Raw genomic sequence first — 226958 nt, forward strand, 5'->3', positions numbered from 1 at the left:
GTCTGCTCGCTGACGACCGAGCCCTCCGTGCGGGCGCGCACATAGGCGCCGGCCTCTCCGCGGATGTTCAGACCCAGTTCGAGCCGATGCTGGATCAAGTCCTTGATCGGCGTGCCCGGGTGCGCCTGCTCGGGCGAGAGCGCGTACATCTCGCGGTAGCGCGGATTGCAGAAAAGGACCCTGCGGTCACTGCCGAACAGGATGATCCCGAGCCACAGATTGTTGGCGGCGCACTTGAGCAGCTCGCCGAGCACGAGCGGATCAATGCCTGCGACCTCCTGATCAGTCTGCGCCATGCGCGTTGCCCCCGGGACGAACGCGATTAGAGCAGGCTGTGGTGAATGAGCCCAACAATTCGCCCAATTTCAGGGCACATTCCTGAAACTGCGGCGAATGCGAGGTTAAGGGCGGCGATGCCGGTCACGGTGCCCCGCGCGGCCTTAGACATCGTTAACCATGGTGGCGCGCATAACCATTCGCGAGCCGCCGGCGCCGTGTCAGTCGACCAGGATCACCCTGATGTCGTTCACATTGGTGAGCGTGGGACCCGGCAGCAACAGGTCGCCCGTCGCCTCGAAGAACGTGGTCGCGTCGTTGTTGTCGAGATAGGCCAGCGGCTGCAGCCCCTGCGCGGCCATCTTCGCGAACGTCGCCGCGTCGATCAGCGCGCCGGCGGGGTCGGTTGGATGGCCGGCACCGCCATCGGCGCCGTCGGTGTCGCCGGCGAGCGCGGAGATGTTTGGCGTGTCCTTCAAGAGGCCTGCGAGCGCCAGCGCGTATTCCTGGTTCGGGCCGCCGCGGCCATTGCCGCGCACGGTGACCGTGAGTTCGCCGCCGGAGAGGATCGCGACGCGCTTGCCCTGCGCGCGGGCCTGAAGCGCCAGCCTGGCGTGATCGGCGGCAACATCGCGGGCCTCGCCTTCGAGGTCGGCGCCGAGATCGATCGTCTCGTAACCGGCCTCATGCGCGAGTTTCACCGCGGCGTCGAGCGATTGCTTCGGACGTGCGATCAATTCGAAATGCGCGCGCGCGAACGCGGCGTCGCCGGGCTTGCAGCTCTCGTTGGCGGGGTCGTCCAGCGCGCGGCGTACGGCATCGTCGATGTCGAGCTTGTACCTGGCGACGATGGCGCGCGCATCGGCGAGCGTGGTCGGATCGGGCACGGTCGGACCGGAGGCGATCGCGGAGGGATCGTCATGCGGCACATCGGAGATCGCAAGCGTGACGATCTCGGCGGCATTTTTGCCCGCGCGCGCCAGCCGCCCGCCCTTGATCCGCGACAAATGTTTGCGCACGACGTTCATCTCGCCGATCGGCGCGCCGGAACGGAGCAGCGCCTTGTTGACCGCCTGCTTCTGCGCGAAGCTGATGCCGTCCACCGGCGCGATCCAGTTCGCCGAGCCGCCGCCGGTGAGCAGCACCAAAAGCAAATCGTCCGGCCCGGCCTCGGCTGCGAGCGCCAGCGTGTCGGCCGCGCCCTTGAGGCCGGCTTCGTCGGGCACGGGATGACCGGCCTCGACCACGCGGATGCGGCGGGTCGGTACGCCGTAGCCGTGGCGCGTGGTGGCGATGCCGACGAGGCGCTCCGGTGCGAGCTTGAGCGCGTCGAGATAATGCCGCTCGGCGGCGGCGGCCATCGCGGCCGCGCCCTTGCCGGCCGCGAGACAGATCACGCGTCCCGTTGGCGCGGGCCGCAGGTGCGGCGCCAGAATCGTGCTCGGATGAGCGGCGGCAACGGCGGCGTCGTAGAGCGCGCGGAGCAGGGGGCGTCGATCGGTCATGACGAAAGGCCTTGAGCGGACAGAAAAGACTGGCGGCAACGCGCCGCTCACCTGCCTACCGCATCATGCGCCAAAGCGTAAGCGGGCTTTGCCATCATTCGATTGTGCAATCGCGTGATCATAATCGCTGCGCAAGCGAAAACCCCCTGCGATGGTTCGCAGGGGGCCTGCCGTCGTCGTGTGAAGCGTTCAGCCGCCGACGTCGGCGCTGATCACGTCACCGAACAGCTCCCACTTGTCGCCCTTGAACTTCTCCAGCTGGAGCTGGCTGATCGGCGCGAAGTCGGTCGGGGACGTGTTGATCTGCACGCCCGGCAGCAGCACTTCGGTGCGGAAGTTCTTCAGGCTGGCGGCCTGCTTCATGACGTTCGCGCGCGTGAGATCGTCACCGCACTGCTTCAGGATCTGGACCAGGGTCTGCGCCACGCCGTAGCCGACGATGGTGCCGTGGTCGAGCTTGTCGCCGTCCGGAAAGTACTTGTTCATGAACGCGACGAAGTCCTTCATGCCGGGATCGCTGTTCCACGTCGAATCCGAGATGTCCTTCAGGTAGTCGGCGGAGATGATGTCCTGCGAGTTCTCGAACCCGGCGGGCTTGAGCACGCTGCCGACGGACGCCGAGACGTTGTTGAGGAAGTGCAGCGGCTTCCAGCCGATCTCGGCCACCTTCTTGATCGCCTGCGCCGCGAATTTCGGCGTCGTGATGTTCATGAAGACGTCGGCGCCGGTCGACTTCAGCTTGACGATGTGGTTGTCGATGGTCGGCTCCGACGTCTCGTAGCTTTCCTCCATGACGATCATCGACGCGGCCTTGGCGCCGAGGCCGTCCTTCAGGCCCTTGAGATAATCCTTGCCGTAATCGTCGTTCTGATAGAGCACGGCGATCTTGGCGTCCGGCTTGTTCTTGAGCAGCCATTTCGCATAGATCTGCGTCTCGCTCTGGTAGTTGGGCTGCCAGCCCATGGTCCAGGGGAAGTTCTGCGGATCGTTCCACTTGGTGGCGCCGGTCGCGACGAAGAGCTGCGGCACCTTCTTCGAGTTCATGTATTTGTGGATCGCGGAGTTCGGCGGCGTGCCGAGCGAGTTGAAGATGAACAGCACCTCGTCGCTCTCGACCAGCTTGCGCGCCTGCTCAACCGTCTTCGGCGGCGAGTAGGCGTCGTCATAGGAGATGAAATTGATCTTGCGGCCGTTGATGCCGCCTTCGTCGTTGATCTTCTTGAAATAGGCGGCTTCCGTCCGCCCGATGATGCCGTAGGCGGAGGCCGGTCCGCTGTAGGGCATGATGTTGCCGATCTTGATCTCGGTGTCGGTCGCGCCGGTATCGTATTTCTTCTGGGCCGATGCAGTGGAGGCCGAGGCCGCAATGAGCGCGAGCGCCAGTGACGCGGCCGCAAGTTTGCCGGTGACAGCGGGCATTCCTATCTCCCTATTTTCTTGGTGTGTGTGCGTCCCTTTTCTTGTGTTGCCTGTTTTTGGTGACGCGGCCGCAATTCAATACGATTTGCCTGATGCCTTCAACAGAAAGCCCCTGCGACGGTGCCGCAGGGGCTGCTTCTTTAGTAGTCAAAGGCGGGCGCCCGCGTGTGCGACTGCGAGAAGGTACAGCCGTCTTGAGTTGATGAACGGATCAGGAGCGATTTTGAGTTGCGCGGCCTTAGTGGCCGAGCTCGCTCGAGATGATGTCCCCGAACAGCTCCCATTTCCGGCCCTTGAACCGCATCATCTGGAGCTGCTCGATCGGGGCGAAATTATCGGCGGCGGTGTTGATCCTGATGCCGGGCAACAGGGTGTCGGGCTCGAAATCCTTCAGGCTGGCGGCCTGCTTCATGACGTTGTCGCGGGTGAGGTCGTCGCCGCACATTTGCAGCACCTTCACCATGGTCTGCGCGGCGGCATAGCCGAACACCACGCCGGCATCGAGCTTGTTGGCCTTGGGATCGTACTTGGCGACGAAATTGTAGAACTTCTTCATGCCGTCGTCGGCGTTCCATTGCGGGTCGGAACCGTCCTTGGTGTAGCTTGCCGACAGGATGCCTTGCGAGATCTCGAGCCCCGCCGGCTCGAGCACGCCGCCGACCGAGGCCGAGACGTTCGAGATGATGTGGACCGGATGCCAGCCGATCTCGGCCGCCTTCTTGATCGCTTGGGCTGCAAATTTCGGGGTGGTGATGCTGACGAAGATGTCGGCGCCGGAGGCCTTCAATTTCACGACGTGCTCGTCGATCGCCGGCTCCGAGGTGTCGTAACCGTCTTCCAGCACGATCATCGAGGCCTTGGGCCCAAGGCCGTCCTTCAGCCCCTTCAGATAGTCCTTGCCGAAATCGTCGTTCTGATAGAGCACGCCGATCTTGCCGTCCGGCTTCTCTTTCATGATGTACTTGGCGTAGATGCGCGCCTCGCTCGCGTAGCTCGGCTGCCAGCCCATGGTCCAGGGATATTGCTTCGGATCGCTCCACTTCGAAGCGCCGCTCGCCACGAACAATTGCGGCACCTTCTTCTCGTTCATGTATTTGCGGATGGCGCCGTTGGTGGAGGTGCCGAGCGAGCCGAAGATCAGCAGCACCCCGTCGCTCTCGACCAGCTTGCGGGCCTGCTCCACCGTCTTCGGCGGCGAATAGCCGTCGTCGTAGGAGATGAACTTGATCTTGCGGCCGCCGATGCCGCCCTCGGCATTGATCTTGTTGAAATAGGCTTCCTCGGCCTTGCCGATCGCCGCATAGGCGGACGCCGGGCCGCTATAGGGCATGATGTTGCCGATCTTGATCTCGGTATCGGAAGCGCCGCTGTCGTATTTCTTCTGCGCCAGTGCCGGGCCGCTCATCGCAGTGCACAACGCGAATGCGGCCAGAACGGCCGCAACTTGAAATCGAACGGCAGTCATCTTTCTCCACCCGGAACGGATCGCCGCCGCATTGAACAAGATTGATGCGGGACGTCAACAAAAAGCCCCCGCGATCATTCGCGGGGGCTTCTCGAAGTGTTGGACTATTGCGTCAGAACGTCACTCGGTGGCGACGTCGCCGCTGATGATCTCGCCGAAGAGTTCCCACTTCTCGCCCTTGAAACGCTGCATCTGAAGCTGGGCGATCGGGGCGAAGTCGGTGGGGCCGGTGTTGATCTTGACGCCGGGCAGCAGCGTGTCCGGTGCGAAATCCTTCAACGAGGCCGCCTGCTTCATGATGTTGGCCCGGGTCAGATCGTCGCCGCACATCTCGAGGACCTTGGCCAGCGTCGACGCCGCGCCGTAGCCATAGACCATGCTGGTGTCGGACTTGTCGGCGCCCGGCATGTACTTGTCGACGAACTCGTTCCACTTCTTCATGCCGGGGTCGTTGGCCCATTGCGGGTCCGTGGAGTCCTTGGCATAGGCCGCCGACAGCACGCCCTGCGCAGCCTCGAAGCCGGCCGGCTTCATCACGCTGCCGACCGAGATCGACACGTTGGTGAGAATCTGCAGCGGCTTCCAGCTCAGCTCGGCGGTCTTCTTGATGGTTTGGGCCGCGAACTTCGGCGTCGCGTAGATCAGCAGGACGTCGGGATTGGCCGCCTTGATCTTGACGATGTGACCGTCGATCGACGGCTCCGACACCTCGTAGCTTTCTTCCATGACGATCATGGACGCGCCCTTGGCGCCCAGGCCGTCCTTGGTGCCCTTGAGGTAGTCTTTGCCGAAATCGTCGTTCTGATAGAGGATCGCGATCTTGGCGTCCGGCTTCTCCTTCAACAGCCATTTCGCGTAGATCTGCGCTTCGCTCTGGTAGGAGGGCTGCCAGCCCATGGTCCAGGGGAAGTTCTTCGGGTCGTTCCACTTGGTGGCGCCGGTGGCGACGAACAGCTGCGGGATCTTCTTGGCGTTCAAGTACTTCTGGATCGCGCTGTTCGAGGGCGTGCCGAGCGGGTTGAACACGACGATCACCTCGTCGCTCTCGACCAGCTTGCGGACCTGCTCGACGGCCTTCGGCGGCGAATAGCCGTCGTCATAGGTGACGAAGTTGATCTTGCGGCCGTTGATGCCGCCCTTTTCGTTGATCATCTTGAAATAGGCTTCTTCGGTCTTGCCGATGATGCCGTAAGCCGAGGCCGGACCGCTATACGGCATGATGTTGCCGATCTTGATCTCGGTGTCGGACGCGCCGGTGTCGTATTTTTTCTGGGCGAATGCGGCGCCGGAGGTGAGAGTGATGACCGCCGTTGCCGTCACCAGCGCAGCGGTTCGCAGTGTTCTTTCAAAAAACAATTCGGGTCTCCTTGGCTTAATCAACGGGTTGTCAGTTCTTTCTGAGCCGGCCGACGAGTTGCTGGCCCATGATAGCGATCTGCCTCGCGCCGTGTGGCACGAGGTAGATGACGGCGAACAGGAGTACGCCGAATACGGCGCCGGAGAGGCCCTTGGAGATACCCTCCGCCATGTTCGGCACGAAGATGATGAAGGCTGCGCCGACGAACGAGCCGGGCAGCCAGCCGACGCCACCGACGACCATGCCGAGGAACAGCGAGATCGCCAGCGTGATCGTGTAGCTGTCGGGCGCGACGAACTGCACGGCGATGGCGCCGAGCGAGCCGGCAACGCCGGTGATGCCGGCGGACACGCCGAAGGCCAGCGTCTTGTACAGCGCGACGTTGACGCCCATCGAGGAGGCCGCGATCTCGTTGTCGCGGATCGCCATGAAGGCGCGGCCCGAGCGGGAGCGCAGCAGGTTGACCGAGAAGATGTAGATCGCGAGCACGACGGCGAGCGAGAAGTAGTAGAGCCAGGTGTCCTGCGACATCGGCAGCCCGAACGGCGCGTCGGGCTTGGTGACGACGAGGCCCTGCACGCCGCCGGTCCAGTGCTCAAGGAAGTTCAGCTTCAAGAGCTGCGGCATCGCGGTGGCAAGCGCAAAGGTCGCCAGCGCGAGATAGACGCCCGACAGCCGCAGCGCCGGCTTGCCGAACAGGTAGCCGAATCCGAAGCAGACCGCCGCGGAAATCGGAATTGTCAGTGCATAGTTGACGTTGAAGTACTCCATCAGCACCGCCGACGTATAAGCGCCCACGGCGTAGAAGGCGCTCTGGCCGAGCGAGAACTGGCCGGAGCCGCCCGTCAGGATGTTCAAGGCCAGCACCGCGAGCCCGTAGATCAGGAGCATCGTCATCTGGAAGATGATGAAGTTCTTGACGAACACCGGCACGATCAACAGCACCGCCAGCACCAACAGGGAAGTGCCCGTGCCCAGCGTCATCGCCCGCTTCGGAACCGCCTCGACGGCCGGGGCTTCCGTGACGACGTCTTCTGCAGCGCTCATGATCAAACTCGCTTGACGATTTGCCGGCCGAACAGGCCAGCGGGTTTGACGACCAGGACGGAAATGATCAGCGCCAGCGCGATCGGAAGCTTCAGCTCGTTGCCGACGCCGGGAATGTAGGTGCCGGCGAGGTTTTCGAACACACCGACCAGGAAGCCGCCCACCACGGCGCCGAACGGGCTGGTCAGTCCGCCGAGCACCGCCGCGGCGAAGCCGTAGATCAGCACGCCGCCCATCATGTTGGGCTCGAGGAACACGACCGGTGCGATCAGCATGCCGGCGATCGCACCGATCGCGGACGCCATGCCCCAGCCCAGCGCGATCATCCAGCTCGTGTTGATGCCGACCAGCCGGGCCGATTCAGGCACGGAGGCGGCCGCGCGCATGGCCAGGCCGATCTTGGTGTACTGGAAGAAGAAGTAGAGGCCGAGCAGCAGCAGCACCGTGACGCCGATCATGCCGGCCTGGTGGGTCGAGATCAGCTGGCTGCCGAGGAACGGCGAGGAGCCGAACGGGGTCGGATACTGCTTGATGGTGAAGTCCCAGATCAGGCCGGCCGAGGAGTTGATGATCGCATAGAGCGCGATGAAGCCGGCGACATTGGTCAGCACCGGCGCCTTGGCGAGCGGCTTGAACAGGATGCGCTCGATCGCGATGCCGCCGACGAAGGAGAGCGCCAGCGCGATGATGAACGCGCCCCAATAGGGAATGCCCCATTGCATCAGTTGCCAGGAGATGAAGGTCGAGAACATCGCCATCTCGCCCTGCGCGAAGTTGAGATGGTCGATCGCCTGGTAGATCATGACCACGGCGAGCGCCATGCAGGCGTAGATCGCGCCCGTGGCGATGCCGGCCAGCACTTGGTTGGTGAACAGCTCCATCGTGCCGGCTCCTCAGTAACCCAGATAGGATTTGCGGATTTCTTCGTTGTTCGCGATGTCCTTGGCGTTGCCCGACATCACGATGCGTCCGGTCTCGATCACATAGGCCTGGTCGGCGAGCTCGAGCGCGAGCTGGGCGTTCTGCTCGACCACCAGGATCGACACCTTGTCCTCGCGATTGATCTTGCCGAGGATGCCGAACAGGTCGCGCACGACGAGCGGCGCCAGGCCGAACGAAGGCTCGTCCAGCAGCATCAGCCGCGGCCGCAGCATCAGGGCGCGGGCGACCGCGAGCATCTGCTGCTCGCCGCCCGAGAGCGTGCCGGCCTGCTGGGTATGCCGCTGCTTGAGTACCGGGAAATGCGCATACATGCGCTCGATGTCGGAGACGATGCCGGCGCTGTCCTTGCGGGTGATGGCGCCGAGCTGGAGGTTTTCCTCCACCGTCATGGTAGTGAAGGTGCCGCGGCCCTGCGGCACATGGGCGATGCCGAACCGCACGATGCTCTCGGTGGAGCGGTTGTTCAGCGGCTTGCCGTCGAACTCGATGCCGCCGGTCGAGCGCACCATGTTGCAGATCGCGCGCAGCGTGGTGGTCTTGCCGGCGCCGTTGGCCCCCAGCAGTGTGGTCAGCGATCCCTCGTTGAGCGAGAAGGACAGGCCGTGGAGCGCCTGGACCTGGCCGTAATAGGCGCGCAGGTCCTTGACGTTGAGCAGCGTCGTCATTGGTCCTTGCTCCCGAGATAGGCTTTGATGACTTCGGGATCCGCCTGCACCTGGGCCGGCGTGCCTTCCGCGAGCTTCTTGCCGAAATTCAGTGCCACGACGTGGTCGGCGATCGACATCACGAGGCCCATGTGATGCTCGACCAGGAGCACGGTCATGTGGCGGTCGTCGCGGATGCGACGAATGAGATCGCCGAGCGCGTAGACTTCCTCGTGGTTGAGGCCGCCGGCGGGCTCGTCGAGCAGCAGGATTTTCGGATCTGCAGCGAGCGCGCGCGCCAGCTCGACGCGCTTCTGCGTGCCGAAGGGCAGGCCCGACACGACGGTGTGGGCGACGTCCTCGAGGTCGAGATAGGCGAGGATCTCGTGCACCTTCTTGTTGACGTCGCTCTCGCTGCGGCGAACCCAGGCCAGCCGCAGCGAGTCGCTGATGATGTCGCTGGAGGTGCGCGCATGGGTGCCGACGCGGACATTGTCCATCACCGAGAGGTTCGGAAACAGCGCCACGTTCTGGAAGGTGCGGCCGATGCCGATCTCAGCGATCCGGTGCGGCGGGCGCGTCAGGATGCTCGCGCCTTCCATCAGGATGTCGCCGGACGACGGCTGGTAGAGCCGCGAGAGGCAGTTGAAGAGCGTGGTCTTGCCGGCGCCGTTAGGGCCGATCAAGCCGAGGATCTGGCCCTTGTGCATGTCAAAGGACACGCCGTTGAGCGCGACGATGCCGCCGAACACGACGCTGACGTCGCGAACCGCGAGCAGGGGCGATGTCCCCTGCGCGAGCTGTGCCTGCGTCATCTCGTCTCGCCCACTGTGTTCAGTGAGCGAAGGGGCGATGTGAACCGCTCCCGATGACGACAAAGGCTATCTGATCCCCTCGGCCACACGCGCAACTTTCCCTCCTGATTTCAGCTTTTTGCTGACGTCTTTTTTGGAATGCGGCATCAGACCCCCAAGTGCCGCTTCGATGTTCCTTACCATCGCAAGCAGACGCGGTCCAATGTCGTTGATCAAACGCTCTTCCGTGAAGCGGAATGCGGGCGCGCCGCAATTGAATGCGTAAGGACCGGTTCCGTCGTTGAGCCTGAGCGCGACGCCGGCCGCGCCGATGTCGTCGTGCCAGTCGCCGACCGAAATCGCAAATCCGTATTTCGCGACGGTCTCGCCGGAACGCTCCAGCCCGTCGCGCATCTTGGGCCAGCGGCTGCCGTAATGTTCGCGCAAGACACGAGACAGTTCCGCCCGATCGTTTTCCTCGAGCGCCCAGAAATAGGCGCGGCCCATCGCGCTGGTTGCAATCGGCACGCGGGAGCCGACGTCAAGTTGAACGCCGACCGTCTCGCTGCCGCGGCTTTGCCCGAAATAGATCATGCTGTGACGGTCGCGGCCGCCGACGGCAACGGCTCCGCCGGTTGCGCGCATCATCTCCTCGCGGAACGGTTCGGACAAATGCCGAACGCCGAGATTGGACAACGCGGCGTAGCCGAGCGCCATCGCGGCCGGCGCAAGCTGATATTTCTCGAAGCGGGGAACCGGCGTCAGATAGCCGAGCTTGGTCAACGTATAGGTCAGCCGCGAAACCGTCGGCTTGGGCAAATTGGTGCGGGCCGCGATTTCCTGATTGCCAAGAAGTCCGTCACTGGGCTGGAATGCGCGCAATACGTCTAGTCCGCGGGAAAGCGCGACGACGAAATTCCGATCGGTCGCGGGCTTCTTTCCTGTACGCTTCATCCCAGATCTGCTTCTTGCGCGGAGTCGTTGACAAGCCACGTGCTTCAAAATAACCCTGCCGTCAAGATGCGGAATTAAATTCCGCAGTGCGAAATTGAACAAAAGTTACCCCACCAAGGAGGGACACCGTGAGCGAAGTGGTCAAGCTTGAGCGTCATGACGAAGTCGGGATCGTCACGGTCGACAGCCCTCCGGTGAATGCACTGAGCGCCGCGGTCCGCGGCGGAATTCTGGAGTGCATCAAGGCCGCAATCGCCGATCCCGCGATCAAGGGCATCGTGCTGACCTGTGCCGGCCGCACCTTCATCGCGGGCGCCGACATCACCGAATTCGGCAAGCCGCCGAAGCCGCCCGCCCTCAACGACGTGCTTTCCGAGATCGAGAATTCTCCGAAGCCGGTCGTGGCCGCGATCCACGGCACTGCGCTCGGCGGCGGCCTCGAGGTCGCGCTCGCCTGTCATTTCCGCGTCGCGGTGAAGGAAGCCAAGCTCGGCCTGCCCGAAGTGAAGCTCGGCCTGCTGCCGGGCGCCGGCGGCACCCAGCGCCTGCCGCGCGCGGTCGGACCGGAGCTTGCGGTCAAGATGATCGTCGGTGGTGATCCCATCGGCGCTGCGGAAGCCCTGAAGAACGGTCTGATCGAGGAGATCGTCGAGGGCCCGGCTGCCGGAGGCGAAGCTTTCGTGCGAAAGCTGCTGGCCGAAAAGCGTCCGCTGCGCCGTCTGCGCGACGATGATTCCAAGATCGCGGCGGCCAAGGCCGACCGCTCGATCTTCACCAATGCGGTGGCCGCCATGACCAAGAAGGCACGCGGCCTGGAAGCGCCGTTCGCGGCGGCCGACGCCGTCGGTTACGCCATCGACCTGCCGTTCGACGAGGGCCTCAAGAAGGAGCGCGAGGGCTTCCTGAAGCTCGTCGCCAGCGATCAGTCCAAGGCGCAGCGTTATGCCTTTTTCGCCGAGCGCGAGGCCAGCAAGATCGCCGGCGTTCCTGAAGGCACCAAGCCGCGGCCCGTGAACCGCGTCGCCATCCTCGGCGCCGGCACGATGGGCGGCGGCATCGCGATGTCCTTTGCCAATGCCGGCGTTCCCGTCACCCTGATCGAGACCGGCGAGGAACAGCTCAAGCGCGGCATGGGCATCATGCAGAAGAACTGGGAAGCGACCGCGGCCCGCGGCGGCATCCCGGCGGATGCGCCCGCCAAGCGCATGGCGCTGATCAACGGCGTCGTGGGCATCGAGAACGTCGGCGATGCCGACCTCGTCATCGAAGCCGTGTTCGAGACCATGGCGGTGAAGAAGGAAGTGTTCGGCAAGCTCGACCAGTACGTCAAGCCGGGCGCCGTGCTCGCCTCCAACACCTCGTACCTGAACATCGACGAGATCGCGAAGTCGACCAAGCGTCCGCAGGACGTGCTCGGCATGCACTTCTTCTCGCCCGCCAACGTCATGAAATTGTGCGAGATCGTGCGCGCCGACAAGACCGCGCCGGATGCCCTTGTGACGGCGGTCTCGATCGCGCGCAAGATCGCAAAGGTGCCGGCCGTGGTCGGCGTCTGCGACGGCTTTGTCGGCAACCGCATGCTGGCCCAGCGCGGCAAGCAGTCCGAGAAGCTGCTGTTCGAAGGCGCGCTTCCGCAGCAGGTCGACGCCGTCGTGACGAAGTTCGGCATGCCGATGGGGCCGTTCGCGATGGGCGACCTCGCCGGTCTCGACATCGGCTGGCGCTCGCGCAAGGACCGCGGCATCAAGTCGGAGATCGCGGATGCGCTCTGCGAAGCCGGTCGCTTCGGCCAGAAGACCGGCAAGGGCTATTACAAGTACGAAGCCGGCTCCCGTTCGGCGCTGCCCGATCCCGAAGTCGAGAAGCTGATCGACGAGACGCTGCTTCGTTTGGGCCGCAAGAAGCGAATCGTCAGCGACGACGAGATCCTCGAACGCATGATGTATCCGATGATCAACGAGGGTGCGAAGATCCTGGAAGAAGGCATCGCTGCGCGCCCCTCCGATATCGACGTGGTCTGGCTCTATGGCTATGGCTGGCCGATCTACCGCGGCGGCCCGATGTTCTGGGCCGACACCGTCGGCCTCAAGCACATCGCCGACCGTCTCTCCTTTTACGCGAAGGAGACCAACGATCCGAGCCTCGAGCCCGCGCCACTGCTGAAGAAGCTCGCGGCGGAGGGCAAGACCTTCGCGTCGTTGGCCGCGACATCGAAAGCGGCTTGATGGTATTGGCGGTGGCTGTGATGTCTCGCCGCGGGCAAAGGTCTCTCCGTTCCCTCCCCCCTTGTGGGGGAGGGTCAGGGAGGGGGGTAGCCCCGGGCGCCGGCGTTTGTGGCCACCCCCTTCCCCAACCCTTCCCCACAAGGGGGAAGGGAGCCGGTCCGCTTGTGCCCACCTAACGATACCGTCACGACCGACTTGCAGAGTAACGATCCCTAATGACCCATCCCGGCGAACAGTTTTATCCCGAAGGCGTGCGCTGGGACGACACCATCGTCCAGGGTTCGCTGCCTGACCTGCTGGCAAAAGCCGCGGCCGAGTACGGCCCGCGCACCGCGCTGGAATTCCGGGAACGTCCGATCACCTACACCGAACTCGCCGCGATGGCGGAGCGTGCGGCTGCCGCGTTCCTGCGCGCCGGCTGCGGCAAGAACACATCCATCGCGCTGTTCCTCGGCAATACGCCGGACCATCCCGTCAATTTCTTCGGCGCGCTCAAGGCCGGCGCCCGCGTCGCGCATCTCTCACCGCTCGACGGCGAGATCGCGCTGACGCACAAGGTCTCCGATTCCGGTTCGCGCCTGCTCGTCACCTCCAACCTTGCGGCGCTGCTGCCGACCGCGCTGAAATTCCTGGAGAAGGGCCTGATCGACCGCCTGGTCGTCTGCGAGGACGACGATTGGGGCAAGATTGGCACGCCGCAGGCCGCGATCCCCAGCGACCCCCGCATCGTCACCTTCAAGGCCTTCGTCGACGGCGTGACCGCGCCGGCGCAGTGGCCGTCGGTGACGGCCGACGACGTCGCGCTGCTGCAATATACCGGCGGCACCACCGGCCTGCCCAAAGGCGCGATGCTGACCCACGGCAATCTCACCTCGGCCGTGTCGATCTATGACGTCTGGGGCAAGCCGTCGCGTGCGACGCGTGGCGACGTCGTTGAGCGCGTGATCTGCGTGTTGCCGCTGTTCCACATCTATGCGCTCACCGTCGTGCTGCTGTCCTCTCTCAGGCGCGGCAATCTGATCTCGCTGCATCAGCGTTTTGACGTCGAAGCGGTGATGCGGGACATCGAGGTCAAGCGCGCGACTTATTTTCCCGGCGTGCCGACGATGTGGATCGCGATCGCAGCCCTTCCAGATCTCGACAAGCGCGATTTCTCTTCGCTGGCGACGATCGGCTCGGGCGGTGCGCCGCTGCCGGTGGAGATCGCGAATTTCTTCGAACGCAAGGTCGGCAAGAAGCTGCGCAGCGGCTGGGGCATGACCGAGACCTGCTCGCCCGGCACCGGCCATCCGCCCACAGGTCCTGACAAGTCCGGCTCGATCGGCCTGATGCTGCCCGGCATCGAGCTCGACGTCGTTTCCCTGGAAGATCCCACGAAACTGCTGCCGCCGGGTGAAGTCGGCGAGATCCGCATCAAGGGCCCGAACGTCACCAAAGGCTACTGGAACAAGCCCGAGGGATCCGCGGAGGCCTTCGTCGACGGCCGCTTCCTCACCGGCGACATCGGCTATGTCGACACCGACGGCTATTTCTTCCTGGTCGACCGCAAGAAGGACATGATCATCTCCGGCGGCTTCAACGTCTATCCGCAGATGATCGAGCAGGCGATCTACACCATATCAGGCGTGCACGAGGTGATCGTGCTCGGCATTCCCAACCAGTACCGGGGGGAGGCCGCCAAAGCCTTCATCAAGCTGAAGCCGGATGCAAAGCCGTTCTCGCTCGACGAGCTGCGCGCGCAGCTTGCCGGCAAGCTCGGCAAGCACGAATTGCCGGCGGAGGTCGAATTCGTCGACGATCTGCCGCGCACGCCGGTCGGGAAGCTGTCGCGCCATGAGTTGCGCCAGCAGCAGAAACCATCACAATCCGCCCAACTTGCCACCCAACTTGCATCAGGAGATCGCTCTTGACCGACGCCGTCATCGTTTCCACCGCCCGCACCCCGATCGGCAAGGCCTATCGCGGCGCGCTCAACGCCACCGAGGGCGCAACCCTGCTCGGCCACGCCATCGGGGAGGCCGTCGCGCGTGCCAAGATTGATCCGAAGGAGGTCGAGGACGTCGTGATGGGTGCGGCGCTGCAGCAGGGCGCGACCGGCGGCAATATCGCGCGCAAGGCGCTGCTCCGTGCCGGCCTGCCGGTCACCGTTGCCGGCACCACCATCGACCGGCAATGCGCCTCGGGCCTGCAGGCGATCGCGCTCGCCGCGCGCTCGGTGATTTTCGACGGCCTCAAGATCGCGGTCGGCGGCGGCGGCGAGTCGATCTCGCTGGTGCAGAACGACAAGATGAACGGCTTCCATGCCCAGGACCCGGCGCTGCTCGAGATCAAGGGGGAGGTCTACATGCCCATGATCGACACCGCCGAAATCGTGGCCAAGCGCTACGGCATCTCGCGCGAGAAGCAGGACGAATATTCGCTGGAGAGCCAGCGCCGTACCGCCGCTGCCCAGCAGGGCGGCAAGTTCAAGGACGAGCTCGCGCCAATCACCACCAGGATGGCGGTGACCGACAAGGCGACCGGTGCAGTCTCGTTCAAGGACGTCACGCTGTCGCAGGACGAGGGCCCGCGCCCCGAGACCACCGCAGAAGGCCTCGCCGGCCTCAAGGCCGTGCGCGGCGAGGGATTCAGCGTCACCGCCGGCAATGCCAGCCAGCTTTCCGACGGCGCCAGCGCCTCTGTGATCATGAGCGACAAGGAAGCGGCGAAGCGCGGGCTCAAGCCGCTCGGCATCTTCCGCGGCTTCGTCTCCGCCGGCTGCGAGCCGGACGAGATGGGCATCGGCCCGGTGTTTGCGGTGCCGCGACTGCTCAAGCGCCACGGCCTTACCGTCGACGACATCGGCCTCTGGGAGCTGAACGAAGCCTTCGCGGTGCAGGTGCTGTATTGCCGCGACAAGCTCGGCATCGACCCCGACAAGATCAACGTCGATGGCGGCGCGATTGCGGTGGGCCATCCCTACGGCATGTCGGGCGCGCGTCTCACCGGCCATGCTCTTATCGAAGGCCGCCGCCGCAAGGCGAAATACGCGGTCGTCACCATGTGCGTCGGCGGCGGCATGGGCGCGGCGGGACTTTTTGAGGTGTTGCAGTAACCGTCGTCCCGGCGAAGGCCGGGACCCATACTCCGCAGCAGGAGTTTGGCGCACGAACAACAATGGCCTTCGCGAACCAACGAAGGCCGGTGGTTATGGGTCCCGGCCTTCGCCGGGACGACACATTCACAGGAGGATCCGATGGATCTCGCATTCACGAAAGAAGAGCAGGCGTTTCGCGAGGAAGTGCGGTCGTTCTTCCGCGACAACGTGCCGCCGGATACGCGGCGCAAGCTGGTCGAGGGCCGCCACCTCTCGAAGGACGAGATGGTGACGTGGTGGCGCATCCTCAACAAGAAGGGCTGGGGCGTCAGCCACTGGCCGAAGCAATATGGCGGCACGGGGTGGACGTCCGTGCAGCACTACATCTTCAACGAGGAGCTGCAGTCCTATCCCGCGCCGCAGCCACTCGCTTTCGGCGTCAGCATGGTCGGCCCCGTCATCTACACCTTCGGCAATGAAGAGCAGAAGAAGCAGTATCTGCCCCGCATCGCCAATGTCGACGATTGGTGGTGCCAGGGTTTCTCCGAACCCGGCTCCGGCTCCGATCTCGCCTCGCTGAAGACGAAGGCCGAGCGCAAGGGCGACAAGTGGATCATCAACGGCCAGAAGACCTGGACGACGCTTGCCCAGCACGCCGACATGATCTTCTGCCTGTGCCGTACCGACGCGACCGCCAAGAAGCAGATGGGCATCTCCTTCATCGTGTTCTCGATGAAGTCCAAGGGCGTCACCGTGCGCCCGATCCAGACCATCGACGGCGGCGTCGAGGTCAACGAGGTCTTCTTCGACGACGTCGAAGTACCCTACGAGAACCTGATCGGCGAGGAGAACAAGGGCTGGGATTACGCGAAATTCCTGCTCGGCAATGAGCGCACCGGCATCGCGCGCGTCGGCGTCTCCAAGGAGCGGCTGCGCCGTATCCGCGATCTCGCCTCCAAGGTCGAATCCGGCGGCAAGCCGATCATCCAGGACGTGGCCTTCCGCGACAAGCTCGCTGCCTGCGAGATCGAACTCAAGGCACTCGAGCTGACGCAGCTCCGCGTCGTCGCCGACGAAGGCAAGCACGGCAAGGGCAAGCCCAATCCGGCTTCCTCCGTGCTGAAGATCAAGGGCTCCGAGATCCAGCAGACCACCACCGAGCTGCTGATGGAAGTGATCGGCCCGTTCGCGGCACCCTACGACGTCCACGGCGACGACGGCTCGAACGAAGCCATGGACTGGACCGCCCAGATTGCGCCGAGCTACTTCAACAACCGCAAGGTCTCGATCTACGGCGGCTCCAACGAGATCCAGCGCAACATCATCGCCAAGGCGGTGCTGGGGCTGTGAGTCAAGGATGACGTCCGAGAGTGAGGCGACGGCGCGGCAAGTCCGGCCGATTTGGAGAGAAACATGGATTTTGATCTGAACGAGGAGCAACGGCTTCTCAAGGAAAGCATCGACGGCCTCTTGACCGATTCCTACGATTTCGAGAGCCGCAAGAAGTACATGAAGGAGAAGGGCGGCTGGAGCCGGACCGTCTGGGGCAAGCTCGCTGAGCAGGGCCTGCTCGGACTGCCCTTCGCGGAGGCCGATGGCGGCTTCGGCGGCGGCGGCGTCGAGACCATGATCGTGATGGAAGCGCTCGGCAAGGCGCTGGTGCTCGAGCCTTATCTCGCAACCGTCGTGATCGGCGGCGGCTTCCTGCGCCATGCGGGCAGCGATGCGCAGAAGGCCGCGCATGTGCCCGGCATCGTCGACGGCAGCAAGACGCTCGCCTTTGCCCAGCTCGAGAAGAACTCGCGCTACGATCTCTTCGATGTCACCACGACGGCGAAGAAGAAGGGTGATGGTTGGGTCATCGACGGCGAGAAGTTCGTCGTGCTCAACGGCGAGAACGCAGATACCCTCATCGTGACCGCGCGCACCAAGGGCGAGCGGCGCGACAAGAGCGGCATCGGCGTGTTCCTGGTGCCGGCCGACGCCAAGGGCGTCGCCAGGAAGTCGTACCCGACCCAGGACGGCCTGCACGCCGCCGACATCACCTTCACCGGCGTCGAGGTCGGTGCCGATGCAGCGCTCGGCAATCCCGACGATTCGCTTGCGCTGATCGAGCGTGTGGTCGACGAAGCCCGCATCGCGCTCTGCGCCGAAGCGGTCGGCCTGATGGACGAATCGCTCAAGTCCACCGTCGAGTATATCAAGACGCGCAAGCAGTTCGGCGTCGCGATCGGCTCGTTCCAGAGCCTGCAGCACCGCGCCTCCGACATGTTCGTCGCCGCCGAGCAGGCGCGATCGATGTCGATGTTTGCGACCATGGCTGCTGATTTCGAGGACGCCAAGGAACGCAGCAACGCCGTTGCCGCGGCCAAGGTGCAGATCGGCAAGTCGCTGAAGTTCGTGGGCCAGCAGGCGATCCAGCTCCACGGCGGCATCGGCATGACCATGGAGGCGAAGATCGGCCACTACTTCAAGCGCCTGACCATGATCGAGAACAGCTTTGGTGACACCGACTACCACCAGCGCCGCGTCGCGGATGGTGGCGGGTTGATCTGAGCGCCACTGCCGTCATTGCGAGGAGCGCAACGACGAAGCAATCCAGACTTTCTCCGTGGAAAGATCCTGGATTGCTTCGCTGCGCTCGCAACGACGAAGTCAACGGAATCAACGGAGCCCAACAACAATGAAAAATACCCCGTTCGATCTCACCGGCAAGGTCGCCGTGGTCACCGGCTCCAGCCGCGGCATCGGCCGCTCCTCCGCCGAACTGCTCGCAAAGCTCGGCGCCAAAGTGGTGGTCTCCTCGCGCAAGGCCGATGCCTGCCAGGAGGTCGCCGACGGCATCGAGGCGGCCGGTGGTGACGCCACCGTCATCCCCTGCAACATCGCGCGCAAGCAAGAGGTCGAGGCACTGATCGCGGGTGCGACCAAGCACTATGGCAAGATCGACATCCTCGTCTGCAATGCCGCGGTGAATCCGTATTACGGCCCGCTGCTCGACATCACCGACGAGGCCTTCGACAAGATCATGGGCAGCAACGTCAAGAGCAACATCTGGCTCTCCGCGCTGACGATCCCGCAGATGGCCGAGCGCGGGAACGGCTCCGTCGTCATCATCTCCTCGATCGGTGGCCTGCGCGGCTCGACCGTGATCGGCGCCTACGGCATCTCCAAGGCCGCCGACTTCGCGCTGTGTCGTTCGCTCGCCGGCGAATGGGGCCCGAAGGGCGTCCGCGTCAACTGCATCGCGCCCGGCCTCGTGAAAACCGATTTCGCCCGCGCGCTGTGGGAAGACGAAGCGAATCTAAAGCGCCGCACCGCCACCACGCCGCTACGCCGCATCGGCGAGCCCGACGAAATCGCAGGCGCGGTGGCCTACCTCGCCTCCGACGCGTCGAGCTTCATGACGGGACAGACCATCGTCATCGACGGCGGCGTGACCACGGCGGCGCCGTAGTCGCCGGTCCTCCGCTACGGGCGGCGCGTGTTATCCTGCGCGGCCAAGGCGCTCTCGATGGCGCGCACGACGATCAGGGCGGAGCGTTCGTCAAGATGCACGCCGTCGTCCCAACGCAGCTCGCTTTGTGGCGGATCGATCGGGAGCCAAAGCGCGCGATCCGGGAAGGCCTCGTTGACGATCTCGTTGGTCATCCGGACCATGCGGGAGCCTTCGATCTCCGGCGCAAAGGGAACGTGGATCAGAAACGCGCGGGTGCCGCGCCGCTGCAGCGTGTCGATGAGCTGCCTGATGCGGACCACATTGGCGCGAGTTGGCACGGTCGGCTCGGCTTCGTTCATCTGCTCCAGCGCACGGTCGAGATAGACCTTGTTGTCGAACGTGCTCGGCGGCCGGCTGAGCAGGCGATCCCGCTCGGCGCGCGCCCGGGCGGGATCGGGTTCACCGTGTTTCCACGTTTCATAGCCCGCGATCGCTGTCCGCACCGGGCGCAACAGCAGCGCTTCCGTGCGCGCGCCGCCGGAAAATTTCTCGATCAGCGCGCTGTCCGTCTCGCGCGTCAGTACATTCGTCTCGATCAGCACGATCTTCGGCGGGTTCGGCCGGTTCGCGACGATCTCGAGACCTGTCAACGGCGAGCCGCCGGCCAACGAAAGATTGCGGACGCGCGGAGGCCAGAAATACTCCTCCTTGAGGCGCCAGGCGACCGAGCTGCCGACCACCACGACATCAGGCGTGGGATCCCGCACATAGCGGTTGAGGCTGACGAGGCTGCCGCCGCGGGTCGTGACCGCCGGCTGCTGCAGGGCCGAGCCGAAGCGCGCCGTGGTGAAGGCGCAGGCCAGCAGCACCGCGGCAGCTGCCACCGCGCACTTGACCAGCCATGAAAGCGTCACATCCTGCTGCATGTCAGAACTGGAAGTAGATGAAAGTGCTGTCGGGCCCCGCCTCGAGACACGCGAGCGCCGCGAGCGCGCCATAGAGATACGGCTCCCATCGCCGCAATCGGCCTTCGATCAGCGCGCCGATGCCCGCATGCTGGATGATCACCGGCAAGGCGTAGAGCAAAGCCAGATTGGTGAACAGTTTCGGCGGATTGGGCGCGTCCGTCGCCATGAACATTCCCTTGAGGTAGCTGAGCGCGTGGTCGAAGTTCGGCAGCTTGAAGAAGATCCAGAGCATCGTGACGCAGAAGAACACGATGCCCATCCGGATTACCCGTACCGCAGGGCTTCCATCCCCCAGGAGCTTCAGGAACGGTCGTTCGATCACGAGCAGGAACCCGTGCGCCATGCCCCACAGGGCGTAGCTCAGGCTTGCACCATGCCAGAGCCCGCCGAGCGTCATCACGATCATCAGGTTGAGAGTGGTTCGTGTCGGTCCATGACGGTTGCCGCCGAGCGGAATGTACAAATAGGTCCTGAGCCAGCTCGACAACGAGATGTGCCAACGCGTCCAGAACTCCGAGAATGAGGTCGAGATGTAGGGCAGGTTGAAGTTCACGGGCAGGCGATAGCCGAACAGCAGGCCGAGGCCGAGCGCGATCGCGGAGTAGCCGAAGAAGTCGGCGTAGATCTGGTAGCTGTAGAGGAACACCAGCAGCCAGCGATCCTGCGTGCGCAGCGTCTCGTAGAGCGGGAAGTCCATATATAGGACGTCATCTCGTTGAGATTGTTCGCCACATACAGCTTGAAGAAATACCCGACCAGGATCCACTTCGCGGCCTCGACGAAGGCCACGTCACTGATCCGCTTGGGAACGATCTGCGGCATGAACTGGGCCGCACGCGTGATCGGGCCGGACACCAGCTGCGGGAAGAAGATGATGTAGAGGAACACCTCGCGCAAGCGAACGGTACGCTTCTCGCGCGTCAGGTCGACCAGCAGGCTGATATTGTGGAACACGAAGAACGAGATGCCGATCGGCAACGGCAGCCGCAGCAGGAAGTCGACCGGCGCGACGCCGGTGAGATGGACTGCGGCGGCGTCAACGAACAGGAACTTGTATTTGAAGAACGCCAGCAGGCCGAGATTGAAGACGATGCCGGCCGGCATCCAGAAAGTTCGATTCTCGAACGCCAGCACCAGGCAGAGATAGGTGCCGAGGACGGCGACCAGCAGCAGCGGCAGCAACTCGGGCTGGCCGAAGCCGTAGAAGAACACGCTTGCAAGGACGAGCAGCGGGACCTGGAAGCTGCGCAGTGAAGGCAGGTAATAGACGCCGAACACGATCGCGACGAAGATGCCGAACTGAAAAGAAGTGAAGGTCATGCCGCCCCATTTGCCCGCCCGGCATGTAGCATTTTCGCATTCTCTGTCCTAGCCCCTCCGCACGCGTCGCTTGCCCTGACGAGCGCAGCGGGCTTGACCTTCCGCCTCCAATCCGCTCCTTTTTGGGTCGACACAATGATCCCCTCACGGGGACAACGCCAAAGAAAACGCCAAGGTTTGCTTCCATGTCTTTCGTCCTCGCCATCGACCAGGGCACCACCTCCTCGCGCGCGATCGTGTTTCGCGGCGACATTTCCATTGCGGCGAAGGCGCAGGCCGAGTTTCCGCAGCATTTCCCCGCCTCGGGCTGGGTCGAGCACGAGCCCGAGGACATCTGGACCTCGACCGTGACGGTCTGCCGCGACGCGATCGCGCAGGCCGGCATCACCGCAAAGGACATCGCCGCGATCGGCATCACCAACCAGCGCGAGACCACCGTGGTGTGGGACCGCGCCACCGGGCAGGCCGTGCATCGCGCCATCGTCTGGCAGGACCGCCGCACCGCCGACATCTGCGCGAAACTGAAAGCCGACGGCCGCGAGCCCGTGATCTCGCAAAAGACCGGCCTGATCATCGATCCCTATTTCTCCGGCACCAAGGTGGCCTGGATTCTCGACCACGTCCCGGGCGCGCGGGCCCGTGCCGCACGCGGTGAATTGATGTTCGGCACCGTCGATTGCTATCTGCTGTGGCGCCTCACCGGCGGCAAGGTGCACGCCACCGACGCCACCAATGCCTCGCGCACGCTGCTGTTCAACATCCACACCGGCCAGTGGGACGACGAGCTGCTCGAGATCATCGGCGTGCCGCGCTCGATGCTGCCCGAGGTGAAGGATTCCTCCGCCCGCTTCGGCGAGAGCACGCCGGACCTGTTCGGCGGCGCGATTGCGATCTCCGGCATCGCCGGCGACCAGCAGGCCGCGACCATCGGCCAGGCCTGCTTCCGTCCGGGCATGATGAAGTCGACCTACGGCACCGGCTGCTTCGCCCTGCTCAACACCGGCACCACGCCCGTGGCCTCGAAGAACAAGCTGCTCACCACCATCGCCTACCAGCTCGGCGGCAAACGCACCTACGCGCTCGAAGGCTCGATCTTCGTCGCGGGCTCAGCGGTGCAGTGGCTGCGCGACGGCCTCGGCATCATCAAGCACGCCGCCGAGACCGGACCTCTTGCCGATCAATCGGACTCCATGCAGAGCGTCTATCTCGTCCCGGCTTTCGTCGGCATGGGCGCGCCGTACTGGAATCCGCGCGTGCGCGGCGCGCTGTTCGGCCTCACCCGCAACACCGGCCCGGCCGAGCTTGCCCACGCCGCGCTGGAAAGCGTTTGCTACCAGACCTTCGACCTCTGGGCCGCGATGCGCGCCGACTGGCCGAGCTCGGAAACGGCAAGCGTCGTGCTCCGCGTCGACGGCGGCATGACCGCGTCCGACTGGACCATGCAGCGCCTCGCCGACCTGCTCGACGCGCCGGTCGATCGTCCCGTGATTCAGGAAACCACCGCACTCGGCGCCGCCTATCTCGCCGGCCTCGAGGCCGGCGTCTATCCCGAGCCGACCAAATTCGCCGACAACTGGCGCCTCGAGCATCGCTTCAAGCCCAACATGAGCCAGGCGACGCGCGAGCGGAAGCTTGCGGGCTGGGCGAGGGCGGTAAAGGGCGTGCTTGCAAGCGACGAGGGGGAGGGTTAGGCCGATCTCGTAGCCTGGATGGAGCGCAGCGAAATCCGGGGTTCTCTCCACGGGCACAATTCCGGGATTATGCTGCGCTCCATCCAGGCTACAAGAAACAACAAAGGGAGCACCAACAATGAACACGGATTTCAACCGGGTCATCCAGACGCTTTATGGCGCTGCGATCTGCGCCGCGCTGCTCACCTCGACCGCTATCGCGCGTGAGAAGCCGGACCCGCTCGGAAGCGCGCGTCGGGTCAAGACCGACGTCGCCGGTCTCAATGCCCCCGCGCAGATTCTGGTCGATGTCTGGGGCATCCCCCACATCTATGCCGGCAATGAGCACGACCTGTTTTTCCTGCAAGGCTTCAACGCCGCCCGCGATCGGCTCTGGCAGATCGATCTCTGGCGCAAGCGCGGACTCGGTCTGCTGGCCAAGGATTTCGGCCCGGCCTATGCCGAACAAGACAAGGCGCTACGGCTCTTTCTTTATCGCGGCGACATGAATGCGGAATGGGCGGCTTACGGCCCCAAGGCGAAGCCTTATGCCGAGGCGTTCGTCGCCGGGGTCAACGCCTATGTCGCCGATGTGCGCGCGGGCAAGCGCCCGCTACCGATCGAGTTCAGGATCGCTGGCACCATGCCGGATCCGTGGACGGCGGACGACATCGTCCGCATCCGCAGCCACGGCCTGACGCGCAATGTCGCCTCCGAGGTCAAGCGCTCGTTGGTCGCTTGCGCAGCCGGCCTCGATGCCGATCGGTTTCGCGTCAAGCTCGAGCCGGCATGGACGACGAAAATGCCAGATGGTCTCGATCCCTGCAGCGTCCCGAAGGCCGTGCTGGCGCCTTACGATCTGGCGACGCGCCCGGTCGCCTTTGCCGCGCCGAAAGATCGCCAGGCCGCACTCGCGCACGATCCGGACAGGTACCTCACCGAGGCCGACCAGCAGCGCGACACCATCGGCTCCAACAATTGGGTGATCGCGGCGTCGCGGACGGCGACGGGACGGCCGATCCTCGCCAACGATCCGCATCGCGAGCACAGCGTGCCCTCGCTGCGCTACATCGTCGGCCTCAATGCGCCCGGTCTCTCCGTGATCGGCGCGGGCGAGCCGGCGCTGCCCGGCATCTCGATCGGCCACAATGGCACCATCGCTTTCGGCCTCACCATCTTCAACGTCGACCAGGAAGACCTCTACGTCTACGAGCTCAATCCGCAGAATCCCAACCAGTACCGCTATGGCAGCGGCTGGGAGGACATGCGCATCGTCCACGAGAAGGAGCAGGTGAAAGGCGAGAGCGATCGCGATCTCGAACTGAAATTCACCCGGCATGGTCCGGTGATCTATGTCGACGACGCCAACAAGCGCGCCTTCGCCGTCCGCTCGATCTGGTTCGAGCCCGGCACCTCGGCCTATTTCGGCTCCTCCGACTACATGACCGCGAAGGATTGGAACGGATTCCTCGGCGCTATGCGGCGCTGGGGCGCGCCGTCGGAGAATCAAGTCTATGCGGACACCAAGGGCAATATTGGCTGGGTTGCCGCCGGCAAGACGCCGCGGCGCGCCAACTATGATGGCCTGATGCCGGTGCCCGGCGACGGCCGCTACGAATGGCAGGGTTTTCTCTCGCTCGACGAACTGCCCAAGGCCTATCAGCCCAAGCAGGGCTTTCTCGCCACCGCCAACCAGATGAACCTGCCGGCGGATTATCCCGTCAGCGAGCGCAAGGTCGGCTTCGAATGGGCGGACAGTGCGCGCTGGCAGCGCATCACCGAGGTGCTGCAGGCCAACAGTAAGGTGACGCTCGCCGATGCCATGGATTTGCAGAACGACGACACCACGATGCTGGGGCGACGGCTGGTCAAGCTGTTGCAGCCGCTCACCTCAAACGATGCCAACGTGAAGAAGGGCCTCGAACTGCTCAAGCCGTGGGACGCGCGTGATGCCGCCGACAGCGCCGCTGCCGCGGTGTTCGAGGTCTGGATCGCCAATCATCTTGGACCGGTGCTGTTGAAGACCACGGCGCCCAAGGCCGCCGACTTGATCGCGCCCGAAGCGTCCAGCATTTCGGCGCTTGTCGCCTTCCTGGAATCTCCGGACGCGTCGTTTGGCTCTGATCCCACTGCCGCGCGCGACCAGATCCTGCGCGACAGCCTCGGCGCGGCGGTGGCCGATGTCACAGCCAAGCTCGGGGCCGATTCCTCAGCCTGGCGCTGGGGCCGCCTGCACCTCGCCAAGTTCGACCACGCGCTGATGCCGCTTGCCGACAAGGCGACGGCTGCTCAGCTCTCGGTCGGTCCGCTGGCCTACGGGGGCGCTGCCAACGTGCCGCGCGCGGCCACCTATCGCCGCGCCGATTATCAGCTGTTCGCCGGCGCCTCGTTCCGCATGGTGCTCGACGTCGGCAATTGGGATGCGAGCCGCACCATCAACACACCAGGCCAGTCGGGCGATCCCTTCAGCGGCCACTATCGCGACCTCGCGCCGCTCTGGGCGACCGGCCAGTATGTGCCGCTGCTCTACAGCCGCGCCGCGGTCGAGGCGGCGACGGCGGAAGCGATCACGTTGACGCCGAAATGAACGAGGCGATCTAAACAAGGACGCGGCCGCAAACACCATCGTCGTCCCGGCCTAGTGCGCAATTGCGCACGGGGGGCCGGGACCCATACTCCGCAGCAGCTGTTGCGAACGGGACTCGTCGTTCCGGCATCACAAAGCAACCTACATCCGTGGTAATGGGTCCCGGCCTTCGCCGGGACGACGCAGAATATGTGGCTCGCGCTCGGCTCCACAGGAAACCGCCATGATCCTCCCCGACGGCTATTCCGACATCCCCGCCGGCAAGATCGCAGCGGTCGTCACCCATCTCAAGATGACCGCGCCTCCTCCGCGGCGTGACGATCCCCCCGGCGCTCCATCAGGCCCTTGGACCCTGCGCAAAGTCGATACGCCCGCGCTCGCCTGGTATCGCGACCTCCATCGCCGCGTCGGCGAGGAGTGGTTGTGGTTTTCGCGGGTGCGCATGAACGACGCCGAGCTCGCCGCAATCATCCATGCACCGGGCGTCGAGGTCTATGCGCTTGTCGTGGACGGCCACGGTGAAGGCCTGCTGGAGCTGGACTTTCGCGAAGCTGGCCAGTGTGAACTCGTGTATTTCGGCGTCACAGCAAAACTGATCGGGAGCGGCGCCGCCCGTTTCATGATGAACCGCGCGCTGGAGCTCACATGGTCACGCGGCCTGTCCCGCTTCTGGGTGCACACCTGCACCTTCGACCATCCCTCGGCCGTCGCATTCTACCAGCGCTCCGGCTTCCGTCCGTTCCGCCGTCAGATCGAGATCGCCGACGACCCGCGCCTCGATGGAACGACGTCGCGGTCTGCGGCGAAGCATGTGCCTATCATTGAATAGTGCGCGGCCGCCTCTCCACCGTCATTGCGAGGAGCCGTTGCGACGAAGCAATACAGCCTCAGAAGCGTAGCCCGGATGGAACGTAGCGCAATCCGGGACAGCGTCCCCGCATTCCGCTGCGCTCCATGCGGGCTACATGATCAAAACGCCTCCTGCTTCGCCCGTGCCAGCGAAAACCCGCGCTGCATCGCATTGAAGCACGTCAGTCCCGTCTGCTCCGACCGGCACGTAAATCCCGCCCGCTGCCATACCTCGCCATAGGCGAGCACGGGCAGTGACGGGTCCATGATGGTGTCTCCGGCGCAGATGCGGCTTGCGGCTCCCTTCGCGGTCATCTCGAAGGCGTTTCCCCATTCCAGCTCGCAATCGGCCGGACGGCGCGGCCGCGTCTCCAGGTTCATGATGTCGCAGCGGAGCACGCCTTGGTCACTCCTTTGACCGCTGTCGGTGAAGAACTGGCAGGCGATGTTTTTCGACGGCGTCTGGAAGCCGATCGGGCGGTCCTGCGCGTGGGCGAGGCTCGCGGCCAGCAGGGAGAGCCCGAGTGCGACCGTTGCAAGTCGTTGCATCATGCATGCTCCTGCGCCCAGCTCTGTCATGCCCGGACTTGATCCGGGCATCCATCGCTTTCTAATCTGAGGAGAGATGGATTGCCGGGTCAAGTCCGGCAATGACGAAAGGCACCAAACCATGTTCCTGATCGGCCAATATGATTCTCCCTTCGTTCGCCGCGTCGCGATCGCGCTGCGGCTTTACGGCCTCGCCTTCGAGCACAGGCCGTGGTCGACCTTCGGCGATGCCGACAAGATCGCGCCCTATAACCCGCTGCGCCGCGTGCCGACGCTGGTGCTCGACGACGGCGAGGTGCTGATCGAGAGCACGGCCATCCTCGATTATCTCGACGAATTGGTAGGGCCGGAGAAGGCGATGCTGCCGCGCTCCGGCGCCGAGCGCCGGCGTCACTTGCGCATTGGCGCGCTCGCCTCCGGCCTCGGCGACAAGGCGGTGAGCCTGCTCTACGAGCGCGTGCTGCGGAAGGAGCAGCTTGCGCTGTGGGTCGAGCGTTGCGAGGCGCAGATCGCGGACGTGCTGAAAGCGCTGGAGGCCGAGCGTGCCAAGGTGGTCACGCCGTATTGGCTGGGCGATCGCATCGGCCATGCCGACGTTGTGGTCGCCTGCGTCGTCCGCTTCACCCGCGAGGCGCACCCGCAATTGTTCGACGTCGCGCGCTATCGGGCGCTGTCGGCTCACGCCGACGCTTGCGAAGCGTTGGCGCCGTTCCGGGAGATCGTGCAGCCACTGGCACCACCGAAGGGGTGAATCCGCTTGCATGCGGGCGGCGGCGCCGACCGAATGGAAAGCTGGCGCCCCAAGCTCGTCATTGCGAGGAGCGAAGCGACGAAGCAATCCAGTCTGTCGCCAGCCGAGAGAGTCTGGATTGCTTCGCTTCGCTCGCAATGACGGAGAGTGTGGCGCCGCCCTTACGCTCGATCGACAGACGACACGTCGCGGCGCCGCTACGCGAACCCGACCTTGATCAGGATTGTCAGGAAAAGGCCGCCGACGACCGCGCACACCGCGGCGCCGATCAGCGGTCCCAGCGCGCCTTGCCGGCTTGCGGGCTCCAGCACGGCTTGTCCGGGCTGGTCCGGATCGTAGTAGACCTGGACGCTCTGCCCGGGTCGATATTTCGCCGCGGCCTCTGCGGCGACCTCGCGCAGCCCGGAGATCATGGTGCCGTTCCAATCGACTTCGGTGCCGATGAAGTCGCGCTTGCCGACCCTGTAGGCGTAGCGCAGGTCGACCTGATAGCGGTGGACGAGCTTTGAAGTCGTCGGTCGATTGTCGTGCTCGGTCTTCTCCTCGACGACTTCCTCAACCACGTCGCAATGGGTGACCCTGCCCGACGCGGTCGGCCAGCGCAGGCTGGCGCTCGCCAGCCGTCGCGTCCGGACATACTCGGCGACGCAGAACACGCCGCCCACGAGCACGATGATCGGCAGCGCGAACGCAAACAGCGGAACGCCATTGTCGGCGTAGAGCACATGGCCCGCGAACGAATGCGCGGTCAGGGTGGCGGCGATGACGCCGAACACCATCGTGAACGCCATAAGCGCCGCGACGTTCTGCGCGGCGGCAGGTTCGAGCAGCGCCTCGGTCGGTTGCTTCGGATCGACATGGACGTCGACATGGGCGCCGACCGGATATCGTCCGGTCAGTTTTGCGGCCAGGACCCTCGTCGTGATGGCGGGGCCGCCGACAAAGATCTTGTCGCTTTCCAGTTCCTGGCCGCCGGCCTGATAGCGATAGCGGATGATGGGCTTGGCGTCGTGCCGATCGTCCGAGGCGTGGGCTGTCGGCTGGTCGACCCGGGAGACCGTGATGATGCCCTCCACCTTGTCCCAGTTCCGCGCCGCCAGCATCCTGCCCCGCATGCGGACCAGGTTGAACAGCGTCAATCCAAACAGCAGCACCGCGATGCCGGCGGCAATCTGGGTCCACATCAATTGTTGGGCGTTCAGCATCCGATTCCCCTGCGCTTCGGCGGCGACCGCCATTGGTCGCGGCGAACGCGCGTTGCGTTCACGGCAGGGTGAGGTGCGGCGCCGATTCTATCTCCTCGTGCAGGGCTTGATCTCGCCCGAAGCAGAGTGCATCACGATCGGGTTTGGCGACAGTCTGATGCCGAAGAACAATTGAGAGCCGGAGACCTTGTCGTTCGCGCCCTCATGGACGTCAAGATCGAGCTTCGTCGCGATCTCCGATGTCAGTTTGGCCCGCTCCTCCATCGAAATAGTGTTGCGATATTTGATCTCGTAGACGACGTCGGCCTCCAGCACGGACCGCGTCTGGCACACGACGCCGCCGCTCGAAACGTTCTGGGTGACCGCGTCCTCACACTCGGCCTTCAGCAAGGCGTTGCGGGTCGAGATCAGCGACTCGTCGGATATCAGCAGAATGTTGGCGTTCTCGAGCTTGAGGTTGACGGTCTCGACCTGCTGCATCCCGGCGACGGCCGCCAGCTTGTCCCTGACCTGGGCCGACACGTCGAGCTTTTTCTCAAGCGACTGCTTCAGGTCCCGGTCGACGGTCCGTGATTTCTGAATCTTGCCGGTCAGCAGCGTCGGATCGACCTCGCAAGTCGGATGCAGCTCCAGCCGGCCATTGCTCAGATATTCGATCGTGTTGATCGTGCCGGGGCCGCCGAACGTGCTTGGCGGCACCACCTCGAAATATCCGGTCTCGGAGAGGATGGCCGTGATGGTCTGCTTCTTGCGCGGGAATCCGGCGTAGACCGAGACCATCACGAGGGCTATCGCGACAAAAACTCCGCTACCAAGCCAAAGCCATTTGCGGCTTGTTACTTTCCCGGGCAGCACAACTGATTTTTCTCGCCGCATGGCACATAGCCTTTCGGACAGTCCGCCGCGGCAATCGTGGGCAGCACGACGAGAGCGATCGCGGCGACGAACGGTGCAATGAACTGCTTCATATGTTCGATCCCAAGCAAATCGTCGGTTGAAGGTAGTAGGCCGAGACAGTAGCGAACCAAGGTTGAGCGGACAAGTGAACGAGTTCACAAGCGGCGGATTCTTGCGAGGGCGCATCCGCAGCTGCTCGATGTGCTGCGTCGTTCCGGTACAGGCTGAGCATTTGCTTCACCGATGTCGTCCTGGCGAAAGCCAGGACCCATCACCCCAGTGGGTCATTTGGCGAAGATTCGTCGTTCGGTAGTGCCCGCGATCGTCACCGACGGATCACGCGGCAAGGACCTGGCTTTCTCCATCACACCGAACGTGTGGCACGCGCTCATGATCGCGACGGACGAGGCAGCGAGTATCAAACGGGCGCGGTCGGCGATCATGCATTTATACAGGTGTTTTGCCTGACGCCGCAAGCCATTTCGGTAAGGCCGAAAATTTATCGAGCGTTTTCAACCCCATGCCTACTGTGCATGGGGTTGATTTCTCGTTTTTGTTTGAAGGGCGCCTAGCCCGCGCCCGCGCGCTTCTTCTGCCAGACCAGGTGCACCGCGCAGGTGCAGCCCGGCGGGTGCGAGGCGAGCTCCTTCGACGTCTCGTCATTCGCCGGTGTTGCCACGAACGCCGCCTTGTCGCCTGCGCTCTCTCGCGCCGGGATGTAGTTCAGGATCGGCGCGAGCCAGCGCTCGGTCTCGGCGACGGTCATGCCCTTGCGCGCAGCATAATCCTCGACCTGATCGCGCTCGATCTTGCCGACGCCGAAATAATAGCTCTCGGGACTAGCGAGATAGAGCCCCGACACGGAAGAGCCGGGCCACATCGCAAAGCTCTCGGTCAGCTTCACGCCGGCGGTGTTCTCGGCGTCGAGCAGTTCGAACAGCGTCGCCTTCTCGGTGTGATCGGGCTGCGCGGGATAGCCTGGGGCGGGACGGATGCCCTGGTACTTTTCGAGGATCAACTCGTCGGTCGAGAGCGCCTCATCCGGTGCATAGGCCCAGAACTCGCGGCGCACGCGCGCATGCATGCGCTCGGCGAAGGCCTCCGCAAGGCGGTCGGCCAGCGCCTTGCACAGGATCGAGGAGTAGTCGTCATTGGCCATCTTGAAACGGTCGGCAACCACATCCTCGCCGATGCCGGCAGTGACGACGAAGCCGCCGACATAGTCGGGCACGCCGGCGTCGGCCGGCGCGACGAAGTCGGACAGCGCCGCGTTGAAACGGCCCTCGCGCTTCTCGAGCTGCTGGCGCAGCGTGTGCAGTGTTGCGATCGTCCTGGTCCGGCTCTCGTCGGCATACAGCACGATGTCGTCGCCCTGCGCATTGGCCGGCCAGAAGCCGACGGTGGCCCGCGCGCGGAACCATTTCTCCTTGACGATCAGGTCGAGCATCTTGCGCGCGTCGTCGTAAAGCGAGCGCGCGACTTCGCCGACCTTGGCATCGTTGAGGATGGCGGGGAAGCGCCCGGCGAGCTCCCAGGTCTGGAAGAACGGCGTCCAGTCGATATAGGGCACCATCTCGGCGAGATCGTAGTCGTCGAAGCTCCTGGTGCCGAGGAAGGTCGGCTTCACCGGCCTGTTCGCGGCAAAGTCGACCGGCACGCGGTTGGCACGGGCGGTCGCCAGCTTCAGCCGCTTCTTGTCCGCCTGAGCGCGCATATGGGCGTCCGAGATCTTTGCGTATTCGGCACGCACTTCGGCGGCATAGGCCTCGCGCCTCTCGGGCGACAGCAGCGCGGACGCAACACCAACCGCGCGGCTGGCGTCGTTGACATGCACCACGGGACCGGCGCGATAGCTCGGGTCGATCTTCACGGCCGTATGCACGCGGCTCGTGGTGGCGCCGCCGATCAGCAGCGGCAGCTTGAGGCCCTCGCGCTGCAATTCGGCGGCGAAGAACGCCATCTCGTCCAGCGAGGGCGTGATCAGGCCTGATAGCCCGACGATGTCGGCCTTCTCCGCCTTCACGGTCTCGACGATCTTGGCCGCCGGCACCATCACGCCGAGGTCGATCACCTCGTAATTGTTGCACTGGAGCACGATGCCGACGATGTTCTTGCCGATGTCGTGGACGTCGCCCTTGACGGTCGCGAGCACGATCTTGCCGGCGGACGAGGAGCCTTCCGTGCCGATGCCGTTGGCGAGATTGCGCGCCTTCTCCTCTTCCATGAACGGCATCAGCCAGGCGACGGCCTGCTTCATCACGCGGGCGGACTTCACCACCTGCGGCAGGAACATCTTGCCGTCACCGAAGAGGTCGCCGACGACGTTCATGCCCGCCATCAGCGGGCCTTCGATCACGTCGAGCGGGCGCTTCGAAGCCTTGCGGGCTTCCTCGGTATCCGTTTCGATGAACTCGGTGATCCCATGCACCAGCGCGTGCGACAGCCGCTTCGCCACCGGCCATTCGCGCCAGGCGAGATCGGCTTCCTTGGTCTGGGTCTTGTTGCCGCGGAATCTTTCCGCGAGCGCCAGCAGACGCTCGGACGCACCGGGGTCGCGGTTGAGGATGACGTCCTCGCACACCTGGCGCAATTCGGGGTCGATGTCGTCATAGACGATCATCTGCCCGGCATTGACGATGCCCATGTCCATGCCGGCCTTGATGGCGTGATACAGGAACACCGAATGCATGGCCTCGCGCACCGGCTCGTTGCCGCGGAACGAGAACGACAGATTGGACACGCCACCAGAAATGTGCGCGCCCGGCAGATTCTTGCGGATCCAGCGGGTCGCCTCGATGAAGTCGACGCCGTAATTGTTGTGTTCCTCGATGCCGGTTGCGATCGCGAAGATATTCGGATCGAAGATGATGTCTTCCGGCGGGAAGCCGACGCGGTTCACCAGGATGTCGTAGGCGCGCTTGCAGATATCGGTCTTGCGCGCGAACGTGTCGGCCTGGCCGACCTCGTCGAATGCCATCACCACGACGGCCGCACCATGATGGCGGGCGATCTTGGCTTCGTGAATGAACTTCTCCTCGCCTTCCTTCATCGAGATCGAGTTGACGACCGGCTTGCCCTGCACGCATTTCAGGCCGGCCTCGATCACGGAGAATTTCGAGCTGTCGACCATCACGGGGACGCGGGCGATGTCGGGCTCGGCGGCGACGAGGTTGAGGAAGGTCACCATCGCGGCTTCCGAGTCCAGAAGGCCCTCGTCCATGTTGACGTCGATGATCTGCGCGCCGTTCTCGACCTGGTCGCGCGCCACCTGCAGCGCGGCGGTGTAGTCGCCGGCGGTGACCAGCTTGCGGAAGCGGGCGGAGCCGGTGACGTTGGTGCGCTCGCCGACGTTCACGAAGGGAATCGCGTCGGTCAGGATGAACGGCTCGAGGCCGGAGAGCCGCAAGCGAGGTTCGATCTTCGGCACGATGCGCGGCTTGTGCGGCGCGACCGCAGCCGCAATCGCCGCGATATGGTCCGGCGTGGTGCCGCAGCAGCCGCCGACGATGTTGACGAGGCCATCACGCGCGAACTCGCCGACCAGGCGGGCCATGTATTCCGGGGTCTCGTCATACTGGCCGAACTCGTTGGGCAGGCCGGCATTGGGATAGGCGCAAACAAGCGTGTCGGCGACGCGGCCGATATCGGCGATATGCGCGCGCAGATCTTCCGCGCCGAGCGCGCAGTTGAAGCCGATGGTGACCGGCTTGGCGTGCTGCACCGAATGCCAGAACGCTTCCGGCAACTGGCCGGACAGCAGGCGGCCGGACTTGTCGGTGATGGTGCCCGACACCATCACGGGCATGTCGATGCCGCGCTCCTCGGTGATCTCGGCGATCGCGTAGAGCGCCGCCTTGGCGTTCAGCGTGTCGAAGATGGTCTCGACCAGCAGCAGATCGACGCCGCCGTCGAGCATGCCGTTGATCTGCTCGCCGTAGGATTTGCGCAGATCGTCGAACGTGACGGCGCGATAGCCGGGATTGGAAACGTCGGGCGAGATCGAGGCGGTGCGGTTGGTCGGTCCGATGGCGCCGGCGACGAAGCGCGGCTTGCCGTCCTCGGCCTCGACGCGGCGTGCCGCGTTGCCGGCGAGGCGGGCGCCTTCGCGGGCCATCTCGTAGACGATGTCGGCGAGGTCGTAATCGGCCTGCGCGATCGAGGTCGTCGAGAAGGTGTTGGTCGCGACGATGTCGGCGCCGGCACGCAAGTAAGCGGCGTGGATGTCCTCGATCGCCTGCGGCTGGGTCAGGATCAAGAGGTCGTTGTTGCCGCGCAAATCGCGATGGAAGCTCTTGAAGCGCTCGCCGCGGAAGGCGGCCTCGTCGAACTGCAGATTCTGGATCATCGTGCCCATGGCGCCGTCGAGCACGAGAATGCGCTCGCGCGCGGCGTCGAGCAGGGCGGTTCGCTTGGGAGAGGTGGATACGGTCATGGTGTCTTAAGCCGCCTTCTGCGCGCTCTTGGCGCGGATGCCGAGCAAATGGCTGATCGCGAACACGAGATCGGCGCGGTTCATGGTGTAGAAATGGAAGGTGTCGACGCCGTGCTTCGCCAGCTTCTGCACTTGGCCGGCGGCGACCGTCGCCGCCACCAGCTTGCGGGTCTCGGCATCGTTGTCGAGGCCCTCGAACTTCTCCGCAAGCCAGTCCGGCACGGTGGTGCCGGTCCGGGTGACGAAGGCTCTCGCCTGCTTGAAATTGTGCATCGGCATGATGCCCGGCACGATCGGAATGTTGATGCCCCGGGCGCGCACGCGGTCGAGATAGCGGAAATAGAGGTCGTTATCGAAGAACACCTGCGTGATCGCCCGGGTCGCACCGGCATCGACCTTGGCCTGCAGCGTGTCGATATCATCGTCAAAGTCGCGCGCCTCGGGGTGCTTCTCGGGGTAGGCCGAGACCGACACCTCGATATCGCCGTGCCGCTTCTTGATGCCGGCGACGAGGTCGGCGGAGCTCTGGTAGCCATCGGGATGGCTGGCGTATGGCGTGCCGATGCCGCCCGCGGGATCGCCGCGAAGGCCGACGATGTGGCGGACGCCGACCTCGTGATAGCGGTCGACGATCTCGTCGATCTCCCCGCGCGAGGCCCCGACGCAGGTCAGATGCGCGGCCGGCAGCAGCGCGGTCTCCTTCAGGATGCGCGAGATGGTCGCGTGGGTGCGCTCACGGGTCGAGCCGCCGGCACCATAGGTCACCGAGACGAATTTCGGATCGAGCGGGGCCAGCCGGTTGATGGTGTCCCAGAGATTGCGCTCCATATCTTCCGTCTTGGGCGGAAAGAACTCGAAGGAGATCGCAGGCCGCTTCAGGTGCCCGTCGGTGTGGGCAGGCATCGTCACGTCAGTCATGGGCACCACTCACTCCAAGGGCTCGCCGGGTCGTTGGCGGCCGGCGGTCAGGTCTAGATTGGGAGAGGCCAAGATAAGCCAAAGCGGTCGTGCTCGACAGCCCATCGGAGATGGGAAATAGCCCACTTTTGTTGCGTTAGAAGGAAATGGTCTGCCATTCTAAATCAGAGTGGGAAGTCTGAATTGTGATAATATACCAAATATATCAGGTATATAAATGAAATTGACGGCTTATTTGGTGCGGTTTTATTGAATGGGCAGTATGAAAATCATGTTGTCGGCTCGGTCGTCGTCCCAACGTTAGTGCGCGGTGCGGCGCGCGAGCCCGCAGCCTGCACGTCAGACCTGCGCGGCCTGCCCATTGCCGCTGCGCTGCTCTGCACTACGTTAGCGCGCCATGATTCCGCTCTCAGTCCTCGACCTCTCCGTCGTCACAACTGGCACAAAGCCCGCCGCGGCGCTGCGCAACAGCATCGACCTGGCGCGCCATGTCGACGGGCTCGGCTATGTCCGCTACTGGCTTGCCGAGCATCACAACCTCGCCTCCGTCGCGAGTCCGGCGCCCGACGTGATGATCGGGCAGATCGCGGCGGTGACGAAGCACATCCGCGTCGGCTCCGGTGGGGTGATGCTGCCCAATCACGCTCCGCTGGTCGTGGCCGAGCGCTTCAAGATGCTGGAGGCGTTGTTTCCCGGCCGCATCGACCTCGGCCTCGGCCGCGCCCCCGGCACTGACGGCGCCACGGCCTATGCGCTGCGCAGCCGGCTCGACCGTCGCGAAGGCGACGATTTCCTCGAGCGGCTGCACGAATTGATCCTGTGGCAGACCCGGGAATTCCCCTCGGGTCATCCCTACCACAACGTCGTCGCGATGCCCGACGATACGCCGTTGCCGCCGATCTGGCTGCTCGGCTCCAGCGATTATTCGTCGGAGCTCGCCGCGCAAGTCGGCATGGGCTTCGCATTCGCCCATCATTTTGCGTCCCATGATGCGATCGATGCGATGGTGCATTATCGCAATCGTTTTCAGCCCTCGGCCTGGAGCGCGAGTCCGCGCGCGATCCTCGCGGTCGCCGTCATCGCGGCCGACACGGATGAGGAAGCCGAAAAGCTCGCCGCATCTTTTGACCTCAACCGCCTGCGCCGCGACCTCGGCCAGTATCTTCCGTTGCCGAGCGTCGAAGAGGCGCTGGCCTATCCCTATACCGGCTCGGAGCGTACCTCGATCCAGCGCAACCGCTCGCGCCTGTTCGTCGGCAGCCCTGCAACCGTGCAGAAGACGCTGCAGCCGCTGATCGACGCGAGCAAGCCGGACGAGTTGATGGTGATCACCGCCGTCTATGATCACGAGGCGCGAAAGAAATCGTATTCGCTGCTGGCGGAGGCGTTCGGACTTAAGGCGGTTGGATAAAGCTCTCGTGCCCCGGCTCGCGCTTCGCGCGTCCGGGACATGAAACTATTCCATCGTCGCGCGGAACGGGTGACCCGGATACACGCCGACGATGCGGAATTCGCGCGAGAAGAATTTCAGCTCCTCGATCGCAAAAGCAAGGCCCTTGTCATCAGGGTGGCCGTCGACGTCGGCGTAAAACTGGGTGGCGAAGAAATTGCCGTCGACCATGTAGCTCTCGAGCTTGGTCATGTTGACGCCGTTGGTGGCAAAGCCGCCGAGCGCCTTGTAGAGCGCCGCCGGCAAATTGCGCACCCGGAACACAAAAGTCGTGACCAGCGGACCGGAGCCCTGTGCGGCCCATTTCGGTTCGCGCGCCAGCACCACGAAGCGCGTGGTGTTGTGGGCCTCGTCCTCGATGTCCTCAGCCAAAATGTCGAGGCCGTAGATCTGCGCGGCGAGGCGCGAGGCGATCGCGGCGACGGACTTGTCGTTACGCTCGGAAATGTCGCGGGCGCTGCCGGCGGTATCGGCGTGCACGATTGGCTTGATGCCGAGCTTGCGAATGATGCGCCGGCATTGGCCGAGCGCGTGCACATGGCTCTCGACGCTCTTGATGTCCTCGAGCCTGGTCCCCTTCACGGCCATCAGCTGATGCCGGACCGGCAGAAACCATTCGCCGATGATGAAGAGGCCGGAGGCCGGCAGCAAATGATGGATATCGGCGACGCGGCCCGCGACCGAATTCTCGATCGGGATCATGCCGAGATCGGCCTCGCCCGACGAGATCGCCGACAAGGCGTCCTCGAAGGTGGCGCAGGGCATCGGCTCGGCGTCGGGATAGGCCTCGACGATGGCGATGTGGGAATTGGCCCCAGGCTCGCCCTGGAATGCGATTTTCAGCTTGCTCATGCTCGGCCTTGTAACAGCGGCTCAGGATTTGGAAAGGATGCTGCGGGCGGTTTCCAGGTCCGCCGGCGTGTCGACCCCGCGGGGCACGGTATCGACGATGGTGAAGTCGATGCGCATTCCGGCCTCGAGCGCCCGGAGCTGCTCGAGCTTCTCCTGCAATTCCAGCGGCGAAGGCGGAAGCCGGACGTAGCGCTCCAGCGCGGCGCGGCGATAGGCGTAGAGGCCGATATGGTGGTAACGTGGGCCGTCGCCGGTCGGCGCGGTCGCGCGGGTGAAATAAAGTGCGCGCATGCGTCTGCCGCCGAGCGAGGTTCCGATCGCCTTCACGACGCTCGGCGCGAGGTCCTCCTCCTCGGTGTGAATTTGCGAAGCCAGCGTTGCGATATCCACGGCGGGGTCTTGCAGCGGCGGCAGCACCTCGCGGATGTTGTCGATCGTGATCGTCGGGAAATCGCCCTGGAGATTGACCACGATCTCGGCCTTGCCGTCCGGATCGAGCTTCTGCATGGCCTCGTGGATGCGGTCGGAGCCGGAGGGGTGCTCCGCGCGGGTCATCACGGCCTCACCGCCATGGGCGGTCACGACTGACGCGATCTCCGCGGTGTCGGTTGCGACTGCGACCCGGCCTATCCCGGCGGCCTCGGCACGGCGCATCACGTGCACGATCATCGGCTGCCCCGCGATATCGGCGAGCGGCTTGCCGGGCAGGCGGGTGGCGGCCATGCGGGCCGGAATAAGCACCAGGATGCGGGGATCGATCATTGGTTCAAGGGCCTGGGTTCAAGGGCCTGGAAACGGGGCGTTTTCCGCGCCGGGAAATGGGGTGGGGACGGGCGTGAAGCCCGCTCGCTTATACGGGTTGCCAGACCCCGGGCAAACCGATATCTCAATAGCAAAACTCGGGGAAACAATAAGGAACGTTGATTCTCCGAGGCTCGTCCTGGCGGCCGCATTGGGCCGCTCGATCCTTCTTGCGGTGTGGGGCCTGGCCGGAAATGGACTCTTTCGAACTGAACAAGATTCTCGGTGCTGTGCTCGGCACCTGTCTCTTTCTGCTGGTGACGAGCTTTACCGCGAGTGCGCTGTTCTCGCCCAAGATGCCGGAAAAGCCGGGCTTCGAGATCGCCGTGAAGGAAGACGCCGGTCACGGCAAGGAAGGCGGCGCTGCCGCCGCGGCTGCCGAGCCGATCGAAAAGCTGCTCCAGACCGCCTCGGTCGAGAAGGGCGCTTCCGCCGCCAAGAAATGCGGCGCCTGCCACACCTTCGAGAAGGGCGGCCCGAACCGTGTCGGTCCCAACCTCTATGGCGTCGTCGGCGAGGTGAGGGGCGAGGGCCGCAACGGCTTCAACTTCTCGGCCGCAATGAAGGCCAAGGGCGGCACCTGGACGTTCGACGATCTCAACAAGTTCATTGCCAGCCCGAAGGGCTTCATCCCGGGGACCGCAATGGGCTTCGCCGGCATTCCCAAGGATTCCGAGCGCGCCGACGTCATTGCCTATCTGAATTCGCTGTCGGAGCATCCGCAGCCGCTGCCGACGGCCTCGAAATAAGGGCCTCGAAAACCCTCTTGGAATAAACGGCCAGGCTGAAAAGCCTGGCCGTTTGCTTATCCGGGCCTCGCGGCGTTGTTATCGGGGCGTTTGGCCGCAGCGATCGGCCAGCCGGCCTTCCAAGATGAGGAAAAAGCAACATATTCCGTCGAAACCTCGCCTATATTGGGACCTTAAAGGAGTAGCCTCCTTCAAGACAGGAATGTTGATTTGGCCATTACCCGACGCGATCTCCTGCTCACTGGCACCGCTGCCGCAGCGCTCCCCGCCCTTGGTTCCGTAGGGGGCCTTCCCGTCGTCGGCGCGGCACACGCGCAATCCGCCAGCGAACTCACCTGGCGGCACGCGCTGTCGCTGTTCGGACAGGTCAAGTATCCCGCGGACTTCAAGCGCTTCGACTACGTCAATCCGGAAGCGCCCAAAGGCGGCGTCGCGCGCCAGATCGCCGTCGGCACATTCGACAATTTCAACATCGTCGTCTCCGGTGTGAAGGGGCAGGTCGCCGGTGCCGTGGCATTCATCTACGAATCCCTCACGACGGCCTCGCTCGACGAAGTCTCGACCGAGTACGGCGCGCTGGCCGAGGCCGTCAGCCATCCGGACGATTTCTCCTTCGTGACTTACCGCTTGCGGTCGCAAGCCAAATGGCATGACGGCAAGCCTGTAACCGCAGACGACGTGATCTTCTCGCTCGATTCCTTCAAGAAGCACCACCCGCAATACTCGGCCTATTACAGCCATGTGACGAAGGCCGAGAAGGTCGGCGAGCGCGAGGTGAAGTTCGTGTTCGATGCGCCGGGCAACCGCGAATTGCCGCAGATCGTCGGGCAGCTCACGGTCCTGCCGAAGCATTGGTGGGAGGGCACGGATGCGCAGGGCCGCAAGCGCGATGTCTCTGCCACCACACTCGAAGTGCCGCTGGGTTCGGGCCCCTACAGGGTCAAGGAATTCGTTGCCGGACGGTCGATCGCGCTGGAGCGCGTCAAGGATTATTGGGGGCGCGACCTCGCGGCCAATGTGGGCCGTAATAATTTCGACGAACTGCGCTACGAGTATTTCCGTGACGCCACAGTGGCGATCGAGGCTTTCAAGGCCGATCAGGTCGATTGGCGCACCGAGAACAGCGCGAAGAACTGGGCAACGGCCTACGACTTCCCGGCTGTCACCGAAAAGCGCGTCCTCCTCGAGGAGTTCGCCAATCGAAGCTCGGGAGTCATGCAGGCCTTCGTGCCAAACCTGCGCCGTGCCAAGTTCAAAGATCCGCGCGTGCGACGCGCGCTCAATTACGCGTTCGACTTCGAGGAAATGAACAAGCAGATCTTCTACGGCCAGTACAAGCGCGTCAGTAGCTATTTCGATGGCATCGACGAGCTGATGGCGAACGGTTTGCCGCAGGGAAAAGAGCTCGAGATCCTCGAGACCGTGCGCGCCGAAGTCCCGCCCGAAGTCTTCACCACGGCCTATACCAATCCGGTCGGCGGCAGTCCGGAAGCCGTGCGCGACAATCTGCGCGAGGCGCTGCGCCTGTTCAAGGAAGCCGGCTACGAAGTGCGCGACCGCAAGCTGATCGACGTCAAGACCGGTGCCCAGTTCTCCCTGGAATTGCTGAACTCAGATCCGAGCTTCGAACGGATCACGCTGTTCTACAAGCCGTCGCTGGAACGGCTCGGCATTGCCGTCAGCGTGCGGACGGTCGATCCGACCCAATACGAGAACAGGACTCGCGAGTGGGATTTCGACATCGTCACTAACTCCTGGGGCGAGTCGCAGTCGCCTGGTAACGAGCAGCGCGAATTCTGGTCCTCGAAGACGGCCGACATCGCCGGTTCACGCAATATTACCGGCATCAAGAACCCGGCGGTCGACAAGCTGATCGAGCGGGTGATCTACGCCAAGGGGCGCGACGATCTCGTCGCGGCAACCAAGGCACTCGACCGCGTGCTGCTGTGGAATCACTACGTCGTGCCGCAGTGGACTTATACGAAGGTGCGCACCGCGCGCTGGGATCGTTTCGGTCGACCGGCGGAATTGCCCAAATACGGCCAGTCCGGCTTCCCGTTCATCTGGTGGTACGACGCGGAAAAAGCGGCGCGGATCGCGAAGAAGTCGTGAGGGGCATTTCTCGCATGGCGCAGCTTTCACGCCGGCATGTGCTGGCCTTGGGTGCCGGTGGCGCGGTCAGCGCCGCCTGGCTCCGGGGCGCTGCAGCGTCCGAGATGCCTGCCGAGGCCCACGGCATGTCGGCCTTCGGCGACCTCAAATATCCCGCTGATTTCCACCACTTCGACTACGTCAATGTCGATGCGCCGAAGGGCGGCACTTTCTCGCTGATCCCGTCGGTGCGGGCCTACAACCAGTCCTACCAGACCTTCAACTCGCTCAATGCCTTCATCCTCAAAGGCGATGGCGCGCAGGGCATGGACATGACCTTTGCGCCGCTGATGCTGCGCGCCAATGATGAGCCGGACGGGATGTACGGGCTTGCCGCCAAGTCTGTAAATATATCGGCAGACGGGCTGGTCTATCGTTTCACGATGCGGCCCGAGGCGAAATTCCACGACGGCACCAAGCTCACCGCGCACGACGCGGCGTTTTCGTTGACGTCGCTGAAGGCCAAGGGCCATCCGCTGATCATCGTGCAGATGCGCGACATGGTCAGCGCGGAAGCCGTTGACGATGCGACACTGGTCGTGACCTTCGCCAAGGGACGTGCGCGCGACGTGCCGCTCTATGTCGCGAGCCTGCCGATCTTCTCGAAAGCCTACTATGCCTCCCGTCCGTTCGACGAAACGTCGCTCGATATTCCTTTGGGCTCGGGCCCGTACAAGGTCGGCAAGTTCGAGGTCAATCGCTACATCGAATACGAGCGCGTCAGGGATTGGTGGGCTGCCGACCTGCCCCCTTGCCGCGGCAGCTACAATTTCGACGTCGTGCGCTACGAATTCTATCGCGACCGGGATGTCGCTTTTGAAGGTTTTACCGGCAAGAACTATCTCTACCGCGAGGAGTTCACGGCTCGTATTTGGGCGACGCGCTATGACTTCCCCGCAGTGAAGGACGGTCGCGTCAAGATGGAGGTCGTGCCCGACGACACGCCCTCCGGGGCGCAAGGATGGTTCATCAACACGCGGCGCGACAAGTTCAGGGATCCTCGCGTGCGGGAGGCACTGATCGACGCCTTCGACTTCGAGTGGACCAACAAGACCATCATGTACGGCGCATATGCCCGCACGGTGTCGCCGTTTCAGAACTCGGACCTCATGGCGAGCGACGGGCCTCCGCCGCCGGAAGAACTGAAGCTGCTGGAGCCGTTTCGCGGCCAGGTTCCCGACGAGGTGTTCGCCGCACCGTTCACGCCGCCGGTCTCGGACGGTTCCGGTCAGGACCGCAGCCTGTTGCGCAGGGCGCAGCAATTGCTCAGCGACGCCGGCCTGCCGATCAAGGACGGCAAGCGGATGCTGCCGAACGGCGAGATCTTCAGGATCGAATTCCTGTTGGACGAGCCTTCGTTCCAGCCGCACCATGGGCCCTACATCAAGAATCTCGCGACGCTCGGCATCGAAGCGAGCGTGCGCCTTGTCGATGCCGTGCAATACAAGGTGCGCCAGGAAGATTTCGACTTCGATATGACGACCCAGCGCTTCAGCATGTCGGCAACGCCGGGTGACGCCATGCGCTCGTTCTTCTCATCGCAGGTCGCCGCAACCAAGGGCTCGTACAATCTCGCGGGCGTCGCCAATCCGGCCATCGATGCCATAATCGAGAAGATCATGGCGGCCGACAACCGCGAGGAACTGACCGTCGCCTGCCGCGCCTTCGATCGCCTGTTCCGGGCCGGCCGTTATTGGGTGCCGCACTGGTATAACAAGACGCACCGGCTTGCTTATTGGGACCAATTCGGCCGTCCGCAGAAGCCGCCGCGTTATGCCAACGGCGTCGGCGCTCCCGACATCTGGTGGTACGATGGCGGCAAGGCCGCGAAGCTCGAGCAGGCGAAACAGCCATGAGCGCCTATATCGCCCGCCGCATCCTGCTGATGATCCCGACCTTGCTGGGGATACTCTTCGTCTCCTTCATCGTCGTGCAGTTCGCGCCGGGCGGCCCTGTCGAGCGTGTGATCGCGCAGCTCTCGGGCGCCGACACCGGCGGAACCTCGCGCATTTCGGGCGGCAGCGACTTTGCGCAGCGCGCCCCGGGGCAGTTGGGCGCCGGCGGCGATGCCATCAATTCGAAGTATCGCGGCGCGCAGGGCCTCGATCCCGATTTCATCAAGAAGCTGGAAGTGCAATTCGGATTCGACAAGCCGGCCCCGGAGCGCTTCGCGCTGATGGTCTGGAACTTCGCCCGCTTCGACTTCGGCAAGAGCTATTTTCGCGACGTCAGTGTCCTGCAGCTCGTCAAGGAGAAGTTGCCGGTCTCGATCTCGCTCGGCATCTGGCTGACGCTGCTGACCTATCTGATCTCGATTCCGCTCGGCATCCGCAAGGCGGTCAGGGACGGGACGCGGTTCGACACCTGGACGTCGAGCGTGCTCGTGCTCGGCTATGCCATTCCCGGCTTCCTGTTCGCGATCCTCCTGATCATCCTGTTTGCCGGCGGTTCGTTCTTCAACTGGTTCCCGCTGCGCGGACTGACGTCGGACGGCTGGTCGCAGTTTCCGTGGTACTGGAAGATCATCGATTACTTCTGGCATTTGACGCTGCCGCTGATCGCCATGGGGCTCGGTGCGTTCACCACCATGACGTTCCTGACCAAGAACTCGTTTCTGGACGAGATCCGCAAGCAATACGTGATGACCGCACGCGCGAAAGGCTGCAGCGAAAATCGGGTACTCTATGGTCACGTCTTCCGCAACGCGATGCTGATTGTCATCGCCGGCTTCCCCAGCACCTTCATTCACGCCTTCTTCTCGGGCTCGCTTCTGATCGAGACGATCTTCTCGCTGGACGGGCTGGGGCTGCTCAGTTTCGAGAGCGTTCTCAATCGCGACTACCCCGTGGTGTTCGGTACGCTCTTCATCTTCTCGCTCGTCGGCCTCGTCATCAACCTGATCTCTGACCTGACCTATATGTGGATCGATCCGCGGATCGATTTCGAGGCGCGGGAGGTCTGATGACACTGGCCGCCCCTACCACGCCGATCGAAACCACTGCGAAGTCGCCGCTCGGCGATGCCGTGCCGATCACGCGCAAACCGTTCGTGCCGTCGCCGCTCAACAGGCGGCGCTGGCAGAATTTCAAGGCGAACCGGCGCGGCTATTGGTCGTTCTGGATCTTCATGATCCTGTTTGTGGTGTCGCTGTTCGCCGAGCTGATCGCCAACGACCGGCCGTTCCTGATCAAGTATGATGGCCACCTCTATTGGCCGTCCGTCGTCACCTATTCGGAAACCACTTTCGGCGGCGACTTCGAAACGGCGGCCGACTATCGCGATCCCTATTTGCAGAAGCTGATCAGAGAGAAGGGCGGCAGCATCGTCTGGCCGCTGATCCGCTATTCCTACGACACCCACAATCTCGATCTGCCGACGCCGGCGCCGTCGCGGCCGACCTGGATGTTGACGGAAGCGCAGTGCAAGCCTGTGGTCGAGAAGAAAGGCCTCAAGAGCTGCCGCGATCTCGAATACAACTGGCTCGGCACCGACGATCAGGGCCGCGACGTGGTGGCGCGGCTGATCTACGGCTTCCGCATCTCGGTGCTGTTCGGCCTCTGCCTGACCATCGTCTCCTCCGTCGTCGGCATCGCGGCCGGCGCGGTACAGGGCTATTTCGGCGGCTGGATCGACCTGTTGTTCCAGCGTTTCATCGAAATATGGACCGCCATCCCTTCGCTCTATCTGTTGCTGATCCTGTCGTCGGTGCTCGTGCCAGGTTTCTTCGTGCTTCTCGGCATCCTGCTGTTGTTTTCCTGGGTGTCGCTGGTCGGACTCGTGCGCGCGGAATTCCTGCGCGGGCGCAATTTCGAGTACATCCAGGCGGCACGTGCGCTCGGCGTGTCGAACAAGGTCATCATGTTCCGGCATCTGTTGCCGAACGCGATGGTCGCGACCATGACATTCCTGCCGTTCATCGTGTCGAGTTCGGTGATGACGCTGACGGCGCTCGACTTCCTGGGGTTCGGACTGCCGCCCGGCTCGCCGTCGCTCGGCGAGCTGCTGTCGCAGGGCAAGTCCAACGTGCAGGCGCCCTGGCTCGGTTTCTCCGGCTTCTTCTCGGTCGCAATCATGCTGTCGCTCTTGATCTTCATCGGCGAGGCCGTGCGCGACGCCTTCGATCCACGCAAGACGTTCAGGTAAGCCAATGGACGCGATCAACCAGCCCCTGCTCAGCGTGCGCGAGCTCTCGGTGGCCTTCCACCAGGGCGGCGCCACCACGCTCGCCGTCGACAAGGTCTCGTTCCAGATCAGGCGCGGCGAGTGCCTGGCGCTGGTCGGCGAGTCCGGTTCCGGCAAGTCGGTCAGCGCGCTCTCGATCCTCAAGCTCTTGCCCTATCCGAATGCCTCGCATCCCTCGGGCAGCATCCACTTCAAGGGACAGGAACTGATCGACCGGACGGAGCAGGAGATGCGGGAGATTCGCGGCAGCGACATCTCCATCATCTTCCAGGAGCCGATGACCTCGCTCAATCCATTGCACACGATCGAGGCGCAGATCGGCGAGATCATCCAGCTACACAATCCGACCAGCAATGCCGAGGCGCGCAGGCGTACGCTGGAATTGCTGACGCAGGTCGGCATTCCCGAGCCTGAAACGCGGCTGAAGAGCTATCCGCACCAGCTCTCCGGCGGCCAGCGCCAGCGCGTGATGATCGCGATGGCGCTCGCCAACGAGCCGGACCTCCTGATCGCGGACGAGCCGACTACGGCGCTCGACGTCACCGTGCAGGCGCAGATCCTGACGCTGCTCGCAGAGATCCGCGGCCGGCTCGGCATGAGCCTGCTCTTCATCACCCACGATCTCGGCATCGTGCGCCGCATCGCCGACCAGGTCTGCGTCATGAAGGGCGGCGAGATCGTCGAGCAGGGGCCGGTCGAGCAGGTCTTCAAGAGCCCGAAGCATCCCTATACGCGTGACCTGCTCGCCGCGGAACCGAAGCCGGATCCAGCGCCACCGCAGCCGAATGCGCCGGTGGTGATGTCGGCCGACGACCTGAAGGTCTGGTTCCCGATCAAGCGCGGGTTGATGCGCAAGACGGTCGGTCACATCAAGGCGGTCGACGGCGTCAGCATCGCCGTGCGCAAGGGCGAGACGCTCGGCGTTGTCGGCGAGTCCGGCTCGGGCAAGACCACGCTGGGGCTCGCATTGCTGCGGCTGATCTCCTCGAACGGGCGCATCGTGTTCCTGGGAAAAGATATCCAGGGCCTTCGCTTCAAGGAGATGCGGCCGTTCCGGCGCGACATGCAGATCGTGTTCCAGGACCCGTTCGGCTCGCTCAGCCCGCGCATGTCGGTCGCCGACATCGTCGCCGAAGGCCTCACCGTGCATCAGCCGCAGCTTTCGCGCGGCGAGCGTGAGGAGCGCGTCGTCAAGGCGCTCGAGGACGTCGGACTGAAGCCGGATACTCGCCATCGTTATCCGCATGAATTCTCGGGCGGCCAGCGCCAGCGCATCAGCATCGCCCGGGCGGTGGTGCTGGAGCCGGATTTTGTCGTGCTGGACGAGCCGACCAGTGCGCTCGACATGCTGATTCAGGCGCAGATGGTCGATCTGCTGCGTGAATTGCAGCGCCGGCGCGATCTCACCTACATGTTCATCTCGCACGATCTCCGCGTCGTCGCCTCGCTCGCAAGCCATCTGATCGTGATGCGCGGCGGCAAGGTGGTCGAGGAAGGCCAAGCCGCCGAGCTCTTCAAGAACCCGAAGACGGATTACACGCGCGCGCTGTTTGCGGCGGCGTTCCGGCTGGAGACGGCGGGGAACGGGTCGGCGGCGACATAGCGTCCGTCAGAGCCGCTTGATCGCGGTGACCTCGCTGCCGGCTTGCTTGATCCGCGCAATCGCCGGTCCGACCGGCTCGATCACCGTTGCCATGTGATGCGCATTGGCGTGAACCATGGTGCTGCCATCGCGGACGATGGCGACATGCCCCTTCCAGAAAATGAGATCGCCGCGCAGCAAGCTGCTCTGCTCATGCGGCTCCAACGCGCGGCCGAGCCCGGCCTGCTGCATGTCGCTGTCGCGCGGGCAGCCGATGCCCGCCGATGTCAGTGAGACCTGGACGAGGCCGGAGCAATCGACGCCAAGGCTGCTCTTGCCACCCCAGAGATAGGGCGTGCCGACGAAACGCTCGGCGACGCTGACGAAATCAGGCTCGCGATGACCGAGCGGGACGAGATGAGCCTTAGGCAGATATTGTCCGTGGCGCGTCACGGCGAAGGCGCCGTCCTCGCGTGCAACCGCGATCTTCGACCCCAACACCAGCGTGTCAGCCGGCGGCAGTTTGATCGAGGGACCGGGGAAGGCAAAGGTTCGTAGCGCACCGACCATATGGGTCGGGGCAGCCAAGGGCTTCATGAGCGCTGCATCCGGCAGCCAGCCGACATAGCCGTCACCGGAAAGCTGACCCCAGGCCCAGCCTTCGCCGTTGCGGTCGTAGACCGTGACGCGCTCGCCGCGCAACGCTTGTGTCATGAGCATCGCGTTCGACGTCGGCTGCTCGCGCACAGACGCGATCGCCTCGGCTATCTCGAATTCCTCGCCCGTGACGAAACGATCCGCCTGCACCTTGCCTTCGAGATATTTCGCGGCGAGGTCGCTCCGCGCCGGCGTCAGCCTCAAATCGTATCCTGGATCTCGTCCTGGATCAGGCATAGCGCTCGCTCAGCAATGTGTAGATCGCGCGCGCGGCCTGGCATTCGCCGCCCTCGGGGCGTGCGGGCTTCGCCGACGGCGTCCAGCCGTAGATGTCGACATGCAGCCAGCTCCTGGCCTGTTCGACGAAGCGTTGCAGGAACAGCGCGCAGATGATCGAGCCGGCAAAGCCGCCGGACGGTGCGTTGGTGATGGTGGCCGTCTTGGAGTCCAGCCACGCATCGTAAGGCGGCCACAGCGGCATGCGCCACAGCGAATCGTTCTCCTTCGCCGCGCATCGTGCGACGTCGGCGGCAAGCGTCTCATCATTGGTGTAAAAGGGCGGTAAATCCGGCCCCAGCGCGACGCGTGCCGCTCCCGTCAGCGTGCCGAGATCGATCAGCAGGTCCGGCTTTTCCTCGTCCGCCAGCGCCAGCGCGTCGGCGAGCACCAGCCGGCCCTCCGCGTCCGTATTGCCGATCTCAACCGTGATGCCCTTGCGCGAGGTGAAGATGTCGAGCGGGCGGAAGGCATTGCCCGCGACCGCGTTCTCCACGGCCGGAATCAGCACCCGCAGCCGCAACTTCAGCTTCGCATCCATTACCATGCGCGCCAGCGCCAGCACGTTGGCGGCGCCCCCCATGTCCTTCTTCATGATCAGCATGCCGCTCGAAGGCTTCAGGTCGAGGCCGCCCGTATCGAAGCAGACGCCCTTGCCGACCAGCGTCACCTTGGGATGAGCGGGGTCGCCCCAGCCGATGTCGATCAGCCGCGGCGCGCGGCTAGATGCCATGCCGACGGCGTGGATCAGCGGAAAATCCGTCTTCAAGTCATCACCGATGGTGCAAGCAAAGCTTGCTCCGAATTCGGCGGCGAGATCTTGCGCGGCTGCGGCCAGCTCCTCCGGCCCCATGTCGTTGGCCGGCGTGTTGATGAGGTCGCGCGCCAGCATGGCGGCGTCTGCCATGCGGTTGATCTCGGTCGCATCGACGCCGTCGGGCGGCACGAGGCGGACCTCGGGGCGATCGGCCTTGCGGTAGCGGGCGAAGCGGTAGCTGCCGAGCGCGAAGGCGAGTGCGGCGAGCCGTGCATCGTGCGGCGCATTGGCGAAGCGATAGATGCCCGGCGGCAGCAGGCCGGGCAGGGCGCCCGGTCGGAACAGGTCGCGCGATCTTGCGCCTTCGTCCTCGAGCCCGAACAGCACTTGCGCGATCGCGCCATCGGGCGCGGGCAGCACGAGATAGCCGCCCGGCTTTGCGGTAAAAGCGCTCGCAGCGGCGAACTGGCGTTGCGCCGCCGGCAGCCGCTCGGCGACCTGATCCCAGCTCGACTTGGTGACGAAGGTGATCGGGATGGCGGTAGGCGACGTCTCGAAGACAGAAGGCATTGGCGGGTCCGGATCGTCGGATCGAGCAGGTCATACGAACGGACGAGATTTCGCAGAGTTTTGCCGCCGCTGCAATCAGCATTGCTGCCACCGTTCAGCGATCCGCTACTCGCAGCAAGGGGGCCATGCTAGGTTCCGGCAACGGCCGTCAGCTGCGGAGATCTCCGGCGGCCGACGACAAAGCCGGCCGGGAGGAAATGCAATGGAATTCGTGTGGAGCGTGGTCACATTCATCGGCCAGGCGGTCGAGGCGATTTTTGGCTATGTCGAGCATCATCATTGGATATTCGCGTTCCTTGCCGGCGGTTACGTCTTCTATCTCCACGACCGCTCCGTTCACGCGCGGTTCGATGCACTGGACAAGCGCATTGACGAAATCCGCAAGCGGCTCGCCATCGAATATTGAGGGGTGAGCGAAACCGTCATCGGGCGGGCCCCGTATCTCATGCCAAGGACCGCGGTTCACACGAGCGGCCGCAGGGCTTTACTAGCGCTGCGGTTGTGGCATTATTGACCAATATTTTAGATTGTGCCGTGCGGTTCTGCACGCACCGAGCGCAACAACGGGGCATGCGGTCGATTTTTACCCCGGCTCATCATGGCTCGGATTGATACCGGACTGAACCTGATCGTCGAAGGCATTTTTCTCATCGTTCGGGCGGCGCGGCATTCGCAAATGAGCGGCGCAAAATGGATAGATCGTTCGTCATCGTACAGATTTCCGACCTGCATCTGGACGGGTCGGGTCGGCTGCTTGCGACGATCGAGACGCTCAATGCCGCAATTCGCGAGAGGATGGCGGACTTCGCGGACATTCCCGATCGCATCCTGCTGATCACCGGCGATCTCGTGGACGACCCGACGCCACCTGCGCTCGACGAAGCGCTCGCCGTCATTGCGTCCTTCCGGCAGACCGGGCTGTTCACCGACATCCAGGCAATTGCCGGCAATCACGACGTCAAGCGCCCGAGCCAGCGTGCAGGCCGCCACGATGTCTATGATTACCTGCATTTGCCGCGGACCTCGAAGAGCGTCTACTACCGTCAGGCCGGCCTCGATCTGGTGCTGCTGGATTCCAACCGCGCGAGCCTCACGACGCTCGCGAGCAACAACATCGACCAGAGCGCCTATAACGCCATGGTTTCGGATTCCGCGCGGCTGAGCGTCGAGCTCGCGGGCAGCCTCGGGGCGGGCGGCCGCGCCGATTATGCCGAGCCGGCGGAAAACCTCGTGCGTGTGCTGGCGCTGCACCATCATCCACTGCCGCAGGCGACCGGAGAGGGAAAGCGGTTTCTCGGAGTGCCCGACGAACCGTTGATGTATCTCGCCGCGCCCGCAACCTTTCTCGAAGCAGCGACGTCGCTCAACGTCGATCTGGTTCTGCACGGACACCGGCATGTCGAAGGACTGACGCGCTATTCGATTCCCGATCCGCGCGCCACGTCGAGCGAGAGCGATGAAACATTCTGGCGCACGATCTACGTCTTGTCCTGTCCATCATCGACCGGGCAGGCCGGTGACGACGCCGGGTTCAACGTCATCCATTTCGGCCCGATGTCCCATGGTGGCCGCACCGAGTATCGCTTTGCGATCGCCCGCTACTCACGCCCGCGCAAGGATGGTGTCTTCAGGTCGCTCGATTCCAACCTGCCGCACGGCGTCGTCAGGCTGCCGGCTGGGCGCGATTTTTCCCGAGATCCGGCCGTCCAGTCGGGCATCGAGATCGACGCATGCACGACGCTGAAACGGGATCAGGTCGCAGCATTCGCTCGCCGGCTCCTGCTGCGCCGCGCCTTCTACGCCGACGGCGAGGCGGCTTGGGCCGATTTGCTCCACGTTTATCTCGTGACCTCCCACGCCTGGGCCGATCTCGAAAGCAAGTTCTCGAGATCCGCACGCAAGCATGACGTCGAAGCTGCGGCCGTGGTGACATCGCTACTACGCCGGTTGATCGAGCAATCCGCAAATGTGCTCGGCATCGACGACGTTCAGCTCGACGAGCTCCACGCGAGGCGTCTGGTCAATCGTGACGATCTTCGGCGCGAATTGCCGAGGGCGGCGCGTCCGGGCATCGATGTCGAGATCGAGACGCGGCAACGACTGCAATTGCTGCGGGACCTGAACGAACAGGCGAAGGCGCTCGGCCTCGATGCGGGTCTCGGCGGCGTGGTGCCGCCGCAGGCGCCGCAGTGACGGGAGCGGGTCCGAGGCATTAACCGGCCGTTAGGGTTAACAGTCTATTGCTGGCGCGTTCGGCTCGATCAATCAGCTCGAGAGTCAAAGCGTCATGCGTCAACGGTTCAGTCTTGTCCGGCTTCTTGCGTCCACCTCGCTGGTCGCGGCGGTGGCCATGGGCCTCGGCGGCTGCACGGCGATGTCGAAACTCTCCGACGTCACGGGCTCGGTCGAGCCGCGGGCGGAAGCCGCTCCCACCGATCCGGCGCGTGCTGCCGAAGTCTATGGCGAGCGCTACCGTGCCAACCCCAAGGACGCCGACGCGGCGCTTGCCTACGGTCAGGCCTTGCGCGCCAACGGCCAGCGCGCCCAGGCCGCCGCCGTGCTCGAGCAGGCGACCATCGCCAATCCGGGCAACAGGGCGCTGATGGCCCAATACGGCCGCGCGCTCTCCGACAACGGCAATTTCCAGCAAGCCTTCGACGTGCTGACGAAGGCGCATTCGCCCGACAACCCAGATTGGCGGCTGCTCTCGGTGCAGGGGACCGCGCTCGATCAGATGGGCCGTCACGAAGAAGCACGCGCCTATTATGCGAGCGCGCTCAAGATCGCGCCTGGCGATCCCGGCGTGCTCTCCAATCTTGGCCTGTCCTACATGTTGTCGAGAGACCTACCGAAGGCTGAAGACGCGCTGCGGCAAGCCTATGCCTCGCCCCGCGCAAACGCGCGGGTGCGGCAAAATCTGGGTCTGGTCGTCGGTCTCCAAGGCCGCTTCGCTGAAGCCGAGACCATCGTGAAGGCCGACCTGCCGCCGGAGCAGGCTGCGGCCAATGTCGCCTATCTCAAGGAAATGTTGACCCGCAGCGACGTCAGGCGGGGTACGCCGAAGCGGACTCCGGTCGCTTCGCTCGGCCAGCCCGACTGATCAGACGCAATCGTCCAATCTTGAAGGCAGCCGCGGACCGTGCGCGGTCCGCGTCTAACGTCATTGCATCTCGGTGACCTTGATACCGGTCGGTCCGAGGATGACGACGAACAGCACCGGCAGGAAGAACAGGATCATCGGTACCGTCAGCTTCGGCGGCAGTGCTGCTGCCTTTTTCTCGGCCTCGTTCATGCGCATGTCGCGATTTTCCTGCGCCATCACCCGCAAGGATTGGCCGAGCGGGGTGCCGTAACGCTCCGCCTGCTGGAGCGCGAGACATACCGACTTGACGCCCTCGAGTCCGGTGCGCCGCGCGAGGTTCTCGTAGGCGACCTTGCGATCCTGCAAATAGGACAACTCGGCCGTGGTCAGGGTGAACTCCTCCGACAGCGCGATCGACTGGCCCACGATTTCGACCGCGACCTTCCGGAACGCCATCTCGATCGACATGCCGGATTCGATGCAGATCAGGAGCAGGTCGAGCGCATCGGGAAAGGCGCGCTTGATCGAGAGTTGGCGCTTGGAGATCGCGTTCCTGAGGAACAGCATCGGCGCCTGAAGTCCGAGATAGGCCGCACCGACGCAGATGCCGATCTTGATCGGCATCGACTGCTGCATATGCGCGATCAGGAACACGTAGACGACCGAACCGACGAACAGCACGATCGGGGCAACCAGACGGGCAAACAGGAAGGTGATGTAGGGCGCGTGGCCCCGATAGCCTGCCATGATGAGCTTGTCCCGCGCGGCTTCCTGCGCGAGCCATTTGGTCAGGTTGAAGTCGTCGACGACCTTCGAGACGAGCTGCTTCGGCGTCTGGCGCAGCGAGACTTTTTCACTCTTGTGGAGGCGCTCGCGCTCGCGCTGCCGGATGCGCTCACGTTCGTTCGCCACCGCCTTCATGCGCTTGGAAAGGCCCTCGCCGGCGAACAGCGGCATCACGAGGGTATAGACGGTGGCGCTGGCGGCAACGGCCGCCAGCAGCATCGTCATGAAGTGGACGTCATGAAGTTTCGCAACGAGGAACTCTACCATAAGGCACCATCAGAAGTCGAAATTGATCATCTTCTTCATCACCATGATGCCAATCGACATCCAGACGACGCAGCCGACCAGCATGAGCTGGCCGGTGGGATGAGTCCAAAGCATCGAGATATATCCCGGCGTTGTGAGGTAGACGAGGAACATCACGATCGGCGGCAGCGAGCCGATGATTCCGGCCGAGGCCTTGGCTTCCATCGACATCGCCTGGATCTTCTCTTTCATCTTTTTGCGGTCGCGCAGCACCTTGGAAAGGTTGCCGAGTGCTTCGGAGAGGTTGCCGCCCGATTTCTGCTGGATCGAGATGACGATGCCGAAGAAATTGGCCTCGGGCAGCGGCATCCGATCGTAGAGCCGCGTGCAGGCCTCGCCGAGCGGCATGCCGATCGCCTGCGTTTCGATGATGGACAGAAACTCGGAGCGTAGCGGCTCCGGCGCGTCGGCGGCGACGACCTTGATCGATTCGAACAGCGGGAGGCCCGCCTTGATGCCGCGGACGATCACGTCGACCGCGTCGGGCAAGGCTTTCAGGAATTTGGCTTCGCGGCGCTTCTTCATGAAGCCCAGCGCCCAGCGGGGCAGACCGAAGCCGCCGGCAAAAGCGAGGCCGGCGGCACCGAGTAGGCCGCCCCCGATGAACAAGGCGACAGCAAACAGCACGCCCGCCACGACGGCGGACACGATCCAGAATTTCTGCGGCGCCCAGTCGAGGCCGGCCTGCGCCAGGCGAACACTGAGCGGTACGCTCTTCTCCTGCTGGCGCCGCGCCTCGAGATCCTTGAGCGAGGTCTCGACCTGCTCGCGGCGCGAGCGCTGCGTCTTCTCGGCCGCGCGGGCCGTGGGCGCCTCTGCCCGCGAGATCGAGGCGCGGCGGCTCTCGGCCTTCCGTTCCCCGGACAGCATTGGATAAAGGAAAACCCAGGCGAGGCCGCCGACGGCGGCGGTCGCAAGGAAGGCGAGGGCAAGGACTTGCATGTTCATGGCTGCACTGACCTGCTCACGTCGTGGGCGCCACTTCCGCGGCGTCGAGCGCCGCGGCAAGGCGCTTCTCTTCGCCGTAATAGCGGGCGCGTTCCCAGAATTTCGGGCGGCCGATTCCGGTCGACCGGTGCCGGCCGATGATCTTGCCGTTGGCGTCCTCGCCGACCATGTCGTAGAGGAAGACGTCCTGGGTGATGATGGTGTCGCCTTCCATGCCCATCACCTCTGTGATGTGGGTGATGCGGCGCGAACCGTCGCGCAGGCGCGCGGCCTGGACGATGACGTCGATCGAGGCGCAGATCATCTCGCGGATGGTGCGTGAAGGCAGGGAGAAGCCGCCCATCGTGATCATGGATTCGCAGCGCGATAGCGCCTCGCGCGGATTGTTGGCGTGCAGCGTGCCCATCGAGCCGTCATGGCCGGTGTTCATGGCCTGGAGCAGGTCGAACGCCTCGGGTCCGCGGACTTCGCCGACGATGATGCGCTCGGGACGCATACGCAGGCAGTTGCGCACCAGCTCGCGCATGGTGACCTGGCCCTCGCCCTCGATGTTGGGCGGGCGGGTTTCCAGTCGGACCACGTGCGGCTGCTGGAGCTGGAGTTCGGCGGCGTCTTCGCAGGTGATGACGCGCTCGTCGTGCTCGATGTAGTTGGTCAGGCAGTTGAGCAACGTGGTTTTGCCCGAGCCAGTACCGCCGGAGATCAGCACGTTGCAGCGGACGCGGCCGATGATCTGGAGGATTTCCGCGCCCTCCGGTGAGATTGCGCCGAACTTGACGAGCTGATCGAGCGTCAGCTTGTCCTTCTTGAACTTGCGGATGGTGAGAGTGGGGCCGTCGATCGACAGCGGGGGCACGATGGCGTTGACGCGGGAGCCATCGGCCAGGCGCGCGTCGCAGATCGGCGAGGATTCGTCGACGCGCCGGCCGACCTGGCTGACGATACGCTGGCAGATGTTGAGGAGCTGCTGGTTGTCGCGGAAGCGGATACCGGTGCGTTGGATCTTGCCGGCGACCTCGATGTAGACGGTGTCGGCGCCGTTGACCATGATGTCGGCGATGTCGTCGCGCGACAACAGCGGCTCCAGCGGACCATAGCCGAGGACGTCATTGCAGATGTCATCGAGCAGCTCTTCCTGCTCGGCGATCGACATCACGATGTTCTTGATCGCGATGATCTCGTTGACGATGTCCCGGATTTCCTCGCGCGCGGACTCCGAATCGAGCTTGGCGAGCTGGGCCAGGTCGATGGCCTCGATCAGCGCGCCGAAAATGGTCGCCTTGACCTCGTAATAATTGTCCGAGCGGCGGGCTTCCATGGTCGGCGCAGGCTTCGCCGGGGCAAGCGGCGGAGAGGAGACTGCCGGCGGCGGCGGCACGCGCGACACAGCGGGCGCCGAAGCCTGGGGAGGCTCTGACGACACGGCACCGGGCTTCGGGGCCCGAGGGTCGGTGTCTGTTCCGCTACGCTTACCGAACACTTAAGAACTCCATGCGGCGACCTATTTTCCCCGCAACTTCTCAATCAGGGGTGAAAGCAGGGACGACTTTTGCTTCTTCGTTTCGCTGCGGCCGGTCAGGCGCTGGGCGATCTGAAGGAACATCTCGATTGACTTATGATTGGCCGAGATCTCCGCGATCATCTGGCCGTTATTGGCCGCCGAGCCGAAGATCTGCGGCTCGAACGGGATCGAGACGACCGGCTGGCTCTCGATCGCCTTGGCGAACTCCGCCGCGGCGATTTCGGGCCGTTTCGGCACGCCGACCTGGTTCAGGCAGTAGAGCGGCGGACGGTCGTTGGGGCGCGCGGCCTTCAGGAGATCGAACAGGTTCTTGGTGTTGCGCAAATTAGCGAGGTCGGGCGCCGCCACGATCAGGATGTCGTCCGCTCCGATCAGGGCGCGTTTCGTCCAGCCCGACCATTGGTGCGGAACGTCGAGCACGATGCAGGGCATGGTGGAGCGCAGCGTGTCGAACACGGCATCGAAGGCGTCGGCACCGAAATCATAGACCCGGTCGAGCGTCGCCGGCGCCGCCAGCAGGCTGAGGTGGTCGGTGCATTTCGACAGCAGGCGATCGATGAAGGCGGTATCGACGCGATCGGGCGAGAACACGGCGTCGGCAATACCCTGTGGCGGATCCTGGTTATAGTCGAGCCCGGCAGTGCCGAAGGCAAGGTCGAGGTCGGCGACGACCGCGTCCATCGCGAGATCGCGGGCGATCGCCCAGGCGACGTTGTGGGAGATGGTTGACGCGCCGACGCCGCCCTTGGCGCCGACCACGGCGATGATGCGGCCGACGGCCTTGGCTTCCGGCGCAGAGAACAGGTTGCAGATCGAGCGCACGACGTCGATCGCACCGACCGGCGCGAGCACGTAGTCGCTGACGCCGCGGCGCACCAGCTCGCGGTAGAGCATGACGTCGTTGATGCGGCCGATCACGACCACGCGGGTGCCGGCGTCGCAGACGGTCGCGAGATGGTCGAGCCCGCCCAGGAGGTCGTTGCGGCCGTCGCTTTCGAGCACGATCACGTTCGGCGTAGGTGCCGAGCGGTAGGCTTCGACCGCAGCCGCCATACCGCCCATCTGGATCTTCAGATGGGCCTTGCCGAGACGGCGATCTTCGCCGGCCGACTGCACGGCGGCCGCCGTTTCCACGGTCTCGCAGAAAGCCTGGACGGAAACGCGGGGCGCAGGCGCAATATGCTCCTCGACCGGCGGGAGCGATGCCTCGGACTGCTCTTCTTGGGGCTGGCGAGCGTAGCTGATCATTTGCCGGTGTCGCTGAGTTTGGCCTTGTCGGCCTCAGGATAGGCGACCGCCGTCGGCATTCCCTTGCGATACTTCTCGAACGCGGCGGTGCGCCGCGCCGTGTAGGACGGCGTTTCGGGCCGCGGCTGCTCGAGATCCGACGGATTGTCGACCATCGCCGCGAGGTTGCGCTGATAAGCGCAGCCGTAATTGTAATATTCCTTGTTCTCGAACCAGCTCTTGTTCTTCATCGAAGGGCCGATGTCTTCCGGCCACAGGCCGCAGGGACCCGCGACCGCGGCGATCTTGGAATAGGTGAGCCGGATCGGCGGCAGGAAGCGCCTGTCTTCCGGCTGGTAAGAGCGGGCGACGACGCCGCGCGGCGGAACGCCCGCCGCCGACAGCATTGCCTGGATTTCACGCATGGTGTCCGCGACCGGACGCGCGTTGGGCGTGCCGGACGGCACGTCGATCCGGATCGCGCCGGTACCTTCGTGCATCCAGGCTGACGCGACGCCCATCACGTCGGCGCGCTGGGCGGCGGTCAAGCCGCCGCGGGCATGGCCGACGAAGACGACGATGGAGCGATTCTGCTCCTCGATCGCGATCGGATGGCGCTGCTTGTAGTCGTCGGGAATGGAGGCCGTGACCGCTTCGTCATGCTGGCAGCCGCCAAGGGCGAGCGCCATGCCGACGAGTGCGCCGCCGAGGTGGATGGCGCGCCTGCGAATCTGGGGTGGTCTAGTGATCTTCATGAAGTCCCCGTTCCGCCTCAGTCGGTGATGAAGCCGTAGGTGCCGCGGTAGTTCTTGGCCGGTTCGGTCCGGCCGGGCACGCCGTAGATGCGGTTGATGTTGCCGAGCAGTTCGGCCTGCGGATCCGCAGGCGCGGAGAAGCCATCATCCGGCCGCGACAGATCCTTTTGCGCAACTGCGCGAACGATGTAGGGCGTCACGATCACGACCAGCTCGGTCGCGTTGTTGACGAAGTCGCGGCTGCGGAACAGCGTGCCGAGGACCGGGAGCTGCATCAGACCCGGCAGTCCGCTGACTGCCTGCTTGGTCTGCTGCTGGATCAGGCCGGCCATAGCCATCGCGCCGCCGGAGGGAATTTCCAGCGAGGTTTCTGCGCGGCGGGTCTTGATCGAGGGCACCGTGAGCGAGTTGACCGAGGTCGAGGTCACGGCCTGGGACAGCGTGATCGCGTTTTCGTTCGAGAGCTCAGAGACCTCGGTCATCACCCGCAGGCTGATCTTGCCCTCGGTGAGAACGACAGGGGTGAAGTTGAGCGAGATGCCGAACTTCTTGAAGCTGATCTGGGTGGTACAGACGTGCGTGGTGGGGTCGCACGCATAGCCCGCAGGCACCGGGAATTCACCGCCGGCGATGAACGTTGCCGATTCACCGGAGATAGCGGTCAGATTCGGTTCGGCCAGCGTCCGGATCACGCCCGCGGTTTCCATCGCACGCAGGGTGGCCTGCACCGAGGGGGCCCCGCCGAACTTGGTGGTCAGGTTGTTGCCGTCGACGAGGTTGTGCCCGAGCGCCGTGAACGGATTGGAGTTGCTGAAGCTGACGACCGAGGTGCCGTAGCTGAGGTTGGCCGTGAGGTCGATTCCGAGCTGCTTGATGATGCTGCGCTGCACTTCGGCGACGGTCACCTTGAGCATGACCTGGTCGCGGCCGCGGACCACGATCGAGTTCACGACCTTCTCGGGACCGCCGGCGAGGCGCGCGGCGAGGTCGTTGGCCTGCTGGGCTTCGGCTGGATTCGCGGCCGAGCCGGTCAGGATGATGCCGTCCCCCAGCCCGTCGATCTGGATGTCTGAATTCGGCAGGACCTGCTTCAGCGCGGCCCGCACGCCGTTGAGGTCGCGCTTGACCGCGATGTCGTAGGCCGCAATCTGCTGGCCGGCGGAATCGAAGAACACGATGTTGGTCTGGCCGATCGAAGCGCCGATGATGTAGGCGCGCTGTGACGAGCGGACCACCGCATTGGCGATCTTGGGATCGGCGACAAGCACGTCCTTGATGTCACGCGGAAGGTCGATCACGATCGACTTGCCGATGCCGAGCGAGAGGAATCGCGCGTTCATCTGACCGTCGGCCGCAGCCTGCGCCACAGGGCGATAGTCGGCGGCGACCACAGGGGTCAGCACCGGGTTGAGCGCGAGCGCGACGGCGGCCGAAAACGACAGGGCGCGGACCACAGAGGTTCGCATCGTCGTCAAATTCGCCCTGCATTTCATATCGACAGTCCTCATCGTGCCTTCGCCGTCGAGCTTGGGATACCGTACCGAATGATCGAAACGCCTTCGCGCTTCTGCGCGGAATCATCGAGTGTGATCTCGCTCAGCTTGACGTCGACGATGCTGCGCAACGCCAGCGACAGCGTGCCGCTCTGGCGTGCGGAGGAGAGCGTCGCAGTCTGCGCAGGATTGAGCTCGAGGGTGACGGTCTTGCCGACGACCGCGTTCTGCCCGTCCTTCTCCTTGGGCGCCTGGTCGATGGCCAGGACGCGGATATTGGCCAGGATGATCTCGGACGTGATCACATCAGGAGCGCCGCTGCTCTGGTCTGGATTCTTGAGACGGCGCGTCAGAAGCACGTCGACGCGGTCGTTGGGGAGGATGAAGCCGCCTGCGCCGGTTTCCGGCGAGATCTCGGTCGAGATCGCCCGCATGCCAGTGGGCAGGATTGCCGCCATGAAGCCGGAGCCTTCGGCCTTGACCAGCTTCTGGTCGCGGATCGGCTCACCCTGGATGAAGGGGGATCGTGCGATCGAGCCGGTGACCTGGGTTACCCCCTCGGGGCGCTCGTTGCGGCGGATGAAGGTGGCGCTGGCGGTCGCGGACGGCCAGGTCTGCCATTGCACGTCTTCCGGCTTGACGGTCTGGCCGAGGCCGATGTCGTTCTTTGCGACCAGGACGTCGACGGTGGGAAGCTGCGCGACCGGAGCCGGAGGCGGCGCAGAATTGTCCGAGCCGCTCGCCAGATACGCGGCGACACCGCCGGCGCAGATGGCGACCGTCAGGACGACAATGCGTGCCCTATTCATACGCTTCACTTTCCAACAAACGCCGCGACGCTGACGCCGCCGTAATCGGCAGTTGACCAGCTATTCGTCAAAGCATGGTTAATGAGGCGTATCTAAATCGCCTTAACGCCGGGTTGACCCGATGCGTTCAGCGCAATGCGAGATGAGCGAGGTCGATCGCCTTCACCCATTCGGTCTCCGGGTAGACCATCAGCGCGCTCAGTGCGAGCGCGATGCCATAGGGAATGCCGCTCTCCTTGGCGTGCAGCCGCGCGAGCCAGGCCTGGCCCGCCAGCCCGTATGGCAGTGGCCACTGCCGGAACTGGAGCAGGAGCAGCGTCAGCGCCCCGCCGAACAGCGAGGCGTAGAGCAGGAAGTTCATCAGCTGTGCGAAACCGAACCAAAGTGCGACGGAGGCCGCGACCTTGGCATCGCCGCCGCCGACCCAGCCCATCGCAAAACAGGTGAAGGCCACGACCAGGACAAGCGCGCCTGAGCCGACATGGCTCAGCATCTCGTAAGGTGCCATGCCACCGGCGAGAGCGAGCGCGAAAAAGCCGGCGACCAGCGCCAGCGATACGCGGTTGGAGATCGTCATCGTGAAGAGATCGCTCGCGGCGGCAAACGCCATCAGGGCAGGGAAGAGCAGAAGGCGCGCAAGGTCGAGGATCATGGGCTGCGTCTCGAGACCTGGATTTGCCGCGGAGCTGGCGTCGCCGGATTCTAGCCGGCAGTGCTAAACAAACCGAAAACGGCGGCAGCGGTCTCGAGAGACGGAACCAGCCGAACGCATGCTCACCAGAGGGAGGCGATGCGTGCGGCGAGCGCGACGGTCGCGAGCAGCAGGGCCAAGCAGACCCAGTAAGCCGGCGAGCCCGTCTGCGGGGCTTCCGCCGCGTTTGCCGCGACCGCGGCATCGGTTCTGTACTTGCTCAACGCCACTGGAACTCGCCGTCTAAAACAAAGGCCCCGGAGGCCCGGGGCTTTTGCCGTCGTTCGTCGATCGCTTACTTCAGCGAGGTGCTGATCGAGGTGAACTTGGCGTTCAGCGTGGTGCCGAGATTGTTGACGACGGTGATGATGGCCAGCGCGATGCCGGCTGCGATCAGGCCGTATTCGATGGCGGTGGCGCCGGATTCATCTTTCGCGAAACGCGCAATCAGGTTCTTCATGAACAAAACTCCATCTAGGGTGGGATCGCCTCGTTCGGCGTTGTGCATTGACGCGATGACCATGAGATCCGAGCTCTTTCGGGAGAGTTAATTCGATCGGGCAAACCCGTTTGCCGCCGGCCAGAGTGAATTTCGCCTTAAGGTGCCAGCTGCAATTCGTTCCGGTTCCGGATGTGCAGCAAGCGCAGCACCGGCTTCACCCTCCCTTAAATTTGGGGGAGTACGCCTAGGCGGGACCAGCAATTCGCAAGAGAGGCGACAATGTCGAGCCTGCCCATGGAAATCGCCCTGATGCTCGGCGAGACCATCGCGAAGGTGATCCCCACGACTTTCGCGCTGGCGGTCGTCTTCACCGTGCTCGAGCATGTCTGGGCCTGCAATCCCGGCGTGCCCTGGTGGCGCAAGCGGGAGATCGTCACGGACATCTGCTACTGGTTTGTCGTTCCGGTGTTCGCACGCGTCATGCGGATCAGCCTTCTGATCGTCGGTGCGAGCTTCGTCTTCAACATCCACGATGCCGACGGGCTCATCGCCTTCTACGACAATGGCCACGGCCCGCTGGCGCTATTGCCGCTCTGGGTTCAGGCCGTGCTGTTCCTGGTGCTGTCCGATTTCATGCTGTACTGGCTGCACCGGCTGTTCCACGGCGGGGGGTTCTGGAAGTACCACGCCATCCATCATTCCTCGGAGGAGATAAGCTGGATTTCTGCGGCCCGCTTCCATCCCGTCAATCTCGTGCTCGGTACGATCGCGGTCGACGTCGTGCTGCTGATGGCCGGCATTTCGCCGAACGCCATGGTGTGGATCGCCCCGTTCACGACCTTCCATTCGGCCTTCGTGCACGCCAACCTCAACTGGACCTTCGGGCCGTTCAAATATGTGCTGGCGACGCCGGTGTTCCACCGCTGGCACCACACCTCGCTCGCAGAGGGCGGCGACACCAATTTTGCCGGCACGTTTCCGATCTGGGACGTGCTGTTCGGCACTTTCCGCATGCCCGAAGGGCAACTGCCGCAGGACTACGGCAAGGATGAAGCCACCATGCCGAAGGAGATCGGGGGGCAGCTTGCCTATCCGTTCCGCCGCTAGGTCTTCGAGGGCCGCAAAACGCCAGTCCGTTCAAACAATAGTCGGCGAATTTGCGGAACGTTCACGAATTGAGGGCAGGTTAGCCAGGTCGGGCACCGGCTCCGCTGTTATCTGATCGCTTCTGCCGGTTTGTGCGTCCCGGGAGTATGAGTATGCGTAAACAACTGCTGCGCCGTCAGGCGCGCGTCTGTCTTCTGGTTGCGGCCGCGGTGCTGGCATTGCCGGCTGCCGTCGTTGCCGAGCCGACCGCAGATGCTATTGCCGTGAATGTCGACCAGGCCAAGCTGGTGCGGTTGCCCGGCAAGGTGGCGACCATCGTGGTCGGCAATCCCATGATCGCCGACGTCACGCTCCAGCCCGGTGGCATGATCGTCGTGACCGGAAAGGGCTACGGCGCCACCAATTTCATCGCGCTCGACCGGGGCGGCGAGATCCTGGTCGACCGCCAGATCCAGGTCGAAGGTCCGAGCGATCGGCTCGTCACCGTCTACCGCGGGATCGAGCGCGAGTCCTACAGCTGCATGCCGGTTTGCCAGCGTCGCGTGACGCTCGGCGACAGCGACACCTACTTCAACAACACGATGAGCCAGGCCGGTTCGTTGAGCAGCACGGCCAGCGGCAACGCCGGTGCGGGCGCCAAGACCAATTAAGTAAGACCAACTAGGTAAGCCCAGCCAGCGAATGTGATTGGCGGGTTTGCCGGGGAAAGGATCGTCCTCGCCCGACGCACCCACGCGAGTTTTCTTCTCCGTGTCCTCGTCTCCATGCCCTCGTCTCCATGGCTTCATCTCCATGGCTTCATTTCCATGCACTGGGTCGTTCGCGGTTAACGCGCCCTTAATGGCCCGGGCCGCCGGGTGCGGATCGCCTGAAACACTTAAACAATCAGTTTCCGCTATTGAACATGGCAGATGATCGCTGCTGCTGAGGAATTTGATGCCTTCGCCTGCACCTACGAGGTTCACGCTCCTCGCCATGTTGCGCCGGTTTCGCGGTAGCCGCCGCGGCTCCGCAGCCGTCGAGTTTGCGCTCGTCGCGCCGATGTTCTTCGCGCTGCTCTTCGCCATCCTCGAGTCGGCGCTGATGTTCTTGGCGAGCCAGGTGCTTGAGAGCGCCAGTCAGAGTTCCGCGCGGGTGTTGCTGACGGGGCAGGCGCAATCCGGTTCGGTGACGGCCTGCGCGGTGTCCGGCGTGAGCACACCCTGCTCGCAAACGACGTTCAAGGCTTACGTCTGCAGCCAGATCCCGGCGCTCTTTGATTGCAGCAAGCTCTACGTCGACGTCGTGAGTACAAACTCCTTCGGAGCGCTAAGCCTCACCAGCTACGGCAATTCCTGCAGCTTCAATCCAACTGGCGTGCAGTACAATGCCGGGACCGCCGGCCAGGTCGTCGTGGTGCGCCTGTTCTATCAGTGGCCGCTCATCGTCACCGGCCTTGGCTTCAACATGGGCTGCAGCAACAAGCGGCTGCTGGTCGCGACCGCGGCCTTCAAGAATGAACCCTTCTGAGACAGATGGATCCGAGCAGACCGATGCAGGCGATTGCGAATATCTGGAGGAATGCCCGTAGCTCCGCGCGCGACTTCGTCGCCGACAGGCGCGCGCTCGCGGCGACCGAATTCGCGGTCATCGTGCCGCTGATGCTGGTGATGTTCTTCGGTACCGTCGAATTTTCATCGGCCGTGGCGGTTAATCGCAAAGTCACAATGATTGCACGGACTCTGTCCGATTTGACGTCGCAGTCGACGGGGGTCAACGGTCCGGCCATGCAGGATACGTTCACGGCAAGCATATCGATGATCATGCCGTATGACGCGACGCTCGTGAACGGTACGGTAGCCCAGATCTATATCGACTCAAGCAAAGTCGCCAAGATTAAATGGAGCAAGTCCGCCACCATTGCGAACGGTGCGACGCAGGCCGCGGTGACGGACGCGCCTCCGTCTCTGGCGCCTGATACCACGGTCACCTCGATGATTCCGTCACCGCTCTTGATCGCGTCAACCTACCTTATCTTCAGTCAGGCGAGTTACGTCTACACGCCTTCCGTCAAATTCGTCCTGAAGTCGGGCGTCACGCTGAGCGATGTCTCCTACACGCGGCCGCGCCAGGTCACCTGCGTTCCTTACGACGGTGTACCGTCGCCGTGCCCCCTAAACTAGAAAAAAGGCCGGGCGTCGCGCCCGGCCTTTTCCTTGATGTGTTCGCTCGAGCCGATTGGGGCCGTAAGCGGTAGGCTCAACCGGCTGAGCGGAGGTTGTCCGCTGCCGACTTGCCGGAACGGCGGTCGGCGACGATCTCGTAGGAGATCTTCTGACCTTCGCGCAGCGTGCCGAGGCCTGCACGCTCCACGGCGCTGATGTGGACGAACACGTCCTGGCCGCCATCGTCGGGCTGGATGAAGCCGAAGCCTTTGGTCGCGTTAAACCACTTCACGGTTCCCATGCTCATGGGGGTAGTCCCTTCTCAGATATACAATGTCAGAGCCCGCTTGCGCGGACAGGTTAGATCGAATTTTTGGAAGGGTCGTCAGCGTGTCTGAACCGGCTGTACCGGTGGATGCTAATGTCGTCCGGCCGAAAATCGATTAATTCATTTTATTCGAAACAGAACCCCAAAACAATGCTGACGTGCACGATTTTTTGATCCGCCGTGAGGTTCACGGCGGATCATCATGCAGGTCGGAACTTCAGGTCCGCGCTCGCGCGCTGAGCCTCCCGACTAGCGGCGGCGGAACTGGCCGCCGCGCTGTCCGGGACGCGGAGGTCCGCCCATCCCGCTCGGACGTTCGTCCTTGTGGCGGAAAATCAGCCGGCCCTTTTCGAGGTCATAGGGCGACATCTCCACCGTGACGCGGTCGCCCGCCAGAGTCTTGATGCGGTTCTTCTTCATCTTGCCGGCGGTATAGGCGACGATTTCGTGTCCGGCGTCGAGCTGCACGCGGTAGCGCGCGTCGGGGAGGATTTCGGTGACCAGTCCTTCGAACTGGATCAGCTCTTCCTTAGCCATGAATTTCTCCAGGTCGTGGACGGCTAGTGCGAATGGGGTTTGCGGTTCGGTTGGCCGTTCGGCCGACTCTCGCGGCGCAAAAAGGCAACGCCTTGTATCCCATCAGACGCCCCGGCGCTATGCGCGGAACGCTGTTCCGGACGGCCGTTTGGCGAAGAATGCGCCTTGCCTCCGGAGCGGCCGCGAGGAGCTGCCTTCGGGCCGCTGCCGGGCCGTGCGTCGACATGCCTGGCGTCGCCATGCCGTCCCTCGCCGGGTCTTCCGTCGCCCTGCTTGGCGGAACTGTGGTGGCGCCCGTCCGCATGCCTTTCGTCGGCACGGCGACCGTCACCGTGGCGTCCCTCACCAGACCTTGCGCCTTGCGGACGCTGGCCCGGGCGGCCCGGCCGACCCTGTCGCTGCTGCTGCGGGGGCGGGCCCGCATCGCGGCGGCCGGCGTCGGTGCGGCGATCCTCACGCGGCAGCGCCACTTTGATCAGCCGCTCGATGTCGCGGAGATAGCTGAGCTCCTCGCCGCCTGCGACCAGTGAGATCGCGGTGCCCTCGGCACCCGCGCGCGCGGTGCGGCCGATGCGATGCACATAGGTCTCCGGCACGTTGGGCAGGTCGAAATTGATGACGTGGGTGATGCCGTCGACATCGATGCCGCGGGCGGCGATATCGGTGGCGACCAGCGTGCGGATCTCGCCGGTGCGGAACAGAGCGAGCGTCCGTTCGCGGTGGTTCTGCGACTTGTTGCCGTGGATGGCGCTAGCGGGGATGCCGGCTTTCTCAAGCGTCTTCACCACCTTGTCCGCGCCGTGCTTGGTGCGGGTGAAAACCAGTGCGCGGTTGACCTGCTCCTGTTTCAACAGCTGGGCGAGGAACGCCGGCTTCGCGGAGAAGTCGACCTGGATGATGCGCTGCTGGATGCGCTCCACGGTCGAGGAGACCGGGGTCACCGCGACACGGGCGGGGTCGCGCAGCATGGCGTCGGCGAGCTCGGCGATGTCCTTCGGCATGGTGGCCGAGAAGAACAGCGTCTGCCGCTTGATCGGCAGCTTGGCGACGATTTTGCGGATGTCGTTGATGAAGCCCATGTCGAGCATGCGGTCGGCCTCGTCGAGCACGAGGAATTCGACGCTTCCAAGCTTCAGTCCGTTGCTCTGCACGAGGTCGAGCAAACGGCCGGGGGTGGCGACCAGAACCTCGACGCCCTGCATCAGCGAGCGGACCTGACGGCCCATCGGCACGCCGCCGATGGCGAGCGTCGAGGACAGACGGATGTGGCGGCCATAGGCGTTGAAGCTGTCGAGGATCTGGCCGGACAGCTCGCGGGTCGGCGACAGCACCAGGACGCGGGTCGTCTTCGGCTGCGGCTTGATGCGATTCTCGAGCAGGCGGTGCAGAATCGGCAGCGCGAAGGATGCGGTCTTGCCGGTTCCGGTCTGGGCGATGCCGACGACGTCGCGGCCGGTCAGCGCGGTCGGAATCGTCTGGGCCTGGATGGGGGTGGGGGTGACGTAGTTCTCTTCGGTGAGAGCACGAGCGATGGGTTCGGCGAGGCCGAAATCCTGAAACGAAGTCAAAAGATGGGTTCTTTCCATGTCAAAAGCGGGCGCCCGGCGCATTCGGCGCGGCGCGCGCAAAAGGGTGTCGAGAGGGACACCTGCGTGTTTGGGGTGTCGGATGGCTTGATGGGATGGGGCAAGCCAGACGCCCGTAAGGGCTTAAGAACACGCGGCTCGCAACGGTCTCCGATTCGCAAGAGACCTCGCCCCCCATATGGAACATTGAGGCGGCGCTTTCAAGGCACGCCCAACACAAATGGCGATCGCGGTGCAGAAATAGTTATGCCGGAAATTTAGCCAGAGGCGAGAATTTGCTCAGAAAAGAGCCTGCCTGCCGCATTCGCATACATTTGAATTGCTCAATGTTTAGGCGGCTCGACCATGGCGACACTTCGTTTTCTGTCGATTTTACCAATAATAACAATGGCTTAATGTGTGTCAATTCCATGGCACGGTTCTTGCGAATCCGTTAATCGCAGGCGGCCGTTGGGGTCGTTTCGCAGCGTTTTTCACGTCTGCGTCAGGGAGATGAGACACTCATGCATAGCAAATCCACTCACGATATAGCGGCGCCATTTAGCCGCCGTGGCGTTCTCGCCGCGACCGCCGGACTGATGCTTGGTCTGGCTTCCATTTCTGGTGCGAAAGCCGCGGACGACACCATCAAGGTCGGCGTGCTTCACTCCCTCTCTGGCACCATGGCCATCAGCGAAACCACGCTGAAGGACACCATCCTCTTTCTGATCGACGAGCAGAACAAGAAGGGCGGCGTCAACGGCAAGAAGCTCGAAGCCGTCGTCGTCGATCCCGCTTCGAACTGGCCGCTGTTCGCCGAGAAGGCGCGCGAACTGATCACCAAGGACAAGGTTTCGGTCGTGTTCGGCTGCTGGACCTCGGTGTCACGCAAGTCGGTGCTCCCGGTGTTCAAGGAGCTGAACAGCATCCTGTTCTACCCCGTGCAGTACGAGGGCGAGGAGAGCGAGCGCAACGTGTTCTACACCGGCGCCGCGCCGAACCAGCAGGCGATCCCCGCCGTCGACTATCTGATGAAGGACGAGAAGGTGAAGCGCTGGGTGCTCGCGGGCACCGACTACGTCTATCCGCGCACCACCAACAAGATCCTGGAAGCCTATCTGAAGTCCAAGGGTGTCGCCCAGGAAGACATCATGATCAACTACACGCCGTTCGGTCATTCCGACTGGCAGACGATCGTGGCCGACATCAAGAAGTTCGGCTCGGCCGGCAAGAAGACCGCGGTGGTCTCGACCATCAACGGCGACGCCAACGTTCCCTTCTACAAGGAACTCGGCAACCAGGGCATCAAGGCGAAGGACATCCCGGTCGTCGCGTTCTCGGTGGGTGAGGAAGAACTCGCCGGTATCGACACCAAGCCCCTGCTCGGCCATCTCGCCGCCTGGAACTACTTCCAGTCGATCAAGTCGCCGGAGAACGAGAAGTTCATCAAGGCGTGGCAGGCCTACACCAAGAATCCGAAGCGCGTGACCAACGATCCGATGGAAGCGCACGTGATCGGCTTCGACATGTGGGTCAAGGCGGTCGAGAAGGTGAAGTCGACCGATCCTGACAAGGTGATCGATGCGCTCCCGGGCATCGAAGCCAAGAACCTGACCGGCGGCACCTCCAAGATGCTTCCGAACCATCACATCACCAAGCCGGTGTTCATTGGCGAAATCAAAGCCAACGGCCAGTTCGACGTGGTGTGGAAGACCCCGGGTCTTGTCGCGGGCGACGCCTGGTCGAAGGAGCTCGACGGCTCCAAGGACCTGGTCGGCGACTGGGTCGGCAAGAAGTGCGGCAACTTCAACACCAAGACCAACAAGTGCCTCGGTTCGGGCTCCTGATCCGGATCTGACGCTCCGTTGCACGATCGGAGAAGGCGGCGATCCCGCCGCCTTCTCCACCCTTTTCTGCCGGGGTCTTTCACAGTGCCAGCCAATTTGTCCGCCCGTCTCTGTTCGCTCCTGCTCTCGTTGTTCCTGATCGCGTTCGCACTGCCGGCCTTCGCCGGTCCGTTCGAGGATGCGGTCGCCAAATTCGCCAACGATGATTATTCTGACACGGAAGAGGCGATCGGCGTGGTCGCAAGCAGCGGCAATACGCTGGCCTTTCCGATCATCAGCGCGCTCCAGGACGGCCGGCTCATGGCTGATCCCGACAGCAAGAAGGTCTACGTCACGGGCGCCGACGGCAAGTCGATCGATGCCGCGACCGGTCAGGCGGTGGCCAGCGTGCCCGACAGTGCGAGCGCGGTCCGCCTCAACAACCGCCTGCGCCGCAGCGTCGATGCCGCGATCGGCAGCCTGACGCTGCAGTCACCGGACATCGGAGCGCGGCTTCAGGCCGCGCAGTCCGTCTTCAAGTCGCATGAGGAGACGTCGCTCGAAGCCGTCGATGGCGCGCTCGCCAAGGAAACCAACCGATCCGTCAAGGCTGCGCTGGGCGACGCCCGCGCCGCGATCCTGTTGTTCAAGCCTGATGCCACCGAGGTCGAGAAGCTCGAAGCCGTTGCCACCATCAAGGCGCGCGGCGACCAGGAGGCGATGGCGCTGTTGACTGGCATGGGCGACCAGCCGGCCTCGGTGACCAAGGCTGCCGCGAGCGCAATCGGCTCGATCCAGAGTTCGCTCGCGGTCTGGTCGATGGTGCAGAATGCCTGGTACGGCCTCTCGCTCGGTTCGGTGCTGCTGCTTGCCGCAATCGGGCTTGCCATCACGTTCGGCGTGATGGGCGTCATCAACATGGCCCATGGCGAGATGGTGATGATCGGGGCCTACACCACCTTCGTGGTGCAGGAGGTGATCCGCACCCGCTATCCCGGCCTGTTCGACTATTCGCTGCTGATCGCGGTGCCGCTTGCCTTCCTGGTGGCGGGCGCGCTCGGCGTCGTGATCGAGCGCAGCATCATCCGCTTTCTCTACGGCCGTCCGCTGGAGACGCTGCTGGCGACGTGGGGCCTGTCGCTGGTGCTGCAGCAGGCGGTGCGCACCATGTTCGGTCCGACCAACCGCGAGGTCGGCAACCCCTCCTGGATGAGCGGCGCGTTCGAGCTCGGCCAGATCACGATTACCTATAACCGGCTCTGGATCCTGGTCTTCACGCTCGCGGTGTTCGTCATTCTGCTCGCGATGCTGCGCTATACCGCGCTCGGGCTCGAGATGCGCGCGGTGACGCAGAACCGCCGCATGGCGGCCTCGATGGGTATCGCGACCTCGCGTGTCGACGCACTGACCTTCGGCCTCGGTTCGGGCATCGCCGGCATCGCCGGCGTGGCGCTGTCGCAGATCGACAATGTCAGCCCCAATCTCGGCCAGAGCTACATCATCGACAGCTTCATGGTCGTGGTGTTCGGCGGCGTCGGCAATCTCTGGGGCACGCTGGTCGGCGCCTTCACGCTCGGCATCGCCAACAAATTCCTGGAGCCGGTCGCCGGCGCCGTGCTCGGCAAGATCGCCATCCTCGTTCTCATCATCCTGTTCATTCAAAAGCGGCCGCGCGGCCTGTTCGCGCTCAAGGGCCGTGCGGTGGAAGCATGACCCCTCACATGCTGACGCGATCGCTGGACCGCGGCGCGACGATCTTCCTTGCCGTCGTCGTGGCCTGCGGCATCCTCATCCCGCTCTCCAACCTGCTGCTGCCGGCGGGCTCGTTCCTGCAAGTGCCGACCTATCTCGTCGCGCTCTGGGGCAAATATGTCTGCTACGCCATCCTCGCGCTCTCGATCGACCTGATCTGGGGCTATTGCGGCATCCTCTCGCTCGGCCACGGCGCCTTCTTCGCGCTCGGCGGCTACGCGATGGGGATGTACCTGATGCGCCAGATCGGCAGCCGCGGCGTCTACGGCAACCCGATCCTGCCGGACTTCATGGTGTTCCTGAACTACTCGAAGCTGCCCTGGTACTGGTACGGCTTCGACATGTTCTGGTTTGCCGCGCTGATGGTGCTGGTCGTACCGGGGCTGCTCGCCTTTTGCTTCGGCTGGCTCGCCTTCCGCTCCCGCGTCACGGGCGTGTATCTGTCGATTATCACGCAAGCGATGACCTATGCACTGCTGCTCGCCTTCTTCCGCAACGATTTCGGCTTCGGCGGCAACAACGGCATGACCGACTTCAAGGACATCTTGGGCTTCAACGTGCAGGCCGAGGGCACGCGTGCTGCGCTGTTCGCGCTGAGCTGCCTGGCGCTGATCGCCGGCTTCCTGATCTGCCGCGCCATCGTCTCGTCCAAGCTCGGCAAGGTGCTGATCGCTGTGCGCGATGCGGAATCGCGCACGCGCTTCCTCGGCTACCGCGTCGAGTCCTACAAGCTGTTCGTGTTCACGGTGTCGGCCTGCATGGCCGGCGTCGCGGGCGCGCTCTATGTGCCGCAGGTCGGCATCATCAACCCGAGCGAATTCGCGCCGGGCAATTCGATCGAGGCGGTGATCTGGGTTGCGGTCGGCGGCCGCGGTACACTGGTCGGCGCTGCGCTCGGCGCCGTCGTCGTCAACTACGCAAAAACGTTCTTCACCTCCGGCATGCTCGCGCCCTACTGGCTGTTCATGCTGGGTGCCATGTTCATCCTGGTGACGCTGCTGTTGCCCAAGGGCATCGTCGGCACCTTCAACGCCTGGTGGGACTCGTCGAAGGAAAGGCGCCTCGCGGAGAAAACAACGAGCGCCGCGGCCGAAGACGGCGTCACCGAACCCAAAATGGCGGAGGAAGCGCAATGAACGTCATGGACACCCGCGCCACCTCCGCCATGCTGTATCTCGACGGCGTGCACGTCTCGTTCGACGGCTTCCACGCCATCAACAACCTCTCGCTGACGCTCGAGCCCGGCGAGATGCGCGCCATCATCGGCCCGAACGGCGCCGGCAAGACCACGATGATGGACATCATCACCGGCAAGACCAAGCCCGACGAGGGCACCGTGCTGTTCGACGGCGTCACCGATCTGACGCGCCTGGACGAAACCCGCATCGCCGAGCTCGGCATCGGCCGCAAATTCCAGAAGCCGACCGTGTTCGAGAGCCAGACCGTGCAGGACAATTTGCTGCTCGCGCTCAATGTCGACCACAGCGTCAGGGGTACGCTGTTCTGGCGCGGCAGCCGGGCGGAATCCGAGCAGATCGACAAGGTGCTGGAGACGATCCGCCTCACCGACGCCCGCAACCGTCTCGCCGGCAGCCTCAGCCACGGCCAGAAGCAGTGGCTCGAGATCGGCATGCTGCTCGCGCAGGATCCGAAACTGCTCCTCGTCGACGAACCCGTCGCCGGCATGACCGACGTCGAGACGCATCTCACCGCCGAGCTGCTCAAGGAAATCAACAAGACCCACACCGTGATGGTGGTCGAGCACGACATGACGTTCGTGCGCGAGCTCGGCGTCAAGGTCACTTGCCTGCACGAGGGCACCGTGCTCGCGGAAGGCACCATCGACCAGGTCTCGTCCAACGAGCGGGTCATCGAAGTGTATCTGGGGCGGTGAGCGATGCTTGAGGTCAAGGACATCAACCTGTTCTACGGCGCGGCGCAGGCGCTGCGGGGCGTCTCGATCGCCGCCGAGCCCGGCAAGGTGACTTGCGTGCTCGGACGCAACGGCGTCGGCAAGACCTCGCTGTTGCGCGCCATGGTCGGGCAGTACCCGATCTCCTCGGGCGCGATCGTGCTCGACGGCAGCGATATCACGGGCCTGAAGCCCTATGAGCGCGCGCGCAAGGGCATCGGCTTCGTGCCGCAGGGGCGCGAGATCTTTCCGCTTCTGACGGTCGAGGAAAACCTCAAGACCGGCTTCGGCCCGCTCAGGCGTGAGGACAAGCACATTCCGGACGACGTGTACTCGCTATTCCCGGTGCTGCAATCCATGCTCGGCCGGCGCGGCGGCGATCTCTCCGGTGGCCAGCAGCAACAGCTCGCGATCGGGCGCGCGCTGGTGATGCGGCCAAAGCTGCTGCTGCTTGACGAGCCGACCGAGGGCATCCAGCCCTCGATCATCAAGGACATCGGCCGTGCCATCTCCTACCTGCGCAACCTCGGCAACATCGCCATCGTGCTGGTCGAACAATATCTCGACTTTGCCTGCGAACTCGGCGACAGTTTTGCGGTGATGGATCGCGGCGCGGTGAAGTTCACCTGCGACCGCTCCAATCTCGACGCGAGCGAAATCAGCCGCCAGATGGCGCTGTAGGCCATTCTGCCGCGAGCGGCTGGGGAGGCGGATGCGCAGCGACGTTTTAGCGACATCTTCGGTGTTCGACGCCAACCGTGCCCGCGGCGCGGTGCGCTTCGACGTCCACGCGCGCGACGGGGTGACGCGGCGCGGGATCTTGCATGAGTCCGGCTCCCTGCGCGTGCGCTTCCCTTCGCCGGAGGACGAGGGGCTCTCCGGCGTGTTCGTCAACACCGCCGGAGGTGTCGCCGGCGGCGACCGCTTCGACATCGAGATCGCAGCCGCAGATGGTGCGAAGCTGACGCTGACCACGGCGGCCGCGGAAAAAGTCTACCGCGCGCCAGGGCAGGCGGCGGAGCTCAATATAGCGCTGAGGGTTGCCGCAGGCGCACATCTCGGCTGGCTGCCGCAGGAGACGATCCTGTTCGACCGGGCGCGCGTGCGGCGCCGCTTTGATATAGACCTCGATGCGACTGCTTCGCTCCTGCTCTGCGAGATCGTGGTGTTCGGCCGTGCCGCGATGGGAGAACGGATGGAGCAGGGCGAGTTCGTCGACCGCTGGCGGCTGCGTCGCGGCGGCAAGCTGGTGTTCGCCGAGACCGTCAGGCTCGACGGCGATATCGGCGCAAAGCTTGCGCGATCGGCGGTGACGAAGGGCGGCGCCGCGATCGGCACGGCCCTGATCGTGCCCGGCGACGAGGCGCTGATCGAGCGTCTCCGCGACGCCTCGGAATCCTTCGGCGGCGAGGTCGGGATATCCGCCTGGAATGGCTTTGCAATGGCGCGGTTCTGTGCCCAAGATGCGGCGCGCCTGCGCGCCGATATGATGGCTGTGCTGGCACGCACCGGTGCGGCGCTGCCGCGGCTCTGGTTGAATTGACGATGTGAACGGAAGAGATTTCGTATGAACCTGTCTCCCCGCGAAAAGGACAAGCTTCTGATCTCGATGGCGGCGATCGTGGCCCGCCGCCGGCTGGATCGCGGCGTCAAGCTCAACCATCCCGAGGCGATCGCGCTCATCTCCGATTTTATCCTCGAAGGCGCGCGGGATGGCCGCACCGTCGCCGAGTTGATGCAATCGGGTGCGCAGGTCCTCACCCGCGACCAGGTGATGCCAGGAATCCCAGAGATGATCCACGACATCCAGGTCGAGGCGACCTTTCCGGACGGCACCAAGCTCGTCACCGTGCACGAACCGATCAGGTAGTTTTGAATTCGTCATTCCGGGGCGCCCGAAGGGCGAGCCCGGAATCCAGAGGTTTTGATCGAGATTCCGGTTCTCGCTGCGCAAGCCCCGGAATGACGAGGAGGATAGAATGATCCCCGGCGAACTCTTCATCCAGGACGGCGAGATCGAGCTCAATGCCGGCCGCAAGACCGTGACGCTGACCGTGGCCAACACCGGCGACCGCCCGATCCAGGTCGGCTCGCACTACCATTTCTTCGAGACCAACCCGGCCCTGAAGTTCGACCGCAAGAAGGCGCGCGGCATGCGCCTCGACATCGCCGCCGGCACGGCGGTCCGCTTCGAACCCGGCCAGACCCGCGATGTCCAGCTCGTCGCCGTGGCCGGCAAGAAGACCATCTACGGCTTCCGCGGCGACGTGATGGGGAAGCTGTGAGCTCCACAGGAACGAGCATGGCGCGGCACGGTTGAGGCGAAAACGAAGGTCTTTGCCATGCTGTCACCTGTCCGCCTCGTCTCCGAAGCCGCCGAACTCGCCGCGTGCCGTCACAACGGGATGGCGCGCAAGGGCCGCGGTCATGAGCCTTACATCAACCACCTCGCCGAGGTCGCGAACCTGCTTGCGACCGCGACCGACGGTACCGACGCCGAACTCGTTGCAGCCGGCTGGCTGCATGATGCGATCGAGGACACCGGCACCACGCGCGAGGAGCTCGCGCAAAAATTCTCCGACCGTGTCGCCTCGCTCGTCGACGAGTGCACCGACGATATGAGCCTGCCTAAATCGGAGCGGCGGCGGCGCCAGGTGCTCGACGCACCGCAGAAATCGGCTGGCGCGAGGCTGATCAAGATCGCCGACAAGATCAGCAATATCGGCGCGCGCGTACATTCCGACCCGACAACTGAGGAACGTGACGACCTCGTCGATTACACCGACTGGGCCGAGCAGGTTGTCGCCGGTTGCCGCGGCGGCAACTCTTGGCTCGATACGACATTCGACGACATGGTGCTCACAGCGAGGACATCGCTGTGAGCGCCGATCCAACATTCAAACGCAAACGGGGCTTGTGATGTCCGTCAAAATAAGGCGTTCCGTCTATGCCGACATGTTCGGCCCGACCACCGGCGACAGGGTGCGGCTGGCCGACACCGACCTCATCATCGAGGTCGAGAAGGATTTCACCACCTATGGCGAGGAGGTGAAGTTCGGCGGCGGCAAGGTGATCCGCGACGGCATGGGCCAGTCGCAGGTCACCAACAAGCAGGGCGCGGCGGACACCGTCATCACCAATGCGCTGATCGTCGATCACTGGGGCATCGTGAAGGCCGACGTCGCGATCAAGGACGGCATGATCGCCGGCATCGGCAAGGCCGGCAATCCCGACATCCAGCCGGGTGTCACCATCATCATCGGCCCAGGCACGGACGTGATCGCGGGTGAAGGCAAGATCCTCACCGCCGGCGGCTTCGACAGCCACATCCATTTCATCTGTCCGCAGCAGATCGAGCACGCGCTGATGTCGGGCGTCACCTCGATGCTCGGGGGCGGCACCGGCCCCTCGCATGGCACGTTCGCCACCACCTGCACGCCGGGGCCGTGGCACATGGGGCGGATGATCCAGTCGTTCGACGCCTTCCCGGTCAATCTGGGCATCTCCGGCAAGGGCAACGCCTCGCGACCCGCCGCGCTCGTCGAGATGATCAAGGCAGGCGCCTGTGCGCTGAAGCTGCACGAGGACTGGGGCACGACGCCGGCCGCGATCGACACCTGCCTGTCGGTCGCCGACGACTACGACATCCAGGTGATGATCCACACCGACACGCTGAACGAATCCGGCTTCGTCGAGGATACGATCAAGGCGTTCAAGGGCCGCACCATCCACGCCTTCCACACCGAGGGCGCCGGCGGCGGTCACGCCCCCGATATCATCAAGGTCGCGGGACTGAAGAACGTGCTGCCGTCCTCGACCAACCCGACGCGGCCCTTCACGCGCAACACCATCGACGAGCATCTGGACATGCTGATGGTCTGCCACCATCTCGACCCCTCGATCGCGGAAGATCTGGCGTTCGCCGAAAGCCGCATCCGCAAGGAGACCATCGCGGCCGAGGACATCCTGCATGATCTCGGCGCGCTCTCGATGATCTCCTCGGACTCCCAGGCCATGGGCCGCCTCGGCGAGGTCATCATCCGGACCTGGCAGACCGCCGACAAGATGAAGAAGCAGCGCGGCTCGCTGCCGCAGGACAAGGGCAAGGACAACGATAATTTCCGCGTCAAGCGCTACATCGCCAAATACACGATCAATCCCGCGATCGCTCATGGCGTTTCGAAGCTGATCGGCTCGGTGGAAAAGGGCAAGCTCGCCGATCTCGTGCTGTGGTCGCCGGCCTTCTTCGGCGTCAAGCCGGATTGCGTCGTCAAGGGCGGCATGATCGTCGCGGCTCCCATGGGCGATCCCAACGCCTCGATCCCGACCCCGCAGCCGGTGCATTACCAGCCGATGTTCGGCGCCTTCGGCAAGGCGTTGACCGCATCCTCGGTGGTGTTCACCTCGAAAGCCGCGATCACCGGCGGCCTCGCGCGCAAGCTCGGCATCGACAAGAAGCTCTATGCGGTCCAGAACACCCGAGGCAGGATCTCGAAGAAGAGCATGATTCACAACGACGCTACGCCCAATATCGAGGTGGATCCGGAGACCTATGAGGTCCGCGCCGACGGCGAGCTTTTGACCTGCGCCCCCGCCGAGGTGCTGCCGATGGCGCAGCGATATTTCATGTACTGAAATAGCGCCTCAACGCATGTCTCAAGACCATGTCTTGGCCGCATATCCGGGGGCGGCTTTTCCGGGTTTTGCGTTCGATCCCGCCTGGTCTAAGGTCCCGCCCGGTATCTGAGCCCCAGAAGAAAAGCCGGGAGGATTTCTCGTGATCTACGTCGTCGCCACCTTGACCATCAAGCCTGAAACGCGCGCCGAATTCATTGCAGCCGCCACCGCCTGCATCAAGGAGACGCGGAAAGAGCCCGGCAATATCGCCTATGATCTGCATGAGAGCGTCACCGATCCCGCCAAGATGGTGTTCGTCGAGCAGTGGGAGAATGCCGAGGCGCTGGTGCCGCATCGCGCCATGGAGCACATGAAGACGTTCGGCCGCGTCGCGGTGAAGTGCTTTACGGCGCCGCCGAAGATCGAAGTGATCACGCCCGAGAAGGTCGAGACACGGTAACGGGGTAAAAGCGCATGATCCGGGCGACGCAGGTCAGGGGACAACACCGCTTCGCGGAAGCGCCGGCGGATACGGTCGTGCTCGATTTCGACGATCGACACCGCCGCCGCATGGCGATGACGGGGACGCGGGGGCTCGAGTTCCTGCTCGACCTGGAGAATGCTGTCGCGCTGCGCGGCGGCGATGCGCTGGTGTTGGAGGACGGTCGGCTGGTCGAGGTGGTCGCCGCGCCCGAGCCGCTGCTCGAGATCCGCGGCCACGATCCACACCACCTTATTCGCGTCGGTTGGCATCTCGGCAATCGCCATCTGCCGACGCAGATCATGGCCAAGGGCCTGCGCATCCGCCGCGACCACGTCATCGAAGCCATGGTGAAGGGCCTCGGTGCGCGCGTGATCGAGATCGAGGCGCCGTTCGATCCCGAAGGCGGCGCCTATGCCGATGCCGGTCATGCGCATGGACACGACGACCACGCGCATCACGATCATGGCCACGATGATCATCATGATCATCACGGTCATGATCACCACCATGATCATGCCGCACATGGCGACGGTCACGATCACCATCACCACGACGAGCATTGCGATCACCCCGATCATCACCACGGCCACAAGCATGCTCATGACCACAAATGAGCCGGTCGCGGCCCGCGACCTCGCGGAGCGCGAGGCGGCGGCGCTGTACCGGTTGATGACCTGGCTGTCGCCCGCGTTTCCGGTCGGGGGCTTTTCCTACTCGAGCGGCATCGAATGGGCGGTCGAGGCCGGCGACATCACCGACACCGCGTCGCTGGCGGACTGGCTCGATGCGATGCTTCGTGATGGCTCGGGCTTCTGCGATGCGACGTTTCTGGTCCACGCCTATCGCGCCACTGAAGCGGGCGAGGACGACACTTTGAGCGATATCGCCGAGCTCGCCGCGGCCTTCGTGCCGTCGCGCGAACGGCAGCTGGAGACGACATCGCAGGGCCGTGCCTTCATCGACATCGCCCGCGCCGCGTGGGACGCCGACGGGCTTGATGGCATGGTTGCGGCATGCCGCACGCCCCTGGTCTATCCCGTTGCCGTCGGCGTGGTCGCCGCGATGCACGGCGTGCCGTTGGCGCCGACGCTGCACGCCTTCCTGCATGCGCTGGTCTCGAACTGGATTTCCGCGGCCAGCCGGCTCATTCCGCTCGGCCAGACCGACAGCCAGCGCGTGCTGGTGAGGCTGGAAGCTGCGGTTGCCGCGACTGCGAATCGTGCGCTGAACGCGACGCTGGACGATCTCGGCGGTGCGACGTTTCGCGCCGATCTCGCCAGCCTGCGGCACGAGACGCAATATACCCGGCTGTTCAGATCGTGAGTTGTTCGGAATTTATTCGATTGTCGTCCCGGCGAAGGCCGGGACCCATAACCACAAATCTTTGTGGCTATGGGAGGATGTGGCCACAGCGGACCTCGTCAGCTCAGTACGGTGGCTATGGGTCCCGGCCTTCGCCGGGACGACATTAGGAGAGAGCATGTCGAAATCTCACGGCCCCTTGCGTGTCGGCATCGGCGGTCCGGTCGGATCGGGCAAGACCGCGCTGATGGACCTGCTCTGCAAGACCATGCGCGAGCGCTACGACATCGCCGCGATCACCAACGACATCTACACCAAATGGGATGCGGAATACCTGGTGCGCTCGGGCTCGCTGACGCCGGATCGCATTGCCGGGGTCGAGACCGGCGGTTGCCCGCACACCGCGATCCGCGAGGACGCCTCGATGAATCTCGCCGCGGTGGCGGATATGCGCGCCAAGTTTCCCGGGCTCGATCTCGTGCTGATCGAATCCGGCGGTGATAACCTCGCTGCCACTTTTTCCCCGGAGCTCGCCGATCTCACTATTTACGTCATCGACGTGGCGGCCGGCGACAAGATCCCGTCAAAGGGCGGCCCCGGCATCACCCGGTCCGACCTCCTTGTCATCAACAAGATCGACCTGGCCCCCTATGTCGGCGCCTCCCTGGAAAAGATGGAGACGGACGCCAGGCGCATGCGCGGCGAGCGACCGTTCGTCATGACCAACCTCAAGAAGAGCCAGGGGCTGGACCGCATCATCGGCTTCATCGAGGCCAAAGGCGGCTTGAAGCGGGCCAGCTGACCGGCGCGACCACTTAACGCAGGCGTTTCCCCCCGCTAACTTCATGGGCAGGGCCGTTTGCGCGGAACAAATTTCGGTCACGGCAATTGATTACCTCCGGTGCCCGGAGCAGATCCATCCCGGCCGGACCATCGGCCGGGCGGCTTTAAGCTTCTCAGGCAACCCAAGTTGCGTATCGATGCCTCCTCCTCCATTATCTCGGCCATTGGGGTTCACCCTGTTTCGGCACGTGCCCGTTCGAGCGGCGTCCATATGCTCCGTGTTTATTGCCGACCTCCTGCTTTCGCCTGAGTAGTCGCGTGGTCAGGCTGGGTTTCATCATCGGCTTCATTGCTCTTCTCGGAGCCCTGCTCTCCGGGCTTGCGGCTTATCGCGTCCACGACCAGGAGCTGGCGCTGGACCGGATCGCGCTGGCGCGCGCGATCGACGTCCATGCGAGCCTGGTCCAGGACCGGCTCACCGAGCGCGAACTGCTCGCGCGGGTTGCCTCCGGCCTGTTCCGGGCGCCGTCGGTGCTCAAGCCAAATATGCTCGAGCCGCTGCGCTCGGCCATCTACGCCTTCAAGACCGATTTCGTGGTGGCCGGCTGGGTCGCCCGCCTGAAGCCGAACGAGCTTGCCGCAGCACAGGCCGCCATCGCGAGCGCCGGCTTCCCCAATCCGCGAATCCGCAGCTATGACGACAAGCCGATCGATCCGGCAGGTGTCACCCAGCCGATCGACGTGCTGCTGGATCTCGAGCCGCGCAGCAACGAGACCAAGGGGCTGCCCGGCCGCAGTTACGACCAGGATCAGGTGCGCGGCGCCATGCTGGCGCGCGCCAGAGTGGAGAAGAGATCGGTTGCCTCAGAACCGGTTGCCCTCCTGCGTGACGGCGGGCCGATCGGCATCATTGTGGCGGCTCCCGTCATCCCCGAGGGCGCGACGGAGCCGGCGGGCTTCATCACATTTTCCTATGAGCTCTCTTCCCTGATGCTGACCAACGACGACATGTCGTTGTTCGCGGTCGCGCTGAAGGATCCGCGCCGGGAGGGTGGCGAGCTGGTCGCCAACGATCAGGGCGTGGTCTCGGCCCGCCCGACGGCGGCCGATGGGCCGGCGCCGTCGGCGACGCGCACGGTGAGCTTCGGTGGTCGCGACTGGCAGCTGGGCTACTACGCCAAGACCAATTCGGCGCGCCGCGCCGAGCAGACCGCGATCATCGTGGCGGCGATCGGCTTGGCGATCACCGCGATGGTGTGCGGCCTGTTCGGCTATGTCGCCTACAACAATTTGCGGCTCAGCCGGGAAATCCAGGTCAGAATCGGCTTCGAGCGCCGGCTGACGGCTGTCATCGACGAGCTCAACCACCGGGTTAAAAACATCCTGGCGGTGATCCAGTCGATCGTGACCCGTACGCTGCGCCATGGCGCCGACATCGATGTCGCGCGCGAGCTCCTGATCGGCCGCATCCACGCCATGTCCAACGTCGTCTCGCTGCTCAGCGAGAGCCAATGGCAGGGCGTCAAGCTGAAGGGCCTGTTCGAGGCGCGCGCCATCCCGCATGCCGACCGCATTGCCGTGACCGGTCCTGATATCGCAGTCAGCGCGCGCGCGGCGCAGAGCCTGTCGCTGCTGTTCTTCGAGCTCGCCTCGCATTCCGACGAGGGCCTGTCGCTGGTCGGCAAGCATCCGCACATCACTGCCAATTGGACGGTGACGAACGAGGAGGCCGGCGAGGTCTTCTATTTCCGCTGGGAGGAGTTCAACACCAGCGAAGCGACGCGCCGCCCCGATTCCGATTTCGGCCTGATCTTGCTCGACCGCGTCGCGCCCGAGGCGCTCGGTGGCACCGCCAAGCGCTATTTCACCGACGTCTCCTATGTCTACGAGCTGACCGCGCCGATGGAGACGGTCGAGGACATGACCGAGCGCGACCGCACCGACAAGCTGTCGGCACCGATCCGGCCTGCGCGGTAGTTCGAGGCTAGCTCTTCGGTCGCAGCACGAGGTCAACCAGAGTCCGCGCGTAGGCCGGCGTGATCGGGGCGATGCCGAAGACGTAGCGGTAGAACAGGCTGCCATAGATCGCGTCGTAGAGATCCTCGGGCGGTGCTTCGGCCAGGATGCTGCCGTCGCTCTGGCCCGCGGCGATCATCTCGATCAGCGCGTCGCGGCGGAATTGAAGATAGCGGGCGTAGAACAGCTCGGCGGAGCCGGTCTTGGAAATGCATTCGGAGATGACGGCGAGTTGGACCTTGCCGAACTCACCCTGGAGCGCTTCGGCATAGGCTGCGGCATGGCGGCGTGCGCGCGCGGCGGGGCTGCCCGAGCTTGCAGGCGGCAACGGCAGCATCTGCGCAGCATGGTGAAGGAAGGCGTCGATCAGCAAGGCTTCGCGGGACGGCCACCATTTGTAGATCGTCATCTTGGAGACGCTGGAGTGGCGCGCGATCGCGTCGATGGTGGTGACGGCAAGGCCGGTGGTGGCCATCAGCGCATAGGCGCTTTGGAGAATGGCGTTGGTAGTCTCGATCGACCTCGGCCGGCCGCGCCGGGGCGCGCTGTCGGCTCCCTCATCCCCGCCATTCGCCATCACCACGCCCGGCCTCCTCGCGCAATCCGCTGCCGCTCCGCATAGCCCAGCCATGATGGCCGGCCTAGTGGAATCGGAAGGTGCCGGGTTAGGCCTGTTGCCGCAAGGCAGCGGGCAGGTCCTGCCGCTTCGACCAGGCGATGTAATATGCGACCGCGGCCATCGCCGCGAAGCCGGCCAGACTCACGGCGATCTGCATCACCACCAGATTGGCGCCGGTGATCAGGATGAGATGGCCGGCGAAGGACAGGAACACGCCGACGCAGAACACCGCGAGCCATTCCTCGCCGCATCTGATGACCGCCCGTAGCGATCTCCATTGCAGGCCGGGATGATCGGCCGGGACGAGATGTGTCGCGAGGAATGCGAGCGCGAGGAAGTGGACCACGCGATAGGGCGCGAGGTTTTCCTTGTCGGTCGGCGTGATGTTGTCCAGCACGATGTCCGGCAGGTAGGCGGCAAGCGCCGGCGAGTGGCGCATCAGCGTGATCGCCATCGCGGATACGAGATAGGCGCCGGCAAGCACGCGCAGCCAGGATAGGCCATGCAGGGCGCGGCCCGACGCACCGGTCACGGCGAACCAGCCGCCCAGCACCATCAGCATCTGCCAGCAGTATGGGTTGAAGGTCCACTCCTGGTCCGGATAAACCCGGAAATTCCAGTCGAACCAGCGCGCCGCAAAGTACAGCGCGACCGATGCCGCAAGCGTCAGGTTCGGACGCCGCAACAGGCCCCACAGCGCGAACGGAAAGAAGGCCATCAGCGGGATCATCAGCTGTAACAGGTCGAGATTCAGCGGCTCCTCCTGGAGCACGAGGCCACGCACCAGGATGCGCAGCGGGTGCTCGAGAATTCCCGATATGTTATATTCGTGGATGATCTCGGGCGCCATCGATTGCGAGGCGACATAGGCGATGGTGTCGATATAGATCACGAACAGCACGACATAGGCGGCGTACAGCCGCCAGACGCGGCGAAAGATGCGCGTCGCCGCGACGACGTAGCCGCGCTCCAGTGCGATCCTGCCGTGAATGATCGCGACGCCATAGCCCACCACGAACACGAACAAGTCTGCGGCGCCGCTGAAGCCGAAGTTGCGCAGCGTCAGCAAATTGACGACGTTGTTCGGGATGTGGTCGACGAAAACCGACCAGTTGGCGATGCCGAGCGTCAAATAGAGCCGGGGGTCGTGATGGAATGCGGCGAGATTCGCCTGGACGGACGGTTTCATCGAAAAAATGGCTTTTGGAATCAGGGGCGCTGCTTTTAGCGGCAACCGCCTGCCTATCCGAGTAGCGTTTGCGTGAGTGGAGGGCGTTCGCGTCGGACGGCGCAAATTTGGTGCCGCGGCGCCGGTGCCGACTTCCGAAAGATGCGCTCGCGGGACCTAGGACGAAATTTTCTGACTCCGCTCTTGCCGTCACTCGGCAGGTTCGGCCGATGCCTCGTCGGGTACGCCGGCGCGGCTCGCCATGATTCCGAGGGCGACGCCGCCGATCGCCAGGATCGGCAACAGCCGTTTGATCCCGATGGCGCGAACGATCTGGAGTCCGGTGGCGAGCAGCATGGGGTCCGCGAGCATGCTCGAGGCCGCCGACTTCGTGGCGCGTTCGGCCGCGATAAGAGCTTGTTTACGCAGCTGACGTTTGTAGACCCAATAGCTCACCGCCGCGGTCAGCGTCAGGAGAAAGAAGATCCCGGCACCGGCGAGGCAGGCCTGCACCGGACCATATTTGTCGAGCACCGAAATGAATGCCGCCGCGCACAGGAAGCAAGTGGTGATGAAGAGTGCGAACGCCGCGCCTGCTGCCAGCGAGGTCAGCCGCATAGTGGTGCCGGTGGATGCGCTGATCCCGTCGATGATGCGCTGAAACATGGCCTTGCTCCTCAGATCCCCACAAGCCGGCACCGGCGGCGCCGCTGCGCCACCGTCTTAATATCCGTTCGCGATCTCAGCGGCGCCAGACCGCGCCGATCAGGAAGCCGATGCCGAGCGCTAGCCCGACGGTCGCGAGCGGCCGCTGCGTGATGGCGTCCTCCAGCGTCTCCTCGATCGAGCCGTAGGCCTCCTGTGCCGCGCCCATCATCGCGCTGCCGCGCTCCGACATGTCGTCGATCGCGGAATCCACGTTTTCGCGCGCCTGACTGTAGCCGCGGCGGGCCTGCTTGCTGGAGGAGTTGGCAAAAGTATTGAGCGCGTCGGTGATTTGATCGGTGAGGGCGGCGATATCGCTTTTCACGGCTGCTACATCCTTCTCGAGGCGTTCTCTGGTGGCTTTGTCGGTCCAGTCTCTCATCCCGGCTTCGGCATTGGTGGTGGACATCAGGGGCTCCGAGCTGTTGACGGTGAGACAGCCGGAAAACGTTTCGTCGTCGGGTAAGTTCCGTTCACGGAAACCGGTCAGTCCTGCGGGAGCTGCGGCGAATCCTGCGGCAACAGATGCTCCTTCAGGATCAGGGCGACGATCAGCAGCGGCGACGATAGGAAGGCGCCCATCGGGCCCCACAGCCAGGTCCAGAACGCCAGCGCCAGCAGCACCGCGAGCGCATTGAGCGCCAGCCGCCGGCCGATGATGGTCGGCGTGACGAAATGTCCCTCCAGGAAAGTGATGCCGCCAAAGGCGAGCGCCGCCATCAGGCCGCCGCTCACGGTCGGGAAGGTGACCAGTCCCACCACGACCAGAATGGCGAACATGGCCACCGGTCCGATGATCGGAATGAAATTGAGGGTGGCCGCGAGCGCGCCGAGGCCAGCCGGATTGGGCATTCCGGTGAGGGCGCAGACGACGCCGGCGGCGACGCCGACGCCGACATTGATGAGGGTCACGGTCAAGAGATAGTTGCCGAGATGAATCTCGATCTCGTTGAGGATGCGAAGCGTGCGCAGCCGTGCCTCATGATCGCTGAAGGTCATGATCATCGCCCGTCGCAGGTCGCGCCAGCTCGCGATGAACAGGATCAGGGTGACGAAGAACAGCAGGAATTCGGTAAAGGTCGGTGACAGGAACTCGATCGTCGGCTGCACCCACTCGAATTTCGGTATTTGGAAGCTCGGCAATCCCTCCGAGCCGCCAAGCATCGTCTGCAGCTCTCGCCACAGCGCCAGCGGCCGGTCGAACACGTGGACCTTGTCTTTCAACTGGGCGCCAAGTTCGGGCAGGCGCGAGCTCCATTCCATCGCTGGCGAGGCAATCAGCGCGACGATGAAGCCGACCACGGCGGTCACCGCGAGCACGATAAAGGCGGCGGCGAGTCCTCTCGGCACTTTCCGCTTCTCCAGGAAGGTCGCTGCCGGCGAGAGCATCGTGCCGGTGACGAACGCCATCACGACAGGCAGAAAGAACGCCTTACCGAAATAAAGTACCGCGACGATTGCGATGAGGAGCAGTCCGGCGAGCGAGAAGGCGACGAGCTCGGTGCGGCGGATTACCGGGGGGAGTTCGCCGTGGCTCTCGGGAAGCGGAGTGCCTTCGCCGTTGCCGGGGGTCATACGTTCACTGGGAAGGACGCGCACAATACCTCTCCGGCACGGAGTCTTCGGTCCTCGCGCCTATGACCGAGGGGTAACGTCCTAGCGCCCTGCGGGTTCCATCGCGGCTTCGTGAAGAGGCGCTCGCTTGACTGTGACGTCGGTGCTGAAGCCTGCCGGGGAACTTGTGTCGGTTCGCCGGCGTTGAACGAACCAGAGCATCACCCTGATGCAGGCATCCAACGGGGCAGCACATGACGAAGTTCTCTGCAGTCCGACGCCGCTTATCGCCGCGCCGCATCACCGCTTTCGCGTTCGCAACCGCTTTGCTGGCAGTGCCGTTCGGCGCCGCAAGCGCGCAGACGCTGGGCTACACCTATTCGCAGGATCAGGGCTACCCGCAGGACCAGGGCTATTCGCAGGGTTACGCGAGCCAAGGTTATGCAAACCAGGGCTACCCAAACCAAGGCTATGCAAGCCAGAACGCGCAGGCACCCGATGAGGATGCCGCGCTTCCCGATCGCCTGCGCAGGCAGATTGTCAGCTTCGACCGGAGCGAGCCGGCCGGTACCATCGTCATCGATACCAACAACACTTATCTCTACTACGTGCTCGGCCAGGGCCGCGCCATCCGTTATGGCGTAGGAGTCGGGCGCGAGGGCTTCACCTGGTCCGGCGTGCAGAGCGTCAGTCGCAAGGCGGAATGGCCGGATTGGCATCCGCCGGCTGAGATGATCGCGCGCCAACCTTATCTGCCCCGCTTCGTCGCAGGCGGCCCCGGCAATCCGCTCGGCGCGCGTGCGATGTATCTCGGGTCGAGTGAATACCGCATTCATGGCACCAACGATCCCACCACGATCGGCAAGTTCGTTTCGTCCGGCTGCATCCGCATGACCAACGAGGACGTCACCGACCTGTTCGGTCGCGTCAATGTCGGCGCCAAGGTCGTCGTGCTGCCGAAGAACGCGCCGCTGATGGCCAGAGGCGGAGATTCGTTGCGCAAGCGTCCGGCCGTGACGGCGCTGCCCTCGGGCCGGCAAGCGCTGAACATTTCGAATTCGGCCGTTAACTAAGGGTCGCGTGAGGTCACATGAAGAGACGTTCGATCGGCAAATTCGCCGGTGGCGCGGCGGCATTCGTCGCTGTTGCCTCCTTCGGCCTCGCGCTGACACCATCGGCCCATGCGGAGGACTTTTTCTCGGCGCTGTTCGGCGGCTTCCGCGGGCGGGCGGCGCCCGAGATTCGCATGCCATTCCAGACCGATGACACGCCGCGCTACGACGCGCCGCGTCAGCGGGCCTCCTATGGCGGCGGCACGGCCTATTGCGTACGCGGCTGCGACGGACGTTATTTCCCGGCGCAGGGAAACGATTCCGAGAGCAAGGCGCAATCCTGCAAGAGCTTCTGCCCGGCCTCGGAGACCTCGCTGGTCTATGGCGGCAACATCGACGACGCGACGACCGACAAGGGGAAATCCTACTCCGACCTGCCGAACGCGTTCCGCTATCGCAACGAGATCGTGGCGGGCTGCACCTGCAACGGCAAGGATCCGGTCGGGCTCGCACAGGTCAAGGTCGACGACGATCCCACCTTGCGCAAGGGCGACATCGTCGCGGGCGCCGACGGTCTGGTGGTCGCCAGCCGCAATGCCAACGACCGCCGCGGCGTCGCGATGAATTTCTCCCCGCTGCCGGATTCGGTGCGCGCAAGATTCCGCCAAGTGCCGGTGGTGGCTAAGGAGTAGCCTCAACGTCGTCCTGGCTTTCGTCAGGACGACACCGAGACTGTGGGCGCGGCTCTCCCTTTAATGGCCCACGCTACGCTGCGCGGATCTTTCCGAGGAAGTCGCTGACATCATGGCCGAGCTGGCGGCTCTGGCTCTCCAGCATCTCGGAGGCGTGCTTCACGTTGTCGGCGGCCGCGGCAGCAGCGTCCGCGTCGGATTTGACGCCGGTGATGTTGTCCGAGACGTTCTTGGTGCCCTGCGCCGCAAACTGGGTGCTGCGGGTGATCTCTTGCGTGGCCGCCCCCTGCTCCTGCACGGCCGCAGCGATGGCGGTCGCGACCTCGTTCACTTCGCCGATGATGCCGCCGATGGTCTGGATCGCGCTGATGGCGTCGCCCGCGACCTTCTGGATGTCGGCGATCTGCTCGGAGATCTCCTCGGTCGCCTTGGCCGTCTGGCTCGCCAGCGACTTCACCTCGGAGGCAACCACGGCAAAGCCGCGACCGGCTTCGCCGGCGCGGGCCGCCTCGATCGTGGCGTTGAGCGCGAGCAAGTTGGTCTGCTGCGCAATGGTGTTGATCAGGCCGACGACCTCGCCGATGCGGCCGGCCGACTTCTGAAGTCCCTGTACCGTGCCATCGGTCTCGCGCGCCTGGGTCACGGCGCGGCTGGCGATGCCTGCGGCATGCGCGGCCTGCTGGCTGATGTCGTTGATCGAGGCGCTGAGCTCTTCGGCGGCGGCGGCGACGCTGTCGACGCTCATGGAGGCGTCATTGGAGGCCTTGCCCGCGACCTGCACGCGGTCGTTGGTCTGCCGCGACACCGCGGAGAGATCGCCCGAGGTCTTGCGCATTTCGCCGGAAGCTTCGCTCAATTCGCCCAGCGTCTTGCGCACCGCGCCCTCGAACTCGCCGACATAGGTCTCCACCGCGCGCTGGCGCGCGGAGGCGCCCGCGTTGCGTTCGCGCTCCTGCGCCTCGATCTTGAGCTTCTCGTTGGCCTGCTGCTTGAAGGTCTCCAGCGCGCCGGCAAGCGCGCCGATCTCGTCCTGGCGATCGAGATAGCCGCTGTCGACGGCAAGGTCGCCGCCGGCGACCTTCAGCATGGCGTCCCGGATGGTGTTGAGCGGAGTGATGACGCGGCGGCTGACCAGCATGATCGCGCCGACGGCAAGCCCGATGGCGAGCGCCAGCAGCGTAAGCTGCACGATCAGTGCGCGCTCTGCGGCGCCGCGCTGCTCCTGCGTGTGGATCTTGGCAGCATCGAGCGCACCTTCGGCCACTGCGACCGCGCTTGCCATGCGGCCGACTGTGAGCGGGCTCCATTGGTTCGCCGTCATCTCGGGCTTCTCACCCTTGACCAGCACGTCCGCGAGGCGGTCGCGCAAGGCCAGATATTGCGGCTCGAAATAGGAGGTCTTGGCGGAGGCCATCGCGGAGGCGAGGGCCGCCGGCAACTGCATGCCGGACGTCGACAACTCCAGCGCCTTCCACATCGCGCTCGTGCCGCCGACATATTGGGTATAGGCGTAGCGGCCTTCCGGCGTGATCTTGCCGGCGGCCAACCCGGTCGAGACGATCAGCGACGCCTCGCCCGCGGTGTTGCGGAGCAGCCAGGCGTTCTGCTTGATCGACAGGAGCTGGTCGATCGCGGCGTCCTGGTGATTGACGGTGGCGGCCAACGTGTTCGAGAGCTTGTCGAGCACGTCGAGCAGGCCCTGCGTCGTTTCCATGTATTCCTTGGGCAGGCCGGCGCGGCGCTGATCCTTCGGCTTGGCTACGTCCTCCCAGAACTGCTTCTGCTCTTCGGTCAGCAATTTGAATAGACGCGCGAGCTCCGGTACCAGGGTGCCGGACTGTGGGAAGTCCATAGTGGGCAGCAGCTCGAGCGCGCGCGCCATGGCGGGCATTTGGGCATCGCGCAAGGCGCGCAGATACTTCTCGATCTCGCCGTCCATCGGCTCGGTCGCGTTCAACAGGCGGTTGGTGGTCGAGCGATCGGTGCGCAGATTGTGCATCGCCTTGAACAGATCGGCAGAGGCGTCCGCGATGTGCGAGATGCGGTTGGCGGTCTTCAGGCGATCCCAGGACTCGTAGGCGGTGAGCGAGAGTGCGATCACCACGCAGACCGACGTGATCGCGATCACCGCCTTCAGGAGCACGGATACGGTCAAACGATTCAGCATCGAAGTCCCCCAATTCCCAATACAAAGTTCGTGAAGTCGGCCCGGCAACAACGGAAAAAAGGGGCCCGCAAAGACAAGGCAATCGCATGCCGTTTGCGGCTCACGGCCCAAACGGTGTCTGCATCTGAAAGGAAAAGGGTAAAGTTTTAGGCAGGCCGGCGGATCGTAGAAGTACGGATTTACTAGAAGTTGCAGGGGGTTGCCTTGATGGAACCAGGCCGGGAGTTGCGCGTTAGGAGACCGTCAGCAATTTTGCCTAAAGGGGGGTCCTAGCGATGCTGGTCGGCGTACTCGTCACCTTTCTCGTCGTCATTCTCGTGCTTTACCTCATCAACATGCTGCCGATGGATGGCCGCGCCAAGCAGATCGCGCGCGTTGTCGTCATCATCATCGGTATCGTGTCGCTGCTGAAATATCTGGCAGTGTTTTAGCGCAGACCTGTAGCCCGCATGAGCGAAGCGATATGCGGGAAAGTCGACCCGGATGTCGCTTCGCTCATCCGGGCTACGGCATCTCTCAAACAAAAAAGCCCCGGCGTGAGCCGGGGCTTTTGGTGCTGGCTTATTAGGGCCTATCCCGCAGCCTTGGCCTCGCGGCGGCGGGCGGTGAGGATGTATTCGGTGTAGCCGTTCGGCTGCTCGCGGCCCTTGAAGATGAGGTCGCTAGCCGCCTTGAAGGCGGTGCCGTCGAAGGCAGGCGCCATCGGCTTGTAGATGGCATCGCCCGCGTTCTGCTTGTCGACCACGACCGCCATGCGCTTGAGCGACTCCATGACCTGGGCCTCGGTGATGACGCCCTGGTGCAGCCAGTTGGCGAGGTGCTGGCTGGAAATGCGCAAGGTGGCACGGTCTTCCATCAGGCCGACGTCGTGGATGTCAGGCACCTTGGAGCAGCCGACGCCCTGGTCGATCCAGCGCACGACATAGCCCAGAATGCCCTGGCAGTTGTTGTCGATCTCCTGCTTGACGTCGTCGGGCGCCCAGTTCGACTTCGACACCGGGATGGTGAGGATGTCTTCGAGCTTTGCCCGCGGGCCGCCCTTGGTGAGCTCCTGCTGGCGCGCGGTGACATTGACCTGGTGGTAGTGCAGCGCATGCAGCGTCGCCGCGGTCGGCGAGGGCACCCAGGCGGTGGTGGCGCCGGCCTGCGGATGGGCGAGCTTCTGGGCAAGCATATCCGCCATCTTGTCCGGCGCGGCCCACATGCCCTTGCCGATCTGGGCATGGCCGGGCAGGCCACAGGTCAGGCCCATATCGACGTTCCAATCCTCATAGGACTTGATCCAGGCTTGCGCCTTCATCTCGTTCTTGCGGATCATCGGACCCGCCTCCATCGAGGTGTGGATCTCGTCGCCGGTGCGGTCGAGGAAGCCGGTGTTGATGAACATGATGCGCTTGGAAGCGCGCTGGATGCAGGCCTTGAGATTGACGGTGGTGCGCCGCTCCTCGTCCATGATGCCGACCTTGAGCGTGTTCTCGGGCAGGCCCAGCATCTTCTCGACGCGGTCGAAGATCTCGCAGGTCAGCGACACCTCGTCGGGGCCGTGCATCTTCGGCTTGACGATATAGGCCGAGCCGGTGCGGCTGTTTTTGACCTTGGAGTTGCCTTGCAAGTCATGCACGGCAAGAAGCCCGGAGACGGCGGCGTCGAGCAGGCCTTCCGGAATCTCCTCGCCCTTGTCGTCCAGCACCGCGTCGGTGAACATGTGGTGACCGCAATTGCGCATCAGGAGCAGGCTGCGGCCGTGCAGCTTGACCTCGCCCTTGCCGTCGGGCGTCTTGTAGCTGCGGTCGGCATTGAGCGAGCGCGTCAGCGTCTTGCCGCCCTTTTCGAAGTCCGCCGACAGCGTGCCGTTCATCAGGCCGAGCGTGTTGCGATAGACCAGCACCTTGTCCTCGGCATCGACCGCGGCGACCGAGTCTTCCATGTCGAGAATCGTGGAGACCGCGGACTCCATGACCATGTCCGCGACGCCGGCCGGATCGTCCTTACCGATCGCGCTGGTGCGGTCGATCTTCACCTCGACATGCAGGCCGTTGTTGGCGAGCAGCACCGCGCTCGGTGCGGCTGCGTCGCCCTGGAAGCCCGCGAACTGCGCAGCGTTCTTCAGCGCGGTGGCGTTGCCGCTCTTCAGCTTCACCGCGAGCTGGCCCGCGACCACGCTATAGGCGGTGACGTCGGTGTGACTGCCGGTCGCCAGCGGCACGGCGGCATCGAGGAACGCTTTCGCTTTTGCGATCACCTTGTCGCCGCGCGCCTTGTTGTAGCCCTTGCCGCTCTCGGACGGATCGTGCGGGATGGCGTCAGTGCCGTAGAAGGCGTCATAGAGCGAGCCCCAGCGCGCATTCGCCGCGTTCAGCGCGTAGCGAGCATTGGTCAGGGGCACGACGAGCTGCGGGCCGCAGATCTTGCCGATCTCCTCGTCCACATTGGCGGTCTCGACCTTCTGCGTCGCCGGCTCCGGGACGAGATAGCCGATCGCCTTCAGGAACGCGGTATAGGCGTTGAGGTCGAACGCCTTGCCCTTGTTGGCGCGGTGCCAGTCGTCGATCTTAGCCTGCAGCGTGTCGCGCACCGCCAGCAGCGCGCGGTTCTTCGGGCCCAGCTCCTTGATGATGGCGGCAAGCCCGGCCCAGAACGCATCCGGCGCGATTCCCGTCTTCGGGGCCGCTTCCTTGGCGATGAAATCGAACAGGACGGGAGCAATCTTCAATCCGTGGGCGTCGACGCGTTTCATGATGGGCTTTCTCGTTGGAAATGGCTGTTTTTGGCTGCTTTTTACACGGCAGCAGCAAAATGCGCTCCAAGGAGCGGCTTTCGGGCTCTTATTAGCCCCAAAATCGGGGCCGTGAGAAGGCCCCCAAAAGTTGTCAAAATGTCAAGGCGAGGTGGCGCGCCGCCGGTGTCGTCCTGGCGAAGGCCAGGACCCATTACCCCAGGGAGGGGTTTGGCGAAGACTCGTCGTCCGGTACTGCGACCGAGTCCGACGGATAGATCACGCGGTATGGGTCCTGGCGTTCGCCAGGACGACACCGATGATGTGGCGACGCGTGGGCACCCTCAAGCTGAGCACCACTCAAATATTCGCGGCGAGGTCCACGACTTCGTCGAACAGCACGCCGGTCGTCTTGAGCATCTGTTCGATCTCGTCCGCCGCCTCGGCGACCGTCCGCGTCGAGGTATCGATCACGAGCTCGGCGGCCTCGGGCCGCTCGTAGTCGTTGCCGATACCGGTGAACGAGGCGAGCGCTCCGGCGCGGGCCTTCTTGTAGTGGCCCTTGGGGTCGCGCTCCTCGCAGATTCCGGCCGGTGTCGCGACGTGGATCTCGCGGAACGAAGTATCGGCGATGCGGCGCGCGGTGGCGCGGTCCTCGCGGGCGGGCGAGACGGCGGCGACAATGGCGATGTGGCCGTTGCGGGCAAGATGCGTCGCCATTTCGGCGAGGCGGCGGATGTTCTCGCTGCGATCGGCGGTCGAGAAGCCGAGGTCGCTGTTGAGGCCGGCGCGCAACGTGTCGCCGTCGAGCAGGATCGGCGAGCCGCCATTGCTGAATAGCCGCCGCTCCAGCGCTTTTGCGAGAGTCGACTTGCCCGAGGCGGGGAGGCCGGTGAGCCAGACCACCGCGCCGTTGTGCTGATAGCGCGCAGAGCGTTCGTCGGGCCGCAGCGCGGATTCCACCGGCACGATGTCGACGGGCACGGCGCGCTGGCCGGCATCGACCGACAGCACCAGACCGCCGCCGGCGATGCGCCCGGAGACCTCGATCACGAGACGGCCGGTGCGTGGATTTTCCGTGTAGGGATCGGTGGCAATCGGATTCGAAAGAGAAATATCGATCTCACCGACATGGTTGCGGCCGATCGCCTTGTTCTCGACGCTCGACAGCTCGCCGGGATCGACGGCCTTCTCGATGGCGACCACCGTGGCGCGGCTTTCCTTCGGTCCGCAGCGAACCAGCAACTGGTCGCCCTTGGCCAGCGGCTTGTCGTGCAGCCAGAAGATCCGCGCGCGCAGCCGCCGCGTCTCGCGCGGCGCGCTGTTCGCATGCGCGATGATATCGCCGCGTTCGACGAACAGCTCGCGGTCGAGCGTGATGCCGACCGAGCGGCCCGCACCCTGTCGGCCCGCGACCGGCGTCACCGGCCAGCTCTCGACCGTCTTGATCCTGGCGATCTTGCCGGCGGGCATGATCACGATTTCGTCGCCGGCAACCAGGCTGCCGGATTCAATCCGGCCCGCAACGATGCGGCGATCGTCGAATTTGTAGATCGCCTGCACCGGCAGACGCAGCGCCAGCGCTTCCAGCGGCCGCGCCGGCTCGAGCCTGTCAAGTGCTTCGACCACGGTCGGGCCCTTGTACCAGCCGATGCGGTCCGTGCGCTCGGCGACGCCGTCGCCGTCGCGGGCGGAAATCGGGATCACGGCCGTGGGCTTCACACCGAGCCCTTGCAGATGCGCCGAGATCTCGTCGCTGATCTCCTTGAAGCGCTCGGCGGAGAAGTCGACGCGGTCCATCTTGTTGACGACGACCGCGACCTGCTTCACGCCGAGCAGATGCAGGAGATAGCCGTGCCGCCGGGTCTGGTCGCGCACGCCTTCGAGCGCGTCGATGATCAGCACCGCACCGTCGGCCTGCGAGGCGCCGGTGATCATGTTGCGCAGGAATTCGGCGTGGCCGGGCGCGTCGATCAGCACGATGTCGCGCGAATTGGTGCGGAAGCGGATCTGCGTGGTGTCGATGGTGATGCCCTGGTCGCGCTCGGTCTGGAGCGCGTCGAGCAGAAACGACCATTCGAACGGCATGCCGCGCCGCGCGCTGACGGCCTTGAGCATCTCGAGCTTGCCGTCGGGCAGGCTGCCGGTCTCGTGCAGCAGGCGGCCGACCAGCGTCGACTTCCCGTGATCGACATGGCCGACGATGACGATGCGGACCTGCGGACGCGTGGTGCCGTTCGGTGTGGCGGGCGAAGCGGGGGTGACGATCATGTTCATACGACGCTCGCGTCCTTGATCAGAGGTAGCCGGCGACGCGCAGGCGCTCGAAAGCGTCCTCGGTCTCGTGGTCGAGCGCGCGGCCGGAACGTTCCGGCACCTTGGTCTGCTCGAGCTCGATCAGAATCTCGTCGATGTTCGACGCGTTTGAAGCGACCGGATTGGTGATGTCCTGATCACCCAGCGAGCGATAGCGCTTGCCGTTTTGCGACAGATAGAGCGGAATGATCGGGATGTTCTCGCGCTTGGTGTAGGCCCAGATATCGGACTCGGTCCAATGCAGGATCGGATGGATGCGCAAATGCGCGCCTTGCGGCGGCGATGCATTGAAATGATCCCAGAACTCCGGCGGCTGATCACGGACGTCCCAATTGCCTTCGAGGCCGCGCGGCGAGAACACGCGCTCCTTGGCGCGCGTGGCTTCCTCGTCGCGGCGGATGCCGGCAATCAGGCCGTCGAAACCGTATTTGCCGAGCGCCATCTTGAGGCCCTCGGTCTTGCGCGCGGCGGAACGGGCGGCCGGCGGCAGCGTTGGGTCGACGGCATCAATCGGCGGGCAGGGCTCGACGCGCAGATCGAGATCCCACTCCTTGCCGTAGTGATCGCGGAAGCGATACATTTCCGGAAACTTCTTGCCGGTGTCGACATGGAGGGCCGGGAACGGCAGGCGGCCGAAAAACGCCTTGCGTGCCAGCCAGATCATGACGTTGGAGTCCTTGCCGAGCGACCACAGCAGGGCGATCTTCTTCAAACGGCCAAAAGCCTCGCGGAAGATGTAGATGCTCTGGGCCTCGAGTTGGTCGAGATGGTCCATGCTCGGGGCCAGATCGGCAGAAAATTCTTGCGCGGGCGCGCGCTTGGCGAGAGCGGGGCCGCCCGGCCCGCCAGCAGTGGAACTGTCCTTGAGAAGATGCATCTCTGCCACTTTGCGTTTGGAGGCGAAAATTCTATAGTTGCGGTGCACGAGAGAAGAAAAAATTTTCTCTTTGCGCGCTCGAAACGACACATATATAGAAAATAATTCCAGTCAACCCCGGATGTGGGGTAAGCGAGTATCGTATGCGGTTCTTGCCCGTGTTCCTCGATCTCAAGGCCGGTCCGGTGGTCCTCATCGGTGCGGGTGAGCTTTTGCGCGCCAAGCTGCGCGTGCTCACTGCGGCCGGTGCGCGCATTCGCGTGCATGCGATCGACGGCAATCAGGACCTGGGTCTGAGCCCGGAGGATGCGGCGCGTATCGACATCGCGGCCGCCGATCCGCTGACCGCCGATCTCTCTGGCGTCATCGCCATCGTTTGCGCCGGCGCAGGCGAAGTCGGCGTGGCGATGTCGGCCCGCGCCAAGGCGCTCGGCCTGCCCGTCAACGTCATGGACGATCTCGAGCATTCCAGCTTTATCTTTCCGGCGATCGTCGATCGCGGCGACGTCGTCGTCGCCGTCGGCACTGGCGGCACGTCGCCGGTCGTGGCGCGGCGCGTCCGCGAGAAGATCGAGGCGCTGCTGCCGGCGCGCATCGGCGAGCTCGCCGAGTTCATCGGCGGCTTCCGCAAATCCATCAACGAGCGTATTGCCGAGTTTCCGCTGCGCCGCCGCTTCTGGGAGCGTGTCATCGACGGCCCGATCGGTGCCGCCGTTCTGGCCGGCCGTAAAAGCGAGGCGGACGCAGCGCTCAAAGCGATTTCCGATCCATCCGCGTTCGCGCGGGCCGACAAGCCGGAAGGCTCGGTCGCGCTGGTCGGCGCCGGTCCGGGCGATCCGGATTTGCTCACCATCAAGGCGCTGCGCGCGCTCCAGGACGCAGATATCGTCTTCCATGACGAGCTGGTCTCGCCTGAAATTCTCGACCGCATCCGCCGGGACACCACGCGCGTTGCGGTCGGCCGCCGCGTCGGCAAGCCCGGCATCGGACAGGACGCCATCAACAAGCGCATGATCGAGGCCGCGCAATCCGGCCAGCGTGTGGTGCGGCTGAAGGGTGGCGATTCTTTCGTATTCGGCCGCGGCGGCGAAGAAGTGGAAGCATTGCGGGCCGCCGGCGTTGCCTATTCGATCGTTCCCGGCATCACCGCAGGGCTCGGTGGCGCCGCCGATTTCGAGGTGCCGCTCACCTACCGTCACGAAGCGACCCGCATCACCTTCCTCACCGCGCACAAGGCGCGCGACGCGGAAGTCGTGGACTGGTCGACGCTGACCGACGCCAGGATGACCGTCGTGGTCTACATGGGCATGACGGCTGCGCCGGCCATACGCGCCGGCCTCTTGGCCGCCGGCCGTTCGCCGGAGACGCCGGTCGGCGTATTCGCCCGCGTCACGCGTCCCGATGCGCAAGGTGCGATCGGCACGCTGCGCGATCTGCCCGAACTCGTGCGACGGACAAATGGCGGCCCCGCCATTCTCATCATCGGCGATGTAGTCCGGCATGCCGGCTCGCTTCGCCGACAAACCCCAAAACAAATCATCTCTGACCTATTGGATGCAGCCGAATGACCTCTCCGCTTGAACAGAAGAAGATCAAAATCGCCGGCCCCTCGGTCGTGACCGCCAACCGCACCTGGGACGGCATCGTGGTTTACCGCACCGCCGCCAAGAGCTGGTCCGCGGACCTGTCGGAAGCCGCAATCGTGCGCAACTCCGACGAGGCGAAAGCGTTGCTTGCGGAGTCCGTGGCCGATGACGTCGGTGCGATCGGTCCCTATATCGCGCCGGTACAGGTCGGTGCGGACGGCAAGATCGAACCCGGCAATCTTCGCGAACAGATCCGCCGCACCGGCGTGACTATCGGACAGCCGGTTCAGGTTTAAGGCGCTTTCTTATGTATGCTTACGATGAAATCGACCGCACGCTCGTCAACGAGCGCGTCTCGGAATTCCGCGACCAGGTGAAGCGTCGCCTCTCCGGCGAGCTCACCGAGGACGAGTTCAAGATCCTGCGGCTTCAGAACGGCGTCTATCTGCAACTGCACGCCTACATGTTCCGCGTCGCGATCCCCTACGGGACGCTGGCGTCGAACCAGTTGCGCGCGCTCGCCCACGTCGCGCGCAAATACGATCGCGGCTACGGCCATTTCACGACACGGCAGAACATCCAGTTCAACTGGATCAAGCTCGCCGAATTGCCGGATGCGCTGGCCGATCTCGCCGAGGTCGGCATCCATGCGATGCAGACCTCCGGCAACAACATGCGCAACGTCACCTCGGACCAGTGGGCCGGCGTCGCGCCCGGCGAGATCGAGGATCCCCGCATCTGGTCGGAGCTGATCCGGCAGCACACCACGCTGCATCCGGAATTCTCGTTCCTGCCGCGCAAGTTCAAGATCGCGATCACCGCGTCGGACCACGACCGTGCCGCGATCAAGATCCACGACATCGGGCTGAAGCTGATCAAGAACGAAAAGGGCGAGACCGGCTTCGAGGTGCTGGTCGGCGGCGGGCTCGGGCGCACGCCGTTCATCGGCAAGACCATCAAGCATTTCGTCCACGGCCGCGACATTCTCAGCTATATCGAGGCGATCCTGCGCGTCTACAACCAGTACGGCCGCCGCGACAACATCTACAAGGCGCGCATCAAGATCCTGGTGCACGAGCTCGGCATCGAGAAGTTCTCGCGCGAGGTCGAGGAGGAGTGGCAGCACATCCGCAACTCCTCGCTCCAGATCGACGACGAGGTGGTCGAGGACATCCGCTCGCGCTTCGCTTATCCTTCCTACGAGAAGCTGCCGCACATGCCGGACGAGCTGCGCCAGGCCGCAGCCGATCCCGATTTCGAAGCATGGCGCAAGAACTCCGTGGCCCCGCACAAGGTCCAGGGCTATTCCATCGTCACGATCTCGCTGAAGCCAATCGGCGCGCCTCCGGGCGATGCCACCGCCGAGCAGATGGATGCGCTCGCCGATCTCGCCGACAGATATTCGTTCGGCGAGATCCGCGTCGGCCACGAGCAGAACCTCGCTTTGCCGCATGTCGCCAAGCGCGACCTGCCGGCGCTGTGGAAGGCGCTCGACAAGCTCGGGCTGGCGACGCCGAACGTCAATCTGATCACCGACATCATCGCCTGCCCGGGTCTCGACTATTGCTCGCTGGCCAATGCGCGCTCGATTCCGATCGCGCAGGAATTGACGCGGCGCTTCGCCAATCACGAACTGGCCAATCTGATTGGCCGGTTGCACATCAACATCTCCGGCTGCATCAACGCCTGCGGCCATCACCATGTCGGTCATATCGGCATTCTCGGCGTCGAGAAGAACGGCGAGGAGGTCTACCAGATCACCATCGGCGGGCGCGCCGACGAGAGTGCCGCGCTCGGCAATCTGATCGGCCCCGGCGTCAAGTTCGACGAGGTGGCCGATGTCGTCGAGGACATCGTGGAAGCCTATCTGGCGCTGCGCGAGCGGCCCGAAGAGCTGTTCATGGACACTGTAAAACGCCTCGGCGTCGAACCCTTCAAGGAGCGCGTTTATGCCACTCGTTAACGGCGGAAAGATCGCCGACGACAGCTTCGTCAAGCTTGCCGTCGACACGCCGCTGCCCGAGGGCGGCGACATCCTGGTGCCGGCGGAGCGCTTCGTCGGCGAGGCGGATGCATTGCTCAAGCGGACCGGCAAGGTCGGTGTGATCTGGCCGAACAATCGCGACATCGCCGAGCTGGTGCCCTATCTCGGCAAGATCGCCGTCGTCGCGCTGGTGTTCCCGACCTTCCGCGACGGACGCGCCTACAGCCAGGCGCGGCTGCTGCGCGAGCGCTACAATTACCGCGGCGAATTGCGTGCGACGGGCCAGATCCTGCGGGACCAGTTCGTGTTCATGCTGCGCGCGGGCTTCGATTCCTTCGACGTCAAGAAGCAGGCCGACGCGGAAGCCTTCATGCAGACCGCGAAGCGCTACTCGGTATTCTACCAGCCGACCGGTGACGGCCGCATCACGGCGCTGCACCGGCGCATGCAACTGCGTCACTCCGAGGGTGTCGGCACGTGAACGCAATCGCGTCTCCAGTTTCGTCAATCTCGGTCTCTGCGCTGCCGTCGGCGGAGGAGCTCGATCGCGCCTTGCGCGATGCCTCGCCCGCCGAAATCATCGCAAGCGCGCTGAAGACGATCGGGCGCGACAAGCTTGCGCTGGTGTCCTCCTTCGGCACGGAATCGGCGACGCTGCTGAAGGTCATGGCCGACGTCGATCCGGCGATCCCGGTGATCTTCCTCGACACCGGCTGGCTGTTCGAGGAGACGCTGGCCTATCGCGACACGCTGATCGCGACGCTGGGCCTGAAGGACGTCCGCTCGATCAAACCTGCCGAGGAGACGCTGTCGCGCGAAGATCCCGACCGTGACCTCTGGTTTTCCGATCCCGACGCCTGCTGCCGTATTCGCAAGGTCGAGCCGTTGGCGCGGGCGCTGAAGCCGTTCGATGCATGGCTCAACGGCCGCAAGCGCTTCCAGGGCAGCTCGCGCGCCGGCATCCCTGTGGTCGAGGACGACGGCGCGCGGCTGAAGTTCAATCCCTTCGCCAATGTTTCGCGCGAGGAACTCGAGGCGATCTTCGCCCGCGCCAAATTGCCGCGTCATCCTCTGGTTGCGTCGGGATTTCTGTCGGTTGGGTGTATGCCTTGCACGAGCAGAACGGCCGAAGGCGAGGATGAGCGTGCGGGTCGCTGGCGCGGCCGGGCCAAGACGGAATGCGGCATCCACACGATGAAGACTTCATAGCAAAGTTACGCTGCCCGGCTCCGAACAAGAAAATCCGGTTCCGTTGACTTAAGCGCGTTTCGCCCCGAGTTATGCCTGCCATCGATGACGCCGACGTCATCGATGTGAATGGAGATGGACATGATGCGCCGTATCGTTCCGCTCGCTGCAGGACTGCTCGCGACAGGCTTGTTGGCTAGCTCGGCTCTCGCCGCTGACATCAATCTGCTGAACGTATCGTACGATCCGACGCGTGAGCTCTATGTCGAGTTCAACAAGGCGTTCGCGAATGCCTATCAGAAGGAAACCGGCAAGAGCGTCGAGATCAAGCAGTCACATGGCGGCAGCGGTTCGCAGGCGCGCGCCGTGATCGACGGATTGCAGGCCGACGTGGTGACGCTTGCGCTCGCCTACGACATCGACGCCATCGCAGGCAAAGGCCTCACGACGGCTGACTGGCAGAAGCGGTTGCCGCAAAATTCGTCGCCCTACACCTCGACCATCGTATTTCTGGTCCGCAAGGGCAATCCGAAGGGCATCAAGGACTGGGACGATCTGCTCAAGCCGGGTGTCGCCGTGATCACGCCGAACCCGAAGACGTCAGGCGGGGCGCGCTGGAATTATCTGGCGGCCTGGGGCTTTGCGCAGAAGAAATACGGCTCGGCGGACAAAGCCAAGGATTTCATCGGAAAGCTCTATCAGCAGGTGCCGGTGCTCGATACCGGTGCGCGCGGCGCGACCGTGACCTTCGTCGAGCGCGGCGTCGGCGACGTGCTGCTCGCCTGGGAGAACGAGGCGTACCTGGCGCTGAAGGAGTTCGGTCCGGAGAAATTCGAGATCGTGGCGCCGCCGCTCTCGATCCTGGCAGAACCGCCGGTGACGATCGTCGACAAGGTTGCCGATAAAAAAGGCACCCGCAACGCCGCCGACGCTTACCTGCAATATTGGTATACCAAGGAAGGTCAGGAAATCGCGGCGCGCAACTTTTATCGTCCGCGCGATCCCGAGATCGCTAAAAAGCACGAAAACTCCTTCGCGAAGGTCGAGCTGTTCACGATCGACGAACTTTTCGGCGGCTGGACCAAGGCGCAGAAGGAACATTTTGCCGACGGCGGCGTCTTCGATCAGATCTACAAGAACTGATCGGGCGCTGTCGGCGGGGCTTAAACAGGGGGCCTGGTGAGCGCAATCGCAGCACGACGCCGGACATTGCCGGGCTTCGGTCTCACCATGGGGCTGACGCTGTCCTGGCTGTCGATCATCATCCTGATTCCGCTCGCCGGCCTGTTCCTGAAATCGCTCGAGTTGAGCCCCGAGCAATTCTGGAACATCCTCTCCAGCCGTCGCACCCTGAATGCCCTCCGCGTCTCCTTCGGCCTCGCCTTCGCGGCGGCGTGCGTCAATCTGGTGATGGGTAGCATCATCGTCTGGGCGCTGGTGCGCTACCGCTTCCCGGGAAGGCGGCTGTTCGACGCCATCGTCGACGTGCCCTTTGCGCTGCCGACGGCGGTCGCCGGCGTCGCGCTGACCGCGTTGTTCGCCGAGAAGGGCTGGCTCGGCGCGCCGCTTGCGGCGGCTGGCATCAAGGTGGCGTTCACGCCGGTCGGCATCTTCGTCGCGATGATCTTCATCGGCATTCCTTTCGTGGTGCGCACGGTGCAGCCGGTGCTCCAGGATCTCGACCCCGAGATCGAGGAGGCCGCGGGCAGCCTTGGCGCGAGCCGCTGGCAGACCATCATTCGCGTGATCCTGCCCTCGCTCGGCCCGGCGCTGCTGACGGGGCTGGCGCTTGCCTTCGCGCGCGCGGTTGGCGAATACGGCTCCGTGATCTTCATCGCAGGCAATCTGCCGAACGTCTCCGAGATCGCGCCTCTGCTGATCGTGATCCGCCTCTCTGAATTCCGCTATGCCGATGCGACCGCTATCGCGGTGGTCATGCTGGTCGTGTCCTTTGTCATTATCTTCGCCGTCAACCGGCTCCAGCGCTGGGCGCAGAGCCGGATTCCGGTGCGATGAGGACGGCGCCATGACGATGCAGATCGCGGATTCCGTCTCGCTCTCGGCCCCCGACGCCAAGGCACGCGCGCATGCGGCGGCCGCGCGGAACAATTTGCGCACCGAACCGCGCGCCGTCCGCATCGTCATCATTGCGCTGGCGATGACCTTTCTCTCTGTCTTCGTCGTGCTGCCGCTGGTCGTGGTGTTCGCGCAGGCCTTCTCGAAGGGTATCCTCGCTTATTTCGCCGCGCTGGCCGACCCGGAGGCGTTGTCCGCAATCAAGTTGACGCTGTTGGTTGCGGCAATTTCCGTCGGCCTCAATCTCGTCTTCGGCCTGGTCGCAGCCTGGGCGATTGCAAAATTCGAATTCTCGGGCAAGACCTTCCTGATCACGCTGATCGATTTGCCGTTCTCGGTCAGCCCGGTGATCTCGGGCCTCGTCTTCGTGCTGCTGTTCGGCGCGCAGGGGTATTTCGGCGGCTGGCTGCGCGATCATGACATCCAGATCCTGTTCGCGGTGCCCGGCATCGCGCTTGCGACCACCTTCGTGACCTTCCCCTTCGTGGCGCGTGCGTTGATCCCGCTGATGCAGGAGCAGGGCACGCAGGAGGAGGAGGCCGCGATCTCGCTTGGCGCCTCGGGCCTGCAAACCTTCTTCCGCGTCACGCTGCCCAACATCAAATGGGGCGTGCTCTACGGCGTCCTGCTCTGCAACGCGCGCGCGATGGGCGAGTTCGGCGCGGTCTCCGTCGTCTCCGGCCATATTCGCGGCGAGACCAACACGATGCCGCTCCTGGTCGAGATTCTCTACAACGAATACCAGTTCGTCGCGGCGTTCGCGATCGCCTCGCTGCTCGCGATGCTGGCGCTGATCACGCTGATCGCCAAGACCGTTCTGGAAAATCATCTCGACGAAGGACAGGACGCAAGTGAGCATTGAAGTCAGGAATCTCGTCAAGAAGTTCGGCAGCTTCAAAGCCCTCGACGGCGTCGACCTCAAGGTCAACGACGGCGAGCTGCTGGCGCTGCTCGGTCCGTCCGGCTCCGGCAAGACCACCCTGCTGCGGATCATCGCCGGCCTCGACTGGCCCGATTCCGGTGAGGTGTCTTTCAACGGCGAGGACGCGCTGGCGCAGGGCGCGCGCGAGCGGCACGTCGGTTTCGTGTTCCAGCACTACGCGCTGTTCCGCCACATGACGGTGTTCGAGAACGTCGCCTTTGGGCTCCGCGTGCAGCCGCGCGCGATCCGCAAGGACGAAGTGACCATCCGCGCGCGCGTCAAGGAGCTGCTCGATCTCGTGCAGCTGGACTGGCTCGCCGATCGCTATCCGAGTCAGCTCTCCGGCGGCCAGCGCCAGCGTATCGCGCTGGCCCGCGCGCTCGCGATCGAGCCGCGTATCCTGCTGCTCGACGAACCCTTCGGCGCGCTCGATGCCAAGGTGCGCAAGGAGCTGCGCAAATGGCTGCGCTCGCTGCATCACGAGATCAACGTCACCTCGATTTTCGTCACCCATGACCAGGAGGAGGCGCTCGAAGTCGCCAACCGCGTCGTGGTGATGGACAAGGGCAAGATCGAGCAGATCGGATCGCCCGATGACGTCTATGAGAGCCCGGCGACCGCCTTCGTCCACAGCTTCATCGGCGAATCCATCGAGCTGCCGGTCCTGATCGCCGATGGCGTCGTTAGGCTCGGCGACCGGCCGCTTCGGCTCGCGGCGGACGGGCTTGCGCCTGGCGCGTCAAGACTGTTCGTGCGGCGACACGACATGCTGGTCGGCCCGCCCGGCAGCGGTGCCTTCGAGGGCGCCGTGCAGCATGTCCGGAATTTCGGTCCGGTGCAGCGGGCCGAGGTGGCACTGTCAGGCGGGCAAACGATCGAGATCGATGCGCCTCGCGGTCGGGAACTGCGCGCCGGTGACACCATCAGCCTGGAGCCCCGCCGCTACCGGATATTTGCGGACGCCTGAGCCGGGGCGTTCGGTCGAATTTTCTTCAAAATTCACCTTTCAGCCACGGTTGGTATGCAACAACGGCCCCTCATTGGGGGCTTTCGACCATGCGCGCTGCGGCCGCAATTCTCATAGCATTGCTGCTCGCCGGCTGCGCCGGCAACGAAGCACCAGTCCAGCAGCCCTCGATGTACGCCGATATGGCTGTCCCGGGCGCAAAGCTCGATGCGCAGGCGGCAGCGATCATGATCTCGCAATACCGCCAGAACAACGGGCTCGGCACCGTCGTGGTCGACCCCGATCTGATGCGGCTCGCCGAATCCCAGTCCCAGGCCATGGCTGCCGCCAACAAGATGGACCATGACGTCCGCTCGCCGCTGGCCAAGCGCCTCAGCGCGGGCGGCTATCCGGCGACCGTTGCGGTCGAGAACGTCTCGGCCGGCTATCACACGCTGGCGGAAGCGTTTTCCGGCTGGCGCGACTCGCCCCCGCACCGCGCCAACATGCTCAAGAGCGGTGTCACAAAATTGGGCATCGCGGCGGGCTATGCTCCCGGCACCAAATACAAGGTGTTCTGGACCATGATCCTGGCCTCGACGGACGCCCGATAAGCCAGACTTGATCTCGGGATGCATTGACGCCGCGGCAGACTGTCGCCACGGTCGCTCGCCATCTGCTAGTGTTCCCGCATGACCGATCACAGCCCCGAAGTCGCAACAATCCCCGCAAACGCGCAACGTGTCCTGGTCCTCCAGGGCGGCGGCGCGCTCGGATCCTATCAGGCCGGCGCCTATCAGTCGCTCTGCCATGCCGGGTTCGAGCCGGACTGGGTCGCTGGCATCTCGATCGGCGCGGTCAATGCCGCGATCATCGCCGGCAACGAAGGGCAGACGCGCGTCAAGCGGCTCAAGGAATTCTGGGAGATGGTCTCGGCGCCGGTGCCGTGGAAGCCGATCGGCAAGAGCGATCACAGCCGCGAACTGTTCAACTCGACCAGCGCCGCATTGATCGCGACCTTCGGCGTGCCCGGATTCTTCACGCCGCGCATTCCGCCCGCGCCGCTCTGGCCGCCCGGCAGCCCGCAGGCCGAGAGCTATTACGACACCGCACCGCTGAAGAAGACGCTGGAGCGTCTGGTCGATTTCGACCGCATCAACGATCTGAAGACGCGGCTGTCGGTCGGTGCGGTCGGCGTCACCTCCGGCAACTTCAAGTATTTCGACAATTTCGAGTTCAGGAAGCTCGGCAAGAAAATCGGCCCCGAGCACATCATGGCCTCCGGCGCGCTGCCGCCCGGCTTTCCGTCCGTCGTGATCGACGGCGAGCATTATTGGGACGGCGGCATCGCCTCCAACACGCCGCTCGACTACGTGCTGGACGCCGAGACCGACCGCGATCTCCTGATCTTCCAGATCGACCTGTTCAGCGCCCGCGGCGATCTGCCGACCTCGCTGCTCGAGGCGACCGAGCGCGAGAAGGACATCCGCTTCTCCAGCCGCACGCGGATGAACACCGACAAGAACAAGCAGGTGCACAACGCCCGCAGGGCCGTGCGCGACCTGATTTCCAAATTGCCCGATTATCTCAAGAACGACCCGTCCGTGGAATTCCTTGCCAAGGTATCGCGCGAAAGCACCGTTACCGTGGTGCACCTGATCTATCGCAGCAAGAACTACGAATCCTCGTCCAAGGATTACGATTTTTCGCATGTCGCCATGGTCGAGCATTGGGAAGCCGGCGTGCGTGACGTGCACCTGTCGATGCGCCACAAGGACTGGCTCGAGCGGCCTCAATCCGGCGAGACCATGGTGACCTACGATCTCACGGGGGACGTCACTGCGCCCCCGCCAAAAAGGAGCGAGTAATATGGGTAGTCTGTCAGGCAAGAACGCCGTCGTGACCGGGTCGACCAGCGGCATCGGGCTCGCCTATGCGCGCGCCTTTGCCGCCGCCGGCGCCAATGTCGTCATCAACGGCTTCGGCTCGCCGGAGGACATCGAGAAGGAGCGCGCCAAGATCGAGTCCGATTTCGGCGTGAAGGCGGTCTATTCGCCCGCCGACATGACCAAGCCGGCCGAAATCGCCGGGATGATCGCGCTCGGCGAGAAGAGCTTTGGTTCGGTCGATATCCTCGTCAACAATGCCGGCATCCAGTTCGTCTCGCCGATCGAGGAATTCCCGCCGGAGAAATGGGACCAGATCATCGCGATCAACCTGTCCTCGGCCTTCCATGCCATTCGCGCCGCCGTCCCCGGCATGAAGAAGAAGGGCTGGGGCCGCATCATCAATACCGCTTCCGCGCACTCGCTGGTCGCCTCGCCGTTCAAGTCGGCCTATGTGTCGGCCAAGCACGGCATCGCCGGCCTGACCAAGACCGTGGCACTCGAGGTCGCGACCAGCAAGATCACCTGCAACTGCATCAGCCCCGGCTATGTCTGGACGCCGCTGGTGGAGAAGCAGATTCCCGACACCATGAAGGCCCGCAACCTCACGCGCGAGCAGGTCATCAACGACGTGCTGCTCGACGCGCAGCCGACCAAGGAGTTTGTCACCTCCGAGCAGGTCGCAGCCCTCGCGCTGTTCCTGTGCGGCGACGACGCCGCGCAGATCACCGGCACCAACCTGTCGATCGACGGCGGCTGGACCGCGGAGTAACGGACTGGTGTCATGCCCCGCGAAGGCGGGGCATCCAGTACGCCGCGGCGTCTCGGTACAACTACAGCCGTCTCGGAGTACTGGATCGCCCGGTCAATCCGGGCGATGACAGCGAGGATGGAGCGGCGTTTTTCCGTTCGCGCCGTTCTCCGTTCAGTGTGTCCAGGCCAGCGCCGTCTCGAACGCGGAGGACAGGTGCAACTCGGCGAACATGATCTTGCCGGCGACCACGAACAGTACGCTGGCGAGGGTCAGGCGCAGAACCGTCTCGGGGACGCGCGTCGCGCTGAAGCTGCCGACGATGATGCCGGGCAGCGAGCCCAACAGCAGCACGCCCATCAGCGCCCAATCCACGTCGCCCAGCGCCCAGTGCCCGATTCCGGCGACCAGCGTCAGCGGGACGGCATGGGCGATGTCGGAGCCGACGATGGTCGCCATCGGCAGGCGCGGATAGAGCAGCAGCAGAACGGTGACGCCGACCGCGCCGGCGCCGACCGATGAAATCGAGACCAGCACACCGAGTACGATTCCGGTGACGACCGTCGCGATCGCGGTGGTGCGGTCATCGACCTGCTCCAGGCGCCGGCGATAGCGCTCCATGATCGCCTTGCGGAAGATCAGCGAGGTCGCGGTCAGCAGCAGCGCGAAGCACAACACCAGATTGACCAGACCGCGCTCGGAATCGCTGTTGAGGTCTAGCTTCCACAGCACGAGCAGCGTCAGCGCGCTCGCCGGAAGGCTGCCGCAGGCGAGTCGCAGCACCGCCGGCCAGTGCACGCTGCGCGACCAGCCATGCACCACGCTGCCGCCGGTCTTGGTGGCGGCGGCATAGAGCAGGTCGGTGCCGACCGCGGTCGATGGGTGAATGCCGAACAGCAGGATCAGCAGCGGCGTCATCAACGAGCCGCCGCCGACGCCAGTCATTCCGACCAGCAGGCCGACGCCGAACCCGGAGGCGACGTAAAGTGGATCGATCATGTCGAGGGAATCTTAGGTTTATCTCGTCAGATGAGCAATATGACGTAGAATAAACTTTCCCTGCGGAGCAACCGCTTGGATCGAATAAGAAAAATTCTTCCGCAGGAGGCCGGAGTGGAGGTGTTTTCTCCAATTCATCGTTATCTCGCGAAACGGACATCTCGGTAGATCTGATTCAATCAGAACCGATAACGCTCTAGGCATATTGCCTTCCGGGCTCATTCAGCCCCGCGACCGGCCGCCGTGACGTGTGGCGGATGTGGACGATATGGATTACGTCGCCACGGACACGGTAAAATATCCGGAATGGGTAGCGGACGACCGCTGCGACACGAACCTTGGAACGGTGCGCAACGCGTGGCGCCGAGAAAGGCGCGCCACGGACGCGCTCCACGACGTCAACAAGTCTCCGGCCGAGAGCTTCGGCGACCACAGGGCTGCGTTGCTGGCATAATAGGTCGCGATGTCCGCGAGATCAGCAAGCGCCTCTCGCGTCCAGACGACCTTCATCCGCGCGCAAATTTCGCGAAGGCCTCCGCAACCTCGGCATCCGTAGCGACCTCGCCGCGATCTATGGACGCCAAGGCCGCATCGATGCTCCGCAATTCCTCTTGCGTAGCAAGATACTCGCCGCCGAGCAGCTCACTCTCGATTTCGCTGGCAATGGCAACCAGCTCGTTCTGGGCCTCTTCAGGCCAAGTCTGGGCACGTTCCAGAAGGTTTCGTAGATCGCTTGCGGCCATAAATCCGACTATATCAGGCGGCGGATGGCTTTCCAATCGCCTTGAGCCGACGGCTATTTCCCGAACGCCAGCACGTGCAGCCCGAGCCGCTGTCGCACGATCCAGAACAGCAGCACCGTCTCGAAACTGAGCGAGATCGAGGTCGCGGCCGCAGCGCCGTGGCCGCCGAAGCGCGGCACCAGCGCGATGCAGAGCACCAGGTTCATCGCAAAGGCCAGCGCATAGGCCAGCGCGCAGATCTTCTGCTGGCCGAGCATGTTGAGCAGCCGTTCGACCGGGCCGATCGCGGATCGGACCACGAGCCCGATGGCGGCGACGAACATGATGTCGTAGCCGACCACGAATTGCGGCCCGAACAGCCAGAGCAGCGGCTTGCCGAGCGCGAGCAGCACGATGGTCGCCGCCAGCGACGGCCAGAACGTCCAGTTGATGGCATGCGCCACGTAAGCCGACAGCCGCGCCTTATCGCCGCTTGCGTTGTACTCGGCGAAGCGATGCGCGGTCGTCGCCGACATCGCGTAGTGGATGAAGGAGACCAGCGCGAGCGTCTTCACCACGGCGAAATAGACGCCGACCTCGTCGGAGGGACGGAACTGCTGAAGCACCAGCACGTCGGTGTAGGACAGCAGCAGGTAGAAGCTTTCGACCAGCAGGATCGGCAGCGACACGGCGAGCCAGCCGCCGACGTCATAGGCCTTGGGGCCGGGCTCGATGTGATCGGCGAGCTTGCGGTTCAGCACCACCATCTGCCCGGTCATCGCGATCCACACCGCGCCGGCACTCGCGACCATCGCGGCGACCGCGCCGAGATGATAGCCGAGCAGGAAGGCGCACGCCGTGATGCCGATGATCAGTGCCTGGCGGATGATGAATTGCGGCATCAGGCCGAGTTGCATCCAGTCATGCGAGCGCGCGATGCCGTCCTGGGTGTTGGCGACGACGAAAGCGGGCAGCGTCATGCAGCCGATATAGAGCGGCAGCACCTCGGCCGGATCGATCCAGGGTGACAGCAATTTGACGAGACCGGCGAGGCCGAGCGACACCAATGCGGACACCGCAAAGGTGAGCCAGCGGCTGCCCGAGAGAAAGCCGCGCAGCAGCGCGTGCTCGCCACGGGCGCGGTATTCCGGAATGATCTTTTGCGCGGAGGCCGAGATGCCAAAGTCCATCATGCTGCCGAGCAGCAGCACCCAGGTCCAGACATAGACATAGACGCCGTAGTCCGAAGTCCCCATCCAGCGTGCGAGCAGCACTTGCGAAAAATAGGCAAGGCCCGCGCTGATCACGCGGATGACGAAGATGGTGCCGGCCAGCCGCCGCGTCAGCGATGCTTCGCTCGACCCGCCCGTTAATTTTTCGCGCAGCCGCGCGATGAGGCCGGCAGGTCCGGTCGTTGCGGGTTCTGCATCCATCACGGCCAATTCGAACAGCCCCCGAGGCGCACACGAATGCTGCGGCAGACTTGCCGCAGCAGCCCAGGGGATTAGCAACCATTCGTTAAGATTCGGTTGGGTGGGACCACGTCTCTATCCCACGTCGTCCCGGCCGAGTGCGCAATTGTGCACGGGGGGCCGGGACCCATAACCCCAGGGAGAGGTTTGGCGAAGACGGGTCGTTCGGGATTTTCACCGTGCACTGTCGATAGATCACGCGGTATGGGTCCCGGCCTTCGCCGGGACGACACTCAGTCCAAATTGGTATTGAACTCGTACGACTTCTCCGGCCCGACCAGCGTGAACTTCAGCGCTGCGCCGTCGGGCTTGGCGCCGGGCGGCAGTCCGTCGAGTTCGAAAGAAAATCGCTTCACGCCCGGTGGGCTGGGCTCGACCGGCGTCGGGATCGGCAGCGCCCAATCGGGTGTCGGGCCTTCCACGTACAGATTGACGGTGCGCGCATCCGGCGCGACCACGTCGACCACGACATTCTTGGGCCCGTCGCGCTTGACGTCGCGGATGGTGAGCGGGTTGGGATCGCCGATGGTGGCAGGCTTGGGCACGGTGTCGAGCGCTGCACGCAGATTGGCGTCCTCGGTCGAGGCGACGCTGTTGAAGCCAAGCTCGGCGCGAGCCTCGACGGGAATGCAAAGCTTTTCGCACACTGCATAATTGATCTCGGCGCGCAGCGTGACCGGCTTGTCGGCCGCCTTGGCGATGATACGCAGGGGCAGCACGATCTGGTCGTGATAGCCGATCGAATGGCCGCCCGCGCCGTCGTCGAATTTCTGCGGGGCCGGCCACATCACCGTCACCGCTTCGACATTGTCGGATTTCGAGAAATCGAAGCGCGGCGGAACGCCGGAATCGCCTGGCATGCGCCAATAGGTTTTCCAGCCGGGCTGGATCTGGAAGGCGATACCGCCGAGCAGGACGGCGCCGCTGCGCGATCCCGCCAGCAACCGCACCGCGGAATGTCCGTCGCGCTGCCACGGCGATGCGTCGTCGGCGCGGGCTTCAAGCGCCAGCAACGACGCGAGCAGGGTTGTCGCGACGCCAATCGCCGCACGCCGGGGAACTCTTGTCAGCATGGTACGTCTTTACAGGGTCGCCCCGCGGCAAACCATTGAATTGCTTGTGATGGATGCACTTGAATCAAGTCTCTGCAAGCCTTGATTTGACAGCCGGCCGGCCCGACATCAGGATAGCAGTTGAAACCGGAGTGCTTCACCGATGGCTCCCACAGGCAAGAGGACGGGCGAAAGCACCCGCAAGCCAGCTTCCGCGCTCCCGAGCTCGGCGGGTTACCTTGACGGCCAGCTGTTGATCGCCATGCCGGTGATGGGCGACGAGCGCTTCGAGCGCTCGGTGATCTATCTCTGCGCCCACTCCGCCGAAGGCGCGATGGGCATCATCGTCAACCACCCGGCCGGCAGCATCGATTTCCCCGAGCTGTTGCAGCAGCTCGGCATCATCAACAAGGGCGAGCACATCAAGCTGCCGGAGAATGCCGAAAGCATGAAGGTGCTGCGCGGCGGTCCGGTCGATACCGGCCGCGGCTTCGTGCTGCATTCCAGCGATTTCTACATCGAGAACGCGACGCTCCGGATCGACGATGGCGTCTGCCTCACCGCGACGGTCGACATTCTGCGTGCGATCGCCAACGGCTCCGGCCCCAAGCACGCCATCCTCGCGCTCGGCTATGCCGGCTGGGCGCCGGGCCAGCTCGAGACCGAAATCCAGAGCAATGGCTGGCTGCATTGCGACGCGGATTCGGAATTGATCTTCGGCGACGACGTCGACGAAAAATACGGACGCGCGCTGCGCAAGATCGGCATCGATCCCGGCATGCTCTCGAACGAGGCGGGGCACGCGTAGCCTTGCTCCGCTGGCGTTCCACCCTCCGCTGTCGTCCCGGACAAGCGCAGCTTCTGGCAACGCGTAGCGTTGTCCAGAACGGAGCGCAGATCCGGGACCCATACTCCCAGGCCGTAGTTTTTGAAGCGGGGCGGTAACTTCTAATCTTCGCCAAACCACTCCCTGTGGCTATGGGTCCCGGATCTGCGCTCCGCTTCGCTGCGCTTGTCCGGGACGACGGCGGAATGCGTGTTTACTCCGCCGCCTGCTGCTGCACCGTCGGCTCCGTGCCCGCCACCGTAGCGCGGCGCATGTCACGGGGCTGCGACTGGTCGTAGCGGCGGACGCGGTGCATGGTCTGGCGGTTGTCCCACATCACGAGGTCATGCAGCGTCCATTTGTGGACGTAGACGAACTCGCTTTGCGTCGCGTGCTCGTTGAGATCGCGCAGCAGCAGCCTTCCTTCGGGGACGCTCATGCTGACGATCTTGCCGGCATGCGATGAGAGATAGAGCGACTTGCGGCGATGAACGGGGTGGGTGCGCACGAGACGTTGCAGCACCGGCTTGAACATCTCCTTCTCGTCGTCGGTGTATTCGGTGAAGCCGAGCGATCCCCGCGAATACATCAGCGAGTGCTCGCAGACGAGGTCGTCGATCTCCGCCTTGGTCTCGTCGTCGAGCGCGTCATAGGCCGCGCGCATGTCGGCGAATTCGGTGTTGCCGCCCTTCGGGTTGAGCACGCGGGCCGACAGCAGCGAGAATTTTGCCGGGATGGGACGGAACGAGCTGTCGGAATGCCACAGACAGTTGCCGAGATTGAACAAATGCGCGCGGCTGTCCTTCGCCAGCGGCTTGCCGTCCTTGCCAAGATTGGAGACGTCGTTCAGGCCGGATTGCAGCCGGTAGTCCTTTTCCTTCGTCACGGTGCCGCCGCGCGCGTCCTCGCGCTGGCCGAAATTCAGCGCAAAAGCCATCTGCTGTTCGTCGGTGATGTCCTGGTCGTGGAAGACCAGCACCGCATATTTGTCCATGGCGGCTTCGATCTCGCGCGCCTCATCGGGTGTGAGAGGCTTTCGCAGATCGAGGCCGGAAACCTCGCCGACAAAATGTTTGTGAAGCTGCCGGATGGCGATCGTCATGGCGTTTTCTCCCGGGCGTTCGAGCGGTTGGTCCCGCCCTGTTGAGGAAAAAATTACTCCCGTAGCAGTCGATGTCAACGCTGGGCGCGCATAGCTGCCCGTAGCCCGGATGCAGCGCAGCGAAATCCGGGGAGGTCTTCCCGCGAGGTGAGAACCCCGGATTGCGCTGCGCTGCATCCGGGCTACAGCTCTCACGCGTTGCGCGCCATCAGGCCGCCGTCGACCGGGATCACCGCGCCGGTGAGGAAGGACGCTGCCGGCAGGCACAGGCTCAGCGTCATGTGCGCGACCTCTTCGGGATCGCCGTAGCGGCCCAGTGCAGTGCGGCGCTTGGCATAGATGGTCTTGTGCTCTTCCGAGATTCGGTCGGTGATGGCGGTGCGGACCGGCCCCGGGCAGATGCAGTTGACGGTGATGCCTTCGCGGCCGAGCTCCACCGCGAGCGAGCGGGTGAGGCTGGCGACGCCGCCCTTCGCCGCCGAATAGGGGCTGTGCAATGCGGTGGCGCCGAGCGCCTCGGTCGAGGCGATGTTGACGATGCGTGGGCTCTTCGACTTGCGCAAGTGAGGCAGCGCGGCGCGGATGATGCGCGGATGCGCCGTCAGCATCACCGCGATGCCCCTGGCCCATGCGTCCTCATAGGCCTCGTCGTCGATCGCGACGCGCACGGAGATGCCGGCATTGTTGACGATGATGTCGAGCCCGTCGAAATGCGCAGCGACGTCGCCGACCACGCGCTTGATCTCGTCGCCGTCGGCCACGTCGAGCTTCCAGGCTCTCGCGGTGCCGCCGCTTGCCGCGATCTCCTTCGCCGCGGCCAGCGCGCCCTGCTCGTCATGATCGGTGACGGCGACGTTGGCGCCCTCGGTGGCGAACACGCGTGCCGTCGCGCGTCCCATGCCGCTGGCCGCGCCGGTGACGAGAACGGTCAGGCCCTTCACGGACCGGCTGAGCTGTTTGAAATCGGCCATGCTGTTTCCTCTGAGCCCTGCTTGTTCTTGTTGTGATTGACAAGGCTGTCATCGATCCGCAGACAGGTCAAACAAGCAAGACACTCGGGGAGGCCAGCGATGACGAACGAGCTCGATTTCTCAGGCAGGCAGGTGCTGGTCGTCGGCGGATCCAGCGGCATCGGCAACGGTATTGCGCAAGCCTTTCGCGTCAGGGGCGCGCAAGTTGCGGTCTGCGGCACACGGGCTCACGCGAAGGAATATTCGCAAGCGGAGGGTTCGGATCTCACCGGTCTCTCCTACGCGCAGCTCGACGTCGGCAATGCCGGAGCGGTCGAAGCGTTCAAGCCGTTGTTCGATCGGCTCGATGTCCTGGTGCTTGCACAGGGCGCGGTGCTCTATCGCCGCGGCGAGTTCGAGATGGCGGGCTTTCGCAAGGTGGTCGAGGTCAACCTGATGAGCCTGATGGCCTGCGCCACGCGCTTTCATTCCATGCTGCGGGACTCGCGGGGATCGCTGATCATGGTGTCCTCGACCGCGGCCTATCATTCCACCATGGGCAATCCTGCTTACAACGCGTCGAAGACCGGCGCGGTCGGATTGACGCGGACGCTGGGCGAGGCCTGGGCCGAGGACGGCATCCGCGTCAACGGCATCGCGCCCGGTCTGGTCGACACCAAGATGACCAAGGTGACCACAGACAATCCCAAGCGGCTCGAAGGTGCACTTTCACGCATTCCGCTGCGGCGATTGGGCACGCCGGCTGACATGGCTGGCGCTGCGCTATTCCTGGCATCGCCGCTGTCGTCCTACATCATCGGCCAGACATTGGTCGTCGACGGCGGGCTTATTCTCTAGCGTGAGGAACCGCGCCGCTCCTGATCGGTTACTTGGGCAGACCCCTGAGGAGGAGCATCATGGATAAAGATCGGATTGTCGGATCGGCCAAGGAATTCGCCGGACGCGCGGAAGGCGCCGTCGGTGATCTCGCAGGCGATGCGCAGACGCAGGCTTCCGGCAAGGCGCGGGAAGCCGCAGGCACCGTGCAGAATCTGTACGGCCAGGCCAAGGACGCCGTACGGGACGCCACGGACACGGCGGCCAGCTATGCCAAGGACGCCTATGACAAGCCGGCCGAAACCTTGCGCGACGGTTCGCAGGCGATCGCACAGAAGGTGCAGGACAACCCGCTCGGCTCGCTGCTGGTCGCCGGCGGCATCGGCTTTGCCCTCGCACTGCTGATGGCGCGCCCTGCGCGCCGCCCGCCGCCGCGCTGGCGCTATTACGGCTAATAGCCAACGCGCGATATCCATCGGGCCCCGGACGCAATGCGGCCTAGGCGATGCGTAGCATCGTCCGGGAACGCCGCATTGCCGAGCCGGGGCCCCTTCTTTTGGTGACTGTCGGACGTGCTGGGTCCGGCTCTGCGCGGCAGCGTTTCACGCTGCGGCGCGTCCGGGACACGAGACCTCAGCTTGGAAAAATTACCGGAATACTTCCGCCGATCGCCCGACATTGCCAGGCGGCCGCGGGATCGCGGGGTTCGGATTGCGTGGCGCCGGCGCCAATTGACGCGGCGGGGGCGGCGGCGAGCCAAAGCCGAAGAAATCGCGCATCGATGGCGCTGCCTGTGCCGGTTGCTGCGGCGTTAGTGGCTTCTTCGGCGCAAGCTTTGGCGGGGCGATCGCTGCGGCCGCACCCGGCGTGCCGCCATCGGGAGTCGTCGCGGCGACGGGCGTATCGCCCTTGGCCTGCTCCCGGCCGACTTCGCGGCGCGGCCAGGCATAATCGTCGGCGCGTCCGGCGGGCGCGGCCAATGGCTCGCCCTTCACCATGGTCTTCGCAGCGAGCGCATCGACGGCGGCCGGACGCGAGCCCGGCCCACCCAGCAATTGATCGGTCGAGATCGAGGCCGCAACCAGCGGCACGATCGGGCCGGCCAGCGGCCGCGGCGCGGGCTTGCCGGGTTCGGCGCTGGTGTCGGGGGTCGCCGGCTCGCTCGGCAGCGCGATCGGGCCGGAGCGCCCGGCGAGCAGGCGGGTGATCTCGCGTTCGACATAGTGGGCGAGCTTGCGCGCGCCGGGTTTTGTGAAATAGACGCCGTCATAGCTGCGGAGCTGGCGGATTTGGCCTTCGAAGTCCGGGCCTTTCTGCAGGAAGCGGCCGGCCTCGTCGACAAAGCCGTCCCAGACGTCGACGTAAGTGATGCCGGCCTTGGCCGCGCCTTCGCGATAAAGCGAATCCAGGAACAGCATGTCTGCGGTGCCCTTAGGACCGCGGATGGCGGGCAGGCCGACCCAGAGCACCGGCACACCCTTGGACTTGAGGACGTTGGCGAGCTCCTCGATCTTCTTGCCGTAGAGCTCGACCCAGCGCTCGTCGCGGAATTCGTAGAGGCCGTTCGGGTTGCGTGCGGTCTTCTCGGGCGCTGCGACCGCCGGTGCGTCAGCGTTGTCGGCATCGTCCTGCGGCAGGTCGGCATCGGCCGGCTTGTCGTCCGGTTTCGCGGCTGTGTCGCCGGGCTTGGCATCGCCGGGCTTGGGCGGTGGTTTGCCGCGCGCGCCCTTGTCGTTCTTCTTGTCCTTGTCGGTCGCCTTGTCCGATTTATCGGGTGCTGCCGCCTCGCGGATCGCGATGCGGTCGTTGAGGCCGAGCATCACCACGATCACGTCGGGCTTCTCGGTCTCGAGAATGCCCTTCGCAGCAGCCGTCCAGTCCGAGGGCTCACCCTTGGGCTGGTACTTGATCAGGCCGGACGTGGTCTTGTGCTTGCGGATCACGCCCATGTCGGGCTGCTCGGTGTAGGCATCCTCCAGGCCGTAGGCGAGCCAGTCTGCCATGGCGTCGCCGATCACCAGCACGTTCCTGTCGGGAATGGTGTCGCGCTTGGCTGGCGCCGGTGCGCGCGAAAAATCCTGGCGTGGTGCTTGCGGCTGTTGCTGCTGGAACGGCGCGAAGAAGTCGCCGCCGAACCATCCGCCACCGCCACCTCCACCGTTCCGCGGCGGCGGCGGAGCCGCGCGCTGCGGCGGCCCGCCGAAGCCGGGGAAGTTGAAGAACTGCGCCGAGGCGGGTCCCGCGACCGAGACCAGAATCGCAAGCGCCGTCCCCAGCGCGATCAGCGGGCCGGTCTCGGTCAGCACCTTGAACAGGGACTTCTTCGACATGCGATCTCGGCACGTGCAATGGGGATCGGGACAGGCTCAATATAATAGCGGAATCGGGCGCCAAACGGGCAGATCTCTTTTCAGATTCTGAGATCTTTGGCCCGAGATCCTTTGGCCCATACACGGTGAACCGCCGCTCCGGTCAAGGTTGCCGGCCAAAATCCCTGTTCAGGGTTACTTTCGGCGCGATTTTACCGCCCGCGCAGCCGGTTCAGCGCGTCGGAGGAGGCAAATCCGTCGGCGGGGACCCCGATCGAGGCCTGGAAGTTGCGCAGGGCCTCCCGGGTCTGGCCGCCGAACTGGCCGTCCGGGGTGCCCTTGTAGAAGCCGCGCTGGGCCAGCAGCTGCTGCAGTTCCAGCCGCTCGGTCCGGGACAGCTCCCGTTCCTGCCGCGGCCAGGGCTGCACGAAGGGTTGGCCGCCGCGCAAACGATCGGCGAAATGGCCGATCGCCAGCGCATAAGCTTCGGCCGGATTGTACTTCATGATGACCCGGAAGTTCTGCAGCATCAGGAAGCCCGGCCCTTGGGCACCGGCGGGCGCCAGCAAATAGGCCTTTTCTGCCGGATGCGGGAAGGGCTGGTTGGCCGGGCGCTTGAGGCCGAGCTTTTCCCACTGCGGCATCGTCATCGCCTTGGCGCGATCCGCCAGCATGTAGTTGAAGCCCTGGGGTACCACGACCTCATAGCCCCAGGTCTGCCCGGCCTGCCAGCCGTCCTTCTTCAGATTGTTGGCGGTCGACGCAATCAGGTCGGAGGGATTGTCGACGACGTCACGCCGGCCGTCACCGTCGCCGTCCACGGCAAAGCGCTTGAACGCGGTCGGCATGAACTGGGTCGGCCCGAAGGCGCCGGCCCAGGAGCCGCGCAACTGTTCGGGCCTGAGATCACCGCGGTTGAGGATCTCCAGCGCCGAGAGGAATTCGTCCTTGAAGTAAGCCTGGCGGCGGCCGATGCAGGCCAGCGTCGCGGTCGATTGCAGCACGCTGCGGTCGCCCATCTGCGTCGAGTAGTTGGACTCGATGCCCCAGATCGAGGCGATGATGTAGCGATCGACGCCGGTGGCTTTTTCGGTGGCGTCGAACTGCGCCTTGTATTTGGCCAGGACCTCGCGGCCTTTGGCGAGGCGGTTATCGTTCACGAGGATGTCGAGATAATCCCAGATCGACTTGGTGAACTCCGGCTGCGAGTCCATCAGGTCCATGATACGCAGATCGGGCGCGAGGCCTGCCGTGAAGCGCTGGAAATTTTCCTGCGTGATGTTGCGCCTTGCGGCATCGGGCCACATGCCTGCGACGCAATTGTTGAAATTGCCGGCGGCCTCCCGGATCGCGGCAGCCGTCATCAGCGGATGGCCGGAGGCGCCGTCCTCGCCGGTCCAGGGTTGAACTCCCGTTTGAGCGCCGCCAGGGCCGGGCGCCGCTGGCGAAGGCGCCGGGTTCGGGCCGGAGAAAATACCGCCGAACAGATTTGACAGACCGTTCTGAGCCTGCGCGCCGGCGGGAAGCGGGAACAGCAGGGCGGCCGCAATCATCGTCGCACCGGTCACGGACCCGCCCCGTTTTGCCAGCTCTGCCATTGATTGCATCATGTCCACACCTGTCCGGCCAAATTCCGCCTCAGGAGGCCTGGTTACGGTTGCCAACAGCTTAACAAAGGTGAAATTTTGATGGTGGCCTTTTTCTTAACTCTGTGAGGATGAGGCCCCACATCCGCCTTTGTTGGCGGCTGCAAACAAGCTAGCAAGATGCCATTGCTCCCTTCACGTGTTCCTCAGGTATTCGATCAATCCCATGAAAATCCGCAAAGCCGTATTTCCCGTTGCCGGCCTCGGCACCCGTGTCCTGCCCGCCACCAAGGCGATGCCGAAGGAAATGCTGACGATCGTCGACAAGCCGCTGATCCAGTACGTCTATGACGAGGCCAGGGAAGCCGGCATCGAGCACTTCATCTTCGTCACCGGCCGCAACAAAAGTGTCATCGAAGATCATTTCGACCGCATGTTCGAGCTCGATGCGACGCTGGCCGCGCGCGGCAAGAAGACCGAGCAGGACGTTCTGGCGCAGAACCAGCCCGAAGCCGGCGCCGTCAGCTTCACCCGCCAGCAGGCGCCGCTCGGCCTCGGTCACGCGGTCTGGTGCGCGCGCGACATCGTCGGCAACGAACCGTTCGCGGTCGTGCTGCCAGACGAACTCGTGCTCAATTCGCCCGGCTGTCTGAAGCAGATGATCGACACCGCCAGCAAGCTCGGCGAAAAATCCAACGTCATAGCGGTCGAGGCGGTGCCCGACCATCTGACCCATCAATACGGTATCTGCGGCGTCGGCAAACGCACCGGCAAGATGTTCGAGGTCGACGGCATGGTCGAGAAGCCGGCCAAGGGCACCGCGCCCTCCAACCTCTCGATCACCGGCCGCTACATCCTGCAGCCGGAGATCTTCAAGATCCTGGAAACCCAGGAGCGCGGCGCCGGCGGCGAGATCCAGCTCACCGACGCCATGATCGGCCTCGCCAGATCGCAAAAGTTCTACGGCGTCGAATTCGAGGGCGAGCGCCATGATTGCGGCTCCAAGCCCGGCTTCCTCCGCGCCAACATCGCCTACGGCCTGAAGCGGCCGGAGCTGCGTGAGGGGCTCATTGCGGAGATGAAGAAGTATCTGGGGCAGTAGTCGTCGCACCTCCGGTGTCGTCCCGGCGAAGGCCGGGACCCATACCGCGTGGTCCATCGATTGCGGACAGTGGCAGTACCAGACGACGAGTCTTCGCCAAACTATGCCCTGTGGTTATGGGTCCCGGCCTTCGCCGGGACGACACCGAGGACATAATAACTTAAGCCACCAGCGACAGCTTCGGCAGGCTCGCGACCACCGACTGGTTGCGGCCGCCGGCCTTTGCGGCGTAGAGGGCCTTGTCGGCGGCGGCGACCAGCAGCGGCCAGTCCATGCCGGTGGTGGGAACGAGGCTCGCGATACCGCAGGACACCGTCGAGCTCGTGTGGTCGTCGGACCAGCCCTGCACCTTGGCGCGGATCTTCTCGGCGACATCAAGGGCGTCGGTGACCGAGGTGTCCGGCAGCAGCACGGCGAATTCCTCGCCGCCATAGCGCGCGGCGCAGTCGCCGGCGCGGCTCACCGAATCGGAAATGCAGATTGCGATGCCGACCAGCACCTGGTCGCCGGCCTGATGGCCGAACGTGTCGTTGTAGGCCTTGAAGTGATCGGCATCGATCATCAGGAGCGCGATCGGCGTCTGCTGCCGCATCGCGCGGCGCCATTCGACGTCGATCACCTGGTCGAACTTGCGGCGGTTCTTCAGGCCGGTGAGCGCGTCCGTTGTCGCCATCTCCTCTAGCTTGCGCTCGGCCTCGGCGCGCCGGCCGATCTCGCGCGCGAGCACCAGCGTCGATGCCAGCATGAACAGGCTGAGCGCCAGCACCACGGCGCCGATGCGGTAGGCTTCCCTCTGCCAGAGCTCGAACACGGCGCTCAATGGCTTGCCTGCCACCACGAATAGCGGGCTGGTCCCGCTGCTGCGGACATAGAGCCGCGGCGTGCCGTCGATCGGCCCCTGTCCGGCGAATGCGCTGCCGACCTTCAGGTTTTCGGCCTTCCAGACCGGCCGGTCGGCCAGATTCCTGCCGATCACATCGAGATCAAACGGCCGCCGCATCATGACGGTACGGTCGCGCTTGAGCACGGTGATGGTGTCGTCGGGATCGAGGCTCAGCCGCTCGAACAATTCGTGGAAATAGCTGAAGCGGATCGATCCGGCGACGACGCCGAGAAAGCCGCCGTCGGTGTCGCTGATGCGCCGGCTCATCACGATGGCATAGGCGCCGCGGAACAGCATCGGCCGGCTGATGAAGAGGCCCGTTCCGGGATTGTCGCGATGGACCTTGAAGTAATCCTCGTCGCCCCGGTTCTCGGCAACGGGATCGAGCGTCGAGGCGTCGATGGTCAGCCGGCCGTCGGCGTCGAACACCTGGATCGCGCCGAAATGCCTCGCCGTGGTCGAATGGTCGAACAGGATGAGATGACGGATCGGCTTCGAGACCGTGGCGATTTCCGGCAGCAGCATGTTGCTGGCGACCGCCTTGAGAGCCAGGTCGTAGATCTCGATGTTGCGGCTGACGTCGGACTCGATGGTCGTCGCCAGATTTTCCAGCGTCTGGCGGGCGAGCGCCTCCTCGCCGCGGCGCATGTCCAGCATGACGTTGACGCAAACGGCGGAAAAGCCGATCACCGTCACGACGGACGAGATGATCAGCAGCTTCGCCGAAAGCCGCCATGGCCGGCGGGCCGTGACGTCGCGCCATCGAGACAACATCGTTTGCTCCCGACACCAGTGAATGCACCTGAAAGCTTGAGTAGTGTTTAAGCCGGGACGGCGCTGCCGGAATGAGTTAAAAATTGGTTTCCGCGGCTCACGTTTTTGGGCAAAGCGGGCCTTCGACCAGCGAAGAGGACAGAGGTGAACGATTACGACGCGTTGCGCGATTATCTGATGCGGCAGAAGCAGGCGGAATTCGTGCTGACCTATGAACAGATCGAAGAGATCATCGGCGCGGCCCTGCCGCGCGCGGCGAATCGTGCCTCATGGTGGGACACCCTGCGCAGCCCGGATATCCAGATGCCGCAGCGCGAAGCCTGCCTCGCCGCGGGCTTTGTGGCGACGCGGATGCCGGACGGCGAGAGCGTGCGGTTCACGAAGCGAAAGAATGACCGGCGCAGGCCTGGGTGATGCGAGGGGAAGCTAGCTCGCCGCTTCCAGGCGCACTTCCGTGAGCAGGCGCATCGCGGCATCGGCGTCCATGGGCTCGCCGAAGGCAAACCCTTGCGCGTATTCGCAGCCCATCTGGTAGAGCTCGACCGCGTCGGAATCGGTCTCGGCACCTTCGGCGACCACGTCCATGCCGAGGTCGTGCGCGAGCGCGATGATGGACTTCAGGATCACCGGGCGGGTGCCGCGGTTGGTGGTGCGCACGAACGACTGGTCGATCTTGATGGTGTCGAACGGGAAGCGCTGCAGATAGGCCAGCGACGAATGGCCGGTGCCGAAATCGTCGAGCGACAGCCCGGTGCCGAGCTCGCGGATCCGCGTCAGCATCTGCGCTGCGTGCTCCGGATTCTCCATCACCAGCGATTCCGTCAATTCCAGCTTCAGCGTGCCGCGCGCGACCGAGGAGCGCGACAGCACGGTGCGGATGTCGTGGATCAGATCGTGGCGCAGCAATTGCCGCGAGGAGACGTTGACGGATGCGAAGATCGGCTCGCGCGAGCGCATCGCGCGCTGCCAGATCGAGAGCTGCTTGGCGGTCTGGTCGAGCACGAACATGCCGAGGTCGATGATCAGGCCGGTCTCTTCCGCGATGGTGATGAATTCCGACGGCGCCATGCGTCCGAGTTTGGGATGATCCCAGCGCACCAGCGCCTCGAAGCCCGCTACAGAGCGGTCTTCGAGCCGCACGATCGGCTGGTACAGGATCGTGAGCTCCTGCCGCTCGATGGCGCGGCGCAGTTCGCTCTCCAGCGTCAGCCGGTCGGTCTTTCGCGCGCGCATCGCGGCCTTGTAGACGTCGATGCGGTCGCCGCCGATGCGCTTGGAGTGATACATCGCAAGCTCGGCGTCCTTGATGATCTCGTCCGTGAGCTGAACCTGCGGATCGGACAAGGCAAGACCGATCGAAGCCGTGAGGAAGATCTCGCGTTCGTTGAAGGCGATCGGCGCGCGGATGGTCTTGCGGATGGTCTCGGCGAAGGCGGTGATGCGCGCGGGGTCCTGCTCCGAGAGCAGGATCAGCCCGAACTGGTCGCCGGCGAGCCGCGCCAGCGTATCCTGCGGCTTCAGGATGCGGGTGAGGCGGCGGGCCAGCGTCAGCAGGATGGAATCGCCGACCGCGATGCCGACGGAATCGTTGACCTGCTTGAAGCGGTCGAGGTCGATCACCATCAGCGTCGGCCGCAGCGTCGGCATGGTCTTGGCGAAATGCGCGACCGCGCCGAGCCGGTCCATGAACAGCTTGCGGTTGGGCAGGCCGGTGAGATTGTCGTGCACGGAATCGTGCAGCAGGCGCTCCTCGGCGTTGCGCAGCTCGGTGACGTCGGTGAGGGTGCCGACCACGCGCGAGACCTCGCCGTCGGAGCCGACCACCGGGCGCGCCTTCAGCGCGAACCACATGAAGTGACCGTCCGGCGTGCGCAGGCGGAAATCCTGCACCAGACGGCCGCGGCGCTGGTCGAGCACGCTGTCGAGCGCGGCGCGGAAACGGTCCTGATCGAGCGGGTGCAGCACTTCCAGCCAGGAGGCGGCCGGGCCTTCCAGCGTGCCGCGCTTGAGGCCGAGCAGGGCTTCGGTCTCGGGGCTGGTGAAGACCTTGTCGGCGGACACGTCCCAGTCCCAGATCAAGTCGCCGGAACCGGCCAGCGCCAGCGCGCGGCGCTCGATGTCGGAGACGACGCCGGTGGTGGCGCCGCCGCCGGCGAACGCATGCTGCATCACCGTGAAGCCGATCAGCATCACGATCAGCACGAGGCCGCCGAGCAGGGCCGGGCCGACGATGTCGTTGGTGACGGAGCCCGCGACCGTCATGCCGGCCGCGACCACCCAGACCACCAGCAGGAACCAGGTCGGGATCAGCAGCACCGCGCGGTCGAAGCCGTGAGTGGAGAGATAGACGATCAGCGCGAAGCCTGCGAAGGCAATCAGCACCAGCGATATGCGCGCGATGCCGGAGGCCACCGCAGGGTCGAACAGGGCCAGCGCAACGAGAGAGCCCAGGAACGCGAGCCAACCCACCGTGATGTGGGAATAGCGCACGTGCCATCGACTGAGATTGAGATAGGCGAACAGGAACACCAGCAGCGTCGCCGCCAGGATCGCCTCGCCCGCCGCGCGCCAGATGCGCTCGGCGTTGTTCGACATGTCGAGCACCTTGCCCCAGAAGCCGAAATCGACGCCGATATAGACCAGCACCGCCCAGGCCAGCGCCGCGGCGGCCGGGAACATGATGCTGCCCTTGACCACGAACAAGATGGTGAGCACGAGGGCGAGAAGGCCGGAGATGCCGATCACGATGCCCTGGTACAGCGTGAACGAATTGACCTTGTCCTTGTAGGATTCCGGCTCCCACAGATAGAGCTGCGGCAGCTTGTCGGTGCGCAGCTCTGCGACGAAGGTGACGACGGCGCCTGGATCGAGGGTGATGCGGAAGACGTCGGCGGTCGGGCTCTCCTGCCGCTCCGGCCGGTCGCCGGTCGAGGGCGTGATGGTGGCGATGCGCGACAGCCCGAGGTCGGGCCAGAGCAGCCCCGAGGAAACGATGCGGTAATGCGGGGCAACGATCAGGCGGTCGAGCTGGTCGTCGGTGTTGTTGGCGAGCGCGAACACCACCCAGTTCTGGCCGCCTTCGCGGGCGCGCACCTCGATGCGACGGACGATGCCGTCGGTGCCGGGCGCGGTGGAAACCTGGATGCGGTCGGCGTCGCTGCGCTGATGCTCGAGCACGCCGGTGAGGTCGATCGCGGGCGCGTCACCGCGGACGCTGACAGCGTCGAGCGCGCGCGCCGGGAATGCGCAGACGAGAATCATGAGGCCCAGCGCTATGGGCGCGAGGCACCTGATCAGACGCAAGGTCAGTTCTCCGCGTTCGACGCAAACTCTTCGGTGCAGGGTCTTCGGTGCACGGCTTTTCCGAACGGAACAAGGTGGTTCGGTGCGTCGCGATAGATGCCACGAAAGCAAGGAAAATCAAAGGGTTTCCGGCTTGCCCTGTGGGCCGCTGGCCTAGACCTCCAACACAATTTTGCCAATATGTGCCGAGGTTTCCATCCGCCGGTGCGCGTCGGATGCCTTTTCCAGCGGGAAAGTGCTGTCCATCAGCGGCTTGACGCGGCCTTCGCGCAAAAGCGGCATCACTTTCGCCTCGATCGCGGCCACCATCGCCGCCTTGTCCGCATTACTACGGGGGCGCAGCGTCGAGCCGGTATGGGTCAGGCGTTTCACCATCACCTTGGCGATGTTGACGGTGACCTTGGGTCCGTTGAGGGTCGCGATCTGCACGATGCGGCCATCGACCGCGGCGGCGTCATAGTTGCGATCGACATAGTCGCCGGCAACCATGTCGAGGATCAGGTTGGCGCCGGTATTGTTCGTCTCCGCCTTGACCACGGCGACGAAGTCTTCCGTCTTGTAGTTGATGGCACGATCCGCGCCGAGCTTGAGGCAGGCATCGATCTTGTCCTGCGATCCCACCGTGACGATCACCTTGGCGCCGAACGCCTTTGCGAGCTGGATCGCCATGGTGCCGATGCCGGAAGAGCCGCCATGGATCAGCAGCGTCTCGCCGGCCTTCAGCCCGCCGCGCTCGAACACATTGTGCCAGACCGTCATCAGGGTTTCCGGCAGTGCGCCGGCTTCCTTGATCGACAGCGACGGCGGCACGCTCATCGCCTGGCCGTCCTGGGCGATGCAGTATTGCGCATAACCGCCACCGGCGACCAGCGACATCACCTTGTCGCCGATCTTGTGCCGCTTGGCGTTGCTGCCGACGGCGACCACTTCGCCCGCGATCTCGAGGCCGGGCAGGTCGCTGGCGCCGGGCGGCGGCGGATAGGCGCCGGAGCGCTGCGCCACGTCGGGCCGGTTGACGCCGGCGGCCTGCACCTTGACCAGGATCTCGTCGGAGCCGGGCTGCGGCAGCGCCCGCTGTTCCGGCACCAGCACTTCCGGTCCGCCGGGTTTCGAGATGGCGACCACGGTCATTTGCGCGGGCAGCTTGTCCATGATGTGTCCTTGAGCAAAGGTGCGGGATGGAACGAGGCCATTGCTTAGCCAGCGCGGTGCAGGCTGGCAACCGCCTCAGCCGCTTGTGAAGCGAACGCAGGAGGAACCAGGATGGCGATGGAAGACGACGACCGCCCGCGCAAGAAGATCAGCCATGACATCGGACAGGACCTCTCGCTCTTGTCAGTGGAGGAACTGACCGAGCGCATCGCGCTGCTCAAGGGCGAGATCACAAGACTGGAAGAAGCCGCAACCAAGAAGCGCGCCTCGCGCGATGCGGCCAACAGTGTTTTCAAGTCGTAGAGCCACACAATAGCTGTCGTCCCGGCGGAGGCCGGGACCCATACGCCGTGCGAGCAGTTTTACGAAGACTCGGAGTTGCCGGCTCGCGCGACGACTTTTCCCTGTGGCTATGGGCCCCGGCCCCCGTGCGCAATTGCGCACTAGGCCGGGGCGACGGAGAGAGTTTGTTCCGTAGCCCACTCGGCCACTGACCGACATGGCTAACGAACCCTCAAAATAATCGCTCGTTTACTCGACATTAAGCTTTCGAGTTTATGACTGGGAACTGTCCTCGTTTGGACACCGAGTGGCTCCTGTCCACTCTGTTTGACGCCTCCCTGTTATCAACTTTCAAAGCCGCCGGTTTTCCGGCGGCTCTTTTTTTGCGCCCAGCTCCGCCTTTTTGCATCTCGCCGCGGTTGAATTTCGAGCAAAGACCCGCGGAAACCATATCCGCGCTTGTCACTGGACTCGGCGTCCCGCCCGCGCAATGATTTGTTCATCATAAGCCGGCGCCAAAGCCGGGCAGTCAGACAGTTGCGTAAGGGGCGTTAACCATGGAACGTTTGCAAGCCGAAGGCGCTCTCGTTCAACTCAGCGAGCGGTTCACCAATTCTGCGGCGTTCGGCGTCCTGTTCCGCGAGGGCATGGACCTGGTCGAAGAGACCGCCGCCTATCTCGATGGCGCCGGCCGCACCGAGGCCAAGGCGCTCGATCGCGCCGTCAGCCTCACCTATGCGACCGAGAGCATGCGCCTGACCACCCGCCTGATGCAGCTCGCCTCGTGGCTGCTGCTGCACCGCGCCGTGAAGGAAGGCGAGATGACGCTCGGCCAGGCCAACCGCGAAAAAACCAAGGTCAAGCTCTCCGCCGCCGATCCCGGCTCCACCGACACCATCGAGAAGCTGCCGTCGCAGCTCCAGGACCTGATCCATCGCTCGATGAGCCTCCAGACCCGCGTGCGCCGCCTGGACACCACCATCCACACACCGCCGGTCGATCATCCCTCGATCGGCAACCCGCTGGTGCCGCATCTCAACGCGCTGAAGGCGGCGTTCGAGCGGTAAGCGCTCAACTCAAACCGTCACCCTGAGGTGCTCGCCTCTTCGGCGAGCCTCGAAGGGCGACGGCCCGGCTGCTGCATCTTGGCCGTCCATCCTTCGAGGCCACTCGCACCTCAGGATGACGGGTCTGGTAGCGATGCGACGGTAGCTACCCAAAACAAAAAACGCCCCCGGCTCTCCGGGGGCGTTTTTCGTCTCCAGCCGCGAGGGGCCGGATCAATCCTTTTTGAGAAAGCCCGAAAACTTCTTCTGGAAGCGCGAGACGCGACCGCCGCGGTCGAGCATCTGGGCGTTGCCGCCGGTCCAGGCCGGGTGCGACTTGGGGTCGATGTCGAGGTTCAGCGTGTCGCCTTCCTTGCCCCAGGTGGAGCGGGTCAGGTACTCGGTTCCGTCGGTCATCACGACCTTAATCGTATGATAGTTCGGGTGAATTTCGGCTTTCATGGCAATTCCTCGGCGCCCCGGCGCCTCACTTGAGTGGCTATCGAATGACGGATTTGGCGGGGTCTATACCCCACGGGCCCCTGTAAAACAAGCTGTTGCAAGGTCTTGGCAAGCCTTTTGCGGGCCTTGGGGACGGACGGCCCCCTAAGGGACATCCCGGATTTGCCACTGCCGCTCGCGCGGCCTATCTGGAGCGGACTACCTCTCTTTGTCTTTTGGTCGGATCTCATGAGCGCAGTAGAACGGCTTGAAACCGGGCCCGCGGAAGCCCCGTCGATCGAGGCCGACCTGATCGAGGCGCCGGCGAAAAGCCGCGCGAAGCTGCGGCCGCTGCTGGCGCTTGCGCCCTATGTGGCGCGCTATCGCGGCCGAGCGGCGCTGGCCTTCGTGGCGCTGACGATCGCGGCGCTGACCACCCTGCTGGTGCCGGTCGCGGTGCGCAGGATGATCGATTTCGGCCTGACGCCTGAGGGCATCGAGCTGATCAACAGCTACTTCTCGGTGATGATCGCCGTCGTCGCCGTGCTCGCGCTGGCGAGTGCTGCGCGCTACTACCTCGTAATGACGATCGGCGAGCGCATCGTTGCCGATCTCAGGCGCGACGTCTTCGCTCATCTGCTGTCGCTCTCGCCGGCCTTCTTCGATTCCGCGCGCAGCGGCGAGCTGGTGTCGCGCCTGACCGCCGACACCACCCAGATCAAATCCTCCGTCGGCGCCTCGGTCTCGATCGCGCTGCGCAACCTGATGATGTTCTTCGGTGCCGCCGCGATGATGGTGATCACGAGCCCGCGGCTATCAGGCTTCGTGCTGCTGGCCATTCCGCTGATCGTGCTGCCCCTGGTCGCCTTCGGGCGCTGGGTGCGGCGGCTCTCGCGCAATGCGCAGGACACGCTGGCCGAGGCTTCCGCCTATGCGAGCGAGTTGGTCGGTGCGATCCGCACCGTGCAGGCCTATACCAGCGAGAGCCTCGCCGAGAAGCGTTTCGGCGGCGAGGTCGAGCAGGCCTATGAAGCCGCGCGCACGTCCACACAGGCGCGCGCCGTGCTCACCGCCATCATCATCTTCATCGTGTTCGCCAGCGTGGTCGCGATCCTCTGGATCGGCTCGCACGACGTGCTGACCGGCACCATCACGCCGGGCCGGCTCGGCCAGTTCGTGCTCTATGCGGCCTTTGCCGCAGCCGGCCTCGGCCAGCTCAGCGAGGTCTGGGGCGAGATCTCGGCGGCATCCGGCGCTGCCGAGCGCCTGTTCGAGATCCTGCATGTGCAGCCCGACATCACCGCGCCCGCGTCGCCGCGCGCGCTGCCGGTGCCGGCGCGCGGCGAAGTCGGCTTCGACCGCGTCAGCTTCGCCTATCCGGCGCGGCGCGATGTCAATGTGCTCGATGCCGTCTCGTTCACCGTGCGCCCCGGCGAGAAAGTTGCGATCGTCGGTCCGTCCGGCGCCGGCAAGAGCACGATCTTTCATCTGCTGTTGCGCTTCTATGATCCGCGCAGCGGCGCGATCTCGCTCGACGGCGTGCCGGTCAAATCCGCCGATCCCCGTGATTTCCGTTCGCGCATCGCGCTGGTGCCGCAGGAATCCAACGTGTTCGCGGCGAGCGCTCGCGATAACATCCGCTTCGGCCGGCCCGATGCCACCGATGCCGAGGTCGAGCGCGCCGCCGAGCTCGCGCACGCCGCCGAATTCATCCGCCGCCTGCCCGAAGGTTTCGACACCCCGCTCGGCGAGCGCGGCGTGACGCTGTCCGGCGGCCAGCGCCAGCGCATCGCGATTGCGCGTGCGATCCTGCGCGATGCGCCGCTGCTGCTGCTCGACGAAGCCACTTCCGCGCTCGATGCCGAAAGCGAGACGCTGGTGCAGACCGCGCTGGAAGAGCTGATGCGCCACCGGACCACACTCGTCATCGCGCATCGGCTAGCCACCGTGCTGTCGTGCGATCGCATCCTGGTGATGGACCAGGGCCGGATCGTCGAGCAGGGCACGCATGCGGAGCTCGTGGCTGCGAATGGACTTTATGCCAGGCTGGCGAGGTTGCAGTTCGAGGGCGCGTGAGGCGAGGCGTTCGGGACTGCTGCCCCACTCACAGTGTCATCGCCCGCGAAGGCGGGCGATCCAGTACTCCGAGACTTTAGTGATCAATCGAGAAGCTGCGGAGTACTGGATTCCCCGCCTTCGCGGGGAATGACAGCGGAGCTTTTGGCAGGCGCTTCGCTCGACAAGGTCTTCCTTCGTAGCATGCGGATCAAGGATGCTTGTCGATCTCGCGAAGAGCACGATCCAGATCGGCCGCCCTGCGCCCCTGGTGATTGGGAATACTTGAATGATCGTTCTGATCGGTCCGGTCCTCTTCATCCTCCTCATCCTGTTCGCTGTTCGACAACAAAAGCGCGGCCTTGCGGGGTGGAAGGCGGCCCTGCTTGTTATCGTGGGCACAGGCGCGATCGCTGTGTTGAGTTTCGGATTGCTCATCGTGGGCTTCCGGAATTTCGGATAGGGCACCCCACGCCGTGAGCCGGTGGATGCAACCTTGCAGTTCCGCCGGATGTGGCGCCTAATCAGGTATCGCCGGCCAAAGGCTCGTCCATAGGCGTCGGTGCCTGAGAGACAGTTCGCGCTCCCGCCTGAACGGGAGTGCGCATCATGGCCCAGCCATACAGCAAAGAGACCCGCGATCTCCTGGATCGGGCGCAGCGAGCGATCAACGAGTCGATCGAGCTTCGCGAAGAAAGCCGCCACGCGATCTTCAAAGGCAGAAGCTGGCAGGTCGAGCTTGAACTCCGCTTGAGCCGAGAGCGCATCGCGGCGAGTTGACGAATACGCCGATCACCGACACTTCGGCGACAGCGCCGGCACATTCGGCCAGGGCCAGTTCTTCCAGCTCCCGTCCTCATCGACGCAGGCCGATGGCCCAAGGCCATTCGTCGGAGCACTCGACGTCTTGACCGGCGTGGCGAAGCGCTGGTCGACATAGCTCGTCGAGACATATCCGGCGACGATGACGCCGAGCAGGACCGTAGATCCCTTGGCCAGATCGCTCAGTTTCATCGGTCAACTCCATCCGCTTGCCGGCGCACTTCTCTGGGCACAACGAATAGCTGACGTCCTGGGATCCGGACGTGACGGGCGTCACGCCCGCCAGAATCTAAGGCCGCCACATCATCTTCAGCACCGGGCGGCCCGAGGTCGGGTTCACCTCGTCGCCGGCATGCCCAAAGCCGTTGCGTTCGTAGAAGCGGATGGCGCGGGTGTTGTCCTTGTTGACCAGCAGCGTGATGCCTGATGGCGACAGGCGCTTGGCCTCATCCACCAGCAACCGCGCCGCGTCCGAACCCCAATGATCCGGATCGACAACGAGCTGGTCGAGATAGCCGTCGCCGTCGATGGTGACGAAGCCGGTCAGCGCGCCGTCCTGCTCCGCGACCACGATCGAGGCCTTCGGCACCAGGTCCTTGCGCCAGCGCTCGCGCCACCAGTCCAGGCGTGCGGCGAAGTCGATCTGCGGATAGGCCTGCTGCCAGGTGCGATGCCACAGGTCGATCGAGGCGGCCTCGTCCTCGGGACGGTAAGGGCGGAGGTGGAGGGCGCCCACTACCGCTCCGTCAGCTTCAGCTCGATGCGGCGGTTGCGCTTGTAGGCTTCCTCGGTGTTGGCGGTGTCGAGCGGCTGGAATTCGCCGAAGCCGGCGGCGACGAGGCGCTGGGCCGGCACGCCGAGCGAGACCAGATACTGCACCACCGAGATCGAGCGGGCGGCCGAGAGGTCCCAGTTCGACTTGAAGTTCGGACCGTTGACCGGGCGCACGTCGGTGTGGCCGTCGACGCGCAGCACCCAGGGGATCTCATTCGGGATCTTCTTGTCGAGCTCGATCAGCGCGGCCGCCAGCGTGTCGAGCTCGGCGCGGCCCTCGGGCAGCAGCACCGCCTGCCCGGTGTCGAAGAACACTTCGGACTGGAACACGAAGCGGTCGCCGACGATGCGGATGTCGGGGCGGTTGCCGAGGATGGCGCGCAGCCGGCCGAAGAATTCCGAGCGGTAGCGCGACAATTCCTGCACCCGCTGCGCCAGGGCGACATTCAGGCGAGACCCCAGATCGGCAATTCGATTCTGCGATTCCTTGTCGCGCTTCTCGGAGACATCGAGCGCTTCTTCCAGCGCCGCCAATTGCCGCCGCAGCGCGCTGATCTGCTGGTTCAGCACCTCGATCTGCGCCAGTGCCCGGGCCGAAACTGCTTTCTCGGAGTCCAGCGCCTTGCCGAGCTCGGAGGATTTGCCTTGCGCATCGTTGCCGGCAGCGGCGAGCCCGTCATAGAGACCCTTGATGCGGTCGCGCTCGCTCTCGGCCGAGGCGAGGCCGGCTTTCAGCGACGAGACCTGGTCGTCGAGCGTGAGCTTGCCGAGCTTCTCCAGCGACAGCAGTTCGTTGAGCTGCGCGATCTTGGCGTTGAGCTGCTCCAGTGCCTTGTCCTTGCCGGTGACCTCCTGCGACAGGAAGAACTGCACGACCAGGAACACCGACAGCAGGAACACGATCGACAGCACCAGCGTCGACAGCGCGTCGACGAAGCCGGGCCAGTAATTGAAGGAGGTATCGCCGCGGCGGCCGCGCGCCAGTGCCATGTCGCTAACCCTTCTCGGGCTGACGCGCGATGCGCTCCAGCAGGCGCCGGATCTCGCGGTTCTGCTCGCCCTGGCCGTCGGCCCATTCGCGGATCATCTGCTGCTCGGTCCGCATATGCGAGACCAGCGCCTGGATGGCCTCGGCGAGGCTTGCCATCGCTGCTGTGGTGCCGCGGCTGCCGCTGCCTTCCTCGAGCACGGAGCGCAAGCGCTCCACGACGGCCTGAAGCTCGCCGCTGGCAATGCCGCCGCCACCGCCGGCGGCGACAGCCATCTCGCCGCTGCCATATTCGCGCACGGTGGTGGCAAGCCAGTCTTCGAGGTCGGTGTAGAAACGGTTTTGCGCCTGGCTCGACTGCAGGTCGAGAAAGCCGAGGACCAGCGAGCCGGCGAGGCCGAACAGCGAGCTCGAGAACGAGATGCCCATGCCGCCGAGGGGGGCCGCCAGCCCCTCCTTCAGCGTGTCGAACAGGGCGCCGGAATCGCCCCCGACCTTGAGCCCGTCGATCACCTTGCCGACCGAGCCGACCGTCTCGATCAGGCCCCAGAAGGTGCCGAGCAGGCCGAGGAAGACCAGAAGCCCGGTCATGTAGCGGGAGATGTCGCGGGCCTCGTCGAGGCGGGTCGCGATCGAATCGAGCAGGTGCCGCATGGTGGTCTGGGTGATCGACATCCGCCCGGTGCGCTCGCCGCCGAGGATCATCGCCATCGGCGCCAGCAGCTTGGGGTGGCGGGCCGGCGCAAGACCGGGATCGGCGATGCGGAAATTGTTGACCCAGGAGACTTCGGGATACAGCCGGATCACCTGGCGGAAGGCCAGGATGATGCCGATGAACAGCACGCCGCCGATCAGGGCATTGAGCCCGGGATTGGCGAAGAAGGCCTGGATGATCTGCTTGTAGAGCACCACCCCCACCAGGGAGCAGAGCACCAGGAAGACCAGCATCCGCACCAGGAAGACGCTGGGCGAGGATAGCTTTGTGTATTCGATGTCGATGGAGGAGCGGGGCGAGGCGCCTGGCGGCATGGCCGGTATCATCCGTTAACTTGCTTGCGGGGCGCACTATGGCACAGCGCCAGCCCAAAAAAAGCGCCGGATGCGCCGATTTCGGGGACAGCTGGGGAACCCAACGCTGAAACCGGGCTTTGGTAAGGACGTACTTTGCGAATCGTCGGCATTCCACAGGTTCAAGTCGCACTTTTCCCCCTGCCCAAGACGGAGTCGTCGCATGAGCGTCGTGTCCGCGATCATCGGGACTGCCGAACGGGTGCCGCTGCCTGATGTCGTGATCCGCGCGGCGATCCAGCGCCTGTGCTCGCGCACGGTGACGCGGCTGTCGGCGCTGGGCGGGGCGGACGATGCCGCCTTCGCCGGGCGGATGATGCTGCGGCCGATCGCCGGCCACGCGGAGGCCGGCCATGACAAGGTGCCCGCTTCGTTCTTTGCGAAGGTGCTCGGTCCCAACCGCAAATACTCGTCCTGCTTCTACAAGACCGACGCGACCACATTGCAGGAGGCGGAGGAGGAGGCGCTGCGCCAGACCGCCGAGCATGCCGCTCTCGCCGACGGCCAGACCATCCTCGAGCTCGGCTGTGGCTGGGGCTCGCTGTCGCTGTGGATGGCGCGGCAGTTTCCGCACGCCAAGGTGACGGCGGTGTCGAGCTCGCAGGCGCAGCGCGCCCATATCGAGGAAGAGGCGCGGCTGCGCGGTCTCCTCAACCTGCGGGTGGTCACGGCGGACATGAACGTGTTCGCGCCCGACGGGCAATTCGACCGCATCGTCTCGGTCGAGATGTTCGAGCACGTGATGAACTGGCGCAAGCTGATGACGCGCCTGCGCGCGTGGCTCGCGCCGGAGGGGCGGTTCTTCATGCACATCGTCGCCCATCGCTCCGGCTCTCACCTGTTCGACGGGGCCGATCGCGACGACTGGATTACGCAGCACGTCTTCACGGGCGGGCTGATGCCGAGCCATCACCTCGTCAGGCAATTCGACGATCTCTTCACGATCGAGAAGGAATGGTGCTGGAGCGGCACGCATTATCAGCGCACCGCCAACGACTGGCTCGCCAATTTCGACGCGCATCGCTGTTCCATCGAAGCGGCCTTGCGCAACATCCATGGCGAGGAGACCGCCCTGCGGATGCGACGCTGGCGCTGGTTCTTTCTCGCGACCTCGGGCCTGTTCGGCTATGCCGCTGGAACCGAGTGGGGCGTCAGCCACTACCGGATGAAGGCGGCGGATGAAGGCGCGCACGCGTGAATGCCGCACACGCTCCCAGCTAACCGGTCAGTTGCCCTCAGAGACCCATTTCAACGTCGCCAGCCACAGGTCGTGGCCACGATGGAGCAGGCTCTCATCGGTCTCTCGCAGGTGCGCGGCGTCTTTGCCCACACCAACTTCATCCGTTATGACCAGGCAGCTCGTGCCTTGCGGGGCCAGATACCAGGTGTGGTAGAAGCTCGGCTTCGTCCCCGGCGCGTAACCGTACCAGCCGAGGCGCATATGCGGCACATATTCCTGCACCCTGCTCTCGATCGACAGGCCAAACGTGCTCCAGCGCCACGTCGTGCCGTCGCCCAGAACTTTCGCGCCCTCGGGAAGCTCGACGCCGTTGGAGTTCGGATACCACTGCGGCCATTTCCTGGCGTCCACGATGTGACCCCAGATCTTCTCGCATGACGCATGGATGAGAAGCTCGTTGTGCGAAAACAGATCGGCAGTTGCGGGATTGAAGCCTTCCGGCCAATGAATCTCCCGCGAGCGCATCGCGAGGTCTTGCTTCATCGTCATGATCGCTTCTTTCTTTGTGCCGGTGTGAACGGCGTTCGTTTGCGCTCCGGCAGGGACTGTGATCGAAAGCAGAGACGCCGTGGACGCGCCCAGCAGGATCCAGCGCGCGCAAGATTCAGTGCTCGGAAAGTAAAGCCGTTTCGTCATGGTCGCCTCCGCGTCTACGATGGCACACCGATGACAGGTCGTGATTGCTGATCCAATTTCCGTTATGTCAGAATAGTCATTCATATAAATCAGGAATTGCGATGCCCTTCGATGGACGGTTGCTGTCGGGTGTTACTGTCCTCTCGGCCGTGATCGAGGCCGGCACCATCGCGCGCGCGGCCGATGCGCTGGGCCTCACCGCCTCTGCGGTGAGCCGCGCCATATCGCGCCTGGAAGCGCGCGTCGGGGTCAGGCTGCTCGAACGCACGACGCGCTCGCTCTCGTTGACAGACGAGGGGCGGCGATTTTACGAGCGCGTCGGACCGCACCTTGCCGGCATCGAAGAAGCGGCGATCGAGGCATCGGGCTCCGCCGGCATCGTGCGCGGGCGGCTTCGGGTGAATGTCGATCCGTTCTTCTCGCGCATCGTCCTGTCATCCCACATCAGGGAATTCCTGGAGAAATATCCCGAAGTGTCGCTCGAGCTTCTGATGCGTGACGCGGTCGGAGATCTCGGGGCTGGCGGCTTCGATTTGGCGCTGAGGTTCGGAGACCCTCCGAACGGTTCATTGGTCGCGCGCAAGCTCGTCGAAACCCGAGTTCTCACGGTTGCGGCGCCGGCTTACGTCGCCGAGCACGGCCGGCCACGGCATCCCTCCGAGGTGGTAGACCACGATTGTATCGGTTTCTATGACGCGGCAAACCAGCGACCTTTCGATTGGGAGTTTCGCAAGGGAAAGGAGGTCCTTCCGGTCAAGGTATCCGCCCGCGTTCTGGTCTCGGACGTCGGCGCCATGCTTTCCGCTTGCGAAGCCGGCGCAGGCATCGCCCAAATTCTCCAGCTCGGCAGCAGCCACCTCGTGGAAAGCGGAGCGTTGATCAACCTGTTTCCCGAATGGTCCGGGGAGATGTTCCCGCTCTATGCGCTGTTTCCATCACGCCAGCATCAGCCCGCGAAAGTGCGGAGCTTCATCGACTTCTGCCTTGGCGTGATTGCAAGGGAGAATGCCTGAACCAGTCCGGCATAGGGAGCACACACTCTGATTGCGATCTTCTGTCGCAGCGCGTGGCGATGGAACCCGACTCACAATCTGGTGAGAGCTGAAAAACGCCCTGAACTCAGTATCATAGGCCGTGTGACATTGGGCCGCCGCAACGTGCGTTGCGTCGCAGCACGTCCGCTCTATTTTGACGCCATCGGCCGCGCGGAAATCGCCCAGAACAGGCTCCCGCGGAGCGTGATCAGTTTCAACAATATCGGGGCACCCCACTTCATGTCAGGACTTCGCGCGCGATCGGCATGCGTTGCAATGATGCTCGCGGCCTTCACGCCGCTGTTGGCAGGCTGCGACGAATCCAGTTCCGCCGTCTCAGCCGCCCAGCCCAGCGACCCTGACGTCAGCATCGTCATCGTCAAGCCGCAGCCGCGCGCCGTGGTGCGCGAGCTGCCGGGCCGCATTGCGCCGACGCGCGTCTCCGACGTGCGGCCGCGCGTCTCCGGCATCGTGGTCGAGCGCCTGTTCCGACAGGGCAGCGAGGTGAAGGCCGGCGATCCACTCTACCGCATCGATCCGCGTCCGTTCGAGGTCGAGGTGATGGCCAACGACGCCGCGGTCGCCAAGGCCGAGGCCGCGTTGATGCAGACCCAGCAGCAGGCGCGCCGCATCGCCACGCTCACCAACCAGCGCGCCGCGCCCGAAGCCGAGAACGAGAAGGCGATCGCGGCCGAGCGCCAGGCCCATGCCGAGGTCGAGGGCCGCAAGGCCGATCTCGCGCGCGCAAGACTCAATCTCGACTACGCCACCGTGCGCGCGCCGATCGACGGTGTGGTCGGTGCAGCCCTCGTCAGCGAGGGCGCGCTCGCGGTGCAGAACGAGACCAATCTGGCCACCATTCAGCAGCTCGATCCGATCTATGCGGACTTCACCCAGTCGGTGAACGAGCTCAACCAGCTCCGCCGCGCCTTCGAGAGCGGCGACCTCGAGCGCATCGCGGCCGATGCCGCCAAGGTGCGCCTGGTGCTCGACGACAACACCATCTATTCGCTCGACGGCAAGCTGCTGTTTTCGGATGCCAAGGTCGACGCCCATACCGGCCAGGTGACCCTGCGCGGCGAATTTCCCAATCCCAAGCGCGAGCTCTTGCCGGGCATGTATGTCCGCGTCCGCATCGACCAGGGCCTCGATAGCGACGCGATCGCGGTGCCGCAGCAGGCGATCCAGCGCAATGGCGGTGGCGGCAGCGAGGTGTTCGTCGTCAAGGACGACAACCACATCGCGGTGCAGCCGGTGCGCACCGGCTCGGTGCAGGACGGAATCTGGTTCGTCACCGACGGCCTGAAGGCCGGCGACAAGGTCGTGGTCGAAGGGTTCCAGAAGTTCGCCGCCGGCGACAGGGTCAAGCCGCAATCCTGGTCGGAGGCGGATGCGACCGCGGACAACCGGCACGCTCAGAAGCTGACGCGGTAACAGGTCATGGCGAGCTTCTTTATCGACAGGCCGATCTTCGCCTGGGTGGTCGCGCTGTTCATCTGTCTGGTCGGCGCAATTTCGATTCCGCTGTTGCCGATCGCGCAGTATCCGATCATCGCGCCGCCCTCGATCTCGATCTCGACCAGCTATCCCGGCGCCTCGCCCGAAAACCTCTACAACAGCGTCACCCGGCTGATCGAGGAGGAGCTCAACGGCGCCTCCGGCATCCTCAATTTCGAATCGACCAGCGACTCGCTCGGCCAGGTCGAGATCATCGCCAATTTCGTGCCGGGCACCGATACCAGCGCCGCCTCGGTCGAGGTGCAGAACCGCATCAAGCGCGTCGAGGCGCGACTGCCGCGCGCGGTGATCCAGCAGGGCATTCTGATCGAGGAAGCCTCCAGCGCGGTGCTCCAGATCATCACGCTGAACTCGACCGACGGCAGCCTCGACGAGGTCGGCCTCGGCGACTTCATGATCCGCAACGTGCTCGGCGAGATCCGCCGCATCCCCGGCGTCGGCCGCGCCACGCTCTATTCGACCGAGCGCAGCTTACGCGTCTGGGTCGATCCGGCCAAGCTGGTCGGCTATGGACTGACCGCCGACGACGTCAACAAGGCCATTGCCGCGCAGAACGCGCAGGTCGCTTCCGGCAGCATCGGCGCCGAACCGTCGACCGCGACCCAGCGCACCTCCGCGCTGGTGCTGGTCAAGGGCCAGCTCTCGTCCCCGGATGAATTCGGCACCATCATCCTGCGTGCCAATGCCGACGGCTCGACCGTGCGGCTGCGCGACGTCGCGCGCATCGAGGTCGGCGGCCTGAGTTACCAGTTCAACACCCGTCTCGACGGCAAGCCGACCGCCGGTCTTTCCGTTCTGATGTCGCCGACCGGCAATGCGCTGGCGACCGCGAGTGCCGTCGAAGAGAAGATGAAGGAGCTGTCTCGCTTCTTCCCGGCCAATATCGGCTACGAGATCCCCTACAACATCACGCCCGTGGTCGAGGCCTCGATCAAGAAGGTGCTGACGACGCTGGTCGAAGCCATCGTGCTGGTGTTCGTGGTGATGTTCGTATTCCTGCAGAACATCCGCTACACCATCATTCCGACCATCGTGGTGCCGGTGGCGCTGCTGGGCGCCTGCACCACGCTGCTGCTCGCCGGCTACTCCATCAACATGCTCTCGATGTTCGGCATGGTGCTCGCGGTCGGCATCCTCGTCGACGACGCCATCGTCGTGGTCGAGAACGTCGAACGCATCATGGCCGAGGAGGGTCTACCGCCGAAGGAAGCGACGCGGAAAGCGATGTCGCAGATCACCGGCGCCATCATCGGCATCACGCTGGTCTTGATGGCGGTGTTCGTGCCGATGGCGTTCTTCCCGGGCTCGGTCGGCATCATCTACCGCCAGTTCTCCGTGACCATGGTCGCCGCGATCGGCTTCTCCGCCTTCCTCGCGCTGTCGCTGACGCCGGCGCTGTGTGCGACCCTGCTCAAGCCCGTCGCGGCCGGTCATGGCCATGCCAAGAAGGGCGTGTTCGGCTGGTTCAACCGCATGCTCGACGGCAGCAAGGAGGGTTATTCCCGCACCGTCGGCTTCTCGCTGAAGCGCACCGGCCGCTTGATGCTGGTCTATGTCGCGCTGCTCGCCGGCCTGTCCTGGGCCTTCGTCAATCTGCCCGGCGGCTTCCTGCCGGTCGACGACCAGGGCTTCGTCACCACCGACGTGCAGACGCCGTCGGATTCGTCCTATGGCCGGACCGAGGCGGTGATCGAGAAGGTCGAGAAATACCTGGCGCAGCGCCCGGGCGTCGACAACGTCACCTTCCTCACCGGCTTCAGCTTCTCCGGCCAGGGCATGAACACCGCGCAGGCCTTCATCACCCTGAAGGACTGGTCGGAGCGCGGCCCGAAGGATTCGGCGGCCGCGATCGTCGCTGACATCAACCGCGATTTGTCGTCGACAATCCGCGACGCCAAGATCTCCGCGCTGCAGCCGCCGCCGATCGACAATCTCGGCAACTCCTCGGGCTTCTCGTTCCGCCTCCAGGACCGCGGCCAGAAGGGTTATCCGGCCTTGATGCGCGCCGCCGATCAGTTGATCGCGGAGGCCAATGCGAGCGCTGTGCTCCAGAAGGTCTATGTCGAAGGCCTGCCCGAGGCCGGCGTGGTCAATCTCGTGATCGACCGCGAAAAGGCCGGCGCCTTCGGCGTCACCTTCGAGGACATCAACAACACGATCTCGACCAATCTCGGCTCGAACTACATCAACGACTTCCCGAACCGCGGCCGCATGCAGCGCGTCGTGGTGCAGGCCGATGCCCGCGACCGCATGCGGACCGAGGACATCCTCAACTACAACGTCAAGAACAGCCGCGGCCAGCTCGTGCCGTTCTCGTCCTTTACCACCGTGGAATGGGCGCGCGGACCGACGCAGATCGCCGGCTTCAACTATTATCCGGCTGTGCGCATCTCGGGCGAGGCGAAACCCGGCTTCACCTCGGGCGATGCCATCGCCGAGATGGAACGGCTCGCAGGCAAGCTGCCGCGCGGCTTCGGCTATGAATGGACCGGGCAGTCGCTCCAGGAAAAGCTGTCGGGCTCGCAGGCACCGTTCCTGCTCGGGCTCTCGGTCTTCGTGGTGTTCCTGTGTCTGGCTGCGCTTTACGAGAGCTGGACCATTCCGCTCGCGGTGCTGCTCACTGTGCCGCTCGGCATCGTCGGCGCGGTGGTCGCGGCGATGCTGCGCGGCCTGCCCAACGACGTCTATTTCACCGTCGGCCTGATCACCATCATTGGCCTTGCGGCCAAGGACGCGATCCTCATCATCGAGTTCGCCAAGGATTTGCGGAAAGAAGGCAAGCCGCTGGTGGACGCCACCATCGAGGCCTGTCGCCTGCGCTTCCGCCCGATCCTGATGACCGGCCTCGCCTTCATCTGCGGCGTGCTGCCGATGGCCATTGCGCATGGCGCCGGCGGCGCCAGCCAGCAGGCGCTCGGCAGCATCGTGATGGGCGGCATGATCGCGGTGGTGATTTTGGCGCTGCTGATGGTGCCGGTGTTCTTCGTCTCGGTGCAACGCGTGCTGGGCGGGGATCGGGAGAAGGTGGCGAAGAAGGCCGAGATGTATGGGCCGCCGGCGCCGGCCAAGCTGTAAGGTGAGGTGTCATGCCCCGCGAAGGCGGGGCATCCAGTACGCCGCGGCCTTTCCGTATCCAACAGACGTCTCTGGAATACTGGATCATCCGCCTTCGCGGATGATGACCGTCGGGCTTGGCGCGTCGGCCACTGAACGCCGGATCGGTCGGCTTGATTTCTCGGAGGCCTCAATCCAGACTGCATCCCTGGATTGAAACAACGTATTCGCACCGCGCCGCGAATGCATAGGCACCCGCCGAGAGCAGTCATGCGTCCGACCGACATTGCGATCTCGAACTATCGCTCCATTCGGCGGCTCTCCATACCCATCCATCCCTTGTCGGTGTTTGTTGGCGAAAATGGAGTCGGCAAATCCAATCTCTACAAGTCCCTGTCGCTGTTGCGCGACGCGGCGACCGGTCAGATCACCCGCACGGTCGCCGATGAAGGCGGATTGAATTCGGTCTGCTGGTCCGGCCTACGCAAACGAGGCGAAGACGGGCGGCTGCGGCTGTCGGCCACATTCGACAGCATGAGCTATTCCATCGAGCTCGGATTTCCCAGCCCGCTTCAGGCCGCATTTTCCGGCGAGCCGATGATCAAGGCCGAAACTATCGAGGCGACTCACGGCAAACGAAGGGTCAAGCTGATGGAGCGCGTCAATTCGCTCATCAGCGTCCGCGGCGAGAGCGGCGCCTGGAACGCTCACAAGGATGCGGTGCTGCCGTCAGAGACCGCGCTAGCGGCTTTTTCCGACGGCAAGGAATGCCCGGAAATCGATCTGATCAGAAATGCGATGCTGGGTTGGCGATTCTATCATGACTTTCGCACTGATCCGGCGTCACCGATACGAAAGCCCTGTCTGGCCATCGCAACGCCCTCGCTCAGCGCCGATGGAATCGATTTGGCTGCCACCCTGGCGACCCTCTATGTCATTCGGGAAGACGCCAACGACCTGCAGGACGCAATCCAGGATGCCTTCCCGGGCGCCGAACTCCGCGCATGGGAACAAAATGGCAGGTGTGAATTCGATCTGCAACTGGAGGACATGCCGCGGCCGTTCAGGGCTCACGAATTGTCCGATGGGACGCTGAAATACATCTGCCTGCTCGCAGTGTTCATGGGTTACCGGCTGCCGCCGTTCATCGCGCTGAACGAACCCGAGACCAGCCTGCATCCCTTGCTGCTGGCGCCGCTCGCCCGGCTCATCGCCAAGGCATCACGCCGCGCCGACATCTGGATCGTCACCCATTCGGAACAGCTGATGGACGCGCTGCGAAGCGAGAGCTCGGTCCCGCTCCGCCGGGTGATCAAGTCGAAAGGTGCCACGGCGATCGAGGGCCTGACCATCGGCGGTGAATATCGCGATGACGAATCCGACGACGAGGACGACGAGGATTCTTAACCGTCGAGCCGCGTGCTGCTACGCCGGCTTCCGCAAAATCTTCACCAGCTCCCCGTGCACGTATTCATTCCCGCACACGACATTGCCCGTCACCAGCGCGTCGCCCGGCGTGTCGATGTCGGTGACCGTGCCGCCCGCTTCGCGCACCATGATGATGCCGGCGGCGACGTCCCAGGATTGCAAGTTGCGTTCCCAGTAGCCGTCGAGGCGGCCGGCGGCGACGAAGGCGAGGTCGAGGGAGGCCGCGCCGAAGCGGCGCAAGCCGGCGACGCGCTCCTGCATCGCGGTCATCTCGCGGCGGAATTCCTCGTGGTCGCCGCGGCCGATATGGGGCAGGCCGCAGGCCACCACGCATTCGTTGAGCTGGCGGCGGCCGGCCACGCGCAGGCGCTGGTCGTTGAGGAAGGCGCCCTTGCCGCGTTCGGCGATGTAGAGCTCATCATTGGCGGGATTGTAGATCACGCCGGCGATGATCGTGCCTTCGCGCGAAAGCCCGATCGAGATCGCGAATTGCGGGATGCCGTGCAGGAAGTTGGTCGTGCCGTCGAGCGGATCGACGATCCAGGTGTGGCTCTTGTCGGAGCCCTCGCGCGTGCCGCCTTCCTCGCCGATGAAGCCGTAGCCAGGCCGCGCCTTGGCGAGGTCCTGGTAGAGGATCTCCTCGGCGCGCTTGTCGGCCAGCGAGACGAAATTCGCCGGTCCCTTTAGCGAGACCTGGAGATGCTCGATCTCGCCGAGATCGCGCTTGAGGCTGCGGCCGGCGCGGCGCGCGGCCTTGACCATGACGTTGATAGTTGCGGAATACAGCATGAGCTCTGGTCTTGATCGGGGGAAATGGCGCGAAATCGCACCTGTTTGAGGGATGGGGTGCCCTGCGAGGGGGCCAACGTCAAGTCATTGCTTCAGTTCATTCGGCGCCAGTCATTTGGGCCCTAGCCATTTCCTGGCGGCAGCCTCGGCCTTGGCCCGGTCCTCGGCCGGCAAATCGGACAATTGCTTGTCCAGCTCCGGATCGCCCTTGCCGGCGGTCTTGGCCACCAGATGCCATTTGAAGCCCTCGACCTTGTCCACGGCCGTGCCCATGCCGTTGATCAGCACCCAGGCCAGCCGGTTCTGCGCGATCGCGCTGCCCTGGCGGGACGCCTTGCGGAGCAGGGCTACGGCTGCCGGCTGGTTCTTCGGCGTGCCGGTGCCGTTGAACAGCGCGATGGCGTATTCGACCTCGGCATCGACGTTGTCGGTCAGCGTGGCGACCTGGAGCAGACGCACCGCCCGTTCCAGGTCCTTCGGCACGCCGGTGCCCTCCTTGTAGAAGGTCGCGAGCGCGTATTGCGCCTCCGGCAGGCCGGCATCGGCTGCCTGGCGCAGCAGTTCGGCGGAGCGCTTGACGTCCTGCGGCAGGGTCTGGCCGTCGAGATAGAGCAGCGCGAGATTATAGGCCGCCTTGGGCTCGCCGAGCTTGGCGGCGGACGCCATCAGCTTGACCGCCTCGTTCTTGTCGACCGGGCCGCCACGGCCGGACATCCTGAGCATGGCGAGCGCGAACATCGCCTCGCGGTCGCCGGCGTCGGAGGCGCGCTTGTACCATTGCTGCGCCTTGGCGTAGTCGCGCCGAATGCCCATGGCGTTGGAATAGAGCTCACCCAACATGGTCATCGCCTTGGCATCGCCGGTCTCGGCACGGGCGGTGGCGAGTTCGAAGGCGGTCTTGTACTGACCGCGCTGATAGGCGCCGTACACCAGATCGACGTTGGGATTGTCGGTCGGAGGCGCCGGGATGACGGTCGCGGGCAGCGCCGGCTTGGGTGAGGCGGCCGGCTTCGGGGAGCTCGATGGCTTCGGTGCCGGCGCGGCCTCCTTCTTCTTGGCGGCCGGGGGCGGCTTGGGCTTCTGCTTTTCGGCCGGCGCGCTCGGCGTTGCCACCGGCGGCGTGATCTGGAGCTGCGCGGCCGCGGGCGCCGTCAAGAGCAGCGTGGCCAGCATGATGATGCGCGGAAGCTTCATGTCGGGGGCTAGCCGTGCTCCTGTTCTGCAAGCGCAGTCGCATGAGCGTTCTTGATCGCAGCGTCGATCTCGACCAGCGCGGCCTTGGGTCCGCGCGGATCGGCCCAGATGAAGTCGCCCACCAGCACGAAATCGGCGCCGCTGGCGGCGAATTCGTGGGCCTCTTCCAGCGACATGGCAAAGCCGACGCAGGGCGGCTCGAACAGCTCGGCCCACCAGTCCAGCCGCTCGGCGATCGCCTGCGACGAGGGGCGCTGGCCCTTTGCATCGGGCTCGCCGAACAGCAAGTAATCCGCGCCGATCTCGCCCGCATCCATGGAATGGTGCCGCGTCGTCAGCCCGCCCACTCCGGCGATGCGATCGGGCTTCAGCGATGGCAGCGCCTCTTTCAGCGCGGCGATGCCGGGCAGATGCGCGCCATCGGCGCCGCCGCGTGCGACGAGCTCAGGATGGCCGTCGACGAGCAGGGCTGCACCCGCTTTCTGAACCGGCGGCGCGAGCGCCTTGATCCGCGAGATCATGGTGCGCTGATCGGTCTCCTTCAGGCGCAGCAGCACGGCCGCGACGTCGGCGGCGGCGAGCAGGCCGGGCAGCTCGGCCAGAAGCGAAGCGGGATCGTCGACGACGGGTGTCGCCAGATAAAGGCGCGGCGCTGGGCGCGGCGGAGGAGATTTGTTCGACAAGATCTAGGCTGCCTTCTGTTCCAGGCTGCTTTGCCATTCGCCCCTGGAGGCGAGGCCATTCATGCGTGCGCGATGACTGAATGCGTTTTGTCCGGCCGCGATGTTCTCGGCCTTGCCCGACCAGGCCTTCTGCGGCGCGGCCTGGAGTGCGCGACCGTAGGAGAAGGTTAGGCCCCAGGGCAGCGGGCCGAGCTTGTGCATGGCGTTGAGATGCGCCGTCGCCTCTTCATCCGACTGACCGCCGGAGAGGAAGGCGATGCCGGGCACCGCCGCGGGCACGCACGCCCTAAGCAGCCGTATCGTCTTCTCCGCGACCTCCTCGACGGAAGCCGGCTTCGCTGACTTCTTGCCGGAGATGGCCATGTTCGGCTTCAGCACCATGCCCTCGAGCGCGACGCGCTGCACGCGCAATTCCTGAAACGTCTTGTTGAGCACACGGCTCGTCACCTCATAGCAGCGATCGATGTCGTGATCGCCGTCCATCAGCACTTCCGGCTCGACGATCGGCACGATCTGCGCGGCCTGGCACAGCGCCGCATAACGTGCCAGCGCGTGGGCGTTGACGCTGATCGCGGTCATCGAGGGGATACCGCTGCCGATGTCAATCACCGCGCGCCATTTGGCGAAGCGTGCGCCGCGCTCGTAATATTTCTTCAGCCGTTCGGCGAGCTTGTCGAGTCCAACGGTGACCAACTCGCCCGGGCACATCGGCAGGGCTTGCGTGCCCTCGTCGACCTTGATGCCGGGAATGGCACCGCTCTGTTCGATCAGCTTGACCAGGGGCGTGCCGTCCTTCGCGTCCTGCCAGATCGTCTCGTCATAGAGGATGACGCCGGAGATGTACCGGCTCATGGCTTCGTTCGAGCGGAACAGCATCTCGCGATAGTCGCGGCGGTTCTCCTCGGTCGATTCCACGCCGATCGCGTCGAAACGTTTCTTGATGGTGCCGGAGGATTCGTCGGCGGCAAGGATGCCCTTGCCGGGCGCGACCATGGCGGTCGCGATCCTGTTGAGCTCAGTCAGATCCATCGAGATATCCTCCCAAAACGATTCTGCCCTTGCGGGTGAAAATAGACCGTTCTCGGGCAAATGCCGAGTTAACGTTCGTCGCAGGGTCAAGGGGGAGGGGGCCTGTTACCTCGCCCCGCTAAGAGCAGGGCGAGGGAGGGATAGAGCGCGCGCCTTGCTTACGCCACCTTCGGGGCGAGCTCGCCCTTGGCGTAGCGCTTGGCCATCTCGGCCGTCGTCAGCACCTTCTTGATCTTGGAGGCTTGGCCGGCGGTATTGAATTCCTGGAGCCGCTGCTTGCACAGCTTGGTCATCGCTTCCATCGCGGGCTTCAGGTACTTGCGGGGATCGAACTCTTCCGGATTGTCCTTGAGCACTTTCCGGATCTGGCCGGTCATCGCCATGCGGTTGTCGGTGTCGATGTTGATCTTGCGCACGCCGTTCTTGATGCCGCGTTGGATCTCGGCCACCGGCACGCCCCAGGTCGGCTTCATCTTGCCGCCATAGGTGTTGATGATGTCCTGGAGGTCCTGCGGCACCGACGAGGAGCCGTGCATGACGAGATGCATGTTCGGCAGCTTGCGGTGGATCTCCTCGATCACGTTCATGGCGAGGATGTCGCCGTCGGGCTTGCGGGTGAATTTGTAGGCGCCGTGAGACGTCCCCATCGCGATCGCGAGCGCGTCGACCTGGGTCTCCTGGACGAACTTCACGGCTTCATCCGGATTGGTCAGGAGCTGGTCGTGGCTCAGCTTGCCCTCGGCGCCGTGGCCGTCTTCCTTGTCGCCCATGCCGGTCTCGAGCGAGCCGAGCACGCCGAGCTCGCCCTCGACCGAGATGCCGCCGAGATGGGCCATGTCGGTCACGGTCTTGGTGACGCCGACATTGTAGGTCCAGTCGGCCGGGCTCTTGCCGTCAGCCTTGAGCGAGCCGTCCATCATGACCGAGGTGAAGCCGGCCTGGATCGCGGTCATGCAGGTGGCCGGCTCGTTACCGTGGTCGAGATGCACGCAGACCGGGATGTGCGGATAGATCTCGGTCACCGCGTCCATCATGTGCTTGAGCATGACGTCGTTGGCGTAGGAGCGCGCACCGCGCGAGGCCTGGATGATGACGGGCGCGTCGACCTGGTTGGCCGCGTCCATGATCGCCAGCGCCTGCTCCATGTTGTTGATGTTGAAGGCCGGGACGCCGTAATCGTTCTCCGCCGCATGGTCGAGCAATTGACGCAACGTGATCCGAGCCATCTGTGTTTTTCTCCCGTTTGGGCCTGCAAGGCCACTGCTTGAAGGCGGCTGACGATTTGCCGACCGATTACTTGATGCGCAGAACTTCGACGCCGGGCAGGGGCTTGCCTTCCATCCATTCAAGAAATGCGCCACCGGCGGTCGAGACATAGGTGAACTGACCGGCCACGTGGGCCTGGTTGAGGGCCGCGACGGTGTCGCCGCCGCCCGCGATCGAGATCAGCTTCTTGGCCTTGGTGCGCTCGGCCGCATGCTTGGCGGCGGACATCGTACCGCGGTCGAACGGCTGCATCTCGAAGGCACCGAGCGGTCCGTTCCAGACCAGCGTCGCCGCATCGTCGATCGCGGCGTGGACGCGTGCGATCGATTGCGGGCCGACGTCGAGGATCATGCCGTCGGCCGGGATCGCGTCGAGGCCGTAGGCGTGCGACGGCGCGTTGGCCGCGAAGTGATAGGCGACGGTGGCGTCGACCGGCAGGATGATGGCGCAATTGGCGGCTTCCGCCTTTTCCATGATGCGCAGCGCGGTCGCGGCGAGATCCTTCTCGGCCAGCGACTTGCCGATGCCGACGCCCTGGGCGTGCAGGAAGGTATTGGCCATGCCGCCGCCGATCACCAGCGCGTCGACCTTGGTCACCAGGTTTTCGAGCAGGTCGATCTTGGTCGAGACCTTGGCGCCGCCGATGATCGCGATGACGGGCTTGGTCGGTGAGCCCAGCGCCTTCTCCAGCGCGACCAGTTCGGCCTGCATGGTGCGGCCGGCATAGGCCGGCAGCTTGTGGCCGAGGCCTTCGGTCGAGGCGTGGGCGCGGTGCGCGGCCGAGAACGCGTCGTTGACCCAGATGTCGCCGAGTTTTGCGAGCTCCGCGACGAAGGCGGGATCGTTCTTCTCTTCCTCTTTGTGGAAGCGGGTGTTTTCCAGACAGAGGATGTCGCCGTCGTTCAGAGCCGCGACCGCCGTGGCGGCGGGTTCGCCGATGCAGTCGTCGGCGAAGGCGACGGGCTTCTTCACCACCTTCGCGAGCGCCTCGGCAACCGGCCTGAGCGACTCCTTGGCATCGCGTCCCTTCGGCCGGCCGAAATGCGCCAGCAGGATGACCTTGCCGCCCTTGTCCGAGATTTCGGTGATGGTCGGCACCACGCGCTCGAGCCGGGTCGCGTCGCTGACGCGGCCGTTGTCCATGGGAACGTTGAGATCGACGCGGAGCAGCACGCGCTTGCCCTTCACGTCGACATCGTCGAGGGTGTGGAATTTGTTGGTCACGAGGGATCCCCTGAACCGCCTTGGGTAATGTTGGGCCAGTCCTCGATCTTCCGATCCGGATCGGGCTTGATCTTCAAGCCCGATCGCAAGAACAGGAACAACAGGCCGCCCATCAACGCCAAGAGGAGCGCGAGGGCGACGAGTTGCGAGGTCATGGCGTTCTCCGGCTGTGCCGTGACGCGTGTTGCTTAGATCACTTTCGACATCGCAACGGCGGTGTCCGCCATGCGATTCGAGAAGCCCCACTCGTTGTCATACCAGGACATCACGCGCACCAGCGTGCCGTTCTGCACCTTGGTCTGGTCCTCGTGGAACGTCGAGGAGTGCGGGTCGTGGTTGAAGTCGATCGAGACGTTCGGCGCGCTGGTGTAGCCGAGGATGCCCTTGAGCTGCTGCTCGGAGGCGCGCTTCATCGCCGCGTTGATTTCCTTGACGTCGGTGGCGCGCTTGGCGACGATCTTGAGGTCGACGACCGAGACGTTCGGGGTCGGCACGCGGATCGCGACGCCGTCGAGCTTGCCCTTCAGTTCCGGCAGCACGAGGCCGATCGCCTTCGCCGCGCCGGTCGAGGTCGGGATCATCGACATCGCAGCCGCGCGGCCGCGATAGAGATCCTTGTGCATGGTGTCGAGCGTCGGCTGGTCGCCGGTATAGGCATGGATGGTGGTCATGAAGCCGGTCTCGATGCCGACGAGGTCGTTCAGCACCTTGGCGATCGGCGCAAGACAGTTGGTGGTGCAGGAGCCGTTGGAGACGACCAGATGTTCCCGGGTCAGCGTGTCGTGGTTGACGCCGTAGACGATGGTGGCGTCGGCGCCGTCGGCGGGCGCGGAGACCAGCACGCGCTTGGCGCCGGCGGTCAGATGCGCAGAGGCCTTGTCCTTCGAGGTGAAGATGCCGGTGCATTCCATCGCGATGTCGATGCCGAGATCCTTCCAGGGCAGCTTCGAGGGATCGCGCTCGGCGGTCACCTTGATCTTGTTGCCGCCGAGGCTGATCGTGTCGCCATCGACGGTCACGGTGCCGGGGAAGCGGCCATGGACGCTGTCGAAGCGAAGCAGATGAGCGTTGGTCTCGACCGGGCCGAGGTCGTTGATGCCGACGACCTCGATGTCCTTGCGGCCGGACTCGGCGATGGCCCGCAGGATGTTGCGGCCGATGCGGCCAAAACCGTTGATTCCGACGCGGACTGCCATGTTTCGTCTCCTTCAATGACCGTTGTCATCCCGCACAACGCGCTAGCGCGCCTGCGAGGGTTTTTTTAGGGCGGACGCCCGGTTCGGCCGGGCGGGGCTTGATCATATGAGAGTTAGGTAGTCCTTTTTTTCGGCAATCTCAACTCTCAGGAAACGCGTTTCAGAACGGCGTTAACCGCGGCCTCGGCGGTAATGCCAAAGTGCTGGAATACCTTGTTGAGAGGGGCGCTGGCGCCGAAGGAGTGCATGCCGATAAATTCGCCATCCTGGCCGATCACGGCGTCCCAGCCCCAGCGCACGGCGGCCTCGATCGCGACCTTGATGGGGGCGTTGCCGATGATCTCGTCGCGGCGCTCCTTTGGTTGCGCTAGCAGCAGCTCGAGCGAGGGAACCGAAACCACCCGGGTCGGAATGCCGCGCTCGGCGAGCTGCTTCTGGGCGGCCACGGCCATCTCCACTTCGGAGCCCGAGGCGAACAGCGTCGCCTTGGCTTCGCCCTGGGCGGCCACCAGCTCGTAGGCACCAAACCGGCAGGGGCTCTCGTTCGGTGCGGTGGTGCGCAGTTGCGGCAGGTTCTGCCGGGTCAGCGCCAGCACTGTCGGACCGTCGATGCGGTTGAGCGCGAGCTCCCAGCACTCGGCGACCTCGATGGAATCGCAAGGGCGGAACACGCGCATGTTCGGAATGGCGCGAAGCGCCGAGAGATGCTCGACCGGCTGATGAGTCGGGCCGTCTTCGCCGAGACCGATGGAATCATGGGTCATCACATAAACGACCCCGGTCCCCATCAACGCGGCGAGCCGCATCGCGGGCCGCGCATAATCCGTGAACACCAGGAAGGTCGCGCCGTTCGGCGCAAAACCGCCGTGCAGGAAGATGCCGTTCATCGCCGCACACATGCCGTGTTCGCGGATGCCGTAATGGATGAAGCGGCCCTTCGGCGTCTTGGCCGAGAACGCAGTCGCCGACTTCGCCTTGTTGTTGTTGGAGCCGGTGAGGTCGGCCGAGCCCGCCAGAAATTCCATCGGCATCGCGCCGGCAATCACTTCGATCACGGCTTCGGAGGATTTGCGGGTCGCCGCATTCATCGGCTTTTCCAACAGCTCCTTCTTGTAGCCCTTGAACGCCTTTGCCAGCGCTGCTGGCCGCTCGTGGCGCAGGCGACGCTCGAACTCGGCGCGCTTGCGGCTGCCGAGTTCACCGAGCCTTGCTTCCCATTCCTGTCGTGCCGCCGCGCCACGGCTGCCGGCCGCGCGCCAGGCCTTCAGCACGTCGTCGGGCACCGAGAACGGCTCCAGCGAAATGCCGAGATTTTCCTTGGCGGCCTTGAGTTCGTCGGCGCCGAGCGCCTCGCCGTGCACCTTGTTGGTGCCGGCCTTGTGCGGGGCGCCGAAGCCGATGGTGGTGCGGCAGGCGATCAGCGTGGGCTTGTTTGATTTCTGCGCGCGCGTGATCGCGGCTGATATCGCGGCCTGGTCGTGGCCGTCGATCTTCTCGGCGGCCCAGCCGCACGCCTTGAACCGCTTCACCTGGTCGACGGAGTCGGAGATCGAGGTCGGGCCGTCGATCGAGATGCCGTTGTCGTCGTAGAGCACGATCAGCTTGTTGAGCTTCCAGTGCCCGGCCATCGCGATGGCTTCCTGCGACACGCCTTCCATCAGGTCGCCGTCCGAGGCCAGCACGTAGGTGTGATGGTCGACGATCTTCTTGCCGAACTCGGCGGCGAGCATCTTCTCGGCGAGCGCCATGCCGACGGCGGTGGAAATGCCCTGGCCGAGCGGACCGGTGGTGGTCTCGATGCCCTTGGTGTGGCCGTGCTCGGGATGTCCCGGCGTCAGCGATCCCAACTGGCGAAAATTCTTGAGCTGGTCGATCGTCATCTCGGGGCTGCCGATCAGATACAGCAGCGAATAGAGCAGCATCGAGCCGTGCCCGGCCGAGAGCACGAAGCGGTCCCGGTCCGGCCAGTCCAGCGCGGCGACGTCGAATTTCAGGAATTGCGTGAACAGCACGGTCGCCATGTCGGCGGCGCCCATCGGCAGGCCGGGATGACCCGATTTCGCCTTCTCGACGCCGTCCATGGCAAGGCCGCGGATCGCATTGGCCATACGGTTGTGATCGACCTGCGTCATGTCTGAAAATCCGTCTGAAATGAGGCGCTTGTGGCTGGATTTGGCCGCGCCGGAAGGAGCCTTTCGGCCGCTGGGGTCGCGGCTGGGATAGCATCTCGGTTCCGACAGGCCAAGGCAATCAAACGCCGGTTTGGCGGTAAAAGTTGCTTACGGCATGATCCGGAAAAGTGGAGGCCGGTTTTCCGGCCAGATCATGCCCGGCAGGAACTGATAGATCGGGATGAAGCCCATCCCGATCTATCAGTGCATAGTTTCGTGGCGGCGTTGCGCTCCGCTAGCTTGCCACGTAAATTTCTGCTTCTAACCGCTTGCCGAACCGAGTCTTTTGCCGGACGGCAAGCTCCAAGGTAAATGCCCAAAGGAAAAGTCCAAGGGATAGGCCACAGGTTCCGCCGCTGACTGCATGAACGATCGCGTATCCAACAGCTCTGCCATGACCGAGTCCTCGGCCGTCGAGATCGAGATCGCGACCCGCAGGCTCATGGCGGCGCTCGACTCGCTCGAAAGCGCGGTGGAGCGGCGGCGCGATGCCGATCGCGACGAGAACGAGCTCGCGGCGCGGATTCAGGCGCTGGGCGCTGACCGCTCGCGGCTTGCCGACGAACTCGATGGCGCGCTGGTGAAGGCGCGCAAGCTCGAGCGCTCTAGCCGCGAGATCTCCGATCGGCTGGATTCCGCGATCGTCACGATACGTTCGGTGCTCGATACCGGAGAGGATGGATGAGCCACATCAACGTCACCATCAATGGCCGGCAATACCGCATGGCCTGCGAGGAGGGCCAGGAGGTGCGGCTGCTCAAGCTCGCCGAAAGCCTGGAGACGCGGATTCAGTCGCTGCGCGGAAAGTTCGGCGAGATCGGTGATGCCAGGCTTACCGTGATGGCGGCGCTGACTGTCTGCGACGAATTGGTCGACGCCGGCAACCGCATCCGGACCATGGAGCAGGAGCTGACCGAACTGCGGGATTTCCGCAACGCCGCCGTCGAGCGCGCCCGGTTGACCCAGACCGCGGTCGTGAACGCACTGAACTCTGCGGCCGAGCGCATCGAGAAGTCGACCCAGGTCCTGAACCGGACCGTCGGCAACGGGATCGCCATCGGCTGACCGTTCACCGGGCTGGCGATTCGTCAGCATCGTTGTTACATTGCCCGAGCGGGGCTGCGACGCGCGTCAGGAGCCATTATCCCCGGGGCCTTATCGATCCTTTAGGGAACTGTCCCTGGCCGAGCCCGTGGGCTCGGACATATGGTGCCCACCTACTTTCGTAGGGAACTCCGGGATCGAGTGCTTCAACGGCGTTCGCGGCTTCGCACTTTTGTTTGCTTGGCAATGCGTTTTTGTCGAATGGCTCACGACAAACCGGCAGTGTCATGCCCCGGCTTGACCGGGGCATCCAGTACGCCGTGGCGTCGATGTTTGATTACTGGCGTCTCTGGAATACTGGATCGCCCGCCTCCGCGGGCGATGACGGCGGAGCAAGACTCCGCCTTCGGAGCAAGCGCGCATGTCCAACACCAAAGCCGAACTCCGTGCCAAAGCCCTCGCGGCGCGCGATGCGCTGAGCGACAAGAAACGCACCGCTGCCGCAGCCAAGCTCGCCAAGCGCGGGCTGCCGTTCCAGCTCCTGCCTGGCAGCATCGTGTCAGGCTATTCGCCGATCCGCAGCGAGATCGATCCGATGCCGCTGCTGAAGACGCTCGCCGAGCAGGGCGCCAGGCTGGCACTGCCTTGCGTCACCGCGCGCGGCCAGTCGCTGATCTTCCGCGTCTTCCATCCGAACGATCGCCTGATGCTCGGCCCGCTCGGCATTCCCGAGCCGTCGCCTGGGGCCGCTGAAGTCATTCCCGACATCATGCTGACGCCGCTCGCTGCCTTCGATCGTCTCGGCCATCGCATCGGCTATGGCGCGGGGCACTACGACCACACCTTCGCGCATCTGCGAAAAACCAAGACCATCGTCGGCATCGGGCTCGCTTTTGCAGCGCAGGAGATCAAGGCGGTTCCGGCACTAGCCCACGACGTGGCGCTGGATTATGTGCTAACGGAATCGGACGTATTCGATTTCCGGAGTTCTGAAGTTGCGCATTCTGTTCGTGGGTGATGTCGTCGGCCGTAGCGGCCGCAACGCCATCGCCGAATATCTGCCCGGCATGGTCAAGGATTGGTCGCTCGATTTCGTCGTCGTCAACGGCGAGAATTCCGCCGGCGGCTTCGGCATCACGGAAGCGATCTATCAGGAGTTTCTCGACGCCGGCGCCGACGCGGTGACGCTCGGCAATCACTCCTGGGACCAGCGCGAAGCCCTGGTGTTCATCGAGCGCGCCGAGCGCCTGGTGCGGCCCGCGAACTATCCGCGCGGCACGCCCGGCCGCGGCGCCGCATTGGTCGAGACCAAGAACGGCAAGCACGCGCTGGTCGTCAACGCGCTCGGCCGCGTCTTCATGACCCCGTTCGACGATCCCTTCGCAGCGCTGGAGCGCGAGCTCGGCGCCTGCCCGCTCGGCATTGCCGCGGACGCCATCGTCGTCGATTTTCACTGCGAGGCGAGCAGCGAGAAGCAGGGCATCGGCTTCTTCTGCGACGGCCGCGCCAGCCTCGTCGTCGGCACCCACACCCATGTGCCGACCGCCGACCACCAGATCCTGTCGGGCGGCACCGCCTACATGACCGACGCCGGCATGACCGGCGACTACGATTCCATCATCGGCATGCAGAAGGAAGAGCCGCTGCGCAGGTTCACCTCCGGGATTCCGTCAGGCCGCTTCGAGCCGGCAGCGGGCGCCGCGACGCTGAGCGGCGTCGCCGTGGAGACGGATGACGCGACCGGACTTGCGCTGCGGATTGCACCGGTGCGCGCAGGCGGCAGGCTGGAGCCGGCGACGCCGAGATTCTGGTTGAGCTAGCTCCGCAAACTCAGTGTCGTCCCGGCGAAGGCCGGGACCCATACCGCGTGATCTATCGGTCGCGGACGGTGGCAATCCCGAACGACCAGTCTTCGCCAAACTCCTGCCAGTGGCTATGGGTCCCGGCCTTCGCCGGGACGACGCCGGAGGGTGATGCGAACCTTGCATCACTCCGCCGTCTGCTCCCTCAACTCCGCCACGTCCTTCGCCGTCAGCCTCGAGCCCTTCGCACCGAACCGGGTCGTGACGTAATTCGCCACCGCCGCGATCTCGTCGTCGGTATACGCCTCACCGAAAGCCGGCATCGACAGCGCTCCGTCCGGCGTGTGGCGCTTGGTGCCTGACAGCACGATCTGCGCGACGTTGGTGGCGGCGGGGTCGTTGACGGCCCAGGTGCCGGTCAGCGTCGCCATCGGCGAGACCGGGCTCTCGCCGCTCCAGCCATGGCAGCTGGCGCAGGCGCTGGCGAACACCTTCTTGCCGCGTGCGTCCGCCGTGACGCCATCCTTGTGCGAGGCGGGTGCGACCGGCGCGGTGGTTGCGGGCAGGTCGGGCGAGGGCTGCGGCGGCACGCTGCGCAAGTACGCAACGATGCTTCGGATGTCCTCGGGCGCGAACTGGCTAAAACTGTGGTCGACCGCTTCGCCCATCGGACCCGACGCCGAGCCGTGGCCCGGCGCATGGCCGAGCGACAGATAGGCGATCAGGTCCTCGTCGCGCCAGCTGCCGAGGCCGGTGGCCTTGTCGGAGGAGATGTTGAAGGCGCGCCAGCCGGCCGTGATCGCGCCTGCGAATTTCTTGCGGTTGTCCAGCGCGAAGCCGAGATTGCGCGGCGTATGGCATTCGCCGCAATGCGCCAGCGCCTCCGCGAGATAGGCACCGCGATTCCACTCCGGGCTTTTCGATGTATCGGGCGCAAAGCGCGTATCTGGATTGAACACGGCCGACCAGACAATCATCGCCCAGCGCTGGTTGAACGGGAACGACAGCGTGTTCTCCGGCGGCTTCGCGCGCACCGCCGGAAGGCTGAACAGATAGGCCTTCACCGCCAGCACGTCCTCGTCGGTCATATAGGTGTAGGACGTGTACGGCATCGCCGGATAGAGGCGGGCGCCGTCATGGCGCTTGCCGCGCTGGACGGCGTTGAGAAAATCCTGGTCGCTGTAATTGCCGATGCCGGTGTCCTTGTCCGGCGTGATGTTGGTGGAATAGAGCGTGCCGAACGGCAGCTTGAAGCCGAGCCCGCCGGAATAGTCCTTCTCGCCCGGCTTGGTGTGGCAGACCATGCAGTCGGCGGCCTTGGCGAGATATTCGCCGCGTTCGACCAGGCTCGCCTTCTCCAGCTTGGCCGGTACGCCGGTCGGTTTGCCGGCACGGTAATCCGCCAGCGCCACTTTTGTGCCGCCGGCAAAATCGAGCGGGCCGGGCCCGCGAATGATCCAGACGCCTGATACCACCGCGACAATGGCGATCACGACGAGGCCAGTGAGGATACGCATCTTGCCGCTCATGCCTTTTTCCCCGCAGCCAGCAGTTTCCGATCGATCGGCAGGCGCCGCAGTGCGACGCCGGTTGCCGCGTAAATGGCGTTGCGCAGTGCCGGCGGGCCGGCTGTCGTGCCGGTCTCGCCAATTCCGCCGGGCGCCTCGCCGCTCTTGACGACGTGAACCTCGATCTTGGGTGTCTGGTTGATCCGCAACATCCGGTAGTCATTGAAGTTGGATTGCTGGACGCGCCCCTTGTCGATGGTGATCTCGCCGTAGAGCGCGGCGGTCAGGCCGAAGATCAGCCCGCCCTCGACCTGAGCCACGATCGTATCGGGATTGACGGCGATGCCGGTATCCACCACCGAGGTCGCACGGCGCAGATTGACCTCGCCTTGCTCGTCGACCTCCGCTTCCACCACGGTTGCGATGAAACTTCCGAACGACGGCTGCAGGCACACGCCGCGCCCGACGCGCGCCGGCAAGGGTTGCCCCCAATTGGCCTTCTCTGCCGCGAGATTGAGGACCGACAGGAAGCGCGGTTGATTGGCCAGCATGCCACGGCGAAACTCGACGGGGTCCTTGCCCGCCTTGCGCGCCAGTTCGTCCACGAAGCATTCGACCGCAAACACGTTGTTGTTGGGTCCCACCCCGCGCCAGAACCCGGTCGGTATCGCCGGCGGTTCGGCCCGCACATATTCGACGTGGAAGTTCGGGATCTCGTAGGGCACGTCGGTGGCGCTATCGACCGCGTCGATATCAATGCCCTTCTGGAACGCCGGCGGCAGCCAGCGCGCGATGATCGCAGCGCCGGTGATCTTGTATTTCCAGCTGGCGATCTTGCCGTTGGACAGGGTCGCTGCGATCGTGTCGCGATAGACCGGCCGATAGACGTCGTGCTGAATGTCTTCCTCGCGGGTCCACACCACCTTGACCGGCCCGTCGACCTTCTTGGCGATGCGGACCGCCGTGACCACCATGTCGGGCTCGAGCTTGCGGCCGAAGCCGCCACCGAGCAGGTGCTGGTTGACGGTCACCTTCTCGACCGGAAGCCCGGCGGCCTTGGCCGCCTCCGACTGCACCCGCGCCATGATTTGCGTTCCGGTCCAGATCTCGCAGGAGTCGGGCTTGCAATGCACCGTGGCGTTCAACGGCTCCATCGTTGCGTGGGCGAGGAACGGCAGCTCGAACGAAGCCTCGATCCTTTCGCCGGAGGCGAGGCCCTTGGCGATGTCACCGGTGGATTTGGCGACCACGCCGTCCTTTGCGCTGGCGGCGCGCAGATCGTCCCAGATCGCTTTCGAATTGATCTTCGCGTTCGGTCCCTCGTTCCACTCGATGTCGAGCGCATCCAGGCCTTTCTTCGCCGCCCACATGTGGTCGCCGACGACGGCGACGAGGTCGTCGAGCACGACGATCTGCCGCACGCCCGGAATCTTCTTCGCGGCACGGTCATCGACCTTGCCGATCTTGCCGCCGAAAACCGGGCACTGCGCCAGCGTTGCGAACTTCATGTCCGGCACGATGGCGTCGATGCCGTAGACGGCCCTGCCGTTGACTTTGTCAGGTGTGTCGAGCCGCTTGAACGGCTGGCCGATATAGACGAAATCCTTGGGGTCCTTGAGCGGGACGTCCTTGGGCGGCGTCTGGCTGCTTGCGGCAGCCGCGAGCGCCCCGTAAGCAAGCGTCCGGCCACTGGCCTTGTGGGTCACCGCACCCTTCGACGTCGTGCAACTGGCGGGATCGACTCCCCATTGCGCGGCTGCGGCCTGCACCAGCATGGCGCGCGCGCTGGCGCCGGCTTCCCGCAGCGGTTTCCAGAACGCCCGCACCGACGTGGAGCCTCCGGTGGCCTGAATGATGAAAATGGGATTGCCGTAGAGCTTCTCGTTGGCCGGAGCGTGCAGCAGTTGGACTTTCGACCAGTCCGCGTCGAGCTCTTCCGCCAGGATCATTGAGACCGCGGTGTAGATCCCCTGTCCCATCTCGACCTGCGGCATCACCAGTGTGGTCAGACCTTCGGGATCGATGCGGATGAAGGCATTCGGCGCGAACTTGCCGTCGGTCTTGTCCTCCGGCTGCACTGGCTCGTTGGGGGCGGCGCGCAGCGGCAGGTGGAAGGCGAGCAGGAAGCCGCTCGCGAGGCCGCCGGTCAGAAGCGCGCGGCGGGAAACGTTGTTGTGTGCATTCATGGCGGACCTCAGGACTGGCCGTTGGCGGCGTGCTTGATCGCCTCGCGGATGCGCACATAGGTGCCGCAGCGGCAGATGTTGCCGGCCATCGCGGCGTCGATGTCGGAATCGTCAGGATTGGGCGTTGCCGCCAGCAATGCGGCGGCAGCCATGATCTGGCCGGACTGGCAATAGCCGCACTGGACCACTTCGGCATCGAGCCAGGCTTTCTGTACCTTCGCGCCCGATGGCGTGTTGCCGACGGCTTCGATGGTGGTGATGGCGCGGTTCGCGACGGCGCTGACCGACAGCACGCAGGAGCGCACCGCCTTGCCGTCGACATGCACGGTGCAGGCGCCGCATTGCGCGATGCCGCAGCCGAATTTCGTGCCGGTCATTCCGAGGACGTCGCGCAGGACCCACAGCAGCGGCATGTCAGGTGGCGCGTCGAACGATTTCGTTTCGCCGTTGATGGTGAGAACAGTTGCCATATGCATCCCCTTGCTCGCTCGATCGCTTGCGGCGATCTAGTCAGCGAATTTGCGCGCACAATAATCATATCGATGCGAAACGATGAAGCGTCGACATGTCCGGCAATGCATATTTGCGCGGTGAGCGCGTCAGGCCATGACGTTCACGAATTTGTGCGGCGATCGCTGCGGTGATTTTGGGCTAATTGATATGATAAGCGTCATTTTTTGACGCTTTTTCTTCACAGGCGTCGTTGGTCACCGCAGATGATCGTGCGAATACGCAAAATCATGCGATGACGAAAGTCGTGCGATTGTGGAAGTCGATCGACGGCGCGGATTATCGCATATGAGCAGGGCGGGGCCTGAGCGAGCGCCTCGGCCTTCGAGACGACCGCGTCGCGGTCTCCTCAGGATGAGGCTGACGGGCAGCCGTGCCTGTCGAAATTGCTGCCACAAACTCCGTCCTCATCCTGAGGGCCCGCCGGAGGCGGGCGTCTCGAAGGATGGCCGCAGGGGAGATTCGCAAGTTGGGTAAGAACGATGGCGCCGGCAGGTCGCTGCAATGCCTTAGCCCATCCCACGGCGCGCGCATCCACACATCGCGCTCTTCGTCGGTTGTCAGGATCACCGGAATACCCTTTGGATGGATCGGCTCGATCGCGGCGCGTTCCGCCCACGGGCGCCGTCTTGGATCAACCGACAAAGGGAAGCCTGATCGTGAACGAGGCACCGCCGTGCTCCCGATTGCTCGCTGATATGAACCCGTTGTGGGCTTCGATAATGGTGCGCGCAATGGACAAGCCCATGCCCATGCCTTCCGCTTTGCTGGTGTAAAACGGCTCGAAAACTTGTTTCAATTTGTCTTCTGGAATGCCGGGTCCGCAATCTGATACGGATAGCTCGGCAAATTGATCGACGCGCGCAGTCCGGATGCTGATAGTGCGGCTTTCGTGAGGCGTGTCCTTCATAGCCTCGACCCCGTTCAGCACAAGGTTTAAAATGACTTGTTGAAGCTGAATGCGGTCGCCGAGGATCGGTAGCGCATCGGACGTGATCGCGTTGACCATTTCGAATTTTCGGCTGACGGTTAGCGCCGAAAGAAATCTGACCGTCTCTTGCACAACCTCATTGAGGTCCAATTTCTTCAATTCGAACGGCGCCTTTTTTAGGAGGCTGCGCATCCTGCGAATGACCTCGGTGGCACGCCGGTCATCCTGCAAAATATCGTTTACAATTTCCCTGAGTTCCACAACATCGGAAAGTGCAGCGATATCGGGACGCTGCGATTGCAGGATCGCGGCTGCGGTTTCGGCGTTCGTCAGAATAGACCCAAGCGGCTGGTTGATCTCGTGAGCAATCGAGGCGGTCAGTTCGCCAGCGGTCGCGAAGCGATTAACGTGGGCCAGTTCAGCCATGCGCTGTCGCGACTGTACTTCGGCGAATTGACGCCGACGATGCTCAAATAGCAAAAGCGCGATCAGTCCCGCTTGCGCGAGGACAAGCGCGATAGTGAACGTGATTTGCCACCAATATCGCTCCCACAACGTGGGCTCCCGGAAGTAGACGGCGCTACCGGGCGGCAGATTGCGCTCGGCGATTCCCCACCGCTGCATTTGTCGCCAGTCGAACATAGGCGCGGCCAGCTGGACAAAAGTCGGCTTGATGTCGGCAACATTTTCGCCGTTAAGGATGCGAAGCGCGACTTCCGCCGCCTGCTTGCTTTGTCTGGCGACGACCTGCATTGGTCCACCGACGATGCCCTCTCCAAAAAAACTTTCGTCGTGAAAAAAGATGGGTGCGTTGGCTACGCTGTAAAATCGGGTAAACGCAGTGTTACCCTCATGCGCCACTCCCGCCGCATCGACATTCAATCCGATCCAGAAAATCGCACTGTGCGGGGGAAGGTTGGCCGCATCCTTAAGCATGTCTTCGAAGGAAAGTTCATTGTACCATCGAAACTGGACACGATCCGCGAACCGCGCGGTGGACTTGGCGACCTCGTTACGCCACCAGGTTTCGCTCGGCGAAGCACCGACTACGATGGCAATCATAGTTGTTTGAGGTAGGACCTGCAGGATATTTTCAAAGAAAACGGGATCGTCGTTCGTGATTGCCACGACAGTGTCGTACTTGGTCAATTTATCGAAGTCCACGCGGCGTCGCTCTACCAGGGTGTACAGCATCGGCGTGGTTGGAAAGAGGTCCTTGCGGTGCGCCTGCACGAAATTGGCAGCAGGCGCACCGATCGCGACGATCAGGTCGGGCGGCTGGTCTATATTGAGGGAACGAAGATACTCGACAAATGGGGCGTCTGACTTGTCGCTGCTTCGCCGGGCATTCACCAGCGATTGGTCTTGAAATTCAATGGATGCCCGTCGGCTTAGCTCGGCGCGAAGGGCTTCCGAATAATCAGTCCAAGGTCTGAACCTAAGACCGAATGAATGCAGCATCAGTACTCGCTTTGGCTGTGGATCAGCTGCCGGACTTTGGCCTGTCGTCGCGATCAACAAAGCGATGGTCAACGCAGCGGTGAAGCTCCGCACCCGACAGGTTTGCCATGAGGGAGGCAGCCAGAAAAGCATCGCACTCCGAGCCCCGATCCAAGTGGAGTACCGTATCCGCTCGATTAGATTATCAATAAGTGGAGACAAGGGGAAATTACAGGGCAATTCTGATACAAACAGGTCCGCAAGAGTGGCGTGGGAGTTGGGCGCCGTCTGATCCAACTTGATGACGACCGCCGCGACGACGGTCAACGCCCGCTTTCGAGAGCCGCTGCATCGCGCACCGCCTTGGGTGCACATAGCTGTGTAATTTAGGCCGGTGTGATGATTTGCAAATATATTCATAGCGGGGCGTCGCGCGGTCCCCGCGATAGGCCAGGTCGTGCAGAGTACCTGCAGCCCGATGGCGCAGGTCGCCATCGTCGGACGGTCACCGCCAGCGCTTGCGCGCACAGAGGGTCAAGCCGCGCTATCGCGCGTCGCCACGGATTAATAGGCGCAAATATAGTTTCCGTAAGCATCGTAGCAACTGCGGCGGTACGCAGCAGCGCCAACGGCAGCCGCGCCTACCGCTGCCGCTCCCACACCGTAGCCCCGATAGCCGTAGCCGCGATAACCGCCCCGATAGCCGTAGCCCCGATAGCCTGCGCCGCGCACCGCAACAGCGCCGCCGCCTCGCGGTCCTCGAACTGCGACCGCACCGCCGCGGTAACCGCCGCCACCCCGATAGGCACCTCCGCCGCGTCGAGCCTCGGCATCATCGGGGATCAAGCAGGCGATGAGCAAAACGAAAGCGGCGAGAGGAGCGAGAATATAGCGGAGCATAACGGAACCCTTCCATGAATCCTTTAAGCCCCGCTCGCGAGATTGCGGCTCTCTCCGCGGCGGGAGGTTGATGTAGATCAATCGAACCCGCGCACTGCTGGCGCGCGGCAAAGGTTTACCCACGATGGATTAAACCTCCCAGTTTCTTGAGGTTAGGACGGGCAACGGCTCGCACCATCACCGCGTCATCGTCACCACGGCGGTAGGCGACGGGACGGCAGGCACCGCACCGATGGCGGCAGGCGCGCGACACCGCGAGAGCGGCAGGCATCACGACCGGAGGATAATCCCGTCGAAGATGAAGTTCCGCTTGGCACAAACTGCATAGTGCCAAGCGTTGATCTGCAACAAGGCATGCCGAAATCGCATATTCCCAGTGTTACTTGGTTGGATAACATCCGTGCGTGAATGGGGGCAGGATTTACCGCGAGCAGTACGAGGAATGTCGAGCTGAGGCGGCCAAGGCTAACAGCCCATCCAGCAAGGCACAGTGGCTGTTGTTCGCCGACGAGTGGCTAAAGCTGGCCTTGGCCGCCGAGGCCCAGTCGCAACACGACACGGGCAATCCGGTCGCAGCTAAGTAAGGCCGCTTTAGGCAAACGGGTCAGGCAGCGCCCGACGAGCGCAGGACGTTTCTTTGATTTGCGTCAACGTCAGCATCCTTTGCGCTCACGCTATGCTTGTTCAGCCGCATCTGAGGGGGCCCCCCGTCATCGAGGACCGGCGACCGAGACCGGGCGATCACGGCATGAAACACACTTGGTACGTCACCTTTGAAGTGCCGCCGGATGGCACGTTGTCAAAACGGCGACATCCGCGCTTAACCAAGACTTTTGAGACCGAAGCTGCGGCGAAGGATTTTGCGCGAACCAAATTCAACGACGGACTGATTGTCACTGCGGGGACCATCATCCCTCACGTTCCGAGAGTGGCGATACCGTCAGTGGATATTCCAGCGTGGCTCGGAAGCGCGCGCCAAGTTGATCCAGATCAATAATTCGGCTTGCAACGATAATGACATGCTCCGTGGCAGGAAACCGGAGCAAGGAAATGGTTCAAGATTCAAACGCCAAACAGGTCTGTCGGCGCAGCGCACTCGCTTTTCTTGGCTGCGCGGCTGCATTTGGAGTTGTCGCCTCGTCAGCAATTCTGACGGCGTCTGAGGTGGAAGCCCAAGCCACCACCACGCCTGCCACGCCAACGACGCCGCCCGCAGACGCGGTGAAGTCTGGCACAGAGCGGCGCCAGGAACGGCGAAGCGGACGCACAGAACGACGACAGGAACGCCGCACGGGACGCGCCGAGCGGCGCCAGGAACGGCGCACCGGGCGCGACGAGCGGCGGGACGCACGCGACGGCACCACTACCGGCGCCGCGACCGAGCAGAAGAAGTAATCGTTCATCGGGGTAACAACAGCATCGGCCCGCGCCAGCGCGGGCCGATGGAAGGCCGTACATCGCGCCGCCAGCGCAGGGCCACAGAACCGGGCAAAGGCCGGGCAGCGGATCAGCCCCCACGCGTCGCGATCTGCGGGCCAAATCCCACCGAGACGACGCGCGCGATCAGGAACCGCGCGCAAGGGACACTATACGAACACCGACATCGGTTTGCTCTTTGTGTCAGTCAATTAAATGGAGCCGCATGTTCCGAAGGAGAGAGGGGAGGAGGAGAGGATGAAAATTTCGGAATAATAGCATCCTGCGCATGTTTTGCCCGACGGCGCAACGGCCGCACGAGACGCCCGGCGAGGGACATCGCAGTCATGCTGCCGCCGCGCTATCCTCTTTGTCGGCCCCACGCATCACGATCCTCAGCGCGTCGTCCGGCAGCGGTCGCTGCGAGGCCTTGGCCTCATCCCATGGCGCGCGCGTCCGCACGTCCCGCTCCTCGTCGGTGATCAGGATCGCCGGCACCGCCTTCGGATGGATAGGGTCGACCACGCGTTTGGCGCACGGCCCGTTTTGGGTCAACCGACAATGGGAAGCCTGATCCGGAACCTCGCGCCGCCGTGATCGCGATTTTCGGCCGAGATGCGCCCGTTGTGCGCTTCGATAATGGTGCGCGCGATGGATAGCCCCATGCCCATGCCTTCCGCCTTGCTGGTGAAAAACGGCTCGAAAACCTCGTTTAATTTGTCTTCGGGAATGCCGGGCCCGCGATCCGACACGGATAACTCCGCAAACTTCTCAACGCGCGAACTCCGGATGCTGATGCTGCGATGTTCAGGCGGCGTATCCTTCATCGCCTCGATGCCGTTCATTACAAGGTTCAGAACAACCTGTTGAAGTTGAATGCGGTCGCCGAGGATCGGAAGCGCAATCTGCGTAGTCAGGCTGGTCAATTCGATCTGTCGTGCGATGGCCAGTGCTGAAAGAAAATCTACGGTTTCCCGCACAACACCGTTGAGGTCCAATTCTATCGGGTCGAAGGGAGCCTTTTTCATCAGGCTTCGTAACCTTCGAATGACTTCGCTGGCGCGCTGATCATCCCGCAGAATATCGCCCAGGATTTCACTTAGTTCGGCAAGGTCCGGATTGCGGGATTTAAGCATCGCCTGTGCCGTTTCGGTATTCGTCAGAATGGCCCCGAGCGGCTGATTTATTTCATGGGCAATCGTCGCAGTAAGTTCCCCAGCGGTTGAGAAGCGGTTGACGTGGGCAAGTTCTCTCATTCGCTGCCGCGCTTGCACTTCCGCCAACCGACGCCGACGATGTGCGTTCAGCAGGGCCAAGATTAACCCAGCTTGCGCGAGAAGAATGGCAGTGATCAGCACGATTTGTGAGGAATAACGCTGCCACGCAGTTTGCTCCCGAAACATGATTTCGCTCCCCGGCGGGAGGCGACTCTCGCTGATGTTCCAGCGCTGAAGTAGTCGCCAATCGTATTTCGGTGCTGAAAATCCGATGGGATTGATGCCGCTGATCTTCTCGCCTCCCAACATGCGCATGGCAACAGCAGCCATTGGCTGGGCGCCCTCAGCCGGTGAGAACATCGGACCGCCTACGACCTGACCGACAAAATAAGACTGATCGAATGAAAAAATGGGAGCGTTGGCGACTTCATAGATGCGCCTCAATGGCTCCTTGTCCCCATACACGGCACCTGCGCCGTCGATCGCCAACTGCTGATAAAAAAGTGCAGTGTGCGGTGGCAAAGTCGCAACTGCCTTCAGTATATCCGCTAACGGCTGTTCGCCGTAAAAGATCAATTCAACGTTGTTTTTCTTCAGCAGTGGACCGACTATCCGCTGGTGCTCGCCAACCCAAAAGCGCTCACCGGGGGAGTTTCCGAGGATGATCGCGATTGCTTTTGTCTCCGGCAACAGCCGCAAAATGTTTTCAAAAGCGGCGACTTGATCGTATCGCGCCCCGGCCAACGCGTCCCGCTCCGACAACATGGATGGCTCAACCCGCCGCACCTCGACTGCGGCAAGCAGCATCGGCGTTGTCGGATAGAGGTTTGGCCTGTGCTGCTGGACGAAGAGGGCAGCGGGTGCACCTAGAGCGACGATCAAATCTGGCGGCCGTTGAGCATAGAGCGCCTTAAGATACTCAACAAATTTCGCATCGGCGGCGTCGTCCCCATCCAGCGCCGTGACGAGCGAGTGTTCCTGAATGTTCAGCGGCCAAGGGGATTGTTTGTTGAGTTCTCTCTGAATTTCCCTGCTCCATGCGGCTCCCTGCTCAAAATTCGGGCCGAATGTATGAAGCAGCAAAACCTTTTTCGGTTGAGCGGTAATCTCGCCAGACCGGGGTTCGGCCGTTGTGCCACCCGTTGAGACGACGAGCACGACGACGGCAGCGACCCACACGCAAACGCGCCGCTTTAGCGAGGTCATCGCGATGGTCGCCTCACCAGTACATCGTCGCATTGGCTAACACGTTGAGGGCACTCCCGGTCTTCGGCGTATAGACCACCGGCGTGGGGTTATTGGTGTATCCGAGCCCGATGCCCACGCGGATGCCGGGCGCAACGGGTGCATAATAGGCTGCAGTTATCGAAAAATTTTCGGTATGCGCGAGCTGGCCGCCTCGCACGGCGGCATCGACCAGATATTGGCTGAAGACATTACAGGAGATAACCAAGGATACCATATCGCCCGGCCGGGAGGGCAGCAGACCTATCCCATAGAGGCGTGCCTCATAGTACTCGCTGACGCGATTGAATTCCGGCGGAGCGTACATCGCGGTTAGACCAGCGTACCACCCCCTCGCAGTCTGACCTTCGACTGGAGCAAGTTGGACAAATTGTCGATCCGCCAAAAGATAGGCTGCGTAATTCCCGGCATTCCGCCCGCCGAATTCGAAATCGACATATCTGCTGGTGTTGATGATGGCTGCGGCACGCACCCAGGTCGCGAGCTGGCCGGGGGCGGCCTCCTTGCGATAGCCAACCTCGTTGATCGCGAGAAATCCACTGTTCGGCGTAGACCAGTCCAGGCCGGTCGGGTTGGCAGCCTTCTCGGCGAAGGGGCCATCCGGGCTGCTCGCCACCTGCACACCGAATTTGTCATATAGCCCCTCCGGGCCGTTGACCTTGATGTTGATCGCCGGTTTCGCCCAGGCCCAGGCGCTTAGACCCGCCGCGACCGGAATTTGTCCGCTCGGTCCAAAAATGCTGGACGACAAATTGCCTGCCAGAAATGGTCCCCAATACTCCACGACATTGGCTAGATAGCCGACCTTCAATTCCACCTGCCGATTCAGGAAGGTCTGATAATAACTGAGCGTCGCCAGGCTGAATGCGTTCGGCCCGGCGGGCTCCCAGGTATCATAGTTGTAGATGCCGCCAACCACGATCTGCCCGTCGGAAATCCCGTATCTGCTGAGGTCGTAAGTCATCTGCATGACGTTATTCGTGAAGAAGGTCGGCTTCTGACCGTTATAAACCTGCTGGCCGAACGTGCTCCGTTCTGCAGGCAGCATGTTGTTGTAAAAGTTGTTGTTGGTGTAGCCGACGTAGCCGATCCCGAGCGCCGCAAGACTTGATCGGATGCCAGCGAAATCGGGGTCGATGGTGTCCTGCGGGCCGGGCAGCGCAACGATGAGCCCCTTGATCCGAAGCGACTGGAAGTCAACTTTTGGCGCGACTGGCGCGGGGCCGAATGCGGTGTCTTCGGTCAGTTCTGCAGCATGACAAGTCGCCCGCAGAAGGAAGCCAGCACAAATCGATAATGCGAACGCCTTCAACATGCGGTCCCAATCGCAACGCGAGGTGCACCATCACGCTGGCACGGTTAGCAGACCTCATCAAGTGATAGAGATGATGAGCTTTTGCGACCGCAAATGTGCTTGCTTCTACAGCGGGGCGCATGTCTTCGACATGCGAAATCGCGCACCGTCATGGGCTTCCGGAGGACTGCTGGAACATGCCCCACAATTTAGTACCAACCCGCAACGCAACCTGAAAAATGCCCGGGTGAAATATCTTCAATCTAAGGGGTTGCGGGGTCCCCCACGTTTCTATGCCCTTCAAAGGACCCGGCCCCGACACCGCTTGAGACAGTCTCTGCGGCGTTGCGCGGAAAAATTACCTTGTGAATTCAGGGAGTTTAACGGCGTTCTCGAAAACGGCTTCTGTCACAAGGGGAGAGGGAAGAGGAGGAATGGAAATTTCGGAATAGTAGCAGTATGCGCCTGTTTTGCCCGACGGCGCAACGGCCGCACGAGCGCCTGGACGAGCGATTTTATCAGGCGCTTAAGCCATTGATTCTGCTCGCGCCGGCTACTGTGCATGGGGTTGTTTTCGAGGTTTTTGATTCAGGGACGCCATGCGTCGCCGTCGTAAGCGCGTCGCGACGACCCGTCAGCTCTGCCGAAAGCCCATCCGGAAGGCGCCCCAGTGCTTGCCGCGGATCATGATCGGCGAGGACAGGTCCTTCATCAGCACGAACTGCCCGCCGCCCATGTCGCGGCGATAGGTCTGGAGCAGGAACGGCTTGGTGTTGGCCGCGACCTTCTGCACCGTGCGATCGGTGAACAGGCGGCGGTTGCGGCAATTGGCGTTATTCCAGACCGGGTCCTTGCCCTGCGGCAGGCGGTAGTTCGGGTTGTGCGTCGGCAGATAGCCGCCCTTGGCCCAGGCGACGCAGAACACGATGCGGGGATCGGATTTCTGGATCGGATCCTGGATCGCGGGCAGCACGCGGTCGGTGAAGTCGACATAGTTGGTGTTGTACTGCTTGGGATCGGTGCCGGGAATCTCCCGGTAGTTCTCGTCCATGAACTGGTCGAGCGTGATCTCGCCGCGGCCGATGGCGGCTTCGAACTCGTCCGAGATCCGCTTGGCGGTCTCGACGACGATGCGGATCAGCGGCGCATCCGATGTCTCGACGCCGCTGTCGGCGATCAGCGCGATCAGGCCTTCGGAGGTGTCGAGCAGTTTGGTCACGCGCTGATCGGCGTTCTTGAGATCGCGCGAGGAGAGGTCGACGCCCCTGGCGAGCTCGTTCAGCTCGCTGATGACGGTGTCGCAATGTCCGAGATTGGAGGTTGCCGCGCGCGTGACGCTGCCGATCTCCGCTTCCACGGAGGCGAAGCCCTGCTGGACCCGCGAGATGATGCCGGAGATCCGCTGGGCGCCTTCGCCGGCGGTCTTCGCGCGCTGCGAGGCATCGCTGCTCTCGCCGATCAGGCCTTCGATCTGGCCGTCGAGATCGCGCACGGTGTCGGAGATCTGGTGCGTGGCCTGGCGGGTGGCTTCCGCGAGGTTCTTGACCTCGCTTGCGACCACCGCGAAGCCGCGGCCGGCATTGCCGGCGCGTGCCGCTTCGATGGTGGCATTGAGCGCGAGCAGATTGGTCTGCTTCGCGATCGCCTCGATCGAGCCGGACACTTTTGCGACCTGTGCCAGCGCGGAGCCGACGGCGCTCAAGCGCGCCTCGATCCGCTCCACGGCTGCGACGAGTTCGGAGATGTGGCTGACCGCGGCGTCGACCGCGCCGCGCGACTGCGCGATCTCGCCGACCGCCGCTGACGTCGTCGTTTGCACCGCCTGTGACGCATTGGCGATGTCGTGATTGGCCGAGACCATCGTCTCGGCGGTTTCCTGGAGGTGATGGAACCGATCCGACTGGTTCGCGACGCGGTTGGCGACTTCCTGGACGTTGCCGGCGATGTCAGCGAGTTCCACGCCGAGGCCGCCGATGCGGTCGGCGAGCTGATCGATCAGCCGTTCGGCAAGCGTTCGGTTGGAGCCGGTGTCCAGTACTGCAAGTTGTACGACGGACATGTCTTGAGAGTCCTCCAGTCAGAGCCGTTCGCCGGCTCTCCGCGGCATTCCCATTCCAATATCGATCTTAGGAGGTGATTCGCGCTTTGGCGTCTTGCCTGAGCGCGCACTAGAGCTTGTAGGCCGTCCTGAATCCGCCCCAGTGCCGGCCCTGCACGCGGATCGGAACGTCGATCTCGCGCATCATCACCGTATTTCCGTTGCCCATGTCGCGCGCATAGCTCTGCACCAGATACGAGCGCAGGTTGCGCGCGGCAGCCAACCCCGCCGGATCGTTGAACATCCGCCGGTTGCGGCTGTTGGCCGTGTTCCAGGCGGCATCGCCCGGGCGCTGCGGATGCGAATAGATTCTGTTGTGCACCGGCAGGAAGCCGTTGCGATCGACCATGGCGCAGAACGCCAGGCGCGGGTCCTTTGCCAGAAAAGCTTCCTGGAACGCCGGCAGCGCGCGGTCGGCCCAGTCCAGATATCTGGTGCGGTACTGCTGCGGATCGGTGCCGGCGATCTCGACATAATCGGTGTCGAACAGGTCGTCGATCTTGACCTCGCCGCGTGCGACCGCCTGCTCGAAGATCGCGGTCAGTGCGTTGCCCGCTTCCATGGCGCGGGTTACAAATTCCGTGTTCTCTTCGTGGATCGACCACAGCCGGTCTTCGATCTTCTCGCGGAGCTCGGCATTGGGACTAACGAAGTGCGCGCGGGCGCCGGCCTTGGATTGCTCGACCACGCGCAGGCGGCAGGCGCCGACGCCTTCGAGGGTGCCTTCGACCATGGCTTGCGATGCAAGGCGGCCCGCATCCGCGCCGCCGATCAGCACTCCCTCCATCGATATCTCGTAGACCGGCATCACGCCGCGCGCGGTCTCGAACTTGAGATGGCAGGGCAGCCGCTCGGTCTTGCGGCGGTCGTCGTGCTCGCTCTGCTTGAGCAGTACCGCGCAGCGCGATTTCAGCTTCTGCGCGAAGGTGGTGACCGCCCTGCCGGCGCTGGCGACGTTCTCGCCGTGGCTCTCGGCCGCCTTGGTCGCAGCATCGATCTCGGCTGCGCTTTCGCCGACCGAGATGATGAATTCCGAGGCGCTGGTCGCGCTGCCGGAGACTTCGCTGGTGGTGGCGTTCTGTTCGGCGACCGCGCCGTTGACGGTCGCGAAGACCGGGCGGATGGCCTCGATCGCCTGCGAGATGCGGTGCACCGCATCCGCGGAGCCGGCGGCGTCGCGCTGCAGCGCGTCGATCTTTTTGGTGATCTCCTCGGTCGCACCCTGGGTCTGCACCGCGAGTGCCTTGACCTCGGTGGCGACGACCGCAAAGCCTCTTCCCGCCGCGCCCGCGCGCGCGGCCTCGATGGTCGAGTTGAGCGCGAGCAGCGTCGTCTGCCGCGCGATCTGTGCGATCAGATTGACGACGTTGCCGATGGCGGCCGAGGATTCGCGCAAGCGATCGACATTGGCGCGGGCTTCCTGTGCTGCGGCGCTGGCCTCGTCGGCGAGCTTGCCGGCCTCGCGAACCTGCGCGCCGATGCCCAGCGCCGACTGGGTGAATTTGTCGCCGGCATGGGCGAAGGTGGAGGCGTTCGATTGCGCGGCGTTGGTCCGGCCGGTCAGCGCGTCGGTGCGGTCGCGGATGGCGGCAAGCGTCGTGGCGGTCGCCTCGGCGCCGCCCGCCACCGAATTGGCGGCGCGCTCGAGCTGGCGAATCATGGCGCCCAGCTCGAGTTCCAACAGTTCCAGGATCTCCTTGGCGGAATCGGCTTCGACGACCGCGGCAGGCTCGGAATGGGCCACCGGCTGCGCAGCCTGCGGGACCGCCGCAGTTGCAGCCATTTCCGGCAGACGCTTCCGAAATAGTCCGAATGCCATCAGGTCTCTCTTGTCGGGGGACGGTCGGACGCTATTTTCGCAGGCTGGAATGAAATCAGGGTTAACGATGCCTGACATCTAGGCAGGGGCTAGTACGGTGTTACCTTAAAGTCGTAGAGCCTCTTTCTTTCCGGTGGGGTGGCGGCCTATAAGGCCGCGCTTCCCCACGCTCACCTTGGCACGATTCCCCTAGAGAAGTTCACGCATGGCCGGACATTCCCAATTCAAGAACATCATGCACCGCAAGGGGCGGCAGGATGCCCAGAAGTCGAAACTGTTCGGCAAGCTGGCGCGGGAAATCACCGTCGCGGCCAAGCTGGGGACGCCCGACCCCAACATGAACCCGCGCCTGCGTGCCGCCATCACCGCGGCGCGCCAGGAGAACATGCCGAAGGACAATATCGAGCGCGCCGTCAAGAAGGCGCTCGGCAGCGACGGCGAGAATTATGACGAGATCCGCTACGAGGGTTACGGCCCCGGCGGTGTTGCCGTCATCGTCGAGGCGCTGACCGACAATCGCAACCGTGCGGCTTCCGACATCCGCTCCTTCTTCACCAAGTCCGGCGGCAATCTCGGCGAAACCGGCTCGGTCTCCTTCATGTTCGACCGCACCGGCATCATCGAATACGACCGCAGCGTCGCCTCCGACGATGCGGTGCTGGATGCCGCGATCGAGGCCGGCGCCGACGACGTGATCTCGAGCGAAGGCGGCCACGAGATCTACGCCTCGACCGAAGGCTATCGCGACGTCGCCAAGGCGCTGGAGGCCAAGTTCGGCGAGCCGCGCAAGGCCGCGCTGATCTGGAAGCCGCAGAACACCGTCGCGGTCGACGACGAGACCGGCGAGAAGCTGTTGAAGCTGATGGACCTGCTCAACGAGCACGACGACGTCCAGCACGTCTACGCCAATTTCGAGGTGTCGGACGCGCTGCTGGCGAAGATGGGCGGCTGAGGACCGAATTCCGCTGTCGTCGCCCGGCTTGACCGGGCGACCCAGTATTCCAGAGACGCCAGAGGTATACGGACAGGCCGCGGCGTACTGGATACCCCGCTTTCGCGGGGTATGACGCCGGTGTGTGCGGCGGATAGCGCGGCACGCTCCTACGAGACCGGCTTTCCCCTGTTACTTTCGTTCTGTTTCTGTTTCCCCCACCGCAGCCAGCCGCTATCACTGGCCCATGACGACGCTCCCGATTCGTGGCCCCGTTCGCATCATCGGCATCGACCCTGGCCTGCGCCGCACCGGCTGGGGCGTGATCGAGGCCGAGGGCAACCGCCTGATCTACGTCGCCTGTGGCTCGGTGGAGCCGCCCGACGATTTGCCGCTGGCGAGCCGGCTGCTCGCGATCCATGAGGGGCTCGCCGCCGTCCTCTCCGGTCACAAGCCGATGGAAGCCGCGGTCGAGCAGACTTTCGTCAACAAGGACGGCGTCGCGACGCTGAAGCTCGGCCAGGCCCGCGGCGTCGCCATGCTCGCGCCCGCGATGTTTGGTATCAGCGTTGCCGAATACGCGCCGAACCAAGTGAAGAAGACGGTGGTCGGCGCCGGCCACGCCGACAAGCAGCAGATCGCGATGATGCTCAAGATCTTGCTGCCCAAGGCCGATCCGCCCTCCGCGGACGCCGCCGACGCGCTCGCCATTGCAATCACCCATGCCCATCATCGCCAGAGCACCGCGCTGCGGCTGAAGGTGGCAGGGTTATGATCGGCAAGCTCAAGGGCCTGATCGATTCCTACGGCGAGGACTTCGTCATCCTCGACGTCGGCGGTGTCGGTTATCAGGTGCACTGCTCGACGCGCACGCTGCAGCATCTGCCCTCGCCGGGCGAGGCCGCCGTGCTGTCGATCGAGACCTATGTCCGCGAGGATCAGATAAAACTGTTCGGCTTCCGCAGCGACCAGGAGCGCGAGTGGTTTCGCCTGCTCCAGACCGTGCAGGGCGTTGGCGCCAAGGTCGCGCTCGCCGTGCTCGGCACGCTGCAGCCGTCCGACCTCGCCAACGCGATCGCGTTGCGCGACAAGGCCGCGGTGGCGCGCACGCCCGGTGTCGGCCCCAAGGTCGCCGAGCGCATCGTCACCGAGTTGAAGGACAAGGCGCCGGCCTTCGCCAATGTCGATCCGGCGGTCGTGCACCTCGCTGGCGCCGTCGACGACCAGCGCGCGCCGCGGCCCGTCGCGGATGCGATCTCCGCGCTGGTCAATCTCGGCTACGGCCAGCCGCAGGCGGCCGCGGCCATCGCATCGGCATCGCGCAGCGCCGGCGAGAGCGCCGAGACCGCGCAGCTCATTCGGCTGGGCCTGAAGGAGCTGTCGAAGTGAGTGCGGAAATGGTCAATCTCGTAGGGTGGGCAAAGCGAAGCGTGCCCACCATCTATAGAGCGATCAGCGACATGGTGGGCACGGCGCGAAGAGCGCCTTTGCCCACCTACGATTTTCGGGAGTCCGCTGAGTGAGCGATCCCAAGGCCAACCGCATGGTCACGCCCGAGCGCCGCAGCGATGATGTCGGCGACACTGCGCTGCGCCCGCAATCGCTGTCCGACTTCGTCGGCCAGCAGCAGGCGCGCAAGAATCTGTCCATCTTCATCGAGGCGGCGCGCAAGCGCGGCGAGGCGCTGGATCACGTGCTGTTCGTCGGTCCCCCCGGTCTCGGCAAGACCACGCTGGCGCAGATCGTGGCCAAGGAGCTCGGCGTCGGCTTTCGCGCCACATCAGGTCCGGTCATCGCCAAGGCCGGCGATCTCGCAGCACTCCTCACCAATCTCGAAGAGCGCGATGTGCTCTTCATCGACGAGATCCATCGCCTGAGCCCGGCGGTGGAGGAAGTACTCTATCCCGCGATGGAGGATTTTCAGCTCGACCTCATCATCGGCGAGGGCCCGGCGGCGCGCTCGGTGAAGATCGAGCTGTCGAAATTCACCCTCGTCGGCGCCACCACGCGCGCCGGCCTGCTCACCAATCCGTTACGTGATCGTTTCGGCATTCCGGTCCGGCTCAATTTCTACACGATCGAAGAGCTTGAGAGCATCGTCACCCGTGGCGCCCGCGTGCTCAACGTTGGCATGAGCGCGGATGGCGCCAACGAGATCGCGCGCCGCGCCCGTGGCACGCCGCGTATCGCCGGCCGGCTGCTGCGCCGCGTGCGCGATTTCGCCTCGGCGGCCGATGCCGACAGGATCGATCGCAAGATTGCCGACCACGCGCTGAGCGCGCTCGAGGTCGACGCGGCCGGCCTCGATGCCATGGACCGCCGCTACCTCACGACCATCGCGCAGAACTATGGCGGCGGCCCGGTCGGCGTCGAGACGATGGCCGCCGCTCTGTCCGAGCCACGCGATGCGATCGAGGACATCATCGAGCCCTATCTGATCCAGTGCGGCTATCTGCAGCGCACCCCGCGCGGCCGCCTGCTCACCTCGCACGCTTTCCGCCATCTCGGCATCAGCGAGCCCTCGCGCGATGCGGCGGCACAGTTCGGCCTGTTCGGCACCGACGAGAGCGACGACTGATCTGCGCAAGTACGCACTGCTCGGACCGTCATGAATTTCCGGTGATCTCGTGCAGACGGTCTGCACAAACGCACCCCATTTCCGCTCCAATAGGATCGCATCAAGAAGCCGCATCACGATCGGGCTGCCATGATCACGCGCCGTCATTTCTTCCGTTCCATCGGCGGCCTGTCCGCCCTCGGCGTCTCGACCGCGGCCTATGGCGTCGGCGTCGAGCCGATGCTGCGGCTTCGCGTCACCCGTTATCATCCAACCCCAAGGCAATGGCCGGCGGATTTCCCGCTGAAGATCGCCGTGATCGCCGACATCCATGCCTGCGATCCCTGGATGTCGCTGGAGCGGATCGAAGCCATCGTCGATCGCACCAATGCGCTCAACGCGGATATCATCGTGCTGCTCGGCGACTATGTCGCCGGCCTGCACCAGGTCACGCGCATCATTCCGGCGAGTGAATGGGCCAAGGTGCTTGCCGGCCTGAAAGCGCCGCTCGGCGTCCACGCCGTCATGGGCAATCATGACTATTGGGCCGACAGGACCGTGCAGCAGGCAGGCCACGGACCGACGGTCGCGCATCGCGCGCTGGAGACGGCCGGCATTCCCGTCTACGAGAACGACGTCGTGCGGCTCACCAAGGATGGCCGCGCGTTCTGGCTCGCCGGCCTCGGCGATCAACTCGCCTTTCTGCCGGCGCGACGGTTCCGGAGCACGGGGCGCTTCGGCGCCGACGATCTCAACGCGACGCTTGCCAAGGTCACCGACGATTCGCCGATCATCCTGCTCGCGCACGAGCCCAATATCGCGCCGCGCGTGCCCGCCCGCGTCGCGCTGCAACTGTCCGGCCACACCCATGGCGGCCAGGTCCGCCTGCTCGGCTGGTCGCCGGCGGTTACGCCGCAGCACGGCCTCCGGCTCGCCTACGGTCATGTCCGGCTGAAATGCGACGTCATCATCTCCGGCGGCCTCGGTTGCAGCATTATGCCGCTCCGCGTCGGCGTGCCGCCGGAGATCGTCGAGGTGACGCTGGGGCGAGGGCCTTTGGTCGTCTAGCGACGCTTGCGCAGCCGGCCATTTTTGCGCAAAACGGGCTGGTTACCCAAATGCGAAGAGGCTCGCGACGTGACAGCTCATCTCGACGGCGAGATCCGCGACGGCCGCCACCACATGCAGGTCCGCGTCTACTACGAAGACACGGATTTTTCCGGCATCGTCTATCACGCCAACTATTTGCGCTTCATGGAGCGTGGACGGACCAATCATCTGCGGCTGATGGGCGCCGAGCAGCAGGCATTGTTCGAGCAGGCCGAGTCGGAAGACGCAAGCTTCGCCTTCGTGGTGCGTTCGATGCATCTCGATTTCCTCAAGCCTGCCCGGATGGACGACGTGCTCGATGTCGTGACCTGGCCGGTCGCCGTGAAGGGCGCCTCCATCATGCTGGCGCAGGAAGTTCGCCGCGGCGAGGACGTGCTGGTGAAAGCCGAGGTGCGCGTCGCTTTCATCAGCGGCGGCCGCGCCCAGCCGATCCCGAAGTCCATCCGCGCCTTGATGAAGGCTGATCTGATTTCGTGATCGGGCGATAGCGGACGGCCTCTCGACTCCCCCGCGCGCGGCGATAGATTGCACTCCCGCCAACAGATGAGGCCATCATGTCGCGCCCGCCGCTTCCACCCTTCACACGTGAGACCGCCGCGCAAAAGGCGCGCATGGCCGAGGATGCCTGGAATTCGCGCGACCCGGTGCGCGTCTCGCTGGCCTATACCGAGGACAGCCGCTGGCGCAATCGCTCCGAGGTTTTTCAGGGGCGCGAAGCCATCGTCGCGTTCCTCACCCGCAAATGGGAGAAGGAGCACGACTACCGCCTGATCAAGGACCTCTGGGCGTTTGATGAAAACCGCATCGCTGTGCGCTTCCAGTACGAATGGCACGATGCCAGCGGCCAGTGGCACCGCTCCTACGGCAACGAGCAGTGGGAGTTCGACGAGCACGGCCTGATGCGGCGGCGCGAGGCCTCGATCAACGACGTGGCGATTGCAGAGAAGGACCGGCGGTTTCACTGGCCGGCACCGGGGCCGAGGCCTGCGGACGTAGCGGGGTTGGGGACGGATCCGTTCTGAACCTTGCAAACAACTCTCGCCCCTCATGGTGAGGAGCCGCAAAGCGGCGTCTCGAACCATGCAGGCCCCGTTGCTGCATCCGGGCCTCGATCCTTCGAGACGCGCGCAAGCGCGCTCCTCAGGATGAGGGGATGGATTTGCGCGCCAGAAACCTCGTAATCGCCCCACCAAGCTTGGCGTGGTCCATCGGCTTCGCCAGCGACTCCCTCGCGGTGGCAACGACCGCGTCCGGCGCCTTGCCGTCGCGCAGCTCGCAGCACACTTGCGCAAACTCGACGTCGAACTCCGGATGCGGCTGCAGGGTGAGCGTCGCGCCGTTGGCGTAGAGCAGGCCGGCATGCGGGGTGAAGTCGGAGGAGAGGATCGTCAGCGCATCGTTCGGCGGCTCAATCACCTGGTCCTGATGCGAGCAGGCGATGGCGACCGCTTCGCCGTCGACGACACCGTTGTCCGGCAGCACCTGATAGACGTGCCGGCCGATGCCCCAGCCCTTCTCCGACTTGAGCACGGTGCCGCCGAGCGCCTGCGCGATCAACTGATGACCGAAGCAGATGCCGACCATCGGTGTCCTGCTGGCGTAGGCCGTGCGCACGAAATCTTCCAGCGGCGCGATCCAGTCGAGCCCGTCATAAACGCCGGCGGCCGCGCCGGTGATCAGCACCGCCTCCAAATTGCGCGGATCGGGAAGCGCATCACCGTTCGGGATGCTGACGATCTCGACCGTCGCAGCCGGGTCCTCGGCGCGGACCATGCGCTCGAACATGTCCGGGAACGACCCGTGGCGCTCGCGATATTTTTGGGGGACCTGCCCGGTCTCGATGATGGTGATGCGTCCCATGTGCCCTCGGGTAAAGGTTAAGGTCAGTCGCTTCCTGCCCCATGTTGCTGGTGTGGCGCTGTACGCTCCAGCAGCGCACTCTCTTTCCGGACCTCGTTGAGAAACGCCTTGGCCAGGCGCGACAGCGGCTCGGCTTCCGACCATAGCATATAGGCCACGGCGTGCGTCGTCGGCGCGAACGGCCGCACGACGAGGCCGGTCCCGCCGTTCTGCCGCGGCGAGAAGGGATCGACCACCGCGGCGCCGACGCCGGCGGCTGCGAGCACGCAGGCCGTGTTGCAGTAGCGCACCTCGACAGTCGGCCGGAACGGCGCGCCGGCACGGGCAAAACTGTCGCGCACGGCTTCACCGAGCCGCGTGCCGCGCTCGAGCCCGATGAAGGGCAGGCCGGACAGGTCCGAGGCCGAGATCACCGGCCGGTCGGCGAGCGGGTGCTGCGGCGGCAGCACGCACACCATCTCGCCGGTGTGCACCACCTCATGGGCGATACCTGGATGATGTGTCAGCCCGAGCGCGAAGCCGAGCTCGGCGACGCGGTTGAGCACGCCTTCGATAATGCCCTCATAGCGCCGCACGTCGAAGAACACCCGCGTCTCGGGGCGACGGCGCAGGAAGCCTGACAGCGCCGAGGGGATGATGCTGTAGGCGAGGGGCGGCGTCGCGACCAGCGCGAGATGCCCGGAGCGGTTCTCGCGTAGATCGCGCACGCGGTTCTCGAGCTTTGCGTGCAGCGCGAAGATCGCCTCGCTCTCCTTGTAGAGCGCCATCGCTTCCGTGGTCGGAAACAGCCGGTTGTTGACGCGTTCGAACAGCGCAAACCCCGCCTGCGCCTCCATCGTCTTCAGCGCATTGCTGACGGCAGGCTGCGACAACGCCAGTTCGTCAGCGGCCGCAACCGTGGTGCGGTGGCGGATGACGGCACGGAGAATCTCGAGCTGGCGCAGGTTCATATCACTGCCGATTATACTCTGGGCCAAAACATCATAGCAGAACGAATTGATTTTGTAGCCCCGCTTCCGCGTAATGGCCGCGGATTTGCACGTCGCATCAAAGGGTTCATCCGCCCATTGAGGCGCCATAGCGCACAGATTGGAGGCAATCTTGGTTCGTGTCCTTCGCGCCGCCGCCGCACAGATGGGGCCGACGCAAAAAGCCGATACGCGCGAGCATACGCTGTCGCGGATGCTTGCGCTGCTAGAGGAGGCGGCCGGCCGCGGCGCCAGCCTCGTGGTGTTTCCCGAGCTTGCTTTCACGACATTCTTTCCGCGCTGGCTGCTCGAAGGCGAAGCGCTCGACCATTATTTCGAACGCGGCATGCCGAACCCGAACGTCGCCGCCTTGTTCGACCGTGCGCGTGCGCTGCGCGTCGGCTTCTATGTCGGTTATGCCGAGTTGACGCCGGACGGACGCCGCTACAATTGCGCCGTCCTGGTCGATCGCGATGGCGAGTTGCTCGGCCGCTATCGCAAGGTGCACCTGCCGGGCTCGGTCGAGCCGCGACAAGGTGCGCGCTACCAGCAGCTCGAGAAGCGCTATTTCGACTATGGCGACCTCGGCTTTCCCGCCTTCCGCGCTGGCTCAGCCTGGGCCCACGCCATCATGGGCATGATGATCTGCAACGATCGCCGCTGGCCGGAATCCTGGCGCGTGCTTGGTCTGCAGGGCGTCGAGCTTGTCTGCATCGGCTACAATTCGGCGGCCTACGATCCCAATGGCGGCAGCACGGAAGATGCCTCCTTGCGCACCTTCCACTCCACGCTGGTGACGCAGGCCAATGCCTACATGAACGCGACCTGGGCGATCTCGGTGGCGAAGGCAGGCGAGGAGGACGGCTCCGGGCTGATCGGCGGCTCCTGCATCGTCGATCCCAATGGCCGCATCGTTGCGCAGGCCGCAACGCTGACTGACGAGGTGATCGTCGCCGACATCGATCTCGACCTCTGCCGCCAGGGCAAGGACAAGATGTTCAACTTCGCTGCGCACCGGCGGCCGGAGCAATACAGGGTGATCACCGAACGCGCCGGCGTCATCGAACCCGCGGTTCTCGACGCGGACTGACAGGACGTTCCAACAACGTTGGCAAGGGAGCTGACATGACACGCCTCTCGTATTTCCTCGGCATCGCAGCGTTGGCGGCCATGACCTCCGCGCAAGCGGCGGAGCTTCCGGCGGAGATCAAGCAGGCGGGCGCGTTGAAGCTCACGGTCAACTCCACTTACGCGCCGATGGAATACCGCGATCCCGCGACCAACGAGCTCGTTGGGCTCGACATCGATCTGGCGAACGAGCTCGCCAAGCGCCTCGGCGTGAAGATCGTCTGGAGCGAGACGCCGTTCGCCGAATTGATCCCGTCGCTCCAGACCAGGCGCGCCGATTTCATCATCTCCGGCATCTCCGATCGCGCCTCGCGGCGCGAGACCGCGGATTTCGTCGATTATCTCGGGACCGGCCCGCAGTTCTTCGTGATGGCGGAGAACGAAGCCAAGGCTGCGACCGATCTCTGCGGCAAGAAGGTCGGGACCACCCGCAGCACCAGCTTCCCGGTCGAGATCGAGAAGTGGAGCAAGCAGAATTGCGAGCCGGCCGGCAAGCCGGCGATCCAGTACGTGCCGGGCGAGAACTCGATCGACGTCCGCAACCAGCTCAAGCAGGGCCGCATCGACGCCGCCGTACAGGGTAGCGAGACGTTGCCTTATGCGCAGACGCAGGAGCCCGGCAAATACCGCGTGATCGGCGAGCCTTTCGCCAAAGGATATCAGGGCATCATGTTCCGCAAGGACGATGCGGCGCTTCGTGAGGTGGTGACCGAGAAGCTCACCGCCATGATCGCCGACGGCTCCTACAAGGCCGTTCTCGACAAATGGGGCCTCGGCGCCAACGCGGTCGCCCAGCCCATGCTGAACGCGGCGCCGCAATGAAGCCGGCACCGGCACTCGCGGAGGGTTTTCCCGATCTGTCGGGGATGCGGATCGCGCGCGAGCCGCATTGGTTTCGCTGGCTCAGCGCAGCGCTGATCGTTTTTGTGATCGCATTGATCGTTCGCGCCTTTGCGGGCGGCCAGATCGAATGGTCCTATGTCAGCCGCTTCCTGACCGCGAAGGTCATCCTGGAAGGCATCGTCAACACCATGGTGATGGCGGTGCTGGCGATGGCGCTCGGCATTTTCCTCGGCGTGGTCGTCGCGATCATGCGGCTGTCGCCCAACCCGGTGCTGAAGACGGTCGCCGCCGGCTACACCTGGTTGTTCCGCGGCACGCCGCTGATCCTGCAACTGCTGCTGTGGTTCAATCTTGCGCTGGTGTTTCCGACCATCGGCATTCCGGGCCTGTGGAGCGCGCGCGCCGTCGACGTCATGACGCCGTTCCTTGCCGCGCTGCTCGGGCTCGGCATCAACCAGGGCGCCTATACGTCGGAAGTGATGCGCGCCGGCATGCTGTCGGTCGATATCGGGCAATATGAGGCCGCGCAGGCGATCGGCATGGGACGTTTGCGCGCGCTGCGCCGGATCGTCCTGCCGCAGGCGATGCGGGTGGTGATCCCGCCGCTCGGCAACGAGTTCATCGGCATGGTGAAGGCGACCTCGCTCGCCAGCGTCATCCAGTATCCGGAACTGCTGCACAACGCCGAAAACATCTACTACGCCAATTCGCGCGTGATCGAGCTCCTGATCGTCGCCGGGCTCTGGTACCTGCTCGTCGTCTCGGTCCTGACGCCGCTCCAGATGCTGCTCGAACGCCGTTTTGCGCGTGGCACATTGCAGTTTGCGCGATGACAAAACCCCTCGTTGCCATCCGTTCCGTCGCCAAGAATTTTGGTGAGTTCCAGGCTCTCAAGAGCGTCACGCTCGACGTCTGGCCCGGCGAGGTGATGTGCCTGATCGGCGCCTCCGGTTCCGGCAAGACCACACTGCTCCGCTGCATCAACCAGCTTGCGGCGATCGACAGTGGCGGCATCTGGCTCGACGGCGAGCTCTTGGGCGTGCGCGAGCAGGGCGGGCGGCTCCATCGTCTTACCGAGCGCGAGATCGGGCGGCAGCGGTTGAAGACCGGCATGGTGTTCCAGCGCTTCAACCTGTTTCCGCACAAGACCGCGCTCGAAAACATCACCGAAGGCCCGCTCCAGGTTCAGGGCCGAAAATCCGACGAGGTGCGCGCCGAGGCGATCGAGCTGCTGCGGCGCGTCGGATTGTCGGCCAAGGCGGACTCGTACCCCGCCCAGCTCTCCGGTGGCCAGCAGCAGCGCGTCGCGATTGCCCGGGCGCTGGCGATGAAGCCGATGCTGATGCTGTTCGACGAGCCGACCAGCGCGCTCGATCCCGAGCTCGTCGGCGAGGTCTTGGCGGTCATGAAGGAGCTGGCGCGGAGCGGCATGACCATGATGGTCGTGACGCACGAACTCGGCTTCGCGCGCGAGGTCGCCGACCGCGTCGTCTACATGGACCAGGGCGCGATCATCGAGCAGGGGCGCGCATCCGATGTCTTGGGCGCGCCGCGCGAGGAGCGCACCAGGGAATTTCTTTCGGCAGTGATCTAGCATGGGGGCGTATTGATGAAGAGACTTCTGGTTACGGCGGCACTGGTTGGCGCCATGAGCGCGCCGGTCATGGCGGTCGAGCTGCCGGCGGACATCGCCAAGCGCGGCAGCATCAAGGTCGCGCTGGTGCCTAACTATCCGCCGATGGAGTTCCGCGATCCCGCCACCAACGCGTTGTCCGGTTTCGACATCGATCTCGGCGAGGCCATCGGCCGCAAGCTCGGCGTCAAGATCGAATGGCAGGAGACCAGCTTTGCCGAGTTCATGCCGTCGATCTCGACCGGGCGGGTGGACGCCATCCTGTCCGGCTTCACGGACTATGCCAGCCGGCACGAGATCGCGTCCTTCGTCGATTATTTGCGCAGCGGTCCGCAGTTCTTCGTGCAGCAGTCGCGCAAGGCGGAGTTCAAGGACGCAGCCGCGCTCTGCGGCAAGAAGGTCGGTGCCAGCCGCCGCACCATGTTCCCGGCGCAGATCGCAGCCTGGAGCGAGAAGAATTGCGGCACCAATCCGATCCAGTTCGTGGGCACCGACGGCTCGGCCGACGCCCGCACCCAGCTCAGGCAGGGCCGCATCGATGCCGCCGCCCAGGGCAACGAGACGCTGCCCTACATCATGGACCTCGAGCCCGGCACCTATGCGACTGTGGGCGAGCCCATTGCGCAGCAATTCACCGGGATCGCTCTGCCGGTCAAGGAAAAGGCGCTGCAGCAAGCCATGCTGGAGGCGGTCGAGGCGCTGATCGTGGATGGCACCTATCGGACGCTGCTCGCCAAGTGGAAACTGACTGACAACGCACTCGAAAAGGCGACCATCAATGCTGGACAGTAAGGCACTCCAGAGCATTCCGCTCGTTCCGGCCAACACCGCGGATCCTGCGCCGGAATACCCTTGGCCGAAGCCGTACAATTCGGCGATGTTCCTGTCGTTCGACGTCGACGCGGAGAGCGCCTGGACCAGCAAGGACGCAGGTCACGCGCAGCGGCTCATCACCATGAGCTATGGCGGCTATGAGGCGCGCGTCGGTACGCCGAAACTTCTGGAGCTGCTCGACCAGCTCGATCTCAAGGCGACCTTCTTCGTCACGGGATGGTCGGTCGACGCGCATCCGGCGATGGCTGAGGCCATTCTCAAGGCCGGCCACGAGATCGGCCACCACGGCTATCACCATCTGTTGCCCGATCCCGGCGATCCCTGGATCGAAGAGGAGCTGGAGCGCGGTTTCGAGGCGCTCAAGCGCCGGCTTGGCGTCAGGCCGACGGGCTATCGCGCGCCCTATGGCGAGTTTACCGAGGAGCTGCGGGTGGCGCTGGTGCGCCACGGCATCATCTACACCTCCTCGTTTCGCGACGACGTGCGGCCCTATCGGCATCGTCTCGCCGACGGCAAGCCGGGCACGATCGAGCTGCCGGTGACCGCAAGCTATGACGACTGGATGCACGGCCTGTCCGCGCGCTTCAGCCCGCGCTCGATTTTCCCCAAGGAGCATGTGCTTTCGATCTGGAAGGACGAGCTTGACGAAGTCCGCGACTGGGGCGCGATGGTAACGACCGTGCTGCATCCACAATGCAGCGGCCGACCGATGCGGCTGCGCCTGCTGCGTGAGTTCCTGACTTACGTAAAGTCGTGCCCGGACGTCTGGATCACGACCGGTGAGAAGATCGCGGCCAACTTCCTGCGCCACGAGGCCGGAAAAAGCTGAGCCACGCCATGACCCGCATCCTCGTCATCAACCCCAACTCCTCCGCATCGGTGACGGCGGCGATCGATGACGCCGTCGCGCCGCTGCGCCTCGCCGGCGGACCTGAAATCGAGGTCGTCGGCCTTGCCGAGGGGCCGCCCGGCATCGGTTCGCAGCGCGATGCCGACAGCGTGGTCATGCCGCTAGTCGATCGCGTCACGCGCGACGATGCGGATGCCTTCGTGCTGGCCTGCTTCAGCGATCCCGGTCTGCATGCGGTGCGCGAAGCGGCCGGCGGGCGCCCGGTGATGGGCATCGCCGAGTGCGGCATCTTTCGCGCGCTGATGCTGGGCGAACGTTTCGGAATCATCGCGCTGTCTCCGTCGAGCATTCGTCGCCAGCAGCGCATGGTGCGCGTCATGGGTGTCGATAGCCGTTACGCCGGAAGCTGGTCGGTCGGCGCGAGCGCGGCCGAGACGGCAGGCGCGGACATCCGGGGGCGGTTGATCGAAGCCGGCCGCGCGCTGGTCTCGCAATGCCGCGCCGATGTCGTGGTGATGGGCTGCGCCGGCATGGCGTCGCATCGCGCGGCGATTGCGGATGCCATCGGCGTTCCCGTGGTCGAGCCGGCGCAGCAGGCGGTGGCCGCTGCGATCGGCGCGGTTTTGTTGAATATCTGAAACGCCAATGCTGCAGTTCGATCTCTTCAGGAACTTCTTGTAATGCCGATCTCCCGCCGCTCCCTGTTGAAAGCCGCTGCCGCCGCTCCGGTGCTGTCATTCCCGGGCATCGTACGCGCCGAATCCCAGACCACGCTGCGCTTCATTCCCGTGATCGACCTCGCCTTCGTCGACCCCATCTATTCCACGGCGCAGGTGTCGCGAAACCATGGCTTCATGGTGTACGACACGCTCTATGGCATGAGTTCTTCGCTCCAGGTCTCGCCGCAGATGCTGTCGGGCCATGTCGTCTCCGGCGACGGCCTGCAATGGGACCTCAGCTTGCGCGACGGCCTGTTCTGGCACGACGGCGAGCGTGTGCTCGCGCGCGATTGCGTCGCCAGCATCCGCCGCTGGGCCGCGCGCGACGGCTTTGGCGGCGAGCTGATGGAGGCGACTGACGAGCTGTTGGCCACTGACGACCGCACCATCCGCTTCCGCCTCAAGCGTCCGTTCCCGCTGTTGCCGCAGGCGCTGGGCAAGGCCGCGATCAACGCATGCTTCATGATGCCGGAGCGGCTGGCAAGCCAGGACCCGTTCAAGCCGGTGACCGAAGTGATCGGCAGCGGCCCGTTCCGCTATCTCGCCGACGAGCGCGTGCAGGGCGCGCGCAACGCCTATGCCAGGTTCGAGCGCTATCAGCCGCGCACCGACGGCAAGCCGGATTGGACCGCGGGTCCGAAGATCGTGCATTACGACCGCGTGGTCTGGACCACCACGCCCGATGCCGGCACCGGCGTCGCCGCGCTGCAGACCGGCGAGCAGGACTGGCAGGAGACCACGCCGCACGACCTGCTGCCGATCATCAAGGCTGCCGGCGACATCGAGACGCGCATTCTCGATCCCCGGGGTTATGCCTGCATGCTGCGCCTCAATCATCTGCAGCCGCCGTTCGACAACCCTGCCGTTCGCCGCGCGCTCCTGGGGGCGATCGATCAATCCGCCTTCATGACCGCGGTGGCCGGTACCGATCCGAACTTCCAGGTCTCCCCGATCGGCTATTTCGCGCCGAATACGCCGATGGCGAGCGAGGTCGGCCTCGACGTGTTCCGCGGCCCGCGTGACTACGCCAGGGTGAAGGCCGATCTCAAGGCCGCAGGCTATAATGGCGAGAAGATCGTGGTGCTCGTCCCCACCAACTCACTGGCGCAGAAGCCGCTCGGCGAGATCGCGGTCGACTCACTGCGCAAGGCCGGCATGAACGTCGAATATGCCGGGCTCGATTTCGCCGTGGTGTTGCAGCGCCAGCTCAAGAAGGATCCGATCGGGCAGGGCGGCTGGAGCGCCGCGGTCGGCAACTGGCAGGGCATCGACTGGCTCAATCCGGCCGGCAACACCAACATCCGTGGCGAGGGCAAGGTCGCCGGCTGGTATGCGAGCGAGAAGATGGCCGGCCTGCGCAGCCGATGGCTGGCGGCCTCCGAACTCGCCGAGCAGCAGCGCATCTGCCGCGAGATTCAGGCGGTGGCGTTTCAGGAAATTCCCTATATTCCGATCGGCCTGTACAAGCAGCCGACCGCCTATCGCAAAGCCATCACCGGCATTCTCGACGGCACCGCCGTCTTCTGGAACGTACGCCCCGCATGAGCTCGATCGCAATCTTCGGCAGCTATGTGCTGTCACGCAAGGACGGCGCGCAGGACGTGTTGCGCGACCATTGGGTGCTGATCGAAGGCAAGAGGATCGCCGCGGTGACGCGCGACAAGCCGCGCGCGGATCAAACCTACGACCGTCCCGGCCGCTTCCTGCTGCCGGGCTTGTTGAACCTGCACAATCACTGCTTCTCCGAAGCGGTGGCGCGCAGCCACACCGAGGACGGCAATGGCCGCAAGAACAACCAGAGCATCGTCTATACGGTGCTGCTGCCGCTGACCAAGCGCGGCGCAGATATCTTGTCGGTGGAAGAGCGCATGGCGGTCGCGCGGCTTGGCATTCTTCAACTCTTGAAGGGCGGCGCCACCACGGTGATGGAGCCGTTCCGGAACTCGATCCCGGAGATGTTCGACGCCGCCGAGGAGATGGGCATTCGCTTCTACGGCGCGCCCTATCTGTTCTCGACGTCCGATGCCAAGGCAGGTGCCGACGGCGTGGTTCGCTATTCCGGCGACGACGGCACTGCCGACATGGCGACGTGGGACGCGCTCTACCAGCGCTGGAATAATCGCGGCGATGGCCGCATTGGGCTGGCGATGAGCCCACACGCCACCGACACCTGTGGCCCCGATCTCTTGAAGGCCTGTGCCGCGCGGGCGCGCGAGCTTGGCGTGCCCATCACGACGCATATGGCGCAGAGCCGCGCCGAGGTCGAGACCATCGGCAAGCGCTATGGCGGCCGCACGCCGGCGCAATATCTCGACTGGCTGGGCCTGCTGGCGCCCGATCTGATGGCGGCGCACTGCATGTTCAGCACCGACGACGATCTCAAGCTGATGGCCGCGCGCGGCATGACGGTTCTCAACTGCCCGCGCGTATTCGCGCGCGCCGGCGTCACCGCCGCGTTTAGCCGGTTCGCGGAGCACGGCGTTCGCACCGTGGTCGGCACCGACGGCTACAACATGGACCTGCTCGGCGAGCTCAATGCCGCGTCGCTGATCTCCAAGATCACCTCGGCGCGCGCCGATGTCGCGAACTCGCCCGAGTTGATCGAGGCGAACACGGCGATCGCCGCCGATGTCATCAAGCGGCCCGATCTCGGCCGGATCGAGCCCGGCGCGACCGCCGACCTCACCGTGGTCGATCTCACTCATCCGCATCTTCAGCCGCTGTTCGATCCGCGCCGCGCGATGATCGCGCTCGCCAATCGCGCCAATATCGATCAGGTCATGGTGGACGGTCGCATGCTGGTCGATGCCGGCCGCTATCTTGGCGCGGACGAGGGGGCGATCACTGCGGCGGGGACTGCTGCGATCGGCAAGATCTGGGACCTGCCGGAAGCGCAGGCTGCGTTCAACGGCTGAGGGGTGGCTCGTCGAATTCGGCGAGCGCCTTGCGCATGGTTTCGACCAGATCCAGCGCCACCGGCGAGGGGCTGCGCTGCGCCGGAAAGACCGCTGAGAATTCGAAGTCGATGCGCGGCAGGAAACGGCGCACGACGACGCCGCGGGTGGAAAATTCCTGCGCGGTGAAGGGATCGCAGATCGCAACCCCGAGCCCCGACGACACCATGCCGCACATGATCTCCGACAGCGCGGTCTCGACCCTGAGCACGCGGCGGACATCGTGACGATGGAAGATCTGATCGACGAGGTGACGGCTCGACGAGCCCGCCGACAACGAGATGAAGGTCTCGCCCTCGAAGTCGTGCGGCTCCAAAACTTCCTTTTCCGCGAGGCGGTGACCTGTCGGCAGCACGGCGACCCGCGCCGGCGCAGGCAGCCGCTGGCTCGGAAGGCCCGAATGCGCGATCGGCACCTCGGCAAAGCCGACGTCACACTGATTGTTCAGTACCCAGTCGACCACGATCGGCGAGATCACGCCGAAGAAAGCGAGGTTGAGGTTCGGCCGCTCCTTCAGGAAGTGCCCGGTAAGCCGCGGCAAATAGCCATTCGACAATGCTGGAAGTGCTGCGATCCGCAATGAGCCGGTGCGGCGGCCGCGGATTTCCTCGGCTGCCGCGGTGATGCGTTCGAGGCCGACGAAGGAGCGCTCGACTTCGGTGTAGAGCGCCATTGCCGCAGCGGTCGGCACGAGGCCGGTCCCGCGCCGTTCGAACAGCTCCATTTTCAGCAGCGCCTGGAGGTCCCGGAGCAAGCGAGAGACCGCCGGCTGCGTCACGGTCATCAGCGCCGCCGCCTCAGTCACGCTGCCGGTCAGCATCGTTGCCCGGAAGGCCTCCACCTGCCGCGAATTGATCCGCGCCATCCCAATTCCATTCATAACATTTAGGCATGCAGATGGTGCCATTATTCATTGGACGATGGAAGCCAGAGTTTGCGATCTTTTTCATCAGAGCTGGAGACAGCCCGCTTTTTCGGCAGATTGGAGGGGTTCGAACCTCCGGATCGCGCCAAAACCCGCCGCGCAGGGGCCGGAGCCCTGGTCGGAGAGGGATTTGCGCGGAAGGAAATGCGGAAGGTTCATCCAACGAGACTCGTCGGCACGTCACCTCATCCCGGTATGGAGATCGGACCACATGAAGACTTTTCGCCTTCTGACAGCGGTCAGCATCGCGGCTCTCATTGCCGCCCCGTCGGTCGCCACGGCCCAGCAAAAGACACTCTATGTTGCCGGCTATGGTGGCTCGTTCGAGAAGACCATCCGCGACGAGGTGATCCCGGCCTTCGAGAAGGAGAACGGCGTCAAGGTCGAGTACGTCGCCGGCAACTCCACCGACACGCTGGCAAAGCTGCAGGCGCAAAAGGGCAACCAGCAGATCGACGTCGCCATCGTCGACGACGGCCCGATGTACCAGGCGATCCAGCTCGGCTTCTGCAGCAAGCTCGACGGCCTGCCGGCCGATCTCTACGACACCGCCCGCTTCAAGGATGATCGCGCGGTCGCGATCGGCATCGTCGCGACCGGCCTGATGTACAACACTAAGGTATTCGCGGAGAAGGGCTGGGCGCCGCCGACCTCCTGGAACGATTTGAAGGACACCAAATACGCCAAGCAACTCGTGATCCCGCCGATCAACAACACCTATGGCCTCGAGGCGCTGGTGATGCTGTCGAAGATGAACGGTGGCGGCGAGTCCAATGTCGATTCCGGCTTCAAGATATTCAAGGAGCAGATCAATCCAAACGTACTCGCCTATGAGCCGTCGCCGGGCAAGATGACCGAGCTGTTTCAGTCCGGCCAGGCCGTGATCGCGGTGTGGGGCACGGGCCGCGTGCAGAGCTTTGCCAATACCGGCTTCCCCGTCGACTTTGTCTATCCGAAGGAAGGCGCCGCGACACTGCTGACCACCGCCTGTCCCATCACCAAGCCAAGCACCTCGCCGCTCGCGTCGAGCTTCATCAAGATGCTGCTCGACCCGAAAATCCAGCTCGTGTTGCTGAAGGACTACGGCTACGGCCCGGTGTTGAAATCGCTGGTGGTGCCGCCGGAGCTCGGCAAGATGGCGCCGATCGGCGAGCGGGCCGCAAAGCTGTATAATCCGGACTGGACGGTCATCAACGAGAAGCGGGAGGAATGGACCAAGCGCTGGAATCGCGAGGTCGAGCGCTGATCGGTCATAGCGGAGACAGTGCGATGGCCTATCTCGAGCTCGAAGGGGTCGCCAAGCAATTCGGAGCGCAGACCGTCGTCGACGACTTCAGTCTCGCGGTGGGCAAGGGGGAGTTCATCTCCTTCCTCGGCCCCTCCGGCTGCGGCAAGACAACGACCCTGCAAATGATCGCGGGCTTCCTCGATCCCACCCGCGGCGCGATCCGGCTCGAAGGCAAGGACCTGACCGCGATCCATCCGGCCAAACGCGGGCTCGGGATCGTGTTCCAGAGCTACGCCCTGTTTCCGCACATGACCGCGGCCGAGAACGTCGCCTTCGGCCTCGAGATGCGAAATGTGCCGCGCGGCGAACGGACCGAGCGCGTCCGCGCCGCGCTCGCGATGGTCGGGCTTGCCGGCTACGAGGAGCGTCATCCGCGCCGCATGTCCGGCGGCCAGCAGCAGCGCGTGGCGCTGGCGCGCGCGCTGGTGATCAAGCCGAGCGTATTGCTGCTCGACGAGCCGCTGTCCAATCTCGACGCCAAGCTGCGCGAGGAGATGCAGATCGAGCTGCGCCAGATCCAGCGCACCATCGGCACCACCACGGTCCTCGTCACCCACGACCAGAACGAGGCGATGTCGCTGTCCGACCGTATCGTGGTGATGAGCCAGGGCCGGATCGAGCAGATCGGCACGCCGCAGGAGACCTATGAGAAGCCGGCCTCGGCCTTCGTCTCGCAGTTTTTGGGCAAGACCAACGACTTTGCCGCGACGATCGATCGGACGAGTGCCCCTGCGCGATTGATCGCCGGCTCTTGGAGCGCGCCTGCGCCCGCCGGGCGCAGCGGGCCCGTCACCATCAGCATTCGCCCCGAGCGGATCGACTTTGGCGACGCTGGCCTCAGCGCAAAGATCGTCACGCGCATTTTCCAGGGCAATCACTGGCTGTTCCAGTGCGACAGCGAATGCGGCCCGGCGACCGTGATCCGCCAGAATGACGGCCGGTCGCAGCCGGTCGAAGGCGAGGCAATTCACCTCACCTGGCGGCCGGAGGACATGGGCGTGAGGGGCGTCGCATGAGCGCTTCCGCCGAGGAACGAAACGCACGCACGCCCTGGGCGCTGACCGCGCCCGCTTTGATGCTGTTCGTCGGCGTGCTCCTGATCCCGCTGGCCATGACTGTGATGCTGTCGTTCCACGACTGGGGTCAATACAAGGGCATCGAGCCGGTCTTCATCCTCAAGAACTGGCATGAGATCGTAACCGATCCCTATTACGCCGAGATGTTCGGGCGGACGTTTCGTATCGCGATCTTGACCACGCTGCTCACGGCCGTGCTCGGTGCGCCCGAAGCCTACATTCTCAATCGCATGGGCGGACGCTGGAAGAGCGTTTTCCTGCTGGTCATCCTGGGGCCGCTGTTGATTTCCGTGGTGGCGCGGACGCTCGGCTGGGCGCTGCTGTTCGGCGGCAACAACGGGCTCGTCAACAAGCTGCTGATGTCGGCCGGGCTGATCCGCGCGCCTATCCCCTTCATGTTCACCGAGACTGGAATGGTTATCGCGCTCGCGCATGTGATGATGCCATTCATGGTGCTGTCGGTGTGGGCGGCGCTGCAGCGTCTCGATCCGCAGATCGAGAATGCCGCGATGTCGCTCGGCGCCGGCCCTGTGACCATCATCCGCCGCATCATCATGCCGCAGATCATGCCGGGCGTGCTGTCGGGGGCGATCATCGTCTTCTCGCTCTCGGCCAGTGCGTTTGCGACGCCCGCGATCATCGGCGGCCGCCGGCTCAAGGTCGCGGCGACGCTCGCCTATGACGAGTTCCTCAACACGCTAGACTGGCCCCTGGGTGCGGCGGTCGCCACGCTGCTGCTGGCCGCGCTGGTCTTGATCGTCGTCGGCAGCAACGCACTGATCGAGCGCCGTTACGCGGAGGTGTTCCGATGAGCCGGAACGGCCCGCTCGCGCTGATCTTCCACACCATCTTCGTCATCGTCATGGTGGCGCCGATCCTCGTCGTCTGCCTCGTCGCGTTCACGCCTGAAGGCTTCCTGTCGTTGCCGACAAACGGTTTTTCGTTGCGCTGGTTCAGGGCGATCGCCAACTATCCCGAATTCGTCCATGCTTTCTGGGTCAGTCTTGGCCTTGGCGCACTGTCCTCCTTCGTGGCGCTGCTGTTCGCTGTGCCTGCGGCGCTGGCGATCGCGCGCTATCGGTTCCGCGGTCGCGACGCACTGGCAGCGTTGTTCCTGTCGCCGCTGATGATCCCGCATGTCGTGCTCGGCATCGCGTTCCTGCGCTTCTTCACCTCGGCTGGCCTCGGCGGCAGCTTCGCCGCGCTGATCATCGCGCATGTCATCATCGTGTTTCCGTTCGCGCTGCGGCTGACGCTGGCGGCGGCGACCGGCATGGACCTCTCGGTCGAGATGGCGGCGGTCTCGCTCGGCGCCGGCGGCTGGACGCTGTTCCGCCGCGTGACGCTGCCGCTGATCCTGCCCGGCGTCATCAGCGGCTGGGCGCTCGCCTTCATCCAGTCCTTCGACGATCTCACCATGACCGTCTTCCTCGCGGCACCCGGCACCGAAACACTGCCGGTGCGCATGTTTCTGTACATCCAGGACAACATCGATCCGCTGGTGACGTCGGTCTCGGCCTGCGTGATCGCGATCACCATGACCGCTCTCATTCTGCTCGACCGCTTCTACGGGCTCGACCGCGTGCTCGCCGGCAAGGGCGATACAGGGCGATAGGAGAATCCATGCGAACAGATTACGACGTCGCCGTCGTCGGCGGCGGATTGCTCGGCTCCGCCATTGCCTGGGGCCTCGGCCGGCTCGGCAAGCGCGTCGCCGTGCTCGACGAAGGCGACATCACCAAGCGTGCCTCGCGTGCCAACTTTGCGCTGGTCTGGGTGCAGAGCAAGGGACTCGGCATGCCGGCCTATACCGTGTGGACGGTGCAGGCGTCACAGGCGTGGAGCAGGCTCGCCTCGGAGTTGAAGCAACAGACCGGCCTGGATGTCTCTCTCCAGCAGAATGGCGGCTTTCATCTCACGCTCGGCGAGGACGAATTCGGCCAGCGCACCGAGCTGGTCAAGCGCATGCACAACCAGACAGGCGCCGCCGACTACAAGATGGAGATGCTGCCGGCGTCCGAGGTGAAGAAGGCGCTGCCGCTGATCGGGCCCGAGGTCTCCGGCGGCAGCTATTGTCCGCTCGACGGTCACGTCAATTCGCTGCGCACGTTTCGTGCGTTCCACACCGGCTTCAAGGCATTCGGCATCGACTATCTTCCGGAACGTCCGGTCTCGGCGATCAGCAAGAGCGGCGGCGAATTCCGCCTGACGACGCCGCAGGGCGAGCTCCGTGCCGCCAAGATCGTGCTCGCCGCCGGCAATGCCAACCAGACGCTGGCGCCGATGGTCGGTCTCTACGCCCCGATGGGCCCGACCCGTGGCCAGATCGTGGTGACCGAGCGCACCATGCCGTTCCTGCCGCATCCGCTGACCACGATCCGTCAGACCGACGAGGGCACGGTGATGATCGGCGACAGCAAGGAAGACGAGCTCGACGATCGCGCGCTGAAGCATTCGATCAGCGCCGTGATGACCGATCGCGCCCAGCGGATGTTTCCGCATCTCGCGCGGCTCAACGTGGTCAGGAGCTGGGCCGGCATTCGCGTGATGCCGCAGGACGGCTTTCCGATCTACGACCAGTCGGAGACGCATCCCGGCGCCTTTGTCGCCTGCTGCCATTCCGGCGTGACGCTCGCCTCCAACCACGCGTTCGAGATTGCGCGGATGGTCGCGCAGGGCGCGCTCGAGCCGGAGCTGGTCGGCGCGTTCTCGGCCAGCCGTTTTGGCGCCGCCGGTGCTGCGAACAACAGCGGCTACTAGAGATATTGAAGGAGCCAGGATGTTCAAACGATCGGAACAGGACAAACGGCCGCCGGTGCAAATCTTCGTCGATGGCGTTGCCGTCGCGGCGCGGCAGGGCGACACCGTCTCCGCGGCGCTGCTGGCCTCGAGCTGCGATGCACGCCGTTCGACCGCGGTGAGCGGCGCGCCGCGTCTGCCCTATTGCATGATGGGCGTGTGCTTCGATTGCCTCGTCACCATCGATGGCGTCGGCAACCGACAGGGCTGCCTGGTGCCGGTCGCCGAGGGCATGCAGATCGAGATTCAGAAGGGCAAGCGGGAGATCGGAAAATGACTGTGGCTCCCAAGCGCGAAGAATACGACGTCGTGGTGATCGGGGCCGGGCCTGCCGGCCTTGCCGCCGCTGCGACGTCCGCCGAAGCCGGCCTGTCGACGTTGCTGCTTGACGAGAATGTCGGGCCGGGCGGCCAGGTGTTCCGCGCCATCGCCTCGACGCCGGTGACCGAGCGCGATCAGCTCGGCGCCGACTATTGGGTGGGCGCCGATCTCGTGCAGGCACTGCGCGCGAGCGACGCCGAGGTCATCCACCGTGCCACCGTCTGGAGCCTCGACCGCAACCTCGATATCGCCGTCTCGATCGGCGGCGCGTCCGCGTTCATCAAGGCGAAGCGCGTGATCCTTTCGACCGGCGCGCTGGAACGGCCGTTCCCGATTCCGGGCTGGACGCTGCCGGGCGTGATGACCGCGGGCGCCGCGCAGACGATGTTGAAATCATCGGCCCTGGTGCCGGATGGCCGCGCGGTGATCGCGGGGCAGGGGCCGTTGCTCTGGCTGCTCGCCGCGCAGATATTGCGTCTGGGCGGCCGCATCGATCGCATTCTCGACACCACCGAGCGCGGTAATTATTTTGCGGCTCTCCCCCACGCGTTCGCCTTCCTGACTTCGCCCTATTTCGCCAAGGGCCTGTCAATGATGCGCGAGGTGAAGGCGAAGGTACAGGTCGTCTCCGGCGTCACCGAGCTTTCGGCATCTGGCGACGGCCAGCTCGCGAGCGTGAGCTATGTCGCCGGCGGCAAGCGCGACACCATTCCCGCGGATCTCCTGCTGCTGCATCAGGGCGTCGTGCCCAACGTCAATCTGGCGATGGCGGCCGGAATCGAGCATCGCTGGGATGATCTGCAATTGTGCTGGTCGCCGGTGCTCGATGCCAGCGGCAATTCGTCGGTCGCCGGCATTGCTATTGCCGGCGACGGCGCCGGCATCGGCGGCGCGAGCGCAGCCGTGGTGCGCGGCCGCATCGCGGCACGCGCGGCAGTCGAGGCGTTGGCGCCTGCGGCCGCCACAAGACTTGCGCCGATGGCGAGCCTCCGCGCCGATCTCGCCAAGGCCGAGCGTGGCCGCGTTTTCCTCGACACACTGTTCCGTCCGGCGCCGCAGTTTCGCATTCCAGCGGGCGACACCATCGTCTGTCGCTGCGAGGAGGTCACCGCAAAGGATATTCTCGACGCCGTCGCGATCGGCGCGACCGGGCCGAACCAGCTCAAGGCCTATCGCCGCACCGGCATGGGTCCGTGCCAGGGCCGGCTCTGCGGCCTCACGGTCACCGAGTTGATGGCGCAGGCGCGGGGCAAGAGCCCGCAGGAGATCGGCTATTACCGGCTGCGCGCGCCGGTCAAGCCGATCACGCTCGCCGAGCTTGCCGCGGTTCCGAAGAACGAAGACGACATCAAGGCGGTGGTGCGCGGATGACGCAAAACGTGGATGCGATCGTCGTCGGCGGCGGCATCCACGGGTGCTCGACTGCGCTGCATCTGTGTCTCGCCGGCCTGAAGCCGGTGCTGATCGAGAAGGACTACGCCGGCCGCCACGCCTCCGGCGTCAACGCCGGCGGCGTCCGCCAGCTTGCGCGACACATCCCGGAAATCCCGCTTTCGATCCGCTCGATGGGAATCTGGGAGAAGATCACCGATCTCCTCGACGACGATTGCAGCTTTGAGAGCTATGGCCAGGTCCTCGTCGCAGAGAACGAGGAGGAACTCGCGATTTGCCGTGCACGTGTGGCCGAGCTTAACGCGCTCGGCTTCACCCACGAGGAGCTGATCGATGCGGCCGAGCTGCGGCGCCTCGTGCCTGCGGTCGCCGAGACCTGTCCCGGCGGCGTGGTCTCGCGCCGCGACGGCGCCGCCAATCCGGCGCAGGCGACGACGGCGTTCCGGCGCAAGGCCGAGCAGCTCGGTGCGACCGTGCGTGAGGGCATTGCGGCCACGAACATCCGGCACACCGACGGCCTCTGGCATGTCGATGTCGGAGCCGAGAGCTTTGCCGCGCCGGTGCTCGTCAACGCCGCCGGCGCCTGGGCCGGGACCATCGCAGCCGCGCTCGGTGAGCCCGTTCCGGTCGAGACCGTGGCGCCGATGCTGATGATCACCTCGCACGTGCCGCATTTCATCGACCCCGTCGTGATCCTGCGCGGCCGCAAACTGTCCTTCAAGCAATTCAAGAACGGCACGGTGCTGATCGGCGGCGGCCATCTGGCAACTCCGTACCGGGACCGCAACGAGACGGTCCTGGACTGGAAGAGCCTCGCGACCAGCGCCCGCACCGTGTTCGAGCTGTTCCCGGTGATGCGCGGCGCGACGATCGTCCGCGCCTGGGCCGGCATCGAGGCCAAGACGAAGGACGATCTGCCCGTGTTCGGGCCGAGCAGCCGCCACAAGGGCCTCTATCACCAGTTCGGCTTCTCGCTGCACGGTTTCCAGCTCGGCCCCGGCGCGGGCGCCGTCATGGCGGAGCTGATCGTCAACGGCGGCACCCAAACCCGCATCGGCGATCTCGGCATCGACCGTTTCCATCCTTCCACGCTCTAGCAACAAGAGGACATCATGAGCATTAGCCGCAGCATCCGCACGCCCATCATGCACCGCGCCGTCGAGGCCAACGGCTTCGTCTTCATTGGCGGCACCATCGCCGACGACACCTCGGTCTCGATGGGCGAGCAGACCCGCAACATCCTCGGCAAGATCGCCGGCTATCTGAAGGAAGCGGGGACGGACAAGTCGCGCGTCGTGAGCACCTCGATCTTCGTCACGGATCTTTCCAAGAAGAAGGAGATGGACGCGGTCTGGGTCGAGTTCTTCGGCGACAACCTGCCGACCCGCGCCACCGTCGGCGTCGCCGATCTTGGCGGCAGCGCGCTGATCGAGGTCGTGGTCACTGCGCTCAAGGGCTGATCGCGCAGGCCGGCGGGGACGACAGCGCTTCCCGCGCGCCGTCGTCCCTGCGAGCCTCGCCTTGATCTCGCCCTTTGATGGGAATAGTTAGAGAGCCCTCAATCAGGATATTCGAGAGCCATGGATTTTACCCCGACCGCAATGCCGACCTGCCTTGCTCACGGGGAATTCCATGCCTGCTTCAATCATCCTGTCCAGCCTGTCGCTGTCCACGCCTGACGGCCGCTCTCTTTTTTCCAACATGGATCTGACGTTCGGCGCCGAGCGGACCGGCCTTGTCGGCCGCAACGGCGTCGGAAAGACGACGCTGCTTGCAGCGATTTCGCGCGAGCACATCCCCCAGTCGGGGCGCGTCGCCGTCAACGGAACCGTCGGTCTGCTGCGCCAGGACGTCCAGCCGCTTACGGGCGCGAAGGTGATCGACCTGTTCGGTGCGCGAGCGGCGCTCGATCTTCTTCGCCGTGCCGAGCGCGGGGATGCCTCGGCCGAGGAGGTCTCCGAGGTCGATTGGACCCTCGAAACACGGCTTGCATCCGCCCTTGCGCGTGTCGGGTTCGATGTCGCCCCGGACATCGAGCTCGACCGCCTGTCGGGCGGGCAGGTCACGCGGGTTCGTCTCGCCGCGCTGATCTTCGCGGAGCCGGATTTCCTGCTGCTCGACGAGCCCACCAACAATCTCGATCGGGAGGGGCGCAAGGCCGTGATCGATTTCCTTGCGTCCTGGCGCGGTGGGGCGATCGTCGTCAGCCACGATCGGAGCCTGCTCGAGACGATGGATGCGATTGTCGAGCTGACGTCGCTCGGAGCGACGCGATACGGCGGCAACTGGAGCAGGTATCGCGAGCAGAAGGCCATTGAGCTCGCCTTGGTCAGGCATGATCTCGCACATGCCGAGAGGCGCCTGTCCGGGATTGACGGCAAGGTGCAGGAGGCGGCCGAACGGAAGGCGCGCAAGGACAGCGGCGGCAGGAAGAAGCGCGCCAAGGGCGACATGCCGCGCATCCTGGCCGGCGCGCGCAAGGACCGTAGCGAAGACACCGGCGGCAAGAACGCGCAGATCGCCGAGCGGCGGCGCGCGGATGCGCTTGAGGCCGTCGATACGGCACGCCGGCGCATCGAGATTCTTCAGCCGCTGTCGGTGAAGCTGCCCTCGACCCAGCTGCCGGCGGGCAGGGAAGTGGTTTGGCTGGATTGCGTCAGCGCCGGCTATCAGCCGGATCGGAAAGTCTTGCGCGATCTATCGTTCGCGATCGTCGGTCCAGAGCGGGTGGCAATCGTCGGGCCCAACGGAGCCGGCAAGACGACGCTGCTGAAACTCGTCGCCGGCGAACTGCATCCGCTCTCCGGCACCGTGCGGGTCAAGCCGGACCTTGCGCTGTTCGATCAGAAGGTCAGTCTGCTCGATCCCGCGATCTCCATCCTGGACAATTTTGGGCGCTTCCATCCGAAGGCGAGTGCAAATGAATGCCATGCTGCCCTGGCCCGGTTCATGTTCCGCGCCGATGCCGCCTTGCAGATCGTAGGACATTTGAGCGGCGGGCAGATGTTTCGCGCTGGCCTTGCCTGCTAGCTGGGCGGAGCGACGCCGCCGTCCCTGCTGATCCTCGACGAGCCGACCAACCATCTCGACATCGAATCCATCGAGGCCGTCGAAGCAGGTCTGAGGGCCTATGACGGCGCGCTGCTCGTCGTCAGTCATGACGAGGGGTTCTTGCAGGCGATCGGGATCACGCGCAGGGTCGAGCTGGCGGGCTAAGTGGGCTGCCCATCGTTGATTAACAAAAACCCGACGCCCTGCCCCCAGCGCGTCGGGTGGAAAAAGATGAGTATCAATCCGTGATCCCAACGCAATTGTTGTGACTCGCGCCGCGCCAATTGACCACTCCGGGAAACTACCGCGTTGGAACCGGGCTCAGCCAAACCTGCGCGGCTTAGGAGGCGGCGCTGCCGCCCGGTTCAAGCGCCTCACCCATCTCCAGCGGATGGGCCATGGTCTCGTGCAGTGCATCGCGATCGAGCTCGCCTTCGGAGATGCTGATGACGACGCAGGCGACGCCGTTGCCGATCAGATTGGTCAGCGCGCGACATTCGCTCATGAACTTGTCGATGCCGACCAGGATCGCGATCGACTGGATCGGGATGTCTGGCACGATCGAGAGCGTCGCCGCGAGCGTGATGAAGCCCGCTCCGGTCACGCCCGAGGCGCCCTTCGAGGTGATCATGGCGATGCCGAGAATGCCGAGCTCCTGCCAGATGGTCAGATGAGTGTTGGTCGCCTGCGCCAGGAACAGCGTTGCCAGCGTCATGTAGATGTTGGTGCCGTCGAGGTTGAAGCTGTAACCGGTCGGAATGACGAGGCCGACCACCGAACGCGAGGCGCCGAGATGCTCCATCTTCTGGATCATCTGCGGCAGCACCGTCTCCGACGACGAGGTGCCGAGCACGATCAGGAGCTCGTCCTTGATGTAGGCGATGAAGCGCAGGATCGAGAAGCCGGCGAGCCGCGCGATTGCGCCGAGCACGACCACCACGAACAGGATGCTGGTGAGATAGAACGTGCCGATCAGGGCCGCGAGGTTGAGCAGCGAACCGAGGCCGTAGGCGCCGACGGTGAACGCCATCGCGCCGAACGCCCCGATCGGGGCGACGCGCACGATGATGCGGATGATGCCGAAGAACATCTTTGCGGCCTTGTCGATCGCTTCCGCAATGGGCTCGCCGGCCTTGCCAAGGAATGCGATAGCGAAGCCCGACAGGATCGAGATCAGCAGCACCTGCAACAGGTCGCCGCGCGCGATCGCGCCCAGATAGCTGTCGGGGATGATCGCCAACAGATGGGCGACGATGCCTTCTTCCTTGGCCTTGGTGACGTAGGTCGCCACCGATTTCGGGTCGATCGTGGCGGGATCGATGTTGAAGCCGTGTCCGGGCTGGAGGATCTCGCCGACAAGCAGGCCGATGGCGAGCGCGACGGTCGAGACCGTCTCGAAATAGATCAGCGACTTCAGCCCGACCCGGCCGACGCGCTTGAGGTCGCCCATCGAGGAGATGCCGTGCACCACCGTGCAGAAGATCACCGGCGCGATCATCATCTTGATCAGCGCGATGAAGCCGTCACCGAGCGGCTTCAGGGCCTTGCCGAGATCGGGATAGAAATAGCCGATGAGCACCCCGAGCGCGATCGCGATCAGCACCTGAATGTAGAGGATCTTGTACCAGGGCTGGTGCCGGCGGTGGATGCCTGGCTGGATCGCAATCTGTGTCATAGAATAGGCCCCGGAACGTATTGATCTTGTTTGATTTGCATCATGTGATGGACGCCGCAGAAGCGACAATCACATTTTTGTCTGTTCGCACGAAGATCGGTCGCTGCACCGCAACTGGGGGGAACATGCCGATTGCAACGGGCTCCGAACCGCGAGCGCAAGGCTATTTCCCGCGTTGGACGCTGAAGTCCTCCGGCGTGATCATGCCCGAGGAACGGCTGCCGATTGGCCAGACCATCGTCTCCGGTCTCCAGCATTGCGTCGCAATGTCGGGCTCGACGATCATCGCGCCGCTGCTGATGGGGTTCGATCCCAATGTTGCGGTGCTGTTTTCCGGCATCGGCACGCTGATCTTCTTCGTCATCGTCGCGGGGCGCGTGCCGAGCTATCTCGGCTCGAGCTTCGCGTTCATCGCGGTCGTCATCGCCGCCACCGGCTACGTTGGGCACGGGCCGAACCCGAACCTGTCGGTTGCGCTTGGTGGCATCGTCGGGGCCGGCGTCCTCTACGGCGTGATCGCGCTGATCGTGATGTGGTCGGGGGTTGGCTGGATCGAGAGGCTGTTGCCGCCGGCCGTCACCGGCGCCGTGGTCGCCGCGATCGGCCTCAATCTCGCGCCCGTGGCGGTCAAGGCGGTGAGCGCCGGCGCATTCGACACAGGAATCGGGCTCGCGACCGTTCTGATCATTGGCGTGGTTGCCGTTGCTGCACCTGGCCTGTGGCGCCGCCTGCCGATCATCCTCGGCGCGATCGGCGGATATCTTTTGTACCTGCTGTTCGCGAACGGCCTCGGCTTCGGCAAGTCGATTGACTTCACCCCGCTTGCGGCTGCGCCGTGGATCGGCCTGCCGAGTTTTACCACGCCGACCTTCCAGACCGATGCGATCGTCCTGATCGCGCCGGTCGCGATCATCCTCGTCGCCGAGAACCTCGGTCACATCAAGGCCGTCGGCGCCATGACGGGCAGGAGCCTCGATGACTATCTCGGCCGCGCCTTGCTCGCCGACAGCCTCGCGACCATCGTGGCGGCCTGCGGCGGCGGCACCGGCGTCACCACCTATGCCGAGAACATCGGCGTCATGGCCGCGACGAAGGTCTATTCGACCTTGCTGTTTGCCTTCGCGGCGATGGTGTCGATCGTGCTGGGCTTCTCGCCGAAATTCGGCGCGCTGATCCTGTCGATCCCGGGTCCCGTCATCGGTGGGCTCTCGATCGTGCTGTTCGGATTGATCGCCGCGATGGCTGGCCGGATCTGGGTCGAGAACAGGGTCGACTTCTCAAGTCCGGCAAACCTGATCACCGTCGCGGTCGCGCTCACCGCAGGCGCCGGCGACCTCACGCTCAAATTCGGCGCCTTCACGATCGGTGGGATCGGCACCGCAACCTTTGGTGCCATCATCCTGTATCAGATCCTGACCTCGCCATTCGCGCGCCGCGCCGAATGAATCGCAGTGTTGCGCTGAAAGATGGAACAAAAAGCCGGTTCCGTCGCTGATCAGGGCATCCCGGAGAAAACTCATGCCACAAACCGATCGCTCGACCTCGTTTCACTCGCGTCTTGTCGGCCAGTACGCGCTGGTGACCGGCGCCTCCCAAGGCATCGGCCGCGCCGTCGCCGTCCGGCTCGCCCAGGAGGGCGCGACCGTCGCCATCAACTATTTCGGTCACCCTGAAGGGGCCGAGGAGACACTCGCGCTCGCGCGGACGGCATCCGGTGATCGCGGCCACGGCAGGCTCGATCACATCATCGTCAAGGCCGATGTCGGCAATGAACAAGACGTCGCCGCGATGTTCGAGACGATTCTGGCGCGCTGGAAGCGCCTCGACTGCCTCGTCAACAATGCCGGCTTCCAGCGGGAATCGCCGAGCGAAGCGCTCGACATCGAAACCTACCGCCGCATCATCGACGTCAATCTCAACGGCGCCGTGTTCTGCGCTCAGAAGGCGCTCGCGCATTTCGTCGCGCGCGGCGCAGGCGGCAGCATCATCAACTGTTCGAGCGTGCACCAGATCATCCCAAAACCCGGCTATCTCGCTTATTCCATCAGCAAGGGCGGCATGGCCAATCTGACGCGCACGCTGGCACTGGAATTCGCGGGGCGCGGCATTCGCGTCAATGCAGTCGGGCCCGGTGCGATCGACACCCCGATCAACGCGGCCTGGACCGGCGATCCGGAAAAGCGCGGCGTGGTCAGCAGCCACATTCCGCTCGGACGTGTCGGATCGCCGGAAGAGATCGCCGCCGTGTTCGCCTTCCTCGCGTCGGAGGATGCCAGTTACATCACCGGGCAGACCATCTATGCCTGCGGAGGCCTGACTCTGTTTCCCGAGTTCCGGGACAACTGGGCGAGCTAGCAAAGATCACGAGCGTTCTCGCTGTTCTCGCGGTCTGCCTGCGGCGTCGACTCTCATCGTCGAGACTTTTCGCGATGCAATCCAGCAACAGTCGGAAAAAAGCGGGCTGTCGGCGCCGCACGCGCGGACGAACTCAACCGAACGGTTGATGTCCCGTCTGTGGCCCTGTCCCACCGTTGTGGAGGCTTGGACCAGTGGAGAGCGACAAGATGCCGATCAGTTGTCCGCAACCGGGAGCGACTGATGGGGGCAGCATGCACCGCTCTTCGCCCCGCATTGACCGCGACGCTTCCGGCGTGATCGCCGCGCTGGTCAACCTGGCGGCTCTCGCGGCCATGGCTTTGCTCCTCGGAATGTCTCCGGCCGCCGCCCAATGCTATTCCAGTGGAAATTTTTTCCAGGGCACCTGCTCGGCCCAAGGGACTCCCGGCACCAACGGGATCGCAATCGGCGATAATACCCGGGCCGACAACTTCTCCACCGCCTTTGGCGACCACGCAATTGCGCTTTTCAACAGTGCGACCGCGGTGGGGAGTGACGCGGTGGCCAACGACCTCAGCGTGTCAATTGGTGCAAATGCCGGTCTATCGACGGTTAACCAGGGCATCACCAGCATCGGTACCAACTCCAATAGCACGCCGGCCGGCGCCGGCAGGTGGAGTACGGCAATTGGCTCGGGTAGCCTTGGCAGCGGTCCCAGTTCGCTCGGAAACTACAGCGTCGCGATCGGGGGCGGCGACGGCAGCTTTCTCGGAACGGGCGCAACGTCGGGCGGATTTGGATCGGTTGCGATCGGCCTCAGCAGTTCCTCGGGGGGCGCTTCATCAACAGCCATCGGGAACGCCGCGAACGCCAGCAACACCAACTCGACTGCATTGGGCAGCGCGGTGACCGCAAGCGGCGGCAACTCCTTCGCGGCCGGCAACAATTCCCACGCCACTGGGGCGAGCGCTGTCGCGATCGGCGACGGCGCGACCGCCGGCACGGGCGCCAATGCGATTGCCATCGGCACCGGTGCAGTCTCGACCGGATCGATTGCCGTCGGCGCAGATTCGGCGGCAGCGCTCGGCAACACCGCCGTTGGCGATGGGGCAAAGGCAAGTACCGCCGCCGGCAGTTCCGCATTCGGCAATGGTGCTATTGCCTCGGCATCCAATGCCACCGCAATCGGCGCTGGCAGCAACGCTACCGCTGCCGGCGCGGCGGCTTATGGACAGGGCAGCACTGCGTCTGCCGCGAGCGCAACGGCAATCGGTTCTGGTGCGACTGCGGGATTCTCGAACTCCACCGCCATCGGCTCCGGTGCGACAGCAACGGCTGTCAACCAGGTTGCGATCGGGACCGCCAGCAACACCTATCGCATGGCCGGCGTCGCGTCGGCGGCCAGTCTTGCGGCACAGAGTGGACCGGTGTCCTTCGTGACGACCGATGCGGCCGGCAATCTGGCAACGTCGAGCTTCAATCCGGCGAGCATCACCTCACTGCAGTCGCAGGTGACCTCGTTGCAATCGCAGGTGATGGACAACCGGCTCGAGGCGCGCAGCGGCACCGCAGTCGCACTCGCGGCCGGCTCGATGCCGGAGCTGCAACAGGGACGCAAGTTCGCGCTCTCGGCCGGCTACGGCAATTTCGAGGGCGCCAACGCGTTTGCAGTCGGCGCAACAGCACTGCTTTATGACGGCAAAAGCTATGCGATTATCGCCAATGCAGGCGGCGGTATCGGGCTCGAGCGCAGCGTTGCAGGTGGACGTGGTGCTGTCTCGATCCAGTGGTAGGCAATCCGTGGTCGCCGTGATGCTGCGTTGGCTGGGCGCGGGCCTCGGTGTTCTAGTCCTTGGGTTGCTGATCCTGGGGGTGGTGACGACATCAGCACAGCAGACGCCGCCGCAACCGCACCCGGCAGCGCCGCCGCAGCAACAGGCCGCCAAGCCCGCCAATATCGACCGCAACGGCGTGCTGATGCTGATCCGCTCGACCCTGCTTGCGCTCGACCATGCCAACAAGACCGGGAACTACACCGTGCTGCGCGATCTCGGCGCTCCCGGCTTCCAGGTGAACACGGCCGCAAAGCTTGCGGAGATCTTTGCCAAGCAGCGCGGCGACAAGCTCGATCTCTCCGGCGTCGCGGTAATCGATCCGCAATTGTCGCTGCTGCCGCAGATCGAGCCGAACGGGCTCCTGCACATGGCAGGATTTTTCCCGTCGGTGCCATCTCAGGTGAATTTCGAACTGATGTTCGCGCCGGTCGAAGGACAATGGCGTGTGTTCGGCGTGTCATTGTCGGTGGGGCAGTCCGCACCGGTGGCGCCCGCCGCTCCTGAAGCTGCGCCTGGCAAGGCCGTCGTCTCACAAAAACAATCCGTGTCGCCGAAGCCAAGCATACCCTCGAAATAGTCTTCGGATTCGAAGCGCGCGGGCGCAACCGATCTGGCAAAACCCGCCTGCGCGGACTACATCTGCGCCATGGCAAATCATCCTCTGGCAAATGATCCGCTGGCAAATCATCCGCTCCAGGATTTCGTCGGCCGGCACGAACGTCTGTTCGTGCTGACCGGTGCTGGCTGCAGCACCCATTCGGGCATTCCCGATTATCGCGACAGTCACGGCAACTGGAAGCGGACCCAGCCGGTGAACTTCCAGGCTTTCATGTCGGAAGAGCATACGCGCCGGCGCTATTGGGCGCGCAGCCTGATCGGCTGGCGGCGGTTCGGCCAGGCGAGGCCGAACGATGCGCATCACGCGCTCGCCCGGCTCGAGGCGAGCGGGCGTTGCGGAATGCTGCTGACCCAGAACGTAGACCGTCTGCATCAATCCGCCGGCCACCGCCAGGTGATCGACCTGCACGGCCGGCTCGATCTGGTCCGGTGCATGGGCTGCGGCCAAAAGACGCCGCGGAGTGAATTCCAGGAGACGCTCGGCCGCGCCAATGCGGAATGGCTGACGCTCGACGCCGCCGATGCGCCCGACGGCGACGCCGACCTGGAGCATGCGGATTTTTCGTCGTTCAAGGTGCCAGCCTGCGAAGCCTGCGGCGGCATCCTCAAGCCCGATGTCGTGTTCTTCGGCGAGAACGTCCCGCGCGACGTGGTCGCTACCGCGCAGGATCATCTGGCGCAGGCCGACGCCATGCTTATCGTCGGCTCGTCACTGATGGTCTATTCCGGTTTCCGCTTCGTGCAGGCGGCCGCGCAACGGCAAATCCCGATCGCTGCGGTCAATCTCGGACGCACCCGCGCCGATGATCTCCTCACGCTCAAGGTCGAGGAGCGCTGCGAAGCGGCGCTTGCATTCCTGCTCTGATCGCGCGGGCTGCGAACACGCCTTGCCTATTGCATGGGTGCCAAGCAGAATAGCTGGACACAGCATGTTCCTGTCGCCCATGGCATGGAAATTGCTGCGCTTTTGTCCTCAGTCTTGACGATCAGCACGGAGAATTTGGAATGCTTGAGGGAGCCGAGGTGCGGCTTGCCGTCGATATCGGTGGCACGTTCACCGACATCGTGCTGGACGTGGGACAGGATCGCAAGACGCGCAAATTGCTGACGACGCCGCAGCGGCCCGAACAAGCGGTGCTGGACGGCATGCGGCTCATTCTCGCTGATGCGCGTGCCCATATCAGCGACATCGACGTCTTCATTCACGGCACGACGCTCGCGACCAACGCCATCATCGAGCGTCGCGGCGCCAAGACGGCGCTGATCGCGACCGAGGGCTTTCGCGACGTGCTCGATATCGGCACCGAGAGCCGCTACGACCAGTATGACCTCAGCATCGACAAGCCGAAGCCGTTGGCGCCGCGGTCCCTGCGCTTCACGGTCCCCGAGCGCATCGACGCCCACGGTGGCGTCCGCCTCCCGCTGGACGAAGCGGCGGTGCGTGCGCTCGCGCCAAGATTGCGCGCGCTGAACGTCGAGAGCGTCGCGGTCGCCTTCCTGCACTCCTACGCCAATCCCGAGCACGAGCGCCGCACGGCCGCGATCATCAGCGAGGAGATGCCCGGCATTTCCGTGACCGTATCGTCCGCGGTGTGTCCGGAGATCCGCGAATATGAGCGCACATCGACGGCGGTGGCCAACGCCTATGTGCAACCGCTGATCGACGGTTATCTCGCCCGCATGTCCGATGCCTTGCAGGTCGAGCAGTACCGCGGTGCGATCTATCTCGTTACCTCCGGCGGCGGCGTCACCTCGATCGAGACGGCACGGCGCTTTCCGGTGCGCTTGGTCGAATCCGGTCCTGCCGGCGGCGCCATTTTCGCGGCGCAGATCGCGGCGCGTCTCGGCGAGAGCAAAGTGCTGTCCTTCGACATGGGCGGCACCACGGCAAAGATCTGCCTGATCGAAAAATACCAGCCCGAGACCTCGCGTGTGTTCGAGGTCGATCGCGCAGCGCGCTTCCTGAAAGGTTCGGGTCTGCCGGTGCGGATTCCGGTGATCGAGATGGTCGAGATCGGCGCCGGCGGCGGCTCGATCGCGCATGTCGACGCGATGAAGCGCGTCACGGTCGGCCCCGAGAGTGCCTCGTCGGAGCCCGGGCCCGCCTGCTATGGCCGCGGCGGCCTGCGCCCGGCCGTGACGGATGCCGATGTTGCGCTCGGCCTGATCGATCCCGACGCCTTCGCGGGTGGCACGATCAAGCTCGACCCTGAGCTCTCGAAGCAGGCGCTGCTGCGCAGCGTCGGCGAACCGCTGGGCCTGTCGGCGGAAATCGCGGCCTATGCCGTGCACGAGGTCGTCTGCGAGAACATGGCGAGTGCGGCGCGCGTGCATGCGGTCGAGCGCGGCGAGATTGTCGGTCAGCACACGCTGATCGCCTTCGGCGGCGCGGCGCCACTGCATGCGGCGCGCGTCGCCGAGAAGATCGGTGTCTCCCGCGTGATCGTCCCTTCCAATGCCGGCGTGGGTTCGGCCGTTGGCTTCCTTGCGGCCCCGATCGCCTATGAGCTGGTGCGCAGCCGTCACGTGCGGCTCGACGATTTCGACACCGAAGGGGTCTCCGACCTGCTCCAGGAGATGGTGACCGAAGCGCGTGTTCTGGTCGAGACGGGTGCGGCCGGCGCGCTGGTGCGTGAGCGCCGCGCGGCGTTCATGCGCTATGTCGGCCAGGGCCATGAGATCTCGATCGAGTTGCCGAACCGGCGGTTGGCGACGGCCGATCTCGCCGGCCTGCGCCAGAAGTTCGAGGCGGATTATGCGGCGATGTTCGAGCGGTCGATCCCGGGCGCGGCGATCGAGGTCTTGAGCTGGTCGGTGCTTGCGACGACCGAGGCGCGCAATCCGGCCACGGTCGCGGCTGTTACGCGCAAGCCCGCCGGGAAGGCGACCGGCAGCCGCAGGTTCTTCGACGGCCGGGCCGGGGAGGTGATCGAGATCCCGCTCTACCGCCGCGAGGATATGGCGCCGGGCGCGACGATCGTAGGTCCCGCGGTGATCGCGGAGGACGAGACCTCGACGTTCGTCTCCAACAGTTTTGATGCCCATATCGACGGTGCCGGCAGCATCGTCATGGAACGGAAGGCGGCTTGATCATGAGCAAGGCAAGCGGCGCGAGCCTGATCGACCTTCAGATCATGTGGCACCGGCTGATCGCCGTGGTCGAGGAGCAGGCGCAGGTGCTGCTCCGCACCGCCTTCAGCCCGATCGTGCGCGAATGCGGCGACCTCTCGGCCGGCGTGTTCGACCTCAAGGGACGGATGCTGGCGCAGGCGGTGACCGGCACGCCCGGTCACGTCAACTCGATGGCGGAATCGGTCAAGCACTTCATCGCCCACTTTCCGATCGAGACGATGAAGGAAGGCGACGCCTACATCACCAACGATCCCTGGATGGGCACCGGCCATCTCAACGATTTCGTCGTCACCACGCCCTGCTTCAAGGACGGCAAGCCGGTCGCGCTGTTTTCCTGCACCAGCCATCTCATGGACATCGGCGGCATCGGCTTCGGACCCGACGCCACCGACGTGTTCATGGAGGGGCTCTACATCCCCATGCTGAAGCTGATCGACCAGGGCGTCGTCAACGAGACGCTGATGGCGATGATCCGCACCAATACGCGGCTGCCGATCGACACCGAGGGCGACACCTACTCGCTCGCCGGCTGCAACGACGTCGGCTGCGAGCGCCTGGTCGAGATGATGACCGAGTTCGGCATCGACTCGCTCGATGCGCTCGGCGACTACATCTGCGACCGCTCGCGCGAGGCCGTGCTGGCCGAGATCGCCAAGCTGCCGAAGGGCACCTGGCGCAACACCATGGTGGTCGACGGCTATGACGCGCCGGTCTCGCTTGAGGCGACGCTGACGATCTCGGACGAAGGCATCCACGTTGATTTCGACGGCACCTCGGCCGCATCCAGGTTCGGCATCAACGTGCCTCTGTCCTACACCATCGCCTACACCGTGTTCGGTCTCGGCTGCGTCGTCGCCTCGCAGATCCCGAACAATGCCGGCTCGCTCTCGCCGCTGACGGTGTCGGCTCCCCCGGGCGCGATCCTCAATGCGCCGAAGCCGGCGCCGGTCGCCTCGCGTCACATCATCGGCCAGATGCTGCCCGACGTCGTGTTCGGCTGCCTGCGCCAGATCATTCCCGAGCGCGTGCCCGCGGAAGGCACCTCGTGCCTGTGGAATCTCAACGTGCGCGGACAGACCCGCTCGGGCGCCGGCGGCAATTACGGATTCTCGATGGCGGTGACCTCCAATGGCGGCACCGGCGCGCGCTTCGCGAAGGACGGGCTGTCGGCGACCGCCTATCCCAGCGGCGTGCGCGGCACGCCGGTCGAGATCGCCGAGACGCAGACGCCGCTGATCTTCTGGCGCAAGGAACTGCGTCCCGATTCCGGCGGGGCAGGGCGCACCCGCGGCGGCCTCGGCCAGATCATCGAGGTCGGCAGCGGCGTCGATGCACCCTTCGACATCCTGGCCGCGTTCGACCGCATCGATCATCCGCCACGCGGCCGCGATGGCGGCAAGAACGGCCAGGCCGGCTATGTCGGGCTGAAGTCCGGCAAGAAGCTGCGTGGAAAAGGCTTTCAGCAGGTGCCGCCGGACGACCGTCTGGTGGTGCTGACACCAGGCGGCGCCGGCATCGGCGATCCCCGGGAGCGCGCGCCGACAGCCGTCAACGACGACATCGAAAGCGGCCTCGTGTCTGCCGACAATGCGGTTGCAGTTTATGGGCATGCGCGATGACGCCTCAGGCGTCGTGCGCGTAGCAAACGGAGGGGCTCCATGATTACGCGACGGAATTTTACAGCGGGCACAGCGACGCTGCTCGCAGCCGGCCACATCTCGACCCGCGCGCGGGCGGCGACGGTGAGCTGGGACATGTCGACGGTATGGCCCGACGGCAATTTCCACACCCAGAACGCGTTTGCATTCGCGGAGGAGGTGAAGAAGCAGAGCGGCGGCTCGGTCGCGATCACCGTGAAGGCCGGTGGCCAGCTCGGCTTCAAGGGCCCCGAGCATCTTCGCGCCGTGCGCGACGGCCTGGTGCCGCTCGCCGACGTCCTCAACATCCAGCAGGTCGGCGACGAGCCCTTCATGGGCGTCGAAAGCATTCCCTTTCTCTGCGGCTCCATGGATGAATTGAAGGTGCTGCACAAATATGTGCGGCCCGAATACGAGAAGGTCGCCGCGCGCAACAACCAGAAGATCCTCTACATCGTGCCGTGGCCGACGCAATATCTGCACCTCAAGGTCAAGGTCGCCGATGTCGACGGGTTGAAGAACATCAAGATCCGCGTGCCGGACAAGAACGCCGTCGACATGCTGGCCGTGGTCGGCATGGCGCCGGTGATGATTCCCTGGGGCGAGACCATCCCGGCGCTGGCTTCGGGCGCAGTCTCCGGCGTGTCCACCTCGGCGGTGTCGGGCGTCGACGGAAAATTCTGGGAATTCCTGAAATACATCTACCCGACCAACCACGTCTGGTCGTCGCAGATGCTCACCGTCAATCTCGATTCCTGGAAGGCACTGAGCGCCGATCAGCAACAGCTCGTCGCCGGCATTGCCGCGAAGATGGAGCCGGGCTTCTGGGCGAATTCGCTCAAGGCGGACGTCGACAGCCTCAACCGGCTCAAGGAAGGCGGCATGGAAGTGGTGCCGGTCTCGGAGGCCATGATCACCGACATTCGCGCCAAGACCGCGCCCCAGCTCGACGCTTTCGTCAAGCGCGTGCCGGCGGCCGACAAGCCGGTGCGGGCCTATCTCGCCGAAATGAAGCGCTGAGGGATTTTGCGGTGGCGGATGTCTTGCCTGCGTCGTCCCCAAGTCTCAACGCAGCGGCGCCGGCGCCGCTGCGCATCCTGCTCGACGGTATCGACCGTCTTGGCCGGCTGGACGGCTGGATCGGCGGCGGCTGCCTCTTGATGCTGACGCTGCTGATGCTGTGCGAGGTCGCAACGCGCTTCCTCTCGAACTTCCTGCCGTTCTTTCCGCCCACGATCTCGATCGCGTGGGAGTATTCCTCCTATTTGATGGCGGCGTCCTTCACCTTCGGCGCTGCCATGACCCTGCGCGTCGGTGGCCACATCCGTGTCGTGCTGCTGCTCAAGAATGTGCCGCCGCCGGTGCAGCGTGCGATGGAGGTGCTTGCCGCGTCGGCGGGCTTCCTCTTCATGGCATTCCTGTCTTCATCCATGGCGAAGTTCGCCTGGGGCGCCTTCATCCGCGGCCAGGTCTCGACATCGAGCGACACGCCGCTGTGGTTTCCGCAGGCGGTCGTCACTTTCGGCATGGTGCTGCTCACGCTGCAGTTCCTGGCGCGTGCGATTCAAGCAGCGCTCGGTCTGCCGCTGGAAGACCACCGCATGAAGGCCTCCCCCGTCGAATGACCGCACTCCCGCCCGCTACCGGATACAGGATTCCATGACCATCGAAGTCGTCGCCTTGTTCGTGATCCTGTTCGCGCTCCTGGCGGGAGGCTTGTGGATCGGCCTGACGCTCGCGCTCACCGCAACGCTCCTGCTCGCGATGTTTCGCTCGATCCCGCTCGACAAGCTGTTGCCGCAGTATGCCTGGAACATCCTGACCACGCAGGAGCTCCTCGCGCTGCCGCTGTTCATCCTGATGGGCGAGCTGTTGTTCCGAACCCGGCTGTCGCGCTCACTGTTCCAGGGACTCGCGCCCTGGGCGGGACTTCTGCCGGGCCGCCTTCTGCATGTGAACGTGATCGGCTGCACCATCTTCGCGGCAATCTCCGGCTCGTCGGCGGCGACGACGCAGGTGATCGGCCGCATGTCGCTCAACGAGCTGCTGCGCCGCGGCTATTCCCGCGATATCGCGATCGGTTCGCTCGCCGGCGCCGGCACGCTCGGCTTCCTGATCCCGCCGTCCAACATCATGATCATCTACGGCGTGCTGGGCGACGTTTCCATTCTCAAGCTCTTTACGGCCGGCGTGCTGCCCGGCCTGCTGCTGGCCGCCACCTTCATGGGCTGGGTGATGCTGCACACGACCCTCAACCCGAGCATGGTGCCGGAGACGGAAGCCAAACTCTCGCAAGTGCCGTGGGGCGAACGCTTCGCCGCGCTGAAGGACCTCGCGCCGGCGCTGTTCCTGATCGCCTGCGTGCTCGGCTCGATGTATGGCGGGCTGGCGACGCCGTCGGAGGCCGCCGCGGTCGGCGTGCTCGGCGCGGCGCTGGTCGCCTGGGCGCAGGGCTCGATGTCGCAGCAGGTGATCCGCGACGTGCTGATCGGCTCGGTCGTGACCTGCTCGATGATCGCGCTGATCGTGCTCGGCGCCTCGATCCTCGGCAACGCCGCGGCCTTCCTGGGCATCCCGCAGGCCGTCGCCGCCTTCGTGAAGGGGCTCGGCCTGTCGCCCTTCATGCTGATCGTGGCGCTGATCATCTTCTATCTGATTCTCGGCTGCTTCCTCGACGGCTTCTCGATGATCGTGATGACGCTGCCGATCGTGCTGCCGATCGTGAAGGGCGCGGGCTTCGACGAGATCTGGTTCGGCATCTTCCTCGTGCTCGCGGTCGAGATGGCCCAGATCACCCCGCCGGTCGGCTTCAACCTGTTCGTGATCCAGGGCCTGACCGACGACGGCCTCGGCTACATCGCGCGCGTCACGATGCCGTACCTGCTCATCATGGTGGGCTTCGTGTTGCTGCTGACGCTCTGGCCCGGCATCGTCACGATCCTGCCGAGGGTGCTGTACGGGTAAATCCTTCCTCGGGCCTTGGCGCTATCGCGTCCGCCCGCAGCAGTCTGAAACTGCAAGGCCAAACGAACCGGACAGCGAGGCTGACGTTTGCAATCGCGCCGCGCGTCAAATTCGCGCCGTGCGCGTGTTCCATCTTTGCGCCTCCTCGTCATCCGGCGTACGCTGCCGGAGCGAGGATAAGCGCAACTGCAACCAGTCCAGAGACGTAGCACCTTTTGGCGATGTCCGCCGAGAGAGATCGAGAGCCGTTGGGCTCGTATGCGATGGAGAAGGCCGACAGAGAGCGGACTGCAGCATCCCTCGCGGTGGCGTCTATGAGACGCACGTTAAACAAACATAAAAGCGGGAGGAATGGATGAAGAAGCGTTGGTGTAAGTCTGGTCTACCTCTTGTTGCCGGCGCGACGCTGATGGTGTCGTCGGCCTTTGCCCAGTCCGTGGATACTGCGCGGATCGAGAACGGCGGTCAGAACGATTGGCTGACCTACCACGGTTCATACAAATCCTATCACTACAGCCCGCTGGCGCAGATCAATGCAAACAACGTCGGCAATCTGAACGTTGCCTGGACCCATATTCCAGGACGCTCGACCCGCGGCCTGCAGTCGATGCCGCTCGCGGCGGATGGCGTGCTCTATTACTCGGGTTCTTACAGCCGGGTCTTTGCGCTCAACGGCGCGACAGGCGAGGTGATCTGGTCCCATTTTCCGGAGCTGGACGAGGCCCTGATCTCCCGTCAGACCCATTCCCCCTACAATCGCGGCGTAGCGCTCGGCGAGGGCAAGGTTTTCGTCGGCACCATGGATGGCAGGGTTCTTGGCCTGGATATGAAGTCGGGGAAGGTCCTCTGGGAAACCAGGCTGATCGACTCGCAGAAGCTCACGGTCGGTTTCACCGGTGCACCGCTTTACGCGAAGGGCACGGTGGTCATCGGAGCGCAAGGCGGTGAATGGCCGGGCCGCGGCCCGATCTTCGGCCTGGATGCCACCACCGGGAAGAAGAAGTGGGAGTTCTTGACCGTCGCCGGCACCGACGAGGCCATGAAGACGTGGGGAAACGATTCCTGGCGCACGGGCGGGGGCGGTGGCTGGATGCCGGGCACTTACGATTCCGAGACCAACACGATCCTGTGGGGCACCGCAAACCCGGCGCCGCTCTACGATTGGTCGGGCGCCGATTACAAGACGCAAGGCGCGCGTCCCGGCGACAATCTCTACACGAGTTCGGTGATCGGTCTCGACGTCGATACCGGCAGGCTCAAATTCCATCATCAGGAGTTGCCGCACGACGCCTGGGATTTCGACAGCGCGGTCGGCGAGTTTGTGATGCTCGAACGCGACGGTCAGAAGTTCGTGGTTCACCCGAACAAGGGCGGTTTCGTCTTCGTCTATGACCGCAATCTCGCCGTGAAGAATGTCTGGCGGCTCGTTGAGAACATCAATTTCGTCAAGGATATCGATCCCAAGACGGGTGCCTTGATCGGCCGCCGCGACTTCACGGCCGGGAAGGTCACCGAACCGCCGCTGTGCCCCTTCATTGGTGGCGGCATCAGCTGGAACGCCGGGTCCTACAACCCGAAGACCGGCCTGTACTACAAGATCGGCCAGGAATGGTGCATGACGCTCGACGTCCAGAAGACGACGCCGGTCACAGCGCCCCAAGTCCAGCTCAACATCGGCGCCGATTTCAAGATGGTACCCCCTCCGGGCGGAGAGATTTATGGACATCTCGACGCGCGCGACCCCATCACCGGCGCCAAGAAGTGGGAGGTTCGCTATCCTGAGCCGCCGCTTGGAAGCGTGCTGTCGACTGCGGGCAATCTCGTATTCGTGCCCGACTCCCGCGGCATCCTTCATGCCTACGATGCCGAAACCGGGGCTGAGCTATGGAGTCACAACAACGGCACCGGCCATCAGGGCGGCATCGTCAGCTATTTCGTCAATGGCAAGCAGTACATTGCCGTAGTCGCTGGCTTTGGCGGCATGCTGGCGGACGAATACGCGCCAAACTTCGGCGGCGCCTACAAGAGCATGCCGCGTGATGACGGGGCGCTCGTCGTCTTCAGCTTGAAATAAACAATGGCAGATTGCCGGGGAGCAGGCGCAAGCTTGCTTCCCGTGCATTGGAATTCCGGGTGTGCTTCAGGACTCGTGCTTCGGGACGTGGCGCTTCAGGATATGGAGCTGGATACCTTGAACTTGCATTTTAAGAAGATCACCGCGCTGCTATCGGCGGTGCTGGGCGCCTCGTCGCTGTATGCCGCACCGGTTCTGGCGCAGTCTGCCACTCCCGCACCCGACAACGGGACATTCGACGTCGAGCAGTTATTCGCAGGGACTTGCGGCTTTTGTCACTCTGCTGGCGGTCGGGCCGCCGGCAAGGGACCGCAGCTGATGAATTCGCCGCGCGACGACGACTATCTGCACAGCCGCATCAAGAACGGCAAGTCTGGTGCGATGCCGGCATTCGGCGGGGCCTTCACTGACGCGCAGATCGACCAGATCGTCAAATATATCCGCGCCCTGAAGCCGCGCGAGGGCTGAATGACCAACCGATGTCGATACGAGAACGCGGAATGAAGGCAGTTCTCCCGCTTGTGGTCAGCGCCGTGATCGGATTGCTGAATCCTGCGCAAGGGCGGACCCTGGACGCGATCCGCGCGTCCGGCGTGCTTGGATTATGCGCCCATCCGAACTCGCTTCCGTTCGCAAGCAAGGCGGCCGATCCTCCCGGCTTTCAGATCGAATTGGGCGAGGCGCTGGCTCACGAGCTCGGCGTCTCGCTGCGTCTCGACTGGATCATCACCCAGTACCAGATGCGGAGCGCCGGATGCGACATTGTTTTGGACGTCATCGCCGACCGCGAAGCGCAGGGTGAGACCCGCTTGAGATTCTCAAAACCGTATTATCGCACAGGCGTCGCGCTCGCCGTCCCTTCATCCAGCGCGCTGGCCTCGTTCCAGAGCCTCAACGAGCATACCAAGGTCGGGGTGCAGGTCGGATCCGTCGCTGCCATGATCATCAGTCAACGGCACGTACCGACGTCGACTTTCGGCTTCGAGAGCGACAGCCTCGATGCCTTGTCAAACCATGAGATCGATGCCGCGGCGGTCACCCCCACCGCGGCGAGTTATTTCAATCTGACGCATCCGGACAAGGCATTTCGTATCCTCGATCGCGACGAGTCCGTAGCCGATCTCAACTGGAACGTCGCGGTCGGCATGGTCCGTCCGGATGATGCATTGCGCGACACCATCGATGGAGCGGTTGAACGGCTGCGAAGCGAAGGCAGGATCGATCGGATATACGGCCGCTACGGGGTCGTACTGCAGATGCCGAAATAGCCAATTGTTCCGGGCGCGGTCAGTCGCGCTTTAGCCCGTCGTCCCGGCCGCATTGGCCGGAACGACGGTCGTTTCGAATGCCGCTACGCCGCGGCCTTCTTCCGCGCCTGCTCGGCCTTGTACAGTTCGAACTCTTCCGCGATCGCCTTGGCGATCGAGGGCCGTTGACGCAGGCGTTCGTAATAGGCCTTCACGTTCGGCCATTTGGCGAGCTCGATCGGGGGCGTCGCCATGGTCCAGTTGATGACCGTGACGAGATAGGCGTCGGCGACGCTGAAATGGTCGAGCAGGAAGTCGCGCCCCTTCAGGTAATTGTCGAGATAGTCGAGCCGCGACAGGTTCTTCTCCAGCGCATAGGCTTTCGTCTCCTGCGGCGCCTTGCGGTCGAGCACCGGGATGAACAGGCCTTTGTGCAGCTCGGTGCCGATGAAGCAGAGCCATTGATGCAGCCGCGTGCGCTCGATGCCCGCTGCGGCGCCGAGGCCCGATTGCGGGAAGCGGTCGGCGATATATTGCAGGATCGCGGCGTTCTCGGTCAGCACCACGCCCTCGTCGGTACGCAGCGTCGGCACCAGGCCGATCGGGTTCACCGTCCGGAAATCAGTGCCGTCGCTCAGCACTTTCTTAGTCGGCGGATCGACTTCGAGATAATTCGCTTCGGCGCCAGCTTCATACAGCGCGACGCGGGTCGCCATCGAACAGGCGAGCGGCGAGAAATAAAGATCCATCTTGAGCCTCCTTGGGCAATTCCTCGATGTGACTTTTGGAGTGTCGCTCAACCTGGCCAGATTGATTTTTGTACTGTCTTGCATATTATAGGGGGCGGTCAAGGATTAAATTGCGAGATGGTACAAAAAGAGAAGCCGCCAGCTGCTGCCAGCGAACCCAAACGCCGCGGCCGTCCGCGCGCCTATGAGCCCGACGTCGCCCTTGGCAAGGCGCTCGACCTGTTCCGCACGCAGGGTTTCGCCGCGACCTCGCTCGACGATCTCAGCGAAGCCACCGGGATGAATCGCCCGAGCCTCTATGGGGCCTTCGGCGACAAGCGCGAGCTCTACATCAAGAGCTATCAGCGCTATCGCGAGGAAGCGCGCGCATCGATGGTGGAGATCTTTCGCCAGGAGATGCCCGTGCGTCGGCGGCTGGAGCGCATCTTCGCCTCCGCGCTGAACATCTATCTCTCCGGCGAGACCGGCCCGCGCGGCTGCTTCACCGTGGTCACGGCCGCCTCCGAGGCGGTCGGCGATCCCGACATCCGGGCCATGGTGCTCGATGGCCTCAACGAGCTCGACAAGGCATTTGCGAGTTGCTTCCGCCGCGCCAAGGAGGAAGGCGAGTTGCCCGACAGCGCCGATCCCGCCGTGCTGGCGCAGCTCGCTTCAGCAACCGTGCACTCGATCGCCATTCGTTCGCGCGCGCGTGTGTCGCGGAAGGATCTGGAGGCGATCGTGAAGGGCGCGATCGACGTAATGGTGGGGGCCAGAAACTAGGCCGTCGTCCTGGACAAGCGCAGCAAAGTGGAGCGTAGATCCAGGACCCGTTACCCCAGCGCGTAGTTTTGCGAAGACCCGTGGCTACAGCTTCGTGCCGCAACCTCCTCTTGGGGTAATGGGTCCTGGCTTTCGCCAGGACGACGCCGCGGCGCGATCCCGCGCCGCGCTACGCCGCGCGAATATGTGCGAGGAAGCGATCCACCTCATCGCGCAGCCGCTGCGATTGTTTTGACAGCTCGATCGCCGAGCCCAGAACTTCCTCCGCCGCTGTTCCCGTCGCGGCGATGCCGGCGGTGACGCCCGCGATGTTTTGCGAGACCTCGCCGGTACGGGCGGCTGCCTGCTGGACGTTCTGCGCGATCTCCTGCGTCGCGGTGCCCTGCTGGCCGACGGCGGCGGCAATCGCGGCGGAGATCTCGTCGACCTCCTGGATCGTTGCGCAGATCGACTGGATTCCGTCCACCGCGCCGGTGGTCTCGCCTTGTACCGCCGTCACTTGCGCGCCGATCTCCTCGGTCGCCTTGGCGGTCTGGGTCGCCAGCGCCTTCACCTCGGAAGCGACCACCGCGAAGCCGCGGCCGGCTTCGCCCGCGCGCGCCGCCTCGATCGTCGCGTTGAGGGCCAGCAGATTGGTTTGCTCGGCAATGCCGCTGATGAAGGAGACGACGTCGCCGATTTTTTGCGCGGCGTCGGCCAGACTCTGCACGCGCTCATTCGACCGTCGCCCGTCGCTCGCAGCTTTGCCGACCACCGCCGTCGCGTGCGCGAGGCGCCGGCTGATCTCGGTCATCGACGACGACAGCTCTTCCGCGGCGGCAGCAACCGTCTGCACATTCTCCGAGGCGAGCGCCGAGGCCGACGACACCGTGCCGGTCTGCTGCCGCGACCGCTCGACGATATCGGACATCGAGCGCGCCGTGTTCTCCATCTCGACCGCTGCCGAGGAGACCGTGGTGACGACGTCGCGGATGCTGGCTTCGAAATTGTCGGCGAGCGCGGCGAACGCGCGTCGCTTCTCCGCTTCGGACTGCGCCTTGGCCTCGAGCTGATCGGCCTGGAGCTTGTTGAAGTTCATCGCATTGTCACGGAACACCGCGACCGCCCTCACCATCGCGCCGACCTCGTCCTTCGCTTTGCTGACGGGAACCGCGACATCGAGGTGGCCGTCGGCCAGCTCGCGCATCACGGTGGTGATGGAGATGATCGGGCGCGAGATGCTGCGGGCGATGAGATAGCCGACGATTGCGGCGAGCACCAGCCCGAGCGCGGCGATGCCGAATGCCAGCAGCCACGCACGGTCGGCAGAGGCCACATAGTCGGCATTGTCCATCACCAGCTCGACCGCGCCGAGGGACTTGCCGGAAAAATCCCTGATCGGTCCGAGCAGCGCGGCCACCGGTGTGGTCTCGAGCTTGGCCTGCCGTATCGTGAAGTCGCCGCCGGCGGCGCGGCCGTAATCGGCCGCGTCGAAGAAGCTCTTGCCCTTCAGCGTGCCGCCGAACAGCTTGAAGCTGCCGCCGTCCGCAAGATGGAAGGCGATGTCGACATGGCGGTTGCTCTTGAAGTCGTCGAGGAAGGACTGGCCGAAGGTCAGGCCAAACTCCACTGAGCCGAGATGCTTGCCGCCTTGCGCGATCGGCACGACGCCGCGGATGCCCAGCCCGGCCAGGCCGCCCTCAAGGCCGACCACGACCTTGTGCTCCTGATTGGCCATGATCACGGTTTTGCGGAAGCCCGAGAGATCGTCGCCAAATTTAGCAGGCTGGTGCACGCGCAGGAACGAGGTCGCGGGCGCCACGTGGAACTGGAACTGTTCGACGCCGTACTCCGATTTGGTCGCGGCAAAGACCGGCCCGAACAGGCTGACCAGGGCATTGCGATCCTGCTTGGCCATCGCGTCCTGCGTCGCCGGCATCGCGGCCACGACGGCGCTCATGGCTGCGGCACGGCGGGACTCCTCGGTGATGCGCGATTGCAGGGCATCGTAATGGCTGCGCAGCTCGCGCTGGTCGGCGCGGTCGATGATCCCCGCGATGATCCACATTGCACCGAGCACCGCAAACAGCGCGGTGGCGGCTGCCGTCACCGCCAGCGCAACCGTGATCCGCATCCTGAGGCCGAGCGTCAAGCGCATGTGCGACTCGTTCGTTGAGCGATGATTAACAACGCTTATCAACTTCTCGCTAAGAGAGGGTGAACGGGGGAGGGGGGTGTGGTGGCGTTGCGTCAGTAGCCAGCCCTACCAACGGTGTCGTTCCGGCGAAGGCCGGGACCCATACCGCGGAATCTCTCGATCGTTGTCGATACGGTACCGAACGGCGGCCTTCCGCCAAACCTCCTGCTGTGGCTATGGGTCCCGGCCTTCGCCGGGACGACACCGAACTGCAGTGTCCGTGAGGTCTCAATACCCGCGCGCCCGGTCCACCACGTTCTCCAGCACACCACCCGCCTCGAACCGCGCGATCTGCTCGGCGACATAGGCCGAGATCGCATCGGCGTCCGTGTCGGCGGCGTTATGTGGCGTCAGCAACACCTTGGGGTGGGTCCAGAACCGGCTGTCCGCCGGCTGCGGTTCCTGCACGAAGACGTCGAGCGAGGCGGCGCCCAGCGTGCCGTCGTCGAGGCAGGCCAGGATGTCGGCTTCGTTCTGGAGGCCACCGCGGCCAGCGTTGATCAGCACGGGCGCACCGAGCGGGCTTTTGCGGTTGAGCCTAGTGAAGACGTCGCGGTTGAGGATGCCGTTTGTATCGGGCGTCAGCGGCAACAGGCTGACGAGGATATCGGTGGTGCGCAGGAACGCGTCGATCTGCCCGGCGCCATGGAAGCATTCGACGCCCGCGATGGTGCGCGGGCTGCGGCTCCAGCCGGCGACGCGGAAACCAAGCCGCCGCAGCACATCGGCCGCGTCAGCGCCGAGTGTGCCCAGTCCCATCACACCGACCGTGACGGCGCTCGCCGGCCATTGATATGTCGGCTCCCAGCGCTTTTCGCGCTGCGACTGCCGCAGATAAAGCTCCTGGCGGTGGTGCATCAGCACGTGCTGCACGACGTATTCGGTCATGCGGCCGGTCAGATCGGGCACGGCCACGCGCACCAGCGGTACGTTCGGAAGGCTCTTGTCCGCCATCAGCGCGTCGACGCCGGCGCCCAGATTGAAGATCGCCCGCAGATTGGGGAAAGAGCCGAGGTCGCCCGGCACCGGCTTCCACACCGCGGCATAGTGCACCTCGGCCGGATCGAGCCCGGCATCGGGCAGCAGCACCACGCGGCGGCCGGCGCCGACCGCGTCGAACCGGGCCTTCCAGCGCTCCGGCAGCCAGTTCTGCTGCGTGCTGTTGATCAGGACGGCCAGTGTGCCCACGGTCATTCGAAGTGCCTCTTAGGTTCCGCTTTTGAAGGCCCTCCTTGGCACGATCTGCCGGATTTTTCTTGCAAATTTTTTCCGCAGTCATGTCGGGGCGGGGCATAGTGGATCGTCTTCAAAACAAGCGTTCAGAGAAGGTGCTGCCCATGCTTTATGCGATCCTTTGCTATCACGACGAGGACTTCGTCGGCTCCTGGAGCAAGGACCAGGACGAGGCCGTGATGAAGAAGCTCGCCGTGGTGCAGGAAGGTCTCGCGAAGCAGGGCAGGCTCGGCCCCGTGGCGCGGCTGCTGCCGACCACTGCGGCAGCGACGCTGCGCAAGGAGGACCCGCCGCTGGTGCTCGACGGCCCCTACGCGGAGACCAAGGAGCAGTTGCTCGGCTTCTATATCGTCGATTGCAAGAATCTCGACGAGGCGCTCGACGTTGCGCGCGACCTCGGATCGGCCAATCCCGGCGGCGCCTATGAGGTGCGCCCGGTGGGCGTGTTCAGGCCCGGAGGTAATCTGACGTGAGCGAGGCCGATACCGCCTGGATCGAGACCGCGCTGACCTCGGCGCGTCCCCAGGCGGTCGGCGCGCTGCTGCGCTATTTCCGCGATCTCGACACCGCCGAGGAAGCCTTTCAGAACGCCTGCCTGCGGGCGCTGAAGACCTGGCCGCAGAACGGACCGCCGCGCGATCCCGCGGCCTGGCTGATCATGGTCGGCCGCAACGTTGCGATCGACGAGGTGCGCCGCACCCGCAAGCAGCAGCCGCTGCCGGAGGACGACCAGGTGATCTCCGATCTCGACGACGCCGAGGGCGCGCTCGCCGAGCGGCTCGACGGCTCGCACTACCGCGACGACATTTTGCGGCTGATGTTCATCTGCTGCCATCCAGGGCTGCCGGCGACGCAGCAGATCGCGCTGGCGCTCCGCATCGTCTGCGGCCTGACGGTAAAGCAGATCGCGCGTGCCTTCCTGGTGTCGGAGGCGGCGATGGAGCAGCGCATCACGCGTGCCAAGGCCAAGGTCGCGGAGGCCGGGACGCCGTTTGAAACGCCGGGCGCGGTCGAGCGCTCGGAGCGGCTCGCTGTTGTCGCGGCGATGATCTACTTGATCTTCAACGAGGGTTACTCGGCGAGCGGCGACACCGCCGAAATCAGAAAGCCGCTGTGCGAGGAAGCGATCCGGCTGGCGCGGCTGCTGTTGCGGCTGTTCCAGAGCGAGCCGGAGATCATGGGGCTCACGGCGCTCATCTTGCTGCAGCATGCGCGCAGTGCCTCGCGCTTTGCCGCGGATGGCTCGCTGATCCTGCTGGACGACCAGGATCGTTCGCTGTGGAACGGCAGGATGATCGCGGAAGGCCTCGCGCTGATCGACAAGGCGATACGCCATCGCCGCAGCGGACCCTACCAGATCCAGGCCGCGATCGCCGCGCTGCATGCCCGCGCGTCGACGCCCGAGGAAACCGACTGGGCGCAGATCGACCTGCTCTATGGTGCGCTGGAGGTGGTGCAGCCCTCGCCGGTGGTGACGCTCAACCGCGCGGTCGCGGTTTCCAAGGTGCGCGGACCGCAGGCCGCGCTCGACCTGATCGAGCCGCTGGCGCCCAAGCTTGCCAACTACTTCCATTTCTACGGCGTGCGCGGCGCCTTCCTGATGCAGCTCGGCCGCAACGACGAAGCCCGCGTCGCCTTCGACCGCGCCATCGCCCTCGCCAACACGTCCGCAGAAGCTGCCCACATCCGCATGCATCTCGATCGCCTGATCCGCGACAGCCAGCCCAAGGGCGCCAATGGCGGCGCGAGGCAGGACGCCAAGGTCAAGGCGCCAAGGTGACGTAGGGAGGGCCCGCTTCGGGCGTAGCAAAATTTCCGCCTCGCCTTGTCGGGTCCGACCCCCTCCCTTCGTCCTAGGACCGTATCCAGGGAGCCATTCATGCTGAAAGCCATTGCCGTCATCGCCATCCTGTTCGCGGTCGGAATCGTGGGCGTGCTCGTCTTCGCCCTGACGAAGCCCGACACATTCCGCGTCGAACGCAGCCTCGCCGTGAAAGCGCCGGCCAATGCTGTCTATCCCTTGGTCGCCGATTTCCATCGCTGGACAGCCTGGTCACCCTACGAGGGCCGCGATCCCGCCATGAAGCGCACCTTTGGCGGAACTACGGAAGGAAAGGGCGCGACCTATGCCTGGGACGGCAACAACAATGTCGGCGCCGGCCATATGGAGATCCTCGAGGCGAGTGCCTCGTCAAAACTCCGCATCAAGCTCGATTTCGAGCGGCCTTTCGAAGGCCACAACACCGCAGAGTTCACCTTTGTGCCGCAGGGCGATGCCACACTGGTCACGTGGGCGATGTCCGGTCCGGCCCCGTTCCTGTCCAAGGTCATGCAGGTGTTCATCAACATGGACAGCATGATCGGCAAGGATTTCGAGGCGGGCTTGGCCAGCCTGAAGAAGCTCACCGAGAAGTAGCGCCGTCACCCCGAACGAAAGCAATGGAGAGAAACGATGCTCAATGCCTATCTGTTCTATCAGGACACCTGCGAAGCGGCGTTCAATTATTACGCCAAGGTTCTCGGCGGCAAGATCGACGCCATGATGCGTTCGTCGGATGCGCCGCCGGACATGGCGGCCGCGCCCGGCCGCGAGAAGACGATCATGCATGCGCGGATGTCGCTGCCCGACGGCAGCGTGCTGATGGGGTCCGACGCACCAAGCGAGCATTTTCACAAGCCGCAGGGCTTTTCGATTTCGCTCACGGTCGCGGACCCCGCGGAGGGCGAGCGCAAGTTCAACGCGCTCGCCGACGGCGGCAGCGTCACCATGCCCTTCAGCAAGACGTTCTGGGCCAAGGGCTTTGGCATGTGCGTCGACAAGTTCGGCATTCCCTGGATGGTGAACTGCCCGGCCGAAGGAATGTGACAGGCGCGATCGCCTGACGCGCCAAGCGGCGATCCCCTCTCCCGACGATGCGGGAGAGGGGATCGCATGTGGACGTCGCGCCGATCGACCGCTTGCCCCCTCAGCGGATCGATCCGGTCACGTCATTGCTCGGTGGTTGGGAGGAGGGAACGCAGCGCGGGCAGATTACGAGCTTCGTCCCGAGTTGCCTGTCATTCTCCGCTTCGATTTCGTCGTGGATCGCCCACCACGCCGCGGAGTAAGGCCGCAAGGTGCCGAGTACTCTTTCCCGCTCCTGATTCGGATCACTCACCGCGGCAGCTTGGGTCGCCACACGACGCTTCATGACAGAGGGACGGTTCGGATCCTGACCGAGGCCGTCCCATGCAATCGGACGGCGTTCCTGCGCAGGCGCGACCGCGCATCCCATGAGCGTTGCGCAAAAAGTGAGCAAGACAAAGCCGTGTCGCATCATGCCGGACCCTTGGTGTTGTATGCGCGCGCCAAGTCCGCATGCCGAAGCTTGCCTCGCACCGCTCAAATGGAACCTAAGGGAAACGCCTGGCCGACACGGTCGAATATGGATTTTACTGTCGCGCCACATTGCGAGAGCAGTGAGGCCGCTTCGTGAAATGATGCGGACCGCATCGCACAACAACTGGCGCAATATTAGGCTGTGAACTCCGGGACAGAATCGTTATTTATTTCGTCATAAATTCTAAAAACTGGGGCGGGCGGACTTGGAAGGGGAGCGACCGATGGCGACGGCGCTGCAGATCAACTTTGCACTTTGGGGTATGCTCATCTGCGCGAGCATGGAATTGACCCAGCTGATCCAGAGTTATTACTAGACCTCACGACGCATGTGACCGGCGCAATTTTGCCGGCGCGTCTGTTTGCTGGTTCACGAGCAACGCGATGAGCGTGAAGCTGACGCTCGCGATCACGATCTTCGAGACGAAGACGTTGCGCGGCCCTACCGTGCGTGCGGGCGCTTGCGTCCGCCTGGTCATCACCGGCAGCGTGGATAGATCGCGGCGAGGTCGCGCCCCTTCAACAAGAGTAGTCGTGACGAGAGGCCGCCGCGGCGGCTGATCCAGTCGCGCACCGGACCGGGATAGGCTTCCAGCACCGCTTCGGAGGCCTCCGGCTCGGCATAGACCCGCCCACGCCGGTCGATCGAGCGCGCCGCATGGAAGCCGAGCACGGCGCGCTTGGTGACGCAGATGCGCTCGCCCGGCACGATGCTCAGCACCAACGTGCAGGCGGACAGGCAGGGGCCGTCGATCACCACGCGCTCGCCGCTCGCGCGCACCTTCTCGAACAAATCGAGGAACGGCCCGACCTGTCCACCGGGCGACTGGATGATACGGATTTCGGCCAAGGCAGGCGTGGCGGCGAGCAGCGCGGATGCGAGCATCAAGGCCCTGAGGAAGGTGACGCGTCGCATGAAGCCTCCGCGAATTCGAGTCCGTAGGATAGGCCAATGAGAAGAGGTGGGTGACGCTTCGCAAATCCAACCTACGCCGTGTCTATCCGTTCCGCCGTTCGCCGCGCAACGTCGGCAGGCCGATGCCCGCCGCATCGAAGCCGCCATCGACGGCCAAAATTTGACCGGTGATGTAGCTCGATCGTTCCGAGCACAGGAAGTAGATGGCTTCGGCGAGTTCCTCTTCCAGGCCGTAGCGGTTGAGCGGGATGGCGTCGTGATAGTCGGCGCGGATCTCCCTGGTATGCACCTGCTTCGCCATCGCGGTGTCGACCGGCCCCGGCGCGACCGCGTTGACGCGGATGTTGAGGGACGCGAGCTCGACCGCGAGCTGCTTGGTAAGGTGCGCGAGGCCCGCCTTGCTGGTCCCGTAGGCCGAGCGCAGCGTCGAGGCGCGCACCGCCGAGATCGAGGTAATGTTGACGATGGCGCCGCCATTGCCGTCGCGCATCAGCGGCACCGCCGCCTTGGTGCAGAGGAACGGGCCGGTGAGGTTGACCTCGAGCACGCGCCGCCAATCGGTCTCCGACGTCTCCATCAGCGGCGCGAACACGGCAATGCCGGCATTATTGACGAGCGCGTCGAGCCGGCCAAACCGCCGTTCGACCGTCGTGATCGCGGCGGCAACCGCGGCTGCGTCCGAGACGTCGCAGGTCAGCGCCAGCGTGGCCTCGTCCCGGCCGATCTCGGCCACCGCGCAGCCGAGCAGCTCGCCCTCGATGTCGAGCAACGCCACCCGCCAGCCCTCGGTCAAAAACTTCTTCGCGGTCGCAAGCCCGATGCCGCGCGCGGCTCCGGTGACGAGGGCGATTTTCTGCGGGGAGGGGACCATGGCTTATCCGTGGTTCGGGAATTGAGGCGCTCTCCCTACCATGAAAGCCGCGAGGAGACGCGACAAACTATCGCGCCCTTGGCTCTTCGAGCGGCCGCCCTTCCGTGATTTGATGCACCACTATCTATGGTCGAATTTGTTCACCGCACAATTTCTATTTATTTTCGAAATCCATTGCATGGAGCCGCATCATGAAGCTGATAGTATCGGCGGGCCGGTGGAGTTGCCGCTGCGGAAATGGCCACGGGAGGTTTGCCTGCAGGGTGCCGCCCTCTCCGGACGTCATGGCGACGCTGTACATGGAGTACAAGCGGTCTGCCGAATACAAGACGATGTCCTTCGCGGAATATCTTGCCAAGATCAAATTCGTTGACCCGTCTGTCGACCTGGTTGGAATGGACGACGAAGCCCAGTTCGTGCCGTCACCGGGTGGTCCGCTGAAGCTTGATATTCCCAAGCACCAGGTCCAGGGCGAGGTGAAGGTCAAGGCGTTGCTGGTCGATTTCGAGGATCGCCCGGGAACTTTGGAGAAATCGCATTACGAAGATCTGCTATTCTCCAAGGGAACATACCCCACGGGCAGCATGCGCGACTTCTACAAGGAAGCGAGCCACGGCAAGGTCGACGTCACGGGCTCCGTTCACGGCTGGCTGCGTATGCCGCAACCATACTCCTACTACACCAACGGTGAATCGGGGATGCAGGAGGGCAGCTATCCCCGCAACGCGCAGCGCTTGGCCGA

At 64.3% G+C, this 226958-nt stretch carries 210 protein-coding genes, 1 other RNA gene and 2 pseudogenes (2 of these 213 only partly in view); 121 read left to right on the plus strand and 92 right to left on the minus strand.

The window, feature by feature from the left end:
- The 10 genes from C7G41_RS06540 to C7G41_RS06585 all read right to left on the minus strand — a co-directional run.
- A protein-coding gene (locus C7G41_RS06540) for a bifunctional diguanylate cyclase/phosphodiesterase (protein ID WP_106941793.1) crosses the window boundary here: on the minus strand, positions 1-296 show its beginning. Its footprint begins 1801 nt before the window's first position; the window shows 296 of its 2097 coding nt (coding positions 1-296); it begins with the start codon at positions 294-296; its stop codon lies beyond the left edge, outside the window.
- A gap of 201 nt (positions 297-497) precedes the next feature.
- A complete protein-coding gene (locus tag C7G41_RS06545) occupies positions 498-1781 on the minus strand; it encodes a glycerate kinase (protein ID WP_106941794.1) in 1284 nt (427 codons plus the stop codon).
- Between the two features lie 189 nt (positions 1782-1970).
- Positions 1971-3200, minus strand: a complete 1230-nt coding sequence (locus C7G41_RS06550) for an ABC transporter substrate-binding protein (protein WP_106941795.1) — start codon at positions 3198-3200, stop codon at positions 1971-1973.
- A 238-nt stretch (positions 3201-3438) separates the two neighbouring features.
- The gene (locus C7G41_RS06555; protein ID WP_106941796.1) at positions 3439-4665 is read right to left on the minus strand and encodes an ABC transporter substrate-binding protein; all 1227 of its coding nucleotides are present in this window, start codon (positions 4663-4665) and stop codon (positions 3439-3441) included.
- 120 nt (positions 4666-4785) lie between these two features.
- On the minus strand, positions 4786-6021 hold the full coding sequence (locus tag C7G41_RS06560) for an ABC transporter substrate-binding protein (protein WP_106941797.1): 1236 nt from the start codon (positions 6019-6021) through the stop codon (positions 4786-4788).
- Positions 6022-6052: 31 nt separating this feature from the next.
- Positions 6053-7069, minus strand: coding sequence for a branched-chain amino acid ABC transporter permease (locus tag C7G41_RS06565; RefSeq protein ID WP_106941798.1), 1017 nt, complete (start codon positions 7067-7069; stop codon positions 6053-6055).
- A 2-nt stretch (positions 7070-7071) separates the two neighbouring features.
- A complete protein-coding gene (locus tag C7G41_RS06570) occupies positions 7072-7950 on the minus strand; it encodes a branched-chain amino acid ABC transporter permease (protein ID WP_106941799.1) in 879 nt (292 codons plus the stop codon).
- A gap of 12 nt (positions 7951-7962) precedes the next feature.
- Positions 7963-8676 (minus strand): ABC transporter ATP-binding protein, encoded by a 714-nt coding sequence (locus tag C7G41_RS06575; protein ID WP_008135694.1) that lies wholly within the window; start codon positions 8674-8676, stop codon positions 7963-7965.
- The gene (locus tag C7G41_RS06580) at positions 8673-9470 is read right to left on the minus strand and encodes an ABC transporter ATP-binding protein (RefSeq protein ID WP_106941800.1); all 798 of its coding nucleotides are present in this window, start codon (positions 9468-9470) and stop codon (positions 8673-8675) included. The genes C7G41_RS06575 and C7G41_RS06580 overlap by 4 nt, the downstream gene beginning before the upstream one ends.
- Positions 9471-9536: 66 nt before the next feature.
- Positions 9537-10403 (minus strand): IclR family transcriptional regulator, encoded by an 867-nt coding sequence (locus tag C7G41_RS06585; protein WP_199198222.1) that lies wholly within the window; start codon positions 10401-10403, stop codon positions 9537-9539.
- A 128-nt stretch (positions 10404-10531) separates the two neighbouring features.
- Here C7G41_RS06585 and C7G41_RS06590 point away from each other — a divergent pair, with 128 nt between their 5' ends.
- The 6 genes from C7G41_RS06590 to C7G41_RS06615 all read left to right on the plus strand — a co-directional run bounded on the left by C7G41_RS06590 (position 10532) and on the right by C7G41_RS06615 (position 19161).
- Positions 10532-12628: a 3-hydroxyacyl-CoA dehydrogenase NAD-binding domain-containing protein gene (locus C7G41_RS06590; protein ID WP_106941801.1), complete on the plus strand. Its 2097-nt coding sequence runs from the start codon at positions 10532-10534 to the stop codon at positions 12626-12628.
- Positions 12629-12843: 215 nt separating this feature from the next.
- Complete coding sequence (pimA, locus tag C7G41_RS06595; protein WP_106941802.1) at positions 12844-14538, plus strand: dicarboxylate--CoA ligase PimA; 1695 nt, start codon at positions 12844-12846, stop codon at positions 14536-14538.
- On the plus strand, positions 14535-15722 hold the full coding sequence (locus C7G41_RS06600; RefSeq protein WP_106941803.1) for an acetyl-CoA C-acyltransferase: 1188 nt from the start codon (positions 14535-14537) through the stop codon (positions 15720-15722). The genes pimA and C7G41_RS06600 overlap by 4 nt, the downstream gene beginning before the upstream one ends.
- 141 nt (positions 15723-15863) lie before the next feature.
- On the plus strand, positions 15864-17054 hold the full coding sequence (gene pimC / locus C7G41_RS06605; RefSeq protein ID WP_106941804.1) for a pimeloyl-CoA dehydrogenase large subunit: 1191 nt from the start codon (positions 15864-15866) through the stop codon (positions 17052-17054).
- Positions 17055-17117: 63 nt separating this feature from the next.
- Positions 17118-18260 carry a pimeloyl-CoA dehydrogenase small subunit gene (pimD, locus tag C7G41_RS06610; RefSeq protein ID WP_106941805.1) on the plus strand — a complete coding sequence of 381 codons (1143 nt, stop codon included), beginning with the start codon at positions 17118-17120 and terminating at the stop codon, positions 18258-18260.
- A gap of 127 nt (positions 18261-18387) precedes the next feature.
- Positions 18388-19161 carry an SDR family NAD(P)-dependent oxidoreductase gene (locus tag C7G41_RS06615; protein ID WP_106941806.1) on the plus strand — a complete coding sequence of 258 codons (774 nt, stop codon included), beginning with the start codon at positions 18388-18390 and terminating at the stop codon, positions 19159-19161.
- A gap of 14 nt (positions 19162-19175) precedes the next feature.
- Here the strand turns inward: C7G41_RS06615 and C7G41_RS06620 are convergent, their stop codons facing one another.
- From C7G41_RS06620 to C7G41_RS38195, 3 genes are read right to left on the minus strand one after another with little or no spacing between them, the layout of a single operon-like run.
- Positions 19176-20069, minus strand: coding sequence for a hypothetical protein (locus tag C7G41_RS06620; protein WP_106941807.1), 894 nt, complete (start codon positions 20067-20069; stop codon positions 19176-19178).
- Between the two features lies 1 nt (position 20070).
- Complete coding sequence (locus C7G41_RS06625) at positions 20071-20757, minus strand: MBOAT family O-acyltransferase (protein WP_245446457.1); 687 nt, start codon at positions 20755-20757, stop codon at positions 20071-20073.
- A complete protein-coding gene (locus C7G41_RS38195) occupies positions 20661-21431 on the minus strand; it encodes a hypothetical protein (protein ID WP_245446458.1) in 771 nt (256 codons plus the stop codon). Before C7G41_RS38195 ends, C7G41_RS06625 begins: the two co-directional genes overlap by 97 nt.
- A 185-nt stretch (positions 21432-21616) precedes the next feature.
- Between C7G41_RS38195 and glpK the strand changes: the two genes are divergently transcribed.
- From glpK to C7G41_RS06640, 3 genes are all read left to right on the plus strand, one after another.
- The gene (gene glpK, locus C7G41_RS06630; RefSeq protein ID WP_106941809.1) at positions 21617-23122 is read left to right on the plus strand and encodes a glycerol kinase GlpK; all 1506 of its coding nucleotides are present in this window, start codon (positions 21617-21619) and stop codon (positions 23120-23122) included.
- 118 nt (positions 23123-23240) lie between these two features.
- On the plus strand, positions 23241-25688 hold the full coding sequence (locus tag C7G41_RS06635; RefSeq protein WP_106941810.1) for a penicillin acylase family protein: 2448 nt from the start codon (positions 23241-23243) through the stop codon (positions 25686-25688).
- 223 nt (positions 25689-25911) lie between these two features.
- Positions 25912-26517 carry an N-acetyltransferase gene (locus tag C7G41_RS06640; RefSeq protein WP_106941811.1) on the plus strand — a complete coding sequence of 202 codons (606 nt, stop codon included), beginning with the start codon at positions 25912-25914 and terminating at the stop codon, positions 26515-26517.
- A 140-nt stretch (positions 26518-26657) separates the two neighbouring features.
- Here C7G41_RS06640 and C7G41_RS06645 read toward each other — a convergent pair whose 3' ends face one another.
- Positions 26658-27089, minus strand: coding sequence for a DUF6636 domain-containing protein (locus C7G41_RS06645; protein WP_106941812.1), 432 nt, complete (start codon positions 27087-27089; stop codon positions 26658-26660).
- A gap of 118 nt (positions 27090-27207) precedes the next feature.
- Here C7G41_RS06645 and C7G41_RS06650 point away from each other — a divergent pair, with 118 nt between their 5' ends.
- Positions 27208-27837 (plus strand): glutathione S-transferase family protein, encoded by a 630-nt coding sequence (locus C7G41_RS06650; protein ID WP_106942179.1) that lies wholly within the window; start codon positions 27208-27210, stop codon positions 27835-27837.
- Between the two features lie 197 nt (positions 27838-28034).
- On the opposite strand, the gene C7G41_RS06655 is transcribed toward C7G41_RS06650, so the two are convergent.
- The 6 genes from C7G41_RS06655 to metF form a co-directional block, all read right to left on the minus strand.
- Positions 28035-29042 carry a DUF3592 domain-containing protein gene (locus C7G41_RS06655; RefSeq protein WP_106942180.1) on the minus strand — a complete coding sequence of 336 codons (1008 nt, stop codon included), beginning with the start codon at positions 29040-29042 and terminating at the stop codon, positions 28035-28037.
- Positions 29043-29129: 87 nt separating this feature from the next.
- Positions 29130-29822 carry a hypothetical protein gene (locus C7G41_RS06660; RefSeq protein WP_245446477.1) on the minus strand — a complete coding sequence of 231 codons (693 nt, stop codon included), beginning with the start codon at positions 29820-29822 and terminating at the stop codon, positions 29130-29132.
- A gap of 56 nt (positions 29823-29878) precedes the next feature.
- Positions 29879-30010, minus strand: a complete 132-nt coding sequence (locus tag C7G41_RS38730) for a hypothetical protein (RefSeq protein ID WP_256379063.1) — start codon at positions 30008-30010, stop codon at positions 29879-29881.
- Positions 30011-30223: 213 nt separating this feature from the next.
- Positions 30224-30382 carry a hypothetical protein gene (locus C7G41_RS37300; RefSeq protein WP_158267988.1) on the minus strand — a complete coding sequence of 53 codons (159 nt, stop codon included), beginning with the start codon at positions 30380-30382 and terminating at the stop codon, positions 30224-30226.
- Positions 30383-30507: 125 nt separating this feature from the next.
- Complete coding sequence (gene metH / locus C7G41_RS06665; RefSeq protein ID WP_106941814.1) at positions 30508-34371, minus strand: methionine synthase; 3864 nt, start codon at positions 34369-34371, stop codon at positions 30508-30510.
- A 6-nt stretch (positions 34372-34377) separates the two neighbouring features.
- Positions 34378-35289: a methylenetetrahydrofolate reductase [NAD(P)H] gene (gene metF, locus C7G41_RS06670; protein ID WP_106941815.1), complete on the minus strand. Its 912-nt coding sequence runs from the start codon at positions 35287-35289 to the stop codon at positions 34378-34380.
- A gap of 397 nt (positions 35290-35686) precedes the next feature.
- Here metF and C7G41_RS06675 point away from each other — a divergent pair, with 397 nt between their 5' ends.
- Positions 35687-36700: an LLM class flavin-dependent oxidoreductase gene (locus C7G41_RS06675; RefSeq protein ID WP_106941816.1), complete on the plus strand. Its 1014-nt coding sequence runs from the start codon at positions 35687-35689 to the stop codon at positions 36698-36700.
- Between the two features lie 45 nt (positions 36701-36745).
- Here C7G41_RS06675 and C7G41_RS06680 read toward each other — a convergent pair whose 3' ends face one another.
- Positions 36746-37591, minus strand: a complete 846-nt coding sequence (locus C7G41_RS06680) for a prephenate dehydratase (protein ID WP_106941817.1) — start codon at positions 37589-37591, stop codon at positions 36746-36748.
- 21 nt (positions 37592-37612) lie between these two features.
- Entirely contained in the window at positions 37613-38353 is a 741-nt protein-coding gene (locus C7G41_RS06685) for a 3-deoxy-manno-octulosonate cytidylyltransferase (protein ID WP_106941818.1), read from the minus strand.
- Between the two features lie 233 nt (positions 38354-38586).
- On the opposite strand from C7G41_RS06685, the gene C7G41_RS06690 reads away from it, so the two are divergent.
- The 6 genes from C7G41_RS06690 (at position 38587) to C7G41_RS06715 (ending at position 47077) form a co-directional block, all read left to right on the plus strand.
- Complete coding sequence (locus C7G41_RS06690; protein WP_106941819.1) at positions 38587-39141, plus strand: cytochrome c family protein; 555 nt, start codon at positions 38587-38589, stop codon at positions 39139-39141.
- A gap of 210 nt (positions 39142-39351) precedes the next feature.
- Positions 39352-41253, plus strand: a complete 1902-nt coding sequence (locus tag C7G41_RS06695) for an extracellular solute-binding protein (protein ID WP_106941820.1) — start codon at positions 39352-39354, stop codon at positions 41251-41253.
- Positions 41254-41267: 14 nt separating this feature from the next.
- Positions 41268-43148, plus strand: a complete 1881-nt coding sequence (locus C7G41_RS06700) for an extracellular solute-binding protein (RefSeq protein WP_106941821.1) — start codon at positions 41268-41270, stop codon at positions 43146-43148.
- Positions 43145-44254 carry a microcin C ABC transporter permease YejB gene (locus tag C7G41_RS06705; protein WP_007605353.1) on the plus strand — a complete coding sequence of 370 codons (1110 nt, stop codon included), beginning with the start codon at positions 43145-43147 and terminating at the stop codon, positions 44252-44254. Before C7G41_RS06700 ends, C7G41_RS06705 begins: the two co-directional genes overlap by 4 nt.
- Positions 44254-45435 (plus strand): ABC transporter permease, encoded by a 1182-nt coding sequence (locus C7G41_RS06710; RefSeq protein ID WP_106941822.1) that lies wholly within the window; start codon positions 44254-44256, stop codon positions 45433-45435. The genes C7G41_RS06705 and C7G41_RS06710 overlap by 1 nt, the downstream gene beginning before the upstream one ends.
- Before the next feature lie 4 nt (positions 45436-45439).
- On the plus strand, positions 45440-47077 hold the full coding sequence (locus C7G41_RS06715) for an ABC transporter ATP-binding protein (RefSeq protein ID WP_106941823.1): 1638 nt from the start codon (positions 45440-45442) through the stop codon (positions 47075-47077).
- 6 nt (positions 47078-47083) lie between these two features.
- On the opposite strand, the gene C7G41_RS06720 is transcribed toward C7G41_RS06715, so the two are convergent.
- Together C7G41_RS06720 and C7G41_RS06725 are read right to left on the minus strand one after the other, a co-directional pair.
- On the minus strand, positions 47084-47950 hold the full coding sequence (locus C7G41_RS06720; protein WP_106941824.1) for an NlpC/P60 family protein: 867 nt from the start codon (positions 47948-47950) through the stop codon (positions 47084-47086).
- Positions 47943-49316: a M17 family metallopeptidase gene (locus C7G41_RS06725; RefSeq protein ID WP_106941825.1), complete on the minus strand. Its 1374-nt coding sequence runs from the start codon at positions 49314-49316 to the stop codon at positions 47943-47945. Before C7G41_RS06725 ends, C7G41_RS06720 begins: the two co-directional genes overlap by 8 nt.
- Positions 49317-49518: 202 nt before the next feature.
- Between C7G41_RS06725 and C7G41_RS06730 the strand changes: the two genes are divergently transcribed.
- The 3 genes from C7G41_RS06730 (at position 49519) to C7G41_RS06740 (ending at position 52416) form a co-directional block, all read left to right on the plus strand.
- The gene (locus tag C7G41_RS06730; protein WP_018454690.1) at positions 49519-49722 is read left to right on the plus strand and encodes a hypothetical protein; all 204 of its coding nucleotides are present in this window, start codon (positions 49519-49521) and stop codon (positions 49720-49722) included.
- A gap of 284 nt (positions 49723-50006) precedes the next feature.
- Entirely contained in the window at positions 50007-51509 is a 1503-nt protein-coding gene (locus C7G41_RS06735) for a metallophosphoesterase (RefSeq protein WP_106941826.1), read from the plus strand.
- A 94-nt stretch (positions 51510-51603) separates the two neighbouring features.
- Positions 51604-52416, plus strand: a complete 813-nt coding sequence (locus tag C7G41_RS06740; RefSeq protein WP_106941827.1) for a tetratricopeptide repeat protein — start codon at positions 51604-51606, stop codon at positions 52414-52416.
- A gap of 60 nt (positions 52417-52476) precedes the next feature.
- On the opposite strand, the gene C7G41_RS06745 is transcribed toward C7G41_RS06740, so the two are convergent.
- The 10 genes from C7G41_RS06745 to C7G41_RS06785 form a co-directional block, all read right to left on the minus strand.
- Entirely contained in the window at positions 52477-53451 is a 975-nt protein-coding gene (locus C7G41_RS06745; RefSeq protein ID WP_106941828.1) for a type II secretion system F family protein, read from the minus strand.
- Positions 53452-53460: 9 nt separating this feature from the next.
- Positions 53461-54438, minus strand: a complete 978-nt coding sequence (locus C7G41_RS06750) for a type II secretion system F family protein (protein WP_106941829.1) — start codon at positions 54436-54438, stop codon at positions 53461-53463.
- Between the two features lie 16 nt (positions 54439-54454).
- The gene (locus C7G41_RS06755; RefSeq protein ID WP_106941830.1) at positions 54455-55918 is read right to left on the minus strand and encodes a CpaF family protein; all 1464 of its coding nucleotides are present in this window, start codon (positions 55916-55918) and stop codon (positions 54455-54457) included.
- Positions 55919-55939: 21 nt separating this feature from the next.
- On the minus strand, positions 55940-57208 hold the full coding sequence (locus C7G41_RS06760) for an AAA family ATPase (protein WP_106941831.1): 1269 nt from the start codon (positions 57206-57208) through the stop codon (positions 55940-55942).
- Positions 57205-57942, minus strand: a complete 738-nt coding sequence (locus C7G41_RS06765; RefSeq protein WP_106941832.1) for a CpaD family pilus assembly protein — start codon at positions 57940-57942, stop codon at positions 57205-57207. Before C7G41_RS06765 ends, C7G41_RS06760 begins: the two co-directional genes overlap by 4 nt.
- Before the next feature lie 17 nt (positions 57943-57959).
- On the minus strand, positions 57960-59435 hold the full coding sequence (locus C7G41_RS06770) for a type II and III secretion system protein family protein (RefSeq protein ID WP_199198224.1): 1476 nt from the start codon (positions 59433-59435) through the stop codon (positions 57960-57962).
- 11 nt (positions 59436-59446) lie between these two features.
- Positions 59447-60244 (minus strand): Flp pilus assembly protein CpaB, encoded by a 798-nt coding sequence (gene cpaB / locus C7G41_RS06775; protein ID WP_199198225.1) that lies wholly within the window; start codon positions 60242-60244, stop codon positions 59447-59449.
- Positions 60245-60371: 127 nt separating this feature from the next.
- Entirely contained in the window at positions 60372-60896 is a 525-nt protein-coding gene (locus C7G41_RS06780) for a prepilin peptidase (protein ID WP_106941835.1), read from the minus strand.
- Positions 60897-61018: 122 nt separating this feature from the next.
- Positions 61019-61159: a hypothetical protein gene (locus C7G41_RS37680; protein ID WP_199198266.1), complete on the minus strand. Its 141-nt coding sequence runs from the start codon at positions 61157-61159 to the stop codon at positions 61019-61021.
- Positions 61160-61230: 71 nt separating this feature from the next.
- Entirely contained in the window at positions 61231-61395 is a 165-nt protein-coding gene (locus tag C7G41_RS06785; RefSeq protein ID WP_106941836.1) for a Flp family type IVb pilin, read from the minus strand.
- A 261-nt stretch (positions 61396-61656) separates the two neighbouring features.
- Here C7G41_RS06785 and C7G41_RS06790 point away from each other — a divergent pair, with 261 nt between their 5' ends.
- The 4 genes from C7G41_RS06790 (at position 61657) to C7G41_RS06805 (ending at position 64646) form a co-directional block, all read left to right on the plus strand.
- Complete coding sequence (locus tag C7G41_RS06790) at positions 61657-62484, plus strand: sterol desaturase family protein (protein ID WP_106941837.1); 828 nt, start codon at positions 61657-61659, stop codon at positions 62482-62484.
- 152 nt (positions 62485-62636) lie between these two features.
- A complete protein-coding gene (locus C7G41_RS06795; protein ID WP_106941838.1) occupies positions 62637-63134 on the plus strand; it encodes a pilus assembly protein N-terminal domain-containing protein in 498 nt (165 codons plus the stop codon).
- Between the two features lie 286 nt (positions 63135-63420).
- Positions 63421-63993 (plus strand): TadE/TadG family type IV pilus assembly protein, encoded by a 573-nt coding sequence (locus C7G41_RS06800; RefSeq protein ID WP_106941839.1) that lies wholly within the window; start codon positions 63421-63423, stop codon positions 63991-63993.
- A 23-nt stretch (positions 63994-64016) separates the two neighbouring features.
- The gene (locus C7G41_RS06805; protein ID WP_199198226.1) at positions 64017-64646 is read left to right on the plus strand and encodes a TadE/TadG family type IV pilus assembly protein; all 630 of its coding nucleotides are present in this window, start codon (positions 64017-64019) and stop codon (positions 64644-64646) included.
- Positions 64647-64722: 76 nt separating this feature from the next.
- On the opposite strand, the gene C7G41_RS06810 is transcribed toward C7G41_RS06805, so the two are convergent.
- From C7G41_RS06810 to C7G41_RS06820, 3 genes are all read right to left on the minus strand, one after another.
- Positions 64723-64935, minus strand: a complete 213-nt coding sequence (locus tag C7G41_RS06810; protein ID WP_007599788.1) for a cold-shock protein — start codon at positions 64933-64935, stop codon at positions 64723-64725.
- A 270-nt stretch (positions 64936-65205) separates the two neighbouring features.
- On the minus strand, positions 65206-65493 hold the full coding sequence (gene infA / locus C7G41_RS06815) for a translation initiation factor IF-1 (protein WP_007599789.1): 288 nt from the start codon (positions 65491-65493) through the stop codon (positions 65206-65208).
- A 23-nt stretch (positions 65494-65516) separates the two neighbouring features.
- The gene (locus tag C7G41_RS06820) at positions 65517-67103 is read right to left on the minus strand and encodes a DEAD/DEAH box helicase (protein ID WP_106941841.1); all 1587 of its coding nucleotides are present in this window, start codon (positions 67101-67103) and stop codon (positions 65517-65519) included.
- Positions 67104-67582: 479 nt separating this feature from the next.
- Here C7G41_RS06820 and urtA point away from each other — a divergent pair, with 479 nt between their 5' ends.
- The 15 genes from urtA to C7G41_RS06895 all read left to right on the plus strand — a co-directional run bounded on the left by urtA (position 67583) and on the right by C7G41_RS06895 (position 81711).
- Entirely contained in the window at positions 67583-68905 is a 1323-nt protein-coding gene (gene urtA, locus C7G41_RS06825; RefSeq protein WP_106941842.1) for an urea ABC transporter substrate-binding protein, read from the plus strand.
- Between the two features lie 84 nt (positions 68906-68989).
- The gene (urtB, locus tag C7G41_RS06830; protein WP_106941843.1) at positions 68990-70597 is read left to right on the plus strand and encodes an urea ABC transporter permease subunit UrtB; all 1608 of its coding nucleotides are present in this window, start codon (positions 68990-68992) and stop codon (positions 70595-70597) included.
- A complete protein-coding gene (urtC, locus tag C7G41_RS06835) occupies positions 70594-71772 on the plus strand; it encodes an urea ABC transporter permease subunit UrtC (protein ID WP_106941844.1) in 1179 nt (392 codons plus the stop codon). Before urtB ends, urtC begins: the two co-directional genes overlap by 4 nt.
- Complete coding sequence (gene urtD / locus C7G41_RS06840) at positions 71769-72530, plus strand: urea ABC transporter ATP-binding protein UrtD (protein WP_106941845.1); 762 nt, start codon at positions 71769-71771, stop codon at positions 72528-72530. The genes urtC and urtD overlap by 4 nt, the downstream gene beginning before the upstream one ends.
- A 3-nt stretch (positions 72531-72533) precedes the next feature.
- Positions 72534-73229 carry an urea ABC transporter ATP-binding subunit UrtE gene (urtE, locus tag C7G41_RS06845; protein ID WP_007605420.1) on the plus strand — a complete coding sequence of 232 codons (696 nt, stop codon included), beginning with the start codon at positions 72534-72536 and terminating at the stop codon, positions 73227-73229.
- Positions 73230-73260: 31 nt separating this feature from the next.
- A complete protein-coding gene (locus C7G41_RS06850) occupies positions 73261-74091 on the plus strand; it encodes an urease accessory protein UreD (protein WP_106941846.1) in 831 nt (276 codons plus the stop codon).
- A gap of 24 nt (positions 74092-74115) precedes the next feature.
- Entirely contained in the window at positions 74116-74418 is a 303-nt protein-coding gene (locus C7G41_RS06855; RefSeq protein WP_018454667.1) for an urease subunit gamma, read from the plus strand.
- A 109-nt stretch (positions 74419-74527) separates the two neighbouring features.
- Entirely contained in the window at positions 74528-74833 is a 306-nt protein-coding gene (locus tag C7G41_RS06860) for an urease subunit beta (protein ID WP_007599812.1), read from the plus strand.
- 57 nt (positions 74834-74890) lie between these two features.
- Positions 74891-75430: an HD domain-containing protein gene (locus C7G41_RS06865; protein ID WP_106941847.1), complete on the plus strand. Its 540-nt coding sequence runs from the start codon at positions 74891-74893 to the stop codon at positions 75428-75430.
- 37 nt (positions 75431-75467) lie between these two features.
- Entirely contained in the window at positions 75468-77183 is a 1716-nt protein-coding gene (ureC, locus tag C7G41_RS06870) for an urease subunit alpha (protein ID WP_106941848.1), read from the plus strand.
- Between the two features lie 142 nt (positions 77184-77325).
- Positions 77326-77625, plus strand: coding sequence for a putative quinol monooxygenase (locus tag C7G41_RS06875; RefSeq protein ID WP_007599815.1), 300 nt, complete (start codon positions 77326-77328; stop codon positions 77623-77625).
- 14 nt (positions 77626-77639) lie between these two features.
- Entirely contained in the window at positions 77640-78263 is a 624-nt protein-coding gene (locus tag C7G41_RS06880) for an urease accessory protein UreE (RefSeq protein WP_106941849.1), read from the plus strand.
- A complete protein-coding gene (locus C7G41_RS06885) occupies positions 78244-78972 on the plus strand; it encodes an urease accessory protein UreF (RefSeq protein WP_106941850.1) in 729 nt (242 codons plus the stop codon). The genes C7G41_RS06880 and C7G41_RS06885 overlap by 20 nt, the downstream gene beginning before the upstream one ends.
- Positions 78973-79129: 157 nt before the next feature.
- The gene (gene ureG / locus C7G41_RS06890) at positions 79130-79753 is read left to right on the plus strand and encodes an urease accessory protein UreG (RefSeq protein ID WP_106941851.1); all 624 of its coding nucleotides are present in this window, start codon (positions 79130-79132) and stop codon (positions 79751-79753) included.
- A gap of 299 nt (positions 79754-80052) precedes the next feature.
- Positions 80053-81711, plus strand: a complete 1659-nt coding sequence (locus C7G41_RS06895) for an HWE histidine kinase domain-containing protein (protein ID WP_106941852.1) — start codon at positions 80053-80055, stop codon at positions 81709-81711.
- A gap of 7 nt (positions 81712-81718) precedes the next feature.
- Here C7G41_RS06895 and C7G41_RS06900 read toward each other — a convergent pair whose 3' ends face one another.
- The 5 genes from C7G41_RS06900 to C7G41_RS06920 form a co-directional block, all read right to left on the minus strand.
- The gene (locus C7G41_RS06900) at positions 81719-82327 is read right to left on the minus strand and encodes a TetR/AcrR family transcriptional regulator (RefSeq protein WP_199198262.1); all 609 of its coding nucleotides are present in this window, start codon (positions 82325-82327) and stop codon (positions 81719-81721) included.
- A gap of 88 nt (positions 82328-82415) precedes the next feature.
- Complete coding sequence (locus tag C7G41_RS06905; RefSeq protein ID WP_106941854.1) at positions 82416-83558, minus strand: OpgC domain-containing protein; 1143 nt, start codon at positions 83556-83558, stop codon at positions 82416-82418.
- A 189-nt stretch (positions 83559-83747) separates the two neighbouring features.
- A complete protein-coding gene (locus C7G41_RS06910) occupies positions 83748-84203 on the minus strand; it encodes a hypothetical protein (RefSeq protein WP_106941855.1) in 456 nt (151 codons plus the stop codon).
- Positions 84204-84279: 76 nt separating this feature from the next.
- Complete coding sequence (locus tag C7G41_RS06915; RefSeq protein WP_026232783.1) at positions 84280-84651, minus strand: YqjD family protein; 372 nt, start codon at positions 84649-84651, stop codon at positions 84280-84282.
- 77 nt (positions 84652-84728) lie between these two features.
- A complete protein-coding gene (locus tag C7G41_RS06920) occupies positions 84729-85841 on the minus strand; it encodes an AI-2E family transporter (protein ID WP_199198227.1) in 1113 nt (370 codons plus the stop codon).
- Between the two features lie 209 nt (positions 85842-86050).
- Between C7G41_RS06920 and C7G41_RS06925 the strand changes: the two genes are divergently transcribed.
- Positions 86051-86869, plus strand: coding sequence for a L,D-transpeptidase (locus tag C7G41_RS06925; RefSeq protein ID WP_106941857.1), 819 nt, complete (start codon positions 86051-86053; stop codon positions 86867-86869).
- A 17-nt stretch (positions 86870-86886) separates the two neighbouring features.
- Positions 86887-87540 carry a DUF2865 domain-containing protein gene (locus tag C7G41_RS06930; protein WP_106941858.1) on the plus strand — a complete coding sequence of 218 codons (654 nt, stop codon included), beginning with the start codon at positions 86887-86889 and terminating at the stop codon, positions 87538-87540.
- Positions 87541-87613: 73 nt separating this feature from the next.
- Here C7G41_RS06930 and C7G41_RS06935 read toward each other — a convergent pair whose 3' ends face one another.
- Entirely contained in the window at positions 87614-89707 is a 2094-nt protein-coding gene (locus C7G41_RS06935) for a methyl-accepting chemotaxis protein (RefSeq protein ID WP_106941859.1), read from the minus strand.
- Positions 89708-89982: 275 nt separating this feature from the next.
- Here C7G41_RS06935 and C7G41_RS06940 point away from each other — a divergent pair, with 275 nt between their 5' ends.
- Complete coding sequence (locus C7G41_RS06940) at positions 89983-90138, plus strand: Thivi_2564 family membrane protein (protein ID WP_007599832.1); 156 nt, start codon at positions 89983-89985, stop codon at positions 90136-90138.
- A gap of 140 nt (positions 90139-90278) precedes the next feature.
- Here C7G41_RS06940 and C7G41_RS06945 read toward each other — a convergent pair whose 3' ends face one another.
- The 3 genes from C7G41_RS06945 to cysD all read right to left on the minus strand — a co-directional run bounded on the left by C7G41_RS06945 (position 90279) and on the right by cysD (position 95616).
- Entirely contained in the window at positions 90279-92444 is a 2166-nt protein-coding gene (locus C7G41_RS06945) for a malate synthase G (RefSeq protein WP_106941860.1), read from the minus strand.
- Positions 92445-92783: 339 nt separating this feature from the next.
- Complete coding sequence (cysC, locus tag C7G41_RS06955) at positions 92784-94700, minus strand: adenylyl-sulfate kinase (RefSeq protein WP_106941861.1); 1917 nt, start codon at positions 94698-94700, stop codon at positions 92784-92786.
- 19 nt (positions 94701-94719) lie between these two features.
- The gene (gene cysD, locus C7G41_RS06960; RefSeq protein ID WP_306768031.1) at positions 94720-95616 is read right to left on the minus strand and encodes a sulfate adenylyltransferase subunit CysD; all 897 of its coding nucleotides are present in this window, start codon (positions 95614-95616) and stop codon (positions 94720-94722) included.
- Positions 95617-95759: 143 nt separating this feature from the next.
- On the opposite strand from cysD, the gene cysG reads away from it, so the two are divergent.
- The 12 genes from cysG (at position 95760) to C7G41_RS07020 (ending at position 106976) form a co-directional block, all read left to right on the plus strand.
- A complete protein-coding gene (gene cysG, locus C7G41_RS06965) occupies positions 95760-97184 on the plus strand; it encodes a siroheme synthase CysG (RefSeq protein WP_106941862.1) in 1425 nt (474 codons plus the stop codon).
- On the plus strand, positions 97181-97498 hold the full coding sequence (locus C7G41_RS06970; RefSeq protein WP_007605455.1) for a DUF2849 domain-containing protein: 318 nt from the start codon (positions 97181-97183) through the stop codon (positions 97496-97498). Before cysG ends, C7G41_RS06970 begins: the two co-directional genes overlap by 4 nt.
- An 11-nt stretch (positions 97499-97509) precedes the next feature.
- On the plus strand, positions 97510-99165 hold the full coding sequence (locus C7G41_RS06975; RefSeq protein ID WP_106941863.1) for a nitrite/sulfite reductase: 1656 nt from the start codon (positions 97510-97512) through the stop codon (positions 99163-99165).
- Complete coding sequence (locus C7G41_RS06980) at positions 99152-99667, plus strand: DUF934 domain-containing protein (protein ID WP_018454648.1); 516 nt, start codon at positions 99152-99154, stop codon at positions 99665-99667. The genes C7G41_RS06975 and C7G41_RS06980 overlap by 14 nt, the downstream gene beginning before the upstream one ends.
- Entirely contained in the window at positions 99664-100395 is a 732-nt protein-coding gene (locus C7G41_RS06985) for a phosphoadenylyl-sulfate reductase (RefSeq protein WP_106941864.1), read from the plus strand. The genes C7G41_RS06980 and C7G41_RS06985 overlap by 4 nt, the downstream gene beginning before the upstream one ends.
- Before the next feature lie 120 nt (positions 100396-100515).
- Positions 100516-101517: a sulfate ABC transporter substrate-binding protein gene (locus C7G41_RS06990; RefSeq protein ID WP_199198228.1), complete on the plus strand. Its 1002-nt coding sequence runs from the start codon at positions 100516-100518 to the stop codon at positions 101515-101517.
- A gap of 36 nt (positions 101518-101553) precedes the next feature.
- Entirely contained in the window at positions 101554-102390 is an 837-nt protein-coding gene (gene cysT / locus C7G41_RS06995; RefSeq protein ID WP_085385079.1) for a sulfate ABC transporter permease subunit CysT, read from the plus strand.
- Positions 102391-102400: 10 nt separating this feature from the next.
- Positions 102401-103312 (plus strand): sulfate ABC transporter permease subunit CysW, encoded by a 912-nt coding sequence (cysW, locus tag C7G41_RS07000; RefSeq protein ID WP_106941866.1) that lies wholly within the window; start codon positions 102401-102403, stop codon positions 103310-103312.
- On the plus strand, positions 103302-104339 hold the full coding sequence (locus tag C7G41_RS07005; RefSeq protein WP_106941867.1) for a sulfate/molybdate ABC transporter ATP-binding protein: 1038 nt from the start codon (positions 103302-103304) through the stop codon (positions 104337-104339). Before cysW ends, C7G41_RS07005 begins: the two co-directional genes overlap by 11 nt.
- 89 nt (positions 104340-104428) lie before the next feature.
- Complete coding sequence (locus C7G41_RS07010; protein ID WP_106941868.1) at positions 104429-104932, plus strand: CAP domain-containing protein; 504 nt, start codon at positions 104429-104431, stop codon at positions 104930-104932.
- A 78-nt stretch (positions 104933-105010) separates the two neighbouring features.
- Complete coding sequence (locus tag C7G41_RS07015) at positions 105011-106186, plus strand: patatin-like phospholipase family protein (RefSeq protein WP_106941869.1); 1176 nt, start codon at positions 105011-105013, stop codon at positions 106184-106186.
- Position 106187: 1 nt separating this feature from the next.
- Positions 106188-106976, plus strand: a complete 789-nt coding sequence (locus tag C7G41_RS07020; protein WP_106941870.1) for a 3-hydroxybutyrate dehydrogenase — start codon at positions 106188-106190, stop codon at positions 106974-106976.
- 153 nt (positions 106977-107129) lie between these two features.
- Here C7G41_RS07020 and C7G41_RS07030 read toward each other — a convergent pair whose 3' ends face one another.
- The 5 genes from C7G41_RS07030 to C7G41_RS07050 form a co-directional block, all read right to left on the minus strand.
- The gene (locus tag C7G41_RS07030; RefSeq protein ID WP_106941872.1) at positions 107130-107954 is read right to left on the minus strand and encodes a sulfite exporter TauE/SafE family protein; all 825 of its coding nucleotides are present in this window, start codon (positions 107952-107954) and stop codon (positions 107130-107132) included.
- Positions 107955-108150: 196 nt separating this feature from the next.
- On the minus strand, positions 108151-108387 hold the full coding sequence (locus C7G41_RS07035; protein ID WP_245446459.1) for a type II toxin-antitoxin system RelE/ParE family toxin: 237 nt from the start codon (positions 108385-108387) through the stop codon (positions 108151-108153).
- Positions 108388-108460: 73 nt separating this feature from the next.
- Positions 108461-108697 (minus strand): hypothetical protein, encoded by a 237-nt coding sequence (locus tag C7G41_RS07040; RefSeq protein WP_106941873.1) that lies wholly within the window; start codon positions 108695-108697, stop codon positions 108461-108463.
- Positions 108698-108750: 53 nt separating this feature from the next.
- Positions 108751-110118: a flippase gene (locus tag C7G41_RS07045; RefSeq protein ID WP_199198229.1), complete on the minus strand. Its 1368-nt coding sequence runs from the start codon at positions 110116-110118 to the stop codon at positions 108751-108753.
- A gap of 263 nt (positions 110119-110381) precedes the next feature.
- Positions 110382-111221 carry a protein-disulfide reductase DsbD domain-containing protein gene (locus tag C7G41_RS07050; protein WP_106941875.1) on the minus strand — a complete coding sequence of 280 codons (840 nt, stop codon included), beginning with the start codon at positions 111219-111221 and terminating at the stop codon, positions 110382-110384.
- A 142-nt stretch (positions 111222-111363) separates the two neighbouring features.
- Between C7G41_RS07050 and C7G41_RS07055 the strand changes: the two genes are divergently transcribed.
- Positions 111364-112008: a YqgE/AlgH family protein gene (locus C7G41_RS07055; RefSeq protein ID WP_106941876.1), complete on the plus strand. Its 645-nt coding sequence runs from the start codon at positions 111364-111366 to the stop codon at positions 112006-112008.
- A gap of 232 nt (positions 112009-112240) precedes the next feature.
- Here C7G41_RS07055 and C7G41_RS07060 read toward each other — a convergent pair whose 3' ends face one another.
- Both C7G41_RS07060 and C7G41_RS07065 read right to left on the minus strand, forming a co-directional pair.
- The gene (locus tag C7G41_RS07060; RefSeq protein ID WP_106941877.1) at positions 112241-113128 is read right to left on the minus strand and encodes a TauD/TfdA family dioxygenase; all 888 of its coding nucleotides are present in this window, start codon (positions 113126-113128) and stop codon (positions 112241-112243) included.
- Between the two features lie 191 nt (positions 113129-113319).
- On the minus strand, positions 113320-114099 hold the full coding sequence (locus C7G41_RS07065) for an SDR family NAD(P)-dependent oxidoreductase (RefSeq protein WP_199198230.1): 780 nt from the start codon (positions 114097-114099) through the stop codon (positions 113320-113322).
- 99 nt (positions 114100-114198) lie between these two features.
- Between C7G41_RS07065 and C7G41_RS07070 the strand changes: the two genes are divergently transcribed.
- Both C7G41_RS07070 and C7G41_RS07075 read left to right on the plus strand, forming a co-directional pair.
- Complete coding sequence (locus C7G41_RS07070) at positions 114199-114936, plus strand: SDR family NAD(P)-dependent oxidoreductase (protein WP_106941878.1); 738 nt, start codon at positions 114199-114201, stop codon at positions 114934-114936.
- A 59-nt stretch (positions 114937-114995) separates the two neighbouring features.
- Entirely contained in the window at positions 114996-115370 is a 375-nt protein-coding gene (locus tag C7G41_RS07075) for a CsbD family protein (protein WP_106941879.1), read from the plus strand.
- Between the two features lie 192 nt (positions 115371-115562).
- Here C7G41_RS07075 and C7G41_RS07080 read toward each other — a convergent pair whose 3' ends face one another.
- Positions 115563-117245 carry an SGNH family hydrolase gene (locus tag C7G41_RS07080; protein ID WP_106941880.1) on the minus strand — a complete coding sequence of 561 codons (1683 nt, stop codon included), beginning with the start codon at positions 117243-117245 and terminating at the stop codon, positions 115563-115565.
- A 191-nt stretch (positions 117246-117436) separates the two neighbouring features.
- The gene (locus C7G41_RS07085) at positions 117437-118834 is read right to left on the minus strand and encodes a lytic murein transglycosylase (RefSeq protein ID WP_199198231.1); all 1398 of its coding nucleotides are present in this window, start codon (positions 118832-118834) and stop codon (positions 117437-117439) included.
- Between the two features lie 202 nt (positions 118835-119036).
- Between C7G41_RS07085 and C7G41_RS07090 the strand changes: the two genes are divergently transcribed.
- A complete protein-coding gene (locus tag C7G41_RS07090; RefSeq protein WP_106942185.1) occupies positions 119037-119912 on the plus strand; it encodes a UTP--glucose-1-phosphate uridylyltransferase in 876 nt (291 codons plus the stop codon).
- Positions 119913-120072: 160 nt separating this feature from the next.
- Here C7G41_RS07090 and C7G41_RS07100 read toward each other — a convergent pair whose 3' ends face one another.
- Positions 120073-121569, minus strand: coding sequence for a sensor domain-containing diguanylate cyclase (locus tag C7G41_RS07100; RefSeq protein ID WP_106941881.1), 1497 nt, complete (start codon positions 121567-121569; stop codon positions 120073-120075).
- 144 nt (positions 121570-121713) lie between these two features.
- On the opposite strand from C7G41_RS07100, the gene C7G41_RS07105 reads away from it, so the two are divergent.
- Positions 121714-121983, plus strand: a complete 270-nt coding sequence (locus tag C7G41_RS07105; protein WP_199198232.1) for a hypothetical protein — start codon at positions 121714-121716, stop codon at positions 121981-121983.
- A gap of 12 nt (positions 121984-121995) precedes the next feature.
- Here C7G41_RS07105 and C7G41_RS07110 read toward each other — a convergent pair whose 3' ends face one another.
- Both C7G41_RS07110 and C7G41_RS07115 read right to left on the minus strand, forming a co-directional pair.
- Positions 121996-124872, minus strand: coding sequence for an EAL domain-containing protein (locus tag C7G41_RS07110; RefSeq protein WP_199198233.1), 2877 nt, complete (start codon positions 124870-124872; stop codon positions 121996-121998).
- Positions 124873-125025: 153 nt separating this feature from the next.
- Entirely contained in the window at positions 125026-126024 is a 999-nt protein-coding gene (locus C7G41_RS07115; RefSeq protein ID WP_106941884.1) for an NAD(P)H-quinone oxidoreductase, read from the minus strand.
- A gap of 111 nt (positions 126025-126135) precedes the next feature.
- On the opposite strand from C7G41_RS07115, the gene C7G41_RS07120 reads away from it, so the two are divergent.
- Both C7G41_RS07120 and C7G41_RS07130 read left to right on the plus strand, forming a co-directional pair.
- A complete protein-coding gene (locus tag C7G41_RS07120; protein WP_106941885.1) occupies positions 126136-126327 on the plus strand; it encodes a DUF1192 domain-containing protein in 192 nt (63 codons plus the stop codon).
- A 536-nt stretch (positions 126328-126863) separates the two neighbouring features.
- Positions 126864-127373 (plus strand): DUF1465 family protein, encoded by a 510-nt coding sequence (locus C7G41_RS07130; protein ID WP_106941886.1) that lies wholly within the window; start codon positions 126864-126866, stop codon positions 127371-127373.
- A gap of 213 nt (positions 127374-127586) precedes the next feature.
- On the opposite strand, the gene rpmE is transcribed toward C7G41_RS07130, so the two are convergent.
- The gene (gene rpmE / locus C7G41_RS07135; protein ID WP_008137002.1) at positions 127587-127814 is read right to left on the minus strand and encodes a 50S ribosomal protein L31; all 228 of its coding nucleotides are present in this window, start codon (positions 127812-127814) and stop codon (positions 127587-127589) included.
- 228 nt (positions 127815-128042) lie between these two features.
- Between rpmE and C7G41_RS07140 the strand changes: the two genes are divergently transcribed.
- From C7G41_RS07140 to C7G41_RS37305, 3 genes are all read left to right on the plus strand, one after another.
- Complete coding sequence (locus C7G41_RS07140) at positions 128043-129869, plus strand: ABC transporter ATP-binding protein/permease (protein WP_106941887.1); 1827 nt, start codon at positions 128043-128045, stop codon at positions 129867-129869.
- Between the two features lie 268 nt (positions 129870-130137).
- Positions 130138-130311, plus strand: coding sequence for a hypothetical protein (locus C7G41_RS37685; RefSeq protein ID WP_199198234.1), 174 nt, complete (start codon positions 130138-130140; stop codon positions 130309-130311).
- Positions 130312-130457: 146 nt separating this feature from the next.
- Positions 130458-130628 (plus strand): hypothetical protein, encoded by a 171-nt coding sequence (locus tag C7G41_RS37305; protein WP_158267989.1) that lies wholly within the window; start codon positions 130458-130460, stop codon positions 130626-130628.
- Between the two features lie 12 nt (positions 130629-130640).
- Here the strand turns inward: C7G41_RS37305 and C7G41_RS07145 are convergent, their stop codons facing one another.
- From C7G41_RS07145 to C7G41_RS07160, 4 genes are all read right to left on the minus strand, one after another.
- Entirely contained in the window at positions 130641-130862 is a 222-nt protein-coding gene (locus tag C7G41_RS07145) for a hypothetical protein (protein WP_106941888.1), read from the minus strand.
- Positions 130863-130959: 97 nt separating this feature from the next.
- Entirely contained in the window at positions 130960-131406 is a 447-nt protein-coding gene (locus C7G41_RS07150) for a GNAT family N-acetyltransferase (RefSeq protein WP_106941889.1), read from the minus strand.
- A complete protein-coding gene (locus C7G41_RS07155; protein WP_106941890.1) occupies positions 131406-132434 on the minus strand; it encodes a peptidoglycan -binding protein in 1029 nt (342 codons plus the stop codon). The genes C7G41_RS07150 and C7G41_RS07155 overlap by 1 nt, the downstream gene beginning before the upstream one ends.
- Before the next feature lie 4 nt (positions 132435-132438).
- The gene (locus C7G41_RS07160; RefSeq protein WP_199198235.1) at positions 132439-133461 is read right to left on the minus strand and encodes a flagellar motor protein MotA; all 1023 of its coding nucleotides are present in this window, start codon (positions 133459-133461) and stop codon (positions 132439-132441) included.
- 202 nt (positions 133462-133663) lie between these two features.
- Between C7G41_RS07160 and C7G41_RS07165 the strand changes: the two genes are divergently transcribed.
- Entirely contained in the window at positions 133664-134698 is a 1035-nt protein-coding gene (locus tag C7G41_RS07165; RefSeq protein WP_106941892.1) for a cyclopropane-fatty-acyl-phospholipid synthase family protein, read from the plus strand.
- A gap of 27 nt (positions 134699-134725) precedes the next feature.
- On the opposite strand, the gene C7G41_RS07170 is transcribed toward C7G41_RS07165, so the two are convergent.
- Entirely contained in the window at positions 134726-135376 is a 651-nt protein-coding gene (locus C7G41_RS07170; RefSeq protein WP_158267990.1) for an SRPBCC family protein, read from the minus strand.
- A 101-nt stretch (positions 135377-135477) separates the two neighbouring features.
- Between C7G41_RS07170 and C7G41_RS07175 the strand changes: the two genes are divergently transcribed.
- The 4 genes from C7G41_RS07175 (at position 135478) to C7G41_RS07190 (ending at position 142389) form a co-directional block, all read left to right on the plus strand.
- Entirely contained in the window at positions 135478-136389 is a 912-nt protein-coding gene (locus tag C7G41_RS07175) for a LysR family transcriptional regulator (RefSeq protein WP_106941894.1), read from the plus strand.
- Positions 136390-136650: 261 nt separating this feature from the next.
- Positions 136651-137844 carry an efflux RND transporter periplasmic adaptor subunit gene (locus C7G41_RS07180; protein WP_106942186.1) on the plus strand — a complete coding sequence of 398 codons (1194 nt, stop codon included), beginning with the start codon at positions 136651-136653 and terminating at the stop codon, positions 137842-137844.
- A 6-nt stretch (positions 137845-137850) separates the two neighbouring features.
- Complete coding sequence (locus tag C7G41_RS07185; RefSeq protein ID WP_106941895.1) at positions 137851-141003, plus strand: multidrug efflux RND transporter permease subunit; 3153 nt, start codon at positions 137851-137853, stop codon at positions 141001-141003.
- A gap of 249 nt (positions 141004-141252) precedes the next feature.
- Positions 141253-142389 (plus strand): AAA family ATPase, encoded by a 1137-nt coding sequence (locus C7G41_RS07190; RefSeq protein WP_106941896.1) that lies wholly within the window; start codon positions 141253-141255, stop codon positions 142387-142389.
- 18 nt (positions 142390-142407) lie between these two features.
- Here C7G41_RS07190 and C7G41_RS07195 read toward each other — a convergent pair whose 3' ends face one another.
- The 9 genes from C7G41_RS07195 to tkt form a co-directional block, all read right to left on the minus strand.
- On the minus strand, positions 142408-143199 hold the full coding sequence (locus tag C7G41_RS07195; RefSeq protein WP_106941897.1) for an inositol monophosphatase family protein: 792 nt from the start codon (positions 143197-143199) through the stop codon (positions 142408-142410).
- A 111-nt stretch (positions 143200-143310) separates the two neighbouring features.
- The gene (locus C7G41_RS07200; protein WP_106941898.1) at positions 143311-144393 is read right to left on the minus strand and encodes a tetratricopeptide repeat protein; all 1083 of its coding nucleotides are present in this window, start codon (positions 144391-144393) and stop codon (positions 143311-143313) included.
- Positions 144394-144401: 8 nt separating this feature from the next.
- Positions 144402-145076 (minus strand): thiamine phosphate synthase, encoded by a 675-nt coding sequence (locus C7G41_RS07205; RefSeq protein WP_106941899.1) that lies wholly within the window; start codon positions 145074-145076, stop codon positions 144402-144404.
- Positions 145077-145079: 3 nt separating this feature from the next.
- Entirely contained in the window at positions 145080-146105 is a 1026-nt protein-coding gene (locus C7G41_RS07210; RefSeq protein ID WP_106941900.1) for a class I fructose-bisphosphate aldolase, read from the minus strand.
- Positions 146106-146263: 158 nt separating this feature from the next.
- Positions 146264-147331, minus strand: a complete 1068-nt coding sequence (fba, locus tag C7G41_RS07215) for a class II fructose-bisphosphate aldolase (RefSeq protein WP_106941901.1) — start codon at positions 147329-147331, stop codon at positions 146264-146266.
- 67 nt (positions 147332-147398) lie between these two features.
- On the minus strand, positions 147399-148595 hold the full coding sequence (pgk, locus tag C7G41_RS07220; RefSeq protein WP_106941902.1) for a phosphoglycerate kinase: 1197 nt from the start codon (positions 148593-148595) through the stop codon (positions 147399-147401).
- A complete protein-coding gene (locus C7G41_RS37310; RefSeq protein ID WP_158267991.1) occupies positions 148592-148750 on the minus strand; it encodes a hypothetical protein in 159 nt (52 codons plus the stop codon). Before C7G41_RS37310 ends, pgk begins: the two co-directional genes overlap by 4 nt.
- Positions 148751-148783: 33 nt before the next feature.
- On the minus strand, positions 148784-149791 hold the full coding sequence (gene gap / locus C7G41_RS07225; protein WP_106941903.1) for a type I glyceraldehyde-3-phosphate dehydrogenase: 1008 nt from the start codon (positions 149789-149791) through the stop codon (positions 148784-148786).
- 146 nt (positions 149792-149937) lie between these two features.
- Positions 149938-151923: a transketolase gene (tkt, locus tag C7G41_RS07230; RefSeq protein ID WP_106941904.1), complete on the minus strand. Its 1986-nt coding sequence runs from the start codon at positions 151921-151923 to the stop codon at positions 149938-149940.
- A gap of 403 nt (positions 151924-152326) precedes the next feature.
- Here tkt and C7G41_RS07235 point away from each other — a divergent pair, with 403 nt between their 5' ends.
- The 5 genes from C7G41_RS07235 to C7G41_RS07255 all read left to right on the plus strand — a co-directional run bounded on the left by C7G41_RS07235 (position 152327) and on the right by C7G41_RS07255 (position 154826).
- Complete coding sequence (locus C7G41_RS07235) at positions 152327-152647, plus strand: DUF4164 domain-containing protein (protein WP_026232773.1); 321 nt, start codon at positions 152327-152329, stop codon at positions 152645-152647.
- Positions 152644-153027: a cell division protein ZapA gene (locus tag C7G41_RS07240; protein WP_007599950.1), complete on the plus strand. Its 384-nt coding sequence runs from the start codon at positions 152644-152646 to the stop codon at positions 153025-153027. Before C7G41_RS07235 ends, C7G41_RS07240 begins: the two co-directional genes overlap by 4 nt.
- A gap of 48 nt (positions 153028-153075) precedes the next feature.
- Positions 153076-153235: non-coding RNA, 6S RNA (gene ssrS / locus C7G41_RS07245), on the plus strand.
- A gap of 192 nt (positions 153236-153427) precedes the next feature.
- Entirely contained in the window at positions 153428-154024 is a 597-nt protein-coding gene (locus tag C7G41_RS07250) for a 5-formyltetrahydrofolate cyclo-ligase (RefSeq protein ID WP_106941905.1), read from the plus strand.
- Complete coding sequence (locus C7G41_RS07255; protein ID WP_199198236.1) at positions 154002-154826, plus strand: TIGR00282 family metallophosphoesterase; 825 nt, start codon at positions 154002-154004, stop codon at positions 154824-154826. The genes C7G41_RS07250 and C7G41_RS07255 overlap by 23 nt, the downstream gene beginning before the upstream one ends.
- A 167-nt stretch (positions 154827-154993) precedes the next feature.
- Here C7G41_RS07255 and C7G41_RS07265 read toward each other — a convergent pair whose 3' ends face one another.
- The 4 genes from C7G41_RS07265 to C7G41_RS07285 all read right to left on the minus strand — a co-directional run bounded on the left by C7G41_RS07265 (position 154994) and on the right by C7G41_RS07285 (position 161536).
- The gene (locus C7G41_RS07265) at positions 154994-156337 is read right to left on the minus strand and encodes a cytochrome c (RefSeq protein WP_106941906.1); all 1344 of its coding nucleotides are present in this window, start codon (positions 156335-156337) and stop codon (positions 154994-154996) included.
- The gene (locus C7G41_RS07270; RefSeq protein ID WP_199198237.1) at positions 156334-158502 is read right to left on the minus strand and encodes a xanthine dehydrogenase family protein molybdopterin-binding subunit; all 2169 of its coding nucleotides are present in this window, start codon (positions 158500-158502) and stop codon (positions 156334-156336) included. Before C7G41_RS07270 ends, C7G41_RS07265 begins: the two co-directional genes overlap by 4 nt.
- A gap of 8 nt (positions 158503-158510) precedes the next feature.
- Complete coding sequence (locus C7G41_RS07275) at positions 158511-158972, minus strand: (2Fe-2S)-binding protein (protein ID WP_199198238.1); 462 nt, start codon at positions 158970-158972, stop codon at positions 158511-158513.
- Between the two features lie 674 nt (positions 158973-159646).
- Positions 159647-161536: a sensor histidine kinase gene (locus C7G41_RS07285; protein WP_106942188.1), complete on the minus strand. Its 1890-nt coding sequence runs from the start codon at positions 161534-161536 to the stop codon at positions 159647-159649.
- A gap of 1495 nt (positions 161537-163031) precedes the next feature.
- Between C7G41_RS07285 and C7G41_RS07300 the strand changes: the two genes are divergently transcribed.
- Complete coding sequence (locus C7G41_RS07300; protein WP_106942189.1) at positions 163032-163280, plus strand: hypothetical protein; 249 nt, start codon at positions 163032-163034, stop codon at positions 163278-163280.
- A gap of 224 nt (positions 163281-163504) precedes the next feature.
- A complete protein-coding gene (locus C7G41_RS37315; RefSeq protein ID WP_158267992.1) occupies positions 163505-163678 on the plus strand; it encodes a hypothetical protein in 174 nt (57 codons plus the stop codon).
- A 366-nt stretch (positions 163679-164044) separates the two neighbouring features.
- Here C7G41_RS37315 and C7G41_RS07305 read toward each other — a convergent pair.
- The 5 genes and pseudogenes from C7G41_RS07305 to C7G41_RS07325 all read right to left on the minus strand — a co-directional run.
- Positions 164045-164224, minus strand: a pseudogene (locus C7G41_RS07305) (SOS response-associated peptidase); the annotation flags it as partial.
- 26 nt (positions 164225-164250) lie between these two features.
- The gene (locus C7G41_RS07310; protein ID WP_106941912.1) at positions 164251-166122 is read right to left on the minus strand and encodes a HAMP domain-containing sensor histidine kinase; all 1872 of its coding nucleotides are present in this window, start codon (positions 166120-166122) and stop codon (positions 164251-164253) included.
- 13 nt (positions 166123-166135) lie between these two features.
- Positions 166136-167476, minus strand: a complete 1341-nt coding sequence (locus tag C7G41_RS07315; RefSeq protein ID WP_106941913.1) for a carbohydrate porin — start codon at positions 167474-167476, stop codon at positions 166136-166138.
- A gap of 613 nt (positions 167477-168089) precedes the next feature.
- On the minus strand, positions 168090-169514 hold the full coding sequence (locus C7G41_RS07320; protein ID WP_106941914.1) for a methyl-accepting chemotaxis protein: 1425 nt from the start codon (positions 169512-169514) through the stop codon (positions 168090-168092).
- A gap of 109 nt (positions 169515-169623) precedes the next feature.
- Positions 169624-171372 carry a methyl-accepting chemotaxis protein gene (locus tag C7G41_RS07325; protein WP_106941915.1) on the minus strand — a complete coding sequence of 583 codons (1749 nt, stop codon included), beginning with the start codon at positions 171370-171372 and terminating at the stop codon, positions 169624-169626.
- Between the two features lie 205 nt (positions 171373-171577).
- Between C7G41_RS07325 and C7G41_RS07330 the strand changes: the two genes are divergently transcribed.
- The 7 genes from C7G41_RS07330 to C7G41_RS07360 all read left to right on the plus strand — a co-directional run bounded on the left by C7G41_RS07330 (position 171578) and on the right by C7G41_RS07360 (position 176992).
- Entirely contained in the window at positions 171578-172324 is a 747-nt protein-coding gene (locus C7G41_RS07330) for a YebC/PmpR family DNA-binding transcriptional regulator (RefSeq protein WP_106941916.1), read from the plus strand.
- 226 nt (positions 172325-172550) lie between these two features.
- Positions 172551-173078 (plus strand): crossover junction endodeoxyribonuclease RuvC, encoded by a 528-nt coding sequence (ruvC, locus tag C7G41_RS07335; RefSeq protein ID WP_007599969.1) that lies wholly within the window; start codon positions 172551-172553, stop codon positions 173076-173078.
- The gene (gene ruvA / locus C7G41_RS07340) at positions 173075-173692 is read left to right on the plus strand and encodes a Holliday junction branch migration protein RuvA (RefSeq protein ID WP_027515524.1); all 618 of its coding nucleotides are present in this window, start codon (positions 173075-173077) and stop codon (positions 173690-173692) included. The genes ruvC and ruvA overlap by 4 nt, the downstream gene beginning before the upstream one ends.
- Positions 173693-173846: 154 nt before the next feature.
- Complete coding sequence (ruvB, locus tag C7G41_RS07345) at positions 173847-174881, plus strand: Holliday junction branch migration DNA helicase RuvB (protein ID WP_018454589.1); 1035 nt, start codon at positions 173847-173849, stop codon at positions 174879-174881.
- Between the two features lie 129 nt (positions 174882-175010).
- Positions 175011-175928, plus strand: a complete 918-nt coding sequence (locus tag C7G41_RS07350) for a metallophosphoesterase (RefSeq protein ID WP_106941917.1) — start codon at positions 175011-175013, stop codon at positions 175926-175928.
- A gap of 114 nt (positions 175929-176042) precedes the next feature.
- Positions 176043-176447, plus strand: coding sequence for a tol-pal system-associated acyl-CoA thioesterase (ybgC, locus tag C7G41_RS07355; RefSeq protein WP_245446480.1), 405 nt, complete (start codon positions 176043-176045; stop codon positions 176445-176447).
- A gap of 77 nt (positions 176448-176524) precedes the next feature.
- Positions 176525-176992 (plus strand): nuclear transport factor 2 family protein, encoded by a 468-nt coding sequence (locus tag C7G41_RS07360; protein ID WP_106941919.1) that lies wholly within the window; start codon positions 176525-176527, stop codon positions 176990-176992.
- A 118-nt stretch (positions 176993-177110) separates the two neighbouring features.
- Here the strand turns inward: C7G41_RS07360 and C7G41_RS07365 are convergent, their stop codons facing one another.
- Together C7G41_RS07365 and C7G41_RS07370 are read right to left on the minus strand one after the other, a co-directional pair.
- Positions 177111-177830: a type 1 glutamine amidotransferase gene (locus tag C7G41_RS07365; protein WP_106941920.1), complete on the minus strand. Its 720-nt coding sequence runs from the start codon at positions 177828-177830 to the stop codon at positions 177111-177113.
- A gap of 23 nt (positions 177831-177853) precedes the next feature.
- On the minus strand, positions 177854-178780 hold the full coding sequence (locus C7G41_RS07370; RefSeq protein WP_106941921.1) for a LysR family transcriptional regulator: 927 nt from the start codon (positions 178778-178780) through the stop codon (positions 177854-177856).
- A gap of 151 nt (positions 178781-178931) precedes the next feature.
- Between C7G41_RS07370 and C7G41_RS07375 the strand changes: the two genes are divergently transcribed.
- The 9 genes from C7G41_RS07375 to C7G41_RS07415 are packed head-to-tail and all read left to right on the plus strand — an operon-like array spanning position 178932 to position 187720.
- The gene (locus C7G41_RS07375; RefSeq protein ID WP_081747991.1) at positions 178932-179888 is read left to right on the plus strand and encodes an N-carbamoyl-D-amino-acid hydrolase; all 957 of its coding nucleotides are present in this window, start codon (positions 178932-178934) and stop codon (positions 179886-179888) included.
- Between the two features lie 35 nt (positions 179889-179923).
- On the plus strand, positions 179924-180748 hold the full coding sequence (locus tag C7G41_RS07380; protein WP_106941922.1) for an ABC transporter substrate-binding protein: 825 nt from the start codon (positions 179924-179926) through the stop codon (positions 180746-180748).
- The gene (locus tag C7G41_RS07385) at positions 180745-181602 is read left to right on the plus strand and encodes an amino acid ABC transporter permease (RefSeq protein WP_199198239.1); all 858 of its coding nucleotides are present in this window, start codon (positions 180745-180747) and stop codon (positions 181600-181602) included. The genes C7G41_RS07380 and C7G41_RS07385 overlap by 4 nt, the downstream gene beginning before the upstream one ends.
- Positions 181599-182363, plus strand: a complete 765-nt coding sequence (locus C7G41_RS07390) for an amino acid ABC transporter ATP-binding protein (protein WP_106941924.1) — start codon at positions 181599-181601, stop codon at positions 182361-182363. The genes C7G41_RS07385 and C7G41_RS07390 overlap by 4 nt, the downstream gene beginning before the upstream one ends.
- A gap of 15 nt (positions 182364-182378) precedes the next feature.
- Positions 182379-183194: an ABC transporter substrate-binding protein gene (locus C7G41_RS07395; RefSeq protein WP_106941925.1), complete on the plus strand. Its 816-nt coding sequence runs from the start codon at positions 182379-182381 to the stop codon at positions 183192-183194.
- On the plus strand, positions 183181-184065 hold the full coding sequence (locus C7G41_RS07400) for a polysaccharide deacetylase (protein ID WP_106941926.1): 885 nt from the start codon (positions 183181-183183) through the stop codon (positions 184063-184065). Before C7G41_RS07395 ends, C7G41_RS07400 begins: the two co-directional genes overlap by 14 nt.
- An 8-nt stretch (positions 184066-184073) precedes the next feature.
- Positions 184074-184724: an aspartate/glutamate racemase family protein gene (locus C7G41_RS07405; protein ID WP_106941927.1), complete on the plus strand. Its 651-nt coding sequence runs from the start codon at positions 184074-184076 to the stop codon at positions 184722-184724.
- A gap of 42 nt (positions 184725-184766) precedes the next feature.
- Entirely contained in the window at positions 184767-186350 is a 1584-nt protein-coding gene (locus tag C7G41_RS07410; protein ID WP_106941928.1) for an ABC transporter substrate-binding protein, read from the plus strand.
- Positions 186347-187720, plus strand: a complete 1374-nt coding sequence (locus tag C7G41_RS07415; protein WP_106941929.1) for an amidohydrolase family protein — start codon at positions 186347-186349, stop codon at positions 187718-187720. The genes C7G41_RS07410 and C7G41_RS07415 overlap by 4 nt, the downstream gene beginning before the upstream one ends.
- Here C7G41_RS07415 and C7G41_RS07420 read toward each other — a convergent pair.
- Complete coding sequence (locus C7G41_RS07420; protein WP_106941930.1) at positions 187710-188624, minus strand: LysR substrate-binding domain-containing protein; 915 nt, start codon at positions 188622-188624, stop codon at positions 187710-187712. The genes C7G41_RS07415 and C7G41_RS07420 overlap by 11 nt on opposite strands.
- A gap of 271 nt (positions 188625-188895) precedes the next feature.
- Here C7G41_RS07420 and C7G41_RS07425 point away from each other — a divergent pair, with 271 nt between their 5' ends.
- The 10 genes and pseudogenes from C7G41_RS07425 (at position 188896) to C7G41_RS07470 (ending at position 198776) form a co-directional block, all read left to right on the plus strand.
- Entirely contained in the window at positions 188896-189930 is a 1035-nt protein-coding gene (locus C7G41_RS07425) for an ABC transporter substrate-binding protein (RefSeq protein WP_106941931.1), read from the plus strand.
- A 23-nt stretch (positions 189931-189953) separates the two neighbouring features.
- Positions 189954-190988 (plus strand): ABC transporter ATP-binding protein, encoded by a 1035-nt coding sequence (locus C7G41_RS07430; RefSeq protein WP_199198240.1) that lies wholly within the window; start codon positions 189954-189956, stop codon positions 190986-190988.
- A complete protein-coding gene (locus tag C7G41_RS07435) occupies positions 190985-191860 on the plus strand; it encodes an ABC transporter permease (RefSeq protein ID WP_106941933.1) in 876 nt (291 codons plus the stop codon). The genes C7G41_RS07430 and C7G41_RS07435 overlap by 4 nt, the downstream gene beginning before the upstream one ends.
- Positions 191857-192663 (plus strand): ABC transporter permease, encoded by an 807-nt coding sequence (locus C7G41_RS07440; RefSeq protein ID WP_027570300.1) that lies wholly within the window; start codon positions 191857-191859, stop codon positions 192661-192663. Before C7G41_RS07435 ends, C7G41_RS07440 begins: the two co-directional genes overlap by 4 nt.
- A gap of 8 nt (positions 192664-192671) precedes the next feature.
- Positions 192672-193808 carry an FAD-binding oxidoreductase gene (locus C7G41_RS07445; protein WP_106941934.1) on the plus strand — a complete coding sequence of 379 codons (1137 nt, stop codon included), beginning with the start codon at positions 192672-192674 and terminating at the stop codon, positions 193806-193808.
- 19 nt (positions 193809-193827) lie between these two features.
- Positions 193828-194124: a (2Fe-2S)-binding protein gene (locus tag C7G41_RS07450; RefSeq protein WP_106941935.1), complete on the plus strand. Its 297-nt coding sequence runs from the start codon at positions 193828-193830 to the stop codon at positions 194122-194124.
- A complete protein-coding gene (locus C7G41_RS07455; protein ID WP_106941936.1) occupies positions 194121-195539 on the plus strand; it encodes an NAD(P)/FAD-dependent oxidoreductase in 1419 nt (472 codons plus the stop codon). Before C7G41_RS07450 ends, C7G41_RS07455 begins: the two co-directional genes overlap by 4 nt.
- On the plus strand, positions 195536-196657 hold the full coding sequence (locus C7G41_RS07460; RefSeq protein WP_106941937.1) for an FAD-binding oxidoreductase: 1122 nt from the start codon (positions 195536-195538) through the stop codon (positions 196655-196657). Before C7G41_RS07455 ends, C7G41_RS07460 begins: the two co-directional genes overlap by 4 nt.
- A 15-nt stretch (positions 196658-196672) precedes the next feature.
- Positions 196673-197020, plus strand: coding sequence for a RidA family protein (locus C7G41_RS07465; RefSeq protein WP_106941938.1), 348 nt, complete (start codon positions 196673-196675; stop codon positions 197018-197020).
- A gap of 172 nt (positions 197021-197192) precedes the next feature.
- Positions 197193-198776 (plus strand): annotated as a pseudogene (locus tag C7G41_RS07470) (ABC-F family ATP-binding cassette domain-containing protein).
- 175 nt (positions 198777-198951) lie between these two features.
- Here the strand turns inward: C7G41_RS07470 and C7G41_RS07475 are convergent.
- Positions 198952-200286: a dicarboxylate/amino acid:cation symporter gene (locus tag C7G41_RS07475; RefSeq protein WP_106941939.1), complete on the minus strand. Its 1335-nt coding sequence runs from the start codon at positions 200284-200286 to the stop codon at positions 198952-198954.
- 125 nt (positions 200287-200411) lie between these two features.
- Here C7G41_RS07475 and C7G41_RS07480 point away from each other — a divergent pair, with 125 nt between their 5' ends.
- The 13 genes from C7G41_RS07480 (at position 200412) to C7G41_RS07540 (ending at position 216151) form a co-directional block, all read left to right on the plus strand.
- Complete coding sequence (locus tag C7G41_RS07480) at positions 200412-201731, plus strand: solute carrier family 23 protein (RefSeq protein WP_106941940.1); 1320 nt, start codon at positions 200412-200414, stop codon at positions 201729-201731.
- A 73-nt stretch (positions 201732-201804) separates the two neighbouring features.
- Positions 201805-202641 carry an SDR family oxidoreductase gene (locus tag C7G41_RS07485; protein ID WP_106941941.1) on the plus strand — a complete coding sequence of 279 codons (837 nt, stop codon included), beginning with the start codon at positions 201805-201807 and terminating at the stop codon, positions 202639-202641.
- A gap of 254 nt (positions 202642-202895) precedes the next feature.
- Positions 202896-204416 (plus strand): YadA-like family protein, encoded by a 1521-nt coding sequence (locus C7G41_RS07490; RefSeq protein WP_158267993.1) that lies wholly within the window; start codon positions 202896-202898, stop codon positions 204414-204416.
- 16 nt (positions 204417-204432) lie between these two features.
- On the plus strand, positions 204433-205035 hold the full coding sequence (locus C7G41_RS07495; RefSeq protein ID WP_106942191.1) for a hypothetical protein: 603 nt from the start codon (positions 204433-204435) through the stop codon (positions 205033-205035).
- 69 nt (positions 205036-205104) lie between these two features.
- The gene (locus tag C7G41_RS07500; protein ID WP_245446460.1) at positions 205105-205941 is read left to right on the plus strand and encodes an NAD-dependent protein deacetylase; all 837 of its coding nucleotides are present in this window, start codon (positions 205105-205107) and stop codon (positions 205939-205941) included.
- A 140-nt stretch (positions 205942-206081) separates the two neighbouring features.
- Positions 206082-208166: a hydantoinase/oxoprolinase family protein gene (locus C7G41_RS07505; protein WP_106941943.1), complete on the plus strand. Its 2085-nt coding sequence runs from the start codon at positions 206082-206084 to the stop codon at positions 208164-208166.
- A 2-nt stretch (positions 208167-208168) separates the two neighbouring features.
- A complete protein-coding gene (locus C7G41_RS07510) occupies positions 208169-209827 on the plus strand; it encodes a hydantoinase B/oxoprolinase family protein (protein WP_106941944.1) in 1659 nt (552 codons plus the stop codon).
- 39 nt (positions 209828-209866) lie between these two features.
- Positions 209867-210865 carry a TRAP transporter substrate-binding protein gene (locus tag C7G41_RS07515; RefSeq protein ID WP_106941945.1) on the plus strand — a complete coding sequence of 333 codons (999 nt, stop codon included), beginning with the start codon at positions 209867-209869 and terminating at the stop codon, positions 210863-210865.
- Between the two features lie 11 nt (positions 210866-210876).
- Entirely contained in the window at positions 210877-211470 is a 594-nt protein-coding gene (locus C7G41_RS07520) for a TRAP transporter small permease subunit (protein WP_106941946.1), read from the plus strand.
- 34 nt (positions 211471-211504) lie between these two features.
- Positions 211505-212809 (plus strand): TRAP transporter large permease, encoded by a 1305-nt coding sequence (locus C7G41_RS07525; protein WP_106941947.1) that lies wholly within the window; start codon positions 211505-211507, stop codon positions 212807-212809.
- 355 nt (positions 212810-213164) lie between these two features.
- On the plus strand, positions 213165-214883 hold the full coding sequence (locus C7G41_RS07530) for a PQQ-binding-like beta-propeller repeat protein (RefSeq protein ID WP_106941948.1): 1719 nt from the start codon (positions 213165-213167) through the stop codon (positions 214881-214883).
- Between the two features lie 102 nt (positions 214884-214985).
- On the plus strand, positions 214986-215351 hold the full coding sequence (locus C7G41_RS07535; RefSeq protein ID WP_245446461.1) for a cytochrome c: 366 nt from the start codon (positions 214986-214988) through the stop codon (positions 215349-215351).
- 32 nt (positions 215352-215383) lie between these two features.
- Positions 215384-216151, plus strand: a complete 768-nt coding sequence (locus C7G41_RS07540; RefSeq protein ID WP_199198241.1) for an ABC transporter substrate-binding protein — start codon at positions 215384-215386, stop codon at positions 216149-216151.
- 83 nt (positions 216152-216234) lie between these two features.
- Here the strand turns inward: C7G41_RS07540 and C7G41_RS07545 are convergent, their stop codons facing one another.
- On the minus strand, positions 216235-216879 hold the full coding sequence (locus tag C7G41_RS07545) for a glutathione binding-like protein (protein ID WP_106941950.1): 645 nt from the start codon (positions 216877-216879) through the stop codon (positions 216235-216237).
- A 117-nt stretch (positions 216880-216996) separates the two neighbouring features.
- On the opposite strand from C7G41_RS07545, the gene C7G41_RS07550 reads away from it, so the two are divergent.
- On the plus strand, positions 216997-217641 hold the full coding sequence (locus C7G41_RS07550; RefSeq protein WP_106941951.1) for a TetR/AcrR family transcriptional regulator: 645 nt from the start codon (positions 216997-216999) through the stop codon (positions 217639-217641).
- Positions 217642-217810: 169 nt separating this feature from the next.
- On the opposite strand, the gene C7G41_RS07555 is transcribed toward C7G41_RS07550, so the two are convergent.
- Together C7G41_RS07555 and C7G41_RS07560 are read right to left on the minus strand one after the other, a co-directional pair.
- Positions 217811-219778 carry a methyl-accepting chemotaxis protein gene (locus C7G41_RS07555; RefSeq protein ID WP_158267994.1) on the minus strand — a complete coding sequence of 656 codons (1968 nt, stop codon included), beginning with the start codon at positions 219776-219778 and terminating at the stop codon, positions 217811-217813.
- A gap of 267 nt (positions 219779-220045) precedes the next feature.
- The gene (locus C7G41_RS07560) at positions 220046-221011 is read right to left on the minus strand and encodes a glyoxylate/hydroxypyruvate reductase A (protein ID WP_106941952.1); all 966 of its coding nucleotides are present in this window, start codon (positions 221009-221011) and stop codon (positions 220046-220048) included.
- 143 nt (positions 221012-221154) lie between these two features.
- Here C7G41_RS07560 and C7G41_RS07565 point away from each other — a divergent pair, with 143 nt between their 5' ends.
- From C7G41_RS07565 to C7G41_RS07580, 4 genes are all read left to right on the plus strand, one after another.
- A complete protein-coding gene (locus C7G41_RS07565) occupies positions 221155-221523 on the plus strand; it encodes a YciI family protein (protein ID WP_027570323.1) in 369 nt (122 codons plus the stop codon).
- Positions 221520-222830 carry an RNA polymerase sigma factor gene (locus tag C7G41_RS07570; protein ID WP_106941953.1) on the plus strand — a complete coding sequence of 437 codons (1311 nt, stop codon included), beginning with the start codon at positions 221520-221522 and terminating at the stop codon, positions 222828-222830. The genes C7G41_RS07565 and C7G41_RS07570 overlap by 4 nt, the downstream gene beginning before the upstream one ends.
- Before the next feature lie 99 nt (positions 222831-222929).
- Positions 222930-223466, plus strand: coding sequence for an SRPBCC family protein (locus C7G41_RS07575; RefSeq protein ID WP_106941954.1), 537 nt, complete (start codon positions 222930-222932; stop codon positions 223464-223466).
- A gap of 36 nt (positions 223467-223502) precedes the next feature.
- Positions 223503-223916: a VOC family protein gene (locus C7G41_RS07580; protein ID WP_106941955.1), complete on the plus strand. Its 414-nt coding sequence runs from the start codon at positions 223503-223505 to the stop codon at positions 223914-223916.
- Positions 223917-224016: 100 nt separating this feature from the next.
- Here the strand turns inward: C7G41_RS07580 and C7G41_RS07585 are convergent, their stop codons facing one another.
- The 3 genes from C7G41_RS07585 to C7G41_RS07595 all read right to left on the minus strand — a co-directional run bounded on the left by C7G41_RS07585 (position 224017) and on the right by C7G41_RS07595 (position 226216).
- Entirely contained in the window at positions 224017-224370 is a 354-nt protein-coding gene (locus tag C7G41_RS07585) for a hypothetical protein (RefSeq protein WP_106941956.1), read from the minus strand.
- Positions 224371-224907: 537 nt separating this feature from the next.
- Positions 224908-225345, minus strand: coding sequence for a hypothetical protein (locus C7G41_RS07590; protein ID WP_106941957.1), 438 nt, complete (start codon positions 225343-225345; stop codon positions 224908-224910).
- A gap of 82 nt (positions 225346-225427) precedes the next feature.
- The gene (locus tag C7G41_RS07595) at positions 225428-226216 is read right to left on the minus strand and encodes an SDR family NAD(P)-dependent oxidoreductase (protein WP_106941958.1); all 789 of its coding nucleotides are present in this window, start codon (positions 226214-226216) and stop codon (positions 225428-225430) included.
- A gap of 284 nt (positions 226217-226500) precedes the next feature.
- Here C7G41_RS07595 and C7G41_RS07600 point away from each other — a divergent pair, with 284 nt between their 5' ends.
- On the plus strand, positions 226501-226958 hold the 5' portion of the coding sequence (locus C7G41_RS07600; protein ID WP_158267995.1) for a M6 family metalloprotease domain-containing protein. The gene runs 1048 nt beyond the window's last position; 458 of the gene's 1506 nt are visible here — the first part of the coding sequence; it begins with the start codon at positions 226501-226503; its stop codon lies off the right edge, out of view.

Origin of the sequence: Bradyrhizobium sp. MOS002, assembly GCF_003020115.1 — a bacterium.
GTDB lineage: Bacteria > Pseudomonadota > Alphaproteobacteria > Rhizobiales > Xanthobacteraceae > Bradyrhizobium.

Excerpts from the sequence above, each read along its gene's own strand:
- C7G41_RS06545 (WP_106941794.1), bottom strand. The coding sequence starts at position 1,781 with ATGACCGATCGACGCCCCCTGCTCCGCGCGCTCTACGACGCCGCCGTT.
- C7G41_RS06550 (WP_106941795.1), bottom strand. The coding sequence starts at position 3,200 with ATGCCCGCTGTCACCGGCAAACTTGCGGCCGCGTCACTGGCGCTCGCG.
- C7G41_RS06555 (WP_106941796.1), bottom strand. The coding sequence starts at position 4,665 with ATGACTGCCGTTCGATTTCAAGTTGCGGCCGTTCTGGCCGCATTCGCG.
- C7G41_RS06565 (WP_106941798.1), bottom strand. The coding sequence starts at position 7,069 with ATGAGCGCTGCAGAAGACGTCGTCACGGAAGCCCCGGCCGTCGAGGCG.
- C7G41_RS06570 (WP_106941799.1), bottom strand. The coding sequence starts at position 7,950 with ATGGAGCTGTTCACCAACCAAGTGCTGGCCGGCATCGCCACGGGCGCG.
- C7G41_RS06575 (WP_008135694.1), bottom strand. The coding sequence starts at position 8,676 with ATGACGACGCTGCTCAACGTCAAGGACCTGCGCGCCTATTACGGCCAG.
- C7G41_RS06580 (WP_106941800.1), bottom strand. The coding sequence starts at position 9,470 with ATGACGCAGGCACAGCTCGCGCAGGGGACATCGCCCCTGCTCGCGGTT.
- C7G41_RS06585 (WP_199198222.1), bottom strand. The coding sequence starts at position 10,403 with ATGAAGCGTACAGGAAAGAAGCCCGCGACCGATCGGAATTTCGTCGTC.
- pimA (WP_106941802.1), top strand. The coding sequence starts at position 12,844 with ATGACCCATCCCGGCGAACAGTTTTATCCCGAAGGCGTGCGCTGGGAC.
- pimC (WP_106941804.1), top strand. The coding sequence starts at position 15,864 with ATGGATCTCGCATTCACGAAAGAAGAGCAGGCGTTTCGCGAGGAAGTG.
- pimD (WP_106941805.1), top strand. The coding sequence starts at position 17,118 with ATGGATTTTGATCTGAACGAGGAGCAACGGCTTCTCAAGGAAAGCATC.
- C7G41_RS06615 (WP_106941806.1), top strand. The coding sequence starts at position 18,388 with ATGAAAAATACCCCGTTCGATCTCACCGGCAAGGTCGCCGTGGTCACC.
- C7G41_RS06620 (WP_106941807.1), bottom strand. The coding sequence starts at position 20,069 with ATGCAGCAGGATGTGACGCTTTCATGGCTGGTCAAGTGCGCGGTGGCA.
- C7G41_RS38195 (WP_245446458.1), bottom strand. The coding sequence starts at position 21,431 with ATGACCTTCACTTCTTTTCAGTTCGGCATCTTCGTCGCGATCGTGTTC.
- glpK (WP_106941809.1), top strand. The coding sequence starts at position 21,617 with ATGTCTTTCGTCCTCGCCATCGACCAGGGCACCACCTCCTCGCGCGCG.
- C7G41_RS06635 (WP_106941810.1), top strand. The coding sequence starts at position 23,241 with ATGAACACGGATTTCAACCGGGTCATCCAGACGCTTTATGGCGCTGCG.
- C7G41_RS06640 (WP_106941811.1), top strand. The coding sequence starts at position 25,912 with ATGATCCTCCCCGACGGCTATTCCGACATCCCCGCCGGCAAGATCGCA.
- C7G41_RS06645 (WP_106941812.1), bottom strand. The coding sequence starts at position 27,089 with ATGATGCAACGACTTGCAACGGTCGCACTCGGGCTCTCCCTGCTGGCC.
- C7G41_RS06650 (WP_106942179.1), top strand. The coding sequence starts at position 27,208 with ATGTTCCTGATCGGCCAATATGATTCTCCCTTCGTTCGCCGCGTCGCG.
- C7G41_RS06655 (WP_106942180.1), bottom strand. The coding sequence starts at position 29,042 with ATGCTGAACGCCCAACAATTGATGTGGACCCAGATTGCCGCCGGCATC.
- C7G41_RS06660 (WP_245446477.1), bottom strand. The coding sequence starts at position 29,822 with ATGGTCTCGGTCTACGCCGGATTCCCGCGCAAGAAGCAGACCATCACG.
- C7G41_RS38730 (WP_256379063.1), bottom strand. The coding sequence starts at position 30,010 with ATGAAGCAGTTCATTGCACCGTTCGTCGCCGCGATCGCTCTCGTCGTG.
- C7G41_RS37300 (WP_158267988.1), bottom strand. The coding sequence starts at position 30,382 with ATGATCGCCGACCGCGCCCGTTTGATACTCGCTGCCTCGTCCGTCGCG.
- metH (WP_106941814.1), bottom strand. The coding sequence starts at position 34,371 with ATGACCGTATCCACCTCTCCCAAGCGAACCGCCCTGCTCGACGCCGCG.
- metF (WP_106941815.1), bottom strand. The coding sequence starts at position 35,289 with ATGACTGACGTGACGATGCCTGCCCACACCGACGGGCACCTGAAGCGG.
- C7G41_RS06675 (WP_106941816.1), top strand. The coding sequence starts at position 35,687 with ATGATTCCGCTCTCAGTCCTCGACCTCTCCGTCGTCACAACTGGCACA.
- C7G41_RS06680 (WP_106941817.1), bottom strand. The coding sequence starts at position 37,591 with ATGAGCAAGCTGAAAATCGCATTCCAGGGCGAGCCTGGGGCCAATTCC.
- C7G41_RS06685 (WP_106941818.1), bottom strand. The coding sequence starts at position 38,353 with ATGATCGATCCCCGCATCCTGGTGCTTATTCCGGCCCGCATGGCCGCC.
- C7G41_RS06690 (WP_106941819.1), top strand. The coding sequence starts at position 38,587 with ATGGACTCTTTCGAACTGAACAAGATTCTCGGTGCTGTGCTCGGCACC.
- C7G41_RS06700 (WP_106941821.1), top strand. The coding sequence starts at position 41,268 with ATGGCGCAGCTTTCACGCCGGCATGTGCTGGCCTTGGGTGCCGGTGGC.
- C7G41_RS06705 (WP_007605353.1), top strand. The coding sequence starts at position 43,145 with ATGAGCGCCTATATCGCCCGCCGCATCCTGCTGATGATCCCGACCTTG.
- C7G41_RS06710 (WP_106941822.1), top strand. The coding sequence starts at position 44,254 with ATGACACTGGCCGCCCCTACCACGCCGATCGAAACCACTGCGAAGTCG.
- C7G41_RS06715 (WP_106941823.1), top strand. The coding sequence starts at position 45,440 with ATGGACGCGATCAACCAGCCCCTGCTCAGCGTGCGCGAGCTCTCGGTG.
- C7G41_RS06720 (WP_106941824.1), bottom strand. The coding sequence starts at position 47,950 with ATGCCTGATCCAGGACGAGATCCAGGATACGATTTGAGGCTGACGCCG.
- C7G41_RS06725 (WP_106941825.1), bottom strand. The coding sequence starts at position 49,316 with ATGCCTTCTGTCTTCGAGACGTCGCCTACCGCCATCCCGATCACCTTC.
- C7G41_RS06730 (WP_018454690.1), top strand. The coding sequence starts at position 49,519 with ATGGAATTCGTGTGGAGCGTGGTCACATTCATCGGCCAGGCGGTCGAG.
- C7G41_RS06735 (WP_106941826.1), top strand. The coding sequence starts at position 50,007 with ATGGATAGATCGTTCGTCATCGTACAGATTTCCGACCTGCATCTGGAC.
- C7G41_RS06740 (WP_106941827.1), top strand. The coding sequence starts at position 51,604 with ATGCGTCAACGGTTCAGTCTTGTCCGGCTTCTTGCGTCCACCTCGCTG.
- C7G41_RS06745 (WP_106941828.1), bottom strand. The coding sequence starts at position 53,451 with ATGGTAGAGTTCCTCGTTGCGAAACTTCATGACGTCCACTTCATGACG.
- C7G41_RS06750 (WP_106941829.1), bottom strand. The coding sequence starts at position 54,438 with ATGAACATGCAAGTCCTTGCCCTCGCCTTCCTTGCGACCGCCGCCGTC.
- C7G41_RS06760 (WP_106941831.1), bottom strand. The coding sequence starts at position 57,208 with ATGATCAGCTACGCTCGCCAGCCCCAAGAAGAGCAGTCCGAGGCATCG.
- C7G41_RS06765 (WP_106941832.1), bottom strand. The coding sequence starts at position 57,942 with ATGAAGATCACTAGACCACCCCAGATTCGCAGGCGCGCCATCCACCTC.
- C7G41_RS06770 (WP_199198224.1), bottom strand. The coding sequence starts at position 59,435 with ATGAAATGCAGGGCGAATTTGACGACGATGCGAACCTCTGTGGTCCGC.
- cpaB (WP_199198225.1), bottom strand. The coding sequence starts at position 60,244 with ATGAATAGGGCACGCATTGTCGTCCTGACGGTCGCCATCTGCGCCGGC.
- C7G41_RS06780 (WP_106941835.1), bottom strand. The coding sequence starts at position 60,896 with ATGATCCTCGACCTTGCGCGCCTTCTGCTCTTCCCTGCCCTGATGGCG.
- C7G41_RS06785 (WP_106941836.1), bottom strand. The coding sequence starts at position 61,395 with ATGAAGAACCTGATTGCGCGTTTCGCGAAAGATGAATCCGGCGCCACC.
- C7G41_RS06790 (WP_106941837.1), top strand. The coding sequence starts at position 61,657 with ATGTCGAGCCTGCCCATGGAAATCGCCCTGATGCTCGGCGAGACCATC.
- C7G41_RS06795 (WP_106941838.1), top strand. The coding sequence starts at position 62,637 with ATGCGTAAACAACTGCTGCGCCGTCAGGCGCGCGTCTGTCTTCTGGTT.
- C7G41_RS06800 (WP_106941839.1), top strand. The coding sequence starts at position 63,421 with ATGCCTTCGCCTGCACCTACGAGGTTCACGCTCCTCGCCATGTTGCGC.
- C7G41_RS06805 (WP_199198226.1), top strand. The coding sequence starts at position 64,017 with ATGCAGGCGATTGCGAATATCTGGAGGAATGCCCGTAGCTCCGCGCGC.
- C7G41_RS06810 (WP_007599788.1), bottom strand. The coding sequence starts at position 64,935 with ATGAGCATGGGAACCGTGAAGTGGTTTAACGCGACCAAAGGCTTCGGC.
- infA (WP_007599789.1), bottom strand. The coding sequence starts at position 65,493 with ATGGCTAAGGAAGAGCTGATCCAGTTCGAAGGACTGGTCACCGAAATC.
- C7G41_RS06820 (WP_106941841.1), bottom strand. The coding sequence starts at position 67,103 with ATGCGCCGGGCGCCCGCTTTTGACATGGAAAGAACCCATCTTTTGACT.
- urtA (WP_106941842.1), top strand. The coding sequence starts at position 67,583 with ATGCATAGCAAATCCACTCACGATATAGCGGCGCCATTTAGCCGCCGT.
- urtC (WP_106941844.1), top strand. The coding sequence starts at position 70,594 with ATGACCCCTCACATGCTGACGCGATCGCTGGACCGCGGCGCGACGATC.
- urtD (WP_106941845.1), top strand. The coding sequence starts at position 71,769 with ATGAACGTCATGGACACCCGCGCCACCTCCGCCATGCTGTATCTCGAC.
- urtE (WP_007605420.1), top strand. The coding sequence starts at position 72,534 with ATGCTTGAGGTCAAGGACATCAACCTGTTCTACGGCGCGGCGCAGGCG.
- C7G41_RS06850 (WP_106941846.1), top strand. The coding sequence starts at position 73,261 with ATGCGCAGCGACGTTTTAGCGACATCTTCGGTGTTCGACGCCAACCGT.
- C7G41_RS06855 (WP_018454667.1), top strand. The coding sequence starts at position 74,116 with ATGAACCTGTCTCCCCGCGAAAAGGACAAGCTTCTGATCTCGATGGCG.
- C7G41_RS06860 (WP_007599812.1), top strand. The coding sequence starts at position 74,528 with ATGATCCCCGGCGAACTCTTCATCCAGGACGGCGAGATCGAGCTCAAT.
- C7G41_RS06865 (WP_106941847.1), top strand. The coding sequence starts at position 74,891 with ATGCTGTCACCTGTCCGCCTCGTCTCCGAAGCCGCCGAACTCGCCGCG.
- ureC (WP_106941848.1), top strand. The coding sequence starts at position 75,468 with ATGTCCGTCAAAATAAGGCGTTCCGTCTATGCCGACATGTTCGGCCCG.
- C7G41_RS06880 (WP_106941849.1), top strand. The coding sequence starts at position 77,640 with ATGATCCGGGCGACGCAGGTCAGGGGACAACACCGCTTCGCGGAAGCG.
- C7G41_RS06885 (WP_106941850.1), top strand. The coding sequence starts at position 78,244 with ATGCTCATGACCACAAATGAGCCGGTCGCGGCCCGCGACCTCGCGGAG.
- ureG (WP_106941851.1), top strand. The coding sequence starts at position 79,130 with ATGTCGAAATCTCACGGCCCCTTGCGTGTCGGCATCGGCGGTCCGGTC.
- C7G41_RS06900 (WP_199198262.1), bottom strand. The coding sequence starts at position 82,327 with ATGGCGAATGGCGGGGATGAGGGAGCCGACAGCGCGCCCCGGCGCGGC.
- C7G41_RS06905 (WP_106941854.1), bottom strand. The coding sequence starts at position 83,558 with ATGAAACCGTCCGTCCAGGCGAATCTCGCCGCATTCCATCACGACCCC.
- C7G41_RS06910 (WP_106941855.1), bottom strand. The coding sequence starts at position 84,203 with ATGTTTCAGCGCATCATCGACGGGATCAGCGCATCCACCGGCACCACT.
- C7G41_RS06915 (WP_026232783.1), bottom strand. The coding sequence starts at position 84,651 with ATGTCCACCACCAATGCCGAAGCCGGGATGAGAGACTGGACCGACAAA.
- C7G41_RS06925 (WP_106941857.1), top strand. The coding sequence starts at position 86,051 with ATGACGAAGTTCTCTGCAGTCCGACGCCGCTTATCGCCGCGCCGCATC.
- C7G41_RS06930 (WP_106941858.1), top strand. The coding sequence starts at position 86,887 with ATGAAGAGACGTTCGATCGGCAAATTCGCCGGTGGCGCGGCGGCATTC.
- C7G41_RS06935 (WP_106941859.1), bottom strand. The coding sequence starts at position 89,707 with ATGCTGAATCGTTTGACCGTATCCGTGCTCCTGAAGGCGGTGATCGCG.
- C7G41_RS06940 (WP_007599832.1), top strand. The coding sequence starts at position 89,983 with ATGCTGGTCGGCGTACTCGTCACCTTTCTCGTCGTCATTCTCGTGCTT.
- C7G41_RS06945 (WP_106941860.1), bottom strand. The coding sequence starts at position 92,444 with ATGAAACGCGTCGACGCCCACGGATTGAAGATTGCTCCCGTCCTGTTC.
- cysC (WP_106941861.1), bottom strand. The coding sequence starts at position 94,700 with ATGAACATGATCGTCACCCCCGCTTCGCCCGCCACACCGAACGGCACC.
- cysD (WP_306768031.1), bottom strand. The coding sequence starts at position 95,616 with ATGCATCTTCTCAAGGACAGTTCCACTGCTGGCGGGCCGGGCGGCCCC.
- cysG (WP_106941862.1), top strand. The coding sequence starts at position 95,760 with ATGCGGTTCTTGCCCGTGTTCCTCGATCTCAAGGCCGGTCCGGTGGTC.
- C7G41_RS06970 (WP_007605455.1), top strand. The coding sequence starts at position 97,181 with ATGACCTCTCCGCTTGAACAGAAGAAGATCAAAATCGCCGGCCCCTCG.
- C7G41_RS06975 (WP_106941863.1), top strand. The coding sequence starts at position 97,510 with ATGTATGCTTACGATGAAATCGACCGCACGCTCGTCAACGAGCGCGTC.
- C7G41_RS06980 (WP_018454648.1), top strand. The coding sequence starts at position 99,152 with ATGCCACTCGTTAACGGCGGAAAGATCGCCGACGACAGCTTCGTCAAG.
- C7G41_RS06990 (WP_199198228.1), top strand. The coding sequence starts at position 100,516 with ATGATGCGCCGTATCGTTCCGCTCGCTGCAGGACTGCTCGCGACAGGC.
- cysW (WP_106941866.1), top strand. The coding sequence starts at position 102,401 with ATGACGATGCAGATCGCGGATTCCGTCTCGCTCTCGGCCCCCGACGCC.
- C7G41_RS07010 (WP_106941868.1), top strand. The coding sequence starts at position 104,429 with ATGCGCGCTGCGGCCGCAATTCTCATAGCATTGCTGCTCGCCGGCTGC.
- C7G41_RS07015 (WP_106941869.1), top strand. The coding sequence starts at position 105,011 with ATGACCGATCACAGCCCCGAAGTCGCAACAATCCCCGCAAACGCGCAA.
- C7G41_RS07020 (WP_106941870.1), top strand. The coding sequence starts at position 106,188 with ATGGGTAGTCTGTCAGGCAAGAACGCCGTCGTGACCGGGTCGACCAGC.
- C7G41_RS07030 (WP_106941872.1), bottom strand. The coding sequence starts at position 107,954 with ATGATCGATCCACTTTACGTCGCCTCCGGGTTCGGCGTCGGCCTGCTG.
- C7G41_RS07040 (WP_106941873.1), bottom strand. The coding sequence starts at position 108,697 with ATGGCCGCAAGCGATCTACGAAACCTTCTGGAACGTGCCCAGACTTGG.
- C7G41_RS07050 (WP_106941875.1), bottom strand. The coding sequence starts at position 111,221 with ATGCTGACAAGAGTTCCCCGGCGTGCGGCGATTGGCGTCGCGACAACC.
- C7G41_RS07055 (WP_106941876.1), top strand. The coding sequence starts at position 111,364 with ATGGCTCCCACAGGCAAGAGGACGGGCGAAAGCACCCGCAAGCCAGCT.
- C7G41_RS07060 (WP_106941877.1), bottom strand. The coding sequence starts at position 113,128 with ATGACGATCGCCATCCGGCAGCTTCACAAACATTTTGTCGGCGAGGTT.
- C7G41_RS07065 (WP_199198230.1), bottom strand. The coding sequence starts at position 114,099 with ATGGCCGATTTCAAACAGCTCAGCCGGTCCGTGAAGGGCCTGACCGTT.
- C7G41_RS07070 (WP_106941878.1), top strand. The coding sequence starts at position 114,199 with ATGACGAACGAGCTCGATTTCTCAGGCAGGCAGGTGCTGGTCGTCGGC.
- C7G41_RS07075 (WP_106941879.1), top strand. The coding sequence starts at position 114,996 with ATGGATAAAGATCGGATTGTCGGATCGGCCAAGGAATTCGCCGGACGC.
- C7G41_RS07080 (WP_106941880.1), bottom strand. The coding sequence starts at position 117,245 with ATGTCGAAGAAGTCCCTGTTCAAGGTGCTGACCGAGACCGGCCCGCTG.
- C7G41_RS07085 (WP_199198231.1), bottom strand. The coding sequence starts at position 118,834 with ATGATGCAATCAATGGCAGAGCTGGCAAAACGGGGCGGGTCCGTGACC.
- C7G41_RS07090 (WP_106942185.1), top strand. The coding sequence starts at position 119,037 with ATGAAAATCCGCAAAGCCGTATTTCCCGTTGCCGGCCTCGGCACCCGT.
- C7G41_RS07100 (WP_106941881.1), bottom strand. The coding sequence starts at position 121,569 with ATGTTGTCTCGATGGCGCGACGTCACGGCCCGCCGGCCATGGCGGCTT.
- C7G41_RS07115 (WP_106941884.1), bottom strand. The coding sequence starts at position 126,024 with ATGGACAAGCTGCCCGCGCAAATGACCGTGGTCGCCATCTCGAAACCC.
- C7G41_RS07120 (WP_106941885.1), top strand. The coding sequence starts at position 126,136 with ATGGCGATGGAAGACGACGACCGCCCGCGCAAGAAGATCAGCCATGAC.
- C7G41_RS07130 (WP_106941886.1), top strand. The coding sequence starts at position 126,864 with ATGGAACGTTTGCAAGCCGAAGGCGCTCTCGTTCAACTCAGCGAGCGG.
- rpmE (WP_008137002.1), bottom strand. The coding sequence starts at position 127,814 with ATGAAAGCCGAAATTCACCCGAACTATCATACGATTAAGGTCGTGATG.
- C7G41_RS07140 (WP_106941887.1), top strand. The coding sequence starts at position 128,043 with ATGAGCGCAGTAGAACGGCTTGAAACCGGGCCCGCGGAAGCCCCGTCG.
- C7G41_RS37685 (WP_199198234.1), top strand. The coding sequence starts at position 130,138 with ATGATCGTTCTGATCGGTCCGGTCCTCTTCATCCTCCTCATCCTGTTC.
- C7G41_RS37305 (WP_158267989.1), top strand. The coding sequence starts at position 130,458 with ATGGCCCAGCCATACAGCAAAGAGACCCGCGATCTCCTGGATCGGGCG.
- C7G41_RS07145 (WP_106941888.1), bottom strand. The coding sequence starts at position 130,862 with ATGAAACTGAGCGATCTGGCCAAGGGATCTACGGTCCTGCTCGGCGTC.
- C7G41_RS07155 (WP_106941890.1), bottom strand. The coding sequence starts at position 132,434 with ATGGCACTGGCGCGCGGCCGCCGCGGCGATACCTCCTTCAATTACTGG.
- C7G41_RS07160 (WP_199198235.1), bottom strand. The coding sequence starts at position 133,461 with ATGCCGCCAGGCGCCTCGCCCCGCTCCTCCATCGACATCGAATACACA.
- C7G41_RS07165 (WP_106941892.1), top strand. The coding sequence starts at position 133,664 with ATGAGCGTCGTGTCCGCGATCATCGGGACTGCCGAACGGGTGCCGCTG.
- C7G41_RS07170 (WP_158267990.1), bottom strand. The coding sequence starts at position 135,376 with ATGACGAAACGGCTTTACTTTCCGAGCACTGAATCTTGCGCGCGCTGG.
- C7G41_RS07175 (WP_106941894.1), top strand. The coding sequence starts at position 135,478 with ATGCCCTTCGATGGACGGTTGCTGTCGGGTGTTACTGTCCTCTCGGCC.
- C7G41_RS07180 (WP_106942186.1), top strand. The coding sequence starts at position 136,651 with ATGTCAGGACTTCGCGCGCGATCGGCATGCGTTGCAATGATGCTCGCG.
- C7G41_RS07185 (WP_106941895.1), top strand. The coding sequence starts at position 137,851 with ATGGCGAGCTTCTTTATCGACAGGCCGATCTTCGCCTGGGTGGTCGCG.
- C7G41_RS07190 (WP_106941896.1), top strand. The coding sequence starts at position 141,253 with ATGCGTCCGACCGACATTGCGATCTCGAACTATCGCTCCATTCGGCGG.
- C7G41_RS07195 (WP_106941897.1), bottom strand. The coding sequence starts at position 143,199 with ATGCTGTATTCCGCAACTATCAACGTCATGGTCAAGGCCGCGCGCCGC.
- C7G41_RS07200 (WP_106941898.1), bottom strand. The coding sequence starts at position 144,393 with ATGAAGCTTCCGCGCATCATCATGCTGGCCACGCTGCTCTTGACGGCG.
- C7G41_RS07210 (WP_106941900.1), bottom strand. The coding sequence starts at position 146,105 with ATGGATCTGACTGAGCTCAACAGGATCGCGACCGCCATGGTCGCGCCC.
- fba (WP_106941901.1), bottom strand. The coding sequence starts at position 147,331 with ATGGCTCGGATCACGTTGCGTCAATTGCTCGACCATGCGGCGGAGAAC.
- C7G41_RS37310 (WP_158267991.1), bottom strand. The coding sequence starts at position 148,750 with ATGACCTCGCAACTCGTCGCCCTCGCGCTCCTCTTGGCGTTGATGGGC.
- gap (WP_106941903.1), bottom strand. The coding sequence starts at position 149,791 with ATGGCAGTCCGCGTCGGAATCAACGGTTTTGGCCGCATCGGCCGCAAC.
- tkt (WP_106941904.1), bottom strand. The coding sequence starts at position 151,923 with ATGACGCAGGTCGATCACAACCGTATGGCCAATGCGATCCGCGGCCTT.
- C7G41_RS07235 (WP_026232773.1), top strand. The coding sequence starts at position 152,327 with ATGAACGATCGCGTATCCAACAGCTCTGCCATGACCGAGTCCTCGGCC.
- C7G41_RS07240 (WP_007599950.1), top strand. The coding sequence starts at position 152,644 with ATGAGCCACATCAACGTCACCATCAATGGCCGGCAATACCGCATGGCC.
- C7G41_RS07250 (WP_106941905.1), top strand. The coding sequence starts at position 153,428 with ATGTCCAACACCAAAGCCGAACTCCGTGCCAAAGCCCTCGCGGCGCGC.
- C7G41_RS07265 (WP_106941906.1), bottom strand. The coding sequence starts at position 156,337 with ATGAGCGGCAAGATGCGTATCCTCACTGGCCTCGTCGTGATCGCCATT.
- C7G41_RS07270 (WP_199198237.1), bottom strand. The coding sequence starts at position 158,502 with ATGAATGCACACAACAACGTTTCCCGCCGCGCGCTTCTGACCGGCGGC.
- C7G41_RS07275 (WP_199198238.1), bottom strand. The coding sequence starts at position 158,972 with ATGGCAACTGTTCTCACCATCAACGGCGAAACGAAATCGTTCGACGCG.
- C7G41_RS07285 (WP_106942188.1), bottom strand. The coding sequence starts at position 161,536 with ATGCTTTTCTGGCTGCCTCCCTCATGGCAAACCTGTCGGGTGCGGAGC.
- C7G41_RS07300 (WP_106942189.1), top strand. The coding sequence starts at position 163,032 with ATGAAACACACTTGGTACGTCACCTTTGAAGTGCCGCCGGATGGCACG.
- C7G41_RS07310 (WP_106941912.1), bottom strand. The coding sequence starts at position 166,122 with ATGACCTCGCTAAAGCGGCGCGTTTGCGTGTGGGTCGCTGCCGTCGTC.
- C7G41_RS07315 (WP_106941913.1), bottom strand. The coding sequence starts at position 167,476 with ATGTTGAAGGCGTTCGCATTATCGATTTGTGCTGGCTTCCTTCTGCGG.
- C7G41_RS07320 (WP_106941914.1), bottom strand. The coding sequence starts at position 169,514 with ATGTCCGTCGTACAACTTGCAGTACTGGACACCGGCTCCAACCGAACG.
- C7G41_RS07325 (WP_106941915.1), bottom strand. The coding sequence starts at position 171,372 with ATGGCATTCGGACTATTTCGGAAGCGTCTGCCGGAAATGGCTGCAACT.
- C7G41_RS07330 (WP_106941916.1), top strand. The coding sequence starts at position 171,578 with ATGGCCGGACATTCCCAATTCAAGAACATCATGCACCGCAAGGGGCGG.
- ruvC (WP_007599969.1), top strand. The coding sequence starts at position 172,551 with ATGACGACGCTCCCGATTCGTGGCCCCGTTCGCATCATCGGCATCGAC.
- ruvA (WP_027515524.1), top strand. The coding sequence starts at position 173,075 with ATGATCGGCAAGCTCAAGGGCCTGATCGATTCCTACGGCGAGGACTTC.
- ruvB (WP_018454589.1), top strand. The coding sequence starts at position 173,847 with ATGGTCACGCCCGAGCGCCGCAGCGATGATGTCGGCGACACTGCGCTG.
- C7G41_RS07350 (WP_106941917.1), top strand. The coding sequence starts at position 175,011 with ATGATCACGCGCCGTCATTTCTTCCGTTCCATCGGCGGCCTGTCCGCC.
- ybgC (WP_245446480.1), top strand. The coding sequence starts at position 176,043 with ATGCAGGTCCGCGTCTACTACGAAGACACGGATTTTTCCGGCATCGTC.
- C7G41_RS07360 (WP_106941919.1), top strand. The coding sequence starts at position 176,525 with ATGTCGCGCCCGCCGCTTCCACCCTTCACACGTGAGACCGCCGCGCAA.
- C7G41_RS07365 (WP_106941920.1), bottom strand. The coding sequence starts at position 177,830 with ATGGGACGCATCACCATCATCGAGACCGGGCAGGTCCCCCAAAAATAT.
- C7G41_RS07370 (WP_106941921.1), bottom strand. The coding sequence starts at position 178,780 with ATGAACCTGCGCCAGCTCGAGATTCTCCGTGCCGTCATCCGCCACCGC.
- C7G41_RS07380 (WP_106941922.1), top strand. The coding sequence starts at position 179,924 with ATGACACGCCTCTCGTATTTCCTCGGCATCGCAGCGTTGGCGGCCATG.
- C7G41_RS07385 (WP_199198239.1), top strand. The coding sequence starts at position 180,745 with ATGAAGCCGGCACCGGCACTCGCGGAGGGTTTTCCCGATCTGTCGGGG.
- C7G41_RS07390 (WP_106941924.1), top strand. The coding sequence starts at position 181,599 with ATGACAAAACCCCTCGTTGCCATCCGTTCCGTCGCCAAGAATTTTGGT.
- C7G41_RS07395 (WP_106941925.1), top strand. The coding sequence starts at position 182,379 with ATGAAGAGACTTCTGGTTACGGCGGCACTGGTTGGCGCCATGAGCGCG.
- C7G41_RS07400 (WP_106941926.1), top strand. The coding sequence starts at position 183,181 with ATGCTGGACAGTAAGGCACTCCAGAGCATTCCGCTCGTTCCGGCCAAC.
- C7G41_RS07405 (WP_106941927.1), top strand. The coding sequence starts at position 184,074 with ATGACCCGCATCCTCGTCATCAACCCCAACTCCTCCGCATCGGTGACG.
- C7G41_RS07410 (WP_106941928.1), top strand. The coding sequence starts at position 184,767 with ATGCCGATCTCCCGCCGCTCCCTGTTGAAAGCCGCTGCCGCCGCTCCG.
- C7G41_RS07415 (WP_106941929.1), top strand. The coding sequence starts at position 186,347 with ATGAGCTCGATCGCAATCTTCGGCAGCTATGTGCTGTCACGCAAGGAC.
- C7G41_RS07420 (WP_106941930.1), bottom strand. The coding sequence starts at position 188,624 with ATGGCGCGGATCAATTCGCGGCAGGTGGAGGCCTTCCGGGCAACGATG.
- C7G41_RS07425 (WP_106941931.1), top strand. The coding sequence starts at position 188,896 with ATGAAGACTTTTCGCCTTCTGACAGCGGTCAGCATCGCGGCTCTCATT.
- C7G41_RS07430 (WP_199198240.1), top strand. The coding sequence starts at position 189,954 with ATGGCCTATCTCGAGCTCGAAGGGGTCGCCAAGCAATTCGGAGCGCAG.
- C7G41_RS07435 (WP_106941933.1), top strand. The coding sequence starts at position 190,985 with ATGAGCGCTTCCGCCGAGGAACGAAACGCACGCACGCCCTGGGCGCTG.
- C7G41_RS07440 (WP_027570300.1), top strand. The coding sequence starts at position 191,857 with ATGAGCCGGAACGGCCCGCTCGCGCTGATCTTCCACACCATCTTCGTC.
- C7G41_RS07445 (WP_106941934.1), top strand. The coding sequence starts at position 192,672 with ATGCGAACAGATTACGACGTCGCCGTCGTCGGCGGCGGATTGCTCGGC.
- C7G41_RS07450 (WP_106941935.1), top strand. The coding sequence starts at position 193,828 with ATGTTCAAACGATCGGAACAGGACAAACGGCCGCCGGTGCAAATCTTC.
- C7G41_RS07455 (WP_106941936.1), top strand. The coding sequence starts at position 194,121 with ATGACTGTGGCTCCCAAGCGCGAAGAATACGACGTCGTGGTGATCGGG.
- C7G41_RS07460 (WP_106941937.1), top strand. The coding sequence starts at position 195,536 with ATGACGCAAAACGTGGATGCGATCGTCGTCGGCGGCGGCATCCACGGG.
- C7G41_RS07465 (WP_106941938.1), top strand. The coding sequence starts at position 196,673 with ATGAGCATTAGCCGCAGCATCCGCACGCCCATCATGCACCGCGCCGTC.
- C7G41_RS07475 (WP_106941939.1), bottom strand. The coding sequence starts at position 200,286 with ATGACACAGATTGCGATCCAGCCAGGCATCCACCGCCGGCACCAGCCC.
- C7G41_RS07480 (WP_106941940.1), top strand. The coding sequence starts at position 200,412 with ATGCCGATTGCAACGGGCTCCGAACCGCGAGCGCAAGGCTATTTCCCG.
- C7G41_RS07485 (WP_106941941.1), top strand. The coding sequence starts at position 201,805 with ATGCCACAAACCGATCGCTCGACCTCGTTTCACTCGCGTCTTGTCGGC.
- C7G41_RS07490 (WP_158267993.1), top strand. The coding sequence starts at position 202,896 with ATGCACCGCTCTTCGCCCCGCATTGACCGCGACGCTTCCGGCGTGATC.
- C7G41_RS07500 (WP_245446460.1), top strand. The coding sequence starts at position 205,105 with ATGGCAAATCATCCTCTGGCAAATGATCCGCTGGCAAATCATCCGCTC.
- C7G41_RS07505 (WP_106941943.1), top strand. The coding sequence starts at position 206,082 with ATGCTTGAGGGAGCCGAGGTGCGGCTTGCCGTCGATATCGGTGGCACG.
- C7G41_RS07510 (WP_106941944.1), top strand. The coding sequence starts at position 208,169 with ATGAGCAAGGCAAGCGGCGCGAGCCTGATCGACCTTCAGATCATGTGG.
- C7G41_RS07515 (WP_106941945.1), top strand. The coding sequence starts at position 209,867 with ATGATTACGCGACGGAATTTTACAGCGGGCACAGCGACGCTGCTCGCA.
- C7G41_RS07525 (WP_106941947.1), top strand. The coding sequence starts at position 211,505 with ATGACCATCGAAGTCGTCGCCTTGTTCGTGATCCTGTTCGCGCTCCTG.
- C7G41_RS07530 (WP_106941948.1), top strand. The coding sequence starts at position 213,165 with ATGAAGAAGCGTTGGTGTAAGTCTGGTCTACCTCTTGTTGCCGGCGCG.
- C7G41_RS07535 (WP_245446461.1), top strand. The coding sequence starts at position 214,986 with ATGGAGCTGGATACCTTGAACTTGCATTTTAAGAAGATCACCGCGCTG.
- C7G41_RS07540 (WP_199198241.1), top strand. The coding sequence starts at position 215,384 with ATGAAGGCAGTTCTCCCGCTTGTGGTCAGCGCCGTGATCGGATTGCTG.
- C7G41_RS07545 (WP_106941950.1), bottom strand. The coding sequence starts at position 216,879 with ATGGATCTTTATTTCTCGCCGCTCGCCTGTTCGATGGCGACCCGCGTC.
- C7G41_RS07550 (WP_106941951.1), top strand. The coding sequence starts at position 216,997 with ATGGTACAAAAAGAGAAGCCGCCAGCTGCTGCCAGCGAACCCAAACGC.
- C7G41_RS07555 (WP_158267994.1), bottom strand. The coding sequence starts at position 219,778 with ATGCGCTTGACGCTCGGCCTCAGGATGCGGATCACGGTTGCGCTGGCG.
- C7G41_RS07560 (WP_106941952.1), bottom strand. The coding sequence starts at position 221,011 with ATGACCGTGGGCACACTGGCCGTCCTGATCAACAGCACGCAGCAGAAC.
- C7G41_RS07565 (WP_027570323.1), top strand. The coding sequence starts at position 221,155 with ATGCTTTATGCGATCCTTTGCTATCACGACGAGGACTTCGTCGGCTCC.
- C7G41_RS07575 (WP_106941954.1), top strand. The coding sequence starts at position 222,930 with ATGCTGAAAGCCATTGCCGTCATCGCCATCCTGTTCGCGGTCGGAATC.
- C7G41_RS07580 (WP_106941955.1), top strand. The coding sequence starts at position 223,503 with ATGCTCAATGCCTATCTGTTCTATCAGGACACCTGCGAAGCGGCGTTC.
- C7G41_RS07585 (WP_106941956.1), bottom strand. The coding sequence starts at position 224,370 with ATGATGCGACACGGCTTTGTCTTGCTCACTTTTTGCGCAACGCTCATG.
- C7G41_RS07590 (WP_106941957.1), bottom strand. The coding sequence starts at position 225,345 with ATGCGACGCGTCACCTTCCTCAGGGCCTTGATGCTCGCATCCGCGCTG.
- C7G41_RS07595 (WP_106941958.1), bottom strand. The coding sequence starts at position 226,216 with ATGGTCCCCTCCCCGCAGAAAATCGCCCTCGTCACCGGAGCCGCGCGC.